At 71.2% G+C, this 229,030-nt stretch carries 210 protein-coding genes, 2 tRNA genes and 5 pseudogenes (2 of these 217 only partly in view); 115 read left to right on the plus strand and 102 right to left on the minus strand.

Going from position 1 to position 229,030, the window contains the following annotated elements; all coding sequences use genetic code 11:
* Positions 1–280, minus strand: the 5' end (the start) of a protein-coding gene (locus tag BS75_RS21110; RefSeq protein ID WP_034089373.1) for a M48 family metalloprotease. Its footprint begins 3,011 nt before the window's first position; only the first 280 of its 3,291 coding nucleotides appear in the window; it begins with the start codon at positions 278–280; its stop codon lies beyond the left edge, outside the window.
* Between the two features lie 16 nt (positions 281–296).
* Positions 297–848, minus strand: coding sequence for a hypothetical protein (locus tag BS75_RS21115; protein WP_152646106.1), 552 nt, complete (start codon positions 846–848; stop codon positions 297–299).
* An 878-nt stretch (positions 849–1,726) separates the two neighbouring features.
* Here BS75_RS21115 and BS75_RS21120 point away from each other — a divergent pair.
* Positions 1,727–2,284, plus strand: coding sequence for a Uma2 family endonuclease (locus tag BS75_RS21120; RefSeq protein ID WP_231607847.1), 558 nt, complete (start codon positions 1,727–1,729; stop codon positions 2,282–2,284).
* A gap of 1,163 nt (positions 2,285–3,447) precedes the next feature.
* Here BS75_RS21120 and BS75_RS21125 read toward each other — a convergent pair.
* Entirely contained in the window at positions 3,448–3,771 is a 324-nt protein-coding gene (locus BS75_RS21125; RefSeq protein WP_081982488.1) for a type II toxin-antitoxin system PemK/MazF family toxin, read from the minus strand.
* A 1,541-nt stretch (positions 3,772–5,312) separates the two neighbouring features.
* Between BS75_RS21125 and istA the strand changes: the two genes are divergently transcribed.
* Together istA and istB are read left to right on the plus strand one after the other, a co-directional pair.
* On the plus strand, positions 5,313–6,587 hold the full coding sequence (istA, locus tag BS75_RS21135; protein ID WP_034088311.1) for an IS21 family transposase: 1,275 nt from the start codon (positions 5,313–5,315) through the stop codon (positions 6,585–6,587).
* Positions 6,584–7,432: an IS21-like element helper ATPase IstB gene (istB, locus tag BS75_RS21140; RefSeq protein ID WP_034086704.1), complete on the plus strand. Its 849-nt coding sequence runs from the start codon at positions 6,584–6,586 to the stop codon at positions 7,430–7,432. The genes istA and istB overlap by 4 nt, the downstream gene beginning before the upstream one ends.
* Positions 7,433–8,790: 1,358 nt before the next feature.
* On the opposite strand, the gene BS75_RS21145 is transcribed toward istB, so the two are convergent.
* On the minus strand, positions 8,791–11,172 hold the full coding sequence (locus BS75_RS21145) for a 2OG-Fe(II) oxygenase (protein WP_052069583.1): 2,382 nt from the start codon (positions 11,170–11,172) through the stop codon (positions 8,791–8,793).
* A 143-nt stretch (positions 11,173–11,315) separates the two neighbouring features.
* Between BS75_RS21145 and BS75_RS21150 the strand changes: the two genes are divergently transcribed.
* The 5 genes from BS75_RS21150 to BS75_RS21170 all read left to right on the plus strand — a co-directional run bounded on the left by BS75_RS21150 (position 11,316) and on the right by BS75_RS21170 (position 16,920).
* Positions 11,316–11,858, plus strand: coding sequence for a Uma2 family endonuclease (locus BS75_RS21150; RefSeq protein WP_034089377.1), 543 nt, complete (start codon positions 11,316–11,318; stop codon positions 11,856–11,858).
* A gap of 343 nt (positions 11,859–12,201) precedes the next feature.
* Complete coding sequence (locus tag BS75_RS21155; protein WP_331281431.1) at positions 12,202–13,281, plus strand: carbon-nitrogen hydrolase family protein; 1,080 nt, start codon at positions 12,202–12,204, stop codon at positions 13,279–13,281.
* Positions 13,203–14,585 (plus strand): APC family permease, encoded by a 1,383-nt coding sequence (locus tag BS75_RS21160; RefSeq protein WP_034089378.1) that lies wholly within the window; start codon positions 13,203–13,205, stop codon positions 14,583–14,585. Before BS75_RS21155 ends, BS75_RS21160 begins: the two co-directional genes overlap by 79 nt.
* Positions 14,586–14,653: 68 nt before the next feature.
* A complete protein-coding gene (locus BS75_RS21165; protein ID WP_034089379.1) occupies positions 14,654–15,379 on the plus strand; it encodes a FadR/GntR family transcriptional regulator in 726 nt (241 codons plus the stop codon).
* Between the two features lie 80 nt (positions 15,380–15,459).
* Entirely contained in the window at positions 15,460–16,920 is a 1,461-nt protein-coding gene (locus tag BS75_RS21170; protein ID WP_034089380.1) for an APC family permease, read from the plus strand.
* A gap of 110 nt (positions 16,921–17,030) precedes the next feature.
* Here BS75_RS21170 and BS75_RS21175 read toward each other — a convergent pair whose 3' ends face one another.
* Positions 17,031–17,822, minus strand: coding sequence for a DUF5324 family protein (locus BS75_RS21175; protein WP_042437779.1), 792 nt, complete (start codon positions 17,820–17,822; stop codon positions 17,031–17,033).
* Positions 17,823–18,019: 197 nt separating this feature from the next.
* Here BS75_RS21175 and BS75_RS21180 point away from each other — a divergent pair, with 197 nt between their 5' ends.
* Together BS75_RS21180 and BS75_RS21185 are read left to right on the plus strand one after the other, a co-directional pair.
* Positions 18,020–18,547, plus strand: coding sequence for a peptidylprolyl isomerase (locus tag BS75_RS21180; protein ID WP_034089381.1), 528 nt, complete (start codon positions 18,020–18,022; stop codon positions 18,545–18,547).
* Between the two features lie 137 nt (positions 18,548–18,684).
* Positions 18,685–19,560, plus strand: coding sequence for a rhomboid family intramembrane serine protease (locus BS75_RS21185; RefSeq protein WP_034089382.1), 876 nt, complete (start codon positions 18,685–18,687; stop codon positions 19,558–19,560).
* A gap of 260 nt (positions 19,561–19,820) precedes the next feature.
* Here the strand turns inward: BS75_RS21185 and crgA are convergent, their stop codons facing one another.
* Complete coding sequence (gene crgA, locus BS75_RS21190; protein WP_034089383.1) at positions 19,821–20,072, minus strand: cell division protein CrgA; 252 nt, start codon at positions 20,070–20,072, stop codon at positions 19,821–19,823.
* 467 nt (positions 20,073–20,539) lie between these two features.
* Here crgA and BS75_RS44580 point away from each other — a divergent pair, with 467 nt between their 5' ends.
* Genes BS75_RS44580 through BS75_RS21210 form a run of 4 tightly spaced genes read left to right on the plus strand, consistent with a single transcriptional unit; the run spans position 20,540 to position 23,257 of the window.
* Positions 20,540–20,875, plus strand: a complete 336-nt coding sequence (locus BS75_RS44580) for a hypothetical protein (protein WP_052069584.1) — start codon at positions 20,540–20,542, stop codon at positions 20,873–20,875.
* Positions 20,872–21,513, plus strand: a complete 642-nt coding sequence (locus BS75_RS21200) for an aminodeoxychorismate/anthranilate synthase component II (RefSeq protein ID WP_034089384.1) — start codon at positions 20,872–20,874, stop codon at positions 21,511–21,513. Before BS75_RS44580 ends, BS75_RS21200 begins: the two co-directional genes overlap by 4 nt.
* Positions 21,510–22,484, plus strand: a complete 975-nt coding sequence (locus BS75_RS21205) for a class E sortase (protein WP_034089385.1) — start codon at positions 21,510–21,512, stop codon at positions 22,482–22,484. The genes BS75_RS21200 and BS75_RS21205 overlap by 4 nt, the downstream gene beginning before the upstream one ends.
* A 53-nt stretch (positions 22,485–22,537) precedes the next feature.
* Positions 22,538–23,257, plus strand: a complete 720-nt coding sequence (locus BS75_RS21210) for a class E sortase (protein ID WP_034089386.1) — start codon at positions 22,538–22,540, stop codon at positions 23,255–23,257.
* Between the two features lie 51 nt (positions 23,258–23,308).
* On the opposite strand, the gene BS75_RS21215 is transcribed toward BS75_RS21210, so the two are convergent.
* From BS75_RS21215 to BS75_RS21245, 7 genes are all read right to left on the minus strand, one after another.
* Complete coding sequence (locus tag BS75_RS21215; protein WP_034089387.1) at positions 23,309–23,737, minus strand: PPOX class F420-dependent oxidoreductase; 429 nt, start codon at positions 23,735–23,737, stop codon at positions 23,309–23,311.
* Between the two features lie 119 nt (positions 23,738–23,856).
* Positions 23,857–25,857 (minus strand): Stk1 family PASTA domain-containing Ser/Thr kinase, encoded by a 2,001-nt coding sequence (pknB, locus tag BS75_RS21220; RefSeq protein WP_034089388.1) that lies wholly within the window; start codon positions 25,855–25,857, stop codon positions 23,857–23,859.
* A 193-nt stretch (positions 25,858–26,050) separates the two neighbouring features.
* Positions 26,051–27,514 (minus strand): peptidoglycan D,D-transpeptidase FtsI family protein, encoded by a 1,464-nt coding sequence (locus BS75_RS21225; protein WP_034089389.1) that lies wholly within the window; start codon positions 27,512–27,514, stop codon positions 26,051–26,053.
* 112 nt (positions 27,515–27,626) lie between these two features.
* On the minus strand, positions 27,627–28,985 hold the full coding sequence (locus BS75_RS21230) for an FtsW/RodA/SpoVE family cell cycle protein (protein WP_042437777.1): 1,359 nt from the start codon (positions 28,983–28,985) through the stop codon (positions 27,627–27,629).
* A gap of 37 nt (positions 28,986–29,022) precedes the next feature.
* Complete coding sequence (locus BS75_RS21235; RefSeq protein ID WP_034089390.1) at positions 29,023–30,579, minus strand: PP2C family protein-serine/threonine phosphatase; 1,557 nt, start codon at positions 30,577–30,579, stop codon at positions 29,023–29,025.
* Between the two features lie 179 nt (positions 30,580–30,758).
* Complete coding sequence (locus BS75_RS21240) at positions 30,759–31,304, minus strand: FHA domain-containing protein FhaB/FipA (protein WP_034089391.1); 546 nt, start codon at positions 31,302–31,304, stop codon at positions 30,759–30,761.
* A 10-nt stretch (positions 31,305–31,314) separates the two neighbouring features.
* Positions 31,315–32,244: an FhaA domain-containing protein gene (locus BS75_RS21245; protein ID WP_034089392.1), complete on the minus strand. Its 930-nt coding sequence runs from the start codon at positions 32,242–32,244 to the stop codon at positions 31,315–31,317.
* 491 nt (positions 32,245–32,735) lie between these two features.
* Here BS75_RS21245 and BS75_RS21250 point away from each other — a divergent pair.
* Together BS75_RS21250 and BS75_RS21255 are read left to right on the plus strand one after the other, a co-directional pair.
* A tRNA-Leu gene (locus BS75_RS21250) sits at positions 32,736–32,818 on the plus strand.
* Between the two features lie 158 nt (positions 32,819–32,976).
* Entirely contained in the window at positions 32,977–33,393 is a 417-nt protein-coding gene (locus tag BS75_RS21255) for a VOC family protein (RefSeq protein ID WP_034089393.1), read from the plus strand.
* Positions 33,394–33,400: 7 nt separating this feature from the next.
* On the opposite strand, the gene BS75_RS21260 is transcribed toward BS75_RS21255, so the two are convergent.
* Positions 33,401–34,294: a LysR substrate-binding domain-containing protein gene (locus tag BS75_RS21260; RefSeq protein ID WP_034089394.1), complete on the minus strand. Its 894-nt coding sequence runs from the start codon at positions 34,292–34,294 to the stop codon at positions 33,401–33,403.
* Between the two features lie 78 nt (positions 34,295–34,372).
* On the opposite strand from BS75_RS21260, the gene BS75_RS21265 reads away from it, so the two are divergent.
* Together BS75_RS21265 and BS75_RS21270 are read left to right on the plus strand one after the other, a co-directional pair.
* Positions 34,373–35,410: a bile acid:sodium symporter family protein gene (locus BS75_RS21265; RefSeq protein ID WP_042437775.1), complete on the plus strand. Its 1,038-nt coding sequence runs from the start codon at positions 34,373–34,375 to the stop codon at positions 35,408–35,410.
* A 37-nt stretch (positions 35,411–35,447) separates the two neighbouring features.
* Positions 35,448–36,302 carry a MerR family transcriptional regulator gene (locus tag BS75_RS21270; protein WP_034089395.1) on the plus strand — a complete coding sequence of 285 codons (855 nt, stop codon included), beginning with the start codon at positions 35,448–35,450 and terminating at the stop codon, positions 36,300–36,302.
* Between the two features lie 10 nt (positions 36,303–36,312).
* On the opposite strand, the gene BS75_RS21275 is transcribed toward BS75_RS21270, so the two are convergent.
* Positions 36,313–36,771, minus strand: coding sequence for a MarR family winged helix-turn-helix transcriptional regulator (locus tag BS75_RS21275; RefSeq protein ID WP_034093474.1), 459 nt, complete (start codon positions 36,769–36,771; stop codon positions 36,313–36,315).
* Between the two features lie 172 nt (positions 36,772–36,943).
* Positions 36,944–39,604 carry an ATP-binding SpoIIE family protein phosphatase gene (locus tag BS75_RS21280; protein ID WP_052069585.1) on the minus strand — a complete coding sequence of 887 codons (2,661 nt, stop codon included), beginning with the start codon at positions 39,602–39,604 and terminating at the stop codon, positions 36,944–36,946.
* 311 nt (positions 39,605–39,915) lie between these two features.
* On the opposite strand from BS75_RS21280, the gene BS75_RS21285 reads away from it, so the two are divergent.
* From BS75_RS21285 to BS75_RS21300, 4 genes are all read left to right on the plus strand, one after another.
* A complete protein-coding gene (locus BS75_RS21285; protein ID WP_034089396.1) occupies positions 39,916–40,734 on the plus strand; it encodes a J domain-containing protein in 819 nt (272 codons plus the stop codon).
* Positions 40,735–40,823: 89 nt separating this feature from the next.
* Positions 40,824–41,153 (plus strand): rhodanese-like domain-containing protein, encoded by a 330-nt coding sequence (locus BS75_RS21290; protein ID WP_034089397.1) that lies wholly within the window; start codon positions 40,824–40,826, stop codon positions 41,151–41,153.
* A gap of 98 nt (positions 41,154–41,251) precedes the next feature.
* A complete protein-coding gene (locus BS75_RS21295) occupies positions 41,252–42,958 on the plus strand; it encodes an AMP-binding protein (RefSeq protein ID WP_231607848.1) in 1,707 nt (568 codons plus the stop codon).
* 46 nt (positions 42,959–43,004) lie between these two features.
* Positions 43,005–43,511: a GNAT family N-acetyltransferase gene (locus BS75_RS21300; RefSeq protein ID WP_042437773.1), complete on the plus strand. Its 507-nt coding sequence runs from the start codon at positions 43,005–43,007 to the stop codon at positions 43,509–43,511.
* 16 nt (positions 43,512–43,527) lie between these two features.
* On the opposite strand, the gene BS75_RS21305 is transcribed toward BS75_RS21300, so the two are convergent.
* The 3 genes from BS75_RS21305 to pdhA are packed head-to-tail and all read right to left on the minus strand — an operon-like array spanning position 43,528 to position 47,050.
* Positions 43,528–44,895 (minus strand): dihydrolipoamide acetyltransferase family protein, encoded by a 1,368-nt coding sequence (locus tag BS75_RS21305; protein WP_034089398.1) that lies wholly within the window; start codon positions 44,893–44,895, stop codon positions 43,528–43,530.
* 5 nt (positions 44,896–44,900) lie between these two features.
* On the minus strand, positions 44,901–45,920 hold the full coding sequence (locus BS75_RS21310) for an alpha-ketoacid dehydrogenase subunit beta (RefSeq protein ID WP_034089399.1): 1,020 nt from the start codon (positions 45,918–45,920) through the stop codon (positions 44,901–44,903).
* Positions 45,917–47,050, minus strand: coding sequence for a pyruvate dehydrogenase (acetyl-transferring) E1 component subunit alpha (gene pdhA, locus BS75_RS21315; RefSeq protein WP_034089400.1), 1,134 nt, complete (start codon positions 47,048–47,050; stop codon positions 45,917–45,919). Before pdhA ends, BS75_RS21310 begins: the two co-directional genes overlap by 4 nt.
* Before the next feature lie 176 nt (positions 47,051–47,226).
* On the opposite strand from pdhA, the gene BS75_RS52265 reads away from it, so the two are divergent.
* Positions 47,227–47,952 carry an Lrp/AsnC family transcriptional regulator gene (locus BS75_RS52265; protein ID WP_408022548.1) on the plus strand — a complete coding sequence of 242 codons (726 nt, stop codon included), beginning with the start codon at positions 47,227–47,229 and terminating at the stop codon, positions 47,950–47,952.
* Positions 47,953–48,016: 64 nt separating this feature from the next.
* Here BS75_RS52265 and BS75_RS21325 read toward each other — a convergent pair whose 3' ends face one another.
* Complete coding sequence (locus tag BS75_RS21325; protein ID WP_034089401.1) at positions 48,017–48,622, minus strand: TetR/AcrR family transcriptional regulator; 606 nt, start codon at positions 48,620–48,622, stop codon at positions 48,017–48,019.
* 108 nt (positions 48,623–48,730) lie between these two features.
* Here BS75_RS21325 and BS75_RS21330 point away from each other — a divergent pair, with 108 nt between their 5' ends.
* From BS75_RS21330 to BS75_RS21365, 8 genes are all read left to right on the plus strand, one after another.
* Positions 48,731–50,185 (plus strand): MFS transporter, encoded by a 1,455-nt coding sequence (locus tag BS75_RS21330; protein WP_034089402.1) that lies wholly within the window; start codon positions 48,731–48,733, stop codon positions 50,183–50,185.
* On the plus strand, positions 50,182–50,625 hold the full coding sequence (locus BS75_RS21335; protein ID WP_042437771.1) for a MarR family winged helix-turn-helix transcriptional regulator: 444 nt from the start codon (positions 50,182–50,184) through the stop codon (positions 50,623–50,625). Before BS75_RS21330 ends, BS75_RS21335 begins: the two co-directional genes overlap by 4 nt.
* Positions 50,626–51,099: 474 nt before the next feature.
* The gene (locus BS75_RS21340) at positions 51,100–52,575 is read left to right on the plus strand and encodes an APC family permease (protein ID WP_231607849.1); all 1,476 of its coding nucleotides are present in this window, start codon (positions 51,100–51,102) and stop codon (positions 52,573–52,575) included.
* 348 nt (positions 52,576–52,923) lie between these two features.
* The gene (locus BS75_RS21345) at positions 52,924–54,168 is read left to right on the plus strand and encodes a polyamine ABC transporter substrate-binding protein (protein ID WP_052069587.1); all 1,245 of its coding nucleotides are present in this window, start codon (positions 52,924–52,926) and stop codon (positions 54,166–54,168) included.
* Between the two features lie 33 nt (positions 54,169–54,201).
* A complete protein-coding gene (locus tag BS75_RS21350) occupies positions 54,202–55,353 on the plus strand; it encodes an ABC transporter ATP-binding protein (RefSeq protein ID WP_034089403.1) in 1,152 nt (383 codons plus the stop codon).
* The gene (locus tag BS75_RS21355) at positions 55,350–56,279 is read left to right on the plus strand and encodes an ABC transporter permease (protein ID WP_034089404.1); all 930 of its coding nucleotides are present in this window, start codon (positions 55,350–55,352) and stop codon (positions 56,277–56,279) included. The genes BS75_RS21350 and BS75_RS21355 overlap by 4 nt, the downstream gene beginning before the upstream one ends.
* Positions 56,279–57,145, plus strand: coding sequence for an ABC transporter permease (locus BS75_RS21360; protein ID WP_081982490.1), 867 nt, complete (start codon positions 56,279–56,281; stop codon positions 57,143–57,145). The genes BS75_RS21355 and BS75_RS21360 overlap by 1 nt, the downstream gene beginning before the upstream one ends.
* A gap of 88 nt (positions 57,146–57,233) precedes the next feature.
* Complete coding sequence (locus BS75_RS21365; RefSeq protein ID WP_034089405.1) at positions 57,234–57,998, plus strand: TrmH family RNA methyltransferase; 765 nt, start codon at positions 57,234–57,236, stop codon at positions 57,996–57,998.
* A gap of 115 nt (positions 57,999–58,113) precedes the next feature.
* Here the strand turns inward: BS75_RS21365 and BS75_RS44585 are convergent, their stop codons facing one another.
* From BS75_RS44585 to BS75_RS21380, 3 genes are all read right to left on the minus strand, one after another.
* The gene (locus BS75_RS44585) at positions 58,114–58,893 is read right to left on the minus strand and encodes a BRO-N domain-containing protein (RefSeq protein WP_231608158.1); all 780 of its coding nucleotides are present in this window, start codon (positions 58,891–58,893) and stop codon (positions 58,114–58,116) included.
* Positions 58,894–59,122: 229 nt separating this feature from the next.
* The gene (locus tag BS75_RS21375; RefSeq protein ID WP_231607850.1) at positions 59,123–60,721 is read right to left on the minus strand and encodes an MFS transporter; all 1,599 of its coding nucleotides are present in this window, start codon (positions 60,719–60,721) and stop codon (positions 59,123–59,125) included.
* Positions 60,722–60,949: 228 nt separating this feature from the next.
* Positions 60,950–62,038, minus strand: a complete 1,089-nt coding sequence (locus BS75_RS21380; RefSeq protein WP_034089406.1) for an NADH:flavin oxidoreductase/NADH oxidase — start codon at positions 62,036–62,038, stop codon at positions 60,950–60,952.
* Between the two features lie 201 nt (positions 62,039–62,239).
* Between BS75_RS21380 and BS75_RS21385 the strand changes: the two genes are divergently transcribed.
* From BS75_RS21385 to BS75_RS21395, 3 genes are all read left to right on the plus strand, one after another.
* Positions 62,240–62,707, plus strand: a complete 468-nt coding sequence (locus BS75_RS21385) for a MerR family transcriptional regulator (RefSeq protein ID WP_042437770.1) — start codon at positions 62,240–62,242, stop codon at positions 62,705–62,707.
* Positions 62,694–63,026 carry a thioredoxin gene (gene trxA, locus BS75_RS21390; RefSeq protein ID WP_034089407.1) on the plus strand — a complete coding sequence of 111 codons (333 nt, stop codon included), beginning with the start codon at positions 62,694–62,696 and terminating at the stop codon, positions 63,024–63,026. The genes BS75_RS21385 and trxA overlap by 14 nt, the downstream gene beginning before the upstream one ends.
* 272 nt (positions 63,027–63,298) lie before the next feature.
* Positions 63,299–64,915, plus strand: coding sequence for a globin domain-containing protein (locus BS75_RS21395; RefSeq protein WP_160312253.1), 1,617 nt, complete (start codon positions 63,299–63,301; stop codon positions 64,913–64,915).
* Positions 64,916–64,973: 58 nt separating this feature from the next.
* Here the strand turns inward: BS75_RS21395 and BS75_RS21400 are convergent, their stop codons facing one another.
* Both BS75_RS21400 and BS75_RS21405 read right to left on the minus strand, forming a co-directional pair.
* Entirely contained in the window at positions 64,974–65,495 is a 522-nt protein-coding gene (locus BS75_RS21400; protein WP_081982492.1) for an NUDIX domain-containing protein, read from the minus strand.
* 104 nt (positions 65,496–65,599) lie between these two features.
* Complete coding sequence (locus tag BS75_RS21405; RefSeq protein WP_034089409.1) at positions 65,600–65,977, minus strand: phage holin family protein; 378 nt, start codon at positions 65,975–65,977, stop codon at positions 65,600–65,602.
* A 137-nt stretch (positions 65,978–66,114) separates the two neighbouring features.
* On the opposite strand from BS75_RS21405, the gene BS75_RS21410 reads away from it, so the two are divergent.
* The 3 genes from BS75_RS21410 to BS75_RS21420 all read left to right on the plus strand — a co-directional run bounded on the left by BS75_RS21410 (position 66,115) and on the right by BS75_RS21420 (position 67,491).
* The gene (locus BS75_RS21410) at positions 66,115–66,432 is read left to right on the plus strand and encodes a cupin domain-containing protein (RefSeq protein ID WP_034089410.1); all 318 of its coding nucleotides are present in this window, start codon (positions 66,115–66,117) and stop codon (positions 66,430–66,432) included.
* 6 nt (positions 66,433–66,438) lie between these two features.
* A complete protein-coding gene (gene tenA, locus BS75_RS21415) occupies positions 66,439–67,104 on the plus strand; it encodes a thiaminase II (RefSeq protein ID WP_034089411.1) in 666 nt (221 codons plus the stop codon).
* Between the two features lie 177 nt (positions 67,105–67,281).
* Positions 67,282–67,491: a DUF5326 family protein gene (locus tag BS75_RS21420; RefSeq protein WP_034089412.1), complete on the plus strand. Its 210-nt coding sequence runs from the start codon at positions 67,282–67,284 to the stop codon at positions 67,489–67,491.
* A 127-nt stretch (positions 67,492–67,618) separates the two neighbouring features.
* On the opposite strand, the gene BS75_RS21425 is transcribed toward BS75_RS21420, so the two are convergent.
* From BS75_RS21425 to BS75_RS44590, 3 genes are all read right to left on the minus strand, one after another.
* Positions 67,619–69,118 carry an SPFH domain-containing protein gene (locus BS75_RS21425; RefSeq protein ID WP_042437768.1) on the minus strand — a complete coding sequence of 500 codons (1,500 nt, stop codon included), beginning with the start codon at positions 69,116–69,118 and terminating at the stop codon, positions 67,619–67,621.
* 144 nt (positions 69,119–69,262) lie between these two features.
* Entirely contained in the window at positions 69,263–69,463 is a 201-nt protein-coding gene (locus BS75_RS21430; RefSeq protein WP_034089413.1) for a hypothetical protein, read from the minus strand.
* A gap of 207 nt (positions 69,464–69,670) precedes the next feature.
* Positions 69,671–70,465 carry a hypothetical protein gene (locus BS75_RS44590; RefSeq protein WP_042437767.1) on the minus strand — a complete coding sequence of 265 codons (795 nt, stop codon included), beginning with the start codon at positions 70,463–70,465 and terminating at the stop codon, positions 69,671–69,673.
* Between the two features lie 356 nt (positions 70,466–70,821).
* Between BS75_RS44590 and BS75_RS21440 the strand changes: the two genes are divergently transcribed.
* Positions 70,822–71,889 (plus strand): RNA ligase (ATP), encoded by a 1,068-nt coding sequence (locus tag BS75_RS21440; protein WP_034089414.1) that lies wholly within the window; start codon positions 70,822–70,824, stop codon positions 71,887–71,889.
* A gap of 187 nt (positions 71,890–72,076) precedes the next feature.
* A complete protein-coding gene (locus BS75_RS21445; RefSeq protein ID WP_034089415.1) occupies positions 72,077–73,111 on the plus strand; it encodes an aspartate-semialdehyde dehydrogenase in 1,035 nt (344 codons plus the stop codon).
* Positions 73,112–73,135: 24 nt separating this feature from the next.
* Here BS75_RS21445 and BS75_RS21450 read toward each other — a convergent pair whose 3' ends face one another.
* The 3 genes from BS75_RS21450 to BS75_RS21460 form a co-directional block, all read right to left on the minus strand.
* Positions 73,136–74,338 carry a hypothetical protein gene (locus BS75_RS21450; protein ID WP_034089416.1) on the minus strand — a complete coding sequence of 401 codons (1,203 nt, stop codon included), beginning with the start codon at positions 74,336–74,338 and terminating at the stop codon, positions 73,136–73,138.
* 233 nt (positions 74,339–74,571) lie between these two features.
* A complete protein-coding gene (locus BS75_RS21455; protein ID WP_231607851.1) occupies positions 74,572–75,759 on the minus strand; it encodes a metallophosphoesterase in 1,188 nt (395 codons plus the stop codon).
* Positions 75,760–76,143: 384 nt separating this feature from the next.
* The gene (locus BS75_RS21460; RefSeq protein WP_034089418.1) at positions 76,144–77,253 is read right to left on the minus strand and encodes a LacI family DNA-binding transcriptional regulator; all 1,110 of its coding nucleotides are present in this window, start codon (positions 77,251–77,253) and stop codon (positions 76,144–76,146) included.
* Positions 77,254–77,532: 279 nt separating this feature from the next.
* Here BS75_RS21460 and hisC point away from each other — a divergent pair, with 279 nt between their 5' ends.
* The 8 genes from hisC to BS75_RS44595 all read left to right on the plus strand — a co-directional run bounded on the left by hisC (position 77,533) and on the right by BS75_RS44595 (position 85,982).
* A complete protein-coding gene (gene hisC / locus BS75_RS21465; protein ID WP_042437765.1) occupies positions 77,533–78,657 on the plus strand; it encodes a histidinol-phosphate transaminase in 1,125 nt (374 codons plus the stop codon).
* Between the two features lie 213 nt (positions 78,658–78,870).
* A complete protein-coding gene (locus tag BS75_RS51545) occupies positions 78,871–80,253 on the plus strand; it encodes an efflux RND transporter periplasmic adaptor subunit (RefSeq protein ID WP_042437763.1) in 1,383 nt (460 codons plus the stop codon).
* Entirely contained in the window at positions 80,253–81,092 is an 840-nt protein-coding gene (locus BS75_RS21475) for an ABC transporter ATP-binding protein (RefSeq protein ID WP_042437760.1), read from the plus strand. Before BS75_RS51545 ends, BS75_RS21475 begins: the two co-directional genes overlap by 1 nt.
* Positions 81,089–82,300: an ABC transporter permease gene (locus BS75_RS21480; protein WP_034089420.1), complete on the plus strand. Its 1,212-nt coding sequence runs from the start codon at positions 81,089–81,091 to the stop codon at positions 82,298–82,300. Before BS75_RS21475 ends, BS75_RS21480 begins: the two co-directional genes overlap by 4 nt.
* Positions 82,293–83,111 (plus strand): hypothetical protein, encoded by an 819-nt coding sequence (locus tag BS75_RS21485; protein WP_052069589.1) that lies wholly within the window; start codon positions 82,293–82,295, stop codon positions 83,109–83,111. The genes BS75_RS21480 and BS75_RS21485 overlap by 8 nt, the downstream gene beginning before the upstream one ends.
* Before the next feature lie 230 nt (positions 83,112–83,341).
* Positions 83,342–84,562 (plus strand): efflux RND transporter periplasmic adaptor subunit, encoded by a 1,221-nt coding sequence (locus BS75_RS21490; protein WP_034089421.1) that lies wholly within the window; start codon positions 83,342–83,344, stop codon positions 84,560–84,562.
* Between the two features lie 125 nt (positions 84,563–84,687).
* Positions 84,688–85,518, plus strand: a complete 831-nt coding sequence (locus tag BS75_RS21495) for an ABC transporter ATP-binding protein (RefSeq protein ID WP_231607852.1) — start codon at positions 84,688–84,690, stop codon at positions 85,516–85,518.
* On the plus strand, positions 85,515–85,982 hold the full coding sequence (locus tag BS75_RS44595) for a hypothetical protein (RefSeq protein ID WP_052069590.1): 468 nt from the start codon (positions 85,515–85,517) through the stop codon (positions 85,980–85,982). Before BS75_RS21495 ends, BS75_RS44595 begins: the two co-directional genes overlap by 4 nt.
* Positions 85,983–86,067: 85 nt before the next feature.
* Here the strand turns inward: BS75_RS44595 and BS75_RS21505 are convergent, their stop codons facing one another.
* Positions 86,068–86,667, minus strand: coding sequence for a hypothetical protein (locus BS75_RS21505; protein ID WP_063771480.1), 600 nt, complete (start codon positions 86,665–86,667; stop codon positions 86,068–86,070).
* 383 nt (positions 86,668–87,050) lie between these two features.
* Here BS75_RS21505 and BS75_RS44600 point away from each other — a divergent pair, with 383 nt between their 5' ends.
* From BS75_RS44600 to cydD, 9 genes and pseudogenes are all read left to right on the plus strand, one after another.
* Positions 87,051–88,511, plus strand: a complete 1,461-nt coding sequence (locus BS75_RS44600; protein ID WP_052440049.1) for an efflux RND transporter periplasmic adaptor subunit — start codon at positions 87,051–87,053, stop codon at positions 88,509–88,511.
* Entirely contained in the window at positions 88,508–89,419 is a 912-nt protein-coding gene (locus tag BS75_RS21515) for an ABC transporter ATP-binding protein (protein ID WP_081982496.1), read from the plus strand. Before BS75_RS44600 ends, BS75_RS21515 begins: the two co-directional genes overlap by 4 nt.
* Positions 89,416–90,630 carry an ABC transporter permease gene (locus tag BS75_RS21520; protein ID WP_034089422.1) on the plus strand — a complete coding sequence of 405 codons (1,215 nt, stop codon included), beginning with the start codon at positions 89,416–89,418 and terminating at the stop codon, positions 90,628–90,630. The genes BS75_RS21515 and BS75_RS21520 overlap by 4 nt, the downstream gene beginning before the upstream one ends.
* Positions 90,631–90,661: 31 nt before the next feature.
* Positions 90,662–91,423: a hypothetical protein gene (locus BS75_RS44605; RefSeq protein ID WP_052069592.1), complete on the plus strand. Its 762-nt coding sequence runs from the start codon at positions 90,662–90,664 to the stop codon at positions 91,421–91,423.
* A gap of 100 nt (positions 91,424–91,523) precedes the next feature.
* Complete coding sequence (locus BS75_RS21530; protein WP_034089423.1) at positions 91,524–92,252, plus strand: response regulator transcription factor; 729 nt, start codon at positions 91,524–91,526, stop codon at positions 92,250–92,252.
* 1 nt (position 92,253) lies between these two features.
* Positions 92,254–93,750, plus strand: a complete 1,497-nt coding sequence (locus BS75_RS21535) for a HAMP domain-containing sensor histidine kinase (protein ID WP_231607853.1) — start codon at positions 92,254–92,256, stop codon at positions 93,748–93,750.
* Between the two features lie 279 nt (positions 93,751–94,029).
* The gene (locus tag BS75_RS21540) at positions 94,030–95,607 is read left to right on the plus strand and encodes a cytochrome ubiquinol oxidase subunit I (RefSeq protein ID WP_034089424.1); all 1,578 of its coding nucleotides are present in this window, start codon (positions 94,030–94,032) and stop codon (positions 95,605–95,607) included.
* A gap of 43 nt (positions 95,608–95,650) precedes the next feature.
* A complete protein-coding gene (cydB, locus tag BS75_RS21545; RefSeq protein WP_034089425.1) occupies positions 95,651–96,661 on the plus strand; it encodes a cytochrome d ubiquinol oxidase subunit II in 1,011 nt (336 codons plus the stop codon).
* Between the two features lie 17 nt (positions 96,662–96,678).
* Positions 96,679–100,638, plus strand: a pseudogene (gene cydD, locus BS75_RS52270) (thiol reductant ABC exporter subunit CydD).
* Here cydD and BS75_RS21555 read toward each other — a convergent pair.
* On the minus strand, positions 100,632–101,336 hold the full coding sequence (locus BS75_RS21555; protein WP_034089426.1) for a hypothetical protein: 705 nt from the start codon (positions 101,334–101,336) through the stop codon (positions 100,632–100,634). The pseudogene cydD and the gene BS75_RS21555 sit on opposite strands and share 7 nt — an antisense overlap.
* A 273-nt stretch (positions 101,337–101,609) precedes the next feature.
* Here BS75_RS21555 and BS75_RS21560 point away from each other — a divergent pair, with 273 nt between their 5' ends.
* Both BS75_RS21560 and BS75_RS21565 read left to right on the plus strand, forming a co-directional pair.
* Positions 101,610–101,798 (plus strand): hypothetical protein, encoded by a 189-nt coding sequence (locus BS75_RS21560; protein WP_034089427.1) that lies wholly within the window; start codon positions 101,610–101,612, stop codon positions 101,796–101,798.
* A gap of 68 nt (positions 101,799–101,866) precedes the next feature.
* Positions 101,867–103,729, plus strand: a complete 1,863-nt coding sequence (locus BS75_RS21565) for a sensor histidine kinase (protein ID WP_063771478.1) — start codon at positions 101,867–101,869, stop codon at positions 103,727–103,729.
* Between the two features lie 14 nt (positions 103,730–103,743).
* On the opposite strand, the gene BS75_RS21570 is transcribed toward BS75_RS21565, so the two are convergent.
* On the minus strand, positions 103,744–104,592 hold the full coding sequence (locus tag BS75_RS21570) for an HAD family hydrolase (RefSeq protein ID WP_034089428.1): 849 nt from the start codon (positions 104,590–104,592) through the stop codon (positions 103,744–103,746).
* 484 nt (positions 104,593–105,076) lie between these two features.
* Between BS75_RS21570 and BS75_RS21575 the strand changes: the two genes are divergently transcribed.
* Positions 105,077–106,927 carry a sensor histidine kinase gene (locus tag BS75_RS21575; protein ID WP_034089429.1) on the plus strand — a complete coding sequence of 617 codons (1,851 nt, stop codon included), beginning with the start codon at positions 105,077–105,079 and terminating at the stop codon, positions 106,925–106,927.
* Positions 106,928–107,005: 78 nt separating this feature from the next.
* Here BS75_RS21575 and BS75_RS21580 read toward each other — a convergent pair whose 3' ends face one another.
* Positions 107,006–107,239: a hypothetical protein gene (locus BS75_RS21580; protein WP_034089430.1), complete on the minus strand. Its 234-nt coding sequence runs from the start codon at positions 107,237–107,239 to the stop codon at positions 107,006–107,008.
* Between the two features lie 42 nt (positions 107,240–107,281).
* Between BS75_RS21580 and BS75_RS21585 the strand changes: the two genes are divergently transcribed.
* The 7 genes from BS75_RS21585 to BS75_RS21615 all read left to right on the plus strand — a co-directional run bounded on the left by BS75_RS21585 (position 107,282) and on the right by BS75_RS21615 (position 111,837).
* The gene (locus tag BS75_RS21585) at positions 107,282–108,022 is read left to right on the plus strand and encodes a hypothetical protein (RefSeq protein ID WP_156164276.1); all 741 of its coding nucleotides are present in this window, start codon (positions 107,282–107,284) and stop codon (positions 108,020–108,022) included.
* Positions 108,019–108,447: a roadblock/LC7 domain-containing protein gene (locus BS75_RS21590; protein ID WP_042437755.1), complete on the plus strand. Its 429-nt coding sequence runs from the start codon at positions 108,019–108,021 to the stop codon at positions 108,445–108,447. The genes BS75_RS21585 and BS75_RS21590 overlap by 4 nt, the downstream gene beginning before the upstream one ends.
* Position 108,448: 1 nt before the next feature.
* Positions 108,449–108,850 carry a DUF742 domain-containing protein gene (locus BS75_RS21595; protein ID WP_034089432.1) on the plus strand — a complete coding sequence of 134 codons (402 nt, stop codon included), beginning with the start codon at positions 108,449–108,451 and terminating at the stop codon, positions 108,848–108,850.
* The gene (locus BS75_RS21600; RefSeq protein ID WP_034089433.1) at positions 108,831–109,436 is read left to right on the plus strand and encodes a GTP-binding protein; all 606 of its coding nucleotides are present in this window, start codon (positions 108,831–108,833) and stop codon (positions 109,434–109,436) included. Before BS75_RS21595 ends, BS75_RS21600 begins: the two co-directional genes overlap by 20 nt.
* A 122-nt stretch (positions 109,437–109,558) precedes the next feature.
* A complete protein-coding gene (locus BS75_RS21605) occupies positions 109,559–109,801 on the plus strand; it encodes a helix-turn-helix domain-containing protein (RefSeq protein ID WP_034089434.1) in 243 nt (80 codons plus the stop codon).
* A 1-nt stretch (position 109,802) separates the two neighbouring features.
* Positions 109,803–110,378: a Clp protease N-terminal domain-containing protein gene (locus tag BS75_RS21610; RefSeq protein WP_034089435.1), complete on the plus strand. Its 576-nt coding sequence runs from the start codon at positions 109,803–109,805 to the stop codon at positions 110,376–110,378.
* 223 nt (positions 110,379–110,601) lie between these two features.
* The gene (locus tag BS75_RS21615) at positions 110,602–111,837 is read left to right on the plus strand and encodes a hypothetical protein (RefSeq protein WP_034089436.1); all 1,236 of its coding nucleotides are present in this window, start codon (positions 110,602–110,604) and stop codon (positions 111,835–111,837) included.
* 44 nt (positions 111,838–111,881) lie between these two features.
* Here BS75_RS21615 and BS75_RS21620 read toward each other — a convergent pair whose 3' ends face one another.
* From BS75_RS21620 to BS75_RS21630, 3 genes are all read right to left on the minus strand, one after another.
* On the minus strand, positions 111,882–112,274 hold the full coding sequence (locus tag BS75_RS21620) for a type II toxin-antitoxin system VapC family toxin (RefSeq protein ID WP_034089437.1): 393 nt from the start codon (positions 112,272–112,274) through the stop codon (positions 111,882–111,884).
* Positions 112,271–112,552: a hypothetical protein gene (locus BS75_RS21625; protein WP_042437752.1), complete on the minus strand. Its 282-nt coding sequence runs from the start codon at positions 112,550–112,552 to the stop codon at positions 112,271–112,273. Before BS75_RS21625 ends, BS75_RS21620 begins: the two co-directional genes overlap by 4 nt.
* A gap of 102 nt (positions 112,553–112,654) precedes the next feature.
* The gene (locus tag BS75_RS21630; protein WP_034089438.1) at positions 112,655–112,933 is read right to left on the minus strand and encodes a hypothetical protein; all 279 of its coding nucleotides are present in this window, start codon (positions 112,931–112,933) and stop codon (positions 112,655–112,657) included.
* Between BS75_RS21630 and BS75_RS50460 the strand changes: the two are divergent.
* Positions 112,924–113,049 (plus strand): annotated as a pseudogene (locus tag BS75_RS50460) (LLM class flavin-dependent oxidoreductase); the annotation flags it as partial. The gene BS75_RS21630 and the pseudogene BS75_RS50460 sit on opposite strands and share 10 nt — an antisense overlap.
* Before the next feature lie 48 nt (positions 113,050–113,097).
* On the opposite strand, the gene BS75_RS21635 reads toward BS75_RS50460, so the two are convergent.
* Together BS75_RS21635 and BS75_RS21640 are read right to left on the minus strand one after the other, a co-directional pair.
* Complete coding sequence (locus tag BS75_RS21635) at positions 113,098–113,499, minus strand: DNA-binding protein (protein WP_034089439.1); 402 nt, start codon at positions 113,497–113,499, stop codon at positions 113,098–113,100.
* The gene (locus BS75_RS21640; RefSeq protein ID WP_034089440.1) at positions 113,496–113,744 is read right to left on the minus strand and encodes a type II toxin-antitoxin system CcdA family antitoxin; all 249 of its coding nucleotides are present in this window, start codon (positions 113,742–113,744) and stop codon (positions 113,496–113,498) included. Before BS75_RS21640 ends, BS75_RS21635 begins: the two co-directional genes overlap by 4 nt.
* A 63-nt stretch (positions 113,745–113,807) precedes the next feature.
* Between BS75_RS21640 and BS75_RS21645 the strand changes: the two are divergent.
* A pseudogene (locus BS75_RS21645) lies at positions 113,808–114,047 on the plus strand (LLM class flavin-dependent oxidoreductase); the annotation flags it as partial.
* A gap of 43 nt (positions 114,048–114,090) precedes the next feature.
* Here the strand turns inward: BS75_RS21645 and BS75_RS21650 are convergent.
* From BS75_RS21650 to BS75_RS21665, 4 genes are all read right to left on the minus strand, one after another.
* Positions 114,091–114,555 (minus strand): hypothetical protein, encoded by a 465-nt coding sequence (locus tag BS75_RS21650; protein ID WP_034089442.1) that lies wholly within the window; start codon positions 114,553–114,555, stop codon positions 114,091–114,093.
* A complete protein-coding gene (locus BS75_RS21655; RefSeq protein ID WP_034089443.1) occupies positions 114,552–115,151 on the minus strand; it encodes a MarR family transcriptional regulator in 600 nt (199 codons plus the stop codon). Before BS75_RS21655 ends, BS75_RS21650 begins: the two co-directional genes overlap by 4 nt.
* A 72-nt stretch (positions 115,152–115,223) precedes the next feature.
* Positions 115,224–116,486 (minus strand): hypothetical protein, encoded by a 1,263-nt coding sequence (locus BS75_RS21660; protein WP_042437747.1) that lies wholly within the window; start codon positions 116,484–116,486, stop codon positions 115,224–115,226.
* Positions 116,487–116,537: 51 nt separating this feature from the next.
* A complete protein-coding gene (locus tag BS75_RS21665) occupies positions 116,538–116,831 on the minus strand; it encodes a hypothetical protein (RefSeq protein ID WP_331281432.1) in 294 nt (97 codons plus the stop codon).
* A gap of 654 nt (positions 116,832–117,485) precedes the next feature.
* Here BS75_RS21665 and BS75_RS21670 point away from each other — a divergent pair.
* A complete protein-coding gene (locus tag BS75_RS21670; RefSeq protein ID WP_034089445.1) occupies positions 117,486–118,373 on the plus strand; it encodes an LLM class flavin-dependent oxidoreductase in 888 nt (295 codons plus the stop codon).
* A 31-nt stretch (positions 118,374–118,404) separates the two neighbouring features.
* Here the strand turns inward: BS75_RS21670 and BS75_RS21675 are convergent.
* Positions 118,405–118,647: pseudogene (locus tag BS75_RS21675) on the minus strand (LLM class flavin-dependent oxidoreductase); the annotation flags it as partial.
* Positions 118,648–118,723: 76 nt separating this feature from the next.
* Here BS75_RS21675 and BS75_RS52275 point away from each other — a divergent pair.
* Positions 118,724–118,789: pseudogene (locus BS75_RS52275) on the plus strand (hypothetical protein); the annotation flags it as partial.
* A 44-nt stretch (positions 118,790–118,833) separates the two neighbouring features.
* Positions 118,834–119,037, plus strand: a complete 204-nt coding sequence (locus tag BS75_RS50465) for a hypothetical protein (RefSeq protein WP_034089447.1) — start codon at positions 118,834–118,836, stop codon at positions 119,035–119,037.
* A gap of 236 nt (positions 119,038–119,273) precedes the next feature.
* Here BS75_RS50465 and BS75_RS21685 read toward each other — a convergent pair whose 3' ends face one another.
* Positions 119,274–119,912 carry a hypothetical protein gene (locus tag BS75_RS21685; protein ID WP_034089448.1) on the minus strand — a complete coding sequence of 213 codons (639 nt, stop codon included), beginning with the start codon at positions 119,910–119,912 and terminating at the stop codon, positions 119,274–119,276.
* Positions 119,902–123,672 carry a DUF6531 domain-containing protein gene (locus tag BS75_RS21690; protein WP_034089449.1) on the minus strand — a complete coding sequence of 1,257 codons (3,771 nt, stop codon included), beginning with the start codon at positions 123,670–123,672 and terminating at the stop codon, positions 119,902–119,904. The genes BS75_RS21685 and BS75_RS21690 overlap by 11 nt, the downstream gene beginning before the upstream one ends.
* Before the next feature lie 441 nt (positions 123,673–124,113).
* Between BS75_RS21690 and BS75_RS21695 the strand changes: the two genes are divergently transcribed.
* Positions 124,114–126,636 carry a penicillin acylase family protein gene (locus BS75_RS21695; RefSeq protein ID WP_034089450.1) on the plus strand — a complete coding sequence of 841 codons (2,523 nt, stop codon included), beginning with the start codon at positions 124,114–124,116 and terminating at the stop codon, positions 126,634–126,636.
* Positions 126,637–126,918: 282 nt separating this feature from the next.
* Here the strand turns inward: BS75_RS21695 and BS75_RS21700 are convergent, their stop codons facing one another.
* Entirely contained in the window at positions 126,919–127,356 is a 438-nt protein-coding gene (locus tag BS75_RS21700; RefSeq protein WP_034089451.1) for a tautomerase family protein, read from the minus strand.
* A gap of 98 nt (positions 127,357–127,454) precedes the next feature.
* Between BS75_RS21700 and BS75_RS21705 the strand changes: the two genes are divergently transcribed.
* The 9 genes from BS75_RS21705 to BS75_RS21745 all read left to right on the plus strand — a co-directional run bounded on the left by BS75_RS21705 (position 127,455) and on the right by BS75_RS21745 (position 136,102).
* A complete protein-coding gene (locus BS75_RS21705) occupies positions 127,455–128,057 on the plus strand; it encodes a TetR/AcrR family transcriptional regulator (protein ID WP_169790778.1) in 603 nt (200 codons plus the stop codon).
* 408 nt (positions 128,058–128,465) lie between these two features.
* Positions 128,466–129,584, plus strand: coding sequence for a hypothetical protein (locus BS75_RS21710; RefSeq protein WP_034089452.1), 1,119 nt, complete (start codon positions 128,466–128,468; stop codon positions 129,582–129,584).
* Positions 129,585–129,668: 84 nt separating this feature from the next.
* Positions 129,669–130,442 carry a hypothetical protein gene (locus BS75_RS44620; protein ID WP_052069595.1) on the plus strand — a complete coding sequence of 258 codons (774 nt, stop codon included), beginning with the start codon at positions 129,669–129,671 and terminating at the stop codon, positions 130,440–130,442.
* Complete coding sequence (locus BS75_RS21720; RefSeq protein WP_034089453.1) at positions 130,439–131,320, plus strand: hypothetical protein; 882 nt, start codon at positions 130,439–130,441, stop codon at positions 131,318–131,320. Before BS75_RS44620 ends, BS75_RS21720 begins: the two co-directional genes overlap by 4 nt.
* Positions 131,317–132,366 carry a hypothetical protein gene (locus BS75_RS44625; RefSeq protein ID WP_052069596.1) on the plus strand — a complete coding sequence of 350 codons (1,050 nt, stop codon included), beginning with the start codon at positions 131,317–131,319 and terminating at the stop codon, positions 132,364–132,366. The genes BS75_RS21720 and BS75_RS44625 overlap by 4 nt, the downstream gene beginning before the upstream one ends.
* Before the next feature lie 130 nt (positions 132,367–132,496).
* Positions 132,497–133,501 (plus strand): ABC transporter ATP-binding protein, encoded by a 1,005-nt coding sequence (locus BS75_RS21730; RefSeq protein WP_034089454.1) that lies wholly within the window; start codon positions 132,497–132,499, stop codon positions 133,499–133,501.
* On the plus strand, positions 133,494–134,402 hold the full coding sequence (locus tag BS75_RS21735) for an ABC transporter permease (RefSeq protein ID WP_034089455.1): 909 nt from the start codon (positions 133,494–133,496) through the stop codon (positions 134,400–134,402). Before BS75_RS21730 ends, BS75_RS21735 begins: the two co-directional genes overlap by 8 nt.
* Positions 134,403–134,412: 10 nt before the next feature.
* On the plus strand, positions 134,413–135,333 hold the full coding sequence (locus tag BS75_RS21740) for an ABC transporter ATP-binding protein (RefSeq protein ID WP_034089456.1): 921 nt from the start codon (positions 134,413–134,415) through the stop codon (positions 135,331–135,333).
* A gap of 52 nt (positions 135,334–135,385) precedes the next feature.
* Positions 135,386–136,102, plus strand: coding sequence for an ABC transporter permease subunit (locus BS75_RS21745; RefSeq protein WP_034089457.1), 717 nt, complete (start codon positions 135,386–135,388; stop codon positions 136,100–136,102).
* A gap of 102 nt (positions 136,103–136,204) precedes the next feature.
* On the opposite strand, the gene BS75_RS21750 is transcribed toward BS75_RS21745, so the two are convergent.
* From BS75_RS21750 to BS75_RS21810, 13 genes are all read right to left on the minus strand, one after another.
* Positions 136,205–137,473 carry a CynX/NimT family MFS transporter gene (locus tag BS75_RS21750; RefSeq protein ID WP_034089458.1) on the minus strand — a complete coding sequence of 423 codons (1,269 nt, stop codon included), beginning with the start codon at positions 137,471–137,473 and terminating at the stop codon, positions 136,205–136,207.
* 56 nt (positions 137,474–137,529) lie between these two features.
* Entirely contained in the window at positions 137,530–138,240 is a 711-nt protein-coding gene (locus tag BS75_RS21755) for a FadR/GntR family transcriptional regulator (RefSeq protein ID WP_034089459.1), read from the minus strand.
* Between the two features lie 94 nt (positions 138,241–138,334).
* The gene (locus BS75_RS21760) at positions 138,335–138,940 is read right to left on the minus strand and encodes a Uma2 family endonuclease (RefSeq protein ID WP_034089460.1); all 606 of its coding nucleotides are present in this window, start codon (positions 138,938–138,940) and stop codon (positions 138,335–138,337) included.
* A 132-nt stretch (positions 138,941–139,072) separates the two neighbouring features.
* Positions 139,073–139,882 (minus strand): HAD family hydrolase, encoded by an 810-nt coding sequence (locus BS75_RS21765; RefSeq protein WP_034089461.1) that lies wholly within the window; start codon positions 139,880–139,882, stop codon positions 139,073–139,075.
* Complete coding sequence (serS, locus tag BS75_RS21770; RefSeq protein ID WP_081982499.1) at positions 139,879–141,156, minus strand: serine--tRNA ligase; 1,278 nt, start codon at positions 141,154–141,156, stop codon at positions 139,879–139,881. The genes BS75_RS21765 and serS overlap by 4 nt, the downstream gene beginning before the upstream one ends.
* 593 nt (positions 141,157–141,749) lie before the next feature.
* On the minus strand, positions 141,750–142,682 hold the full coding sequence (pheA, locus tag BS75_RS21775; protein WP_034089463.1) for a prephenate dehydratase: 933 nt from the start codon (positions 142,680–142,682) through the stop codon (positions 141,750–141,752).
* A 126-nt stretch (positions 142,683–142,808) separates the two neighbouring features.
* The gene (locus tag BS75_RS21780; protein ID WP_034089464.1) at positions 142,809–143,714 is read right to left on the minus strand and encodes a TauD/TfdA dioxygenase family protein; all 906 of its coding nucleotides are present in this window, start codon (positions 143,712–143,714) and stop codon (positions 142,809–142,811) included.
* 133 nt (positions 143,715–143,847) lie between these two features.
* Positions 143,848–145,188, minus strand: coding sequence for an iron uptake transporter deferrochelatase/peroxidase subunit (efeB, locus tag BS75_RS21785; RefSeq protein WP_081982500.1), 1,341 nt, complete (start codon positions 145,186–145,188; stop codon positions 143,848–143,850).
* 3 nt (positions 145,189–145,191) lie between these two features.
* Complete coding sequence (locus tag BS75_RS21790) at positions 145,192–147,237, minus strand: copper resistance CopC/CopD family protein (RefSeq protein WP_052069597.1); 2,046 nt, start codon at positions 147,235–147,237, stop codon at positions 145,192–145,194.
* Positions 147,238–147,239: 2 nt separating this feature from the next.
* Positions 147,240–147,722, minus strand: a complete 483-nt coding sequence (locus BS75_RS21795; protein WP_052069598.1) for a copper chaperone PCu(A)C — start codon at positions 147,720–147,722, stop codon at positions 147,240–147,242.
* Positions 147,719–148,396, minus strand: a complete 678-nt coding sequence (locus BS75_RS21800) for an SCO family protein (protein WP_042437742.1) — start codon at positions 148,394–148,396, stop codon at positions 147,719–147,721. The genes BS75_RS21795 and BS75_RS21800 overlap by 4 nt, the downstream gene beginning before the upstream one ends.
* Positions 148,397–148,511: 115 nt before the next feature.
* A complete protein-coding gene (locus tag BS75_RS21805) occupies positions 148,512–149,264 on the minus strand; it encodes a YcnI family copper-binding membrane protein (protein ID WP_063771477.1) in 753 nt (250 codons plus the stop codon).
* A 115-nt stretch (positions 149,265–149,379) separates the two neighbouring features.
* Positions 149,380–150,228 (minus strand): hypothetical protein, encoded by an 849-nt coding sequence (locus tag BS75_RS21810; RefSeq protein ID WP_042437739.1) that lies wholly within the window; start codon positions 150,226–150,228, stop codon positions 149,380–149,382.
* 276 nt (positions 150,229–150,504) lie between these two features.
* On the opposite strand from BS75_RS21810, the gene BS75_RS21815 reads away from it, so the two are divergent.
* Both BS75_RS21815 and BS75_RS21820 read left to right on the plus strand, forming a co-directional pair.
* Positions 150,505–151,038 (plus strand): ATP-binding protein, encoded by a 534-nt coding sequence (locus tag BS75_RS21815; RefSeq protein WP_034093511.1) that lies wholly within the window; start codon positions 150,505–150,507, stop codon positions 151,036–151,038.
* 68 nt (positions 151,039–151,106) lie between these two features.
* A complete protein-coding gene (locus tag BS75_RS21820; protein WP_052069599.1) occupies positions 151,107–151,916 on the plus strand; it encodes a MerR family transcriptional regulator in 810 nt (269 codons plus the stop codon).
* Here the strand turns inward: BS75_RS21820 and BS75_RS21825 are convergent.
* The 5 genes from BS75_RS21825 to BS75_RS21845 all read right to left on the minus strand — a co-directional run bounded on the left by BS75_RS21825 (position 151,820) and on the right by BS75_RS21845 (position 157,315).
* Positions 151,820–152,920 carry a DJ-1/PfpI family protein gene (locus tag BS75_RS21825; protein ID WP_081982501.1) on the minus strand — a complete coding sequence of 367 codons (1,101 nt, stop codon included), beginning with the start codon at positions 152,918–152,920 and terminating at the stop codon, positions 151,820–151,822. The two genes, BS75_RS21820 and BS75_RS21825, sit on opposite strands and share 97 nt — an antisense overlap.
* A gap of 7 nt (positions 152,921–152,927) precedes the next feature.
* Complete coding sequence (locus BS75_RS21830; RefSeq protein WP_034093514.1) at positions 152,928–154,424, minus strand: aminopeptidase P family protein; 1,497 nt, start codon at positions 154,422–154,424, stop codon at positions 152,928–152,930.
* Positions 154,425–154,554: 130 nt separating this feature from the next.
* Entirely contained in the window at positions 154,555–155,445 is an 891-nt protein-coding gene (locus BS75_RS50470) for a PP2C family protein-serine/threonine phosphatase (protein ID WP_331281474.1), read from the minus strand.
* Complete coding sequence (locus BS75_RS50475; RefSeq protein WP_231607854.1) at positions 155,355–156,230, minus strand: hypothetical protein; 876 nt, start codon at positions 156,228–156,230, stop codon at positions 155,355–155,357. Before BS75_RS50475 ends, BS75_RS50470 begins: the two co-directional genes overlap by 91 nt.
* A gap of 269 nt (positions 156,231–156,499) precedes the next feature.
* A complete protein-coding gene (locus BS75_RS21845; RefSeq protein ID WP_081982503.1) occupies positions 156,500–157,315 on the minus strand; it encodes a glycosyltransferase in 816 nt (271 codons plus the stop codon).
* A 373-nt stretch (positions 157,316–157,688) separates the two neighbouring features.
* Here BS75_RS21845 and BS75_RS21850 point away from each other — a divergent pair, with 373 nt between their 5' ends.
* Positions 157,689–158,408, plus strand: a complete 720-nt coding sequence (locus tag BS75_RS21850; protein WP_034093517.1) for a bifunctional DNA primase/polymerase — start codon at positions 157,689–157,691, stop codon at positions 158,406–158,408.
* Between the two features lie 322 nt (positions 158,409–158,730).
* On the opposite strand, the gene BS75_RS21855 is transcribed toward BS75_RS21850, so the two are convergent.
* The 4 genes from BS75_RS21855 to BS75_RS21870 all read right to left on the minus strand — a co-directional run bounded on the left by BS75_RS21855 (position 158,731) and on the right by BS75_RS21870 (position 163,341).
* Positions 158,731–159,717, minus strand: coding sequence for a DUF5926 family protein (locus BS75_RS21855; protein WP_034089467.1), 987 nt, complete (start codon positions 159,715–159,717; stop codon positions 158,731–158,733).
* Positions 159,718–159,909: 192 nt separating this feature from the next.
* Positions 159,910–160,479 carry an ATP-binding protein gene (locus tag BS75_RS21860; RefSeq protein WP_231607855.1) on the minus strand — a complete coding sequence of 190 codons (570 nt, stop codon included), beginning with the start codon at positions 160,477–160,479 and terminating at the stop codon, positions 159,910–159,912.
* A gap of 407 nt (positions 160,480–160,886) precedes the next feature.
* Entirely contained in the window at positions 160,887–161,741 is an 855-nt protein-coding gene (locus BS75_RS21865; RefSeq protein ID WP_081983338.1) for a glycerophosphodiester phosphodiesterase, read from the minus strand.
* Positions 161,742–161,949: 208 nt separating this feature from the next.
* On the minus strand, positions 161,950–163,341 hold the full coding sequence (locus BS75_RS21870) for a purine-cytosine permease family protein (RefSeq protein ID WP_034089468.1): 1,392 nt from the start codon (positions 163,339–163,341) through the stop codon (positions 161,950–161,952).
* Between the two features lie 557 nt (positions 163,342–163,898).
* Here BS75_RS21870 and BS75_RS21875 point away from each other — a divergent pair.
* On the plus strand, positions 163,899–165,488 hold the full coding sequence (locus BS75_RS21875; RefSeq protein ID WP_231607856.1) for a S1C family serine protease: 1,590 nt from the start codon (positions 163,899–163,901) through the stop codon (positions 165,486–165,488).
* A gap of 143 nt (positions 165,489–165,631) precedes the next feature.
* Positions 165,632–165,720: transfer RNA gene (locus tag BS75_RS21880), tRNA-Ser, on the plus strand.
* A 1,292-nt stretch (positions 165,721–167,012) separates the two neighbouring features.
* Here BS75_RS21880 and BS75_RS21885 read toward each other — a convergent pair.
* The 13 genes from BS75_RS21885 to BS75_RS21945 all read right to left on the minus strand — a co-directional run bounded on the left by BS75_RS21885 (position 167,013) and on the right by BS75_RS21945 (position 177,052).
* A complete protein-coding gene (locus tag BS75_RS21885) occupies positions 167,013–168,395 on the minus strand; it encodes a tyrosine-type recombinase/integrase (RefSeq protein ID WP_034089469.1) in 1,383 nt (460 codons plus the stop codon).
* On the minus strand, positions 168,389–168,577 hold the full coding sequence (locus BS75_RS21890; protein WP_034089470.1) for a helix-turn-helix transcriptional regulator: 189 nt from the start codon (positions 168,575–168,577) through the stop codon (positions 168,389–168,391). Before BS75_RS21890 ends, BS75_RS21885 begins: the two co-directional genes overlap by 7 nt.
* Positions 168,578–168,695: 118 nt before the next feature.
* Positions 168,696–169,718, minus strand: a complete 1,023-nt coding sequence (locus tag BS75_RS21895; RefSeq protein ID WP_034089471.1) for an AAA family ATPase — start codon at positions 169,716–169,718, stop codon at positions 168,696–168,698.
* Positions 169,715–170,608 (minus strand): bifunctional DNA primase/polymerase, encoded by an 894-nt coding sequence (locus BS75_RS21900; protein WP_034089472.1) that lies wholly within the window; start codon positions 170,606–170,608, stop codon positions 169,715–169,717. Before BS75_RS21900 ends, BS75_RS21895 begins: the two co-directional genes overlap by 4 nt.
* A gap of 89 nt (positions 170,609–170,697) precedes the next feature.
* Positions 170,698–171,105, minus strand: coding sequence for a hypothetical protein (locus BS75_RS44630; RefSeq protein WP_052069602.1), 408 nt, complete (start codon positions 171,103–171,105; stop codon positions 170,698–170,700).
* Entirely contained in the window at positions 171,102–171,770 is a 669-nt protein-coding gene (locus tag BS75_RS21910) for a hypothetical protein (RefSeq protein ID WP_034089473.1), read from the minus strand. Before BS75_RS21910 ends, BS75_RS44630 begins: the two co-directional genes overlap by 4 nt.
* A 20-nt stretch (positions 171,771–171,790) precedes the next feature.
* A complete protein-coding gene (locus BS75_RS21915) occupies positions 171,791–171,982 on the minus strand; it encodes a hypothetical protein (RefSeq protein ID WP_034089474.1) in 192 nt (63 codons plus the stop codon).
* A 58-nt stretch (positions 171,983–172,040) separates the two neighbouring features.
* The gene (locus tag BS75_RS21920; RefSeq protein ID WP_034089475.1) at positions 172,041–172,283 is read right to left on the minus strand and encodes a hypothetical protein; all 243 of its coding nucleotides are present in this window, start codon (positions 172,281–172,283) and stop codon (positions 172,041–172,043) included.
* Positions 172,284–172,433: 150 nt separating this feature from the next.
* The gene (locus tag BS75_RS21925; RefSeq protein WP_034089476.1) at positions 172,434–174,647 is read right to left on the minus strand and encodes a P-loop NTPase family protein; all 2,214 of its coding nucleotides are present in this window, start codon (positions 174,645–174,647) and stop codon (positions 172,434–172,436) included.
* A gap of 160 nt (positions 174,648–174,807) precedes the next feature.
* Entirely contained in the window at positions 174,808–175,140 is a 333-nt protein-coding gene (locus BS75_RS21930) for a hypothetical protein (protein ID WP_034089477.1), read from the minus strand.
* A gap of 20 nt (positions 175,141–175,160) precedes the next feature.
* Positions 175,161–176,162, minus strand: a complete 1,002-nt coding sequence (locus BS75_RS21935; protein WP_042437783.1) for a hypothetical protein — start codon at positions 176,160–176,162, stop codon at positions 175,161–175,163.
* Between the two features lie 124 nt (positions 176,163–176,286).
* Positions 176,287–176,580: a hypothetical protein gene (locus BS75_RS21940; protein WP_034089478.1), complete on the minus strand. Its 294-nt coding sequence runs from the start codon at positions 176,578–176,580 to the stop codon at positions 176,287–176,289.
* Positions 176,581–176,677: 97 nt separating this feature from the next.
* A complete protein-coding gene (locus tag BS75_RS21945; RefSeq protein WP_152645817.1) occupies positions 176,678–177,052 on the minus strand; it encodes a hypothetical protein in 375 nt (124 codons plus the stop codon).
* A gap of 201 nt (positions 177,053–177,253) precedes the next feature.
* On the opposite strand from BS75_RS21945, the gene BS75_RS21950 reads away from it, so the two are divergent.
* The 3 genes from BS75_RS21950 to BS75_RS21960 are packed head-to-tail and all read left to right on the plus strand — an operon-like array spanning position 177,254 to position 179,731.
* On the plus strand, positions 177,254–178,039 hold the full coding sequence (locus BS75_RS21950) for a GntR family transcriptional regulator (RefSeq protein ID WP_034089480.1): 786 nt from the start codon (positions 177,254–177,256) through the stop codon (positions 178,037–178,039).
* A complete protein-coding gene (locus tag BS75_RS21955) occupies positions 178,036–178,803 on the plus strand; it encodes a glycosyltransferase (RefSeq protein WP_034093523.1) in 768 nt (255 codons plus the stop codon). Before BS75_RS21950 ends, BS75_RS21955 begins: the two co-directional genes overlap by 4 nt.
* A gap of 4 nt (positions 178,804–178,807) precedes the next feature.
* Positions 178,808–179,731, plus strand: a complete 924-nt coding sequence (locus BS75_RS21960; RefSeq protein WP_042437735.1) for an FkbM family methyltransferase — start codon at positions 178,808–178,810, stop codon at positions 179,729–179,731.
* Positions 179,732–179,855: 124 nt separating this feature from the next.
* On the opposite strand, the gene BS75_RS21965 is transcribed toward BS75_RS21960, so the two are convergent.
* From BS75_RS21965 to BS75_RS46805, 6 genes are all read right to left on the minus strand, one after another.
* On the minus strand, positions 179,856–180,257 hold the full coding sequence (locus BS75_RS21965; RefSeq protein ID WP_034089481.1) for a hypothetical protein: 402 nt from the start codon (positions 180,255–180,257) through the stop codon (positions 179,856–179,858).
* Entirely contained in the window at positions 180,251–180,541 is a 291-nt protein-coding gene (locus tag BS75_RS21970; protein WP_034089482.1) for a hypothetical protein, read from the minus strand. Before BS75_RS21970 ends, BS75_RS21965 begins: the two co-directional genes overlap by 7 nt.
* Positions 180,542–180,545: 4 nt before the next feature.
* A complete protein-coding gene (locus BS75_RS21975; RefSeq protein ID WP_152645814.1) occupies positions 180,546–181,418 on the minus strand; it encodes an SAM-dependent methyltransferase in 873 nt (290 codons plus the stop codon).
* Positions 181,419–181,835: 417 nt separating this feature from the next.
* Complete coding sequence (locus BS75_RS21980; protein ID WP_034093525.1) at positions 181,836–182,099, minus strand: DUF7848 domain-containing protein; 264 nt, start codon at positions 182,097–182,099, stop codon at positions 181,836–181,838.
* A 293-nt stretch (positions 182,100–182,392) separates the two neighbouring features.
* Positions 182,393–182,725 carry a hypothetical protein gene (locus BS75_RS50480; RefSeq protein WP_231607858.1) on the minus strand — a complete coding sequence of 111 codons (333 nt, stop codon included), beginning with the start codon at positions 182,723–182,725 and terminating at the stop codon, positions 182,393–182,395.
* On the minus strand, positions 182,722–183,000 hold the full coding sequence (locus tag BS75_RS46805; RefSeq protein ID WP_042437731.1) for a UTRA domain-containing protein: 279 nt from the start codon (positions 182,998–183,000) through the stop codon (positions 182,722–182,724). Before BS75_RS46805 ends, BS75_RS50480 begins: the two co-directional genes overlap by 4 nt.
* A 119-nt stretch (positions 183,001–183,119) precedes the next feature.
* Here BS75_RS46805 and BS75_RS21990 point away from each other — a divergent pair, with 119 nt between their 5' ends.
* Positions 183,120–184,580 carry an IS1380 family transposase gene (locus BS75_RS21990; protein WP_081982220.1) on the plus strand — a complete coding sequence of 487 codons (1,461 nt, stop codon included), beginning with the start codon at positions 183,120–183,122 and terminating at the stop codon, positions 184,578–184,580.
* 81 nt (positions 184,581–184,661) lie between these two features.
* Here the strand turns inward: BS75_RS21990 and BS75_RS46810 are convergent, their stop codons facing one another.
* Positions 184,662–185,216, minus strand: a complete 555-nt coding sequence (locus BS75_RS46810) for a GntR family transcriptional regulator (protein WP_081982506.1) — start codon at positions 185,214–185,216, stop codon at positions 184,662–184,664.
* A 370-nt stretch (positions 185,217–185,586) separates the two neighbouring features.
* Between BS75_RS46810 and BS75_RS22000 the strand changes: the two genes are divergently transcribed.
* Positions 185,587–186,342: a GntR family transcriptional regulator gene (locus BS75_RS22000; protein WP_034089485.1), complete on the plus strand. Its 756-nt coding sequence runs from the start codon at positions 185,587–185,589 to the stop codon at positions 186,340–186,342.
* A 571-nt stretch (positions 186,343–186,913) separates the two neighbouring features.
* On the opposite strand, the gene BS75_RS22010 is transcribed toward BS75_RS22000, so the two are convergent.
* Entirely contained in the window at positions 186,914–188,146 is a 1,233-nt protein-coding gene (locus tag BS75_RS22010; protein WP_231607859.1) for an amidohydrolase family protein, read from the minus strand.
* Positions 188,147–188,317: 171 nt separating this feature from the next.
* Here BS75_RS22010 and BS75_RS22015 point away from each other — a divergent pair, with 171 nt between their 5' ends.
* From BS75_RS22015 to BS75_RS22030, 4 genes are all read left to right on the plus strand, one after another.
* Positions 188,318–188,767: a DoxX family protein gene (locus BS75_RS22015; protein ID WP_034089487.1), complete on the plus strand. Its 450-nt coding sequence runs from the start codon at positions 188,318–188,320 to the stop codon at positions 188,765–188,767.
* Between the two features lie 123 nt (positions 188,768–188,890).
* Entirely contained in the window at positions 188,891–189,628 is a 738-nt protein-coding gene (locus BS75_RS22020) for a hypothetical protein (protein ID WP_231607860.1), read from the plus strand.
* A 377-nt stretch (positions 189,629–190,005) separates the two neighbouring features.
* On the plus strand, positions 190,006–190,626 hold the full coding sequence (locus BS75_RS22025; protein WP_034089488.1) for an RNA polymerase sigma factor: 621 nt from the start codon (positions 190,006–190,008) through the stop codon (positions 190,624–190,626).
* Positions 190,623–191,705 (plus strand): CU044_5270 family protein, encoded by a 1,083-nt coding sequence (locus BS75_RS22030; protein WP_052069603.1) that lies wholly within the window; start codon positions 190,623–190,625, stop codon positions 191,703–191,705. The genes BS75_RS22025 and BS75_RS22030 overlap by 4 nt, the downstream gene beginning before the upstream one ends.
* Positions 191,706–191,853: 148 nt before the next feature.
* Here BS75_RS22030 and BS75_RS51550 read toward each other — a convergent pair whose 3' ends face one another.
* A complete protein-coding gene (locus tag BS75_RS51550; protein ID WP_034089489.1) occupies positions 191,854–192,828 on the minus strand; it encodes a helix-turn-helix transcriptional regulator in 975 nt (324 codons plus the stop codon).
* A gap of 407 nt (positions 192,829–193,235) precedes the next feature.
* Between BS75_RS51550 and BS75_RS22040 the strand changes: the two genes are divergently transcribed.
* From BS75_RS22040 to BS75_RS22050, 3 genes are all read left to right on the plus strand, one after another.
* The gene (locus BS75_RS22040) at positions 193,236–193,430 is read left to right on the plus strand and encodes a hypothetical protein (RefSeq protein WP_034089490.1); all 195 of its coding nucleotides are present in this window, start codon (positions 193,236–193,238) and stop codon (positions 193,428–193,430) included.
* Between the two features lie 5 nt (positions 193,431–193,435).
* Entirely contained in the window at positions 193,436–193,807 is a 372-nt protein-coding gene (locus BS75_RS22045; RefSeq protein ID WP_034089491.1) for a hypothetical protein, read from the plus strand.
* Between the two features lie 323 nt (positions 193,808–194,130).
* Positions 194,131–195,606, plus strand: a complete 1,476-nt coding sequence (locus BS75_RS22050) for a CHAP domain-containing protein (RefSeq protein ID WP_034087707.1) — start codon at positions 194,131–194,133, stop codon at positions 195,604–195,606.
* A gap of 187 nt (positions 195,607–195,793) precedes the next feature.
* On the opposite strand, the gene BS75_RS22055 is transcribed toward BS75_RS22050, so the two are convergent.
* Positions 195,794–197,311, minus strand: a complete 1,518-nt coding sequence (locus BS75_RS22055; RefSeq protein WP_042437467.1) for a hypothetical protein — start codon at positions 197,309–197,311, stop codon at positions 195,794–195,796.
* Between the two features lie 7 nt (positions 197,312–197,318).
* On the opposite strand from BS75_RS22055, the gene BS75_RS22060 reads away from it, so the two are divergent.
* Positions 197,319–197,615, plus strand: a complete 297-nt coding sequence (locus tag BS75_RS22060) for a hypothetical protein (protein ID WP_152645755.1) — start codon at positions 197,319–197,321, stop codon at positions 197,613–197,615.
* Positions 197,616–197,867: 252 nt separating this feature from the next.
* Complete coding sequence (locus BS75_RS22065) at positions 197,868–198,491, plus strand: RraA family protein (protein ID WP_034089494.1); 624 nt, start codon at positions 197,868–197,870, stop codon at positions 198,489–198,491.
* A 27-nt stretch (positions 198,492–198,518) separates the two neighbouring features.
* Here the strand turns inward: BS75_RS22065 and BS75_RS22070 are convergent, their stop codons facing one another.
* On the minus strand, positions 198,519–199,688 hold the full coding sequence (locus BS75_RS22070; RefSeq protein WP_034089495.1) for a 4-hydroxybenzoate 3-monooxygenase: 1,170 nt from the start codon (positions 199,686–199,688) through the stop codon (positions 198,519–198,521).
* 205 nt (positions 199,689–199,893) lie between these two features.
* On the opposite strand from BS75_RS22070, the gene BS75_RS22075 reads away from it, so the two are divergent.
* From BS75_RS22075 to BS75_RS22095, 5 genes are all read left to right on the plus strand, one after another.
* Positions 199,894–200,577, plus strand: coding sequence for a M15 family metallopeptidase (locus tag BS75_RS22075; protein WP_042437465.1), 684 nt, complete (start codon positions 199,894–199,896; stop codon positions 200,575–200,577).
* Entirely contained in the window at positions 200,574–201,740 is a 1,167-nt protein-coding gene (gene alr, locus BS75_RS22080) for an alanine racemase (protein ID WP_081982508.1), read from the plus strand. The genes BS75_RS22075 and alr overlap by 4 nt, the downstream gene beginning before the upstream one ends.
* Before the next feature lie 194 nt (positions 201,741–201,934).
* Positions 201,935–202,948, plus strand: coding sequence for a D-alanine--D-alanine ligase family protein (locus BS75_RS22085; RefSeq protein WP_042437464.1), 1,014 nt, complete (start codon positions 201,935–201,937; stop codon positions 202,946–202,948).
* Between the two features lie 203 nt (positions 202,949–203,151).
* A complete protein-coding gene (locus BS75_RS22090; protein WP_034089496.1) occupies positions 203,152–204,423 on the plus strand; it encodes a sensor histidine kinase in 1,272 nt (423 codons plus the stop codon).
* A gap of 92 nt (positions 204,424–204,515) precedes the next feature.
* Positions 204,516–205,205 carry a response regulator gene (locus BS75_RS22095; protein ID WP_042437504.1) on the plus strand — a complete coding sequence of 230 codons (690 nt, stop codon included), beginning with the start codon at positions 204,516–204,518 and terminating at the stop codon, positions 205,203–205,205.
* Between the two features lie 74 nt (positions 205,206–205,279).
* On the opposite strand, the gene BS75_RS50495 is transcribed toward BS75_RS22095, so the two are convergent.
* Together BS75_RS50495 and BS75_RS50500 are read right to left on the minus strand one after the other, a co-directional pair.
* A complete protein-coding gene (locus tag BS75_RS50495; RefSeq protein ID WP_231607861.1) occupies positions 205,280–206,629 on the minus strand; it encodes a Pls/PosA family non-ribosomal peptide synthetase in 1,350 nt (449 codons plus the stop codon).
* Positions 206,563–209,277, minus strand: a complete 2,715-nt coding sequence (locus BS75_RS50500; protein WP_231607862.1) for a non-ribosomal peptide synthetase — start codon at positions 209,275–209,277, stop codon at positions 206,563–206,565. Before BS75_RS50500 ends, BS75_RS50495 begins: the two co-directional genes overlap by 67 nt.
* A 229-nt stretch (positions 209,278–209,506) precedes the next feature.
* Here BS75_RS50500 and BS75_RS22105 point away from each other — a divergent pair, with 229 nt between their 5' ends.
* Positions 209,507–209,758 (plus strand): DUF6332 family protein, encoded by a 252-nt coding sequence (locus BS75_RS22105; protein WP_034089497.1) that lies wholly within the window; start codon positions 209,507–209,509, stop codon positions 209,756–209,758.
* Positions 209,759–209,840: 82 nt separating this feature from the next.
* On the opposite strand, the gene BS75_RS22110 is transcribed toward BS75_RS22105, so the two are convergent.
* From BS75_RS22110 to BS75_RS44635, 4 genes are all read right to left on the minus strand, one after another.
* Complete coding sequence (locus tag BS75_RS22110) at positions 209,841–210,167, minus strand: antibiotic biosynthesis monooxygenase family protein (protein WP_034089498.1); 327 nt, start codon at positions 210,165–210,167, stop codon at positions 209,841–209,843.
* Positions 210,168–210,198: 31 nt separating this feature from the next.
* Positions 210,199–210,720, minus strand: a complete 522-nt coding sequence (locus BS75_RS22115; RefSeq protein ID WP_034089499.1) for a hypothetical protein — start codon at positions 210,718–210,720, stop codon at positions 210,199–210,201.
* A 207-nt stretch (positions 210,721–210,927) separates the two neighbouring features.
* Positions 210,928–211,608, minus strand: a complete 681-nt coding sequence (locus BS75_RS22120) for a response regulator transcription factor (protein ID WP_034089500.1) — start codon at positions 211,606–211,608, stop codon at positions 210,928–210,930.
* The gene (locus BS75_RS44635; RefSeq protein WP_052069604.1) at positions 211,605–212,846 is read right to left on the minus strand and encodes a sensor histidine kinase; all 1,242 of its coding nucleotides are present in this window, start codon (positions 212,844–212,846) and stop codon (positions 211,605–211,607) included. The genes BS75_RS22120 and BS75_RS44635 overlap by 4 nt, the downstream gene beginning before the upstream one ends.
* 245 nt (positions 212,847–213,091) lie before the next feature.
* On the opposite strand from BS75_RS44635, the gene BS75_RS44640 reads away from it, so the two are divergent.
* The 3 genes from BS75_RS44640 to BS75_RS22140 all read left to right on the plus strand — a co-directional run bounded on the left by BS75_RS44640 (position 213,092) and on the right by BS75_RS22140 (position 216,806).
* Complete coding sequence (locus BS75_RS44640) at positions 213,092–213,637, plus strand: hypothetical protein (RefSeq protein ID WP_052069605.1); 546 nt, start codon at positions 213,092–213,094, stop codon at positions 213,635–213,637.
* Positions 213,638–213,822: 185 nt separating this feature from the next.
* Complete coding sequence (locus BS75_RS22135; protein ID WP_174515044.1) at positions 213,823–214,752, plus strand: TrmH family RNA methyltransferase; 930 nt, start codon at positions 213,823–213,825, stop codon at positions 214,750–214,752.
* A 560-nt stretch (positions 214,753–215,312) separates the two neighbouring features.
* On the plus strand, positions 215,313–216,806 hold the full coding sequence (locus BS75_RS22140) for an LCP family protein (RefSeq protein ID WP_160312243.1): 1,494 nt from the start codon (positions 215,313–215,315) through the stop codon (positions 216,804–216,806).
* 87 nt (positions 216,807–216,893) lie between these two features.
* Here BS75_RS22140 and BS75_RS22145 read toward each other — a convergent pair whose 3' ends face one another.
* On the minus strand, positions 216,894–217,817 hold the full coding sequence (locus BS75_RS22145) for a TolB family protein (protein WP_034089501.1): 924 nt from the start codon (positions 217,815–217,817) through the stop codon (positions 216,894–216,896).
* 450 nt (positions 217,818–218,267) lie between these two features.
* Here BS75_RS22145 and BS75_RS22150 point away from each other — a divergent pair, with 450 nt between their 5' ends.
* The 6 genes from BS75_RS22150 to BS75_RS22175 all read left to right on the plus strand — a co-directional run bounded on the left by BS75_RS22150 (position 218,268) and on the right by BS75_RS22175 (position 226,396).
* The gene (locus BS75_RS22150; protein WP_052069607.1) at positions 218,268–220,022 is read left to right on the plus strand and encodes a glycosyl hydrolase family 18 protein; all 1,755 of its coding nucleotides are present in this window, start codon (positions 218,268–218,270) and stop codon (positions 220,020–220,022) included.
* Between the two features lie 369 nt (positions 220,023–220,391).
* Entirely contained in the window at positions 220,392–220,691 is a 300-nt protein-coding gene (locus BS75_RS22155; protein ID WP_052069608.1) for a hypothetical protein, read from the plus strand.
* Between the two features lie 193 nt (positions 220,692–220,884).
* Positions 220,885–222,282, plus strand: a complete 1,398-nt coding sequence (locus BS75_RS50505) for an OB-fold domain-containing protein (RefSeq protein ID WP_063771452.1) — start codon at positions 220,885–220,887, stop codon at positions 222,280–222,282.
* The gene (locus BS75_RS22165; RefSeq protein ID WP_034089503.1) at positions 222,279–223,463 is read left to right on the plus strand and encodes a lipid-transfer protein; all 1,185 of its coding nucleotides are present in this window, start codon (positions 222,279–222,281) and stop codon (positions 223,461–223,463) included. Before BS75_RS50505 ends, BS75_RS22165 begins: the two co-directional genes overlap by 4 nt.
* 117 nt (positions 223,464–223,580) lie before the next feature.
* The gene (locus tag BS75_RS22170) at positions 223,581–224,597 is read left to right on the plus strand and encodes a glycoside hydrolase domain-containing protein (RefSeq protein WP_063771451.1); all 1,017 of its coding nucleotides are present in this window, start codon (positions 223,581–223,583) and stop codon (positions 224,595–224,597) included.
* Positions 224,598–224,719: 122 nt separating this feature from the next.
* A complete protein-coding gene (locus BS75_RS22175) occupies positions 224,720–226,396 on the plus strand; it encodes a long-chain fatty acid--CoA ligase (protein WP_034089504.1) in 1,677 nt (558 codons plus the stop codon).
* 70 nt (positions 226,397–226,466) lie between these two features.
* Here BS75_RS22175 and BS75_RS22180 read toward each other — a convergent pair whose 3' ends face one another.
* Positions 226,467–229,030: the 3' portion of a hybrid sensor histidine kinase/response regulator gene (locus tag BS75_RS22180; RefSeq protein WP_034089505.1), read on the minus strand. It continues 1,096 nt past the right edge of the window; only the last 2,564 of its 3,660 coding nucleotides appear in the window; its start codon lies beyond the right edge, outside the window — the gene reads right to left on this strand; it ends in the stop codon at positions 226,467–226,469.

The raw sequence follows: 229,030 nt of genomic DNA on the forward strand, positions 1-229,030 counted from the left end.
GGGGCACGTGTGCGTAGACCGCCAGGCAGGCATGGTAGGCGCCCTGCTCGCCCAGCGGGACGATTGAGCTGGAGACCGAGGTGCTGGAGGGATCTACCCCGGCTGCCAGCTGGCAGGACGTTTGCGCATACCGGTACAGGTCGTCACGTACCGAGAGCGCGGTGGACGCACTGGCGACCAGCATCAGAACTATCAGCAGCACAAAGCGCATCGTGGTGCCCGCGCCGAGGGCGCGCTCATGGATCAGGACCTGCGCGTCGCTCCGCTGAACCGTCGACATGGCATCAGCGCTGGGATTAGCTGACGGGGGGCGGCTGCTGGTCAGGGAGCTGACCTGGTGCTCTCGGTGGCTCGACGGGAGGCGCAATCAGGATCCTGGCGAGGCTGTCCCGGACGAGTCTGGCACGGTTCTCGCTCCAGCCGTGCTCTCTGGCTGCCTCCAGGACGCTGTCACAGACTACGGTGATCTGTTCCAGGGTCAGCGGAGCGGGCACTATTTCGGCTGGTGGCCGCCGCAGTGCCCTGCGCAGCAGTTTCCTGACCTGGCCGCTGAGACCGGTAGCGGCGCCGTTAGCGAGATCCTGCACGAACGCGGAGAGGGCCAACCAGAGCACCGGGTAGGCCAGTGCCGCAGCCTCTCCCATACCGAAACCCAGAGCCTCACCCCGCCGTCCCCCGGCCGCCAACCGGCCCAGGACGTGCCGCTCGTCCATGCCTCCGAGTGCATCGAGAAGCGGTATCTCCTCCGGCGCGACCTCAGCCACCGCGATCCTGACAATCACGCGTATCCGCCTGGGAGCGACCGGATACGCCAGTTTGACGACCTCGCCGGGCGGGTTGTCTGCCACGTGGGTCCCTTCCAGGCCGGGCCGGAACCGCCCTACGAACCGGCGAATATGCGACGCCTAGCGGCGACCAGACCATTCTGTCAGCGTACGGTCATCTAGAGTGGGAAACTGCCGAAGAGGTCGATTCACTCGAACGAGTGATGCCAATCACCTGGTTCCGTAGGTGCCTTCCTTATGCAGCCTGACCGTCTTGGTGACGGTTGGCGCGTGCTTCGCCCTCGCCCGGATCACGGACGGCTTCGGCGCCACAGCGAGGACACCCCACCGCTCATCCGCGCCAGCGCCTACCTGTGGCGACGCATCACCCCCGGCTACTCGGACGGTAGCCCCGTAGGAGCCTGCTGACGCCCCTCAGGGGGCGTGACCACCAGTGGTTACGCCAGCCGGATCGAGGCGGATCGAGCAGGGTTCAGGAGGATGGAAACAGGGGTGTTTGTCCCGGTTATTCGGCAAAGCCGCAGGTCAGGGCTGTGCTCGGCATGGGTTCGACTCCCCTAGGCTCCACCCTATAAATGCCCTCTGAACTGCGGAAACGTGGAGTCGGAGGGCATTTCTCGTAACCACTGGTGGGCACGGCCGTGCCCACTGGGAGCTCGGGGAGGCAAGCTTGGATGCGGTCTGCTCTTGTTGACCCTACGGGTTGCCTGGGATCACTATGCGCTTGACCTGCGGAAATGCGAGTCCGTGTGTCGCTATGGCGCACCCAGGTACGTACGAGACTTCCAGGGGACAGCGGGGAGCATCTCCCCTAGGTCTGGAGAGCGGGCCGGGGTGCGGAGCGGGGGTGGTGCGGTCTGTCGGTGTGACGTCCGTGGGGACGTGTCGGCCCGTACGATGGCGGTGTCCGTTGGCCGTTTGGGAGGCGCGCGATGAGCACGATGTACCCGGAGTACGCGCAGTGGCTGCGGCAGGTGCGGCGGTCGATGCAGTTGCCCAAGGCGGTCAAGCTGCTGTTCGACCAGGGGCGTCTGTACATGTCCCCGGTGACGGAGGCCCACAGCGAGGCGGATGACTCGATCCGGTTGCAGTTGGCGGAGCAGCTCGCCGGCGAGGCGGGGCTGCACGTGACGCGGGACAAGGGGGTGCTGCCGGAGCTGGACGGCTACACGCCTGAGCCGGACGTGCTGGTGGTGGACGCGGGAGTGCTCGGTCCGGGGGACGCTTTCGTCAAGCAGGAGCACGTGCACTTCGTTGCCGAGAGCGTGTCGCGTTCCACGGTCGGTCAGGACTATGGGCGCAAGCTCAACCAGTACGCGGCGCGTGGCATCGCGGTGTACCTCATCGTGGACGTGCTGACCGGGGAGTGCGTTCTGTATCGGGAGCCGAAGGGGGACGAGTACACCTCGGCGGTGCCTTACCGCTTCGGCGAGGAAGTCGGTTTCACCCTCGCCGGGGTCGCCGTGACGGTGCGTACCGACTTCAAGAAGATCCGCTGAGTTCCGCCGGTCCCTGAGCCGAGGCAGCGCGATTACGAGTTCCCATGAACTCCTTCCGAGACTGCGCCGAAGCCAGCTGCTCCCCGCGCCTGCGGGAATGGTCCCTACATCAGCCTGCCAGCCGCGACGTCGCCGGTGTGCTCCCCGCGCCCGCCGGGATGGTCCCCTGGGGACGGCCCGATGCTCTTCGCGGATCGTCTGCTCCCCGCGCCCGCGGGGATGATCCCACGAGGGTGAGCTGGGCGACCAGCATCGCCAACTGCTCCCCGCGCCCGCGGGGATGGTCCCGTGCAGGACCTGATGGGCATCGACTGGCCCGTCTGCTACTCGCGCCTGCGGGGATGGTCCCATCGGGCCGTCTATGTCGTCCAGCAGCCACATCTGCTCCCCGCGCCCGCAGGGATGGCCCCAGGTACGGGATCAGCTCTACGTTCATGCCGATCTGCTTCCCGCGCCAGCGGGGATGGTCCCGCGATGTCGCCACTGAACATGGACCCGTAGAACTGCTCCCCGCGCCTGCGGGGGTGATCCGCCGCAGTCCAGGAGATGCGGGCCGAGTAGACTCCGACGCTGGAGCGGGACGGCTATACCATCGCCGTCTACCTGCCACTCGGCGTCAGGGGAGACGTCCGGCAGTACCTGCACCGGGCAGTCAGCGACCTGGCCCACACGGCGGACTGGCACCAGGGCTGGGACGCGCAAGTCGTCGGGCAGGCTGGGGACCCGCTCGGGGCAGTCGACGGGAAGCGGCGATGACCCTGTACGAGCGCGTTGCTGCCACCCCGGCGGATCTCGCCGCCCTCGCCGAGGCCCGTCTCTGTCGAGAGGCCCTGCCTGGTCCAGGCCATGGCTGCTTCCGGCGTCGACCGCAAGCAGCTCGCCGCCCAACTCGGGGAACGGCCTGGCAGGGTCGCCCGGGTGCTCCACGGCGACGGAGACATCACCATGGGTGGCGTACGAGGCCGAGCTTCAGCTTGTGCCTGCCGGGGAGCTGCGACGGAAAGTGATCTCTGGCCGGACGCCGCCGATGTCCGCGCCGCACTCAGCTGGCTGCGGCCGGAGGACATGGACGTTGCCAACAGGCAACTGCGGGAGCTGCGGGAGCTGAGCACGACGAAGGCCCCGACCGGATGGTCGGGGCCTCACGTGTCGCTCTGTCGAAGTCAAAGCAGCGCAAGGGCCGCTCTGAGGCCCGTGGCGACTTTCACCATGGTCTCCTTGCTGAGCGCTCCAAGGGTGCCCTTGATCTCGTCCCGCCATAGTTCGACGATGTCGTCGCAGAGAACGCAGCCGACGAGAGGAGAGTCTGCGGAGCCCAGCGGAACGATGCTGGTCATCTCTGGCTTCTGGGTTGTGGTGATCCGGACGGCCAGGCAGCTGTCCAGCTTCTGGTTTCGCGCATTGTTCGACACGACCAGGAAGGGCTTAGGGCCTTTGCCTAGGTCTGCGCGGTAAACGACACCGCGCACGGGAGTGATCTCGGGCACGCAGTTCAGTCCTCGCTAGATCCGCGGCGACGCTGCCGCATTGTCTGCTCGTACTCGTGATCTTCGTCGTTCTGGGACGCGGCGAGGGCTGCGTAGCCGCTGACCATGACCTGCTGCTGGACGGCGGCTCGGCCGGCTTCCATGAGGGCTTGGAGGGCCTCTGCTTCTGAAGGGTTCTCGGATAGCTCGATGCCCAGCGCGGCGAGGGCTGCGCGTTCCACGCTTTGCGGCTGCCGGACTCGCTCGACGGCTTGGGCGTCCTCTGCTGTCACGGGCACGGACTTCCGTGCCACTGTTCTACGAGTGAGGGTGCTCATGAATCAGATACTGCTGCAAATATTGCAGCTAAGCAAGCTGCAAAACTAGCCAAACACTGTTGCCCTTGACACAGCAGCGAAGCCCATACAGAGGTTTCACTCAGTTGGCCCCGCCCTCACCTGGTGATGGGGCGCTTATGCACGGGGGCGCCTGCCCCGCCCATGACTAGTTGAATGTAGTCATCGGATCATGACGAGGGCCCAGTCCCTCTGCTCCCCGCTAGCGCGGGGATGGTCCCGACTCGATGCAGAAGTTCCTGGAGGTCACCAGCTGTTACCCGCGCCTGCCGGGATGGTCCCAGGGCGGCCAAGGCGGCCAGGGCGTCGTGCAAGCGTGGGCTCTGCTCCCCGCACCCGCGGGGATGGTCCCAAGAAGGGGTTCGGGAAAGTCGCCGAGGAGCACCTGCTCCCCACATCCGCGGGGATGGGCCCTACGCCGACCTCAATGGCGGCCAGTCTGCACCCTGTTCCCTGCGCCCGCAGGGATGGTCCCGACGGTGTCGGCGTGGACCCGGACACGAAGCCCTGCTCCCCGCGCCTGCGTGGATGGTTCATGTACTTCGAGTTCACCGGTGTTCTCCAGGACTTGCTCCCCGCACCCGCGGGGATGGTCTCAAGGGCGACGTCAGTGTTGTGAACTACGGGGCCTGCTCCCCGCAATCGTAGGGATGGTCCCAAGCTGGTGCCGCTAGACGAGGGCACTATGGACTGCTCCTCGCGCCCGCGGGGATGGTCCCCACTTGCTTCTGTTCCTCAACACCTTTGCCCCACTGCTCTCCGTGCTCGCGGGATTGGTCCCGCGATCGTCGGCCAAGGGCGACATGCGGTTCCACTGCTCCTCGTGCCTCCGGAGATGGGCCCGCGATCATCGGCGCTGGCAACATGCGCATCGACTGCTTCCCGTGCCTCCGGGGATGGTTCTTTGTACGTCGCGAAGGGGCACAGCAGGACCAGCTGCTCCCCGCGCCTGTGGGGATGATCCCACCCCGCCGGTACGCGGAACCCGCATGAGCCCCTGTTCCCCGCGCCCGCGGGGATGATCCCTCGACGTTGCCGATGCCGTTGACCTGGAGTACCTGCTCCTCGCACTCACGGGGACGGCCCCCCTTCCCGAAGACGTGTCGGCGTCGGGTGAATCCTGACCGCTATTCGGCGGTACAAATCTGACCCACCTGATGGTCGTCCGGTCATCCTGATCTTGGTGTTCAAGGTCAGGAGGAGAGGGTGATATCCGTGGAGGACTGGGCTGAGATCCGTCGGCTCCATCGGGCCGAGGAGATGCCGATCCGGGCGATCGCGCGTCATCTGGGCATCTCGAAGAACACGGTCAAGCGGGCGATCGCGACCGATCGGGCACCGGTCTACGAGCGGGCGGCGAAGGGCTCGGCGGTGGACGCCTTCGAGCCTGCGATCCGCGAGCTCCTGAAGGCGACGCCGTCGATGCCGGCCACGGTGATCGCCGAGCGCATCGGCTGGGAGCGCGGGATAACGGTCCTCAAGGAGCGGGTCCGTGAGCTGCGCCCCGCCTACCTGCCCGCGGATCCCACCGGGCGGACCCAGTACCTGCCTGGCGAGCTGGCGCAGTGCGACCTGTGGTTCCCGCCGGTCCACATCCCGGTCGGCTACGGCCAGGTCGCCTGCCCGCCGGTGCTGGTCATGGTCTCGGGCTACTCGCGGATGATCACCGCGCGAATGATCCCGACCCGGCAGACCGGCGACCTGATCGCTGGCCATTGGCGGCTGCTGTCCGACTGGGGCACGGTCCCCAAGATGCTGGTCTGGGACAACGAGTCCGGCATCGGCCAAGGCAAGCTGACCACCGAGTTCGCCGCGTTCGCGGGCCTGCTCGCCGTCAAAGTGCATCTTTGCCGCCCTCGTGATCCAGAAGCGAAAGGGCTGGTCGAGCGGGCCAACGGCTATCTGGAGACCAGCTTCGTGCCCGGCCGCACCTTCACCGGCCCCGACGACTTCAACACCCAGCTCGGCGACTGGCTGCAGGGCGCGAACCGGCGCCTGCACCGCAGCATCCAGGCCCGCCCCGTGGACCGCTGGGAAGCCGACCGCGCCGCCATGCTGGCCCTGCCTCCGGTCGGCCCCCCGCAGTGGTACCTCTTCCACACCCGCATCGGCCGCGACCACTACCTGCGCATCGACCTCAACGACTACTCCGTGCACCCGCGCGCCATCGGCCGCCGCGTCCAGGTCACCTGCGACGCCGACCTGATCCGCGTCGTCACCGACGGCGGCGACCTGGTGGCCGAGCACCCGCGCTGCTGGGCCCGCCACCAGACCCTCACCGACCCCGACCACAAGAGTGCCGCCGACCAGATGCGCGGCGACTTCATCCACGCCAAAGCCGCCGCGGCCGCACGCTCGCGCACCGCCACCGCCCTGGCCCCCGACAACCTGGGCATCGAAGTCGAGGAACGACAACTCGACACCTACGACAGGATCTTCACCCTCATCCAGGGCGGCGCCGGCCAGGAGGAGAACCGATGACCAGCACCATCGAAACCGATCAGGACGCCACCGAACCTGCCTCCACCAAGGCCGCCAGCGGGCGTCGCACTGCCAAGCAGACCGCCTCCGACCTGGCGTTCTACGCCCGCGCGATGAAGGCCCCAGTGCTACTGGACGCCGCCGAACGCCTGGCCGAGCGGGCCCGGGCCGAAACGTGGACCCACGCCGAGTACCTGGTCGCCGTCCTGCAGCGCGAGGTCGCCGCCCGCGAGTCCCACGGCGGCGAGGGCCGCATCCGCGCCGCCCGCTTCCCCGCGGTCAAGACCTTGGAGGAGCTCGACGTCACCCATCTGCGCGGCCTGACGCGCCAACAGCTCGCCCACCTGGGAACATTGGACTTCATCACGGGCAAGGAGAACGCCATCTTCCTGGGCCCGCCCGGGACCGGGAAGACACACCTGGCCACCGGCCTCGCGGTCCGCGCCTGCCAGGCCGGACACCGCACCGCGTTCGCCACCGCCGCCCAGTGGGTCGACCGCCTCAAGGAAGCGCACGCCGCCGGACGGCTGCAGGACGAACTCGTCAAACTCGGCCGCTACCCGCTCATCGTGATCGACGAAGTCGGCTACATCCCCTTCGAGGCCGACGCCGCGAATCTCTTCTTCCAACTCATCTCCAACCGCTACGAACGCGCCAGTGTGATCGTCACCAGCAACAAGCCCTTCGGCCGCTGGGGCGAGGTCTTCGGCGACGAGACCGTGGCCGCCGCCATGATCGACCGCCTCGTCCACCACGCCGAGGTCCACTCCCTCAAAGGCGACTCCTACCGCATGCGCGGCCACGACCTGGGCCGCGTCCCCACCGCCGTCAACGAAACCAGCTAATGAAGATCAACTGACGACCCGAGGGTCAGCGTTCAACCGGCGAAACTGGGTCAGAGTTCAGCCGCCGCCGACAAGACGGACGGACCGCCCCTGTTCCCCGCGCCCGCGGGAATGTTCCCAGGATGTGCCAGCCGCCGTACGGCGCGGCAATCTGTTCCCAGCATCCGCGGGGTCGTCCACTGCGAGCGGGTGCTCCCGCGCCCGCTGGGTGAGCCCGAGGCCGGCCCCGACGAGGACCTGCCTGACGGTTCTGCTCCCCGCGCTCGCGGGGATGGTCCCTTCGAGCGGGGGACCCCCGAGGATGCCGACCTCTGCTCGCCACGCCCGTGGGGATGGTCCTTCGACGTTATTAGCCATCCATTCAAGGATTGGCTGCTCCCCGCGTCTGCGGGGATGACCCCTTGCAGGGTGAAGAGAAGCACGCTGGGGCGATCTGCTCCCTGCGCCCGCAGGGAAGGTCCGAGGTCAGGGCTTCGTACCGTTCAACATCGACTGCTCCATGCTTGCTGCGTTCGGGGGGATGATCCCTCCAACGGGTTCGTTAACCTGGGCACCGGCATTTGCTCCTCGCGCCCGCGGGGATGGTCCTCTCGAAACCAACAGCGACCTGACCGCCGATTCCTGCTCCCCGCGCTTGCAGGGATGGTCCCTACATCTACCTGTCCACGACTCCCCAGCCCGACTGCTCCCCGTGCCTGCGGGGATGGTCCCATGGAGGCCTTGGTGGGCAGCATGGCGGCGATCTGCTCCCTGCACCCGCGGGGATGGTCCCCCTCTCAGGGGTGCCGTCCGCCCCGTCCCGAGCCTCCTGCGCCCCCGCCCGCGGGGATGGTTCCGTTTTGTCCTGCGCGCCGCATCCTGCCGCGCCCTATTCTGAGAGGCCGATGCAACTCGGGCGATAGCTTCAGAGGAGCCTCCTGATGATCCTGAGGAGGCGCGCCCACCAGTGGTTACGCCAGCCGGATCGAGGCGGATCGAGCAGGGTTCAGGAGGATGGAACAGGGGTGTTTGTCCCGGTTCTTCGGCAAAGCCGCAGGTCAGCGCTGTGCTCGGCATGGGTTCGACTCCCCTAGGCTCCACACCCGAAGACCCTTCTGACCTGCGGAAACGCTGTCAGGAGGGTCTTTTTGTCCCGGTTTTCTCTGCTGACGTGTCAGCATAGGGGTGCTGACACGATCTTGAAGGAGTCAGTATTTCCGGGGCCCGGGGAGATGCTTGCTCCCCTGACTGTTCCCCTGGGCTCGCGGTCCCACTGGGGAGACGCTTCGTCGACCAGCGTGGCAGGGGCCGCGCTGACGGTACGGACCGACTTCAAGAAGATCCGCTGAGTGCGGAGACGGGAATCCGTCCGGCACCGCTCAGCTGTGCGGCTGGGGCCCTTGGGTCCGGAGCCATGCCAGGTCGGTCTCGGCTTGGGCACGGGCCTTTCGCTCGCGCGTGAACACCGCGTCCGTCTTGGTCAGGACCAGCGTGAAGGGGCGGCCCTGGCGCCGGGTGGTGTGGGACACGGGCAGGCCGGTTTGGTCGATCCGGCTGTGGATGTGCTGGCGTTTGGGCTGGGCCAGTGGCCAGTCCGTGGTCCGGCGGGTGCGGGAGGTGAGGAAGGCGTCGAGGCTGGGGCAGAGGTCGCAGCCGGGCCGGCAGGCTCCGGCAGGGGAGAGCGACCAGTCGTCCGCCGCCCGTACCGGGCGGGTGAGGAGCGCCGTCAGCTGGGCCTCGCAGTGGTCGGCGAGCGTCCGGAAGGCGTGGGCCGTGGATGTGTCGTCGCCTGCGGCCATGGTGCGCAGGGCGGGGAGCACGCATTCCAGGACGGTGTCCGGTAGCCCGCGCAGGACGGTGGTGATGGTGTCGGCGGTCTGGGGGGCGGCTGCCTGGAGGAGGCGGGCCAGACCGGTGCCGAGCCGCTCCAGGCCGGTGCGGCGTTCGGCCCCGCGGCCCACGGTGAGCCAGCTCGTGAGCTGCTGTTCGATCGTCTTCCAGGATCCGTCGACCAGCAGCGTGGACACCGCGTCGCCGTCGGCGGTCCGCAGGGCGTCGCAGAGGCCGGGCAGGGATTCGAGCCATGTTTCACGGTCGGCTCCGCTGTAGGCGCCGACGGGGCCGAACCAGGTGCTGACGGCTTCCCGTACCCAAGCTCGTCCGTACTGTGCGGCGGCCTTCGAGAGATCGGGGGCGTGGTGCTCGGTGAGGGTCTCCACCCCGAAGGGGACGAGGAGCATCGTGGCGGTGTCGGCTTCGTTCAGCGCCACTGCGACGGACAGGGCGGTGGTGAAGAGCGGCGCGACGTCCGGGCCCGAGCCGTGGTGGTTCCAGAACGGGGCGAGAGACCGGGCGAGCGATCGCGCCAGTTCCGGCTTCCCGTCGGTCAGATGGTCCTGGAGTTCCTGCAGAGCCCACTCGGAGCAGGCATCGGCGCGCGCCGCGAATGAGCGCTGCCGGGGCCACAGCACGACCGCGGCCCGGCGGTACCAGCGGTCTAGGGTGTTGCCGTAGTTGCCCATGTAGCCCTCGTACTCGGACTGGTAGGGCGTCAGGTCCTTGTTCTCGGTGGTGGCGCACACCTCGGCGTAGCTGACGGGGAGCGAGATCTGTTCGCCGCCGGTGCCGTCGGGGCGGGTCCACCAGCCGAGGGTGATCTCGTCGTCGATCAGGTCGGTCAGCTCGTAGTCGGAGAAGTCTCCGGTGCGGCGGAGCTCGGCTCCGGGCTCGCCGTCGGGGTCGAGGAGGCAGTCGCCCTCGCACTCGTCGTCTTCGCAGTCGTCGATGTGCTCGGTCTCGCCGTAGTAGTCGTAGCGGTCGTAGGGCGGTACGGCGTCCCAGGTCTCCTTCACCTCCGCCAGGGCGAGGACCGGTTCGCAGTCCGCCTGCTCGGCGGCCTGGCGGAGCAGGGCGGCTCGGGTGGCATCGGCGCCCTTGAGGAGGTCCCACTTCAGGCCGTGCTGGGTGTACTCGTGGTCGAGGAGGTAGACCAGGCGGTTGGGCGGGGGCTCAGGCAGGGAACGGCCGTAGGCGTAGCGCTGTTCGGCGGGCTGTGTGAAGTGCTCGGCCAGGCAGTGGGCCAGGTCGGCCGCCGGTCCGGCGTCGCCGGCGTCGGCCGGACGGGTGCGTTCGGCGAGCAGGTTCATGGTGAGGCTGATGCGGTAGCCGCGGGTGACGGGCTTGACCTCGTGCCGGCAGTCGGCGTAGAAGCCGGCGAAGGTCAGCCGTTTCCCGGACGCCCGGTAGCTGGTGCGCCGACCGGCGTGTTCGATGACGAGTTCACCGCCGCTGTGCTGCGAGGGCAGTGAGACCACGAGGGTGCCCACCATCGAGTCGTGCTTCTCGGAGTCCTGGTGCGGCAGGAAGAACTGGCCCTTGCCGTAGACGAGCAGCGCATGGGGTTCGGCACGCAGGATGGTTGTGGGTGGCAGGCCGAGGGCGGTACGTACTCTGCCGAGGACGTCGTTCAGTGTGCGTTCCCAGTCGGGGCCGCCCAGGGTGAACCGGTCCGGGGTGATCTCCCAGGTGTCGCGCACGCCGGTGTCGGTCAGGGTCTGCTCACCGCGGCCGAAGCGGGCCTGCCGGGCCTGGGCGATCAGTTTCCTGGTGACCGGGGCGCGCAGCGGCAGCTGAAGCTCGCCGAGGCCGTCCACGTCGATACGCAGTGCGCCGGCAGGCACGTCGATGCGGGTGCTGAAGTCCCCGCGCTGCTGTGCGTGGTCGAGCAACTCCGCCAGTCGCTTCCGTGCTTCTTGTCCCATGCGGCGCCCGCCCTTCCGACCGGCAGCCTGTCGCCCCGGCTGCTTCGAAGACCCTACGCCGAGGAGGGGTCCTGCACTCGGAGATGCCCTGCCCCTGTTGCCGGGAAGCCCCTATTCTGAGGGTTCATGGAAGGGAGAGGCCGATGAGCGTCGATGCGGTCATGCACACCGAGTTCCCCGAGGGATACACGGTCTTCTTCGGCGTCGACGGGAAGGTGCTGATGACCCCGCAGAGCTTCGAGCGCTCCAGCACGATCAAGTCGCTGCAGTACGACACGATCGTCTCGCTCGGACGTCACGCCAAGACCCCCTCCGACGTGTACCTCGACTTTCCTGCCGACGAGAACTCCGCGCCCGATCTCGCGATCCTGCGGGAGGACGCGCAGAGGCAGGGCACGCGCTACAGCTTCGAGGACGTCCTGCTGATCGCAGAGGTGGTGTCGGTCTCCTCGGCGCGCAAGGACTACGACGATTGCACCGCCAAGTACGGCCGCTACGGCATCCCGATCTACGCGATCGTGGACCCGTATGCCGCGGAGGTCGTCGTCCACACCGAGCCCACCGGTAGCGGCTATGTCACGGTGCGCACCCACAAGTACGGCACCGGCAGGCTCCCGATCGAGCTGGCGGACGGACGCACCTTCACTATCGACCTGGACGAGCTGCCCCGCCCCGAGACCGGCTGACGGGTCTGCTGACACGTCAGCAGAGGCCCCGGATCGAAACGGATCGAGAGGGACCCAGGCGGATGGAAACGGGCGGTTTGTCCCGGTTTTCCGGCGAAATCGCAGGTCGGAAGGTAACGATTGCGGGGTTCGATTCCCCTGGGCTCCACACTCCGGCTCCATGGCCGATCTCCATGGACGATCAAGGGCTCCACCCGCGCAGGCGGGTGGGGCCCTTCGGCGTTCCCGAAGCGGGGTCTTGTTTAATTGTTCACTGTGCTCTAATTTTGACTCCGCCTGGGGCCGACCGTCCGGTCCGCCGCCGCCGGTGTCACGCGGCCCGCCCAGGGAGCTGGAGGTCCCCGTGAACCGACTCCTGTCCATTGCCGCCGTCCAGGCGGCGCCGCGTCCGGCCGAGGCCGATCCGGACGGCTTCGCCGCCGAGGTGGAGCGGCTGCTGGCGGAGAACCCCGGCACCCGGATGGTCGTCCACCCCGAGATGCACCTCTGCGGCGTCGACGCCGGGGCGGCAGCCGGCCGCCACGAGCAGCTGGAGGCCGCCGCCGAGCCGCTGGACGGACCGCGGGTCCGTCGGCTGGCCGAGCTGGCCGGAGACCTCGGCGTGTGGCTGCTGCCGGGCAGCGTGACCGAGCGCGGCGAGCGGGGCGAGCTCTTCAACACGGCCCTGGCGTTCTCGCCGGAGGGCCGGCTGGCCGCCTCCTACCGCAAGGTTTTCCCCTGGCGTCCCTACGAGCCCTATGTCCCGGGCGACCGCTTCGTGGTCTTCGAGGTGCCGGGGACCGGCCGGGTCGGCTTCTCCATCTGCTACGACAGCTGGTTCCCCGAGGTCGCCCGGCACCTGGCCTGGATGGGCGCCGAGGTGATCGTCAACCCGGTGGAGACCACCAGCGACGACCGGGAGCAGGAGGTGGTGCTGGCCCGGGCCAACGCCATCGTCAACCAGGTCTTCGTGGTCAGCGTCAACGCGGCCGGCCCGGTCGGCCGGGGCCGGAGCCTGATCGTCGACCCCGAGGGGCTGGTCCGGGCGGAGTGCCCGGACGCCGGGCCCGCGCTGCTCACCGATGTGCTGGACCTGGACCACGTCACCCGGGTCCGCACCCACGGCACCGCCGGGACCAACCGGATGTGGGAGCAGTTCACCGACGCGGACGCCCCGATCGAGCTGCCGCTGTACCGGGGCCGGATCGACCCCGCAGCTGGCGGCCCGGCTCCTGCCCGGGCTGACCGCTCCCCACCGCCCCACCGCCCGCGCTCACGTCCCGTACCCCCCTCGGCGCCCGACCGCCCTCGGCGCCCGACCCCGCCGGCACCGCGTCCCCACTCCCACGCACCCCCGGAGCCCCGATGGAATCCCCCACGCTCTCCCGCTCCCTCTCGCTCAGATCGGTGGTGCTGTTCGGCCTCGCCTACATGGCGCCGCTGATCGTGCTGGGCACCTACGGCGTGGTCGCGCAGACCACCGGCGGCACCGTTCCCAGCGCCTACCTGCTGGCCCTGGTGGCGATGCTGTTCACCGCGCACAGCTACGGCAAGATGGCCAGGGCCTACCCGGTGGCCGGCTCGGCCTACAGCTATGTGCGGCGGGCGGTCGACTCCCGGATCGGGTTCCTGGTCGGCTGGGCCACGCTGCTGGACTACTTCTTCCTGCCGATGGTGATCTGGCTGATCGGCGGCGCCTATCTGCAGGCGCAGTTCCCGGCCGTCCCGTTCTGGATCTGGATCGTCGGCTTCATCGTGCTGACCACGGTGCTGAACGTGGTCGGCATCAAGGTCGCCGAGCACGCCAACTCGCTGCTGATGGCCTTCCAGGTGCTGGTGATCGGCTTCTTCGTGGTGCTGTCGCTGGCGCACGTCTACCACCTCGGCGGGGCGGGTGCGATGGCCAGCACCACGCCGTTCGCCAACCACGGCTCCTCGCTGGCCGGGATCTCGGCCGGGGCCGCCATCGCCGCCTACTCCTTCCTCGGCTTCGACGCGGTGACCACGCTGACCGAGGAGACCGTCGACCCGCAGCGGACCATCCCCAGGGCGATCATGCTGACCGCGCTGATCGGCGGCGGCATCTTCGTCCTGGTCTCCTACACCACCCAGCTGGTGCACCCCGGCAGCGCCTTCGCCGACCCCAACTCGGCCGCGTTCGAGATCGCCAGGACCATCGGCGGCAGCCTGTTCTCCTCGTTCTTCCTGGCCGGCCTGGTGGTCGCGCAGTTCGCCTCCGGTCTCGCGGCGCAGGCCAGCACCTCGCGGCTGCTGTTCGCGATGGGCCGCGACTCGGTGCTGCCGAAGAAGTTCTTCGGCCGGATCAACCCGCGCTTCCGCACCCCGGCCGCCAACATCGTGCTCACCGGCGCGGTCGGCCTGATCGCGCTCAGGCTCAGCGTCGCCGCCTCGACCTCGTTCATCAACTTCGGCGCCTTCACCGCCTTCACCTTCGTCAACATCAGCGTCATCGGCCTCTACCTGCGCCGTCGGCGGGCGGGTGAGCGCCCCGCGGCGCTCACCTGGCTGGTCGCCCCCGCCGTCGGTGCGGTGGTGGACGTCTACCTGCTGACCAAGCTGGACGACCACGCGCTGGTGCTCGGGCTGGTCTGGCTGGCCCTCGGCGTCGTCTATCTGGCCTACCTGACCCGGGGCTTCCGGTCCGCCCCGCCGGAGCTGGACTTCACCGAGGACGAGGCCCCGGCCCCGGGCTCGGAGAGCCCCGCGGCGACCGCCGGTGCGCACTGAGCGCGGACCGGCTCCGACCCGGGCTCCGGGGCGCGGAGCTGCGGTTCGGCGGCGGCTAGGGTGGTCCCGTGGCGAGCACAGCGGGCAAGTTCGGCCCCTACACCCAGGCGGCCAGGACCGGCGGCCAGCTCACCGCCGCCGGGCTCGGCGGCTCGGACCTGGTGCGCTCCGCCATCGCCCTCCAGGTCCGCCTGGGCACACTGACCCCGGGTCAGCGGCTGGACGACGTCGGGGTGCTCTCCGAGCGACTGGGGATAAGCGAGATCACGGTCCGCCGGGCGCTGGAGGGCATGTGCCAGGACGGCCTGCTGGACCGTCAGCGCGGCCGCACCGGCGGCACCTTCGTCGCCCAGGGCTGGTCCGGGGTGGTGGCCGCGCTGTACGACGCGGAGCTGGCGGCGCCGCTGGAGGCGCTGCAGCTGCTGCTGGAGTGCGGCCTGGTCGCGCTGCACTGCGGCGAGATCCGCGGCGGGGAGCTGGACGGACTCCGGGCGCTGGTCGAGGAGATCGGGCGGACCGCCGACCCCGAACTGCTGCCGCGGCTGGAGACCCGGTTCCACCTGGACCTGGCCGGGGCCCTGGGCGGGCAGCCGGCCCGGGAGCGGGCCACCGACCTGGTCGGCCGGCTCTGCCTGCTCCGGCCGGCCGGCACGACGGCCCAGCTGCTGGCCGGCAACCTCCGGCACGGCGAGCTGCTGGACGCGCTGGAGACCGGGCGGATGGACGCGGCGGTGGGGGCGGTCAAGGCGCACCACCGGCTGCGCGCGGCCGGTCCGGATCCGGTCGACGGTTGACCGTCGACCGTCGACCGCCGACGGCCGGCGAACCCGTCCGTCACCACTCGGCAGCACCCGGCACCCAGGGAGGGCGCAGCATGACCGACCCCGGCACCGGCCGTCCGGTTCCCCGCGCGGCACGCGAGCACCGGCTGCTCGGCGGCACGCTGGGCACGGTGGACATCGCCGCGGCCACGATGGCCAACATCGGTCCGGCGATGAGCTTCTACTTCGGTTTCGGGTTCCTGGCGCTGACGGCCGGGGTGGCGTCCCCGCTGACGATCGCGGCGGCCGGTCTTGCGGTCGCGCTGCTCGGCAACACCCTGGCGCAGTTCTCCCGGGCGCACCCCTCGGCCGGCGGGTTCATCACCTTCGTCGGCCGGAGCTTCGGGCCGACCAGCGCGGTCACCACCGCGCTGCTGGCCGGGCTGGGCTACATCATCGGGATGGCGGCGGTGATCTCGATCTCGGGCGGGTTCGTCCAGATCACCGTGGAGCGCTACTCGGGCGTACGGCTTCCGTGGATCGTCTGGTCGCTGCTGCTGACGGCGGCGTCGGTGGCGCTGATGGTGCGCGGGATCGCGGTCTCCACCAAGGTGGCCGGCTTCTTCTTCGGCATCGAGCTGCTGGTGCTGGTGGTGGTGTCGGTGGCGACGATCGTCGGCCACGGCGGCCACCTCTCGCTGAGCCCGTTCGAGCCGAGCCGGCTGAAGGACGGCTTCAAGGGTCTGGCGCAGGGCTTTCCGCTGGCGGTCTTCCTCTTCGTCGGCTGGGAGAACTCGGCGGCGCTGGCGGAGGAGACCGAGGACCCGCGGCGCAATGTCGGCCGGGCGGTCTTCTGCTCGATCGGCATCATGTCGCTGAGCTACCTGCTGTTCTCCTACGCCACGGTGACCGGCTTCGACTACGACGTGGCCGGGCTGGGCGCCGCGCAGATCCCGTTCGTGACGGTGGCGCAGCGGACCCTCGGCGGTTTCGCCTTCCTGGCCTATGCGGCCGGGCTGACCTCGACCCTGGGCGCGCTGATCGCCGGTACCAACTCGCAGGCCCGGCTGGTCTTCAACGCGGGCCGGGAGGGGATGCTGCCCTCGTTCATCGGCTATGTGCACCCGACCCGGCGGACGCCGACCTACGCCATCGCGACCTTCATCTCGCTGGCGCTGCTGATCATCGGCGGCTGGGGCGCCGGGCACCTGCTGGGCGGCCGGAGCGGTTCGATGGACCCGGTGCGCTTCTTCGCCGAGGCGTCGACCATGGGCTCGATCCTGATCCTGCTGGTCTACCTGGCGTCCAATGTGGCGCTGCCGTTCTACTACCGGCGGTACCGGCCGCAGGAGTTCCGGGCGGTGCGGCACCTGGTGCTGCCGGGGCTGGGCGCGGTGGCGATCCTGGGGCCCCTGGGCTACCTGGCGAAGCCGGGGCAGCCGGCGCCGTACGACTGGTTCCCGTGGCTGGCGCTGGCCCTGGTGATCGCCGCGGTCGGTTACGCCACTGTGCTGACGCGGCGGGATCCGGAGCTGGGGGACCGGGTGGGGTCGGTCGTCGCCGACGCCGAGTAGCCGAGTGGCTGAGTGGCCGAGCAGCCGAGTGGCCGAGCAGCCGGGCGGAACGGGGCCGGACGCGCCGCGACCCCGCACGGTGCGTGCGGGGTCGCGGGGGCGGGCGGTGCTCAGCGGGTGGGGCCGTCCTCGTCCTCGCCGTCGAGCGGTGCTTCCAGATCGACCGGGTCGATCGGCTCCTCCGGGTCCAGGGTCTCGGCCTCGGACTCCTTGGCCGCGACCTCCGGGTCCAGCTTGAGCGCGCCGGTGGCGCTCGACCCGGACGCGCCGGTGGCCGGGCCGGTGGCCGGGGTGCTGCGGAGCGGGAGCGGCGCGGCCGGGGGTTCGACCAGCCAGTCCGGGTTGCTCTGCTTCTGCCACCACTTCCAGGCGGCCACGCCGCCGCCGGCCACGGCGCCGATGACGCCGACGGCCACGAACCGGCGGGTCCACCGGCCCTTGTGGGCGTGCTGGGCGGTCAGTGCCTCGATCTCGGCGACGCTGATCTGTCCGCGCAGCACCGGGAGCGCGGCCGCGCCCCGGTCGCGGGCGGTGGCCGCGGCGGCGGCGGTGGCCTGGACGGCCTCCTCCAGGGCGCTGTTGACGGCCGGGACCGCTGCCTGCCGGGCCTGGACCGCAGCGGCCCTGGCGGACAGTCCGGCGGCCCTGGCGGCCTCCACGGTGCGCTGGCCGGCCTTGCCGGCGGCCTCCAGCGCGGCCGGGGGCACGTTGGCCCTGGCCTGCTCCCACAGCGGGACGACCCGGGGGATCACGCTGTGCTCGATGGTTTCGAGGTGCGGTGCCAGCCGCTGCCACGCCTCGTCGGTGTAGTGCACCGCCGCGTCCCGTGCGCTCGCGGCGTAGGGAACGAGCTGTTCCCTGGTCTTCCCTGCGGCCTCGCGGGCTGCGTCGATGCGGGTCACCAGTTCCTCCTCCTCGGTGGCGTCCTGTGGGGTCGCCTGCCCACTCTGACAATGATCATGCCGCCTGGATCGTTCCCGGGCGCGCGGCGCTCCTCCTACGCATCCTGCTCTTTTGTACGCAGTTGTGCAGAGCATGCGAGGATTCCCTCTGTCGACATGAAGCCATGAGCTAGGCACGGACGGAAGGAAGGCGCGTCGTGGCCCAGGAGCTGTACGCCACTGTTCGGACCAATCTCGGGGACATCGAGGTCCGGCTGCTCCCGAACCACGCCCCGAAGACCGTCGCCAACTTCGTCGGCCTGGCCGAGGGCAGCCGGGAGTGGATCGACCCCCGGACCGGCGCGGCCTCGAACGCTCCGCTCTACGACGGCACGGTGTTCCACCGGGTGCTGGCCGGCTTCATGATCCAGGGCGGCGACCCGCTGGGCACCGGCACCGGTGGCCCCGGCTACCAGTTCGCCGACGAGTTCCACCCCGACCTCCACTTCGACCGTCCGTACCTGCTGGCCATGGCCAACGCCGGCCCGGGGACCAACGGCTCGCAGTTCTTCATCACGGTCGCGCCGACCGCCTGGCTGAACCGCAAGCACAGCATCTTCGGCGAGGTGGTGGACCCGGCCTCGCGGAAGGTCGTCGACGCGATCGCCGGCACGGCCGTGACGCCGTCCAGCGAGCGTCCGGTCGAGGACGTGGTGATCGAGTCGGTGCGGATCGGCCGCAGGTAGCGGTCGGCGCCGCAGGTAGCGGTCGCCCGGCGGCCCGGTTCGCGGCAGTTCTCCGGCCCGGATCGGGCTTCGACGGGTCCGGAGGTGGAAAGCTGGCCTTCGGGCGTTCACTCGAGGTCCAGAAGGCAGGCAGGCAGATGCTCTCCGATCAGCAGGGGCCGGGCGGTCCCCAGCAGCACAGCGGCTACACCCTGCCGGACTGCTACCGGCATCCGGGCCGGGAGACCGGGGTGAGCTGCACCCGCTGCGAGCGGCCGGTCTGCCCGGACTGCCGGGTCGGCGCCGCGGTGGGCTTCCAGTGCCGGGACTGCGTGCAGGGCGGGAACGCCGGTGTCCGGCAGGCCACCACCGCGTTCGGCGGCCGACCGGTCCGCGACGGCACGCTGGTCACCAAGGTCCTCATCGGGATCAACGTGGCCGTGTGGGGCCTGACCTACCTGCTGGGCAACTCCTTCGTCGACCGCTTCCTGATGCTGGGCGACCTCCCCGGCTACGCCGGCGGGGTGGCCGACGGCCAGTGGTACCGGATGATCACCTCGGTCTTCCTGCACCAGCAGATCCTGCACATCGGCATGAACATGTGGTCGTTGTGGGTGATCGGACCGACCCTGGAGCAGCTGCTCGGCCGCTGGCGCTATCTGAGCCTGTACCTGGTGGCCGGGCTGGCCGGCTCGGCGCTGCAGCTGATCGTGGCGCCGGAGACGCCGGCTCTGGGCGCGTCCGGGGCGATCTTCGGGCTGCTGGGTGCGCTGGTGCTGCTGCAGCGCAAGCGCGGCTACCAGCTGGGGCCGATCGTGGCGATCATCGTGGTCAACCTGGTGGCCACCTTCACCATCGCCGGGATCAGCTGGGAGGCCCATGTGGGCGGACTGGTGGCGGGGCTGGCGATGGGCCTGGGCCTGGCGCACGCGCCGGCCGGGCGGAGGAACCTGGTGCAGTGGGGGACGATGGGCCTGGTGCTGGCCGCGGTGGTGGTGGCCAGTCTGGTCGGGGCGGCCCAGCTCCCTGCCTGAGGCGGTGCGGTCGGCCCCGCGGCCGTGATTCGTCCAGTTGTCCACAAGGGCGCCGCCGGAGTCGGCGGCGCCCTTGTGGATCTTGCGGTCTACCCGTGTCCACCTGCTGTTTCGATCCCGCCACGGGCTGCCGTCGAGCGGCTCCCGGGGCTTCTGGGCTCAAGTTATCCACAGATAGTCATGGTTTTCCCCACTGTGGATAACCATGTGGACAATGAACGCCCGTCCGAGTCGGGACCGTGCCGAAGGGCCGGAATCCGCTACTTCCACTGGGTGGAGACGCCGAAGCCGCCCGCGATGAAGGCGAAGCCGATCACGATGTTCCAGTTGCCGATGCCCTGGATCGGCCACGACGAACTGGACACGTAGTAGACGACGATCCACACCAGGCCCACCAGGAACAGGGCCAGCATCAGTGGTGCGATCCAACTGCGCCCGGAACTGAGCTTCACCGCGGTCGCCGTGGGCGGCGGGGTGTAGTCCGACTTCTTCCGGATTCGGGACTTCGGCACGAGGAGCACTCCTGTCGATGCGCTGCGCTGCATGGCCGCAGATGGCCAACTGAGCTGTGGGTTTTCTGGGCCAGTGGCACGGCGGTCGGGCATGCCGCACACGTCTCCAGCGTCCGTTAGCGTAGTGGCTTCCGGAGTCGGAAGAAGATAAGGGTACGCGTCGGATTCGTAGAAAGTTCCGATACTTGCCCGGTTCGTGATCGGCCTGATGGACGGACGCGCCCGAATGATCGCCGATTCACCTTTTTGTGACGTGTTCCGGCCCTGTTCCGGAGCCTGCCTGGGGGCGCCGACCGAAGTCATTCCGGTGTGCAGGGTAAGGCGGCGGGTTCAAATGATGAGCGGACAAGCACGGGCGAAGCTGGCAAAACGGTAACGAGAGGCCAGTCCACCCACCTGCCGCAGCCGTGTCCCCGTACCCTGGTGCCCCGGCCTGCCGAGGTGCCGGGCCGGGGCAAAGGAGCGCGATGTACGGCTGGATCTGGGGACGGCTCCCAGGCAACAACCTGGTGCGGGCCCTACTGTCGCTGCTGATGTTCGCCGCGGTGGTGGCCGTCCTGTTCAACTGGGTCTTCCCGTGGGCGGAGCCGCTGCTGCCGTTCAACGACGTCACGGTGAACGGCGGCGCCCCCTCCGCGACCGCGACCGCCCCTGCGGGCAACCCGTCGGCCGGGCCCTCGGGAGGGTCCACCGGCCCCGCCGCCGCACCCTCCGCCGGCGGCAAGGCGTCGAGCCCCACGCTCACCGGTGCCGCTCTCCCCACCTACCTGCCGCTTGTCCCGACCGGAGCTGCCGCCTCATGACCGCCCGCATCCTCGTTGTCGACAACTACGACAGTTTTGTGTTCAACCTGGTCCAGTACCTCTACCAGCTCGGCGCGAGCTGCGAGGTGGTGCGCAACGACGCGGTCGAGGTCGGGTCGGTGACCCCCGCCGACTACGACGGCGTCCTGCTGTCACCCGGACCCGGCACGCCGGAGGAGGCCGGGGTCTGCATCGAGATGGTGCACCACTGCGCCGCGGTCGGGCTGCCGGTCTTCGGGGTTTGCCTCGGCCTCCAGTCGATCGCCGTCGCCTACGGCGCGGTCGTCGACCGTGCGCCGGAACTGCTGCACGGCAAGACCTCTGAGGTCACCCACGAGGACGGCGGCGTCTTCGCCGGCCTCCACTCCCCCCTGGTCGCCACCCGCTACCACTCGCTCGCCGTGGAGCGCGACACGGTGCCGCCGGAGCTGGCCGTCACCGCCTGGACCGACTCCGGCATCGTGATGGGCCTGCGCCACCGGGACCTGCCGGTCGAGGGCGTCCAGTTCCACCCGGAGTCGGTGCTCACCGAGGGCGGGCACCGGATGCTCGCCAACTGGCTCGCCGAGTGCGGGGACGAGGCCGCGGTGGGCCGCTCCAGCGGCCTGGCGCCGGTGATCGGGCGGGTCTCCGCGTGACCGCGCTGCGCCCGGAGCGGGCGGACGGCGGCGACGGACTGCCCTGGCAGCCCGGGGGCGCGGTGCCCCCGGGCGGGGCCATGCCCTCGGGCGAGTACCTGGGCGACTTCGACGCCGAGGCGGCCGACAGCTCCGACACCATGGTGCTGCGGGTCCCGCCGTCCTACCCGCCCGGGCCGCCGGAGGGGGGCGGACGGGCGGCCCGGCGGCGTGCGGCCAGCGGCAAGCGCCGGGCCGGCGGACGCGCGCAGGCGGGCCCCAGGCCGCCCAAGGTCAAGGAGAAGCCCGGGATCATCGCGGTCCGGGCGATGGGGGAGCTGTTCATCACCCTGGGCGTGGTGATGTTCCTCTTCGTGGCCTACCAGCTGTGGTGGACCAATGTCACCGCCGATGCCTACGCCAGCGGGGCCAAGAGCAAGCTGGAGACCCAGTGGCACGCCGGTGCCGACTCCAAGGACCACTCCCCCTACCCGAACGCGATAGCCGTCGGTACCAAGTTCGCGATCATCTACATCCCGAAGCTGGATGTGGAGACGCCGATCGCCGAGGGCGTCGACAAGGACACCATCCTGGACAACGGCATGGTCGGGCACTACACCGGCGCCCAGGAGACGGCCTTCCCCTGGGACGCGACCGGCAACTTCGCCCTGGCCGGCCACCGCAACACCCACGGTGAGCCGTTCCGCTACATCAACAAGCTGGTGCCGGGCGACCAGGTCATCGTCGAGACCGCCTACGACTACTACATCTACTCGGTCACCAGCACGCTCCCGCAGACCTCGCCGTCGAACGTCAGCGTGATCGAGCCGGTGCCGCCGCAGTCCGGGTTCACCCAACCGGGCCGCTACATCACCCTCACCACCTGTACGCCGGAGTTCACCTCCACCTATCGGATGGCGGTCTGGGGCAAGCTGGTCCAGGACCTGCCGAAGAGTTCGGGGAAGGTGCCGCCGGCGCTGCTGAACGGCTGACCGGGCCGTCCCTCGGTGGTGCGGGCAACCCACCACCGAGGAGACCGCCACCCATGTCGACCGCTTCCTCCCGCGCCCCCCTGGCCCCGCTGCAGCGCGCCCTCGGCGTGCTGGGCGAGCTGCTGATCACCGCCGGGGTCGTCCTCGCCCTGTTCGTCGTCTACTCGCTCTGGTGGACCGATGTGGTCGCCGACCGGCGGGCCGACGACGACGCGGCGAGCGTCCGGCAGGCCTGGGCCACCGTGCCGTCGGCGGCCCCGCCGGCGGGCGCCCCGCCCCGGGTCTACCGGGGCGGCGGGATCGGCTTCCTGCACATTCCCCGGCTGGGGAAGGACTTCGACCTGCTGATCAAGCTGGGGACCGGTACCGACGTCCTGAACGAGGGGGTGGCCGGCGCCTACACCGAGCCCTACCGGGCCGCCATGCCCTGGGCCGGGAGCGGCAACTTCGCCCTGGCCGCGCACCGGGACGGGCACGGCGCCAAGTTCCACAACCTGCCGGAGCTGCGGCCCGGCGACAAGGTCGTGGTCGAGACCCGGGACACCTGGTACGTCTACACGGTCGACCGGACCCTGGAGCAGACCTCCAAGTACGACGTCGGGGTCACCGCCCCGGTCCCGGCCGGCTCCGGCTACCACCGTCCGGGCCGCTACCTGACCATGACCACCTGCACCCCCGCCTACACCTCCCGCTACCGGATGGCGGTCTGGGCCTCGCTGACCCGCACCCAGCCGGTCGACCGGGCCCGGGACCTGCCGCCGGAGCTGAGCTGACGGCGGGTCGGGGCGGCGGGGCCGGGGCCGGTCGACCGGGCGCGGCCGGCTTCAGGCCGCCAGGTCGGCCAGGGCGACGACCTTCTCGATCCGGACCCGGACCAGCAGCTCGCCGGGTACGCCGTTGCGTTCGCCGTAGGCCGCGGCCTGGTCCTCGCCGACGTAGCGGGCGGCGATGCGGGTCGCCCACTCCTTCACCTGGGGCAGGTCCTCGCTGAGCGTGGCCCGGCCCTCGACCAGGACGAAGGCGTAGGGCGCGCGGTCGTCGTCGACGCAGAAGGCGACCCGGCCGTCACGGGCCAGGGTCCGTCCCTTCACGGTGTCCGCGCCGGTGTTGAAGACCAGGTCCTCGCCGTCGACCAGGAACCAGACGGGGGCGACGTGCGGGCGGCCGTCGGCCCGGGTCGTCGCCAGCTTGCCGGTACGGGTGCCCTCGCCGAGGAAGGCACGCCACTGGGTTTCGTTCATCGGGGTTGCCATGACGTCATGATCCGACAGAACCGCCGGATCGGCGCGTGCGGCGCCGGGAACGCCCGAGGGGCCGGGGACGACTGCTGTGTCCCCGGCCCCTCGGGCCCTGCCGACTGCTGCCCGGTGGGTCAGTCGTTGCCGAAGCCGAAGCCGTTGTTGCCGTTGTTGTTGTTGCCCGGGCTGCCGTTGTTGTTGCCCGGGTTGTTCGGGTCGCTGGGGTTGCTGGTCGAGGGCGACGGGGAGGGATTGGCCGGGTTGATCTGGATGGTGATCTGGGCGCCGGCCGGCACCTGCGATCCCGAGGTCACCGGCTGCCCGTTGTAGGTCGCGGCGACGACCGCACCGACGCCGTAGCTGCCGGTGTACGCGCCGGCGGTCGGAGCGGTGTAGGTCAGCCCCTGCGACTTGAGCGCGTTGATGGCGTCGTTCTCGTCCATGCCCACGAGGTTGGTCGAGAGCGTCACCTGGGCCTGGCCGCTGGAGACCACGATGTTGATCGGGCTGTTGAGCGCCGCCTGGCTGCCGGCCGCCGGGCTCTGGCTGATGACGCTGCCGGAGGCGATGGAGGCCGAGGAGGCCGAGGTCACCGAGCCGAGGGTGAAGCCGGCCCCGTTGATCGCGGTGGTCGCGTTCGCCTGGGTCTGGTTGGTGACCGGGGGCACCGCCTTGGTCGGCGCGCCGCTGCTGAGGTGGACGGTGATGGTGCCGCCCTCCTGCATGACGGCGCCGCTGGCGGGGCTCTGGGTGCAGACGTCGCCCTTGCTGGCGGTGTCGGTGCTGCAGGCGACCTCGGCGCCCTGGACCACCTTCAGGTTGCCCTGGACGTTGCCGACGGAGGCCTGGGCGCTGTTCCAGTCCTGGCCGATCAGCGGCGGGGCGGTGTAGGTGTTCTTCGCCGTGCCGCCGAACATCGACTTCGCCACGAAGTAGGAGCCGGCCAGCACCAGGACCGCGGCGATGCCGAGGATGATCCACGAGGTGCTGCGGCTGCGACCGCCGCCGCCGCCGGCGTTGCGCCGCCGGTCGCCGCGGCCGCCGTAGCCCGAGCCGTCGTCGTACCCGTTGTCGTAGCCGTTGTTGCTGTCGTCGTAGCCGTCGCCGCCGGCGTCGTAGCCCTGGCCGACGCCCGGCAGCAGGCTGGTCTGGCCGTAGCCGGACGCGGTCTGCTGCGGCATGGCCGTGGTGCGGCCGTAGGCGTCCGGCTGGCCGCCGTAGACCTGGGTCTGCTGGTCGTAGCCGCCCATGGCCGGGCCCGCGCCGTAGCCGACGCCCTGGGCGGCGGCGACGGGCAGGCCGTCGAGGGCCCGCTCGATGTCGGCGCGCATCTCGTCGGCGCTCTGGTAGCGGTTCTCCCGCTCCTTGGCGAGGGCCTTCAGCACGATCGCGTCGTACTCGGGCCGCAGTTCCGGGTCGTAGACCGACGGCGGCTGCGGCTCCTCGCGGACGTGCTGGTAGGCCACCGCGACCGGGGAGTCGCCGATGAACGGCGGCCGGACGGTGAACAGCTCGTACAGCAGGCAGCCGGTGGAGTACAGGTCGGAACGGGCGTCCACCTGCTCACCCTTGGCCTGCTCCGGCGAGAGGTACTGGGCGGTGCCGATGACCGCGGCGGTCTGCGTCATCGTCATGCCGGAGTCGCCCATGGCGCGGGCGATGCCGAAGTCCATCACCTTGACCGTGCCGTTGCGCGTCAGCATGACGTTCGCGGGCTTGATGTCGCGGTGGACGATGCCGTTGCGGTGCGAGTACTCCAGCGCCGAGAGGATGCCGGTGGTCATCTCCAGCGCGCGCTCGGGCAGCAGCCGGCGGCCGGAGTGCAGCAGCTCGCGCAGCGTGGATCCCTCGACGTACTCCATGACGATGTACGGGATCGAGACACCGTCGATGTAGTCCTCGCCGGTGTCGTACACGGCGACGATCGAGGGGTGGTTCAGCGAGGCCGCGGACTGGGCCTCACGACGGAAACGGGCCTGGAACGACGGGTCACGGGCCATGTCGGCCCGCAGCGTCTTCACAGCGACGGCGCGTCCGAGCCGGATGTCGTGGCCGAGGTAGACCTCGGCCATGCCGCCGCGTCCCAGGACGCCGCCCAGCTCGTACCGGCCGCCGAGGCGACGCGGTTCTTCCATGGTTCCAACCCTCTCCCTCGCCGGTGCCGAGGTTGATCTGTCGGGCCTGCAGTGGACTGCGGAAGCACCGGCGTGGACATACCGCTGCTTGCGGATACGCTACCGGGCGTATCGACGGTTCAGGTCCGCCCGGGGCACTTGATATGAGAACGGAATGTGGCGGCCGCTGTCGAACCGGACCCGCTCCCACCGCTCACTGGCCGACGTAGGCCTCCATCATCTGCTTGGCGATCGGGGCGGCCAGCTCCTCACCGGACACGTCGCCGCGGGAGGTGTCGCTGGACTCGACGACGACGGCCACGGCGATCTCCTTGCCCGCGCTGTTCTTGGCGTAGGAGACGAACCAGGCGTACGGGGTGTTGGCGTTGTTGGTGCCGTTCTGGGCGGTGCCGGTCTTGCCGCCGACGGTGACGCCGGGGATCTGCGCGGTGACCCCGGTGCCGTTCTGGACGACGTTGACCATCATCGTCTGGATCTCGGAGGCGACCTGCGGGGTGGTGGCCACCGAGAGCTGGGTCGGCTGGGTCGGGGTGCCGACCACGCTCTGGTCGCCGGCACGCACCTCGGAGACCAGGTACGGGGTCATCAGCACGCCGTTGTTGCAGATGGCGGAGGCGACCATGGCCATCTGCAGCGGGGTGGCGGAGGTGTCGAACTGGCCGATCGACGACATCGCGGTCTGCGACTGGTTGATGCCGGTGGCGAAGGTGCTGGGGTCGACCCGGACCGGGATGTACCGGGTGGCGTTGAAGCCGAACTTCTGGGCCTCCTGCGCCATCCGCGCGTCGCCCACCTCGACGCCGAGCTTGCCGTAGACCGTGTTGCAGGAGTAGGTCAGGGCGGTGTTCAGCGTCGCGTTCGTGCAGGGGTCGCTGGCGCTCTCGTTCGGCAGCGAGATGTCGGTGCCCGGCAGCGGGTAGGGGTTCGGCGAGTCGGTCGGGGCGTTGATGTCGGTGACCAGGCCGGTCTCCAGCGCCGCCGCCGAGGTGATCAGCTTGAAGGTCGAGCCGGGCGGATAGGTCTGCCGCAGCGCCCGGTTCAGCATCGGGTTGCCGGGGGCGTTCAGCAGGCTGGTGTAGGTCGTCCCGCTGGTGTCGCCGCTGGCGAGCACGTTGGGGTCGTACGAGGGCGCGCTGACCAGGGCCAGGATCGCCCCGGTGGTCGGGTCCAGCGCCACCGCCGCGCCGATCTTCTTCTGCTGGGTCAGCGCGTTGTAGGCGGCGGCCTGCACCTTGGCGTCGATGGTGGTGACCACGTCGGCGCCCTGCTTCTGCTTGCCGGTGATCAGCGACTCGAAGTTGTTGACGGCCAGGTCGGAGGCGGTCCCGTCGAGGTACTGCGACTCGACGCTCTCCAGCAGGCTGCTGCTGAAGATCGGCGAGGAGTAGCCGGTCACCGGGGCGTACAGCGGGCCGTTGGTGAACGACTCCCGGTACTTGAACTGGTTGCCGTTGACCAGCTGGCTCTTGGTGACGGCCTGTCCGCCGACGATGATGCTGCCCCGGGGGTAGCTGTAGGCCTCGATCATGCCGCGCCGGTTGTTGGCGTTGTCGTTGAGCGAGGCGGCGTCGACGCCCTGCACCCAGTTGACCCGGATCATCAGGGCCAGGACCAGGACCAGGCAGAACACGGATACCCGGCGGATGGGCTTGTTCACGGTCGGGTGACCCTTCTGGTGGCGTGCGGCACGACGACTACCTGTCTACACGTTGTTCATGACGCCCGGCGGACCGAGGTCGGTTCTGGAGGGTCCGGCCGGGGCCGGACCCTCACACCGGGGCGGGCGCCGGGACCGGCCGCCGGGAGACGTCGCTGATCTTCAGCAGTACTGCCACCAGGGCCCAGTTGGTGATGACGGAGGATCCGCCCTGGGCCATGAACGGCAGTGTCATTCCAGTCAGTGGGATGGTACCTGTCACACCCCCGGCCACGATGAACACCTGCAGGGCGAACGCCCCGGACAGGCCCACCGCCAGCAGCTTCCCGAAGGGGTCGCGGGCCGCCAGTGCGGTCCGCAGCCCGCGCTCCGAGAGCAGCGCGTAGATCAGCAGCAGCGCCATCAGCCCGGCCAGGCCCAGTTCCTCGCCGATGGTGCCGAGGATGAAGTCGCTCTTCGCGGCGAAGCCGATCAGCCAGGAGTGGCCCTGACCGAGTCCGGTCCCGGTGACCCCGCCCGCGCCGAAGGCGAAAAGTGACTGCCCGAGCTGGCCGATCCCGCCGCCGGCCACCTCCTGGAGCGGGTGCAGCCAGGCCGTGATCCGGGCGGCGACATGGGGCTCGGTGCGGGCGACGGCCCAGAAGCCGAGCCCGGCCATGAGCAGCCCGAAGATGATCCAGCTGGTCCGCTCGGTGGCGACGAACAGCATGATCACGAAGATGCCGAAGAACAGCAGCGAGGTGCCGAGGTCGGTCTCGAAGACCAGGATCAGCAGGCTGAGCGCCCAGACCGCGACGATCGGCCCGAGGTCCCGGCCACGCGGCAGGTAGAGGCCGAGGAAGCGGCGGCTGGCCAGGGCCAGGGCGTCCCGCTTCATCATCAGGAAGCCGGAGAAGAACACCGGCAGGATGATCTTCACGAACTCGCCCGGCTGGATCGAGAAGCCCCAGACGTGGATCCAGATCTTCGCGCCGAAGTCCGAGGCGCGGTCCGGCATGAAGGCCGGGATCGCCAGCAGCACCAGCGCCGCCAGCCCGGCCAGGTAGGTGTAGCGCTGGAGGAACCGGTGGTCCTTCAGGAACACCATCACCCCGATGAACAGCGCGATCCCCAGGCCCGACCAGACCAGCTGGTTCTGCGCCGCGGGATAGTTCGGGTGCAGCTCCCTGGCCTTGTCGAGGCGCCAGATGAAGACCAGGCCGAGCCCGTTGAGCAGGGCCGCCAGCGGCAGCATCAGCGGGTCGGCGTAGGGGGCGAAGCGGCGCACGGCGAGGTGCGCGCAGAGCGCGAAGGCGCCCATGCCGAGCCCGTAGCGGAGCATTCCCTCCGGCACCCTGGCGTCCATCGACAGGCCGGTGTTCGCGTAGGCCAGCACCGGCACCAGGACCGCGAAGAGCAGCAGCGACAGCTCGGTGTTCCGGCGCTGCGGACTGCCCTGCGGCGCGGCCGTCACCGCCGCCGGGGCGTGCAACCGCCCGGCGCTCGGTCGCAGCCCGGGGAAGCTCAAGTCAGGAGGTGGTGCACAGCTGCGCCAACTGCTGCTGTTGCGGGGTCAGGGAGACGGACGGGGAGGGCGTGACGGAGGTCTTGGTGTCCGGGGTGGTCTTGGGGGCGGTCTTCCCGGACTTGTCCCCGCTCGGGCTCGGCGTGGGGGTGGGCGTCGGCGCGGCCGGGGTGCTGGGGGCGGTCGCCAGCTGTCGGCAGACCGCGGCCTGGCTCTGCAGCTGGGTGACCGTGCCGTCGGCGGCCTTCAGGCTGCTGGCGCTGATGGTGTTCTTGACCGAGGTCTGCTGGTAGGACGGCAGGTACGTCAGCTGGACGTCCGGGTAGTCCTTGTAGACCGTGGCCAGGTTGATCCCGGCCAGCTTCTGGTGGACGCCCTGGTAGACCGCGACATGGTCGCCGTCGGCGCCGACGAAGTACTGGGTCCGGGTCCACTGGTAGCCGCCGTAGGCGCCGCCGCCGACCAGGACCAGCACGGTCAGCAGGATCAGCGAGGGGGCCAGCCAGCCGCGCTTGCGGGGGCTCCGCTGCCGGCGCCGGCTGCGTCGGCCGCCGTCCTCCTCGGGGTCCCCGTCCGGGTCGGCGTAGTCGCCCTCGCCCTCGTAGGCGTCCGCGTAGGACTCGTCGTAGTCCTCGCCCTGGAAGTCGCCTTCGTCGTAGCCGTCCCCGTTGGCCCCGCCGTAGCCGGCGTCGGCCGGCGGTCGCGGCCGGCCCAGCGAGGCGGCGCGGGCGGCCGGGGTGTTCGCCATGGTGTGGTGGCTGATCGTGGGCGGACCGTCGGCGACCGCGCCGACGACCATCGGGGCGCTGCTGAACTGGAGCGACGGGAGGTCGCCCTCGGCCACGTCGAGCACGTCCGCGACCACGCAGGTGATGTTGTCCGGGCCGCCGCCGCGCAGGGCGAGCTGGATCAGCTCGGCGATGGTCTGCTCGGGCGCGTAGTAGCTGCCGAGCGTCTCCTCCAGGGTCTGGTGGCTGACCACCCCTGACAGGCCGTCGGAGCAGATCAGGTAGCGGTCGCCGGCCCGGACCTCACGGATCGACAGGTCGGACTCGACCTCGCCCGTGCCCATCAGCGCCCGCATGATCAGCGAGCGCTGCGGGTGGGTGCTGGCCTCCTCCTCGGTGATCCGGCCCTCGTCGACCAGCCGCTGCACCCAGGTGTGGTCCTGGGTGATCTGGCTGAGCGAGCCGTCGCGCAGCAGGTAGGCGCGGGAGTCGCCGATGTGGATCAGTCCGGCCCGCTGCCCGTCCCAGAGCAGGGCGGTGAGCGTGGTGCCCATGCCCTCCAGCGACGGGTCGTTCTCCACCAGCAGCCGCAGCCGCTCGTTGGCGCGTTCTGCGGCCTGGCTCAGTGCCGTCAGCGGATCGGCGTCGGGGGTGGTCTCGTCCAGTTCGACCATGGTGGACAGGACCTCGGCCGAGGCGACCTCCCCAGCGGCCTGGCCGCCCATGCCGTCGGCGACGGCGAGCAGCCGCGGACCGGCGTAGCCGGAGTCCTCGTTGCCCTCCCGGATCATCCCCTTGTGCGACCCGGCGGCGAAGCGCAGCACGAGGCTCATGTGCCGTCCGCCCCCTTCCCTCGGTCCCCTGCGCGATGCCCCGGTGCAGCGTGCGTTGATGCATCGTACGGTGCGCGTCCGGTGCGGACCGGTCCCGGGTGCGCCCGGTCGCGCCCACCGGGCGTCGCCGGCCGGGGACTTCGCGACCCGGTGGCGTGGTGCCCATGCCTCATGCGTGACTACTTCCGCAGCTCGATGACGGTCCTGCCGATGCGGATGGCCACTCCCGGCTGGAGCGGAGTGGGGCTGGTCAGCCGGGTCCGGTCCAGGTAGGTGCCATTCGTGGAGTTGAGGTCCTCGACGATCCACTGACCGCTCTGGTCCGGGTAGATCCTGGCATGGCGGGAGGACGCGTAGTCGTCGTCGAGGACGATCGTCGAGTCGTGGGCCCGGCCGAGCGTGATCGTCTGACCGGCCAGCGCCACCGTGGTCCCGGCCAGGGAGCCCTGGGTGACCACCAGGTGGGTGGGTCCGCTGCGGCGCGCACGGCCGCCGTCCTGGCCCTGGGGCCGGCGTCCCTGCTGCTGCGGGGGCGCGGGCTGCTGACGGCCGGTGGGGGCGCCCGTCGCGGTCGGGGTGGACCGGCGGCCGGTGGCGGTGGCGGTGCGCTGGGTCGCCTTCGAGCCGTACAGGTCGCTCCTGATGACCTGTACGGCGACGATCACGAACAGCCACAGCACGGCGAGGAAGCCCAGCCGCATCACCGTGAGGGTCAGGTCTGACATGTGCCCCGCGTCACCCTTCGGTTTGTCTGAAGACGATGGTGGTGCTGCCGAGGACGATACGAGAACCGTCGCGGAGCGTGGCGCGCTGGGTGTGCTGACCGTCCACGATGATGCCGTTGGTCGAGCCCAGGTCCATCACGACGGAGGGCGTGCCCATCCGGATCTCGGCGTGCTTGCGGGAGACCCCGGGGTCGTCGACCCGGACGTCGGCCTCGGTGCTGCGGCCGAGGACCACGGCCGGGGTGGTCACCTGGTGCCGGGCGCCGTTCATCTCCAGCCAGCGGCGGACCGGCGCTGCGCCGGGCGGCGGGGGGTAGGCGGTGCCGGGCAGCTGGCGGACGTTGTTCTCGGCCGGCGGCTCGTACGCGGGGCGGGGCTCGTAGCCGCCGGGCTGCTGGTCGTACCCGCCCGGCTTGACGGCGGGGAAGGCCGGCGCGGTCGGCGCGCTGGGCACGTTCGGCGGCAGTGGCGGCATCGGCGGCTGCCAGGCCTCGGCCTGGCGCCCGCCGTACTGCGGCTGCGGCGGCATCTGCTGCTGGGCGTACGGGTCGGCGGCGGGCGCGGCCTCGTTGGCCTCGATCCGGCTGCGGACCCGGTAGAGACCGGTGTCGAGGTCCTCGCCCTGCTCCAGGGCGACCTTGAGCGGGCCCATGAACGAGTAGCGCTGAGCCTGGGCGTACTCGCGGACCATCCCCGCGAGCTCTCCGCCGAGCTGGCCGGCGTACGGGCTGAGGCGCTCGTAGTCGTGGGTGCTGAGTTCCACGATGAAGTCGTTGGGCACGACGGTCCGGTCGCGGTTCCAGATGCTGGCGTTGTTGTCGCACTCGCGCTGCAGGGCGCCGGCGATCTCAACGGGCTGCACTTCGGACTTGAACACCTTGGCGAAGGCTCCGTTGACGATTCCCTCGAGTCGCTGCTCGAACTTCTTCAGGGCTCCCACGGGGCACCCCCTTCCGTCTGGCGTTCGGTACGTTTCGCGCTGGTGGTGCGCGGGTGGCTGTCGGCCTTCCTTATCTGATCGTATCTACGCTGCGGGTCCTTGTGCGGTTCCTTCGTGCCGGTCGGGTGGCGACGTGTGTCCGGACACACTGTCACCGAGGGCGTCCCGGCCCGGGACGCTCGGCGGCCGTCGACCGCACCGTCAGGAAGGATGCCATCACCGGAGGGGTACCGGGTAGGGATCGGATGCCCCGGCGGACTCGTACCCGGTGCCGGGCGTGGTCATCCGCCGATCACCCGTTCGGCTCGTCGGCGGGGCCCGGCCGGGGTTCCGGCTCCGGGTCGGGGGCGGGCCTGGACACCCCTTCCGACGTGCTAGTGTTCTTCTTGTCGCAAGGCGCTACGGCAGCGAAACGGCAGCTCGGAGGACCGGGAAACAACCGGTTTGAAGACGCCGGTGGAACTTCGGTAGAGTCGACGACATCACTCAATGCGCGAGTGGCGGAATGGCAGACGCGCTGGCTTCAGGTGCCAGTGTCCGAAAGGGCGTGGGGGTTCAAATCCCCCCTCGCGCACAGCTGAGGCGCCTCTGGCAGAGACGAAAGTCACTGCCGGGGGCGCCTTTCTTGTTGTGCCGAACCGCTGTGCCGCAGCGTTGCCCGCGGCGGCGGGCGCGCGGCGGGCCCAGACTGGGAGGAGGGGACTCCGAACCCAGTGAGGAGGCCGGTCCGCCATGACGGACACCACAGCGGCGGCTGCCCCGCCGCCGCAGGTATGGCCCGTGCTCCGCGCCCGTGACGCCCGGGCGCTGATCCGTTTCCTGGTCGACGCCTTCGGCTTCGAGGAGACCGTCGTCTACGGCGAGGGCGACCGGGTCGACCACGCCGAGCTCGGCTGGCCGCCGGGCGGCGGGGTGATGCTGGGCTCGGTCCCCGAGGTCGGGTCACCGACCACCGAACCCGGGACCTTCGCCGCCTATGTGGTCACCGACGAGCCGGACGCCCTGTGCGCCCGGGCCCGGGCGGCCGGCGCCCGGATCACCACCGAGCCGCACGACACCGACTACGGCTCGCGCGACTTCGCCGCCGCCGACCCGGAGGGCAACCGCTGGTCCTTCGGGACCTACCGGGGTGCCACGGGCGGCGGCTGACCGGCGCTCAGGCCGGTGCGCGGCGGCTCAGCCGGGCGCCGTTGGCGAGGACGGCGTCCACCAGCGCGCGGGCCGGTTCGCTGTCCGCGCCCCGGCCGCCGGTCAGCACGAAGTCGGTGCTGCCGAGATCGGGCAGGCCGGCGTCGGCGGGCAGTGGGCGCAGCCCCGGCGGGATCAGGCTGAGGGAGTGCGCGACCACGCCGATCCCGGCCCGGGCGGCGGCGATCATGCCGCTGAGCCCGCTGGCCGTGCAGGTGATCCGCCAGGGGCGGGCGGCCCGGTCCAGGGCCGCCAGCGCCCGGGCCCGGGTGACGCTCGGCGGCGGGTAGACGATCAGCGGCAGCGCCCCGCCCTCGTCCGGGTCGGCGCGGAAGTCCTCTCCGGCGGCCCAGACCAGCCGGTCCCGCCAGACCGTCCGGTTGCTCCACAGGGTCCGTCCGCCGCCGGTCCCGCCGGCCACCCGCTTGCCGAGCACCAGGTCCAGCGTGCCCTCGGCGAGCTGCTCGTTGAGCACCCCGGTCAGACCGACCGTCAGTTGCAGGTCGACCTGCGGATGGCTGTGCCGGAAGGTGCGCAGCACCTGCGGCAGCTCGGTGACGGCGAAGTCCTCGGAAACGCCGAACCGCAGCCGTCCGCTGACCCGGGGCCCGGCGAAATAGGCGGTGGCGCGTTCGTGGGCGTCGAGGATGGAGCGGGCGAAGCCGAGCATGGTCTCGCCCTCGCCGGTGAGTTCGACGCTGTGGGTGTCGCGGAGGAACAGCTGCCGGTCGGCGGCCCGTTCCAACCGCTGGACGTGCTGGCTGACGGTGGACTGCTGGAGTCCGAGCCGTCGGCCGGCGGCGGTGAAGCCGCCGGTCTCGGCGACGGCGAGGAAGGAGCGGAGCAGTACCGGATCGAACATCCGACCATCATAGAACGTGATGGCAGTGAGTGCTGTGAGTCGCTTTCGCCATGGACGGGCGGGTGTCAGGGTGGAGCCATGACCCTGCCCCGCCGTTGGCCGCTCGACCCGTTCATCACCTCCCTGCTGCTCACCGTGGGCCTGGCGGCGCTGCTCCCGGCCCGGGGCCCGGCCGCCCGGGGCGTCTCCGACCTGGGGGTGTTCGCGGTCGGTCTGTTGTTCTTCCTCTACGGCGCCCGGCTGTCCACCCAGGAGGCCTGGCAGGGGATGAAGCAGTGGCGGCTGCACGGGACGGTACTGCTGGCCACGTTCGCGGTGTTCCCCCTGCTGGGGCTGGCGCTCCGGGTGGTGGAGCCGGCACTGCTGAGCGCACAGCTCTACCAGGGCGTGCTGTTCCTCTGCCTGCTGCCGTCGACGGTGCAGTCGTCGATCGCCTTCACCTCGATCGCCCGGGGCAATGTCGCGGCGGCCGTCTGTGCGGCGACCTTCTCCAGCCTGGCGGGCATCGTGGTGACCCCGGTGCTCGCGGCACTGCTGCTCAGCACCGACGGCGGGGGGATCTCCGGCCGGGCGATGCTGGACATCGTGCTGCAGCTGCTGGTGCCGTTCCTGGCCGGGCAGCTGCTGCGCCGCTGGATCGCCGGGTGGATGGGACGGCACCGGAAGTCGCTGGGCCTGGTGGACCGGGGGTCGATCCTGATCGTCGTCTACGGGGCGTTCAGCGCGGGCGTGGTCGGCGGGATCTGGGGGCGGCTGTCGCCCGTCTCCCTGGCGGTGCTGCTGCTGGTGGACGCGGTGCTGCTGGCGGTGGTGCTGGGGGCGACCGGCCTGGGCGCGCGCTGGCTGGGCTTCAGCCGCGGCGACCGGATCACCATCGTCTTCTGCGGCTCGAAGAAGAGTCTGGCCAGCGGGGTGCCGATGGCCTCGGTGCTGTTCCCGGGGCCGACGGTGGGGATGATGGTGCTCCCGCTGATGCTGTTCCACCAGATCCAGCTGATGACCTGCGCGGTGCTGGCCCGCCGCTGGGGCGCGGCGGCGGCCTCCGGCTCGGTGGAGGTGACCCGTTCGACCCCGGCCGGGTCGTCGGCGGTGGCCGGTGCGGAGGTCGGGGCTTGACCCTGACACGGTGTGAGGGCCTGAAGTAGGGAGGGTCATGTTCACCATCGGAGATTTCGCCAAGCACGGCCGGGTGTCGATCCGGATGCTGCGTCACTACGACGCCATCGGACTGCTGCACCCGGCCCGGGTCGATCCGGCCAGCGGCTACCGCTTCTACGAGGCGGCGCAGTTGGCGCGGCTCAACCGGATCATCGCGCTCAAGGACCTCGGCTTCCGGCTGGAGCAGGTGGGCGCGGTGCTGGACGAACAGGTCGGCGTCGACGAGTTGCGCGGGATGCTGCGGTTGCGGCAGGCCGAGCTCGCCGAGGCGATGGCGACCGCTGCGGCCCGGCTGACCCAGGTCGAGGCGAGACTCCGGAGTATCGAGAGCGAGGGCCGCATGCCCATGCAGGACGTTGTAGTGAAGAGCACCCCGGCGGTGCGGATGGCCGAGCTGACCGGGATCGCCGCCGGCTACGCGCCGGAGCAGATCGGACCGGTGGTCGGGCCGCTGTTCACGGAGCTCTGCCGGCTGGTGGGGGAGTCCGGCCTGCCGGTGACCGGCCCCTCCGTCGCCTGGTACGAGGAGCTGCCGGACAGCGAGGGCGGGATCCTGGTCCATGCCGGGCTGCCGGTGGGCGGGGCGGAGCCGGGGCCGCACGCGGGCTTCGCGGTGGTCGACCTGCCGGCGGTGGAGACGGTGGCGACCATCGTCCACCGGGGGTCGATGGACCACGTGCTGCCGACCGTGCAGCTGCTGGCGCGCTGGGTCGACGGCAGCGGGCACCGGTTCGCCGGTCATGCCAGGGAGGTCTATCTGGAGTGCGACGGGCCCGCGGACACCTGGGTCACCGAGCTCCAGGTGCCGCTCGCCGACCCGGAGCCGGCTCCGGTCGGCCGGCTCCGCTGACGGCCGTGGATCACGCCCGGGGCTGGGAGCGCTCGTTGTAGAGCGTCAGATAGGCGGCGAAGCGCTCCAGATCGGCGTCGGGCCAATCGCCCAGCCGTTCCAGGAAGGCCAGTCGGCGCTGCTCGCTGACGGACTCCAGCAGCGCGCTGCCGGCGTCGGAGGGGCGGATGATCTGGCCGCGCTGGTCCTCCGGATCGGTGCTGCGCTCGACCAGCCCGAGCCGCTCCAGGGCGGTGACCTGACGGCTCACCGTGGACTTGTCCAGCATGAAGTGCGAGGCCAGATCGGTGCCGCGGCAGCCGCCGCGCTCCCGCAGCAGGTCCAGGATGGCGTAGGTGACCAGGGTCAGGCCGGGGTGGATCTGCGAAGCCTGCGAGCGGGCACGGCGGGCGAACGCGGTCAGCTCGCGCTGGATCGCGTCGATCGACTCGGCGCGCTCCTGCGGGGCGTCCGTGGACGGGGCGAGCAGCGCCGCCGCGTCGTCCACGTCTCTGCTGGCTGCCGTGCTGCTGTGCTGGCCGGACACTGGTGCTCCTCTGATCGGTCGTCGTCCTGACCCACCAACAGTTAGCACCGACCGCGCCCCGGCGGGGTGCGGCCCCCCGATCGGCGTGCCATCGGTATGGGAAGACCGGCTCGGGTCAGCTACGGTGCGGCAGCGGCAGTTCGAACCAGACGACCTTACCGACGGCTTTGCGGCTGGCGCCCCAGCGGGCCGAGAGCTGGCTGACCAGGCTCAGGCCCCGGCCGTCCTCGTCCAGCGCCTCGGAGGGCTCCAGCGAGGGCAGGTTGTGGTCGTCGTCGCTGACCTCGACCAGCAGCTTGCCGACCCGGGTCAGCTGCAGCTCGACCCGGTTCCTGGCGACCCGCAGCGCATTGGTGACCAGCTCGCTCACCAGCAGCGAGGTGACCTCGGCCATCTCGCCCAGGCCCCAGACCACCAGCTGCTCGTGGACCAGCCGACGGGCCCGGCCGACCTCCTCCGGCACCAGGTCGAGCGACCAGTCCATGACGTCCTGCGGCGGGATGCCGTCGAAGCGGGCGATCAGCAGCGCCAGGTCGTCATTGCGGTCGTCGGTGTGCAGCCGCTCCAGGACGGTGTCGCAGACCTCCTCCGGACTCTGCCTGGGGTCGACGATGTCGCCGCAGAGGGCGGCCAGGCCGTCCCCTATGTCGCCGCCGCGCATCTCCACCAGGCCGTCGGTGCAGAGCACCAGCATGCTGCCGTCGGAGACCTTGAACTCCTTGGCCGCGAACGGCACCCCGCCGACACCGATCGGCGCGCCGGAGGGGATGTCCAGCAGTTCGCCGCGCCCGTCCGGGTGCACCAGCACCGGTGGGACATGGCCCGCGCCGGCGATGGTGCAGGTTCGGGCGATCGGGTCGTAGACCGCGTAGAGGCAGGTGGCGAGGTGGTCGTCGCCCAGCCGCTGGGAGAGGTTGTCCAGGTGCCGGAGGATCTGGCCCGGGGGCAGGTCCAGCGCGGCCAGGGTCTGCATCGCGGTGCGGAACCGGCCCATCGCCACCGCCGAGTGCAGGCCGTGGCCCATCACGTCGCCGACCACCAGCGCGACCCGGCTGCCCGGCAGTTGGATGGCGTCGAACCAGTCGCCGCCGACCTCGGCCCGGCGGTCGCCGGGCAGGTAGCGGTGGGCGATCAGCACGCCGGGGATCTTCGGCGGACGGGTCGGCAGCATGCTCCGCTGGAGGGTGAGCGCGGTCTTCGCCTCCACCCGGTGCAGCCGGGCGTTGTCCACCGACAGCGCGGCCCTGGCCGCCAGTTCGCGCAGGTAGGCGGCGTCGGTCTGGTCGAACGGCGGTCGGTCCGGGTTGCGCAGCAGGGTCAGCACCCCGAGCACGGTGCCGCGCGCCGCCAGCGGCAGCGTCAGCATCGAGCGGCCCTCGAACAGCGGCACCAGCGCGGCGCCGCCGCCCCGTCCGGCCGCGCAGTACTCGGCGACCTCCCGGTCGACCTCGGGCACCAGCACCGGCTGGTTGGTCTGCAGGGCCAGCCCGAACGGGGTGTTCCGGGCCAGCGACACCAGGCTGCCGACCCGGACCAGGTGGTCCCAGCCGGCCAGCGACTCGCTGAAGGCCCGGGCGACCCGGCGCATCCTGGTCCCGTCGTCCGGGCGCTCGGGCGGCACCTCGGCGTCGGTGATCAGTCGGTCGCGCAGGTCGACGCAGGCGAAGTCGGCGATGCTGGGGACCACCACCTCGCACAGCTCGCGGACGGTGACGTCCAGGTCCAGGGTGGTGCCGATCTGTGCGCCGACATGGCTGAGCAGCCGCAGCTGCTCGTTGACCGGTTCGGCGGGCGCGGCGCCGGCGGCGGCCAGGGTGAGCGTCGGCACGGCCGGCGGGCCGCTGAACGGACCTTCGGTCCCGGAGCCGCGCCGGGTGCGTCCCGGCGGGGCGGGGCGCTGCGGGCGCTGGCTGCGCTCCGGTCGCTTCTCCTGGCCGAAGGGGGCGCCGGTGCGCGGGGTCGGCACCGCGGTCCGCCGCGGCCGGGTCGACGGTTCGTCGGCGGGCGTGCGGGAGTGGCTCTCCACGCTGCTGCCGAGCTCCCGCTCCGGGGACTCGCGCAACTGCTGCGGCAGCACCGGGAGCTGGACCGAGCCGTCCACCAGCAGGCCGGGCACGCCGGCGGCGACCACCTGGGCCAGCAGTCGGCGGCGGCGTTCGTCGCCGCCCCGGCGCAGCAGCGGGGAGAGCCGCTCGGCGGCGGTCCCGGCGTCGCCGCCCTCGGCCGGGGCGATCCGGATGCTCTCGACCCGAAGCTCCAGACTCTGGGCCTGGGTGGGCGAGTTGGCGGTGTAGGGGAGCAGCTGGCTGCCGAGGGCGATCCGTGGGCCGCGGGCCCGCAGCGGGCCCGCGTCCGCCGCGACCACCAGCAGGTTGCGTCCGGTGGGCTCGACCAGCCGGTAGGCCCAGCAGAGGATGTCCACGACCCGGCCGTCCCGGTCGGTGACGCTGAGGTCGCCGTTCCAGGCGGGCGCGAAGCTGGTGAGGTCGTCGAGGTGGTCGAGGGCGTCCCCGAGCTTTCCGTTGCCGATGCCGGTCCCGGCCTCGGTGGTGTGGCGGGCGAGCGGCAGCAGGCCGGAGGCCGGACGGTCGAAGACCTCGTCGCGGCGGTGGCCGAACAGCTCCTCGGCCGCGCGGTTCCAGACGGTGAGGCGGCCGTCCGGGTCGACCATGAAGGCGGCGAGCCGGATCAGCGCCAGCACACCCGTCGGCGCGGACGCGGGTCGCACCGGCTCGGAGAGGGATTGCGCGGGCCCTGCGAAGGTCTCCTCGTCCATGCTCACCTGCTCCCAGCTCCCGTCGTTCTCCGGACGCGCCTCACCTCGGAGGGACCGACCATCCTCCCCGTGCCGGTGGCTTGCGCGTGCCGCCTCGTACAACTCTGACCTTGCACCATAGGCCCACCACCACATCGGTACCCCAGGCAAGCACGAAACCTGCCGATGTTGTCCACATTCGGGGATTTATTTCTGTGTCCAGGAGCGAGTCCGGGCTCGCACGCCTCAGTGTGCGCCCTCGGTGGCCGGGGTGGGGACAGTAGGGTGACGGGGCGGACGAGCGGTACAAACATCAAGCAGTGAGGTTCGACATGGCTGCCGACACTCCGGTCCGGTGGACCGATCCCGAGGAACAGCAGCTGGAGGAGCAGGTCGCGCAGGTCGAGACCGAGTGGGTGGAGGCCGAGGTCGCCGTCGAGACCCTGCGGGTGGAGCTCGACAACTTCGCGCTGGTGCACCATCAGCGGCTGGGCCCGATGTACGTCCGGCTGGACGAGTTGGACGCGTTGATCGCCGAGGTCACCGCGGCCCGCAGCGGCGACCCCGAGGACATCCGCCGGGCCTTCGAGGCGCGCAGCATCCTGGAGCCGATGCCGGACCTGGAGGCGTTCTTCGCCGAGCCGGACCCGGGCGCCGAGGGCGGTCCTGCCGCCGAGGGCCCGGCGCAGCCGGTCCTGCCGCAGGCGCCGCAGCGGATCCGGCCGGACCGGGAGGCCCAGCGGCTGTACCGGGACCTGGCCCGCCGGGCCCATCCCGACCTGGCGCAGGACCCGGAGGAGCGGGAGCGGCGCGGGGTGTTCATCGCCCGGGTCAACGAGGCCTACTCCCGCGGCGACGTCCTCGCCCTGGCGGTGCTCGCGGAGGAGTGGGCGGGCGGTTCCGGCGACAGCGGGACGCCGGCCAGCGGCAGCCCGGAGCGGGCGGACTGGCTGCGGCAGCGGCTGGAGTGGCTGACCGCCCGGCTCGCCCGGGTCGCGGCGACCCGCGCCGAGCTGGTCGACAGCCCGATGGGGCAGCTGTTGATGCTGCTGCCGGACGACCCGGACGCGCTGCTGAACATCCTGGCGGAGCAGCTGCTGGAGAGCGTCGCCGGACGGCAGGCGGAGCTGGACCGGATGCTGGCCGGCTGAGAGTCGGCGGGAACGGGGGACCGGCCCCGGGGATCGGTGAGAATGGGGTAGTCCCCCGGAGCCGCCGGGGCCGCGTTTCGGGAGAGACCATGTTCGACGCCGCCGTCCCCACCGTGGACGCCGCTTCCGTGCCCGCCGACGGGGCCCTGCTGGACGTCCGGGAGCAGGACGAGTGGGACGCGGGGCACGTCGACGGCGCGGTGCACATCCCGATCGGCCAGGTCGTCGCCCGGCTCGGCGAGCTGCCGGAGGACCCGCTGTACGTGGTCTGCCGGGTCGGCGGGCGCTCCGCCCAGGTGGTCCAGTACCTGGTGGCACAGGGGCGGGAGGCGCTGAACGTCGACGGCGGGATGTACGCCTGGGAGGCCGCAGGGCGTCCGATGGTCAGCTCCTCGGGCAGTCAGGCCTTCGTGCTGTAGCCACCGGCCCCCGGAACCGGGGGTGTTGCGGTCGGCGGCGCCGGGCGGTATCAACTCAATGAACTGACGATGCGTCAGAAAGAGTTGGGGGTCCGCCCGTGCCCGCAGATCCGTGCCCTTCCACCCTGGTCGGGGCCGTCCTCGCCCAGCACCGGGTGCACCGCCCCGGCCTGGTCGGCGAGGGCTTCAGCCTCAGCCACCACCGGCTGCTCCGCGCGGCCTGTGCCAGGGCCGCGCTGCTCGGCGAGCTGCTGGCGGCGGCCGAGCACCCGCATGTCGGCCTGCTGCTCGACAACACCCCCGAGTACGTCCACTGGCTGCAGGCCTGCGTCCTCGGCGGCGCCACCGCCGTCGGCATCAACCCCACCCGGCGCGGACCGGACCTGGAACGCGACATCCGGCACACCGACTGCGCCGTGCTGGTCACCGAGCGGCGGCAACTGCCGCTGCTCGCCGGGCTGGTACTCCCCCGGCAGCTGCTCGTGGTCGACGACCCCGGCTTCGCCGAGCTGCTCGCCCCCTACGCCGACGCCCCGCCGCCCGCGAAGCTGCCCGAGCCCGCCACCCGGGTGCTGCTGACCTTCACCTCGGGCTCGACCGGTGCGCCCAAGGCCGTCGTCTGCAGCCAGCGGCGGCTGGCCGGGGCCGGGAACAAGCTCCGCGCCCGCTTCGGCCTCACCTCCGCCGACACCGGCTACGGCTGCATGCCGCTGTTCCACGGCAATGCGCTGATGGGCCTGTGGTCGCCGCTGCTGATGGCCGGCGGGACGGTCGCGCTGCGCCGCCGCTTCTCCGCCTCCCGGTTCCTGGAGGACGTCCGCGCCCACGGCGCCGGGTACTTCACCTATGTGGGCCGTGCGGTCTCCTACGTCCTGGCCACCGAGGCCCGGGCGGACGACGCCGACTCGCCGCTGCGGCTCGGCTTCGGCACCGAGGCCGGCGCGGTCGACGCCGCCCGCTTCGAGGCCCGGTTCGGCTGTCGGCTGGTCGAGGGCTACGGCTCCTCCGAGGGCGGCTGCAACCTCCAGCAGGATCCGTCGGCCCCGCCCGGGGCGGTCGGCCGCGCGGGCGCCGGCCCGGACGACGACCTCGCCGTGGTCGACCCGGAGACCGGCGCCGAGTGCCCGCGCTCCCGCTTCGACGCCCACGGCCGGCTGCTCAACGGGGAGGAGGCCATCGGCGAACTGGTCAACCGCACCGACCGGGCCGGCTTCGAGGGCTACTGGCGGAATCCGGAGGCCGGGGCCGCCCGGATCCGCGACGGCTGGTACTGGACCGGCGACCTCTTCCACCGCGACGCCGAGGGCTGGTTCCGCTTCGCCGGTCGCACCACCGACTGGCTCCGGGTCGACAGCGAGAACCTGGCGGTCGCCGACATAGAGAACATCCTCGCCCGCTGGGAGCGGGCCCGGGCCGTCGCCGTCTACGCGGTGCCCGACCCGGTGGCGGGGGACCAGGTGATGGCCGCCGTCGAGCTGACCGGGCGACAGGAGGCCGACAGCGTCGAGCGTCTGGCGACGGAGCTGACGGCCTTCCTGGCCGCCCAGCCCGACCTCGGCACCAAGATGCCGCCGCGTTTCGTCCGGCTGGTCCCGGAGATGCCGGTGACCGCCACCCACAAGACGGCCAGGACCGGGCTGCGCCGCGAGCACTGGCAGGTCGCCGACCCGGTGCTCTGGCGGCCCTACGGCCGCGGCGGCGAGGAGACCGGCTACCGGCTGCTCACCGCCGCGGACGCGGCCGGGCTGCGGGCCGCCTTCGCCGCCCAGGGGCGGTCGGCGCTGCTGGGGGACGGTCCGGCATGATGGCCGCGACCGAGCAGGGCCAACGCCGACCTCCCCAAGGGACGACATGACTGACAGCACCGACGGCCACCTGTACGCCGAGCGCCTCCAACTCCACCCGATCGGGCCGGAGTCGGCGGTGGACCTGAGCACGGGCGGCGCCGGCGGCTTCGACTGGGTCGCCGACGGTCCCTACGAGGGGACCAGGGACGCCTGCACCATGGCGGCCAAGGCCGCGCAGGCGGGCGTCTTCGCGCCGCGCTGGGGCGTCTACGCCGTGGTCCGGACCGAGGACGGCGCGGCCGTCGGCGGCATCGGCTTCCACGGCCCGCCGAGCGAGGGCTCGGCCGAGATCGGTTACGACCTCGCCGCCTCCCAGCGCGGTCGGGGCTACGCCACCGAGGCGGTGGCGGTGATCTCCGCCTTCGCCCTGGACCAGCCCGAGGTCGACGTCGTCGTCGCCCACACCGAGCCCGGGAACACCGCCTCGCAGGCGGTGGTGGTCCGGGCCGGCTTCGTCCGCGACGGCGAGGGCGAGGACGGGCTGTTCCGCTTCGTGCTGCGACGCGGCTGAGCCCTCCCGACCCGGTTCAGAGGTGGCGGAGCAGGGTGGCGGGGTCCTCCACCGCGTCGGCGACCAGCCGGAGGAACCCGCCCGCCGTCGCGCCGTCGCAGACCCGGTGGTCGAAGGTGAAGGAGAGCTGGACGACCTGACGGACCGCCAGCACCCCGTCCACCACCCAGGGTTTGGCCGTGATCCGGCCCACCCCGAGCATCGCCGCCTCCGGGTGGTTGAGGATCGGGGTGGAGCCGTCGACGCCGAAGACGCCGTAGTTGTTGAGGGTGAAGGTGCCGCCGGTCAGCTCGGCGGCGGCGAGCCGACCGGTGCGGGCACTCTCCGTCAGCCGGGCTGTCTCGGCAGCCAGTTGGGCCGTGTCGAGCAGATGGGCGTCCCGGACCACCGGAACCACCAGGCCGCGGGCGGACTGGGCGGCGAAGCCCAGGTGCACGGCGCTGTTCCGGCGGATGCCGGTGGCGGTGCCGTCGGCGTCGGTGACCACGGTGGAGTTGAGGGCGGGATGCACCGCCAGCGCGGCGGTGCAGATCCGGGCCAGCAGCGGCAGCAGCCCGATCCTGGGCTCCCGTCCGCCGCGGTTGAGCGCGTCGCGGGCGGCGAGCAGCCCGGTGGCGTCGGCGTCCACCCAGCAGGTGGCGTCGGGGATCTCGCGACGGCTGCGGGTGAACCGCTCGGACGCGATCCGCGCCGCCCCGCGCAGCGGCACGACCTCGTCCTGGGCCGGCTGCGGGGCCGCTTCCGGCGCCGGGGCCTGGGCGGCGATGCCGCGCTCGACGTCGGCGCGGAGGATCAGCCCGTCGGGGCCGCTGCCGGGCAGCTCGGCCAGGTCGAGGCCGTGCTCCCGGGCGAGCCGGCGGACCAGCGGGGAGATGACGGCCGGCGGCTGCCGGTGCGCGGCGGCCGGGCGGGCCGGCACGGCGACCGGTACCACGACCGGCACCACGACCGGCGCGGCGACCGGCGCGGTGACCGGCACCACGACCGGCGCGGCGACCTGCACGGTGCCGTTCGCGGTGCCGTTCGGGGCGAGCCGGCGGCGCCGGGCGCCCTTCCCGGACTCGGCGGTGCCGTAGCCGACGAGGACGTTGCCGGAGCCGGAGCCGGTGGTGGCAGCGGGGGAGGTCGCGGGCTCGGCCGGGCCGACCGCGACGGTGACCAGCGCGGCGCCGACCGGGATCTCCGCACCCACCTCACCGAAGCGGGCGGTGACCACCCCGCCGTACGGGCAGGGGACCTCGACCATGGCCTTCGCGGTCTCCACCTCGGCCACCGGCTGGTCGACCTCGATCACCTCGCCGACCTCCACCAGCCAGCGGACGATCTCGGCGGAGGTCAGGCCCTCCCCCAGGTCGGGCAGCGGGAACTCGCGTACGGAGGGCATCGGGGTCACTGCTCCCACTGGAGTCGGGCGACGGCGTCGAGGATGCGGTCCACCGAGGGCAGGTGGTGGCGCTCCAGCATCGGCGGAGGATAGGGGATGTCGAAGCCGGTGACCCGGAGCACGGGGGCGGCCAGGTGGTGGAAGCAGCGCTCGCTGATCCGGGCGGCGATCTCCGCGCCGACGCCGCCGAAGCCGGCCGCCTCGTGCACCACCAGGGCGCGCCCGGAGGCGCGCACCGCCGCGCAAACCGTCTCGTCGTCGAAGGGCACCAGGCTGCGCAGGTCGACCACGGAGAGCTCCCAGCCCTCGGCGCGTGCGGCCTCGGCGGCCTCCAGGCAGACCGGCAGTGAGGGCCCGTAGGTGATCAGGGTGGCGCTGGGACCCGGCGGGGCGGTGCGGACCACGGCCGCCCGGCCCAGCGGCGGGACCGCGGCCGCGGGGGACCAGTCGGCCTTGGACCAGTAGAGCCGCTTGGGCTCCAGGAAGACCACCGGGTCGTCGGAGGCGATGGCCGCCCGGAGCAGCCCGTAGGCGTCGGCGACGTTGCCGGGGGCGACCACGTGCAGCCCCGGAGTGTGGGCGTAGTAGGCCTCGGAGGAGTCGCTGTGGTGCTCCACCCCGCCGATGCCGCCGCCGTAGGGGATCCGGATGGTGATCGGCAGCGGCATCCGCCCGGCGGTGCGGTTGCGCATCCGCGAGACATGCGAGACCAGTTGCTCGAAGGCCGGGTAGGCGAAGGCGTCGAACTGCATCTCCACCACCGGCCGCAGCCCGTACATGGCCATGCCGACGGCGGTGCCGAGGATGCCGGCCTCGGCGAGCGGGGTGTCCAGGCAGCGGTCGGCGCCGAACTCGGCGGCCAGGCCGTCGGTGATCCGGAAGACGCCGCCGAGGGCGCCCACGTCCTCGCCGAGGACGTGGACCGACGGGTCCGCGCGCAGTGAGTCGCGCAGGGCGGTGTTGAGGGCCTGGGCCATGGTGGTGGCCTTCGGGCCGGCCTGGGTCTCGACAGTGGTGGCGCTCATCGCTGCTCCGCCTCCGCCTCGGCGGCGAGCTCGGCGGCCAGCTGTGCGGCCTGCTCCCGCAACTGGCTGGTGGGCTGCTCGTAGACGTGGGCGAACAGGCTCATCGGGTCGAGTTCGGGTTTCACGTGAAACATCGCGCGCATCCGGGCGGCCAGCTCCTCGGCCTCGGCGGCGGCCTCGGCCACCTCGGTGTCGCCGAGCAGTCCGGCCTTGCGCAGCCCTTCCTCCAGCAGTGTCAGCGGGTCCCGCTCCCGCCAGCCGGCCACCTCCTCCGGGCTGCGGTAGCGTCCGGCGTCGTCGGCGTTGGTGTGGGCGTCCAGCCGGTAGGTGATCGCCTCGACCAGGACCGGGCCGAGCCCGGCCCGGGCGTGCTCCACGGCCTCCTGCAGCACGGTGTGCACGGCGGCGGCGTCGTTGCCGTCGACCAGTCGGCCGTGGATGCCGTAGCCGACGGCCTTGTGGGCGAGGGTGGGTGCGGCGGACTGCTTGGACAGCGGGACCGAGATGGCGTAGCCGTTGTTCTGCACCAGCACCACCACCGGGGCGTTCAGCACCCCGGCGAAGTTCAGTGCCTCGTGGAAGTCGCCCTCGCTGGTCCCGCCGTCGCCGACCAGGGCCAGCGCCACGGTGTCGTCGCCGCGCAGCCGCGCGGCGTGGGCCAGCCCGACGGCGTGCGGGGCCTGGGTGGCCAGCGGGGTGCTGAGCGGGGCGACCCGGTGCTCGTAGGGGTCGTAGCCGCTGTGGGCGTTGCCGCGGAGCAGGGTGAGTGCCTCGACCGGGTCCACGCCCCGGGAGACCACGGCGAGGGTGTCGCGGTAGCTGGGGAAGAGCCAGTCCCCGTCGCGCAGCGCGGTCGCGGCGGCGATCTGGCAGGCCTCCTGGCCGGTGGAGGAGGGGTAGACGGCCAGGCTGCCCTGCTTGGTCAGGGTGGTCGCCTGCTGGTTGTAGCGGCGTCCGACGACCAGTCGGCGGTACAGCTCGCGCAGCAGGTCGGGGTCCATCTCAGCCAGGGCCGGGGTGCCCAGCACCCGGAACGGCTCGGCGTCGGGCAGCAGTGGCGCGGGGTCGCGGCGGGGGGTGTGGCCGTCCGGTGGCCAGGTCGGCGCGACGGGGTGGTCCAGCACGGTCATGGCGGCACCTCCTGGGGGTGAGAGAGGGTAAGGCGGTGCGACGGACCGGCAGGTCCTCCCTACCGATTGTTCGGTCGTTTGATCGAACTGGCTATGGCCCCGGGTAAGTGGTGGACAATCGGCCGCAGTCGCGCTGTCCTGGAATCAGGACGTCCACCGTTGGAGGGCAGGGGGGCATGTCCACTGAACAGATGGCCGGAGCCGGGGAACCGGGCTCCGGACGGCGCCCGCAGCTGCCGGCGCTGCGCTCGGGATCGGCTGCGGACTGGGTCGCGGAACGGGCGCGGCAGCGCGCGGCTTCGGTGCCGGGTCGGGCCGGAGCCTCCAGGTCGAGGGCCGGGAGCGGCGGAACGGGTCACGGCCCGGTCGTTCCGCAGTCCCCGCCGCAGCCCTCGGGCCGGGACCGGGAACGTCCGCCGGAGCAGCCTCCGGCCGACGACGGCTCCGGACACCGTGCGCTGGACCGGATCGACCGGGCGATCCTGCGGCTGCTCCAGCAGGACGGCCGGGCCTCGGTGCGCTCGGTGGCCGAACGGGTGCATGTGTCGCGGGCCAACGCCTATGCGCGGATCGCGCGGATGATGGACGACGGGGTGATCCGGGGCTTCACCGCCCGGGTCGACCACGAGCGGGCGGGCCAGGGCGCCTCCGCCTACGTGACCCTGAAGATCGTGCAGAACTCCTGGCGGACCGTGCGCGGACTGCTGCTGGAACTGCCGGGGGTCGAGCACATGGCCCTGGTCAGCGGTGACTTCGACGTGCTGATGCTGGTGCACACGGTCGACAACCGGGCGCTCCGGGACCTGGTGCTGAACCGCATCCAGAACATCCCGGAGGTGCTGAGCACCCACACCCTGCTGGTCTTCGACGAGACGGACCGGACGCCGGTGCTGCCGGAGTGACCCCCTCGGGCCCCGGCCGGGGTCGGGCCGGGTCCGGGTCGGGGCCCGGGGCCCGGGACGAGCTCTAGGCCGGGGCCTGGAGGCCGTGCAGGGTGAGGGCGATCACGGCCTCGGTGATCTGCCCGGCCGCCTTGGCGTCGGTGTCCGGGCGGTACCACTCGACCAGCGAGTTGATCATTCCGAAGATCAGCCGGGTGGCCAGCCGGGGCTCGACGTCCGAGCGCAGTTCACCGGAGCGCACGGCCGCCGCCAGCAGTTCGGCGACATGGTGGTCGAACTCCCGCCGCCGTCCCAGCGCCCACTGCTCGGTGGCGGTGTTGCCGCGCACCCGCAGCAGCAGGGTGACGTAGGGGAGTTCGGCGAGCAGCACCTCGGTGGTGCGGCGGACGACGTGCTCCAGCCGGGCGGCCGGGCTGCCGGTGGCGCCGGCGGGCTCGTCCAGGATCCCGAAGAGGCCGTCCAGGGCGCGGTCGACGGCGAGCCGCAGCAGTTCCTCCTTGCCGCGGACATGGTGGTAGATCGACGACTTGCTGATTCCGGCGGCGCGGGACAGGTCCTCCATCGAGGTGCCGTCGTAGCCGCGCTCGTTGAAGACCCGCACGGTCACGGCGAGCAGCGTCTCGACGGTGTAGCTGTCGCGGCGCGGGGGTGCGGGGTTCCTGTCGACCATGGGGACGAGTATCGCTCACGGGCCGCACGGTCCTGCGGCTTGTCCCCGTCCCGGTGATAGTTGTATTCTCACAACTGTTATAGAAGTCAAACCATTGAGGCGGGCCCGATGACCGAAGAAGGATCCGCACTGAGCGTCCGACGACGCTTCCTGGTGCTCGCGATATGTTGCATGAGCCTGTTCATCGTCGGGCTCGACAACACCATCGTGAACGTCGCCCTGCCCTCGATCCAGCGCGATCTCCACACCTCGGTCTCCGGCCTCCAGTGGACCATCGACGCCTACACCCTGGTGCTGGCCAGCCTGCTGATGCTCTCCGGCTCCATGGGCGACCGGCTCGGCCGGCGCCGGACCTTCCAGACCGGACTGGTGCTGTTCACCCTCGGCTCGCTGCTCTGCAGCCTCTCCCCCAGCCTGAGCTGGCTGATCGCCGCCCGGATGATCCAGGCGGTCGGCGGTTCGATGCTGAACCCGGTCGCCATGTCGATCATCACCAACACCTTCACCGACGCCAAGGAGCGGGCCCGCGCCATCGGCGTCTGGGGCGCGACCGTCGGCGTCAGCATGGCGCTCGGCCCGGTGGTCGGCGGGCTGCTGGTGGGCTCCGTCGGCTGGCAGTCGATCTTCTGGATCAACATCCCGGTCGGCATCGCGGCCCTGGTCCTGGCCGGGCTGTTCGTCCCCGAGTCCAAGGCCGCGCGGGCCCGTCGGCTGGACCCGGTCGGACAGCTGCTGGTCATCCTGCTGCTGGTCTCGCTGACCTACGGGATCATCGAGGCGCCCAGCGTCGGCTGGCTCTCCGGACAGACCCTGGGCTGCTTCCTGGTCGCGGCCCTGGCCCTGGCCGGACTGGTCGGCTACGAGACCAGGCGCGAGGAGCCGCTGATCGACCTGCGCTTCTTCCGCAGCGTGCCGTTCTCCGGCGCGACCGTGATCGCCGTCTGCGGCTTCGCCGCGCTGGCCGGGTTCCTCTTCATGAACACCCTGTACCTCCAGGACGCCCTCGGCTGGAGCGCGCTCCACGCCGGACTGTTCACCCTGCCGATGGCGCTGATGACGGTGGTCTTCGCACCGCTGTCCGGCCGGCTGGTCGGCTCGCGCGGGCCCAGGCTGCCGCTGCTGGCCGCCGGGATCGCGATGACGCTCAGCAGCCTGCTGCTGGTCGGGCTGAGCCCGAGCACCCCGGTCTGGCAGCTGATGACCGCGTACGTGCTGTTCGGCATCGGCTTCGGCATGATCAATGCCCCGATCACCAACACCGCCGTCTCCGGGATGCCCCGCAGCCAGGCCGGGGTGGCCGCGGCGGTGGCCTCCACCAGCAGGCAGGTCGGGCAGTCGCTCGGGGTGGCCGTCATCGGCTCGGTCGTCACCTCGGCCGTCCACGGTTCGCTGCACACCGGCTTCACCCAGGCCAGCCACACCGGTTGGTGGATCACCGCGGGCTGCGGAACCGTGGTGCTGGCGCTCGGTATCCTCACCACAGGCGCATGGGCGAAGGGCACGGCTGCCCGGAACGCCGCCCGGCTCATCCCCGAGGACGTGAGGACACCGGTCAGCGCATGAACACCATCGATGCCACCACCCAGCACGCCACGGATGCCCGGGACGCCGCGGCCGCCCAGGTCTACGCGGTGATGCGGCGGCTGGTACTGGACGAGGACGACCACCGGAACGAGGTCGCCGACGCCCTCGGCATGAGCTTCAGCCGCACCAAGGCGCTGCGCCGGCTGGTGCACGGCTCACTGCGGATGAGCGAGCTGACGGCGAAGCTGGTCACCGACAAGCCCTACACCACGCTGATCGTGGACGACCTGGAGCGGCGCGGACTGGTCGTCCGCAGCGTCCACCCGGACGACCGGCGCTGCAAGATCGTGACCATCACCGAGGCCGGGCGGGAGGCCGCCGAGCTGGCCGAGGCCATCCTGTCCCGCCCCCCGCGCGCCCTGCTGGGGCTGGGCGACGCGAAGCTGGCGGAGCTGAAGCGACTGCTCGGCAGCCTGTAAAGGCGAAATCGTCGGGGCGTCTCCCTGCCGGAGGCGCCCCTGCTCTTTTGCCCGTATTTTGCCCGGGGCTTACTCGGCTCATTCTTCGCGATAACCCGGCTCCGGCGCTGCGTTAAGGATGTGTACGGATCCCTGGACATGGTGTCAAGAGAGCGTCTGGACCCTTGACGGTCTGCCTGATGGTCTGAAACGGCATCCGGGTCGAAACTCTAGGGATCCGGTGTACTCCCGGCTGTGCGGATGCCTGCAGCGAGGACCGGAACAACCAGCGGGGAACAGGGGGCCGGACGGCCCCCGGCTGCGGCACGCGGATTTTCGTCCGCCGGCCGGCGCCCGCCGCGTTCCATTGCAGTGACCGGAGCTTCGTCCGGCCCGTTCCCGGGGCCGGTCGAGCCGATTTGACCAGAGGTGGTAATGGCCGAGATCGCCAAGGACCTGCCTGTCGTCCGCATGCCGTCGCCACGACGCGTGCGAATGATGCCGCTCGTCGCCCTCATCTTCTTCAGCGTCTCGGGCGGCGCGTACGGCATCGAGAGCCTGTTCTCCACGTCCGGGCCGGGCATGGGGATTCTGCTGATCGTCGTCACACCGCTGATCTACAGCATTCCCCACTCGCTGGTCTGCGCCGAGCTCGGCACCGCGCTCCCGGTCGAGGGCGGCTACTACCACTGGGTCAAGAAGGGCCTCGGGAAGTTCTGGGGCTTCCAGCAGGGCATGCTCCAGTGGATCTGCAGCTTCGTGGACATGGCCCTCTACCCGGTGCTGTTCACCAGCTACCTGACCAGCCTGGTCGCCTCGGTGGCCCCCGGCAACCACGTGCTGTTCACCCTCGGGCACCTCCAGTTCGACCTGAACTGGTTCGTCTGCCTGGCCGTGATCGTGGTGTTCACCCTGGTCAACCTGCTGGGCGCGGGCTGGGTCGGCGACTCCTCGGTGGTCTTCGCGCTGATCTGCCTCACCCCGATGGTGCTGCTCAGCGGCATCGGCATCTACCACCTGATCAGCCACGGCACCAATCCGGTCGGCTCGTTCACCGCCTCGCACACCCAGTCGACCTGGAACGCCTTCGGGGCCGGCCTCTTCATCGTGATGTGGAACTACTCCGGCTGGGACAGCGTGTCCAACGTGGCCGGTGAGATGGAGAACCCGCGCAAGCACCTGCCCAAGGCACTGGCGCTGGCCGTGGTCCTGATCATGGTGGGCTACCTGCTGCCGACCCTGGGCTCGCTGGCGGTCGGCGCCAAGGGTCCCAACGGCTGGGAGAACTGGGAGGCCGGTTCCTTCTCCGACATCGCCAAGCAGCTGGCCGGCCCCTGGCTCCAGTGGACGGTCACCATCGGCGGCATGTTCGCGGCGGTGGCGATGTTCTCGGCGCTGCTCGCCTCCAACACCCGGCTGCCCTTCGTGCTCGCCCAGGACGGCTACTTCCCCTCCTGGGTGGCCAAGGAGACCAAGCGCTACCGGATGCCGATCGTCTCGATCATCGGCTCCTCGGTCATCTACGCCATGTTCTGCCTGAGCAGCTTCGGCAACCTGGTCATCTTCGACGTCTTCCTGACCAACATCGGGATCCTGCTGGAGGTCGCCGCGCTGATCGCGCTGCGGATCAGGGAGCCCGAACTGGACCGCCCCTACCGGATCCCCGGCGGCTGGTGGTCGATCTCCGCGATCGTGGCGCTGCTGCTCGGCGTCTGCGGCTGGGCGGCCTGGCAGCAGTACGACGAGAGCGGCACCCAGGCGGTCCGCTACTGCCTGTACGTGGTCGGCTTCTCGGTGCTGGTCTACTTCCCGCTGGAGGCGTGGCGGAAGTGGAAGGCCAAGGCCGACCCGCTGCTCGACCTGAGCCCCGGCAGCGTCGGCTACGAGCGCTGGCTGCGCGAGGCGATCAACCACGGGCCCGCCGGGCATGCGGACGTGGCCCCGGTGCAGGAGGCACCCGCCACGGCGTGACGGCGGACGCCCGATAGGGCGTACAGGAAGTTCCTGGGGACCGTGCGGATTCTTCCGCACGGTCCCTTCGGCGTCTGCTGTCACAGGTGCAGGGCTTCTGTTGCGCCTTTTACAGGCTGTATCTGGCCACCCGGAGGCCCGGTGACAGAGAGTAAGAGGTGATGCGGATCACGTTGCTGATCTGGCCAAAAGATAACGATTCCGCTGCCGAAGAGGTACCGGCCTAGGGAATTCGTTGTTTTACGGCCTAATGTCTGACCCCATCCTCTTACTTACGTCCGCACCGACCTGGCTGTAAAGGACCTTCCACCAGCACCCGGCGTTCTGCAGAAAGGCCGTACCCCCCTCATGACGGGCTCCAGCTCCTTCGACCTCGCGCGGTTCGCCAACCGCACCCGCGCCCATTCGGCGGCGGCCGCCATGAGCCGCCGTTCCCTGCTTCGCGGCGCCGCGGTCGGCGGCCTGGCCGTGGCCGGCGCCGGGGCGCTGTCGGGCTGCGGTGTCCAGGGCCATGTCGTTCCGCCGGGGGCCGCCGACATCGGCGAGGCCGGGAAGGACTACTCCGACACGGAGAAGAAGGTCGTCTGGGCGACCTGGCCGGCCTACATCGACGTGAGCGAGAAGAACCCCAGCGACCACCCCACGCTGGACGCCTTCGAGAAGCAGACCGGGATCCAGGTGGCCTACCTGGAGGTCATCAACGACAACAACGACTGGTACACCAAGATCGACCCGTACCTGGTCAAGGGGATCGACACCGGGTACGACGTGATGGTCGTCAGTGACTACATGATCTCCAAGTACAAGGCCTACGACTACATCCAGGAACTGGACCTGGCGAACATCCCCAACCACGCCAAGCTGCTGCCGAGCGTGCTGCGCGACCCTGCCGACCCGGGCCGCCGCTTCTCGGTGCCGTGGGCGTACGGCTACACGACCATCGCCTACAACAGCAACCTGGTGAAGCAGCCGATCAGCTCGATCTCGGAGATCTTCACCCGCCCCGACCTGCGCGGGAAGGTCTCGCTCTTCAGCGAGATGGAGGACACCATGGGCCTCGCGCTGCTGGCCACCGGATCGAACCCGGAGAAGTTCACCGACGCCCAGTTCAACACCGCGCTGGAGTACGTCCGCCGGGCCAAGGACTCCGGCCAGATCCGCGCCTTCACCGGCAACGACTACCTGAGCGACTTCCAGCAGGGCAACACCGCCGTGACCATGGCCTACTCCGGCGACGTCGCCCAGCTCGGCAAGCCCAACCTGGTCACCGTGAACCTCCCCAAGGAGGGCCTGCTGTCCTGGTCGGACAACTGCGTGATCCCCAACTACGCCCGGCACAAGACCAACGCCGAGAAGTTGATGAACTTCTACCTCCAGCCGGACATCGCCGCCGAGCTCGACGACTACATCGACTACATTCCCTCGGTCGAGGGCGCCGTCGCCGCGCTGCAGCAGCTCGACTCGACCGCCGCGGCCGTCCCGCTGATCGTGCCGACCAAGGCGATGGACGCCGCGTCGCACGGGTTCATGGCCCTCAGCATCGACCAACTCAACGACTACACCAGCCGATTCCAGCAGGTCACCGGCCAGTAGCGGCCCCGTCCCCTCAGCGAAAGTAGAGTCTCGATGAGCTCCAACGATGTACTCGGCCGCACCGAGGGCGGGGATCTCCGCCTCGTCGGCCTGACCAAGCGCTTCGGCTCCTTCAAGGCCGTGGACAACCTCGACCTGGTGATCCCCCAGGGCTCCTTCTTCGCCCTGCTCGGCGCCTCCGGCTGCGGCAAGACCACCACCCTGCGGATGGTCTCCGGCCTGGAGGACCCGACCGCCGGCCAGATCTTCCTCGGCGACCAGGACGTCACCGACACCAAGCCGTACCGACGACCGGTCAACACGGTCTTCCAGAACTATGCGCTCTTCCCGCACCTCGACATCTTCGAGAACGTCGCCTTCGGCCTCCGCCGCCGCGGCTTCAAGAGCGTGAAGCCGCAGGTCGACGCGATGCTGGAGCTGGTCGAGCTGGGTCACCTGGCCAAGCGCAAGCCCACCCAGCTCTCCGGCGGCCAGCAGCAGCGGATCGCGCTCGCCCGCGCCCTGATCAACCAGCCGCAGGTGCTGCTGCTGGACGAGCCGCTGGGCGCACTGGACCTGAAGCTCCGTCGGCAGATGCAGATCGAGCTCAAGCGGATCCAGACCGAGGTCGGGCTGACCTTCGTCCACGTCACCCACGACCAGGAGGAGGCCATGACCATGGCCGACACCATCGCGGTGATGAACCACGGCCGGATCGAGCAGATGGGCTCCCCCGCCGAGCTCTACGAGAACCCGCAGACGACCTTCGTCGCCAACTTCCTCGGCCAGTCCAACCTGATCCCCTGTACCGTCGAGGGCAGCAGCGGCGACGTGGTCACGGTCAGCTTCCACGGCCGCAAGCTCACCCTGGACGCCAAGCGCTGCCGCGCCCTCACCGGCCCGGTCATCCTCGGCGTCCGCCCGGAGAAGGTGCAGATCGCGGTGGGCGAGGCCGAGGTGCCGGCCGGCTCCAACTCCCTGGAAGGCACCGTCTCCGACGCCTCCTTCATCGGCGTCTCCACCCAGTACCTGGTCAAGCTGGCCTCGGGCGAGGAGATCGCGGTCTTCGAGCAGAACACCGGCCGCGCCATCCAGCGCCCCGGCAGTGCGGTCACCGTCTACTGGGACCCGAGCCAGGGCTTCGGCCTGGACGGCACCCAGGACATCGGCGCCGGCGCGGCCCTGGACGAGGAGGGCGCTGCGTGACCACCCTCACTCCGCCGAAGCCGCAGGCCGCGGAGCCGGAGCGGCCGGCCGACCGCAAGGTCCGCCGCAACCTCACCCCCTGGGTGCTGCTGCTGCCCGGCCTGCTCTGGCTGATCGTCTTCTTCCTGGTGCCGATCCTGACCTCGGTCTCGGCCTCGGTCCAGACCGGCAACTTCGACGACGGCTTCAAGGTCACCTGGGACTGGGGCAACTACTGGACCGCGATCCACAGTTACGGCACCCAGTACTGGCACTCCGGGCTCTACTCGGTGCTGACCACGATCTTCTGCCTGGCACTCGGCTACCCGGTCGCGTACTTCATCGCCTTCAAGGGCGGCAAGTACAAGTCGCTGCTGATGGCCCTGGTGATCGTGCCCTCGTTCACCAGCTTCCTGATCCGCACCATCGCCTGGAAGACGATCCTCGCCGACAACGGCACGGTCGTCCACGTCCTGAACGACCTCGGCATCCTCAGGATCACCAGCTCGCTGGGCTGGACCGTCGGCGACCATGTGCTGGCCAGCCCGACCGCCGTGGTCTGCGGCATGGTCTACAACTTCCTGCCGTTCACCATCCTTCCGCTCTACACCTCGCTGGAGAAGATCGACCCGCGGCTGCACGAGGCCGGCCACGACCTCTACTGCAACGCCTTCACCACCTGGCGCCGGATCACCCTGCCGCTGTCCATGCCCGGCGTGATCGGCGGCACCCTGCTGACCTTCATCCCGGCGGTCGGCGACTACATCAACGCCCAGCTGCTGGGCAACCCGAACACCAACGTGGTCGGCCAGAAGATCGAGGACCTGTTCCTGCGCAACACCCAGGGCTACCCGGTCGGCTCGGCGATCTCGGTCGTGATGATGGTCGCGACGCTCGCCCTGGTCATGACCTACATCCGCAAGGCCGGTACGGAGGACCTGATCTGATGGCCACGCTCACCTCTGCCCCCGCCCGCACCGCCGGCGGGACCCAGCAGCCGATCCGCCGCCAGTCCCCGCTGAACTGGGCCCGCGAGCACATCCTGCTGGTGGCCACGGTCCTGATCTTCGTCTTCATGCTGGCCCCGAACGCGGTCATCCTGTGGATGTCGTTCAACAAGCCGATCGGCAAGTTCGACTACACCTGGAACAAGTTCTCCCTGGACGCCTGGAAGAGTCCCTGCGCCAACAGCGAGATGTGCCACAGCCTCGGCCTCTCGCTGCAGATCGGCGTCGTCGCCACCATCGGCTCCACCATCCTCGGCACGATGATCGCCTTCGCGATGGTCCGCTACCGCTTCAAGGCCCGCTCCGGCATCAACGCCCTGCTGTTCCTGCCGATGGCGGCGCCCGAGGTGGTCATGGGCGCGACCCTGACCGCGCTGTTCTTCAACACCGTCGGCCCCGGCTCGCTCGGCTTCTGGACCATCACCACGGCCCATGTGATGTTCTGTCTCAGCTACGTGGTGGTCACCGTCAAATCCCGGCTGGCCGGCATGGACCCGACCCTGGAACGCGCGGCGCAGGACCTCTACGCCACCCCGTTCCAGACCTTCATGAAGGTCACCCTGCCGCTGGTCGCGCCCGGCATCGCCGCCGCCGCGCTGCTCGCCTTCGCGCTGTCGATCGACGACTACATCATCACCGTCTTCACCGCCGGCAACCTGGAGACCTTTCCGATGTACATCTACGGGTCGGTGCAGCGCTCCTACCCGGCGCAGATCGACGTCATCGGTTCGATGATGCTGCTCGGCACCATGGCGATCATCGCCGTGTCGCAACTCCTCGGCCGGGCCAGGAGCGCCCGCAAGTAGCACCACCCCGCAGCCACCCGTCACCGCGCGCCCCGTCCGGACCCCCCTACGGACGGGGCGCGCACCTCTGTCCCCCTAGGCTGGCGGGATGGACGAGAGCAGCGGCGGGATCAGGACCTGGCGGGCATACGCGGGGGACAGCGTGCTGCTGGACGGCTTCCACGCGTTGAAGCACGCGCTGCGCTTCGGCGCCGAGGTCCGGACGGTGCTGACCAGCGACGGCGCCGGGGTCGCCGTGCTGGCCCGGGAACTGGCGCCGGACGTCGCCGAGCGGATCGCCGAGCTGGCGGTGGAGGTCCCGGCGGTGGCGCTGCGCGAGCTCGTCCCGAGGCTGCACCCCACCGGCATCGCCGCACTCGCCGTCCGCCCCTCGCGGGGGCGCAACCTCGCGGTGCTGGGCGCGCAACCGCGCCGGACCCCGGTCGTGGTCCTGGACAACCCGCGCAACCTGGGCAATATCGGCGCCGTGGTCCGGCTCGCGGCCGGCTTCGGCGCGACCGGCGTGGTCACCACCGGCGACACCGATCCCTGGCACCCGACCGTGGTCCGGGCGGGTGCGGGACTCCACTTCGCCACGGCGGTCGAGCAGCTGACGCTGGAGCAGTTGCCCTCGGGGCCGCTGTACGCGCTGGACCCGGAGGGCGAGGACATCCGGGCCGTGGCTTTCCCCGACAACGCGCTGCTCGCCTTCGGTTCGGAACGCCACGGCCTCTCACCGGAGCTGCGGGCGCGGGCCGACCGACTGGTGGCGATCCCGATGCAGCCCCAGGTCTCCAGCTTCAACCTGGCCACCAGCGTGGGGATGGGACTGTTCCACTGGATGTCCGCGCGGGCCGACGGAAGCCATTCGTAGCCATTCCCACCTGCGTGATGCCCGGTGCCGGGGGCGGACTCCGGCACGGGACGGGCTATGCCTCGTTTGAAACGAGGCATAGCCCCTCACCTCAGGTTGCAACCAGGGCTCGCGGTCAGGGCAGCGGGACGCCCATCGCCTTCAGCTCGTGCAGCAGCGTGGCGATCTCCCGAGCCGTTCCCTCCAACCGCATCGTTCCCACGGTCACGGTCACGGTCATCCGTCCGCCAGAGGGGGACGAGCAGGCAGCGGGGGTCTCGGGCTCGCGTGGAGCGCCGAGCCGCCTGACGACGTCCACGAAGCGGATGCTGCCGCAGGGACGGATGCCCTTGCTGCCCCGGATGCCGACCCGACGCAGCTCCGGGCAGCGGTAGAACGGGCCGAAGGGCGGGCCGCTGTCCTCACCCTTGTTCGGAAAGACCACATCTGTCTGACCGTGGAGGCAGTGGACGCTGCCGTCGGAGAGGACGCGGAAGTCGACATCCTCGATGCCGTCGATGCGCATGACCACGTCGAGCGGTTGGTCGACAGCCTCGGTGAGCGTCTCGGCCATGCGCCGGCGCTGCTCGTCGAGGTCGGTGTCCCCACGCCGGAGGGAGGGGAGCAACTCGCTGGTGACCCACTGCTGGAACGGCTTGGCGGAGGGCTTCCGGGACCGCATGATCAGCGTGTACAGGCCGGACTCGCTGATCAGGTTGAGGGTCTGGTTGCCTCGGGCGTAGCCATTCCGAGCTGGCCTTTCGTCGTATGGCTCGTTTGAAACGAGCCATACGCTACGCATATCGAGGACCCTGCTCTCTCCGTTCTGGAGCACCCTGACAGCGTCGGTCGCATTCTGACGTCCCAGGATTCGGCAGACGTCGAGCGTGGCGAACCACGGCTCGCCGTCGATCATCACGACGCGGATCGGCTGCCCGGTGACCGGGAAGGCCGAGCGGGTCAGGGTGGGTTGTTCGGTGTGTGGCATGACGTCCCTCTCGGGTAGCTGGTTCTGACGTCATGCCAAACGCCGATTGTCTGACCGGGTCACCCATTCAGCGGAGCGAATAGTGCGTGTACGGCGCGAAGGGTGAATACGTGCGCGGGGGTGGCTCGGCGCCACCCCCGCCCGCGCTCCGGGGTGGCTACTTCTTCGCGCCGCCGGTGATCAGCGAGGCTGCCGCCGCGATCAGGCACGCGGCGAGGGCGAACCAGAAGGCCACCGCCAGACCGTCCTTGAACGGGCCGGTGACCAGGTGCGGGAAGAAGCTGCGCCCGGTCAGGTAGGAGGCCTTGTCGGCCGGCAGGTTGTGCAGGATCTGGTTGCCGAGCAGCTGCTTCATCGGGTTGTAGCCGAGGAAGGCGGCGAACAGCACCGCCAGCGGCGGCAGGTGGGAGATCTGCGTGGCCGCTGCCGAGGGCACGCCCTGGGCGGTCAGGCCGCTGTACATGTCGCTCGGCAGGTGGGTGGCCAGACCGGCCACCATCAGGCTGAAGAACACGCCGATGGACAGCACCATCGCGGTGTTCTGGAAGGTCGCGGTCATGCCGGCGCCGACGCCGCGCTGGTTGGCCGGCAGCGAGTTCATGATCTGGACCCGGTTGGGCGAGGCGAAGAGGCCGGCGCCGATGCCGTTGAGGACCAGGATCAGCGCGAACGCCCAGTACGGGAAGTCCACCGGAAGCACCATCAGCAGGCCGAAGCTCAGGGCGTTGAGCAGGGCGCCGGCGACGGTGAACATCCGGGAGCCGTAGCGGTCCGAGAGCACCCCGGACAGCGGCGCGGCGACCAGCAGGCCGATGGTCAGCGGGATCATGTAGATGCCGGCCCAGAGCGGTGTCTGCTCGAAGCTGTAGCCGTGCAGCGGCAGCCAGATGCCCTGGAGCCAGATGATCAGGATGAACTGCAGCCCGCCCCGGCCGAGCGCGGCCAGCAGGCTGGCCAGGTTGCCGGCGGTGAACGCCTTGATCTTGAACAGGTCGAGGTGGAACAGCGGGTCCGTGACCCGGGTCTCGATCCAGCAGAAGAGCAGCAGCACGACCAGGCCGCCGATCAGCGCGGTGAGCACCCAGGGGTTGCCCCAGCCGGTGTCGCTGCTGCCGTAGGGCTGGATGCCGTAGGTGATGCCGACCAGGATGGAGATCAGGCCGACGGCGAAGGTGAGGTTGCCCCACCAGTCCATCTTGGCCCGGTGCCGGACGCTGGTGTCCTTGAGCTTGAGGTAGGCCCAGACCGTGCCGAAGATGCCGACCGGGACGGAGACCAGGAAGATCCAGCGCCAGCCCACCGGGCCGAGCACGCCGCCGAGCATCAGGCCGATGAAGCTGCCGGCGATGCCGGCGATGACGTTGATGCCGAGCGCGGTGCCGCGCTGCTTGGCGGGGAAGGCGTCGGTGAGGATCGCGGTGGAGTTGGCGAAGATCAGCGCCCCGCCGATGCCCTGGACCACGCGCCAGCCGATCAGCCAGAGCGCGGCGGTGGCGCCGTGGCCGAAGGTGCAGGACAGGAAGATCGAGCAGATGGTGAACACGGCGAAGCCCATGTTGTACATCCGCACCCGGCCGAACATGTCGCCGAGCCGGCCGAAGGAGACCACCAGCACGGCGGTCACCACCATGAAGCCCATCATCATCCACAGCAGGTAGCTGGTGTTGTGGGGATCGAGGGGGTCCAGCTTGATGCCGTCGAAGATATTGGGCAGCGCGATCAGCACGATCGACTGATTGATCATCACCATCAGCATGCCGAGGGTGGTGTTCGACAGAGCGAGCCACTTGTAGTGAGGTCCGTGCGGACTGACGTGCTCAGATGGATCATGTGGAGCGGTTGCAGTGGATATGGGTGGTTTTGCGGTGTCGCCGGCCATGTGGGAAGCCTCATTTCGGTGGTTGCTACCTGCAACTATCCCAGGACCGCTTGAGGTTGTCACGCGACCACTGACCGGCGACCGGGTTACGCGCGGGCGACGGAGTTACGCGCGGGCGTACTGGGGGGCGCGCGGGATCGGCGTGCCCAGGGCGTCCGCCGCGTGGCGGGCCCAGTACGGGTCGCGCAGCAGTTGGCGGCCGAGCAGGACGGCGTCGGCGCGGCCCTCGGCCAGCACCGCCTCGGCCTGCGCGGGCTCGGTGATCAGGCCGACGGCGGCGGTCGGCAGACCGGTCCGGCTGCGGACCTCCTCGGCGAACGGGACCTGGTAGCCGGGGCCGGTCGGGATCACGGCGTCCGGCACGTTGCCGCCGGTGGACACGTCGAGCAGGTCGACGCCGTGCGCCTGCAGCTCCTTGGCCAGCAGCACGGTGTCCTCGGAGGTCCAGCCCGTGCGCTCGTCCTGTTCCAGCCAGTCGGTGGCGGAGGTGCGGAAGAAGACCGGCAGCTCCTCCGGCCAGACGGCGCGGATGGCGTCGACGACCTCCAGCGCGAACCGCATCCGGTTCTCCGGCGAACCGCCGTAGCCGTCGGTGCGGGTGTTGGAGTAAGGGGACAGGAACTGGTGCACCAGGTAGCCGTGGGCGCCGTGCACCTCGGCCACTTTGAAGCCGGCCGCCAGGGCGCGGCGGGCGGCGTCCGCGAACTGCTGGACGACCGCCTCGATCTCCGCCACCGACAGCTCGGCGGGTACCTGGTGGGCCTCGGAGAAGGCCAGGGCGCTCGGGGCGACGGGGGTCCAGCCGAGGGCGGCGTCGCGGTCGAGCGGCGCGCCGCCGGTCCAGGGGGAGTCGGTGGCGGCCTTGCGTCCGGCATGGGCCAGCTGGATGCCGGGGACCGCGCCCTGGGACTCCAGGAAGGAGGTGATCCGGCGGAAGGCCTCGACCTGCCGGTCGTTCCAGATGCCCAGGTCGTAGGGGCTGATCCGGCCCTCGGGGCTGACCGAGGTGGCCTCGGTGATGATCAGGCCGGTGCCGCCGACCGCGCGGGCGGCGAGGTGCTGGAAGTGCCAGTCGTTGGGCACGGCCGTGTCGGCCCCCTCGGCCGCGGCCGAGTACTGGCACATGGCGGCCATCCAGACGCGGTTGGGGATGGTCAGCCCGCGCAGGGTCAACGGCTCGAACAGGATGCTCATGGGGTCCTCGTCTGGGAGAGGTGAAGCTGCCGACACTCAGATTAGGCAGCGTGCGCAACTATTGCAAGTGCATGAGTTTGTTGACGTAGAGTGCCGGGACCTCTCGGAGCGGGCGCGAGGGAGACCGGGGAAACCGACTGGCGTTGACGTCGGCGTCAAGGTCTAGCGTCATCAGCACGCACCCGGCGGAAGGACAGCGGAATGCGGATCGGCGAACTGGCGGAGCGCGCGGGCACCACCACGCGCACGCTGCGCTACTACGAGTCCCGCGGCCTGTTGCCCGCCCGCCGGGCGGGCAACGGCTACCGGGCCTACGGCGAGGAGGACCTGCGGCTGCTGCGGCAGATCCGGCTGCTCCAGGACTTCGGCTTCGACCTGGAGGAGACCCGGCCCTTCGTGGACTGCCTACGGGCCGGGCACCCCTCGGGGGACTCCTGCCCGGCCTCGATCGAGGTCTACCGGCGCAAGCTCGACGAGCTCGACGAGTGCATCGGGCGGCTGCAGGCGGTCCGGGCCGAGGTCGGCGCCCAGCTGCTGCGGGCCCGGCTGGAGGCCGAGGCGGCCGAGCCGGGGGAGCCCGTGTGCGAGCTCGGCCAGGGCGGCCACCGGCTGCCCCGGAGCGATGACGGACCGACGACGACCGAAGGAGCAGGACATGACGCAGAGTGAGACGGTGCTCGCGGTGACCGACGACACGTTCGCGGCGGAGGTGCTGGGATCGGAGCTGCCGGTGCTGGTCGACTTCACGGCCGACTGGTGCCCGCCGTGCCGGATGATCGCGCCGGTGCTGGACGAGGTCGCCCGCGAGCAGCAGGGCCGGCTGAAGGTGGTCACCCTGAACGTGGACACCAATCCGCAGACCCAGTCCGCGTACGGGGTGCTGTCGATGCCGACGCTGATGGTCTTCCGGGGTGGTGAGCCGGTCTCCTCACTGGTGGGCGCGCGGCCCAAGCGGCGGCTGCTGCAGGAGCTCGACGGGGTGATCTGAGGGCGTGGTCCGACGGCGCGTTCCGGCAGCGGTCGCGGGCGTGGCCCGTGCGCACAGGGTGACGGGGCGTGTGCGGGGTGCGTACGGTAGCGCGTTCCGATCACGTGCGCCCCACACTTCGTCGTATTAGTCGGTCCGGTCTTTTCCCCGTGTCACGCTGCTGGGCGAAAGCAGCCAGAGTGTGGTGATACGACGGGAGAAGACGCCGCAACGTGTCCATCGGAAGCGCTCTCAATCGACATGGCCGATCTCGCGGTCGGCAGGAACCGGCCGTGCCGCCGGTGCTGCCGTCCGAGGTCGCCCCCGCAACGATCGTGCTGGAAGCGGCGGTGCTGGAAGCAGCCCCGGCCGCTGAACCCGCTGAACCGGCCGACGACCCGACCGCCGAACGGATTCCGGACCCGACGCCGGGCTCGGCGTCCCCGGAACCGGACCTGCTGGACGGACTCCTCCCGTTGGTGATCCCGCCGCTGCCGACCGCGCCGCCGGCCCCGGTGGGAGAGCCGGCCCGACTCCCGGTACCCGCGCGGCCGGCCTACGCCCCGCTGATCACCGACGCGCCCGGCCTGAACTGGGTCGGTCCCGGCGACGCCTGGACCCGGGCCTGGGCGGCGCACCCGCCGACCGTACCGGCGATTGCGCCGCCGGCCCGGCCGGCCTCGCCCGCGGTCGCCCCCGGCGGCTCCGGGCCTGCCTTCCCGCCACTGCTGGACCCGGCGACGGCCGTGGCCGTCATACCCCTGGCGGCCAGGGCGCGGAGCAGCGAATCCGACATCGTCCTGGTCCGCCGCTCCCTGGCCGCCGTCGAATCCGTGGCGGACCGTGCCGTCGCCCACTTCTACGCCCTGCTCTTCGTCGCCAACCCCGAACTGCGGGCACTCTTCCCCGCCGCCATGGACCTCCAGCGGGACCGGCTGTTCCGGGCGCTGCTCGCGGCGGCCAAGGTCGCCGACGACCCCGACGCGCTCTCCGCGCTGCTGGTGCCGCTGGCGCGCGGGCACCGCAAGTACGGGGTGAAGGACGAGCACTACCCCCCGGTCGGCGCCGCCCTGGTGGCCACGCTCCAGCGCTATGCCGGCGGCGTCTGGGACCGGCACCACGAGGCCGCCTGGGGAAGGGTCTACGGGAGCGTCTCCCGGATGATGATCGAGGCGGCCAAGGCGGACGCGGTGTCCGCGCCGCCGTGGTGGCAGGCCGAGGTGGTCGCGGTCACCCCGCTCACCGGTGAGATCTCCCAGGTGACCGTGCGGGCCGACCAGCCCTACCCCTACCGGGCCGGCCAGTACGCCACGGTGGAGGTGCCGATGTGGCCGCGGGTCTGGCGGGCCTACTCGCCGGCCACCGCGCCGCGCGCCGACGGGCTGCTCACCTTCCAGGTCAAGGCGGTCCCGGCGGGCTGGGTCAGCAACGCGCTGGTCCGCCGGACCGGCGTCGGCGACGTCCTGCGGCTGGGGCCGGCGGTCGGGACCATGGTGCTGCGGCCCGGAAGCCTGGCCCCGCTGCTGATGGTCGGCGGGGGCACCGGCATCGCGCCGATCCTGGCGCTGATCGAGGAACTGGCGAGCCGCCCGCAGCCGCAGCGGCGCTCGGTCGAGGTCCTCTACGGGGCCCGCAGGGAGGCGGACCTCTATGCCCGGGAGCGGCTGGCGGAGCTGGCGAAACGTCACTCCTGGCTGTCCGTCCGGACCACGGTGATGGAGGGACCGAACGAGGGCGGCCTCTGCGGCTCGCTGGCGGACGTCGTCGCGGAGCAGGGGCCGTGGGAGGAGTACGAGGCCTATGTCTCCGGGCCGCCGGCCATGGTGCGGCGGACCGTCCGGGCGCTGCAGGCGGCCGGGGCGGACCGGGGCCGGATCCACCACGACCTGGGGGAGGAGACCCTGGACTGAGCGGGCCGGTCGCGGCCGTGAGCGGGCTGGTCGCGGCCGAGGGGGCGGGCGGGGCGGCTCAGCCGTCCCCGAGGTCCTCGGCCAGCAGGGCCCGGACTCCCTCGATATTGGCCGCCAGATAGGCCCGGAGCGTGGGCGGCACCACATTGACCGAGGTCACGCCCTCGCGGGTGAAGGGCAGCCGGACGATGTCGTACTCGCCGTTGGGCTCCTCGACCTCGGGGCCGTGCCGCAACGAGGGGTCCATCGACTCCAGCCGGCAGACGAAGAAGTGCTGCACCTTGACGCCGTGCGGGTGGGCCGGGTCGCCGTTGTCGTGATGGGTGTACGGGACGGTGTCGACGAAGGCCGGGACGATGGCGGTGGCCTTGCCGCCGAGTTCCTCGGAGAGCTCCCGGTGCAGGGCGTCGACGACGGTGGGGTCGGTTGGCTCGACCCCACCGCCGGGAGTGATCCAGTAGGGGAGGTGCTTCGGCTTGGTCCGTCTGATCAGCACGATCTCGGTCCCGCCGTCCGGTCCGGCGTCGAGCAGGATGGCGCGGGCGGTGCGCTTGACCACAGGGCGGTCACCAGGACCCATGGGAGTTCCTCCGTGCAGTGATCTGCTTGCAGGGAGTGTGCCGCGTGGGGCCGACGGTGAAACTCGTACGCCCGAGCGAGCGGACTGCGGGGCGCTGCTCGGGGTCAGTCCTTGTCCGGGAAGACCAGGTGCAGGGCCCAGGCGACGATGCTGATGATCAGCGAGCCGAGCAGGGCCGGCACGAAGCCGTTGACATGGAAGTCGAGGCTGAGCTTCCCGGAGGCCCAGGAGGTCAGCCACAGCATCAGCGCGTTGATCACGAAAGTGATCAGTCCCAGCGTCAGCAGGAACAGCGGCAGCGAGAAGAGCTTGACGATGGGCTTGATGGCGAAGTTCACGATGCCGAAGATGAGGGCCACCAGCACCACGGTGAGCGCCTTGTGCTCCCAGTCACCTGCGGTGAGCGAGATGCCGTTGATGATCCAGGCGGCGACCCAGATGGCCACGGCGTTGATCAGTGTCTTGCCGACGAAACGAAGCATGCTGTGATCGTCGCAGGCGGCCGGGGTCCGACGGAAGTGGCAGCCTGGCCGAGTCCGATTCCTGTGGCAGCTTCGGTACAGACGGTTCGCGGCTGCTGGTTGAATGAGGCGACAGCGACCACAGGGAGTGGAACCCGATGCAGGTATTCCGGCTGGACGATCTGGATGCGGAGCGCGCCGCGAACGAGGGGGCCTATCTGCGCTTCCTCAACGAGCGCAGCATGTCCGTCGGCCTCTACGCGCTGAACCAGGGCGACCAGGACCCGCAGCAGCCGCACCGGCAGGACGAGGTCTACCTGGTCGTCAGCGGCCGGGCCTCGATCACCGTCGGCCAGGACACCACCACCGTCGGCCGGGGCAGCGTCGTGTTCGTGCCGGCCAACACCCCGCACCGGTTCCACCACATCTCCGAGGACCTGCGGGTGCTCGTGGTCTTCTCGCCGCCGGAGGCCTGAACCGCCATGGCCGAACAGCTCCGCTTCTCCGAACAGCTCTGGGCCGCCGGCGAGGGCGTCTACCGGGAGATCCTGGCCCACCCCTTCCTCCAGGGGCTGACCGACGGAACCCTGCCGCACACCGCCTTCCGCCACTTCGTCGTCCAGGACTCGCACTATCTGCGGGACTACGCCCGCGCGTTGGCCGTCTGCGGGGCCAAGGCCCCGACCGAGGAGGACGTCCGGGCCTTCGTCGAGGACGCCGCCGGGGCGCTCACCGCCGAACAGGGCATGCACGCCGACTTCCTGGACCTGCTCGGCCCGGAAGAGGCGTCGGCGGAGGTGCTGCCGACCACGCGGGCCTACACCAGCTACCTGCTCGCCACGGTCTACGGGGGATCCTTCGCGGAGGGGCTGGCCGCGGTCCTCCCCTGCTACTGGATCTACGCCCGGGTCGGTGCGGAACTGCTGGCCAAGTCCTCCCCCGACCCGCTGTTCGCCCGCTGGATCGCCGCCTACGGCGACGAGGAGTTCCAGGGCGTGGTCCGCCGGGTGCTGGAGCTGACCGACCGGATCGGCGCCGCACTGTCCGCCGCCGAACGCCGCCGGGCGGCCGAGCACTTCGCGCTGACCAGCCGCTACGAGTGGATGTTCTGGGACGCGGCCTGGCGCGGGGAGCGCTGGCCGGTCTGATCCGCGGGGTCGACCCCGGGGCAGCCCGGGGGTAGGTGATCAGGGTCGTATCCGGGACTTCTCAGGGGCGCAGGCCCCCCGCGGACACGGTCGACAGCCGTACGATCGACTCATCAGGAACGAACGGGCCCGGTGGCCCCGAGGCCCCGGGAAACCCCGTGGGGGAGGACGGACATCATGAGTGAGATCTGGAAGGCACTGCCCGGTTGGGTGCGCCACATCGTGGTCCCCATCATCGTGGCGATCGTGGCACTGTGGATCGTCTCGGCCGTCGTCGGCGCGATCTTCGGGGTGATCGGATTCCTGTTCGGCCTGATCTTCAAGGTGTTGGTGATCGTCGCGCTCGGGGCCGTGGTCGTGGTCCTGGTGAAGAAGGCCTCGCGCTAGGGCCGGACCGGCCCCGGCCGCAGCGGAACCGCAGGGCGCTCGCACCCGAGAGGGTGCGAGCGCCCTTTGTGCTGTGCTGCGCTTGTGCGTCGCGGTCCGCGTGACGCGGTCCGCGTGACGCGGGAGCTCAGCGCCGGTCGGCCTCGGGCTCCTCGGACTGGACCGTGATCTGCTCGACCCGGGGGGCGCCGACGGCCGGCTCCTCCTTCATCTGGTTGAGCAGTTGCCGGGCCAGGCCGAGCCCGGTCCCGCCCATGGTGAGCGCCTTGGCGAACATCTCGCCCATGCCCTCCGCGCCGTTCAGCAGCACCATGTGCTCGACATTGCCGAAGGCCGAGGCACCGGCCCGGACGATCTCCGGCCAGTTCTCCGCCAACTGCTGCGCCACGACGGCTTCCTGATTCTCCGCCAGGGCTGCCGCGCGCGCCTTGATCGCCTCGGCCTCGGCCAGGCCGAGGGCCTTCGCCGAAGCCGCCTGCGCCAGGCCCTGGGCCTGGACCGCCTCGGCGGTGGCGAGACCACGTGCCCGGGCGGCGGCGGCCTCGGCCTCACCGGTGGCGCGGGTCTCCTCGGCCGCGGCGTGGGCGTTGGCCTTGGTGGCCTCGGCGGAGGCGAGCGCCGCCGTCTTCACCCGGGTCGCCTCGGCCGCGGCCCGCAGCTCCGTCTCCTGGGCCTGGGCCTGGGCGGCGGAGATCCGGGCGTCGCGCTCGGCCTCGGCGATGGTCCGGGTCTGGTAGGCGGCGGCGTCGGCCGGCTTGCGGACGTCGATCTGCAGCTGCTGCTCGCGGCGCTGGGCCTCCAGCTCGGCGACTCGGGTCTCCTGGACCACGACCTCCTGCCGGGCGGCGGCCTCCGCGAGCGGGCCGGCCTGCCGCGACTCCGCGGTGGCCTTCTCCATCTCGGCGCGGTAGCCCGCCTGCAGGATCTCGCTGTTGCGGGTGGACTCGGCCTTGCGGGCGTTGGCCTCCTGCTCGGCCTGGGTGGCGGCGCGGTCGGCCTCGGCCTGGGCGATCCGGGCGTCCCGGTGGACGGCGGCGGCGTGCGGCGCGGCCAGGTTCTTGATGTACCCGGTCGGGTCGAGGATCTCCTGGATCTGCAGCGAGTCGATGATCAGACCCAGCTTCTCCATCTCCGAGCCGGAGGCCGCCCGGGTCGCCCCGGTCAGCCGCTCCCGGTCGCGGATCATCTCCTCGACGGTCAGGCTGCCGACGATGGAGCGGAGGTGCCCGGCGAACACGTTGTGGACCCGACTGCCCATCATCTTCTGCTGGTCCAGGAACCGGCGGGCGGCGTTGGCGATCGACACGTGGTCGTCGCCGACCTTGAAGATCACCACACCCCTGACCCGGACCGGGATGCCCTGGCCGGTGACGCACTCGACGTCCAGGTCGGCCTCGTTGAGGTCGAGCGAGAGCTTGCGGACCACCTGGAGACCGGGAGTCACCAGGGTCCCCCGGCCGGTGACGATGCGGAACCCCATGCCGTCGTCGACGCCGGCGGTCTTGTGCTTGGAGCCGGAGATCACGAGCGCCTCATTGGGCTCGGCCACCCGCCACATCAGCTTGAACAGGATGACTACGACGAGCAGGACGCCCACGACGGCGCCCGCTACCAGGCCGATGAACATCGGCACATTCCCCCTTCTGCGCCGCCCGGCCCGTGGCTGCGCGATTGGCAGAAGTGCGCGGGCTACGAGGCGGCCGAACGGAAGTGTGCACCCATCGGACGGGTGAGCGGAAGGCGGGGTCGGAGATTGCTCGTAAAGGGCAGGTCAGCCGATGAGTTGGGCGACGTAGACGGTTCGCGGCGGCAGGTGCTCCTGGACCACGACGATCGCCCCGACCGGGATCTCCTCGTTCGGGACGGCGGGAAAGGCGAGGAACGCCTCGCTGCCGCCGCGGACGGCGACCAGTACCTCGCCCACCAGTCCGGGACCGATCCTCCCGGTCACCCGCCCTGTGCTGCCGACCATGTCCGGACCCCCTCCGCGAGCGCGTGATCCCCATGGTCCGCGCCTTGGCTCCGGACCCTACTCCGCTCCGGCGCACGCTGTGGAGGGGGTTGTGGACGACGCCTGTGGACAGTGGTGTCCATGCAGGTGGGAGTGGTATCCACAGGCTTGTCCACAGGGTTGTCCACAACCCGGGACCGGTGCGGTACCGGGTTGTGGACAGTCGGATCAGCGGCGCGGGCGGCGGCACCGGGCGGAGGGACCGCCATCGAGGCCGAAGCCGGGGAGCAGCCGGGCCATCCCCTGGCGTAGCTCGGACATGTCCGCACGCATCGCGGCCAGCTCTCCGCGCAGCTCGTGGACGTCCTCGCCGACCCGGCAGAGCACCACGCTCATGGCGCCGACGACCCGGGCGTGGGCGTCCAGCCGGCGGTCCACCGACTTGGCCCAGAGCGAGCAATTGCGCTGGTCAGGGCCGTCGGCGGGCCACTGGTACGGCTCGGGCACGCGGGCCTCCGGGTGGGTTCGGAGGTACTCGTACTCGTCCCAGTGCGGGCCGGGGCCGAGCCGTCGCCCGGGCGGCATGCCGTGGGGCGGCGGCGTGGGCTCCCGGTGCGCGGCCTCCCGGTGCGCGGCCTCCACGTCGAGCAGGTGGCTGCGGACCTGCCGGGCGACCTTGCTGTCGCGCAGCAGCATCGCCACGTTGAGCACGGCCCGGCGGTCGTAGATTGCCAGGTTCCGTGGCCTGAGCTGCGAGGACTTCAAGTTGAAGTCAATGAAGGCGAGCATCTCGCGGTCGGTGACGATGCGGAACCCGTTGCTCTCCAACTCCTCGCGGTGGCGCTGGATGATCGAGTTGACGGCCTTCGGTCCGACCTCGAAGTAGGCCGCGACCATCCTCGTGGTGACGTGGACCCGGTCCGGGAGCAGGGTGAGTGCCTTGACCCGGTCGAGGGCCTCGGTGCGGTTCATGACGCTGGCGCGCAGGGCGCGGGACTCCAGCAGGGCGACTTCGGGCGGCATGGGTGTGCCCGCCTTTCGCATGGGATGACGGTATGACTGGGATGTCCCCAGGCCGGGGCGGAGCGCCGTCCCACCCGGACGGTCAAGGGCACGAGTCGCCTCTGTCCACTCATCCCATGGGCCGGACCGAACCGGCCAACTCTCACAGTCACTACTCGCCGCGTCATCCTGTCCTGCTTGCTCGTGCGCACACGGTCCAACGATCTGATGGTCGTACGGTTACGCCGTACGGGGGTCCTCGGGAACGGAGGGGACGGCGGCCGACTCCTCCCTGACGGAACGAGAGAAAACCAGGCGACGGGCCAGGCAGCCGCTGGGCATCATCGACTGGTTCGCAACAACCGGGGGAGGAACCCATGTCCACGCTGCGCGTCACCGCAGAGCCGCTGACCGTCCACGAGCACCCGAACGCCGACTCGCTGGAGCTGGCACAGGTAGGGCTCTACCGCGCGGTGGTGGGCAAGGGCGTGTACAACTCCGGGGACTACGCCGTCTACATCCCCGAGCAGGCGGTGCTGCCCGAAGAGCTGATCGCCGAGCTGGGCCTGACCGGGCGTCTGGCCGGAAAGGCCGCCGACCGGGTGCGGGCGGTCCGGCTGCGCGGCGAGCTGTCGCAGGGCGTCGTCTGCCGACCGGCTGCCCTCGCCGACGTCGACCTGGTGGCCGCCCACGCGGCGGGCACCGACTTCGCCGAGCTGCTGGGCATCACCAAGTGGGTGCCGTCGGTGCCGACGACCATGTCCGGCGATGTCGAGCCCGCGCCGGAACTGATGCCGTGGATCGACATCGAGAACCTCAAGCGCTTCCCGGACATCTTCGCCGAGGGCGAGGAGGTCGTGGTGACCGAGAAGATCCACGGCACCGCCGGGCTCTTCTCCTACTTCGCCGACAGCGGTCGGGTACAGGTCTCGTCCAAGGGGATCGGCGCGCAGAAGCTCGCGCTACAGGAGGACGACCGCAACCTGTACTGGCGGGCGGTGCGCGCCTACGGCCTTCCGGACGTGGCGGCGAAGATCGCGGAGCGGCTGGGGGCGGACCGGGTCGGGATCTTCGGCGAGGTCTACGGAGCCGGGGTGCAGGACCTCCGCTACGGCGCCGACGCCGGGCGGGACCGGCCGGGCTACGCCGTCTTCGACGTCTCGGCGGAGATCGACGGACAGCTGCACTGGCTCGACGCAGCCGCCGTGCTGGAGGGGGCGCTGCCGCTGGTGCCGGAGCTGTTCCGGGGGCCGTTCGAGCTGGCGAAGGTACTGGAGCTGGCGGAGGGGACCGAGACGGTGTCCGGGCAGGGGCTGCACCTGCGCGAGGGCGTCGTGATCCGTCCGCTGGTCGAACGCCACAGCCCGCAGCTGGGCGGCCGGGCGATAGCGAAGGTCGTCAGCGGTGCCTACCTGACGAGGAAGAACGGCACCGAGTACGAGTAGGACCCGCACCGAGGATTTCGGGATTGGATTTCGCTGAACGATCCGGCGGCCCGGCACCGTCGGCGCCCGAAGGATTTCCCGAGGGTCTTCGCACCCGGCGGAGGTCTTCCGGAAACGCCCCGCCCCCTGCCGTCCGGCCAGCGGATATTCGGGTCCTCGGGGGCGCGGGGACGCCTACTCTGGGTCCATGAAGATTGGAATTGTGGGTGCCACGGGCCAGGTCGGTGGCGTTGTGCGTCGGATCCTCGCCGAGCGGGACTTCCCGGTGACGGAGCTGCGGCTGTTCGCCTCGGCCCGGTCCGCCGGCAAGGAGCTGCCGTGGCAGGACGGAACGGTCACGGTCGAGGACGCAGACACCGCGGACTACACCGGCCTCGACATCGTCATCTTCTCGGCCGGCAAGACGGCGTCGCTGGCGCTCGCGCCCAAGGTCGCCGCCGCCGGTGCCGTGGTGATCGACAACTCCTCCGGCTGGCGCTCCCACCCCCAGGTGCCGCTGGTGGTCTCCGAGGTCAACCCGCACGCCGTCGCCGACCGGCCGCTGGGGATCATCGCCAACCCGAACTGCACCACCATGGCGGCCATGCCGGTGCTGCGCCCGCTGCACGACGAGGCCGGTCTGGTCGGTCTGGTCGTCGCCACCTACCAGGCGGTCTCGGGCAGCGGCCTGAACGGCGTCAGCGAGCTGCAGGGCCAGGTCGACGCGGTCGGCGCCGGCGCCAGTGCGCTGACCCACGACGGCGCGGCCGTGGAGTTCCCCGAGCCCAAGCAGTACGTCCGCCCGATCGCCTTCAATGTGCTGCCGTTGGCGGGCTCGATCGTCGAGGACGGGCTCAACGAGACGGACGAGGAGCAGAAGCTCCGCAACGAGAGCCGGAAGATCCTGGAGATCCCCGAGCTCAAGGTCTCCGGCACCTGTGTCCGCGTGCCGGTGTTCACCGGTCACTCGCTGCAGGTCAACGCCCGCTTCGCGCGCCCGATCAGCCCCGAGCGGGCCCGGGAGCTGCTCGCGGACGCGCCGGGGGTGGAGCTGTCGGAGGTGCCGACCCCGCTCCAGGCCGCCGGTCAGGACCCGTCGTACGTCGGCCGGATCCGGGCGGACGAGACCGCCGACAACGGCCTGGCCCTGTTCGTCTCCAACGACAACCTGCGCAAGGGCGCGGCCCTGAACGCGGTGCAGATCGCGGAGCTGGTCGCGGCGGAGCTGTCGGTCGCCCGCTAGCACCTGGTCCCGCTGCTGGTCCCGCTAGTCCTGCTCTGCTTCCTCCCTGAGGTCGGCGGCCTCGGCATCGAGATCGTCCTCGTTGGGGAGGAAGCGCGACCGGGCCCGGCCGGCCGGGCGCCGCGGCGGCACGGCGGGGCGGCCGCTGTCGAAGGAGGCCGGGCTGGTGAAGTCCGGCGCGGTGAAGTTCGGTTTGGTGAAGCCGGGGCTGGAGTAGTGGGGTCCTGCTTCGGGGTCGGCTTCGAGCTCGCGGCCTTGACCGTCGGTGATGCGTTCGGGGCCGGGGCTGGTGAAGCCGGGGCTGGAGTAGTGCGGTTCCGCGTCGGGGTCGGCTTCGAGCTCGTGGCCCTGTCCGTCGGTGATGCGTTCGGGGCCGGGGCTGGTGAAGCCGGGGCTGGAGTAGTGCGGTTCCGCGTCGGGATCGGCTTCGAGTTCGCGGCCCTGTCCGTCGGTGATCCGCTCCGGTCCGGGGCTGGTGAAACCCGGGCTGGAGAAGCCGAGCCGGGGCCGGGTGCGGACCAGGCTGACGCCGACGGCCGGTGCGGCCGCGCCGTAGCCCACGCCGACCTGCTGCTCCGCCGCGCCCAACTCTGCCAGCAGATACGGCAGCAGCGCGTGGTCGCGGAGCGCCACCCGCCAGGAGTCCCTGGCCTTGGCGAGCTCCGCGTAGAGCTCGGGACTGCGGCCGTTGGGCGGGGTGGCCGCGTCCCGGGCCGCCGTGAGCAGCAGTCCGATGATGTCGACGGCGATCGCCGTCGCGCAGAACACCGCCGAGACGAAGCCCGCGGTGACCAAGGGCTGTCCCAGCGAGACGTGTTCGGCCCGGAGCAGATAGCCGAGCAGCAGCATCACGATGGCGCCGAGCCCCGAGAGGATCGGCAGCAGTACGGCCAGCAGCGGGACCCAGCCGGCGCGTTCGGCCGCGTCCAGGGGGCTCTCCGGGGCCTGCCACTGGGCCGGGTCGTTCCCGCCGAGGCGCCCCTGGGCGCCGTTGTGCACGGTGCTGCGCACCTGCTCGCGGATTTCGCAGTAGTAGGCGTACTCGGCCGAGACCTCGGCCGATATGGTCACGCTGTCGCGCAAGGCCCGGCTGCGGAGCTGCTCGCCAGTGGGGCCGCCGGGGGTCCGGCGCAGGGCGAGACGAATCTCCTCCTGGTTCAGAAGTTCCCCGAGGATGTGCTCGAACTCGGGTCTGTCCTGGTCCTGCAGGTATGGAGCGCTGTCCATGTGTCTTCTACCCACTCCCCCGAAGGCTCGGTCAGGGGCTTCTGCCTAGATGGTAGGGGCGACTGCTGACACGTTGACAGACTGTTTCCGGAATTTCAGCGGCTGGTGGGGCAGTTGATGACCCCGGTATATGCCCAGGGGCGGCTGCGGGGGCGTACGAACGCACAGGTGACGCAGTGTCGACTCCAGGTGTACGCCCGGCGTGCGCCGGGCGTACGTGGCGTCGTCCGGTTTCAGCCGATCGGGAGCCGGGCGACCAGCAGGCGCCCCTGACCCTCCATGGTCACGCCCCCGTCCATGGCCACGGCCATTCCGTCCGCGTACACATGGGGACCGGTCACCGGTCGGCCGCCGGCGCCGGTGGGGGCGTCGTCGGTGCTGCCGTCGGCCAGGAGGTAGGGGATCGGGCTGTGGCCGTGGACCACCACCCGGCCGCCGAAGGTGTCCAGCAGTTCGTGGCAGGCCTGCGGTCCGGCGTCGCCGCGGAAGGCGAAGCGGCGGGTCAGCCGGCGGAAGCACTCCCACCAGTCGTCGGCCTCGTCGCCCTGCAGCACGTCGTGGATGGCGTCGTTGACGGCGTCCACCGAGTCCCCGTACTCCAGGTAGGCGGTGGTGTCGGAGTGGACCAGCAGGTGGTCGTCCTCGATGGCCATGGCCGGCAGCCGGGAGAGCCAGGTGACGTGGTGGTCCTGCAGCCGGTCCATGTCGGAGGGCTGTCCGCCGTTGAGCCGCCAGGCGGCGAGGAACGAGGCGGTGCCGGCGGTGGACTGCACGGCCTGGTCGCCGTAGCGGTCGGCGCCCAGCAGCAGCAGTTCGTGGTTGCCCATCAGGGCGCGGCAGTAGCCGCCGGCGGCGGCGGCCTGCGGGGCGAGGTCCATCACCAGGTCGATCACGCCGATGCCGTCGGGCCCGCGGTCGGTGAAGTCCCCGAGGAACCACATCCGGGCCGGTCCGGCGGACCAGTGGCCCTCGGCGTCGATGATGCCGGCCTCGTGCAGGGCGTCGAGCAGCGCCTGCAGATAGCCGTGGACGTCGCCGACGACGTAGAGCGGTCCGGGCCCGTCGCCCTCGGGGGCTGGCGGAACGGCGAACTCGACCAGGGTGGGGGTGGGCGTGAACCGGTGCACCGGTGCGGCCGGCGCACCCAGCGCCATGGTCGGCGGGTCCTGGGGACCGGGCTCCGGGACGGCGTAGGCCGGTGGGGGGAAGACGGGGGCCGCCATGAACGCGGGATCGGGTGCGAAGCCCGGTTCGGGTGCGAACGCCGACTCAGGGGCGAACCCCGACTCAGGGGCGAAGCCCGGCTCGGTGGCGTAGGGCTGCACTGCGTCGTAGGGCTGTACCGCGTCGTAGGGCTGCGCACCGGCAGGCGCGAGCACATGGGCGACGACGTTGGTGGCTGGCGCGACCGGCTCCGGCACGTAGGACTCTCCCGTGTAGGACTCCGGCGGGTAGGACTCCGGCAGGTATGGCTCCGCCGCGAACGGTTCGGGGGCATACGGCTCGGTCTCGGTCCCGGGCCGCTGGGGCGGGGCGAAAAAGTCGTACGACCCTGAACCGTCGCCCTGGGCCGCCGGCCCGGCGGAGCTTTCAGGCGTACGGGCGCCTGGGTCCGGCTGCTCAGGCCGGGCGAAGGGGTCCACCGGTGTCATTCGCCCATCATAGGAAGCCGCAGTTCGCGCTGTACGCACCTGGGCGGGATCAATACCCCCGGGGCGGCCGAAAAAGAGTGTCGATGACACCCGTTTGCGGGTCTTTATCCGGTTAACGTCATGGGCCCACACGTCCATCCACGGCCCCTGGTCTCATGTTTCGCCGGGTGGTCGGGGGGCGTTGATGGTGATCCGGTTCGGTCGGCGCTGGGAGGACTGCCGGACGATCAGCTCGGTGGGCATCATCTGTCCGGAGGGGAACTCGTGCGGCAGGTTGGCGCCCTCGATGGCATCGATGAGCAGGTTCACCACCGTGGTTCCGATCCGCTGGGGTTTGAGCGAGAGGGTGGTGACCGGCGGTTCGGTGGTCGCGTAGACGTCGCTCTCGCTGCAGCAGACGAGCAGCAGGTCCTCCGGCACGCGCAGCCCGTAGCGGCGGGCCGCGGCGAGCAGGTCGGTACCGTTGGGGTCGAAGAGGCCGTAGACGGCGTCCGGACGGTCCGGACGGGCGAGCAGCCGGTCGGCGGCCACCGCTCCCGCCGAGGGGTCGTGCGCCGGGTACGCCTCGTACAGCGGTTCCTGGTGGACCCGGCGGCACCAGCCGAGGTAGGCCTCGGTGCTGAGCCGGGTGTAGGTGTCGGTGCTGGTGCCGGTGAGCAGGCCGATGCGGCGGGCCCCGGCCTCGGTGAGGTGTTCCAGGATGTCCAGCACGGCACTGCCGTGGTCGTTGTCGACCCAGGCGGTGACCGGGCAGTTGCCCGGACGGCCGTCGCTCACCACGGGCAGGCCCTGCCGGTAGAGCTCGGCGACCATCGGATCGTGGTCGGAGGGGTCGATCACGACAGTGCCGTCGAGCGCGACGTTGCTCCAGACGTCGTGCCGGGAGGCGGCGGGCAGCACCACCAGGGCGTAGCCGCGGTTGAGCGCCGCCGAGGTGGCGGCCCGGGCCATCTCGGCGAAGTAGGCGAATTCGGTGAAGGTGAAGGGCTCCTGGCCGTAGGTGGTAACGGTCAGGCCGATCAGGCCGGAGCGTCCGGTGCGGAGGGTGCGGGCGGCGGCGGAGGGACGGTACCCGAGCCTTTCCGCGACCTCGCGGACCTTGCTGCGGGTCTCGTCCGGGAGGCGGCCCTTGCCGTTGAGGGCGTCGGAGACGGTGGTGATGGACACCCCCGCCGCGGCGGCGACGTCCCTGATCCCGGCGCGTTCCAGCCGCCGGGCGCCGGTCGGGCGTCGGCCGCTCTGGTTGGCTGCTGCTGCTGTCATGTCGCACCGATGGTAGGGCGCGCCAGCGGCGCTTGGGGATGGTCTGGGTGGGTTGGCGGAAGATACGTTTCTCCATGAGCATTTGTGCTCTTTGTGCCTACTAGCGTGACCATTTGGGCCCACCTGCCTGCGTTTCGTCCATGGGCTGCCGAAGGCGCCGAGGAAGCATCTGCGAGGTGTCACCGGCACATGTCACTCTCACGGGTGAGATATCGCCGATCGGCTCGTATGGTGATCTCGACTGGACGCTGTGCAGGTACGACGTGGAGGACGACCGCGGTGAGTGACAAGGACCAGCAGTACGGACAGCAGGGGCCGAAGCTCCGCGACACCCTGAGCGGGGTTCCCGCCTATGTGCCGGGCAAGCCGGCCCGGGGGACCGCCGACGGGCGCGCCGCCTTCAAGCTGTCCTCCAACGAGAACCCCTACCCGCCGCTGCCGGGTGTGGTGGAGGCCGCGGTGGCCGCGGCCGGCTCCCTCAACCGCTACCCCGACATGGGCAGCAGCGGGCTGATCGCCGAGCTCGCGCAGCGCTTCGGCGTCCCCGAGGAGCACATCGCCACCGGCACCGGCTCGGTCGGCGTCGCGCAGTCGCTGATCCAGATCACGGCCGGACCGGGTGACGAGGTGGTCTACGCCTGGCGCTCCTTCGAGGCCTACCCGATCATCGTCCAGATCAACGGGGCGACCTCGGTCCAGGTCCCGCTCCGCGCCGACGAGACCCACGACCTGGACGCCATGCTGGCCGCCGTCACCGAGCGGACCAGGCTGATCATCGTCTGCAACCCCAACAACCCCACCGGGGCGGTCGTCCGCCGGGGCGAGTTGGAACGCTTCCTGGACGCGGTGCCGGCCGATGTCCTGGTGGTGCTGGACGAGGCCTACGGCGAGTTCGTCCGCAACGGCGTCGGCGACGCGGCGGACGAGGTGCCGGACGGCATCGAGCTCTACCGGGACCGTCCCAATGTCTGCGTGCTGCGCACCTTCTCCAAGGCCTACGGCCTGGCCGGGCTGCGGGTCGGCTTCGCCGTCGCGCACGAGCCGGTCGCCCGGGCCCTGCGGCAGACCGCGGTGCCCTTCGGCGTCAGCCAGCTCGCACAGGACGCGGCGGTCGCCTCGCTGCGGGCCGAACCGGAGCTGCTGGAGCGGGTCCAGGCGCTGGTCGAGGAGCGCGGCCGGGTCGTCACCGCCCTCACCGAGCAGGGTTGGACGCTGCCCGAGGCGCAGGCGAACTTCGTCTGGCTCCGGCTGGGCGAGCGGACCATGGACTTCGCGGCGGCCTGCGCCGAGGCGGGGGTCGCGGTGCGGCCGTTCGCCGGCGAGGGCGTCCGGATCACCATCGGCGAGTCGGAGGGCAACGACCTCTTCCTGCAGACGGCGGAGCGGTTCCGCAAGGAGCTCTGAGGCCAAGGGGCTCCGAGGCTGGCGGAGCTGCGAGTTAGCGGGAGGCTGTCGGGACCATAAGGGGTTCCTGGCAGCGATCGGACCCCGGGGGCGGGACAAGCGTCGACTGATGGGTGTTCCGCCCCTTCTGTGCCCCTGGTGCGCGCGCGGATTGCCAGCTGATCCACAGGTTCGCCTCAGCCCCTGGACTGACGGTGCGGCCAGGCTCCGGGCATGAAGGCGCTTCCGCGACGGCGCAGGGCCGTCCTGTTGAACTCCCTGCTCGCCCTGGGACTGCTGGCGGGTGTGGGCGCCGCCTACGCAGCCGTCGGCCCCGGCGGTTCCGGCACCAAGTCCACCGCGAGCACCACGACCGCGACCGTGCAGCGGGGGACGGTGCTCGCCACCGTCTCCGGTTCCGGCTCCCTCATCTCCCCCTCGGACGCGGGCGACAGCTTCGTCACTGGGGGCACGGTCACTGCGGTCCGTGTCCAGGCTGGGGACAAGGTCACCAAGGGGGAGGTGCTGGCCGAGGTCGATCCGACGACCGCGGACGCGACCCTCGCCCAGGCGCAGGCGGCGCTGGTCTCCGCACAGGCCACGCTGGCCTCGGCCGAGGCCGGCACCACCACCACGGTCAGCAGCGGCGGTTCGACCGGCGGCAGCGGCGGGTCCACCGGCGCCGGCGCGGGTTCGGGCTCTGCCGCAGGTTCGACCGGCAAGGCCGCCGCCGCGACGACCGCGACCGCGACCGCCGCAGCCACGACCACCACCACGACCACCGTCAGCGCCAGCGCCGTCGCCGCCGCGAAGGCTCAGGTCACCCAGGACCAGGCGGCCGTCACCGCCGCGCAGTCGGCGGTCGCCGGCACCGTCCTCTACGCCGGCACCGCCGGCACGGTCGCCTCCGTCTCCAACAAGGTCGGCGACACCGTCTCCGGCAGCAGTTCGGGAAGCGGCGGCAGTTCGAGCGGCGGCAGCAGCGCGGGCAGTGGCAGTTCCTCCTCCTCCGACTCCAGTACGCCCACCGGCTTCGTGGTGATCACCAATCCGACCGGGATGGAGGTCCAGGCGGACTTCTCCGAGACCGACGCGCTGAAGCTGGTGCAGGGCCAGGGCGCCTCGGTCACCCTGAACGCGAACAACGCCACCCTCGACGCCAAGGTGGTCTCCGTCAGTTCGCTCCCGGTGAGCAGCAGTTCCACCGGCAGTTCCAGCAGTGCGGTCGAGTACGAGGCGACGCTGGCGATCACCAGTGACACCAGCGCGCTGCGCACCGGCCTGAGCGCCACTGTCTCGGTCGACACCGGGGTCGCCGAGAACGCCCTCTACCTGCCGACGGCGGCCGTCAACGGCACCGGTACGACCAGGACGGTCACCGTGGTCGAGGCGAACGGAAGCACCCAGACCCAGAGCGTGACGGTCGGGATCGAGGGAACCAGCGGCATCCAGATCGTCAGCGGACTGACGCTGGGCCAGAAGGTCCAGGAGACCACCGTCTCCACCTCCACCTCGTCCGGCGGCGGGTTCGGCGGCAGCGGCTTCCCGGGCGGTTCGGCCGGTGGCGGCAGCCGTGGCGGCGGGGGCGGCTTCGGCGGCGCGGGCGGTGGCAACTGATGCCGGCGCTGCCGCCGCCGGTGATCACGGTCCGCCGGCTGGTCAAGTCCTACGGCGAGGGTGAGGCGGCGGTCCACGCGCTGCGCGGGCCGACGGACGCCGAGGGCCGGGCGCTGGGCGTCGACCTGACCGTCCAGGTCGGGGACTTCGTGGCGATCATGGGTAGTTCCGGTTCGGGCAAGTCGACGCTGATGAACATCCTGGGCTGCCTGGACGTCCCGACCTCTGGTCGGTACCTGTTGGACGGGATCGATGTCGGTGGTCTGGACGAGCACCAGTTGTCGTTGGTGCGGAACCGCAAGATCGGGTTCATCTTCCAGTCGTTCAACCTGGTGCCGCGGACCACGGCGATCGCCCAGGTCGAGCTTCCGCTCGCCTATGAGGGGGTGAAGGCCGGGGAGCGGCGGCGGCGGGCGCTGGCGGCGCTGACCCTGGTCGGCCTGGCCGACCGGGCGGACCACCGTCCCAACGAGCTCTCGGGTGGCCAGCAGCAGCGCGTCGCTGTGGCCCGCGCGCTGGTCACCGCTCCGGCGATGCTGCTGGCGGACGAGCCGACCGGCAACCTGGACAGCCGCTCCACCGACGACGTGCTGGCGATCGTCGACCGGTTGAACGCCTCCGGCCGCACGGTCGTGCTGATCACCCACGAGGACGAGGTCGCCCGGCACGCCAAGCGGATCGTCCGGCTGGTCGACGGTCGGATCCACGAGGACGTGCGCCAGGGACCGCCGGTGGGTCCGCCGCCGGCGCTGCTGGACCCGGTCGGCTTCGCGGCGGCCTCGCTGCACATCCAGAACCGGGCGGCCGTCGCGCTGCCGCCGCTGGGGAGTGGGCGGTGAACCCGTTCCAGACCCTGCGCTTCGCCTTCGGCGGCCTGGCCGCCAACAAGGTCCGCTCGGTGCTGACCATGCTGGGGGTGCTGATCGGCGTCGCGGCGGTGATCCTGCTGCTCGCGGTCGGCAACGGCTCCTCCGCCGCGGTGAAGGCGTCGATCTCCTCGCTCGGCGCCAATGCGCTGATCGTCACCTCCGGCACCGGCAACAGCGCGGCCTCCACCGCGACCAGCACCGAGCCGCTCTCCGTGGCCGATGCCAAGGCCCTGTCCGACACCACCCTGGCCCCGGACATCAAGGGCATCGCGCCCGAGGTCAGCACCTCGGGAACGGCGGTCCACGACGGCATCTCGCACAGTGTCAGTTCGGTGATCGGGACCTATCCGGCCTACTTCGAGGCCACCAACAGCAAGATCGCCCAGGGCGGCTACTTCACCGACGACGATGTGCTGAACGACCGCAAGGTCGCCGTGATCGGCTCCACCACCGCGACCGACCTGTTCGGCACGGTCAGCCCGGTGGGGAAGACGATCACCATCGGCAGCACCCCGTTCACCGTGGTCGGCGAACTGGCGACCAAGGGCAGCACCGGGCTGACCTCCGCCGACGATGTGGTGGTCGCACCGCTGACGACCATCCAGAACGGCTTCACGGGCTTCGGCCCGCTGAACCAGATCGTGGTCGAGGCCACCTCCTCGTCCCGGATCACGGCGGTGACCCAGGAGATCAGCACCATTCTGATGAACCAGCACGGCATCACCAGCGCCTCCGCCGCCGACTTCCAGATCAGCAGCGCCACCAGCCTGTTGAGCACCCAGGCGTCGACGACCAGGACGTTCACCGTGCTGCTGGGCGCGGTGGCGGCGATCTCGCTGCTGGTCGGCGGGATCGGGATCACCAACATCATGCTGGTGACGGTGACCGAGCGGACCCGGGAGATCGGCATCCGCAAGGCCATCGGCGCGCCCAAGGGCGTCATCCTGGGCCAGTTCCTGGCTGAGGCGATCCTGCTGTCGATGCTCGGGGCCGGGCTCGGCGTACTGGTCGCGCTCTTCGGCACGCACTTCACCATCGACGGCATCAAGCCCGTCGTCATGCCCTCCTCGGTGTACGGGGCGTTCGGCGTCGCCGTGGCCATCGGCCTGTTCTTCGGCAGTTATCCGGCCAACCGGGCGGCGAGCCTGCGCCCGATCGAGGCGCTGCGCCATGAGTGACGACCACGACGAGGGCACGGACAGGAAGAGGCAGACGGTGACCGACCACCAGGAGAGCGACGTCGAGGCGACGACGCGGCTGCCCGTGCTCCGCGCGAGCGGTCCGACCGTGCCGGAGCGCAGCGACCGTGACGGCCACGGAGACCGCGAGGGCCACGGCGACCGGGAGGGCCACGGAGACCGCGAGGGCCACGGCGACCTCGACGCCTTCGATCCGGAGGCGATCCTGGCCGAGCCGCCGGACGCGCTGGACATCGCGGCCGAGCTGGCCGCGCCGCCGCGCCGCAAGCTGCCGCTGCTGAGCCTGCTGCTGTTCGCCGGCATGGTGGCCGGCCTGGCCTTCGGCGGCGGGGCCTACTACCAGAAGCACTACGGCACGGCTGCCTCCGGCACCGCCGGTGGCTTCTCGGCGCGGTCCGGAGGCGGCTTCGGCGGCGGGACGGCGCGCTCCGGCGAGGGCGGGGCGCCCACCGGCGCCGAGGGCGGCGGCTTCGGCGGCGCGGCAGCAGGCGCGGGCGCGGGGTCGGGCGCGGGGTCGGGCGCGGGATCGGGCGCGGGATCGGCGGCAGGGGCGGGCGGCGCGGGCGCAACCAGTGCCACCACCGGTACGGTGAAGCTGGTCGACGGTACGACGGTCTACCTGACCACCTCCTCGGGAAGCGTGGTCAAGGTGACCACCGGAAGCTCCACCAGGATCACCAAGTCGACCGACGTCGGCACCAGCGCGCTGCTGCCCGGGCAGAGCGTCACCGTCGAGGGCACGGCCGACAGTTCCGGCGACCTCGCCGCCACCAGCGTCGCCGAGGGCTGACCGGGGACGCCCGGCCGCGGTCCGGGGCCTCCGCGCAGATGGCGGCGGACTCGCAAATCCCTGGGAGTTCGCTGGGATTCCGGAGGCCCCCGGACCCGCCCGGCACCGGCTGCGGCCTGCACGGACCGCTCGGGCCTCGGTCGATGGCGGCCCGGGCGGGCGGCCGCTCCCAGCGGGCTCCCAGAATCCTCCCAGGGCTTCGTCCGGGGAGCCGATCACGATGACTCGCTATGAAGGTGCTCCCCCAGCGGCGCAGGGCCGCTCTGCTGAACTCCGTTCTCGCCGTGCTCCTCGTGGCCGGGTCCGGAGCGGCCTACGCCGCTGTGAAGACCTCGTCGAGCACGCCCAAGACGACGACCGGCACCACCGACTACACCGTCGCCAAGGGCCTGGTGCTGGCGACCGTGACCGGCAGCGGGTCCCTGTACTCGCCCAGCGACGCCGGGGTGAACTTCACCACCGGCGGCACGCTGACCGAGGTCGACGTCCAGCCGGGCCAGAAGGTCACCAAGGGCGAGGTGCTGGCCAAGGTCGACCCCACCGCCGCCGATGCCACCCTGACGACCGACCAGGCCGCGCTGACCGCCGCGCAGGCCAACCTGAACCAGGTGGAGAACCCGACGGCGACCACCACCGACGGCGTCACCAGCACCCCGACCGTCAACGCCGACCAGTTGACCCAGGCCCAGTCCCAGGTCACCTCGGCACAGAACGCGGTCACCGCCGCCCAGGCCGCCGTGGCCGGAACAGTACTGACGGCGCCGATCTCCGGGGTCGTCAACTCGGTGGCCGGCAAGGTCGGTTCCAGCGTGTCCAGCGGCGGCAACTCCACCACCACCAGCGCGGGCACCGCGCCCACCGGCTTCGTGGTGATCACCAACCCGACCGGGATGGAGGTCGAGGCCGACTTCGCCGAGGCCGACGCGCTGAAGCTGGTCGCCGGGCAGTCCGCCACGGTCACTGTCACCGCCAGCGGCACCGAGGTCAACGCCAAGGTGCTGTCGGTCGGTTCGCTGCCGGTGAGCGGCTCCGGGGTGAGCTCCTCCGGCACCGTCGAGTACGCCGCGCTGCTCTCCATCACCAGCCCCACCAGTGGTCTGCGCACCGGTCTGAGCGCGACTGTTTCGGTTCTGACCGGCGAGGTGGACAATGCGCTGTACCTGCCGACCGCAGCGCTGACCGGGACCGGCACCACCCGGCTGGCGACCGTGGTCGGCGCGAACGGCAAGACCACGTCCCAGAGCGTCACCGTGGGTCTGGCCGGTGACACCGATGTGCAGATCGTCAGCGGGCTCACCGATGGGGAGAAGGTGCAGGTGACCGTGACCACGACTTCGGGCGGCTTCGGCGGCTTCGGTGGAAGGGCCGGTGGCGGCGGCTTCGGCGGCGGCGCCGGCGGCGGAAGGGCCGGTGGCGGCGGCGGATTCGGCGGAGGGGGTGGGCGGGGATGACCCCCCGGCTGCCGTCGCTGCGCCGAAGAGGCCCGACGGCACCGGGGGACCCGGGCGGCCCGCAGGATCCTGCGGCCGCCCCGGCCCCCGTGCCGCCCCCCGAACTGCCACCGCCTGTAGTACCGGTGGTGGAGTTACAGGCGGTGGTGAAGACCTACGGCATCGGGGATGCCGTGGTGCATGCCCTCAGCGGGCCGCTGGACCCGGGAACGGGCGCGGCGCTGGGGGTCGATCTCACGGTCGAGGCAGGTGACTTCGTGGCCGTGATGGGCAGTTCCGGTTCGGGCAAGTCGACCATGATGAACATCATCGGCTGTCTGGACGCCCCGACCTCGGGCCGCTACCTGCTGGACGGCACCGACGTCGGCTACCTGGACGAGCAGCAGCTGTCGCTGGTGCGGAACCGCAGGATCGGGTTCATCTTCCAGTCCTTCAACCTGGTGCCCCGGATGAACGCCTTCGACCAGGTCGCGCTCCCGCTGGCGTACGCGGGGGTGCGGGCGGAGCAGCGGCGGCTGCGGACGCTGGCGGCACTGAGCCTGGTGGGGATGCTGGACCGGGCCGAGCACCTGCCGAACGAGCTCTCCGGTGGCCAGCAGCAGCGGGTGGCGGTGGCCAGGGCGCTGGTGATGACCCCGGCGATGCTGCTGGCGGACGAGCCGACCGGCAACCTGGACAGCCGCAGCACCGACGAGCTGCTGATGATCATCGACCGGCTGAACGCCGCCCGCCGGACCGTGGTGATGATCACCCACGAGGACGAGGTCGCCCGGCACGCCAAGCGGATCGTCCGGCTGGTCGACGGCCGGATCGTCGCGGACGTCCGGCAGGCCCCGCTGGACGGGCTGCCGCCGTCGATGGCCGACCCGGACTTCGCCGAGCACTCGCTCCATGTGCGGCGCGAAGAGCCGGACCTGGCGGCCGGGCGGGTGCCGAGGCGGGAGGCGGAGCAGTGAGGTACCGCAGGCGACCGTGGACGACGCTGCTGCTGTGCGCGGGGATCGTCGCGGCGGTCGGCTTCACGGCGGGTGCGCTGACGGAGCACCGGCAGAGCCCGGACGGCAGCGGCGGCCGGTCCTTCTCCGCCACGGCCTTCGCCTCGGCCCGGGCGGCGGCGGGCGCCGGCGGCCTTTCCGGCGGCGCCGGCGGTGCGGCGGGCTCGGGCACCGGCACGGCTGCCGGTGGCGGCGCCACGACCGGCACGGTGCTGCTGGTGGACGGCGACACCATCTATCTGACCGAGTCCTCGGGCACCGTCGTCAAGGTCGTCACCGGGAAGTCCACCCCGGTGCTGGTGAACGGCGCGGGCACGGTCGCCGAGCTGAAGGTCGGCCGGTCGGTCACGGTCCGGGGGGTGCCGGACTCCTCGGGGGACCTGGCGGCGACCAGTGTCACCGAGACCGGCACCGGCACCGGCTGACAGGTCGCGCCGCCGAACGAGCAGGGGCGGTACCGGAAATCTCCGGTACCGCCCCTGCGGGTCGTGCTGCCGTGCCGTCGGGCCGTCAGGCGCTCGGCGAGGGTGAGGGGGCCCCGTTGCCGCCACGGGTCGGCAGCAGCGGCTTGCAGACCTTCAGGGCTGCCACGGTCTTCGCGTCGGTGCTCTTCAGCAGCGCGCCCAGGCCGGCGGCGTTGACGGTGACCCCGTTGTCCTTCATGCAGCTGGTGAAGGCCGCCAGCGCGGTGCCGCCGAGTCCCTTGCCGCCGCCGAAGCCGCCTCCCTTGGGCCGGAGCGAGGCGCAGGCCTGCATGGCCGCTGCCGTGCTCGGGTTGGCCGAAGCGCCGCCGTAGCCGCCGTAGCCACCACCGCCGTAGCCGCCGCCGTACCCGCCGCTGTGGCTGGGGCGGGGGGCGTTGGGGTTGTGGCTGAAGCTGCCGCTCGGGCGGCCCGAGGGCAGGGTCACGCCGTGCTGGCTGAGGCAGGTCCGGTAGGCGGCCATGCCGTTGCCGGCGGCCGAGCTGGCCGAGGCGCCGGCACTCGAGGCGGCGGTGGCGGTGGCGCTGGAGCTGGACGAGCAGGCCGTGAGCAGCATTGCTCCCGACGCGAGGAGGCCGGCTGCCGCGAGAGCCCGATGGGCCGTCGTCCTGCTGAGGCTGTTGATCATGACCGGTGGTTCCTCCGTACGGTTGCGGGTGGCTGGTGTGCCGTGGTGGTGGGTACGGGGAGCACACCACCACTAGAGGAAGACCCAACCGCACAGGGGTGGAGGACCCCTGACCGATGACTGCGGACTTCCTGTGAGTTGCTAGGTGCGTCATGTGGTGGAGGTGTTAATGACGCCCCGGTTCGGGCTTTATGTCCAAGTTGCTGGAAGTCCCCGGGCGCTCGCACTCCCAGGGAACTCCCAGATGTGTGTCAGGCTCCGGTAGGTCGGCCGGTTCAGGCTGTGGCGCTATGAAGGTGCTTCCACGGCGGCGCAGGGCCGTCCTGTTGAATTCCGTACTCGGCCTTGTGCTGGTGGCGGGCGCAGGTGCCGCGTATGCGGCGGTGAACGAGGGCAGTACCACCGCCAAGACCACGGTGAAGACGGCGACCGTCGCCCAGGGCACGGTCACGGCCCAGGTCTCCGGCTCCGGCTCGCTGGTGTCCCCGTCCAACGCCGGCGTCAGCTTCGTCACCGGCGGCACGCTGACCGAGGTCGACGTCGCCCCGGGCGACAAGGTCACGGCCGGTGAGGTACTGGCGAAGGTCGACCCGACGAGCGCCAACGAGACGCTCAGCACCGACCAGGCCACGCTCGCCTCGGCCCAGGCCAACCTGACCAGTGTGGAGGAGGGCAACGCCTCGGTCTCCGCCGCTTCGGGCAACTCCGGCGGCAACGGCGGCAATGGCGGCAACGGCGGTTCGGGCAACTCCGGCGGTAACAGCGGCAACGGCGGTTCGGGCAACACGACGCCCACCACCTCGGCCTCCTACAGCCGCTCGCCCAGCCCCGGCGCCTCCGCCAAGCCGAGCGCCTCGCCCACGGGCCACCGCTCCGGCGGTCCCAAGCCCACTGCCACGGCCAGCGCGTCCGGCAGTTCCTCGAACTCGACCGACGCGGTGCAGGCCCAGCCGGCCTCGTTCGTCGAGGACGCCGCCACCCCGAGCGCCACGCCCACCGTCAACCCGGTGCAGCTGGCCGACGCCGAGGAGCAGGTCACCGAGGCCCAGAACGCGGTCGACGCGGCCCAGCGCGCGGTGGCCGGCACGGTCATCACCGCGCCGGTCAGCGGCACGGTCGCCTCGGTCGCCGGCGCGGTCGGCCAGACCGTCTCCGGCTCCGGCGGTTCCAGCACGGCCGGCGGCTCCGGCGGCGGCAACTCCGGGGGCAGCGGCTCCTCCTCCTCTTCCTCTTCCTCCACCTCCGGCACCCCGACCGGCTTCGTGGTGATCACCAACCCCACCGGGATGGAGGTCAGCGCGGACTTCTCCGAGGCCGACGCACTCAAGCTGCAGGCCGGACAGTCCGCCACGGTCAGCCTGAACGCGGTGTCCGGCAGCACGCTCGACGCCAAGGTGCTGTCCATCAGCTCGCTGCCGGTGAGCTCCTCCGGCTCCTCCTCCGGCTCCAGCGCGGTGCAGTACGCGGCGCTGCTGGCCATCACCAGCGACACCACCAACCTGCGTACCGGCCTCAGCGCCAGCGTCCAGGTGACCACCGGTGAGGCGGACAACGCGCTCTACGTGCCGACCACCGCGATCACCGGCACCGGTGCCGCCAGCACCGTCACCATCCAGAGCGCCGACGGCACCACCACCCGGCAGAACGTGGTCGTCGGGGTCCAGGGCAACACCGACGTGCAGATCGTCAGTGGGCTGACGCTCGGTCAGAAGGTCGTGCTGACGGTGGTCTCGGCCGGCGGCAGCAACGGCTTCCCGAGCGGCGGGTTCCCCGGCGGTGCCGGTGGCGGGCGCGCCGGTGGCGGCGGCGTCGGCAGCGGCCTGACCGGGGGTGGCCGAGGATGAGCCACGCCCTGCCGGCCCTGCGCCGGCGCGCAGCCGCGGCCGAGGCGGCCACTGCGGTCGAGTCCGGCGGTCGGCCGGGCCGGCCGGCGGGCGGCCCGGTCCCGGTGATCACCGTGCAGCGGCTGGTCAAGTCCTACGGCGAGGGCGAGGCGGCGGTCCACGCGCTGTCCGGCCCGCTGGACTCCCGGGGCGAGCCGCACGGCGTCGACCTCAGCATCCATGTCGGCGACTTCGTGGCGATCATGGGTAGTTCCGGTTCGGGCAAGTCGACGCTGATGAACATCCTGGGCTGCCTGGACGCGCCGACCTCGGGTCGGTACCTGCTGGACGGGATCGATGTCGGTGGTCTGGACGAGCACCAGTTGTCGTTGGTGCGGAACCGCAAGATCGGGTTCATCTTCCAGTCGTTCAACCTGGTGCCGCGGACCACGGCGATCGCCCAGGTCGAGCTTCCGCTCGCCTATGCGGGGGTGAAGGCCGCGGAGCGGCGGCGGCGGGCGCTGGCGGCGCTGACCCTGGTCGGCCTGGCCGACCGGGCGGACCACCGTCCCAACGAGCTCTCGGGTGGCCAGCAGCAGCGCGTCGCTGTGGCCCGCGCGCTGGTCACCGCCCCGGCGATGCTGCTGGCGGACGAGCCGACCGGCAACCTGGACACCCGCTCCACCGACGACGTACTGGCGATCGTCGACCGGTTGAACGCCTCCGGCCGAACCGTCGTCCTGATCACCCACGAGGACGAGGTCGCCCGGCACGCCAAGCGGATCGTCCGGCTGGTCGACGGCCGGGTGCAGTCCGACGTCCGGCAGGCACCGGTCGTCGGCCCGCCGCCGGCGCTGCTCGACCCCGACCTCTTCGCCGAGAACTCCCTGCACGTCCAGGGACAGGCACAGATTGGAGTCCAGGGGTGAACCCGCTCCAGACACTGCGCTTCGCCGTCGGCGGACTCGCGGCCAACAAGGTCCGTTCCGGGCTGACCATGCTCGGCATCCTGATCGGCGTCGCCGCCGTCATCCTGCTGCTCGCCGTCGGCAACGGCTCCGAGCAGGCCGTGGTGAACTCCATCGACGCGCTGGGCACCAACTCGCTCACGGTGACCTCCGGGACCTCCTCGGCGACCTCCACCGCGACCGCCATCCAGCCGCTGACGGTGGCCGACGCCAAGGCGCTGGCCGACACGGCCCAGGCGCCGGACATCGCCGGCGTCGCCCCCGAGGTCACCACCTCGCAGACGGCCATCTACAACGGCGTCTCGCACAGCGTCAGTTCGGTGATCGGCACCTACCCGGCCTACTTCGAGGCGTCCAACAGCAAGGTCACCACCGGTGACTACTTCAGCGACGAGGACGTCCTCAACTCCCGCAAGGTGTGCGTGATCGGCTCCACCACCGCGACCGACCTGTTCGGCACGGCCAGCCCGATCGGCAAGACGATCACCCTCGGCGGGACCCCGTTCACCGTGGTCGGCGAGCTGGCCACCAAGGGCTCCAGCTCCAGCAGCTTCAACGACCCCGACGACACGATCATCGCGCCGCTGCCGGCCGTGCAGAACGCCTTCACCGGCTTCGGCTCGCTCAGCCAGATCCTGGTGGAGGCCACCTCGGCCTCCACCACCACCCAGGCGACCAACGAGATCACCACGATCCTGATGGGCACCCACGACATCACCAGCGCCTCGGCCGTCGACTTCCGGGTCAGCAGCCAGACCACGCTGCTCGCCACCCGCTCCTCCAGCACCCAGACCCTGACCGTCCTGCTCGGCACGGTGGCGGCGATCTCGCTGCTGGTCGGCGGGATCGGGATCACCAACATCATGCTGGTGACGGTGACCGAGCGGACCCGGGAGATCGGCATCCGCAAGGCCATCGGCGCGCCCAAGGGCGTCATCCTGGGCCAGTTCCTGGCCGAGTCGACCCTGTTGTCACTGATCGGCGGTGGACTGGGGGTCGTCGCGGCACTCATCGGAGCGCACTTCACCATCGTCGGCATCAAGCCGGTGGTGATTCCGGAGTCCGTCTACGGCGCCTTCGGCATCGCCGTCGCCATCGGCCTGTTCTTCGGCAGCTACCCCGCCAACCGCGCGGCCAGCCTGCGCCCGATCGACGCGCTGCGCCATGAGTGACAGCTACCAACTTCCCAGGGAGGATGCGGACATGGCCGCACGCCGTACCGATCTCGTCCAGGCCGACCCGGATTCGTCCGGGCGCGGGGTCGAACTCGCCAAGACCACCGACCACAACTCCTTCGTCCCCGGCCTGCGGGCCGACGAGGGAGAGGCGCCCGAGCTGCTGGACGCCACCCAGGAGCTCTTCTCCGCCGGGCAGAGCCCGGAGGACATCCTGGCCGAGCCCCCGGACGCCCGGGACATCGCGGCCGAGCTGTCCGCGCCGCCGCGCCGCAAGCTGCCCTGGCTGACGCTGATCCTGGCCGCCGGGGTGATCGCGGCCGGCTCCTTCTGGGGCGGCGCCATGGTCCAGAAGAACAGCGGCTCCTCCAGCAGCGGCACCGCGGCCTCCTTCGCGGCCCGTTTCCGCTCCGGTGCCGCGGGCGGCGCCGCGGGCGGTGCCACGGGCGGCGCCGCCGCCGGGGGCTTCGGCCGCGCCGGGGGCACCGGGGGCGGCAGCGCCTCCGGCACCGGCTCCACGACCGGGACGGTGAAGCTGATCGACGGCTCCACCATCTATGTCACGGACAGTTCCGGGAATATCGTGAAGGTCACCACCGGCAGCTCCACCTCGGTCAGCATCGCGTCGACCGGTACCGTCAGCCAGCTCCAGCCGGGGCAGACGGTCACCGTCCGGGGCGCCACCGACTCCTCCGGCGACCTGGCGGCGACCAGTGTCACCGAGGGCGCCAGTGCCGCCGGCAGCGGTGGCGGGTTCGGCGGCGGCGGCTTCGGTGGCGGGGCCGGCTGACGCACAGCAGCTCCTCATCCGATCCTCATGTCGGACGCGTACCTTCCACTGGCACCCTCCGTCTCCCTTCCGCTCTCCCTTCCTTCCGGGGCCGCTCATCATGGACACCACCGAGGCCAGCCTGCTGGTCGTCGACGACGAACCCAACATCCGGGAACTGCTGTCCGCGTCACTGCGGTTCGCGGGCTTCCGCGTGTCCTCCGCCGCCTCCGGGGCGGAGGCCGTCACCGCAGTGGCCCGGGACCGGCCGGACCTGGTAGTGCTGGACGTGATGCTGCCCGACATGGACGGCTTCGCAGTGGTCCGGCGGCTGCGTGACGAGTCCAACCCCGCGGTCAGGGGTGCGGAGCGGGACCGGATCCCGGTGATCTTCCTGACCGCCAAGGACGGGGTGGACGACAAGATCAGCGGACTGACCGCGGGCGGCGACGACTACGTCACCAAGCCCTTCAGCCTGGAGGAGCTGATCGCCCGGATCCGGGCGATCCTCCGCCGGACCGGCGGTGTCGTCGACGACGACCACCTGGTCGTCGCGGACCTGGAACTGGACCCGGTCGGACACCAGGTCCACCGGGGCGGACGCCCGGTGTCGCTTTCGCCCACCGAGTTCAAGCTGCTTGAGTACCTGATGAACAACACCGGCCGGGTGGTGTCGAAGATGCAGATCCTCGACCACGTCTGGGCCTACGACTTCGGCGGCGACCTCAGCATCGTCGAGTCCTACATCTCCTACCTGCGCCGCAAGGTCGACTCGGGCGCCGACGGCAGCCCCAAGCTGATCCACACGGTCCGGGGCATCGGCTACGTCCTCCGCCGCCCGGCGGCCTAGGGTGCCGAACGGGGTCCTGGGCGCGGCGCGGCGGCGGGTGGCGCGCTTCTTCCGGCGGCTGCGCCGGGTGCGCTTCTCGTCGTTCTCGCTGCGCAGCCGGCTGCTGTGCCTGGCCGTGGCCCTGGTCGCGGTCGGGCTGACGGTCAGCGACGCCCTGGTGCTGACCACCGTCCAGCCCAAGCTGGTCAGCCGGGCCGACAGCCAGCTGGAGCGGTTCGCCAAGGCGGTCGCCCATTCCCAGGGGCGGATGCTGCTGGGCGGCGGGCCGGGCGGCTGGGGGATGGCGCCGCAGTACATCGCCGGCGTCGTCCAGGCGTCCGGTGCCGGTACCACGACCGTCTGGTACCCGGACTCGGCCACGGCGGGGATGCCGCGCCCCCAGCTCTCCGCCTACACCGTCGCCGAGCTGCACAGCCACACGGTGGATCCGATCACCGTGCCCAGCGTCGGCAGTACCCACAGCTGGCGCGTTCTCGCCGTGACCGGTTCGGACCCCAGCGCGGTGGTCGTGGTAGCGGTCTCGCTGGACGAGACCAACGCCACCGTCGGCAATCTGGTCGAGGGCTTCTGGGCGATCGGCGGAGGCGTACTACTGCTGATCATCCTGATCGGCTGGTTCGCGGTCCGGACCGGGCTCAGGCCGTTGCAGCAGATCGAGACCACGGCCACCGAGATCGCGGCTGGCCATCCGCTGTCGCACCGGATGCCGGAGGCCTCGCACCGGACCGAGGTCGGCCGGATGTCCAGCTCGCTCAACTCGATGCTGGAGCAGATCGAGTCGGCGTTCGCGGCCCGTGCCGCCTCCGAGGCCCGGATGCGCTCCTTCGTCGCCGACGCCAGCCACGAGCTGCGCACCCCGCTGGCCGGGATCCGCGGCTTCGCGGAGCTCTACCGGATGGGCGCGCTGAGCGAGGAAGCCGACATCAAGCGCACCATGGCGCGGATCGAGAGCGAGGCCGTCCGGATGGGCGGCCTGGTCGAGGACCTGCTGATGCTGGCCCGGCTGGACGAGCAGCGGCCGATCGAGCTGGCCCCGATGGACCTGCGCACCCTGGCCGCCGACGCGCTGCACGACACCACCGCGCTGGACCCGACCCGCCCGGTCTCGCTCACCGGTCCCGGTGGCACGACCGCGCCGGGCGCGGCGCTGGTCCTCGGCGACGAGGCCCGGCTGCGCCAGGTGGTGACCAACCTGGTCGGCAACGCCGTCCGGCACACCCCGCCCGGCACCCCGGTCCGGATCGGCGTCGGGATGGTCGACGGACGCGGCGTGATCGAGGTCGCCGACCAGGGACCGGGGCTGACCCCGGAGCAGTCGGCCCGGGTGTTCGAGCGCTTCTACCGGGTGGACGCCTCCCGCAGCCGCCAGGAGGGCGGCGGCGCCGGTCTCGGCCTGGCCATCGTCTCCGCGCTGGTCGCCGCCCACCGGGGCGACGTCCAGGTCGAGAGCGCCCCCGGCCGGGGCGCGGTCTTCCGGGTCCTCATCCCCACGGGGTAACCCCAGGTCGCAGCGCCATTGCAGAACGGTTGCCGGTCCGCCCACGCGGACCGGCAACTGTCTTTTGCGCCTGCGATCTGTCCGATGATGTCGGAATTGCTGTAAATAAGGCGATCTGACGACCCCTCCCGTGTGGTGAAGGCCACGCGCGTTGTGGCGAATCATGTGCGAAGCGTGCGCGAGAATATCTTGTGAAAGTGTTCACATTCACGAGCACGAGCTTTGCGTGCCCGCGTGGTGACTTAGGCATGAACACGCACAGACAGCGGAGGCGGCGACGTGTACCTCGCACTGGCTTCGGACACGGTGGCTCGGTGGCAGTTCGGCATCACCACCGTCTACCACTACCTCTTCGTTCCGCTCACCATCGCGCTGGCCGCCATCACCGCTGGTCTGGAGACCGGATACGTCCGGACCGGCAAGGTGAAGTACTTCCACGCCACCAAGTTCTGGGGCAAGCTCTTCCTGATCAACATGGCCCTGGGCGTCGCCACCGGCATCGTCCAGGAGTTCCAGTTCGGGATGAACTGGTCGGAGTACTCCCGCTTCGTCGGCGACGTCTTCGGCGCCCCGCTGGCGATGGAGGCGCTGATCGCCTTCTTCTTCGAGTCCACCTTCATCGGGCTCTGGATCTTCGGCTGGGACCGGCTGCCGAAGAAGCTCCACTGCGCCTGCATGTGGATGGTCGCCATCGGCACCCTGCTGTCGGCCTACTTCATCCTCGCCGCCAACTCCTGGATGCAGCACCCGGTCGGCTACCACGTGAACCCCGCCACCGGTAAGGCGCAGCTGACCAGCATCAGCGCGGTGCTGTTCCAGGACACCACCGTGGTGGTGGTGACGCACACCCTGGTCGCGGCCTTCCTCACCGGAGCGGCCTTCGTGGTCGGCATCTCCAGCTACCACCTGTGGAAGGCCCGGCAGGCGCAGGCCAAGGGCGTCGAGGTGAACCGGCCGAAGATCGCCGCGATGCGCACCTCGCTGCGGCTCGGCCTGGTGCTGGCCGTCGTCTCCGGGCTCGGCGTCGCCATCACCGGCGACACCCTGGGCAAGGTCATGTTCGAGCAGCAGCCGATGAAGATGGCCGCCGCCGAGGCGCTCTGGGAGACCAAGGCGCCCGCGCCCTTCTCGGTGTTCGCGATAGGAGACGTCTCCAAGGGCCGGAACGACGTCGAGCTGTCCATCCCCGGCCTGCTCTCCTTCCTCGCCCACAGCGACTTCAGCAGCCCCGTCCCCGGCATCAACCAGACCGCCGCCGCCGAGGCCGCGAAGTACGGCGGCTCCCCCTCCGACTACATCCCGAACGTCTTCGTCACCTTCTGGGGCTTCCGCCTCATGATCGGCTTCGGGATGACCTCCTTCGTCTTCGGCATCGCCGGACTCTGGCTGACCCGCAAGAAGCGCTGGCTGGCGCCGGACCGGCGGAGCGGCGACGACGAGGTCCCGGCACTGATGCTGACGCCCACCCGGGAGCTCGGTCCCTTCCTCACCAAGTGGGGCTGGCGCTGCGGCATCCTCACCCTCGGGTTCCCGCTGATCGCCAACAGCTTCGGCTGGATCTTCACCGAGATGGGCCGTCAGCCCTGGGTCGTCTTCGGCCTGATGAAGACCTCCGCCGCGGTCTCGCCGAACGTGGGCGTCACCGAGCAGATCATCGCGCTCTGCGTCTTCACCCTGCTGTACGCGGTGCTGGCGGTCGTCGAGATCCGGCTGATGGTCACCTACGCCAAGGCCGGACCGGCCACCGACGAACTGCCGCCGGCCACCGACCCGGTCCTGCGCGGACCCGGCTCCTGGCCGGGCACCGGCGACGGGACCGACGAGGACGCCGACAAGCCGCTCGCCTTCGCGTACTGACTGCGTACCTGAGAACGCGCACTGAGATCGTCAGGAGTCACCGATGTCCCTTCCCGATGTCTGGTTCGTCATCATCGCCGTCCTCTGGACCGGCTACTTCTTCCTTGAGGGCTTCGACTTCGGCGTCGGCGTGCTGACCAAGCTGCTCGCCCGCGACGAGCGCGAGCGCCGGGTGCTGATCAACACCATCGGCCCGGTCTGGGACGGCAACGAGGTCTGGCTGCTGACCGCCGGCGGCGCGACCTTCGCGGCCTTCCCCGACTGGTACGCCACCCTGTTCAGCGGCTTCTACTTCCCGCTGCTGGCCATCCTGGTCTGCCTGATCCTGCGGGTGGTCGCCTTCGAGTACCGCGCCAAGCGGGACAGCGAGGCCTGGAAGCGGGGCTGGGAGCACACCATCTTCTGGACCTCGCTGCTGCCGGCCTTCCTCTGGGGCGTGGCCTTCGCCAACATCGTCCACGGCGTGCCGATCAACGCCGACAAGAGCTTCACCGGCACCGTGCTCACCCTGCTCAACCCCTACGCCCTGCTCGGCGGGCTGACCACGCTGGCCCTGTTCACCTTCCACGGCTCGGTCTTCACCTCGCTGAAGACCGTCGGCGACATCCGCGGCCGGGCCCGCACCACCGCCACCTGGACCGGGCTGACCACCGCCGTGCTGGCGCTGGCCTTCCTGAGCTGGACCCAGGTCCACAGCGGCGACAACTGGAGCCTGGCCGCGACGGTGGTCGCCGTGGTCTTCCTGCTGGCGGCACTCGGCTTCATCGTCCGGGGCCGGGAGGGCTGGTCCTTCCTCTGCTCCGGGGTCACCGTGGTCGCGGTCGTGGCCATGCTGTTCCTGTCGCTGTTCCCGGACGTGATGCCGTCCACCACCGACCCGGCCTACAGCCTCACCGTCAGCAACGCCGCCTCCGCGCACTACTCGCTGACCATCATGACCTGGGTGGCCGGCATCGCCACCCCCGTGGTGCTGCTCTACCAGAGCTGGACCTACTGGGTGTTCCGGAAGCGCATCGGCGTCCAGCACATCCCGACCGCCGTCACCGGCCACTGAGCGGGGGCACCGCACCCATGAAGCCCGTCGATCCGCGCCTGCTGCGGCACGCCGCCGCCACCCGCGGCTTCCTGATCGCCTCCGTCCTGCTCGGCCTGGCCGGGGCGCTGCTGGTGGTCGCCCAGGGGGTGCTGGTGGCGAGCCTCGTCGTCGGCTCCTTCCAGCACCACCGCAGCCTGTCCGCGTCGCTGCCGCAGCTGGGGCTGCTGGCGGCGGTCGGGCTGGGCCGGGCGCTGGTCGCCTGGCTGACCGAGCTGGCCGCGCACCGGACCAGCGCGGCGGTGAAGTCGCAGCTGCGCGCGGCGCTGCTGCGCCGGGTCACCGCGCTCGGTCCCGGCGGACTCACCGAGCAGCGCCGCGGCGAGATCGCCACCCTGGCGACCCGGGGCGTGGACGCGCTGGACGACTACTTCGCCCGCTACCTGCCGCAGTTGGCGCTGGCGGTGGTCGTCCCCGGGGTGCTGCTGGCGGTGGTGCTGCGGGCCGACTGGCTGTCCGCGCTCACCCTGGCCGCGACCCTCCCGCTGATCCCGTTGTTCATGGTGCTGATCGGCCTGGCCACGCAGAAGCGGATGGACCGTCAGTGGCGCTCGCTGGCCCGGCTGTCGCACCACTTCCTGGACGTGGTCGAGGGCCTGCCGACGCTGAAGGTCTTCGGCCGGGCCAAGGCCCAGGCGCGGACCATCCGCACGGTCACCGACGACTACCGCAGCAGCACCATGGCCACGCTGCGGCTGGCCTTCGTCTCCTCCTACGCGCTGGAGCTGCTGTCCACGCTGTCGGTGGCACTGGTCGCGGTCAGTATCGGACTGCGGCTGGTGGACGGCGGGATGTCGCTCTACCTGGGGCTGCTGATCCTGGTGCTGGCGCCCGAGGTCTACACCCCGATCCGGCAGGTCGGCACCCACTACCACGCGAGCGTGGAGGGGCTGACGGCGGCGGGAGAGATCTTCGCGGTGCTGGAGACCCCGCTGCCGAGCGTGGGCACCGAGCCCGTCCCGGCCGACCTGACACTGGCCGTCCATGAGTTGACCGTCCGACACCAGGGCCGTACGGTGCCGGCGCTGGCCGGACTGACGCTGGACTTCGCGCCCGGCCGGGTCACCGCGCTCACCGGACCCAGCGGCGCGGGCAAGAGCACCCTGCTGTCGGTGCTGCTCGGGCTGACCGCGCCGACCGGCGGCGGCGTCACCGTCGGCGGGGTACCGCTGGCCCGGCTCGACCCGGCCGCCTGGCACCGGCAGATCGCCTGGCTGCCGCAGCAGCCCGGGCTCTTCGCCGGCAGCATCGCCGACAATGTCCGGCTGCCCCGCCCCGAGGCCGACGACGCCGCGGTGCTCGCGGCGCTGCGCGACGCCGAGGCGCTGGACTTCGTGCTCGCCCTGCCGGACGGCATCCGCACCGAGCTGGGCGAGGGCGGCCGGGGCCTGTCCGGCGGCCAGCGCCAACGGATCGCCCTGGCCCGGGTGTTCCTCGCGGACCGGCCGCTGGTGCTGCTGGACGAGCCGACCGCCAACCTGGACGGTGCGGCCGAGGCCGCGCTCGTCCGCGCCATCGGCCGGCTTGCCCGCCCGTCACCCACCACCACCCTTGCCGGAGACGCTGCGCGTCGCACCTCCCGCCCGTCACCCACCACCACCCTTGCCGGAGACGCTGCGCGTCGCACCTCCCGCCCGTCGCCCACCACCACCCTTGCCGGAGACGCTGCGCGTCGCACCTCCCGCCCGTCGCCCACCACCACCCTTGCCGGAGACGCTGCGCGTCGCACCTCCCGCCCGTCGCCCACCACCACCCTTGCCGGAGACGCTGCGCGTCGCACCTCCCGCCCGTCGCCCACCACCACCCTTGCCGGAGACGCTGCGCGTCGCACCTCCCGCCCGTCGCCCACCACCACCCTTGCCGGAGACGCTGCGCGTCCACCTCCCGCCCGTCGCCCACCACCACCCTTGCCGGAGACGCTGCGCGTCCCACCTCCCGCCCGTCGCCCACCACCACCCTTGCTGGAGACGCTGCGCGTCCCGCTCCTCCCGGCCGGACGGTGATCCTCACCGCGCACCGCCCGGCGCTGCTCGCGCTCGCGGACGAGGTCCACCGGATCCCGCTGCCGGACACCTCCCAGGACGCCCCCGCCGCACCCGCCCCGTGGCCGCCGACCTCCCCGCGCCGCGCCCGCGCAGGCCCGGCCCGCCGAACCGCCGCTGGTGGTCGCCCCGGCCGAGACCCGGCCCCGGCTCGCCGCCGCGACCGTGCTCGGCTCGCTCGCGCTGGGCTGCAGCATCGCGCTGATCGCGCTCTCCGGCTGGCTGATCGCCCGGGCCTCGCAGCAGCCGCCGGTGCTCTACCTGATGATGGCGGTCACCGGTGTCCGGACCTTCGGACTCGGCCGCAGCGCCTTCCGCTACGCCGAGCGGCTGGTGGCCCACAACGCGGTGCTGCGCGCCCTCGGTGCGCTCCGTACCGCCGTCTACATCCGGCTGGAACGGTTGGCGCCCGCAGCGCTCGCCTTCCGCTCCGGGGACCTGCTCTCCCGGCTGGTCGCCGACGTCGACTCGATGCAGGACCACTACCTCCGGCACCGGCTGCCGCTGCGGACCGGCGTCGTCGTCGGCCTGGCCACCGCGCTGGCGATCGGCCTGGTGCTGCCCTCGGCCGGGCTGCTGCTCGGCCTCGGACTGCTGCTCGGGGGCGTGGCCGTCCCGGCCCTGGCGGTGCTGCTCTCGCGGAACGCGGAACGGCGGCAGGCCCCGGTCCGGGGACGGCTGTCCACCCAGGTCGTGGACGTCCTCTCGGGGACGGCCGAGCTGACCGTCGCCGGTGCGCTGCCCGCCCGGCTCGCCGAACTCCGCGCCACCGACGCGGAACTGCGCCGGATCGGCGCCCGCTCGGCGGCGACCGCCGGGATCGGCTCGGGGCTGGTCGCGCTGCTCACCGGACTGACCGTCACCGCGCTGGCCGCCGTGGGCATCGCCGCCACCGACAGCGGCGCCATCCACGGGGTGCTGCTCGCCGTCCTGGTGCTGACCCCGCTGGCCGCCTTCGAGGCCGTCGCCGGACTGCCGATGGCCGCGCAGATCCGGGAGCGCAGCGTGCGGGCCGCGCAGCGCGTCGCCGAGGTCACCGACGCCGCCGAGCCGGTGACCGAGCCGTCCCACCCGTCGCCCGACCACCACCCCCGAGGGAATCGCTCCGCTCTCCCTCCCTTTGCGCTCCCGCTGCCCGCCGACCCCTTCCCGATCCGGGTCCGCGGCCTGGCCGCGAGTTGGCCCGGACGCGAGGAGGCCGCGCTGGCCGGTATCGACCTGGACCTCGCGCCGGGGCGCCGGATCGCCGTCCTCGGCCCCAGCGGCTCCGGCAAGACCACCCTGGCGATGCTGCTGCTGCGGTTCCTGGAGCCGCAGGCGGGCCGGATCACCCTCGGCGGCACCGACGCCGCCGCCCTGGACGGCGACGACGTTCGCCGGGTGGTCGGGATCTGCGCCCAGGACGCCCATGTCTTCGACAGCTCGCTGCGGGAGAACCTGCGGCTGGCCCGCCCCGGCTGCGAGGAGCCCGAGCTGTGGGCGGCGCTGACGGCGGCCCGCCTCGCCGACTGGGCGCGGGGCCTGCCCGAGGGCCTGGACACCATGGTCGGCGAGCACGGTGCGCGGATCTCCGGGGGTCAGCGCCAGCGGCTCGCGCTCGCCCGGGCGCTGCTCGCCGACTTCCCGGCGCTGATCCTGGACGAGCCCGCCGAGCACCTGGACCTGGCCACCGCCGACGCGCTCACCGCCGACCTGCTCGCCGCCACCCGGGACCGGGCCACCCTGCTGATCACCCACCGGCTGGCCGGCCTGGACAGCGTCGACGAGATCCTGGTCCTGGACGCGGGCCGGATCGTCCAGCGCGGCACCTGGTCCGAACTGGTCGCGGCGGACGGCCCGCTGCGGCTGATGTGGGAGCGGGAGCGGCAGGCGGACCTGCTGACGGCGGGTCAGTAGGTCGGGCCGAGGAGCTGGAGCCGACGGACGAGGAGCCGGCGGTGGACGGACAGGCCCACGATCACGACCAGGGCCAGGATCCGCACGCCCTCGGCCAGGAGCAGCGACCGGCGGTAGCTCTCCAGTTGGGCGACGGCGGTGGACGGGTCCAGCGCGGCCAGGTGCGGCTCGAAGAACCCGACCGCCAGGAAGGCCAGGAAAGCGGCGGTCGCCGCCATCGAGCTCCGGTGCAGCCTCACCTGACCGGGGGCGACGCCGTTCCCGGGGGTGAGGGACTGCCGGCGCAGCGCGTTCAGGCTCTGCTGCCCGGCGAGGACGATGTTCAGCATGAAGAGCCAGAACGCGACGGTCATCAGCGAAGAGGAGTTGTGCATCATCCGGCCGAGACTGTCGTCGTGGGCGAGACGGGCCGTCGTGGGGTCCTGCCAGTAGTCGACCCTGGCGGTCAGGTCGAGCGCCGTCAGGACGAACTCGGCTGTGTAGAGCAGCAGGTAGACCGCGCTCACGGCGTCGGTGAACCAGGACCGCTCCTCCACGACCGAGAGTCGGCTCCCGGTCCTTGCCCAGGCCGAGGCGGCCTGGCCCATGGCGACGGTGATCCGCCCGTCCCTCCGGGATTCCGTCGGCGAGACGTCGCAGGAGTGGCCGTCGCCGGGCACGTTGATGTTGGGGACGACGGAGCAGTCTGGGCAGGACATGTCAGGACATTCCTCGGAGAACGGGCAGGCGGATCCGCAGGGCGGCCGCAGCGAGAGGGCGTTCAGGAACGACCAAGGTAGCGGTCCGCCGTCGTGCTGCCTACGGGAGTGTGCGGCGCCGGGGCTGTTGCGCCGTTGTTGCGAAGGGGGAACAGATCCACGATCTTGGGATGGCAGTCTTTTCCAGGTAGGAGAGCAGCAATCGGAGGCCCGGCGGAGCGGTTCGCCGCCGGCGGCTCCGCCGTCGCACAGCACCTTCCTGGAGGACCTGCCATGTCCGTCCGTTCCCGGCTCGGCGTAGCCGCTGCCGTCCTGCTCACCGGTGCTGTCACCGTGGGGGTCTCCGCCCTGCCGACCTCCGACTACGCCGGCGCCCCGGCCAAGGCGGCCGTCGCGCCGATGGCACCGGCTTCCGCCACCCCGGCCCCGGGGTCCCCGCAGACGGCGCCGACCTCGCACTGAGCGCGGCGGCCGTCGCCGGCCCCGCGCGGCGAGCGCAGGGGACGAAAGCCGCGAACTACCCTCGCTGCATGGAGCCCCGTACCGACCTCCCCGTCCCCGAGGCCTCGCCTCCCGGCCGCCTCTCCGGGCTCGACGACCTCGGCCTGGACGTGCTGCTCACCGAGGTGACCGAGCGGCTCCGGGCCGTCGTCGTGGTCAACGACCGGATGCGCGAGCTGCTTGAGGCGGTGGTCGCGGTCAGCGCCGGACTCGACCTGAACGAGACGCTGCACCGGATCGCGGTGACCGCCGCCGACCTAGCCGATGCCCGGTACGCGGCCGTCGGCGTCCACATGGCCAACGGCATGGGCCTCGCCGGGTTCATCACCGCCGGCATCCCCGAGCAGGAGGCCCGGCTGATCGGCCCGCCGCCGACCGGACGCGGTCTGCTGGGAGCCCTGGTCGCCGACCCCGAGCCGATGCGGCTGGCCGACCTGACCCGGGACCCGCGCGCCGCCGGCTTCCCGCCGGACCACCCGCCGATGCACACGCTGCTGAGCGTCCCGATCCGGGTGCGGGACTGGGTCTTCGGCAACCTCTATGTCACCGAGAAGCTCGGTGGACGGAAGTTCACCGCCGAGGACCAGCAACTGCTGGAGGCGCTCGCCTCGGCGGCGGGCATCGCCGTGGAGAACGCCCGGCTGTACGAGGAGGGCCTGCGCCGGGAGCGCTGGATCGCCGGGGCGGCCGAGGTCACCACCGTCATGCTGGCGTCCGACGACGCCCACGTGGCCCTGGCCATCGCGGCCGAGCAGATCCGCGAGCTGGCCGAGGCCGATCTCGCGATGATCCTGCTGCCGACCGGCGACGGCGGGCTGCGGGTCTCCCACGCCACCGGGGACGCGGCCGAGTTCGTCCTCGGCGAGTACGTCTCCGGCGGTGGGATCGCCGAACGGCTGCTGGCCGGCGACCTGGTGGTCACCGAGGACCTGAGCACCGACGCGCTGGCCCGGTACCCGGTCTCCAAGATGTTCGGCCCGAGCATGGGGCTGCCGCTGCAGAGCGCCCGACGCGTGATCGGCGCGATCGCCGTCTGGCGGGCGGTCGGGGCCGCGCCCTTCACCGAGGACGAGCAGAGCCACGCCCAGGCCTTCGCCGCCCAGGCCGCGCTCGCGCTCCGACTCGCCGAGGGGCAGCGGGACCAGCAGCGCCTCGCGGTCTTCGAGGACCGCGACCGGATCGCCCGCGACCTCCACGACCTGGTCATCCAGCGACTGTTCGCCACCGGGATGCTGCTGGAGAGCGCCGCCCGGCTGGCCCAGGTACCGGAGGTGGCCACCAGGATCGGCCGGGGCGTCGACGAACTCGACGCCACCATCCAGGAGGTCCGCACCGCGATCTACGCGCTCCAGCACGACGACACCCCGGCGGACGGCGGCGACCTCCGCCGCCGCATCCTGCGCGAGGCCAACCAGGCGGCCGCGCCACTGGGCTTCAAGCCCTCGGTGGCCTTCGTCGGTCCGGTCGGGACCATGGTGGGGGAGTCGCTCGCCCGCCAACTGGTCCCGGCCCTGCGGGAGATGCTCGCCAATGCGGCCCGGCACGCGCGCGCCTCGGCGGTCGCGGTCACGGTGGACGTCACCGTCCACATCGACCCCGAGGGCCGCCCGGTGTCCGCCCGCCCCGAACCGCGACCCGGCAACCCGGAGGCGGAAGCGGACCCGGAGGCGGACGAGGACGAGGACGTGGCGGAGGCGCTGCGCGCGGCCGGGGCGGGCCGGCCGGGGGTGCTGCTCACCGTCGCCGACGACGGGGTGGGGATCCCCCCTGGGGGCCGCCGCAGCGGACTGCGCAACCTGGCCGAGCGGGCGGGCGTGCTGGGCGGCGACGCCTGGAACGAGCCGGGCCCGGAGGGCCGGGGGACGGTGGTGTCCTGGACCGCCCTGCTGTGAGTCGGTCCGCCGGGTCAGAACCGGTCCAGGCCGCGCACCACCGACTCGATCACCTGGGCCACGCCGTCCTCGTCGTGGTCGGCGGCACGGTGCGCGGTCGCGGCGAGGACCAGCGGGTGGGCATTGGCGACGGCGAAGGCCGTGCCGGCCCAGTCCAGCATCGGCAGGTCGTTGGGCATGTCGCCGAAGGCGACCACCTCCTCGGCGGTCACGCCCCGCGCCGCGCACCAGCGGGCCAGGGTGGTCGCCTTGCTCACCCCGAGCGCGCTGATCTCCAGCATCGGACTGGAGCGGGTGATCTCCGCGTACTGCCCGGCCACGGCCAGGGCGCGGCGCAGGAACTCGTCCGGGTCGAGACCGGGGAGCCTGGCCAGCATCTTGAACACCCCGTCGCCCTCGGGCGAGCCGAGGATCTCCTCGGCCGTGCCGACCCGCTGCGCCGTCTGGTCGCCCCACATCGGCGAGGTGTAGTCCTGCTCCACCGCGAACCCCGACGGGTACTCGAAGGCGAAGGCCACCTCCGGCAGCTCCGCCCGCAGCGCCTTCACCACCGCCAGCGCGTCCTCCGGGCGGAGCGCGGCGGAGCTGACCAGCTCCCGCTGCCGCACGTCGTAGACGGCCGCGCCGTTGGAGCAGATGGCGATCCCGTGGTCACCGGTGATCGTGCGCACGGTGTCCATCCAGCGCGGCGGGCGTCCGGTGACGAACACGATGCACAGCCCCGCCGCCTCGGCCAGCGTCAGCGCCTCCCGGGTCCGCTCGGACACGGTGCCGTCGCTGCGCAACAGCGTCCCGTCAAGATCGGTGGCGATGAGGCGGGGGCGTACGGAGGAGGTGTGGTTCACCCCGCCATCCTCGCGCATGGCGATATCCGCGTGTTCGCCGCATGCTCGGCGCGGTCGCCGGGGCGCCCGGCGATGCCGATTCCCGATTTCGTCACTGTGGGTGACAATCTGAGCGAGCAGGGTTCCTGATCCCTGGCTGCGGCGCGCGTTAGGAACCCGTAGGCCACATGATCGTTTCCCGCACGATGCTCAACAGACATGCTATTCCTGTGAAATGACAGCAAGCGGTCAGCGGGGCATCCGGCACACCCAGCCGGTTCGTGTGCCACTGACGTTCTCGATAACTAGTCACAGAATGCGACATACCCGGCTCACAGTCCGACCTCGCACCATGCAGCAGCCGCACTCCGACGGAACCTCCGCACGCGGGCGTCGGGCCGTAACGGGCCCCGGCCGCGCTCCCAGGCCCTGAACCATCCCGTCGGCGGGACCGGAAGCCGCCTTGCGCGCGGCCGTCCTCTGGAAGACGGGTGCTTCGCTCTGGTGGAGTTGGCAGACCTTCATGAGCTCACGCAGGTGGTCCATCCGCAGCAAGGTCATCGCAGTGCTGCTGCTGCCGCTGCTGTCACTCTCGGCCCTGTGGGCCTACGCGGCCGACCTGTCCCTGGGCAACGCACTGACGCTGGCGCACGAGAACACCATCGGCAACCGGCTGGCACGCCCGCTCGGGCAGGTCATCATCACCCTGCGGACGGAGCGGCGGGCCTCGCTGGAGGTCCTGGCCGCCGGCTCCGGCGCTGCCGCCGGAGGAGCCGCAGTGGGAGGCTCCGCCGCTCTCCGGACCGGACGGGCCGCCACCGACACCGCGATCGAGGCCTTCCAGGCCCAGGCGGCCGACGGCGGTGTCCGCAGCGCCGAGGACACCGAGGTCCGCCAGGGCATCGACGCGACCCAGCAGGTCCTGGCCGGCCTCGCCCGGCTGCGGCAGGGAGTCGACGGCGGTCTGCTCAGCAGCAGCCAGGTCATGACCGACTACCTCACCATGGACCAGGCGATCGGCGAGGCCTTCCAGGCCATGACGATCCTGCCCAACGAGTCCGCCCAGAACTTCGGCCAGAACCTCGCCACCCTGGTGGCCGGCAGCGACCTCCGCTCCGAGGAGGACGACCTGGTCTCCGCCGCCGCCGTGAGCCCCGCGCACCGGCTCGGCCCGGACGGCTACAGCACCTTCGTCCAGGCCGTCGGCGCGTCGCACTACCTCTACGCCCTGGCGACAGCCGGCCTGCCGCAGGCCCAGAGCGCACCGTTCCAGGCGCTCGCCGCGCCGAGCGGGCCGCTCGGCCAGGTGATGGCGATGGAGCAGCAGGTCATCGACGCCGGCCCGAACGCCAAGAGCCTGCCCTTCCCGATCGCGCAGTGGCGCCAGGCGTACGACGCCCAGGACAACACCGGCGACCAGCTGTCGATCGAGGACATCTCCGCCGTCTTCTCCCGCACCGGGCCGCCCGCCCAGCACGCCCTGATCGCCCTGATCCTGGCCGGACTGCTCGGCCTGATCGCGCTGCTCGCGTCCATCGCCTTCTCGGTCCGGATCGCCCGCTCGCTGTCCGGCGACCTCACCCGGCTCCGCGAGTCGGCCCGCAACCTCACCGACGACCGGCTGCGCGACGTCGTCGGCCGACTGCGGCGCGGCGAGACCGTCGACGTCCGGGGCGACATGGCCCGTCCGGTCTTCGTCCACCGCGAGATGGCCCAACTCGGCGACGCCTTCCACGCGCTCCAGCTGACCGCCGTAGACCTGGCCGGCGAGGACATCCGCCTGCACCAGGGGATCAGCGACATCTTCCTCAACCTGGCCCGCCGCAGCCAGGTACTGATCCACCGTCAACTCGGACTGCTCGACGGGATGGAACGGCGCGCAGAGGACCCGGCGGCGCTGGAGGAGCTGTTCCGGCTCGACCAGCTCGCCACCCGGATGCGCCGCTACGCCGAGGGCCTGATCATCGTCTCCGGCGCGGCCCCCGGCCGGGTCTGGCGGCACTCGGTCCCGGTGGTGGACGTGGTGCGCGGAGCGATCGCCGAGACCGAGGACTTCGTCCGGGTCATCCTGCCCCCGGCCCCGCCGGTCGGCATCGTCGGCCACGCCGTCGCCGACGTCATCCACCTCCTCGCCGAGCTGATCGAGAACGCCCAGACCTTCTCCCCGCCGACAGCCAGGTGCGGGTCAACGTCGGCTCCGGGGCGAGCGGCCTGGTCGTCGAGATCGACGACCGGGGCCTCGGCCTCAACCCGGAGGAACTGGCCAAGGCCAACGCCCGGATCACCGACTTCCTCGACATCAGCGACCTGGACAGCACCCGGCTCGGCCTCGCCACGGTCGGGCGGCTCGCCCAGCGGCACGACATCAAGGTGACGCTGCTCCAGTCCCCGTACGGCGGGGTGACCGCAGTCGTCCTGCTGCCCGAGACGCTGCTGGAGCGGGAGGCGGCCTTCACCTCGCCGGCGGAGGTACGCGCCCTGGGCACGGCGGCGGCCCCGCCCCCGACAGCGGGCGGCACCGGTCCGGCCCGGCGCCGCCCAGCCCCAGGCCCAGGCCCCGGCCCCGGCCCAGCAGCAGCTCCAGGGGCAGCCGCAGCCCCAGGCGCAGCCGCAGCCCCGGGTCCTGCACCAGCAGCAGCCCCAGGCCCAGCCGCCGCAGTCCGTGCCGGCGCAGCCGCAGCGGCACGGCGGGGTCCCGACCCGCTCCGCGCTCGCCAAGGTGACTGCCATGCCGGAACGTCCCGCCGCGCCCGGCCTGTTCGGTCCGGCCACCCGCTCACTGCCCGCGCAGTCGTCGCCCGGGCAGCCGTCGCCCGGGCAGTCGTCGCCCGCGCAGCCGTCGTCGGCTCAGCCGTCGTCGGCCGGCCGCCCCCCGGCCGCCCGGCCGCAGCCCTACCTCCGCACGCCGTCCGCCCAGCAGCAGCCCACCGCGCCGCCCCAGCCGGTGACCCAGCCCGCGCCCCAGCCGGTGACTCAGGCCGCTCCGACCCAGCCCTCCTCGCGGACCTCGGCCTCGCCGACCACGCCGGCCGGGCACCCGGTCGACCCGGCCGACCTGATCGACGGCCTGCCGCGCCGGGTCCGACAGGCCAGCATCGCGCCGCACCTGCGCGAGAACCCCACCGGCCCGGCCGCCGGCGACGGCTCGCTGCTGATGGACTGGGGCGGCTCGGGCCAGGGCGGTGCCGCCGCCTCCCGCTGGCCCAACTGGGCCGGGCGCGTGCCGTCGGAGGACCAGCAGTCCTACCCGAACCAGCAGTTCGGGTCCCCGCCGCTGCCCCTGGGACAGGCGCAGCCCGCACCCGGCTACGACGCGCCACCGGAACGCGCCGACCATGTCCGGCTGATGATGTCCGCGCTCCAGGCCGGAGCCGCGCGCGGTCGCGGCACACCCGAGCCCGAGTACGTCCCCGGCCCCTACGACCACTACTCCCACGACCACCCCCAAGGAACGGACAGCCCCCGATGACACTGCCAGTCGTCCCCGAGACCACCATCAACCTTGGCTGGCTGCTCAACGACATGGTCCGCCGGGTGCCCGAGATCGGCCACGCCGTCGTGCTGTCGACCGACGGCCTGCTGCTCGGCGCGTCCAGCGAGTTGAACCGGGACCAGGCCGAGCAGCTGTCCGCAGTGGCGTCCGGGTTCCACAGCCTCGCCAAGGGCGCGGGCCGCCACTTCGGCGGCGGCGCCGTCCGGCAGACGATGGTGGAGATGGAGGTGGGCTTCCTCTTCGTCTGCGCGGCCGGCGACAACGCCTGTCTCACCGTGCTCACCCCGGAGGGCGCCGACATCGGCGTCGTGGCCTACGAGATGGCCATGCTGGTCAAGCGGGTCGGCCAGCACTTGTCCGTGGACAGCAGGCTCCGCCGGAACTCCGACGCCGGCTGGTGACGTGAGCCGCCACGAGGGTTCCAGCGACCACCAGTGGGTGGACGAGGCGGCCGGTCCGGTCGTCCGCCCCTACGCCATGGTGCGCGGCCGCACCCGCGCCCGGCAGGACGTGTTCGACCTGGTCGCGTTCGTCGTCGCCACGGTCGACAGCCTGGACGGGTGGCAGGACGGCTGGCAGGAGCGGGAGCCGGAGCACCAGGCGATCCTCGCCCTCTGCCGCCGACCGCGCTCGGTGGCGGAGGTCGCGGCGAGCCTCAGCCTGCCGGTCGGGGTGGTCCGGGTGCTGTTGGGCGATCTGCTCGAACTGGAGGCCATCAGGGTGCGCGAGCCGGTCGCCGCCGCGACCGGCCGTCCGAGTCTGCGTGTCATAAGAGAGGTACTTGATGGACTCCGTGCGCTCTGAGCCGCACTACGAACCGCACCCGGCCCCACGCCGGGAGGACCTGCCGCAGGCGGTGAAGATCCTCGTCGCCGGCGGCTTCGGTGCGGGCAAGACCACGCTGGTCGGCGCGGTCAGCGAGATCACCCCGTTCCACACCGAGGAGACGCTCACCCGCTCCGGCATCGGCATCGACGACACCGAGGGGGTGGAGGGCAAGTCCACCACCACCGTGGCCATGGACTTCGGCCGGATCACCATCCACGACCGGCTGGACCTGTTCCTCTTCGGCACCCCCGGCCAGGACCGGTTCTGGTTCATGTGGGACGAGCTGGCGGCCGGCGCGCTCTGCGCCGTCGTCCTGGCCGACACCCGCCGGCTGGCCGCGTCCTTCCCCGCCGTCGACTACTTCGAGCGGCGCGGACTGCCGTTCGTGGTCGCGGTCAACTCCTTCGACGACGCCCGGATCTACCCGCCGGAGACCGTCCGCGCCGCGCTGGACCTGGATCCCGGTATCCCGGTGCTGCTCTGTGACGCCCGCCACCGGGACTCGGTGAAGAGCGTCCTGGTCGCCACGGTCGAGCACGTCCTCGCCACAGAAGCCCTCTGACACCGGGCCGGTCGGTCACCGCCTCCGACCGGCCCGGTCATTTCCCCGATCGAACGCTCCCGCCGCGCCGGAGCTTTGTCAGGATCCCTTGACAGCTGCTGCTGTCAGGCTACCCTGACAGCATGGAAGCCGAGGAAACACCGGCCGATCTGGTCGGACTGGTCACCAGTAAGGACCCGGCAGTGGGGCTCCAGGCCGTCGTCGCGCTGCGGCGGCTGCTGGAGGAACTTGAGCGACTGCATGTGGACAACGCCCGTGAACAGGGCTGGACCTGGCAGCGCATTGCCGCAGAACTGCACGTCAGCCGACAGTCCGTGCACGAGAAGCATGTGAGCCGCCGCAAGGCCACCGGTAAGGAGAACTGACATGTTCGACCGATTCGACGAGCTCGCCAAGGCTGCGGTTGTGGCGTCCCAGGACGCGGCGATCGCCCTCGGCCACGACTTCATCGGCACCGAGCACATGCTGCTCGGCCTGGCCTGCACGGCCGGCGCCGCCGGCGAGGTGCTGCGGGAGCAGGGCCTCGACTTCGCCCGGGCCCGGGAGGAGACCGTGCGCCAGTCGGCGGCGGCCGGAGTCGTGCCGAGCGGCGGCAAGCCGGCGGTGGACGCCCTGTCCGCGATCGGCATCGACGTCGCCGCGATCCAGAGCCGGGCCGAGCAGGCCTTCGGCGAGGGCGCCTTCCAGTTCCCCCGCCCCGCCTACACCGAACACGCCAAGCGCGCCATGGTGCTGACGCTCCGTGAGGCCAATGAGCACGGCGGCGACCCCATCCGCACCGAACACCTGCTGCTCGGCCTGCTCGCCGAGGCGGAGGGGGAGTCCGATCCCGCGATCGAGGCCGAGGCCGAGGCCGACGTCAGCGCGGCCACCGTGCTGACCGCTCTCTCCGTCGACGTCGCCGCACTGCGCCCGGCCGTCCTCGCCCGGCTGGCCGCGTAGGGGCAGCCCGGGTGCGGTGCCAGTCCGGCCGGTCCTGGAAAGTGGTTGCCTCGGGGACGCACAACTGCGGGGGCGCGCAGGCGGTATGAACAATCCCGGGATGGGTGATCATCATTGTCACGCAGCGGGGTTGCTGTGCTACGTTCCGTCGCGTACGGATCGACTGATAGACCCCGGCGGTGCAGCAACACCCCGGGGCACGGCACCAAGGACTAACCTCCCGATGCACATTCATCGTAGCGTCCAGGACCACGACTTCACCGTTCTTCCGAACGCGTTGCTCCAGGACCGACGCCTCTCCTTCACTGCTCGCGGCCTCCTCGTGGACCTCCTGTCCCGCCCGGACGGATGGCGCGAGGACGGTCGGCAGATGGCCGACAGCAGCCCGCAGGGACGCATGGCCGTGGCCCGTAGCCTGCGGGAACTCACGGCGGCCGGGTACTACCTGGTCGTCAAGGTCCGGCTGCCTGGCGGCGGTCTGACCAGTGAGGCCCATGTCTGGGACACCCCGCAGCAGGTGGCACCGGATATCACCCGTATGGGTCCCGGTGAATCGGTTGGCGGCGGGCGTGTCGCCCCAACCCCTAAAGAAACGGGAGAAAGAAACCCCCTCCCCCCACCCCCTCAAGCCGCCGCTGCGGCGGCGGAGTTGGATCAAGGCGGCGGGGCGGCCGCCGTCGACCTCGGCGATCCGGCGGTCCTCGCCGATCCGGCGGTGGCGGTGCTGCTGCAGGTGATCCGGCCCGAGCCACGGCTGCGGGTCGGCCTGGCCGAGGCGTTGAAGCTCGCACCGCTGGTCAGGGCCTGGCTGGATCGGGGCTGCACGCAACTGGACCTGTCCCAGGCGCTGTTGCCCGGCCTGCCCGCCTTCATCCGCTCCCCGCTGGGGCTGCTCCGCGACCGGCTGACCCGCAAACTCCCGCCGCCGCCCGGCTGGGGCGCGCCGGAGCCCCGGCCGGCCGGGGCCGGGTCGGCCCCGTCTCCGGCCCCGTCTCCGGCCCCGTCTCCGGCCCCGGCCCCCGCCGGGAACGTGCAGGTCGTCCGGGTGGCGACGGCCGCGCTGGAGTGCGAGTTGTGCAGAGATCCAGTGCTCGCTCCCGGCATCTGCAAGCCCTGCGCCGGGCTCGGCCGACCAGCGGTGGCCGTGGGCCTCGGCGAGGCCGCGACCGCACGCGGAGCGGCGCTGGTCCGCACCGCGCTGGGCGTGCCGTGCGGGGCCTGGCCGACCTCAGCTGAGTCGGGCCCTGTCCGGGGAACATCGGACCGAGGATCCCCGGGCAGCAGGTCTGCCGGGCAGCGACGATTTTCGAACGCCACCGGGGGCGGCACTCGGGCACAGCGGATCGGCGATCCGTCGTCGGTGGTGGTCCGTGGGACCGCCGGTGCATGCGCCACTGATCGGCTATGGCTCGGCACCCTGGTTACGTCTGTCAATCCTCGTTCACCCATCACGGGCTGACCTGCGATGACGCAGAGCTGAGCCTGGAACGACCCGACGGCGGCTCAGACCTGTTCGACCGCGATGCGGGCGTGACACAGCTGGCGCAGATCCTCGACATCGCTGGTCACGACCGTCACATCCCCGTGCTCCAGGTGGGCCGTAGCGGCAAGCATCGCGTCGATGGCGTACTTGTGACCGTGCAGCCCCTCGGCTGCGAGCAGCTTGCTCGCAGCGCGTGCGATCTCCTCGGTGACCGGGCGCACCTTGGTCAGCGAGACGGCGTGGTCGAATGCCGCCTGCGACAGCTTGGGATCGCGCGCCTCGACCAGCGTTGCTGCGCTCGTCACGACCAAGAGGTCCAGGGTGCGGGCGACGTCCAGCCACACGGTCATGTCCCGGTGTCGGCGGGAGAGCTTGGAGAGTGCCTCGCTGTCGAGAACGAGGGTTCCGCTCACGCGGCGTCCGCCCCTGCGACGTCACCGCGGTGGGCAGCGTGATGAGCACGGATACGCTCGGCCCTTGCAGCAACCTCGGTTGTATCGACAGGCCCGTGTTCAGCCTCGGCGGTGGCGATGTACTCGTCGATGGCTTCGCGCTGGAGCTGCCGTTGCACGGCCTCCTCAATGTAGGAGGAGACTCCCTGCTTCCCGGCGCGTGCGCGGATCGCCTCCAACGTCTCGGCACGCAGGGAGACGCTGGTGACTCGGGTCTTGCCAGAGCGCGGGGTATCCATGCACCAAAGTGTAATACATCACCTATCAAGCCCGTTCCTGATTCGGGCCGCGCCGGAGTCGTCGACGGGAGCTGATAGGAGGGCGGGCGTGAAGTTCCGGCTTCAGTCGGCCCACTGGCGGTAGGCCTCGATCCACTCCGAGCCCGCCGGGCCTGGGGTGGACAACGGCAGTTCAAGGATCCCGATCGCCTGCCGGGTGCGGCCGCGAGAGCACAGCGCCGCGGTCCGACCGTCCGGCGCGAGGTCGACACTGCGGACAACCACCTCGACTCCGAGGACTGTGGTGGTGAACGGCACGGTCAGGTTCTCCTCCAGCATCGCGAACAGGCCGGTCAGTTGCTCGTCCCCGTTGTAGGCGTCGACGGTGGCTTCATCAATCATGGCGTCGAGTTCCGAGTTTCGGGGCGGTGCCCACGCTGACCGCCGCCGCGACAGTGACGCAGAGTATGCGTTTGGGTACACTCGCGACGTCTGTCAATCCTCGTTCACCCATCACGTCCTGAGCTGCGGAAACGCCTGCCTGGACGTTCTGGGTCCCACTCGGCTCAGATCGGGATGAGGCGGACGCGTGTGCCGCAGAGCTTGGCCATGTCGTCGACGTCCGAGGTGAGCAGGGCCACTGGTGCCGGCTGGCGCAGAGCCATCTCCGCGACCGTCGCATCGATGGCGTACTTGTGACCGTGGAGACCGGTCTGCTTCAGCAACTCGGCCGAGGCTCGCGCGGCCTGTTCAGTGACCGCTTCGATCTTGACCTGCGAGAGCACCCAATTCAGCCGAGGGGTGTTCACTCGTGCGTGCATGACCTCCACGATGGTGTTGGCACAGACCACCAGGTCGGCCGCCATGGAGTGGAAGGAGCGGATCATCGCCAGCACCCCACGGTCCTGTGAGATCCAGGCGGATACCCCTTGAGAGTCCAGCACCACGGTCTCCACACGTTCGCTCACGCGGCGTCAGCCGCATTCGCGGAGCCGGCCGAGCCGAAGATCCTTGCCTGCGCGGCGGCGAGTTCCTCCTCGGTGAAGGCACCGTGCTGCTCCTCGTAGCGCCGCAGTTCCTCGCCGAGCAACTGGTGCCTGATCTGCCGGGCGACCGCCTCAGCGACATAGCCCGAGACGTTGTCCGTGAGCTTCTTCAGCTCCGCCACCTGTTCAGTGGGCAGGGTAACCGTGATCCGGGTAGTAGCAGCCATGAATCAAGCATACTGCGGTATGCCTCATGTGCGACGGACTTTCGCGGGCATAGCGTCGGCGGTATGCGTCTGAGTACTGTGATTCTGCCGATCCACCGCTGGTCCGAGGGACGGAAGGTGTGGCGGCGGGCCGAGGAGCTGGGTTTCCACGCCGCCTACACCTACGACCACCTCTCCTGGCGGTCCTTCCGGGACGAGCCCTGGTTCGGGGCGGTGCCGACGTTGACGGCCGCGGCCTGCGCCACCGAGCGGATCCGGCTCGGAACGCTTGTGACCTCTGTCAATCCTCGTTCACCCATCACGGCTTGACCTGCGATGATCTGCGTCGGCCGAAGCCGACGCAGGGTCAGAAGGGGCTCATCTCATCGAGGACGCGCGCTGCGAGGTCGATGATTGCCTTGACCTTTGGAGCGTCATTGGCCACGTCCTGGGCTTCGATCTCGGGTGAGTCGAGATCCGCGTACTCCGCCTGATTCCGGCGTCGGCGCATTCGGTCGAAGGGCCTGAGAGCCGCCCCGAGAGGCGGGTCGAGCTGCGCACTGACGGCTTCGAGGACCGCGATGTGGCCACCGCGACTGGTAGGTCGTAGCCCTTGGTTCTCCAGGACCGCGACCAGTGCTTTGCGCGCCGCGTCGTACAGCAACTGGTACGCGCCGATGGCGTCGATGGCAACAATCGCCTGGGCAGCGGTCAGATGGTTCGATGCCTGGGCGAGGAGGTTGTCGGCCTGTTCCCGGCTCGCGGGTACCCGCTCCAACTCCTTGCGCGCGAGCATGCCTTCCAATGCGGCGCGGCCTTGCTGCCACTTCATTCCCTGCCCTTCCTTTCGAAGGCTTCGAGTCGGACCGTCGGCCGGCTTCGGACGGACGTGAGAAACGGGTCCGCACCCGGATCGCGCCAGCGCTCGGGCGATACCCGATGGACGTTGACCTCTCGGCCGAGAAGCCGCTCGGCTCCGCGTGCGGCCTCGTACAGCTCGTCCTCATCGGGGTTCCCGACGACGAGAACGTCGACGTCCTTGGGTACCCCGCCACGTTCTCCGGAGTAGCGGGCAGCCCAGGAACCGTAGATGTGGGCTTCCTCCACGCCGGCCAGTGGCAGCACCAGATCCCCGAGGACCGCGATCGGGCCGTAGGTGAGAGAGAAGAGCTCGGTCAGCGGGGCCGCCAGTCGTCCGTCGACATTGGCCCGCAGCAGGCGGAGGTTGCCGTGGCGTCGCTCTGTGATCAGCTCTGCCTCGGCCAGCCGGTCCGCCTCCCGGCTCGCGGTCGCGCTCGAGACTCCGAAACGGGAGGCGATCTCCGTAAGTGAAGTCTCTTCCTGTGGATGCAGATACAGCCAGGCCAGCAGCTCCCCCAGAAAGGGGGTGCGCAGGAGCGGCAACAGCGCAGACGGGGGACCTTGCATAACTTGAAGAGTAGCTTGCAACTTATGCAAGTAGCCAAGGCGGGAGTCGCTTTTCGCTCTTACGGGTGAGCATCAGGAGGTCAGCGCCCGAGACCGGGCCCGCTTCTGCTTTCCGAGCCTGGCGCTACCGCTGCTCTCCCCGAGCGCGAGCTCACTGAGGCGGGTGCCGATCACCGAGACACCGGGGCGGGGCGCATGCTCGTAGTACCAGGCCTTGCGTTGACGAAGCAGTGCCTCGCCATGCTCGGACCAGCTGAACTCCGGCTTTCGCAGGATCTTCCTGAACACCGTATCGACTGTCTCCGGGTGGGAGGTAGCGAGGCGGCGCAGTGGTAGCGGGGCGATTGTCCGCTCCCGGAGGTAGGCACGCAGCGTGTCGCTGTGCGCCTTGCTGGTCGTGAGGGCGGGATTGGCGAAGAGGTCTCGCAGCATCCCGTAGTCCGGGTAAAAGTTCATTCCGTCTACGTCGTCGTAGATGACGCCCACGGTGTCCGAGTCCGTGAGTTCTTCTGGCAGTTCGAACAAGGGCGAGTCCACCCGAGGCAGGCGCCTGCCTCGGGTCTTGACCGGTGATTTGGCGAGCACGGCCTCCTGTCGGTGCCGGTAGTAGGCGTTGAGCCGTGCTTCCGCCTCGGCGGGGGACAGGATCAGCTCGTCGCCTCCGCAGTATTCGATGAAGGCGGCTCTGTCCTGTCGCATCTGTTGCCAGCCCTGTTCGACCTTCTCCGGGTTGCGGAAGACCAGCTCCGGTTGGCCGACCGCCAGTTGAAGTGCGGCCTGAGCGATCCCCGAAGCATTGGATTTGGGGTAGTACGACAGCGCTCCGGAGACGAGCCAGACTCCGTCGGCCGAGTGGACGGGCACGAGTCGGGCGAGCAGGAATCCTCCTCTGCTCATCCCACGAAAGGTGGCCCTCCCGACATTCGAGTATGTGTGGTACTCAAGGTCGTCGATCAGGTTGAGGAGGACGACCGCATCGCCGTCCTTGCGCTCAACCTCGAAGATCCCCTCCACCGGGTCGCGCCATCCGAGCAGCATCTCTCGGTCAGCCTCAATCAGGTCCCGACGTCCGGCGACAAACCGGTCCACCACAGTCGTCCCGTTCGGCAGGCGGTACTGCAGGGCGAAGTGGTCAATGATGTTGATCGCCCGGCCCTCGTCCAACTGCCGCTCAGGACCGGCAGCCTCCAGCAGGACGGGCGTCAACCAGCGATCAAAGCGCGCACTCTGTGTGAAAGCGACCAACTCCCCCTTCAGCTCAGCACTGCGCTCGATGAGGGCGATGAGCGACTGTTCGTCGTCGCTCCGGTTCGCATCGCTGGGACTGCGGGCCACAATCTGCCTTTCCGTGCAAGCCGATTCGAGGGCGGGCGGGCAATGCCGGCTTCAGCCGGCCCACTGGCGGTAGGCCTCGATCCACTCCGAGCCCTCCGGGCCGGAGGTGGGCAACGGCAGTTCCAGGATCCCGATCGCCTGCCGGGTGCGGTCGCGAGAGCACAGCGCCACAATCCGACCGTCCGGCGTGAGGTCGACGCCGCGGACAACCACCTCGACTCCGAGGACTGTAGTGGTGAACGGCACGGCCAGGTTCTCCTCCAGCATCGTGAACAGGCCGGTCAGTTGCTCGTCCTCGTTGAAGGCGTCGACGGTGGCTTCATCGATCATGGCGTCGAGTTCCACCTTACCCAACGTACTCATGGCACTACCGTAACGGTCTCGAAGGCAGTGACGACACGCCTTCCGGAACCTGGTTCGAGAACGCTTACGTCGGGTATTTAGCCGAGAGACCTTCCCGTCGCTTCCACCAGGACAGTGGTGGCTCAGAAGGAACCCCGCCTACGCAGCCCGACGCTGCTGCTCGGAGTTCGAGTCGGCCTACCGCGTGCCCGTACGCCCCCGGTCGCGCTACGACGACGCCCTGTCCGAACAGGCCGCCCCAGGCCTCACACCGACCGAAGCATGTCTGTCCCTCCGGGCTTCGGACCGCTATGCCGCCGGCGTCGACGGCCTGTTCCTGCGTGCCGTACGTGAGGCCTTCGGCCTCGACCGCAAGGAACCCAGAGCACTCTGGTCATGGCTCACCGGCGAGAGCACCGACACCGAACTCCGGGCAGCCCTCCGTCTACACCTAGCACGGCCACGGCCGCCAGAGCTCCGCTCCATGGGCACGGCTGGCTACGTAGTCGATGAAGTCAGCTGCGTCGAACTCGGATTTCTGGGGCGTGGCTCGACGTCAACCCAGCGTCCCGTACAACGTTCAGGCCCGCCAGCATTTCATCCGTACGGGGGCAGAGCCGCGTTCCCAGGCGTGTACGGTCCCGTAGGGTCGGATTCATGCGTCTAAGCACTGTGATTCTGCCGATCCACCGATGGAGCGAGGGGCAGAGGGTCTGGCAGCGGGCCGAGGAACTCGGTTTCCATGCGGCCTACACCTACGACCACCTCTCATGGCGATCCTTCCGGGACGAGCCCTGGTTTGGGGCCGTGCCAACTCTGACTGCTGCCGCGACGGCTACTCAGAGTATCCGACTGGGCACACTTGTAACCTCGCCCAACTTCCGTCATCCAGTGACGCTGGCGAAGGAGCTCCTGACTGTCGACGACATCTCGGGCGGTCGCCTGTCGGTGGGGATCGGTGTGGGCGGCACCGGCTTTGATGCGACGGCGTTGGGACAGGAAGAGTGGACCGCGCGGCAGCGGGCAGACCGGTTCGACGAGTTCCTGCCGCTACTGGACAAGTTGCTGACGCAGGACTCGACCACCGAGAAGGGCACGTACTACTCCGCCGTCGAGGCCCGGAACATTCCAGGTTGTGTGCAGCAGCCCCGGGTGCCCTTCTATGTGGCGGCCACCGGCCCGCGGGGGCTGAAACTCGCTGCCGAATACGGCCAGGGCTGGGTCAGCTACGGTGACCCGCGCGGCCCTGCCGACGTCGCCGTCGAGCAGGCTCCGGCCGTGATCGAGGCCCAACTCGGCAAGCTCCGCACCGCTTGCGAGGCTCAGGGGCGGGACTATACGGCGCTGCGCAAGGTGCTGCTCCAGGGCTCCACCGCCGAGCAGCCGCTGCAGTCCCTCGACGCGTTCGTCGACTATGCCGGCACCTACCAGGCGCTGGGCATCGACGAGATCGTTATCCACTGGCCGGTCCCCGACTCCATCTTCGCCAATGACCTGACCGTCTTCGAGCAGATCGCCACCGAGGGCCTCGCCCAGCTCGGCTGATCAGCTCGCCGAGAGACGTTCCCGCAGGTCAGACCGTGATGGGTGAACGAGGATCGACAGAGGTCACCAGCGTGCCCAACGGGATCCGCTCCGTCGCCGTGGTGGCGGCCGTCAGCGTCGGCACCGCCCCGGACCACGGTTCGTCCAGGAACGACCGCCACGACAGATGGTCGTAGGTGTAGGCGGCGTGGATCCCGAGCTCCTCGGCCCGCTGCCAGACCTTCTGCCCGTCGGACCAGCGGTGAATCGGCAAAATCGCTGTGCTCAGTCTCATGGCACCGCGCCTACGATGCGGTGGGCCACCTTGCGCCTTCTCTTCTGATTCCGGGAGGGAAGGCGCAGGAGGAATGATGGAACTGCTCTCAGTGAACCAGGCAGCAACCATTCTCGGCGTCGACGACTCCCGTGTACGCCAGCTCCTGCGAGCCGGGATTCTGGAGGGCCAGCAAGTCGGGGGGCGATGGCGGTACGCATCCCCCCGAGTGAAGCCTGGCCGTTCCTGCGATCCGGCCCCGAGGTGGCGGCGGAAGGCATTGACGCGCCGGTCTCCGTGGTGGCGGCCGACCTGCTGGACATTCAGGAAGACCGCGCTGAAACTGCCGCCGCCGACTTGCTGCGGCAGCTCCGAGCCTGTCTCCTGCAGGAGCGGCGGGTGGCCGAATGACCAGCGCAAGGACCGCTGTCGTGATCGAGTCCGACCTCATGACCAAGCCTCTGGTGGACCTCTTGCTGCGTGGTCTGGAGCACAGTGGAACCCGCCCGGGCCGACTACGAGCTCAGGGCGTCGGAGGGCTCGGAGCGCGACGGGTGACCGAGGCTCGGCCGGGACAGCCGCAGTGGCCGGCCCCGCCGGAGTGGCCGGCCCCGCCGACGCGCTGCTCAGCAGGTGGAGCCGTGCGGCTAGGCCTGGTCGAGGGCCGCCCGGAGGTCGGTGTCGGTGGTCCTGCCGGTGAGCCACGACCAGAGGGCCCTTGAGGCCTTCCGGTCGAGGCCGAGGGCTTCGCGGGCGGCGCGCAGGAACAGGCTGTCCGTGGCGGCGACATAGTGGTTCGAAGCCCGGAGGCGGAGGCACGCCTCGGCCGGCGTGAGTCCGCCGGCGACCAGTCCGGACAGCTCGGCCACATCGTCGTCGAAGCGCGACTGGGCGCGGACGTGCACGCCGTACGCCGACTCGAACTCCGCACAGAAGCTCCGGGCCGCGTAGGACGGGCTGCTCCGCAGCCACCACTGGTCGCTGGGGAACGACGGGAACGAGTCCCGGTCCAGTACCTTCCGGACGTCCAGGTCGGTCCGCTCGATCCCGGCACGGAACGCGTCCGCCGCGGAACCGGTCAGCTGCGGCAGTACCTCCGAGACCAGCGTCCGCATCGTCAGGTCGTTGAGGTAGTCCTCAAGGTCCCAGGGATAGCCGGCCAGGCAGTCGGCGGCGAACCGCTGCCATCGCTCCGAGACCTCCCCGGGGGAGGCCTCGGTACGCCAGCCCTTGTCGACGAAGGCCTGGGCGAAGCCTCGGTCGAACCCGCTCCCGCTATCTCCCACTCTCGTTCTCCATGTACTTGACTGGGTCGTCCGGCCGGAAGAAGTTCGTGATCTTGCCGTTCTGTCCGATCACGAGCCGGCCTGTCGGTGTGTGCAGTCGAAGGATCGCACCGTCGCCGGAGCGGGTCACCTCGCGGATCTGCGGGGTCAGCGGGCCGTTCATCAGGCCTTCGGCATCCTGCTCGTACCGGCTGAAGCCGTCATCGTCGTCGTCCTGGTCCTTGTACTCGGGCATGTCGGCGGACTCGCCGGGACGTTTGCCCTGCCCGAGGACATGCTTGTCGTACTTCTCGTCGATCTTCGCGGGATCCCATTTCATGGGTGCGTGCGGGGAGAGACCGAGCGGGTCGGACCAGGTGTGCGGGTTGTGGACGTAGGTGTCCGGATTCGGCGCCGGAGCGAGGCCGAGCGGATCCGGGGTGGCGTAGCGGGCCGTCTCGGGGTCGTAGTACCGGTGCAGGTTGTAGTGGAGCCGCGTCTCGGGGTCGAAGTACTGGCCGGGGAAGCGCAGCGGGGTGTAGGCGGCACTGTCCCGGGGCCAGGTGGTGTTGCCCCAGAGGGTCTTGGTGGCTTGCCAGGAGACGCCTTCGGTGGCCGGGTCGACCAGTTCGGTGGGAGCGCCGGCGAGGTCGGTGACGATGGCGAAGAAGCGCCGGTCGATCCGGTCCTGCTCGGAGGTCCGGCTGGTGATGGTCTCGGTCTGGGCCAGCGGACGCCATCCCCGGTGGTCCCAGCTGAGCGTGTAGGGACCGGGAAGGTAGGGGGCGTGGGTGGTCTGCTCCGCGAGGTGCGAGCCGTCCCAGGTGAACTCGACGCGTTCCTCGACCGCCGAGCCGTCGGCGCTGAGGCGCTCCTTCGAGATGCGGCGCCCGAGCGGGTCGTAGCGGTAGCGCCAGGAGGTACCGTCCGGGGTGACGACGCCGGTGAGGCGGTCCTCGGAGTCCCAGGCGTAGTGCCAGGTGTCCGGCTTCCTGGACAGGCGGGTCTTCTGCCGGACGACGGTGCGGCCCGAGGCGTCGTACTCGTAGCGGACCCGCCCGGCGGTGGCCAGTTGGGTGCCCTCGTAGGTGCGGGCGCCGAGCGCGGCATCGGCCGCCCCTCCGGCGGGCCACCGGGCATCGACGAGGTTGCCGGTCGGGTCGTAGGCGTAGGTCTCGTTCCAGTCCTCCGCCCGGACGGCGGTGACCCGGCCGGTCCGGTCCAGCTCGAACGTGCGCTCGGCGGCCGTCCGGTCGGTGATGCCGATCAGGCTTCCGTCCGCCTGGTAGCGGTAGCCGCGCTGCCGCAGGGTGGCGGAGCTGCTGCGGAGGCTCTGCGCGGTGAGCCGGTGCCGTCCGTCCCAGGAACTGCTGAGGGTCACGGATCCGCCGACGGTCCGCTCGCACTCGCGCCCGGCGGCGTCGTAGCTGAAGTCGAGCGTTCCGCCGGACGTCGCCAGCCCGGTCGCCCGACCGGCGCCGTCGTAGGTCCAGTCGCTGGTGTGCCCGGTGGGCATGATCCGCCGGGTCCGACGGCCGAGGACGTCACGATGATGGACGAGCGTGCGACCGTTGACGGTCTCGGTCAGCAGGTTGCCGAGCGCGTCGACGGTTCGGGAGAGCTCGGCATCCGGATTGGCGGCACCGATCAGGTGTCCGGCGGCGTCGTACGCGTAGGTGCTGACCCGACCGTCGGCGTCCTTGGCGACGACCCGGCCGAGCCGGTCGTAGCCGTACCGGGTCCGCCGGCCGCGCGGGTCGGTCACCTCCGTCAGGCAACCGGACGCGTCGAAACCGTAGTTGACCGTGCGTCCGTGGAAGTCGCACTCGCTGACGACCCGTCCGGCCGGGTCGTACGCGTAGGTCCACTGCCGGCCGAGCGGGTCGGCGACGGCGACGAGCCGCATGTTCCGGTCGTAGCCGAAGGAGTGGCGCGCGCCGTCGGGGGTGGTGCGCGCGGCGAGCGTCTCGAAGTGGGTGTACTCGTAGGTGGTGGTCCGGCCGAGCTGGTCGGTACGGGCGAGCATGTTCCCCTCGCCGTCGTACGTCCAGCTCTCGGCGGCGCCGTCGGGAGTGGTCCGGAGGGCCAGCCGGCCCTCGACGGTCCAGGCCATCCGGGTGACGCCACCGAGCGGATCGGTGACGGCGGTGGAGCGGCCGAAGGCGTCGCGCTCGAACCTGGTCGTCGCCCCGGTCGGGCCGGTCACCTCGACCGGAAGGCCGGCGGCGTCGCAGCGCAGCCGGGTGACCCAGCCGAGTCCGTCGGTGACCGCCGCCAGGTGGCCGAGACCGTCGTACTCGTACCGCGTGACGGCGCCCAGCGGATCGGTGAGCGTGGTGCGACGCCCGTGGTCGTCATAGGTCTGCCGCCAGGTCGCGCCACCGGGAGCGGTGACGGTGGTCGGCAGACTGAGGGAGTGGGCGTAGGCCGCGTCGCTCCGCTCGCCGTCGGGGCGGGTGACCGAGATCAGGTCACCGGCCCCGTCGTAGGTGTAACGGGTGGTGTGGCCGAGGGGGTTGGTCTCCGCGAGGAGTCGGTCGTGGAAGTCCCGTTCGTAGCGGGTGGTGTTGCCCAGCGGGTCGGTGATCGCGACTATCTGGTGTCGCTCGTTGACCTCGTAGGCGGTGGTGTGGCCGAGGGCGTCGGTCTCCGTGTGGGTCCGTAGGCCGGTGTCGGGGTCCGGGTCGCCGTAGCGGAAGGCGAAGTGGAGCGAGCCGTCTGCTCCGCCCTCGTCCAGCACCCGTCCGGCCGCGTCGTAGACGTACTGGTAGTGGCTGTCGTTGCGGTCGGTCCAGGAGGTGATCCGGCCCCAGGCGTCGTTGGCGAAGCGCATGGGCAGGCCGGAGGAGTTGTGGACCTCGCTGAGGTGGCCGTCGGTGTAGCCGTACCGCAGCAGTGACTGGTCGCCGCCGTCCTGGGCCGCGCCTGCGAGCAGGAGTTCGGTGATGCGTCCGTCGGCGACGGTGACCAGGAGTCGGTATCCGCCGGAGTGGGTGATGGCCTGCGGGGTGCCGTCGCGGTCGTAGGCGAGGGTGTAGTGGTCGCCGTTGCGGTTGCCCAGCCTGGTCAGCAGGGCTTCCCGGCCGCCCGGTTGGACGGTGAACTCGCGGACGAGACCGCTCGCGCGGTCGGTGAGGGTGTAGCCGCGCTCGCCGTAGTCGACGCTCAGGTCGCATCGGGCTCCGGCGGTGGCCCGGACCGGAGCGCCGGGGTCGGGGTGGGGGTAGGCCTGGGTGCGGCGGTCGGCGCCGAGGTGGACCACGCCTTCGTCGTCGATCTCCAGGCGTTCGTCGAAGGTGCAGACCCAGCGGCGGCCCATCCAGCGTCCGGCCCGGTAGCCGGACTCGAAGCAGCGGGTGAACTCCAGCGGCAGGCTTCCGGGCAGGAAGGCGTCCGTCTGGTCGATGAACATCCGGCCGGTGGCCATGTCCACGGGCTCACCGCCGTCGCAGACAGCGTCCGGCGGACGGCCGGCGTCGTGCGGATCCGATACCTGGTCCCGACCGCTGCCACTGGGCTCGTCCCCGCGCGGTGAGGGGGCGTCCGGCGTGCCGCCCTCGGCCGGGTGCGGGTCGGTGACCTCGGTCCTGGGGTGCTCACCGGCCTTGCCGAGGTCCTCGACCGTCTTCGCCTCGTTGTCGGCGGCATGGTCGGCGACCTGCCCGGTCTTCTCCTCGGTGTCCTTGAGGATGTCGTGGTAGCCAGTGGCGAAGTCCTTGGCCAAGCCCTGCTCGGCCTTCTTCGCCGCGTCCTCCAGCGCGTGCGCTATCTGCCCGCTCACGCGGCCCGCACCGATCCCGCGTCCGCACGACCGTCACCGCTACCGCGCATCCCCACGCACCCCCGCACGCAACGCCCACTCGCCGAGCCTGGCGGCTGCCAGGCTACCCCGACCCCGGTCGGTGGGAGATCAGGGTCGGCCAAGGGTGTTCACCGATGGTCCGGACCGGCTGGGGGCCAAGAGACTGGGCCGGTGCCCAGCAGGGCTGCGAGCCCCGCTCCCGTAGGCCGCCAAGGGGTGTCTGCGGGGGGCGTGCGTGGATCCACCCGTCAGCGGGACGTGTGTCGCGGTGCCCTGCCTCCCGGGCCGTCGGTCCTGGAGACCAGCGGTCCGTCCGGGGCGTCCGCACCCGACTCGACCCGTCTCCGCCGAACCGAAGGAGTGTCCGTGAAGAGTCCGAGGCTGCTGTCAGGCCGAGTGTTAGGCCGCGTCCTCCGACGCGTGGACGGCGGTGGTGCCCGTCGTCCGCGCCGATGGCTGGCCGCCACGGCCGCCACGTTGAGCCTGGTCGCCTGGACGCCCCTGCCGAAGGTCGCGACGGCGGCAGCCGATCCGGGGTACCGGGCCACGATCGTGCAGACCGCCTACGGCATCCCGCACATCACCGCCGACGACTTCGGCTCCCTCGGCTTCGGCTACGGGGTCGCCTTCGCCGGTGACGACCTGTGCACCATGGCGGAGGACTACGTCACCGTCGAGGGGCAGCGGTCGCGGTTCTTCGGCCCCGACGGCACCTATACGTCGACCGGCGGCAGTACCGCCGACAACCTGGACAGCGACTTCTTCTGGCAGTCCGTGATCGACAGCCGGGCGGTCCCGAAGCTGCTCGCGGTGCGGTCCGGCCCGAGCGCCGTCCAGCCGGCGCTGCGACAGCTGATCACGGGCTACGTCGACGGCTACAACCACTATCTCGCCTCGGTCGGCGGGTCGGCCGGGGTGCCCGACCCCACCTGCCGGGGAAAGGCGTGGGTGCGGCCGATCACCGAGCTCGACGCCTACCTCCGGATGTACCAGATCGTCGACCTGGAGGGCCAGGCCGCTGACCCCGACGCCATCGCCACGGCCCAGCCGCCCGCCGTCGCGCCGCCTGCTCCCCCGTCGACCACTGCCCCGGCTGCCCCGGCTGCCCCGGCTGCACGTGCCAAGACCATGGCGAGTGCCGCGCCCGGGACGCACGGCCTGCCGACGACAGCTCAACTCAAGGTACTGGCAAGCAGGGTGTCGACCGTCGGCTCGGCAAAGGCGGGCAGCAACGCGATCGCCGTCGGCTCGGCGGGCACCCGGAACCACTCGGGCATGCTGCTCGGCAACCCGCACTTCCCGTGGGACGGCGCGGACCGCTTCTACGAAGTGCAGCTCACCATCCCCGGAGTGATGAACGTCGAGGGCGCGAGCCTCGACGGCCTGCCGCTGGTGGTCATCGGCTTCAACTCCTCCGTGGCGTGGAGCCACACGACCTCGACGTCGTTCCCGTTCACCTTCTACCAACTGGCGCTGCTCCCCGGCCACCCGACCGAGTACGTCTACGACGGGCGGGCACAGGCGATGACACCGCAGGCGGTGACCGTCATGGAACAGTCGCCCCGGGGCGGCCTCCAACCGGTCCGGCGCACCCTGTGGTCCACCCGTTGGGGCCCGGTGACCTCCGACATGTACGGGCAGCCCCTGCCCTGGAGCACCGGGTCGGCATTCGTGCTGGCCGATGCCGATGCCGACAACTTCCGCTTCCTCGACGACGTCCTCGCCACGGACCGGGCCACCTCGACCGCGACCGTGCTCGCGGGCCTCAAGGAGTACCAGGGCATGCCCTGGAGCAACACGGTTGCCGCCGACTCCGCCGGCCACGCCCTCTACGCCGACATCGGGAGCTTTCCCGATGTCACCGACGCGGAGGCCGAACGGTGCGACACCGCGATCGGGGCCGTCGTGTTCCAGCAGGGGGGACCGCCGATCCTCGACGGCTCCCAGCCGTCCTGCGCGTGGGGCAGCGACCCCGACTCTGCGGCGCCCGGCATCTTCGGCGGGAACGAGGAGCCCAGCCTGACTCGCAGCGACTTCGTGGAGAACTCCAACGACAGCTTCTGGCTGAGCAATCCGGCCCAGCCACTGACCGGCTACCCCAGGATCCTGGGCGACACCGACACCGACCGGGGCCTGCGCACCAGGAGCGCGCTCACCATGGTCACGCAGCGGATCAGCGGGACCGACGACCTCGGACCGGCCGGTTTCACCCTCCAGGACATGAAGGACCTGATGTTCTCCGAGATCCAGTACGGCGCCACCCTGGTCAAGCCGCAACTGGTCTCGTTCTGCCGGTCGTTGCCCGGTGGCCTCGCTCCGACCAGTAGCGGTGCGACGGTCCCGGTCGGCGACGCGTGCGATGTGCTGGCCGCGTGGAACGGCCGGGAGGACGTGGGCTCGCGCGGCGACGTACTCTTCCGGGACTTCTGGGAGCGGGCTCTCGCCCTTCCCGAGGGACCGTGGTCGACCCCCTTCGACCCCGCTGACCCGGTCGGCACGCCGAACGGGCTGAACACCGCCGACCACGCGGTGCAGACGGCGTTCGGCGACGCGCTGGCGGATCTGACCGCCGCCCACCTGCCCTACGACGTGACGCTCGGCAGCGTCCAGTACGTCGTGCGCGACGGCGAACGGATCCCGCTGCCCGGCGGTCCCGGCGACCCCGACGGCGAGTTCGACGCGATCTACCAGAACGTCATGACCCAGCCCGGCGCCGACCCGTCCCTCGGTTCGAGCTATCTCCAGGCCGTCACCTGGACACCGGGAAACCCGTGCCCGGACGCCGCCGCGCTGTTGACCTACTCCGAGTCGGACAACCCCGATTCACCGCACCACACGGACCAGACCGTGTTGTTCTCGCAGCAGAAGTGGGCGACCGCCTACTTCTGCCCCGCGCAGGTCGCCGCGCACGCGGTATCGACAACCGTGGTCCACGGCAGCTGAACCCCGGCGGTGGATCGGGAGAGCCCCCGGGCGCCCGGTCCACCGGAGCCGGGCACCCGGAGCCCGCCGCCGGCCCGGCCCACGCGATCACGGATTCGCCGACCGTGAATTCCGTACGCCGTCCGCGCCGGTGCAGCAGTTCGGCTACGTCGCATTCGGTGGCCAGCACCGCAGGACCCCCGTCCCGAAGCCGTTCTGGGCGGTGGAAATGGTCCGGCTCGCAGTTTCGCGGGTGCCCGGAGCAGGTGGGCGGACCCGCCCCGGGCGGGTTGGGCGGTGGGGTCAGCGGGTGTCGGCTGTCTGGGCGGCTGCGGTGGCGGCGGCGATGAGGGCCTCGCCGGTGTAGGCGTGGCCGCCGAGGCCCCAGCCGCCGTCGGGGGCGTTGAGGATGTTGACCCAGGTGTCGTTGCGGTCGTGGCCCGGAGCGGTGAGGGCATCCACGATGTCGGTGGCGGCGGTGATGAACGCGGCGCGGGCCTCCGGGGTCGGCAGGCCGATGTCCGGGAGCTTCAGTTCGACCATGACCACCGGGCGGTTGGTACCGCCGGCGTAGACGTCCTCGGGCGCCAGGAGGTGGACGGTGCCGCCGACGATCGAGGTGAAGAAGCTGTTCCCGGTGAGGCCGGAGGCCTCCAGCAGTGCGGCGGTCAGCTGCGGGAGGATCTGGCGGCTCCCGGTCGCGGTGAGCACGTCGCGCGGGGCGGTGACGGTGATGGGCATGGCTGTCCCCTCTGAGGGATCTAGCTAGTACGTACGTACTAGGTGATGGCTCCAGCCTGCATTAGGATGGCCGTACTAGTCAAGGTGGGAGGCGCGTCGTGCGGACCGATACACGCAGCCGGATGATCGAGGCGACGGTGGAGGCGCTGCAGCGCCGTGGCGTCGCGGGCATGTCCTTCACCGAGGTGCTGCGCAGCAGCGGCGCCGCGCGGGGCGCGATCTACCACCACTTCCCCGGCGGCAAGGCCGAGTTGGTGGCCGAGGCGGCCACCCGCAACGGCGAGGACGTGAGCGGGTTCCTGGCCGCGCTGCCGGCCGACGACCCGCTCGGGGTGGTCGAGGCGTTCCTGGCGCTGGTCCGCCCGGTCGTGGCGGCGTCGGCCGGCGGGGGCGGCTGCGCCGTCGCGGCGGTCACTGTCGGTGGGAACGGGGATGCGGAGGACGACGCGCTGCGCAGCATCGCCGCGTCCGCGTTCGCCGCGTGGGGCGACCGGCTCGCGGAGCGGCTGGTGGCCGCCGGGCTCGCGCCCGAGGAGGCGGCGGACCTGGCCGCGCTGCTGCTGTCGCTGCTGGAGGGTGCGCATGTGCTCTGCCGCGCTGCCGGTGAGCTCGGCCCCTTCGACCGGGCGGCGCGGACGGCGGTCGAGCTGACCCGGGCCCGGTACGGCGGTCGTCGGCGGGACTCGGCCGTCGCCCGTTGAGCTCGGAACGCCGGAAGGAACGGGGCCGGTAGGAACGGGGGTGAAGCGGGCGCATTCGGTCGGCTGCGGTGAACTTTGATCGAGATCGGATACCGATCGCGTAAAGTGCGTTGGCGATTCTCATAGGATGTGGACATACTCGCTGATCATGCGGCCAGTCTCGGACCCACTGAGTGGGTGCGCGCCGCTGACGGCCACTCCCGGGTTGGGAATGGGGCGAATTGTCATTCTCTGGGAGTGTGTATGGGGGTCGGCGACGCTGTGTCCGAAGCGAGCGAGGGCCAGGAGGCGGACAAGTCCGCCGAAATTGTGAAGGATTCGACGGAGTCGATATCTGAGGCCGGTTCTGAAACCCCTTCCGAGGGGAGCGTCGGTACGCCTGCGAAGCCCGATCCTCGACTGGAGCTGATGGCTGACGAGGCCTCGGATGTCGAGGCGGTGAGCGACGTGGTGAGCGACGCCGTGGTGGCGGAGAGCGCTGCGATCGAAGCCCCGGAGGCTGCCCCGGGTGAACCCGTTGCGGTCGAGGCGGCCACGGTCGTCCTGCAGCCGGCGGTCACCGCTGCGGCCGAGCCCGAGCCCGAGCCCGAGCCGCCTGCGCCCGTGCCTGCTGCGCCCGTGCCCGCGCCGCTGCCGCCCGTGTCGCCCGCGCCGCCGTTCGCGGTGCACCCGGCGGGTCCGCCGCCGCAGGGCGGGTATCCGATGGTGCCGCCGCCGCCCGCCGCGTTCCAGCAGCAGTGGGGCGCGGGGATGCAGCCGCCCGCACCGGCCAAGCCGCGCTCGCGCACGACGATGTACGCCTCCCTCGCGGTGGTCGGCTTCCTGGCCATCGTGGCCGGTACGGCGGGCACCGTGGTCGCCGTCGGCAAGCCCGGCGGGAGCTCTGCCCAGGCGGCTTCGGTCCCCAGCGCCCGGGCCACGCACAGCGCGCCCGCCTCGCCGTCGCCGACCGCCGCGCCGACGACGCCCGCGCCGGTCGTGGTGCCGACCGTCGCGCCGTCCCCGACGTCCACCGTCCACGGCTCGGTCGACGGCGACAGTCACACCGGCGACCTGCGCTTCTTCCTGCTGCCGATCCCGGCCGGCGGACAGGTGATCGGTGACGCGGACGGGACGACCGAGAGCGTGTCCACGCTCTCCAAGGAGATGTCCGACCCCAGCCAGGGGCTGGGCGCGCTCAAGAGCTGGAACTGCACCGGCGGTGCGATCCGCGAGTACCGCAGCCCCGACGGGACGCTGACGATCACCACCGAGCTGAAGCACTTCGACAGTGACAGCGACGCCAGCGGCTGGGTGTCCGGGCTGACCTTCGGCCACGCCACGTCCTTCTCCGTCCCCGGCATCGGCGATGCCACCGGATGGGCCTACGACCCGAGCGATCCCACCGGCTACGGCAACATCATCGGCGTCTCGCACGACGGCGATGTGGAGTACGAGATCAACATCAGCGGGACCGGCAAGATCGCCCATTCCCTGCTGCTGCCGCTGATGAAGCGCGAGGAGCAGCTCCTCAGCACCGGTCACTGAGCGTCGCCGCAGGCCGCCACCGGCCCGCCGCGCTCTGCCCGAAGTCCTCACGTCCTCGCTCAACGACGTACCCGTGGAGAAACGTTGACCACCGAAGTAGCCGACGCGACGGCGACCGAGCCGCCGTCGCCGTCGCCCGCAGAGCGGAAGCCGCGACCGCGCGGCCGGACCGCGATCATCATGACGGCCGCCGTGGCCCTGGGCGTGCTCGGCGGCGGCGCCGTCGGCTACGACGTCCAGTACAACCGGACGCCCACGCCGCTGCCGGCGGTCGCGGTGACCCAGCCGCAGTACCCCGTCACCCATGCCGCACAGCCGCCGCTCTCGGCGGCCGACGACGACATGGTGAAGACCGACGGCGATCTGACCAAGTTGCTGCTGCCGGCACCCAGCGGGGCCACCCCGGGCAACCAGGGCGGCTCGATCGTGAGCTACTGGAACCTCGCCCAGTACGCCGAGCAGTTCGTGATTCCGGGCAACGAGTTCTCCCTGCTCGCCGACCACGGCTTCCGCCGTGCCGCGAACGCCAACTGGGAGCAGGGGAACGACCAGTTCTGCATCATCGACCTGGTCCAGTTCAACCACGCCGACGAGGGCGGTGCGCTGCAGCAGATGCAGGCCCTGTCCAGCAGCGCGGCCGCGTGGACCGGCGGCACCGCAGTACTCGTTCCGGGCTCGGACAACAACGTGGTCTTCGCGGGAACGAAGTCGCACACCTCCGGGGCTGCCACCTACTACGAGGGCCGGGCCTACGGGGTCCACGGTGACATCGCGGTGGAGGTGGACTTCCAGTCCGGCAGTCCGGTCAGCGCGCAGACGATGCAGGGCCTTCTCCAGAAGCAGATGGAGCGACTGTGACCACCGACCTGACGAAGACCCAGGACCAGCCGGAGCCGCAGGCCGGGCCGGTCGCCGCAACAGCCACAACAGCCGAGACGGCTGCAGCGCCCGCAGCGCCCGCGCCGGGCACTGAGCCCGCGCCGGACTCAGTGCCCGACCCGGCCGTGTCGGCCGGGTCGGGCAAGGGGCGCTGGATCGCGCTCGGGCTGGTCGGGGTGCTGGTGGCCGTCGCGACCGGCTACGGCATCGGCGAGGCGATCCTCGCCAACGAGAAGGCGCCGGCCGCGCCGGTGGCCGTGAGCGCACCCGTGCCGACACCGCCGGCCATCGGGGTCCGCCCGGACGGCAGCCACTTCGGTCCGCTCAGCGCACTGCTGCTGCCGGTGCCTGCGACCATGAGCCTGGGTTCGGACGACCCGGCCTTCGGCAACGACACCGTGCTCGCCGCCGGGCAGTACCAGGCATTCTTCAACGACGACTTCGCCGATCTCTCCGGCAGCGACCGGAGCCGGCTGGGCGGGCTGCTCGACGTCTCCGGGCTCAACGGCGCCGCGCTGCGGACGTACATGGTGAGCGACCAGATGGAGGCCGAGGTCGGCATGTTCCAGATGACCCGTGACCGGGTCGTCGCCGACAGCGCGCTGCAGCAGGAACTGGTCAACGCCACCGGCGGGTTCGCCGGTTCCGTCGGCGTCACCGGCTTCCCGCAGGCCCACTGCTACCTGCCGCCGCTGCAGCAGGGCTACCGGCTCGACTACATGAACTGCGACGCGGTGATCGGCGACCTGCTGGTGACCATGCACGCGTACGGTGTCGCGCCGCTCGACAGCACGGGTGCCGCCAGTCTCTTCCAGCAGCAGCTCGCCCGTCTCGGAAACTCGGAGTCTCAGACATGAGCGACATGACCAGCCCTCCGCCGGTGCCGCCGCAGCCCCCGCAGGCCGGCCAGGTCCCGCCGGCCCCGCAGCCGGTGCCGGTGCCGCAGCCGGTGCCGGGGCAGGGCTACCCGGGGCAGCCGTACGCACCGCAGCCCGGACAGCCGCAGCCGGGTCCCTTCCCCGTCGGCCAGCCGCAGCCCTGGTACCCGCCCGGTCAGGGTCCGCAGCCCGGACAGCAGCCGGGCCTGCAGCCGGGGCAGCCGCTCTACGCCCAGGCCTGGGGCGTCCCGCAGTATCTCGGCGTGCCGCCCCAGCCGAAGCGCGAGCGGCCCTGGCTGCGGACCCTGCTGCGCTGGTCGGTCGCCGGCGTGGTCTTCCTCGCCGTCGGTTCGCTCACCACGCTCGCGGTCTCGCTGCCCAAGCGCACCGACATGCCCGGACTGAAGACCCCGGGGGACAACCGGTACGTCTTCCCGGCCCTGCAGCTGCCCGAGCTGCCGCCGAACGGGCTCGGCCCGGCCGAGGGCGCTGCGCAGAACGGGACCACGGTCCACCTGGCCGACCTGCGCGGGCTGCTGCTGCCGGCACCGGTCGGCGCCAAGACCGACGCCTCGTACCCGGGTGCGAAGGGCTGGTACCCGCAGGCCGCGTACGCCGCCAAGTTCACCGACGCCACGGAGTTGGCGGCCAAGTTCGCGGACTACGGGCTGCGGCACATCGCGGCGACCGCCTGGACCGGGCCCGACGGCACCCGCACCGAGATCTACCTGCTGGCCTTCCGCTCCTCCAGCTCGGCCTCGGTGCTGTACAACTACGACGTCAGCAGCACCCAGCCGGCGGCCGCGCCGACCGTCATAGCCCAGGACGACGTCACCTTCCCCGCCCTCAACGGCACGTCGGTGACCACGCTGGCGGAGTCGAGCGGTGCGCCCGCGCCGACCGACCTCGCGTTCATGAACAACGGCGACGTCGAGGCCGTGATCCTGATGACCAACGCCAAGGCGATCAACCCGGTCACCTTCAACCAGGTGGTGACCCTCCAGGGCGAACTGCTGCAGGGCTGACCGCGCCTGCGGCGGCGCGGGTGAGGGGCGTCCCCTAGGGGATCTCCTCACCCGCGTACCTCTGAAGTCCGGGCGGAATCGGTGCTCAGAGCCGATGTGCCGGCACCGCTGCCGCCCCTAGAGTCGTCCCGTGTCTGTCATCATCACGGACAACCTCACCAAGAGGTTCCCCCGGGTCACCGCGCTGGATCGACTGACCGTCGATGTGCAGCCCGGAGTGGTCGGCCTGGTCGGAGCGAACGGCGCAGGCAAGTCCACACTCATCAAGATCCTGTTGGGGCTGGCCCCGGCCACCGAGGGAACCGCTCACGTGCTGGGGCTGGACGTGGCGACGCAGGGCGGCGCCATCCGCGAACGCGTCGGCTACATGCCGGAGCACGACACGCTGCCCCCGGACGTCTCGGCCACCGAGTTCGTCGTCCACATGGCCCGGATGTCCGGCCTGCCGGCCGCGGCCGCCCGGGAGCGGACCGCCGACACCCTGCGCCACGTGGGGCTCTACGAGGAGCGCTACCGGCCGATCGGTACCTACTCCACCGGCATGAAGCAGCGGGTGAAGCTGGCGCAGGCCATCGTCCACGACCCGCAGCTGGTCCTGCTGGACGAGCCGACCAACGGCCTCGACCCGGTCGGCCGGGACGAGATGCTGGGGCTGATCCGGCGGATCCACCGCGACTTCGGGATCTCCGTGCTGGTCACCTCGCACCTGCTCGGGGAGCTGGAGCGGACCTGCGAGCACATCGTCGTCATCGACGGGGGACGGCTGCTGCGCTCCTCCTCGACCGCCGACTTCACCGCGGCCACCGCGCTGCTCGCGGTCGAGGTGACGGACCGCCAGTCCGACCTCTCCTTCGACACCGACGTCGCCCTGCGTGAGCTGCTCACCGCCGCCGGGCTGACCGTCACCAGTGACGGCACCCGGGTACTGACCGTGGAGCTGGCCGGGGACGAGACCTACGACCTGATCCGGGACGCCGTCGCCGAGCTCGGCGTCGGCCTGGTGCGGTTGGAGCAGCGCCGCCACCACATCTCCGAGGTCTTCCACGACGAGCAGGACGAACCGGCGGCGGGTGGCGGCACCGGTTCCGACACCGGCACCGGCTCCGCGTCCGAGGAGGCGTCCAGCCATGTCTGACTCCCTGCGCCCCGCGCCCGCACCCGTGCCCGGCGCGCCGGCCGACGTGATCCACGACATCGGCTACCGGCACTACGACGGACCGCGCCTGGGCCGCGGCTACGCCGTGCGCTCGCTCTACGTGCTGACCCTGCGCGGCAGCTTCGGCCTCGGACGGTCCATCAAGTCCAAGGTCCTGCCGATGGGCATGCTGGCGCTGATGTGCCTGCCGGCCGCGATCATCGTCGCGATCGCGGTCTACCTCAAGGCCGGCAAGCTGCCGATCGAGTACCCGCACTACCTGAACGTGATGCAGTTCGTGATCGCGGTCTTCCTGGCCGCGCAGGCGCCGGTGGCGCTCTCCCGCGACCTGCGGTTCATGACCCTGCCGCTGTACTTCTCCCGCCCGCTCACCTCGGGCGACTACGTGCGGGCCAAGTTCGCGGCGATGGCCTCGGCGGTGTTCATCCTCACCGCGCTGCCCGTGCTGATCATGTGGATCGGCTCGCTGCTGGCCTCGATGGACTTCCGCTACAACATCGAGCACCTGGCCTTCGGGCTGTTCGCGGCGCTCCTCTACGCCCTGCTCTACACGGCGATCGGGGCGGTCATCGCCTCGCGGACGTCGAGCCGGGGCTTCGGGGTGGCGGCGATCATCGCGGTGCTGCTGATCTCCGAGGCGATCTCGTTCGTCGTCTTCCACGTGCTGCAGAACCACCAGCACCTCTCCGCCGCCTACTGGGCGAACCTGATCAACCCGGGCGAGCTGGTCGACGCGACCACCACCTGGATGTTCGGCCTGCGGATCGAGGGCCAGTCCTACGTCCCGTCCGACCTCGGCGGCTACGTCTTCCTCGCCGTGATCGTGCTCGCCACCGCCGCCGCCTACGGACTCCTCGTCCGCCGCTACCGGAAGATCTGAGAGGCCACCTGTGACCACCATCAGCATCGACCGGGTCTCCCGCTGGTTCGGGAACGTCGTCGCCGTCAACGACATCAGCATGACCGTGGGGCCCGGCGTCACCGGACTGCTCGGCCCCAACGGGGCCGGCAAGTCCACCCTGATCCACATGATGAGCGGCTTCCTGCCGCCGTCCACCGGACGGGTCGACATCGACGGCACACCGGTCTGGAAGAACCAGGGCGCCTACCGGCAGATCGGCCTCGTGCCCGAGCGCGAGGCCATGTACGACTTCCTCACCGGGCACGAGTTCGTCCTCGCCAACGCCGAGCTGCACGGGCTGGCCGACCCCGGCGCCGCCGCCCAACGGGCGCTCGCCACGGTGGCGATGGAGTACGCCCAGGACCGCACCGTCGGCACCTACTCCAAGGGCATGCGGCAGCGCGTCAAAATGGCCTCGGCGCTGGTCCACGACCCGGCCGTGCTGCTGCTGGACGAGCCCTTCAACGGGATGGACCCGCGGCAGCGGATGCACCTGATGGAGCTGCTGCGCCGGTTCGGCTCCGAGGGCCGGACGGTGCTGTTCTCCTCGCACATCCTGGAGGAGGTCGAACAGCTCGCCCGGCACATCGAGGTGGTCGTCGCCGGACGGCACGCCGCCTCCGGCGACTTCCACAAGATCCGCCGGCTGATGACCAACCGGCCGCACCGCTACCTGGTGCGCTCCAGCGACGACCGGCGGCTGGCGGCGGCGCTGATCGCGGACGCGTCGACGGCCGGCATCGAACTCGACTGGAGCGAGCGAGCCCTGCGGATCCAGGCCATCGACTTCTTCCGCTTCACCGAGCTGCTGCCCAGGGTCGCCAAGGAGGCCGGGATCCGGCTGCTGACCGTGTCGCCCCAGGACGAGTCCCTGGAGAGCGTCTTCTCCTACCTGGTGACGTCGCCATGACCGGGCCCGCAGCACAGACCAGGACCAGCACACCCCGTAAGGATGTGAACCAGTGAACCTCACCGTCGCCCGGCTGACCGTACGCGGCCTGCTCGGCCGCCGCCGCGGCCTGCTGCTGCTCGCGGTGCCCGCGCTGCTGCTGGTCCTGTCGGTGGTCATCCGCCTCGCCGTCGGCCAGGACGAGAGCACCACCGTCAACGTCCTCGGCGGGCTCGGGCTCGGCACGCTGGTGCCGCTGCTCGGACTGATCGCCGGGACCGGTGCCATCGGCCCGGAGATCGACGACGGCTCGATCGTCTACCTGCTGGCCAAGCCCCTGCCGCGCTGGAAGATCGTCACCACCAAGCTCGCGGTCTCCGTCGGCTGCACCGCGGTCTTCGGGGCGATCCCGATGTACATCGCCGGGGTCATCCTCTTCGGCAACTTCGAGCACCTGGCCCTGGCGTACGGGGTCGGCGCGCTCGTCGCCGGGGTCGCCTACAGCTCGATCTTCCTGCTGCTCGGCGTGGTCTCCCGGCACGCGGTGGTGTGGGGCCTGCTGTACTCGCTGGTCTGGGAGAGCGTCTTCGGCGGCCTGGTCCCGGGCGCGAAGACGCTCAGCGTCCAGCAGTGGTCGCTCGCGATCACCCGCACGATCGCCGATCCCGGCGTGGTCACCTCGGCCGTCCACCTGCCGACGGCGGTGCCGCTGCTGCTGGTGGTCATCCTCGGCGGCACGGCGCTGGCCGCCGCTCGGCTGAGCCGGCTCACACTCGCCGGCGAGGAGTAGCGAGCTGTTAGCCCCGAAGGCGGGTCCGCGCGCTGCGCGGACCCGCCTTCGGGGCTACTGCGGTTCTGGCCCGCTGCGGTACCGGGCTACTGCGGTTCGCGGCTACTGCGCCTCGACGGCGCGCAGGGTGACCCGGCGGCCGGCGCCGAGGCCGGCGACCAGGGCCACGGCGCAGCACACCAGCAGCAGCGACAGCGGCAGCGTCCAGCCGTGCGTCGCCTGGTGCAGCGCACCGACGCCCACCGGGCCGCAGGCGGCGATGAAGTAGCCGACCATCTGCGACATGCCGGAGAGCTGCGAGGCCACCGTCGGGCTGCCGGAGCGCAGCACGATCAGCGCCATGGCCAGCCCGAAGCCGCCGCCCATGCCGAGGCCGAGCAGCGTCGCCCAGATCCAGGCGCCGGCCACCGGGGCGACGATCAGTCCGCCGATGCCGACCGCGTAGCAGCCCACCATCAGCACCACGAGCTTGCCCTGACTGCTCGTCCGGCCGGCCGCGAGCGGCACCAGGAAGGCGCCGGCGATCTGCACCAGGTTGCAGAAGGCGAAGATCAGCGCCGCCGTGCCGCGCGACATCCCGTGGTCGTTCAGGACCGTCGGCATCCAGGCGATCAAGGTGTAGGCGAGCAGCGACATGATGCCCATGTAGATGGCGAGCTGCCAGGCCAGCGGGTGCCGCCACATGCCCGGCAGGTGCGCGGTCGCGGGCGTCGGGGCGGACGCCGGAGTCTGCGCCGGAGCCTTCGCCGACTTGGCGCCGACCACCTGCGGCAGCCAGGCCGCCGCCGAGACCAGCGCCAGTACCGACCAGGAGGCCAGCGAGCCCTGCCACCCGCCGAAGGCGTGCTCCATCGGCACGGACAGCGCGGCGGCCAGGGTCGCACCGACGATCATCGACGTGCCGTAGACACCGGTCATCGTCGCCGCGCGGTCCGGGAAGTCCCGCTTCACCAGGCCCGGCATGGTCACGTTGAGCAGCGCGATGGCCGCGCCGATCACCATGCTGCCGGCGAACAGCGCCCAGGAGCCGCTGACGATCCGCAGCCCGACCCCGGCCGCCAGCACCACCAGCGCCAGCAGGACCACCCGCTCCGGACCGAAGCGGCGCACCAGCTTCGGGACGAAGGGCGCGGTCACGCCCATGAACAGCACCGGGAACGTGGTGAGCAGCCCGCCGGCCGTCGAGGAGAGCCCGTAGTGGTTGCTGATGTCGGTCAGCAGCGGCGACACGGCGGAGAGCGCCGCCCGCATGTTGAGCGAGACCAGCAGGATGCCGACCAGCGCGGTGACCGGGTGGGCGGCGATCCGTGCGGGGCGGGAGGGTGAGGTGGTGGGCGCGGCGGTGGGTGCGTCGATCATGCTGTGGGACATGGGGGGTCTTTCCGAGCGTCAGGTGGGGCGGCGGTTCGTGGGGATGAGGCCGGGCCTCAGTCGAGCAGGCGGGCGACGGCGCCCATCGGGTCGGCGATGAGCTGCCGGCTGGCGGCCTCCGCCGCCTCCGGATCGCCGGAGGCGATGGCGTCCACCAGCGCCCGGTGCGAGGCCAGGTCGACCATCGGCATGTCCTGGTCGCCGACGGCGGCGCGCATCGACTCGCGGACGGAGGCGCTGAAGTAGCGGTAGACCTCGGTCAGTGCCGGGTTGTGCGCGGACTCGACCATGGCGGTGTGGAATTCGAGGTCGTGCTCGACAGTGGCCTCTCGGCCGGCCCGCTCGGGCTCGTTCAGCAGGATGTGCTCCTCGGCGTCGAGGGCGGTCCGCATCCGGGCCAGGTCCTCGGGGGTGTGCCGGAGCGCGGCCAGCCGGGCGGCCTCGTTCTCCAGCGCCGCGCGGACCTCCAGCACGTCCCGCACCCCGGAGCGCTGCACCCCGTGCAGCACGGCGGCCGGGTCGCTGGTGGAGCGCACGAAGGTGCCCTCGCCCTGCCGCGACTGCAGCATCCCCGCGTGCACCAGCACCCGCACGGCCTCGCGCACGGTGTTCCGGCCGACCTGGAGCTGCTCGGCGAGCTCGTGCTCGGTCGGGATCCGGTCCCCGACCTGCCAGCTCCCACTGCTGAGCTGGGCCCGCAGCTGCTCGATCGCGGAGTCGACCAGGGAGGTGCGCCCGGCCGCGTGCAGGGGGGTAATGCTGCTCATCGACTGATCCTCCTGTGGCCCGGACATCCGCTTGCCCAGTCATCCTACAACTGTTTCTCCCGGTGCCGTGGCTCGCGGCTGCTGCCGCGACCCGCTACCGGCCCCGTGTGATCGCGTCGTCGACGACAAAACCCTTGGCGGGTCCCTCGGGGATGAGGACGTCGGTGCCGTAGGAGTAGCGGCGCGAGTTGCGGTAGTCGGCGTGCTTGCTGTCGGGCTCGCTGAGGACGGTGACTGTGCCGTCCTCGTCGTAGTCGTCGACGAGGACGTAGACAGGGATGCCCGCGCGGGCGTAGGCGCGCCGCTTGCGGATCCGGTCCCGCTGCCGGTCGCCGTGGCCGGGGGAGACGACCTCGGCGACGAAGGCGACCCCTTCGGCCAGTACTCCGAGGCCACTGGGGTGCGCGATCTCGTCCAGCGCACGCGGGCAGATGAAGAGATCGGGAACGTACGACTTGAAGCCGTGAATGACGTTGATGTCATTGCGGGCTGTCCAGGCGGAGTCCTGAAGATGCCGTAGCAGCGATTCGAGCATCCGGCCGATGAGAATGCCGTGGCGGAGGCGGCCGGTGGGAGACATCTCGATGGACCCCTCGATGATCTCGACGCGGAAGCCCTCAGGAACATCGATGGCTTTCCAGACCTCCCACAGGGCCTCGTCCAGGTCCACAGCGGTCTCCTCGTCGGCGAGCACGGTCATCGTCAAGCACCTCCCTCGTTCAGTGTGGGCAGCGGGGGTCGGGTGACACAAGCCGCACCCGGAAACTACGCCGAGTGATCGCGACTGCGGAGAGAAAGCCTGCCGGTTCACGCGAATGGGTGAAGATACCGGCTAGACCTGCGGAAAGAGGCGTTCCACGACGGCGGCGACGCCGTCCTCGTCGTTGCTGAGGGTGACCTCGTCGGCGGCGGTGAGGAGCGCCGGGTGGGCGTTGGCCATGGCCACGCCGCAGGCGGACCAGCGGAACATCGGCAGGTCGTTGGGCATGTCGCCGAAGGCGATGGTGCGGTCGCGGGTGACGCCGAGGCGGGCGGCGGCCAGTGCCAGCCCCGTGGCCTTCGACAGTCCCAGCGGCAGCACCTCGACGAACTGCGGACCGGAGACGACGACGTCGACCAGCTGGCCGGCGATCTCCCGGGCGGCCTGGGCCAGCTCGTCGTCGCCCAGGGAGGGGTGCTGGAGGAAGAGCCGGGTGATCGGCCGCTGCCAGAAGTCGGCCGGGTCGGCGACGGTGACCGGGTCCCCGACCGCGACCTGGTAGCCGGGGCCGGTCAGCACCTCGCCGTCCAGCCCGTCCTGGCCGACGGCGACGAACAGCGGGCCGAGCTCGGCCTCGATCTTCGCCAGCGCGACCTGGGCCAGCGCGCGGTCCAGGGTGACCGAGGTGAGCTCCTTGTGCGCGCCCGCGTCGTAGACCTGCGCGCCCTGGCCGCACACGGCGAGGCCGGTGTAGCCGATGGCGTCCAGGGTCGGCCTGGTCCAGGACGCCGAGCGTCCGGTGACCACGATGTGCAGCGCCCCGGCGGCGGTCGCCGCCGCCAGCGCCCGCTGCGTGCGCTCCGACACGGTGTGGTCGGAGCGCAGCAGGGTGCCGTCGAGATCGGTTGCGATCAGGTCGAACGGACGCGCGGAGGTGCTCACTTGGCGATGGGCTCCAGCACCGTGCGACCGCCCAGGTACGGGCGCAGCGCCTCGGGCACGGTGACCGAGCCGTCCGCCTGCTGGTGGGTCTCCAGGATCGCCACGATGGTGCGCGGCACCGCGCAGAGCGTGCCGTTGAGCGTCGCCAGCGGCTTGTTGCCGCCCTCGCCGCGCATCCGGATGTCCAGCCGGCGGGCCTGGAACTCGGTGCAGTTGGAGGTCGAGGTGAGCTCGCGGAACTTGCCCTGGGTGGGGATCCACGCCTCGATGTCGAACTTGCGGTACGCGGACGCGCCGAGGTCGCCGGAGGCGACGTCGATCACCCGGTAGGCCAGTTCGAGCTTGTTGAGGAAGTCCTTCTCCCACTGGAGCAGCCGGGCGTGCTCGGCCTCGGCCTCCTCCGGGGCGACGTAGGAGAACATCTCGACCTTGTCGAACTGGTGCACCCGGATGATGCCCCGGGTGTCCTTGCCGTAGGTCCCGGCCTCGCGGCGGAAGCAGGGCGAGAAGCCGGCGTAGCGCAGCGGCAGCTTGTCCGCGTCGATGATCTCGTCCATGTGGTACGCCGCGAGCGGCACCTCGGACGTGCCGACCAGGTAGAAGTCGTCCTGCTCCAGCCGGAAGACGTTCTCGGCGGCCTGGCCGAGGAAGCCGGTGCCCTCCATCGCGCGGGGCTTGACCAGCGCGGGCGTCAGCATCGGGGTGAAGCCGGCCTCGACCGCCTGGGCGATGGCCATGTTGACCAGGGCCAGCTCCAGCAGCGCGCCGATCCCGGTGAGGTAGTAGAAGCGCGAGCCGGAGACCTTGGCGGCGCGCTCGATGTCGATCGCGCCGAGGATCCGCCCCAGCTCGACGTGGTCGCGCGGCTCGAAGCCCTCGGCGGCGAAGTCGCGCGGGGTGCCGATGTGCTCCAGGGTGACGAAGTCCTCCTCGCCGCCGATCGGGGCGTCGGGGTGGAGCAGGTTGGCCAGCTGCCCGAGCAGGCGCTGCGCCTCGGCGTCGGCCTCGGACTGCTCGGCGTTGGCGGCCTTCACCTCGGCGGCGAGCACGGCGGTGCGCTTGAGCAGCTCCGCCTTCTCCTCGCCCTGGGCCTTGGGGATCAGCTTGCCCAGCTGCTTCTGCTCGTTGCGCAGTTCGTCGAAGCGGGATCCGGACGACCTGCGGCGTTCGTCGGCACTGAGGAGAGCGTCGACAAGGCCGACGTCCTCTCCTCGGGCACGCTGCGAAGCGCGCACACGGTCGGGGTCCTCACGAAGCAGGCGAAGGTCAATCACAGGGCGAGCCTACCGGTCGGGGGAGGCTGCGTGCCGCTGCATTCCGGTGCGTGGCGGCCCGGTGCCGGACGGTGGCGGATCCGGTGGCAATTCCGGCTTTCTCCGTGATGATCGCTTCTTGTCATCCTCTGTCCCATTTTGGCGGGCATAAGCGCGCTTGTCGGCTCTGGGGTGCTCCGGGAATCCCTGGGGATAACTCGACCCGCCCTGTGGATATCTCGCAGTGGCCTGGGGGTTCATCTCTTTGTCCACAGTTCCCCGGATCGGGCTGTGGACATCGGGGTTCGGGGCCCCCGGGTGGCTCGGAACCCTCCCGGCGTCCGCCAAACCTCGTGCTTACACACGTTTGCGTGACTTTTGATGGCCGATCGGCTTCCTCGGGGTAAACGACCGGACGGCAGGGGCATTTGTCCGGTTTGAATCCGCTGGGCCGAGTTCGTGATCATGGCGTCACGGGAAGGCGATCTGTCGACACATCCCCAGCCTGTGGATAACTGGGCGGTGGACTCTCTCGGGTTGCCTGGGGAAAACTCTCTCAGTCGACACTCAGGAATGTAGGCACGCAGTGATCGAAAACGCTCAAAGATGATCGCTCACTGCTCACCGCGGCCGTCGAGGCAGCGCGAGAGCCAGTCTGCGGCCTCGTTGAACTCGGCGTCCGAGGTACCCGGCCTGACCATCGGCGGCTGCTCGTCCGCACGCGGATAGGAGCCCAGGAAGCGCACCTGCGGGCAGATCCGGTGCAGTCCCATCAGCGCCTCGCTCACCCGGCGGTCGGTGATGTGCCCCTCGGCGTCGACCGAGAAGCAGTACTGGCCCAGGCCGCCGCCGGTGGGGCGGGACTCGATGCGCATCAGGTTCACCCCGCGCACGGCGAACTCCTGCAGCAGCTCCAGCAGTGCGCCCGGGTGGTCGTGGGCCAGCCAGAACACCGCGGAGGTCTTGTCCGCCCCGGTCGGCGCCGAGGTCCGCCCCGGCCGGCCGACCAGGACGAAGCGGGTGGTCGCGCTGGAAGCGTCGTGGATGTCGGTCGCCAGCGGCTCCAGCCCGTACAGCGCCGCCGCGAACTCCCCGGCGAAGGCCCCGTCGAACTTCCCCTCCTGCACCAGCCGGGCGCCCTCCGCATTGGACGAGGCCGACTCCCAGCGCGCGTCCGGCAGGTTCGCCGCCAGCCAGCGACGCACCTGCGGCTGCGCCACCGGGTGGCCGGTCACCGTCTGCACGCCGGCCAGTTCCGTCCCCGGGCGCACCAGCAGGGCGAAGGCGATCGGCAGCAGCACCTCGCGGTAGATCATCAGCGGCTTGCCGGTCGCCAGCTCGTCCAGGGTCGCGGTGACGCCGCCCTCCACCGAGTTCTCGATCGGCACCAGCGCCGCCGCCGCCTCGCCGTTGCGCACCGCGTCCAGCGCCGCCGCCACCGACACCGAGGGCACCAGCTCCCGGGTCGCCGCCTCGGGCAGCGTCCGCAGCGCGGCCTCGGTGAACGTCCCCACGGGGCCGAGATACGTGTAGCGATGGGCGGACAAGAGGGCCTCCGGGACCGGAACCGTGCACAACTGGTCCGGAACAACGTTAGTCACTCCGTCCCGCCCGGGTGACCACGTCCCGGTGCGTGGACGTCCCGGTGCGTGGACGGCAGCGGCCCGCCGGGGTCAGCGCGGGCGGTCACCGGTGATGGTGACGCGCTCCATCACCCGGGGCGCGGGGAAGTAGTCGGAGACCGCGTAGTGCTGGGTGATCCGGTTGTCCCAGAAGGCGACCGAGCCCGGGGCCCAGCGGAAGCGGCACTGGTACTCCGGGTGGGCGGCCTGGGCCTGGAGCAGGTCGAGCAGCTCGGCGCTCTCGCCCTCCGGCAGGCCGACGATGCGGTCGGTGAAGACCCGGTTGACGTAGATCAGTTCGCGTCCGGTCTCCGGGTGGGTGCGGACCACCGGGTGCTCGACCGGCGGATGGAGCGCGCGTTGCCGCTCGCGCTCGGCCGGGGGCATCAGCAGGCCGAAGCTGCGGAGGAAGTCGTGCACCGCCCGCAGTCCCGCGAGCCGCTCCCTGACCCGCTCCGGCAGCCCGTCGTACGCCGCCGCCATGTCCGCCCACAGGGTGTCGCCGCCCACCTCGGGCAGTTCCACGGCGCGCAGCACCGAGCCCAGCGGCGGGGCCGGGGCGAAGGAGACGTCGCTGTGCCAGACGTTCTCCACGCCCGGCTGCGCCTCGTCGTGGGCCAGCCGGACCACCTCGGGCAGGGCGGCCTTGGGCAGGAAGGGGTGGACCTCCGGCACGCCCCAGTGCCGGGCGAAGGCGGTGTGGGAGGCCGCGTCGAGCCGCTGCTCCCGGAAGAACAGCACCTTCCACTCCAGCAGCGCCCGCTTCAGCTCCGCCAGCACCTCCGGCGCGAGCGGGGCGGCCAGGTCGACCCCCTCGACCTCGGCGCCGATCGTCGGCGAGTACGGGGTCAGCGCGAACCGCCGGTACGGGCGCAGCGCCGTGTCGTCGGCCGTCCGGCGCAGCACCCGGGCGGCGACGGAGGGGCGGACGGGGCGTCCTGGTGCGGCGGTGCTCATGGCGGTGCCTCCCGCTCGGTTCGGCCGTGCGATGCCGGATGACGAGGACATCGTGCGACCGGGAGCGTGAGGACGCCAGAGCCGTGCCCGCCCGGGGTGGAGCTCCGTCCGTCCCCTGCCGTCCGTCCCGCCGTCAGGACTCCAGCAGTGCCTGCCCGACATAGCCGTCCGGACCGCTCGCGCCGCCCGGGACCGCGAACAGGCCGCTGGACTCGTGCGCGATGAACGTCGACAGCGCGTCGCCGCGCGAGAGCTTGCGCTGGACCGGGACGAAACCGGTGAGCGGGTCCGACTGGAAGGCCACGAAGAGCAGCCCGGCGTCGGGCGAGCCGTCCGGGCGGAAGCCGTCCGCGTAGGAGTAGCCCCGGCGCAGCATCGCCGCACCCTGGTTGGACTGGGCGGCGGCGACCCGGATGTGGGCGTCGCCCGGGATCGCCAGCGAGCCGTCGGCGCCGAACTTGTCCAGGTCGACCGGGGTGGTCTCGGTCCCTCCGGACAGCGGCGCGCCGGAGGCCTTGTGACGGCCGATCACCCGCTCCTGGACAGTGAGCGACTGCTGCTCCCAGCTGTCGAGCAGCATCCGGATCCGGCGGAAGACGACGTAGCTGCCGCCCGCCATCCACGCCGGTCCGCCGCCGCCCTGCGCCGGGACGAAGATCTCGGAGTCGAAGGCGGCGTCGGTGGGCTTGGGGTTGTTGGTGCCGTCGATCTGGCCCATCAGGTTGCGCCCGGTGTGCGGCTGCGCGGTCGCCCCGGGGGAGCGGCTGAAGCCGTTCATCTGCCAGCGGACCCCGGCCGCTCCGGCCGCGAGCCGCTGGAGCGTGCGGACGGCGTGGAAGGCCACCAGGCCGTCGTCGGCGCAGACCTGCACCCACAGGTCGCCGTCGCAGTCGGCCCGGACCAGCGCGTCCGAGGCGAACACCGGCAGCGGCGCGAGCTGCTCTGGCAGCCGGTCGGCCAGCCCGGCCTTGGCGAAGACCGAGGCCCCGAGGCCGAAGGTGACCGTCAGCGAGCTGGGCCCGGCGTCCAGCGCGACGTCGGTGTCGGTCACGCCGGGGGGTGTGCGGCCCTCGGCCATCGCCGCTGCCGCCGCCGACCAGCGCTTCAGCAGCGAGGTCAGCCCGGCCCGGCCGGTGCCCGCCGTCAGGTCGAAGGCGGTGGCGTACATCCGGGCCTGCATCGGCTGGACGATGCCGGCCTGGTGCGTCCCGAAGAACGGCACGCTGTCCGCGCCGAGCGCGGTCAGCGGTTCGGCAGCCGCCGCCCCGCCGCCCGGAGCGGACGCGGAGGTGTGCGCCCCGTAGCCGGCGGCGGCGCCGACGGCGAGCCCGACCGCGCCGCCGGCCCCGGCGGTCGCCAGCAGGCGCCGCCGGGTGACGGTGGGCCGGGGCTCGCTGCTCCCGTTGCTCTGCTGCTCGGTCACGGTGCTGCGGTCCTGGTTCCGGTGCTGCTGCTGTCGGTTCTGCTGCGGCATGGCTCAGCCCACCTGGATCGTGGTGGAGACGGTGGTCTCGTCGATGGCGTCCGAGCGGATGCTCACGGCCATCAACCAGCTCCCCTGGAGCGGGAGTTCGAGGTTGGCGGCGGCCCAGTGGCCGACGTCGACGTGGTCCAGGGAGACCGGGAGCGGACCCAGCTGCTTGGCCGCGAGCGAGAGCGAGACGTCCAGCTCGGGGACGTCGACCGGCTGGCCCTTGCTGTCGAAGACATAGGCGTGCAGCGTGTTCAGCCCGGTCCGGGCCGGGTCGATCTCGATGTTGACCTTGCCCACCGCGTTGTCGCCGGAGCCGCCGGTGTTGAACGGCAGGGTGACGTTGACCGGCAGGTTCTGGGTCGCGGCGAAGGCGGCCTTCTGCTCGGTGACCGCCCGCCCGGGGGCGGAGTTGGTGAGCAGGGTGGTCACGATCAGCACGACCACCGCGAAGCTCACCTCCAGCAGCACGGAGCGCAGCAGCATGCCGCGCGCCGGGCTCGCGTCCCGTGCCCGCCGGTCGACCACCCCGGCCCGCAGCGCCTGCTGTCGGGCGAGCTGCGCCCGGCGCACCGGGTCGTCGGACTGCTCGGTGTCGGGCTGCTCCGCGTCGGCCGACTCGGTGCCGGCCGGCTCGGCACCGGCGGCTTCGTCACCGGCGGGCGTCACGGCGGCGGCCGGAGCCGGCTGGTCGCGCAGCACGGCCGTCCAGCGGCGGGACATCCACGCGGCGGCGAGCATCACCAGCACCGCGCCGATCTTCACCAGCAGCAGTTGCCCGTAGGTCGTGGAGACCAGCGCGCCCCAGCTGCCCAGGCCGCGCCAGGCCTGGTAGACCCCGGTGCCGACGAGCGCGGCGACGGAGCACATGGCGATCGTCGAGAACCGGGCGACCTGGACCGCGCCGATGCCGCCGTCCGCCTCCGAGCGGCGGAGGCCCACCAGGACGGTGGCCAGTCCACCGAGCCAGCAGGCCATGGAGAGGATGTGCACCATGTCCAGCGGGACGGCGAGGGCGACCTGCATGCCGACCGAGGCGTGGTCGCCGAGGGCCCAGGTGCAGGCGAGGGCGACGGCGAGGACGGCCCAGGCCACGCCGAGCACGACCCGCACCCGGAGCTCCTGCCGGGGGCCGGTTCCGGCGCCCTCGGCCCGGTCCGGGTCCGCCTCCGGGGCCGGGGCCTCGGCGGCCGGCTCGGCGCCGATGCCGGCCTGGCCGGCCAGCACGGCCAGGAACACCCCGACGGCCGCCAGCAGCAGGACCCGGACCACCAACAGCGTGCCCAGCCGCTCGCCCAGGCTCTGCTGGATCAGCGACAGATCGAAGACCCCGCCGAGGCCGCCGGCCTGGGCATAGGGTCCGCGCAGCAGCAGTTCGGCGACGGTGGAGAGCAGCAGCGCCACCCAGCCGCCGAGCATCAGCCGCTGGACCGAGCGCAGCCGCACGCCGCGCGGCCAGCAGCGCAGCACCAGCACCACCGAGCCGATCAGCAGCGCGTACGCGCCGTACTGGACGCTGCGGCTGCCGCCGTAGAGCGCGCCGACCAGCGCGTTGCCCTTGGGCGCCTGCTCCCCCGCGACACTGGTGGTGGCGGAGGCGTGGCCGTAGGAGAAGGTGAACGCCCCGGACACCGGGTGGGTGTCGGCGGAGATCGCCCGCCAGGCCACGGTGTAGGTGCCCTCGGCCAGTCCGCTGCCGAGCTGCACCTGGGCGGTGGTGTCGTCGTTCCCGGCATGGCCGGTGGAGCCACTGGTGACCTGCTTGCCGCTGGGGTCGAACACCCGCAGGTCGTCGGGGGAGAGCGTGACCTGCTCGCTGAAGTGGAGGGTCACCTCGGTGGGCGCGGTCTGCACGACCGTTCCCTCGGCCGGGTCGGTCGACAGCAGCGCGGCGTGGGCGGAGGCGGCGGTGGCCCCGGCGAGCATCAGCGCGAACAGCGTGGCGAGCGCGCCGAGCAGCGCGCCGATCCGGCGGTGCAGCGGCCGGACGGTCCGGCCCGGGGAGGTGCCGGACGGGTTCCTGCGGCGGGTGGGGGCAGTGGGCGTCGGCATCATCAACTCGCGGGCTGGTAGGTCAGCGGCTGGACGGTGGCCTGGACGGTGATCGTGCCGGCCTGCCGGAAGGTCAGCAGCAGCTCGATCCGGTGCCCGAGCACCGGCGCCGGGGACAGGCCCATGAGCATGACGTGCTTGCCGTCGCGGGCGAACAGCGCCGAGCCGTGCGCCGGGACGGTGACGCCGCCGGTGATCGCGCTCATCGAGGTGGCCGTGGACTGGTCCATCTCGGCGCTCTGCGCGGTCGGGGCGCTGACGCTCAGCAGCTGGTCGGCGGTGCCGCCGCTGTTGTTGATGTCGAAGTAGGCCACGGCCATGTCGGGCGAGGCGGGCATCGGCACGTAGGCGCCGGTCACCGCGATCTTCGCGGGCGAGGCGGGCCCCGCCCCGGCCGCGCCCTGGTGGTCGGTCCCGGCGCAGGCGGCCAGCCCGAGCCCGAGCGCCGCCGCGACGGCTGCGCAGGCCACCGCGGTCCGCCTCACGAGGACACGCTCCGGATCATCAGCGGCAGGTCGTGGGCGAAGTCCTGCCACGGCACGCCGCTGGTGTACAGCACATGGGCCTTGTTGTCGGAGGGGAAGAAGCCCAGCACCTCGGCCCCGTGCACCGGCTCCTGGCCGGCCTTGGGCGCGGCCACGTAGACGCCGACCGACTGCGCGGCCTTGATGATCGTGTTGATGTCGCCGGTCAGCCCGATGAACTTCGGGTTGAAGGAGTTGAGCCAGGTCTGGATGGTGCTCGGGGTGTCCACGGTCGGGTCGGTGCTGATGAAGACCACGTCGATCTGCTGCTGCTGGGCCGCGGGCAGCTTGGACAGGGCGACGGCGATGTCGCCCATGGTGGTCGGGCAGACGTCGGGGCAGTGGGTGTAGCCGAAGTACAGCAGCATCGCCCGGCCGGCCGTGCGCTGCACCAGGTCGTAGGGCTTGCCGCTGGTGTCGGTGAGCGTGACGTCGGGCTTGTCGAAGGTCCGGGGCAGCAGCACGCCCTGGTACGGCGAGGCGGCGCCGCCGTTGTCGCTGACGGCGGACTGGGCGTTGCTGCCGGAGCCGGAACCGGAGCTGCCGCAGGCGGTGAGCAGCAGGCCGGCGCCGACGGCGAGGGCGCCGCCGAACAGGGTGCGCCGGGAGAGCGGGTGGGAGGTGCGGTCGGACATGTCGTGGGTCCGTTCTTTCGGACGAATGCGGGTGCCGGGGCCGGGAGGGCCGATGAGGGGGGCGCGGGGCGGGCTGCCGGACGCGGTTGCGCCGGGCAGCCCGCCCCGCGCGCGGTCACACGTCGGTACGGCTGCGTCCCGGCGTCCCGGCGGCCGCGCTGCCGCCGCGCCGCCAGCCGAGGAAGCCGAAGGCGATGCCGAGCAGACCGACGACCACGCCGACCCCGCCGAGGACCCGGGCCAGGGTGTCCGAGTCGGAACCGGTGGCGGCCGAGGCAGTGGTGGTGGCCTTGGGCGCGGCGGGCGCGCTGCTGCTGCTCGCGGCGGCGTCGGTGAGGGTGAGCACCGGCGCCGGGTTGGCCGGCTCGGGCTGCCCGGGCTCCTCGTTCTGGATCCAGCGGACCACCGAGCCGTCGCTGTAGGTCTGCAGCGCCTTGAAGGTCAGGGCGTCGGTGTTGCTCGGCAGCTGCCCCATGTCCACGGTGAAGTCCTGGTAGTAGCCGGGCTCGATGGCCCCGCCGGTCCAGGTGATGGACGAGACCGCATCGGTGATCGAACCGTCGTCGGTGACGATCGGGGTGGCCAGCTTGACGTTGGTGATGGTGGCCTTCCAGCCGGGCGTGGGCGCGACCAGCACCGAGGCGATCGGGGTCGCGGTCGGGAAGTAGACCTGGACCTCGGTGGTCGAGGCGTTGTCCTTCTCGTTCGGCACCCGGAAGGAGAAGGTCTGGTCGGACGCGCCCTTGGCGGCGGTCGAGGGCTGGACGGTCACGTGGGCCGAGGCGGGTCCGGCGATCAGCAGGACACCGGCCGCCGCGAGCGCGGCGACGGTGCCGGTACGGCGCTTGACGGCTGTGGTCGTACGCATGGTTCAGGGCTCCAGGAGTGAGGAGTGCGAAGTACTGCGGGCAGGTGGGGGCATGCGGCCCGACCCGCCCCTCCGCGGCCCTGTCGACGACGGGGGAAGGCGTGGGTGCAGGTGGTCAGGCCGCCGGCGCCACGGGTGGTCCGCGCCGCACGACCTGGTGCCGCAGCAGCGTGCGACGCGGCAGCCGCCAGGGGGCGCGGTCGGCGGCGGTCCCGGCGCGGGCCGGCTCCAGGCCGACCAGCCCGTGCAGCAGCGCGGCGGCCAGCGCCAGCACGGTGCGCAGCGGGGCGGCCCAGGTGCGGGCCGTCGTCTCGGCGTGCGACCCGACCGCGCGGGCCGCCCGCCAGAGCGCCGCCTCGCCGCAGCGCAGCCACCAGCCGATGGCCAGGGCCGCGCCGAGGTGGCCCAGCAGCATCAGCGGGGTGAGTCCGAGGACGGCCGAGTGGGTCCAGAAGTCGAGGTGCGGCAGGGCGGTGACGACCAGGTGCGGGTCGAGGCCGGCCCGGCTGACGATCTGGCCGGCCGTGGTACCGGGCGGGAGGGCGCCGGCGGCCGAGCCGGAGGCGTCCGGGCCGCATATCAGCCGCATCGCCAGCTCGGTGAGGGCATTGCCACCACTGCTCGCGGCGCCGGCCGTCATGTCCATCCCCGGCATGCCGGCCATGGCGCCGGAGGTCTCGTGGAAGAAGAGGTGCAGGCCGAGCTGGCCCACCGCCAGTCCGGCCGCGATCGAGCCCAGCGAGCGTTCCCGTCCGGCCAGCGCGGTCGCCACGGCCCACACCACCAGGCCGCCGACCAGCAGCGCGGGCAGGGTCACGGTGCCGCCACCGCCGAGGCTGTGGCCGAGCCCGGACACGACGACGCAGACCATCGCGAAGGGCAGGGCCCGCAGGGCGCGAAGGTCGAGCGCGAGGGCGCGCATCGGACGTCGCAGGCGTGGACGTCCCACCAGGCTCGTGAACATGACGTCGGCCAGTCTCTCACCGCGTCCCCGCCGCTCCCCGGGCGGGGCACGGAATCAGGACATTCCGCTGATCGAGGCGGCCGTCGACGGCGCAGCGGCCCGGCCTCGTGCCCCGGCGCACCGACTGTGGGCGTACGCCCCGATGCGCGCCGTACGGGTGTTCCTGCCCCCTGTACATCCGCCGCCGGGGTGACAAGTCCGCCGGGGAACGGTTGATTCCCCGCACCCTCGGCAATACGTACTGGTATGTGGAGCCCCAGCCAGGAGGAGCCGGTCGTGGACATCTGGTGGTCTCTGCATCTCCGACGCGAACCGGCGAGCGTGCCGCTGGCGCGGCGCATCCTGCTGGGGACGATGGCCTCGGCCGGCGTCGACCCGGACATCTCGCACGAGGTCGGCGTCGCGCTGACCGAGGCCTGTGCCAACGCGGTCGAGCACGCCACCCATGTCTCCGGGACCGGCGAGGACAGCGGTTTCCAGGTCACCGCGACCATCGAGGACGGCAGGCTGCGGGTCGAGGTCACCGATACCGGGCCCGGCTACTCGGCGGCGCCCGGCCCGGTGCCGGTGCGCTCCGGTCGCGCCGGGGCGCGCGGCGGAAGGGCCGGGCGCCGAGCCCACCTCGGCGCGATTCCGGCCGACGCCGGGCTGCAGCTGCCCGATCCGGGCGCCGAGCACGGGCGCGGCCTGTTCCTGATCCGCGCCCTGGTCGACCACGTCCAGTTCCGCAACCATCCGCGCAGCGGGGCGGTCGTCTCCTTCGACAAGACGCTGAAGTACTGCGACCGGCCGCTGCTGCACGCCTCCTGAGCTTGACCCTCACGCGACGTCAGGATCCAGGCTGACCGTGTCGGGGGAGAGCTGAGGAGGAGACCGCGATGGAGCACCCGCGTCCGCGCGACGACGGCGCCGGCGGCTACTCGGTCGGGCAGGTGGCCGGCTTCGCCCGGACCACCGTCCGCACCCTGCACCACTACGACGAGATCAAGCTGCTGTCACCCAGCGGCCGGACGCCGTCCGGCTACCGCCGGTACGACGACGCCGACCTGGACCGGCTGCAGCAGATCCTCTTCTACCGGGAACTCGGCTTCTCCCTCGACGACATCGCGTCCGTCCTGGACGACCGGGGCGTCGGCCCGACCGAGCACCTGCGCCGCCAGCAGCGGCTGCTCGGCGAGCGGATCACCCGGCTCCAGCGGATGGCCGCGGCCGTGAACGAGGCACTGGAGGCAAGGACGATGGGAATCCGGCTCACCCCCGAGGAGAAGTTCGAGCTCTTCGGCGAGGGCTACCAGGAGTACGAGGCGGAGGCCGAGCAGCGCTGGGGCGAGTCCGACGCCTGGAGGCAGTCGCAGCGCCGCGCGGCGGAGCTCAGCAAGGAGGACTGGGTCCGGATCAAGGCCGAGGGCGACGCGATCATGCGCCGGATCGCCGAGGCGGTGGGTGCGGGCGTCGCCGCCGACAGCGAGCAGGCCATGGCCATCGCCGAGGACCACCGGCAGCATGTCTGCCGCAACTTCTACGACTGCTCCCATGCGATGCAGCGCGGGCTCGCCGAGATGTACATCGGCGACGACCGCTTCACCGCGACCTACGAGGAGGTGGCGCCCGGCGCGGCCGTCTGGTTCCACGACGCGGTCCTCGCCAATGCCGACCGCGCCGAGTCCCGGGGCGGATCCGCGGGCTGACCACCGGAGCCGCTGCGGCCGAAGGCCCGCCGGTAGCCGGTGGGCGTGGTCCGCATGGCGCGGGTGAAGTGGTGGCGGTAGGTGGCGGCGCTGTCGAAGCCGACGGCGGCGGCGACCTCCGCCACCGTGCCCTCGCCGGCCTCCAGCAGCGGCAGGCTGGCCGCGATCCGCTGGGCGATGACCCAGCGGATCGGGCTGGTCCCGGTGCGGCCGGCGAAGTGCCGCAGGTAGGAGCGCTCGGACATGGTCGCCGCACGGGCCAGGACCGGCACGGTCAGCGGCTCGGCCAGGTGCTCCAGCGCCCAGGCCATGCTCCGGGCCACGCCGTCCGCCTCCTCCGCGACCGGCCGGACCGCCGCCTCGATGAACTGCGCCTGGCCGCCCTCCCGGTGCGGCGGCACCACGAAGCGCCGGGCGACGGTGTTGGCGACGGTCGCCCCGTGGTCGGCGCGCACCAGGTGGAGGCAGAGGTCGATGCCGGCCGCGCTGCCGGCGCTGGTCAGCAGCCGCCCGTTGTCGACGTAGAGCACCCCGGGGTCGACCTCGACCGCCGGGTGCCGCTCCTGCAGCAGCCGGGTGTATTGCCAGTGGGTGGTGGCCCGCTGCCCGTCCAGCAGCCCGGTCGCGGCCAGCGCGAACGCGCCGGAGCAGATCGACACCAGCCGGGCGCCCCGCCGGTGGGCCGTGCGCAGCGCCTCGACCAGCGCCGGCGGGACCGCGCCGGAGACGTCCGACACCCCCGGGACGATCACCGTGTCGGCGGCGGCGAGCACGTCGAGCCCGTGCTCGGCCCGGATGCCGAAGCCGCCGACGGCCCGCAGCTCCCGCCCGGCCTGCTCGGCGCAGACCCGCAGCCGGTACCAGGGCAGCTCGCCGACCTCGGGCCGGTGCAGGCCGAACACCTCGACCACGACCCCGAGTTCGAACGGCGCCATGCCGTCGAAGGCCAGCACGGCCACCTGGTGCGGCGCCGCCCGCGGCGGCCCGAGCGGGAGGTCGGTCATCGGCGCGTCAGCCGCGGAGGCCGGACATCCAGGACTCGATTCCGTCGGCCGTGCGTGGCAGGCCGGCCGAGAGGTTGCGGTTGCCGTCGGCGGTGACCAGGATGTCGTCCTCGATCCGGACGCCGATGCCGCGGTACTCCTCGGGCACGGTCAGGTCGTCGGCCTGGAAGTACAGGCCGGGCTCGACGGTCAGCACCATGCCGGGTTCCAGCACGCAGTCGACGTACTCCTCGGTGCGGGCGTGGGCGCAGTCGTGGACCTCCAGGCCGAGCATGTGGCCGGTGCCGTGGAGGGTCCACCGGCGCTGCAGCGCCAGCTCCAGGGCGCGCTCCAGCGGGCCTTCGAGCAGGCCCCACTCGATCAGCCGCTCGGTGAGCACGCGCTGGGCGGCCTCGTGGAAGTCGCGGTAGCGGGCACCGGGACGGACCGCCGCGATGCCCGCCTCCTGGGCGTCGTAGACGGCGTCGTAGATCCGGCGCTGCAGCGCGTTGAAGGCGCCGTCGATGGGCAGGGTGCGGGTGACGTCGGCGGTGTAGAGGGTGTGGGTCTCCACGCCGGCGTCCAGCAGCAGCAGCTCGCCGGGGCGGACCGGGCCGTCGTTGCGGACCCAGTGCAGGGTGGTGGCGTGCGCTCCGGCCGCGCAGATCGTGCCGTAGCCGACGTCGTTGCCCTCGACCCGGGCGCGGCGGAAGAAGGTGCCCTCGATCCAGCGCTCGGAGGTGGCCACGGCCTGCGCCAGTTCGCGGACGACATCGGTGAAGCCGTTGGCGGTGGCGTCGCAGGCGGCCTGCAGCTGCCCGATCTCCCACTCGTCCTTGACCAGCCGCAGCTCGCTGAGGAAGACCCGCAGCTCCTCGTCGCCGTGCTTGGTGGTGTGCTCGGCGAGCGCCGCCTCCAGCTCCGCGTCGTGGGAGCGCAGCACCCGGGTCGGGGCGGGCTGCTCGTCGGCGGTCGCGGCGAGCTCGGCGACGACCTTGCGGACGTCCCTGGTCGGCAGCCCCAGCAGCGCCTCGGCCTCGGTCAGGCTGTGCCGGCGGCCGACCCAGAGCTCCCCCTGGCCGTCGAGCCAGAACTCGCCGTTCTCGCGGTCGGAGCGCGGCAGCAGGTAGACGGCGGCCTCGTGGCCGCCCCCGGCGCGGGGTTCGAGCACCAGCACCGCGTTCTCGCTCTGGTCGCCGGTGAGGTGGACGTACTCGCTGGAGGGACGGAACGGGTAGTCGCAGTCGTTGGCGCGGGTCTTCAGCCGACCGGCCGGGACCACCAGCCGCTCCCCGGGGAAGCGCTCGGAGAGGGCGGCGCGGCGCTTGGCGGCGTAGGCGGACTGCTCGGCGGGGAGGAGGTCGTGCAGCTCGGTGTCGTCCCAGCCGGACTTCATGACCTCGGCCAGCTCGTCCGAGAGGGCCGGGTAGAGGCCGTTCTTCCGGCTCCTCACCGGGGCCTCCTCGGCCTCGTCCCCGGCGGTCCCGCCGGCGTCCTCGGTCCGGTCGTCCGTCGCTGCTGTCACCTGCGTCACCTGCGGGTCCTCCTCGTCGTGCGGGACTGCCCCGGCACGTCGAGGCTCCGACGGGTGGGCGGTCCCGACAATCCTATGACCGTCCCGGAGGTCGCCCGGCGGCCGCCCGGAGCGGGCGGGGTCAGACGAACCGGGCCGCGAGCAGCACGATGTCGTCCTCACGGGTGTCCGCCTCCGGCGCCGGACGGCTGCCGTCGCGGTCGCCGACCCGGTCGCTGTCCCGCTCGCTCTCGCAGGCGTCGAGGAGGTAGCTGCAGAAGTGCTCCAGGTCGTGGCGGACGTCGCGGGGGGCGGACGCGGCGGCGGAGCGCAGCCGCAGCTGACCGGCGTGCAGCGAGGGACCGCAGCGGCGGGCCAGGCCCTCGGTGTAGAGCAGCAGCAGATCGCCCCGGTCGGCGCGGAGCTCCACACTGGGCGCCTCCCAGCAGCTCAGCATCCCCAGCGGCGCGGAGAGCGAGGTCTCGACGAAGCTCGCGCCGAAGGAGCTGACCAGCAGCGGCGGGCAGTGCCCGGCGCCGGCCAGCGAGAGCCGCCGGGTCGCCGGGTCGAGGTAGGCGTAGAGGGCGGTGGCGGTGCGCGCCGGTTCGGTGGCCTTGAGCAGCAGCTCCAGATCGCCGAGCACGGCGACCGGGTCCTCGCCCTCCAGCACCGCGTAGGCCCGCAGCGCCGCCCGCAGCCGGCCCATCGCGGCGGCGCAGTCGGCCCCGCCGCCGGTGACGCTGCCGACGCTCAGGGCCAGGCAGCCGTCCGGGAGTTGGAGTGCGTCGTACCAGTCGCTGCCGTGCGACCCGTCGAGTCCGGCGGGCAGGCAGCGGGCGGCCAGCTGCACCCGGGGGAGCCGGGGCAGCCGGTCCGGCAGCAGCCCCCGGCGGAGCGTGTCGGCGGTGCGGCGCAGCCGCTCGCGCTTGACCTCCAGCGCGATCAGCCGGGAGGCGGCGGCGCAGTAGAGGCCGGCCAGCCGCTGCTGCCGCTCGGCCGGAGCGGTCGGCCGGTCGTAGAACCAGACGGCCACGCCGAAGGGGGCGGTGCCCTCGCCGGGAACGGTGAGCGGCAGCGCGAAGGAGGCGCCGAAGCCCAGGCAGCGGGCGACCTCGTGGAAGCGGGCGTCCGGGTCCACGGCGTCCAGCGGCCGACCGGGTCCGGGCACGGCGGTGCCACCGTCCCCGACGTTCGAGGGGCGGCGTTCGAGGGGGCGGCGTTCGACGGACCGTCGCTCGGCGGTCCGGCGCTCGGCGGTCCGGCGTTCAATGGATCGGCGTTCAGCGGACCGGGGTTGAGCACCTGGCTGCAGCCGTTCAGCAGCCCCGCGTACATCGCGCTGTCACGCGGCACGGTCTCCAGGGCGCCGAGCGCGGAGTGGTCGAAGCCGAGGCCGACGATGGTGCCGGGGGCGCGGACGGTGCCGAAGGCCGGCGGGCGGCCGTCGGAGCTCTCGGTGAGCAGCACCATCCCGCGCTGCGCGCCGACCAGGGTCGCCCCGGCCTCGAGTACGTCGCGCAGGGTGTCCTCCAGGGTGGAGGAGGCGGTCAGCCGCTCGGTGAGGCCGTAGAGGGCGCTGAGCTCGGAGAACGGGTCGGGCTGCGGCTCCTTGAGCGGGTCCCTGGGCTGGTCCTTGGGCTGTTCGGGGGTCCGCGGCGGGTTGGCCGGGACACTGGGCGACGGCGCCTGGCCGGGAGTCGCAGCCAGGGGCAGTGCGGTGCCCAGGACGGGAGCGCGGGTGCCGACCGGCTGCTCCTTGCCGGGGGCCTGGTCCGGGTCGAGCATCTGACCGGAGCGGGGTGACGGCGAATCAACCATGGTGGGTGCCCTTCACGATGGGTGCGAGCGGGAAGGGGAAGCCGACGAGTGTGGTAACGCGGCGTGAGCGGATCTCATGGCCTGCCGTCAGAGGTGTGCGCCCATTTTGCCCGTATTTATGCACCTTGCGCCCCCATGTCATGCCATGTGGCAATTAATGGTTCACTTCTACACATACCGATTGGGTGATGTCCAGAACTGTGACGTGTTGGTCGATTGGTGTCTGATGGGTCGACGACAGTCGAAAATATGGCCGAACAGCCGGATACTCAGCGTGAGTTCTGTCGAGCGGAGAGTTCCCGGCCGACCTCGCGGTAGCGCCGCAGTTCGCGAAGTCCCGCCCGCAGCCCGGCCTGTAGGCCGTGCCGGCTCGGTCGGTGGGCCAGCGCCAGCGGCACCTCCACCACCCGGAAGTCCTGTCGGAGCAGGTCGATGATCAGACCGGGGCCGGTGGCGACCGGGCTCGACAACTGCGGCGCGATCGCGCCGAACGCGGCGGCGCCCAAGCACAGTTCGCCCGCCAACGGGTAGGACGCGTCGAAGCCGGTGGCCCGGCGGATGCCGAGCCGCGCCCGCCGCGAGGCCGCACCGGCGGCCACCGTTGCCGACCCGCCACCCGGGCCGACGCCCGACCCGCCGGTCGACCCGCCGGTCGGCACGCCCAGGGCGACGTCCGCCGTCCCGGCGAGCACCGGCGCCAGCAGTGCCGCAGCCTCGGCGGCGCTCGCGCCCAGATCGGCGTCCAGGAAGAGCAGGCACAGCCGACCGGAGCCGGCCGTCTCCCGGGCGGCCACCACCCCGCGCCGCTGCGCCTCGGCCCGTCCGACCGGGTGCGGCAGCCGCAGCACCCGGGCCCCGGACTCCTCGGCCACCCGCCAGGTCGAGTCGGTGGAGCCGTCGTCGACCACGACGATCGGTCCCACCCGCGGCAGCTTTCGCGCGGCCAGCACGGTCAGGGCGATCCGGGACGCCTCGTTGCGCGCCGGAATCACCACCACGACGGTTCCGGGAGAATCCGACGCCGGGTCAGAAACCGTGGATGGAACGGAATCGTCGTCGTCGCTCAGCTCCCAGTGCGTATCCATCCCCGGATCGTACGATTGTCGAGCGCCCGGCGCTGCCCCTCCGAGCCCCCGACACTCCCCCGAACGGAGGAACCGTCGGGACCTTGCCGTGCGTCAAACCCGACGATGCGTCAATCTCGTCGGTGAACGTGCAGTTCTGGGGTACAAACCTGGTACGAGACGGCAGTCGCAATCGCCACCCCGCGCCACCTCCCGCCAGCTGTCGCATCTGGTGTTGGGCGTGGTGCGCTTCTCGTAGCGCGAGGTCACGTACCGATCCTTGACTGGTCACGGAAAGGAACGAGTGCTCATGCGCGGGGTCCGCAGGTCGGTTCGAAAGACGGCCGTCGGCACGGTCGGCGGCAGTACAGCCCTCACATCGGCTTTCAGCGCGGTGCTCAGCTCGGTCCACGAGCGGGGTGCACGGAGGAGAGGCAGGGCGCAGCTGCTGTCGGCAGCGACGACCTGCGTGGAGGAATGGCGCTGGCCGGTGGTCCCGGCCGCGGGTGCGCGCGGTGCCGACTCCGGTTGCGGATGCCCGCGCCCGGACTGTCCGACGCCGGGAGCGCACCCGTTCGACCCGCCGCTGCTGGCGGCCACGACCGACGCCCGGATGGTGCGCTGGTGGTGGCAGCAGCGCCCGGACGCGCCGGTGGTGGTGGCGACCGGGGGCCCGGTGTCGGCGGTGAGCCTGCCGATCGGCGCGGGGCGGCTGGCGCTGGGGTACTTCGACGCGCTGCGGGTACGGGTCGGGCCGGTGATCGCGACGCCGACCCGCTGCGTGCTGCTCGTCGCCCCGTACACGATGCAGGAGTTGGCCGAGCTGCTGGTCGCCCAGGAGTGGGTGCCCACCAGTCTCCGCTTCCACGGCACCGGGGGCTTCGTGCTGCTGCCGCCGTCCCGGACCGGAGCCGGGGCACTGCAGTGGCTGCGCGGGCCGGACTCCCCGGAGCCCGAGCCGGTGGCCGGGGTCATGTCAACAGCGTTTCCTGGCACCGGAGTTGCCCCTGCCGACCACGGCGGCGCGCCCTGGCTGCCGAAGGTGGGCACGTTGCTGGAGGCTCTGGTCGCGGCGAGTGCGGCGGCTCCGGACGGGGCACGGTTGGCCTACTGAACGCCTACGGTCGACCGGCACCGGGCCGGACAAGTAAATGCTCGGCCGCTGGCGACGGGGGATGCACCAGCGACCGAGCTGTTTAAACCGTAACAAGAATCGCGCCGCAAGCAAATTCCTTGGACGTCCTGGGAAGCCCGGAATTTCCGATCCGGTGCCTATATGTGATGCACGTCACTCAATTAAGGCAGGATCTGTGAGTTTCCTGTCGATTTGTGACCGCAGTGGGCGATCGGGCAACTGCGGGGAGTGAGCGGTTGTCCGGCCGCCCCCACCGCCCCGGCCGCTCGGCGGCCGGGGCGGTGGGGGCCGTGGAAACGCGTCAGCCGATGGTGACCTGACGGTTCACCAGGTCCGCCCGGCTCTTCCGCTCCTGCGCGGTCAGCGGGGCGGTCTGCGCCAGCGCCCCGGTCAGCCGCTCCAGGAACGCGGCGGCGGGCTTCTCGCAGTCCGCGGCGGTCATCGAAGAGGGCAGGTCCCACACCGGCACGGTCAGTCCGTGCGCCCGGAACGAGCCGACCAGGCGGGTCCCCTCGCCCAGGCCCGACTCGCCCGCGGCCACCAGTCGGGCCAGGGCGTCCAGCAGGACGTCCTCGGTCTGCGGCATGACCCAGCGCAGGTGGTTCTTGTCCGGCACCGAGCACCAGTAGGCGCTGTCCGCCGAGGCCAGCTTCACGGTCGGGATGATCTCCGCGTTGGCCTGCTCCAGCGAGGCCGCGACCTCGCCGGTGGCCGACTCGGCGTCCTCCAGCCAGTACTCGAAGCCGTCGTGCACCACCGGCTCGAACGGCGCGGCCGGATCCAGCAGGTCCTGGAGCCTCGGGGCGTCCGTCGCCGGGCGGCGCGGCGGCACCGGCGTGCCCGGCGCCGAGGCCAGGGCCTGGACCAGGGCGTCGCCCAGGTCGCGGCTGGCGTCGCCGGAGCCGGTCTGGGTCTGCAGGCCCAGCAGCACGCTGCCGTCCTGACGGCGCATCGCCGGCCAGGCCATCGGCAGCACCGTGGCCAGGGTCACCGAGGGCACCTCGCCCTCGGCGGCCGACAGGGCCTCGGGGGTCAGGATCAGCCGGACCGTCGCCGCCGGGACGAGCTCGCGCAGCGCCACCCAGTCGCCCTCGCCGGGCAGTCCCTCGAACGGACGCTGCACCAGCTCCTGCACCGCGTGCGCGGCCTCGCGCCCGTGGCACGCCTTGTAGCGGCGACCCGAACCGCACGGGCAGTCCTCGCGGGCGCCGACGACCGGGATCTCCCCGTTCGCTGCGACGGTCTGCTGCGCGCGCGCGGGCGCCTTCTTCGGGGCCTTCTTAGCCATGGTGCGGATCTCCAGACGGGGCGTGTGGTCTGCCGCCCCGAGCGTAGCCGTCCGGCGGCGTGCTCTCTGCGCGCGGCGTGTCGCCCACTGCGCCGGAACCGGTCAACCGCGCCGGACCTACTGCCTTCCGTCCTGCTGCGGCCGGACCTGCTGTCGTCGGACCTGGTGACGTCGGAGCTGGTGACGCCGGACCTACTGTCCGAGGATCGACCCGCCGCGCCGGGCGTGCCGGGCGCGGGCCGGCAGTACCGCCCACACCGTCACCTCGCCGGGGGCGTCGCGTACGCCCCAGTCGCTCGCCAACTGGCCGACGATGCCCAGTCCGCGTCCACCCCGTGCGGTCAGCGAAGGGCTCCCGCGCCGGGGCCGGGTCGGCCCGCCGCCGTCGGTCACCTCGACGGTGAGCAGGCCGTCGCTGTGCAGTTCCCAGCCGAAGAGCACCTGCCCCTCGTCCTCGTCCAGATTCCCGCCGCCCGTGCTGCCCGTTCCGTACGATTCGACACCGGTCCGACGGCTGGAGGCGTGGGCCTGGGCCGCCTCGAACTCGTCCATGACCGACTCCAGCGGCCGGGCGTGACGGCAGGCATTGCTCAGCAGTTCGGAGAGTATGAGGACGGCGTCGTCTATGACGACATCCGGTACCTGATGCTCCGCAAGGTCTTTGCGCAGCCGTCTGCGCGCCGTGCTCACACTGGCAGGACCATGGGGAACTGCCATGGTCGCCGAAGAAGTCGGCACATCATGCGCCATCACCAGCGACACCCCCGAACCTCCTCCTCTGCCTTACGACAGGGTGTGAATGCCCGGTGCGGACGAGCCGGAAACGGGAATAACGGCATCGTTGGACTTCCTTACGGATGTAAAAACACGGCGCTCCGACGCCTTTTACTCCGCGTAGTCGAATGGTTACTTTCTGCTTGTCGGGGGCGGCGTACGACGGCGTACAAGGGGAAATTCAGGCCATTCCGGCGCACGCCCGTCGCGGACACCCCTGAGCCCCCGGCCGGACCACCCCGGACGACCTGCCCGGCCGGTGGCGCCGGGTCACCTGCAGCCCGTGCTCCCCGTCATTCCCACATTGCCCGCAGCGTCCATTCGGCCACGCCCGGCCCGGGAATCGGCCGGGCATTCGGTACCGGAATCGGTCCCGAGTTCCGTGGTACATCCATTCAATTGCCGTTCTCCGTCGGGAGTTTCGACCCCGGGACGGAGGGCTCGGGCGGCGCGACGGCGCGTGCCGGGGCGCGCCCCAGCTGCTCCAGGACCCGCAGCGGGTAGTTGCTGATGATGGTGTCCACGCCGAGCCGGAGGCACAGCTCCACGTCCCCGGGTTCGTCCACGGTCCAGACGTGCACCCGCTGCCCGGCCCGGTGCAGCGCCGCCACGTAGCCGGGATTCCGCCGGATCAGGTCGATCCCGGGCCCGGCGATCCGCGCCCCGTACGGCAGCCGGCCGTCCCGGTACCAGGGCAGGACCCGCTCCGTCAGGAAGACCGTGGGGAGCTGCGGGGCCAGCTCGCGGACCCGGCGCAGCGAGAGCGCCGAGAAACTCATGATCCGGACCGGCGACGGCTCCCCGGACGAGGGGGTCACCAGGTCGAAGCGGTTCAGCAGTTCGAGCAGGCGGAGTTCCAGCCGTCCGCCCTGGCGGATCGGGTGCTTGGTCTCGATGGCCAGTTCGACCCGTCGGCCGCTGTCGGCGGCCAACCGGAGCAGCCGCTCCAGCGGGAGCACCGAGCAGTGGTCCTCGCCCGTGCCCCGGGCCTTCCAGGAGCCGAAGTCGAAGGCCGAGAGCTGGGCCAGCGTCAGTTCCGACACCACGCCGCTGCCGTCGGAGGTCCGGTTGACCGTCCGGTCGTGGACGCAGACCAGTTGGTCGTCGGCGGTGAGCCGGACATCGCACTCCAGCGCGTCCGCGCCCTGCTCGATCGCCAGCCGGTAGGCGGCGAGGGTGTGCTCGGCGAGGGTGCCGGAGGCGCCCCGGTGCGCGACCACCCGGACGTCGGCGCGGTTGGGCAGTACCAGCCGCGCACCCGCCCGAGCCGCGTTCGAGGTCGCGGCCGGGTTCGGATTCGGAGCCGGGTCCGGGGTGGTGGCCGAGGCGGCCGTCCGGTGGGCCGGAGGACGGTCGCCGGAGGGGCGGTGGGCGGCGAGTGGGGCGTTCGACACGCCTCCACCATAGGTGGGGGCGCTCGAACGCCCGGCTCCCGCCCCGGTCCGCTCGGATGAATTCTCAGCGACCCTTGCGCAACAGCGGGGTGAGCGCCCAGGTGAGCAGCGCCGGGACGAGGAAGGAGAAGAGCGAGGCCGAGGTCCACACCTGGGGGTGGATGTGGGTGGCGTTCTGGGCGTCGGCCCAGAAGTCCGGCCACCACTGCAGCCAGCCGGTGAGCGCGGCGGGGGAGATCAGCTCGTAGACGGCGAAGCCGATCGCCCAGGGCAGCAGCGTCAGCCATCGCGTCGGCGCCTCCTGCGACATGTCCCAGCCGCCCTCGCGCCGGCCGGCGCCGAAGAAGAAGTCCACCGCGAGGACCGCCGACAGCGGCACGAAGACCGCGCCGATCAGCCCGAGGAAGTTCTCGTAGCCGCTGAAGTCGGTCACGCCCAGGCCGAGCACGGTGACCAGCGCGCCGATGCCGACGGTGAGGTAGCGGCGGTCGGCCCTCGGGAAGAGGTTGTGGATGGACATCGCGGTCGAGTAGACGTTGGCGAAGGACTGGTCGGCCTCGCGCAGCACCAGGATCGAGAAGAACACCCAGCCGGCGGTGATGCCCATGAAGGTCGTGAAGATCTTGTTCGGGTCGCCGCCCACCTGCACCAGCGCCAGCAGCCCGACGATGTAGCACCACACCTGGGAGACGGTGTAGCCGCTGAACGCGCCCCAGAACGAGCCGGCGCTGCTCTTCGCGTGCCGGGTGTAGTCGGCGGCGAGCGGGACGAAGGAGATGGAGACCGCGATCACCGAGTCGACGGCCGGCAGGAAGCCGGTCCAGTTGCCGTGCCCGGGGTCGGGGACGCCCCGGCGCAGCAGCTCGACGGTGAAGAACAGCATGGCGACACCGACCGCGATGGCGACGTAGCGGCGCAGCACGGCGATCGAGCCGAGCGGGCGGATCGTCATCGCGGTGGTGAGCACCCCGGCGGCGACCACGTAGACCCAGTGCGGGATCCCCCCGTAGAGCGCGTCCGCGCCCATGGCGATGACGGTGAGCTCGAAGACGCCCCAGCCGACGCACTGGACGATGTTGAGGATCGTCGGCAGGTACGACAGCCGGGTGCCGAAGAGGCCGCGCAGGATCGCCATCGCGGGCGCGCCGGCCCGGGTGCCGATGACGGCCGCGACGGCGAGCATCAGCGCGCCGATGACGGTGCCGATGACGATGGCGGTGATCGAGGCCGCGAGCGAGAGGTCCTTGTTGTTGAAGACCAGCACGGTCGCGGCGCTCTGGAAGCCGATGAGGCTGATGCCGAGGTTGGTCCAGAAGGCCGCCTGGTCCCGGAAGCCCAGGGTGCGGGGCGGTCGGGTGTCCAGGACCAGCGGAGCCTCGGGGCGTTCGCCGCCGCCGGAGGGTGGTTCGAGAACGGCGGAATCGGACGCGGGTGTGGACGCGGACGTGGACGTCACGGTGCTTCAGCTCCCTACGCCGGCATTACCCGGTCAGGTTCAGGCGGTCGGCACCCCGTTTCGGCGCCCTCTCAGCCTGGACAGGTCCAAGCTCCCGCATATGCGTGCGACGTTCATGTTAGGACCACCTGCCCCGTCCGCCCAAGGCGTGTCCAGATCCGGATCGGCCGGACGGGTCCGCCCGGATGAGGTTTGGATGAGGGTGGCCCGGCGGCGCGGGGTGTACGGCCGACGTCGAACCGGTCGGCGGGAGGGGCGGTCGAACGGCCGGTCGGGCCTTCGATCCGATGTCGCCCAGGCTGTAGATCGGCTGTCGGTCGGCTGTTCGGTCGGCTGTTCGGTCGACGCGGGGCGGCCGGGCCTGCCGCCGCCCGCCTCAAAGGTTGATGAGAACTGCTGGCGCACCGGCTCGACCTGCGGTATCAGGAGGTACCTTCATCACTGCTGGATACACGCGCATCGCAGATCGTCGGCGTGCGCACGGCTGGCGCTTATGACGCCCCGACACCGCGTGGGCAATGCTTTGGGGCTCCGGTCCCACTATGAGGAGGTCATTCGTGAGCACCGAGCACGAGGGCGGGTTCGCCGGGTCGGACGACCGGCCCGAGCCCACCGCCGGGGATTCGGTGGCGCCCGCTCCCGACGTGCGTGATGCTGCGGTGGCCGACGGCCCGGCGGTCGCGCCGCCGGTCGACCCGGGCCTCTCCGACTTCCCGCCGCCGTCGGCTGCCCAGCCGCAGCTGCCGCCGGTGCCGCCGGCCCCGGTCGCGCCCGCTGCTCCGGTCGCACCCGTCGCGCCCACCGACGCGTTCGCGGTCCCCGCGCCGCCCGCACCGCCGTACCCCGCCCCCCAGCAGCCCGGGCAGTACCCCCAGCAGGGCGGTCAGTACCTCCAGCAGGGCGGCTACCCGCAGCAGGGCCAGTACCCGGCTCAGTACCCGCAGCCCGGACAGCCGCCCTACGGCTACCCGCAGGGTCAGCAGCCGCTGCCCTACGGTGCACCGTTCCCGGCCGGCAGCGCCTGGCCGCCGCCGCGCAAGAAGCGCCGCCGGGTCGGCCTCGCGGCCGTGCTGGTGGCGACGGCGGTGCTGGCCGGCGGCATCGGCGGCGGCATCGGTTCCTGGCTCGGCAACAACAGCAACAACTCCGGCGACTCCGCCTCGGTGAACCCGAAGGCGCTCAGCCGGTCCCCCGAGAGCATCGCCGGGATAGCTGCGAAGTCGCTGCCCAGCGTGGTGACCATCTCGGCCTCCAACTCGCAGGAGTCGGGCACCGGCACGGGCTTCATCTTCAACAGTCAGGGCTACATCCTGACCAACAATCACGTGGTCGCCCCGTCGACCAGCGGCGGCAAGCTGAGCGTCAAGTTCTCGGACGGCAACAGCTACCCGGCCACGATCGTGGGCCGTGCCGAGGGCTACGACGTCGCGGTGATAAAGATCAACGGCACTCCCAAGGAGAAGCTGGTCCCGCTGCCCCTGGGCAACTCGGACGCGGTCGCGGTCGGTGACACCACCATCGCCATCGGCGCGCCCTTCGGCCTCTCCGGCACCGTCACCTCGGGCATCATCAGCGCCAAGAACCGTCCGGTGGCCTCCGGCGAGTCCGGCGTCGACACCTCGTACATGAATGCCCTGCAGACCGACGCCTCGATCAACCCCGGGAACTCCGGCGGTCCGCTGATGAACTCGGTCGGCCAGGTGATCGGCATCGACTCGGCGATCCAGTCCGCCGGCGCCACCGACGCCGAGGGCCAGTCGGGCAGCGTGGGCCTCGGCTTCGCGATCCCGATCAACCAGGCCGAGTACGTCGCCGCGCAGCTGATCAAGACCGGTCAGCCGATATACCCGATCATCGGCATCCTGCGTGACAACAGCTACACGGGCAACGGCGCGAAGATCGCCTCCTCCGCCATCTCGGGCACGGCGCCGGTCACCGCCGGCGGCCCGGCCGCCCAGGCCGGCCTCCAGCCCGGCGACGTGATCACCGAGTTCGACGGCGTGCTGATCGACAGCGGCCCCACCCTGGTGAGTGAGATCTGGTCGCTCCACCCGGGCGCCAAGGTCCCGGTCGTCTACACCCGCAACGGCGTCACCCACACCACCGAGCTCACCCTCGGCCAGCGCGTCGGCGACGACTCCCAGTAGCACCCGCCCGGCCGACAGCCCCGTACCCCCGGCGCCCCGCGCCGGGACCGTACGGGGCTATTCGCTTCCCATGCACGGGCCGACTCGTGAGAAGATCCCTGGGCGCGGTCTCCCGGGGCCTGCCCCGCGGCGACCTGTGCGAAGGAGAGCTGCCCGAGCGGCCTAAGGGAACAGTCTTGAAAACTGTCGGCGGGGGAGACTTCGCCCGAGGGTTCGAATCCCTCGCTCTCCGCAGGTAGGGAACACGCAGGTCAGGGCGGGTACCGGCTGAATACCGATACCCGCCCTTTTCGATTCCCGTCCCACGCTGTCCCACCCGCGTACCGGGGCTGACCAGCCCGTGTGGAACATCCGTGGAACGGTTCCACACGGGACGCGATCGAACTGCGACCCGGCTTCAGTCGATCGCCCTCGTTTATCGCCGCACAGTGACGATGATCTCCCCCACTCCCCCAAGGTAGGCGGAGCAGCGGTGGGCGCTGCGAGCGTTCTCGAGTAGGAGCCCACCCGTCGCCGAACGCGGACCGAGCTGTTAGCTCTGGCCCGTCTTCATGGCTCGCGCCAACTGGGTGGGCTGGAGGCTCTTGTGGTGGCCTGACAGGCAATCATCCGCTTTGCCCGGTTTCGGAGATGGCCCTGAGGGCCCAACGGTCCATGGTTGTCAGGCTGACGACTAGGCTTTTTGAGAGCGAGAGGGAAGGCCGCCCTGGTCCGTTTGGTTGGCGCCTGAGGCCGAGGCGGACCTTCCCTTCGCTGGTCCCGCACGTCCACTTCCAGTAGAAGGGGGACTCCTGTGGAGTCTACCGAGGTCCCAGAGCCCAAGGACAGGCAAAAGAGCGCAGTTCAGCGCCGTCGCGCGCTGAAGAGGTACGCCCGCGTGGCGTGGCTGAACGCCGTGAAGGGGGCGTCAGCGGCTGCTGGCACTGCCGCTGTGACCTGTGCCGTCTGGTGGCTCCAGAACCGCTAAACCGACGACGAGAAGCAAAGGGGCCTCCGGTGTTTCGATGCTGGAGGCCCTGGTCATGTCCGACGAGGTCTGGCTGGTGACCGATACCATGCGCCTGCGCGAGGGCGAACTCCAGAACTCTTCGGTGGCATTCGCATTCGCATCGCTACGTGCGACTGCAGGTGTTGAGGGGGAGGTGGCCTTGCTCAACACGTTCAACATGAGTGTCGGAGGCAGCCATGCCAGACGAGGTGAAGAACAAGCGCTCGCCCGTCTCCATGACCTTGCTCCATGCCGGCGAGAAGCTCGGGTCGGGCCTGGACTCCGACCTTGGGCGATCCCATCAACGATCCCGAGCTCGGTACCACCGCGCTCCGCTTCTCGCTGAGCGGGGCCGACAAAGTGGTCCGCCTCTTCTGTCAGGACAAGTTCGAGCTCATTGATGTCCTGGTCTCCGGTCGAGTGCCCGGCGACGCTTTCGGTGCCGCGTCACCCGGCCTGTACGTGGCCGCTATAGAACGAGCGCCGTACTTATCACCTCGGAGGTGAGTACGACGCTCGTTCGGCTTGGGAATCTACTATGCTGCGGGCCCGCTCAGCCCCTTCCGGGCCTCCCTCAGCGCTGCTTCGATCTGGTCGTTGGCCTTGTCGCGCTTGCCGTCGAGAACCTTGGCGTAGAAGCGGTACAGCACGGCGACGCTGTGTCCGGCGCGGCGGGCGACCTCTACAGGGTCGACGCCGGAAGCGATCCAGAGCGAGACGCCGGCGTGCCGGAGCGAGTACGGGACGTCAGCGAAGGGGGTCTTCACCTGTGCCGGGGTGAGGGCCTGAGCCCGCACCTTCTTCCACGCCGCTGAGTACTCCTTGCTCAGCAGGTGGCCGCCCTCGGAGGCGCGGAACATCCGTCCCTCGGGGCCGACACCGAACTCCTCGATGTGGTCGCGGAGCAGCTTGACGAGCTCGGGCGGGATCGGAACCGGACGCGTCGCCTTCCTTGCGCGACGCTTCAGCCCTCGCCGCTCGAACGACTGACCGTCGTCCGTCCAGATGGAGCTGACGCGTGGCGCGCTGCCGGCGAGGACGAGCTCTCCCCAGCCATCGGCGGGGAGCGTGCAGTCTGCCTCGTGCAGATCGGCTACCTCGGCCGGCCGCATGGCCGCGTAGTACATGCAGCCGAAGAAGGCGGCCAGGTGGAACCCGCGCCTTCCCAAGCCGGGGGCGACAGCGATGAGCCGGGCGGCTTGGACCGGATTCGGCACGTACCGCCAGTCGATCTCGTCATCGACCTCCGGCGCCGTCCAGTCGATGAACAGCAACGGATTGCTGGTCAGCCTCTTCTTCTCCAGCGCGTAGCGCAGCGCGTTGTTGAAGACCATCCGCTTCCGCCGTGTGGTGTTGGCAGCGGCCTTCTTGCCGTCCATGCGCTTGGCGAGCGCATTGAGGGCAGCTCGGACCGTGTCCGCTTCCTCCAGGAGCGACATCTCGACCGACTTATTCTCGATCCAGGCAAGCGCCGCGGTGATTTCCGGTGCGGGCTCCTGGCGGTGCTCGGAGAAGTTGAAAGCCCAGCAGGAGAGCGCCCTGCGGAGCACCTCGGGGGCCGGGGCCCCGCGGTTGTCCACGACGAGTGCCGGGGTGATGGTGGCAAGCGCGTCGGCGCGCGCCATCCGGGACTTGGCGGACGAGTTCGGCCACTTCATCTCCGCGTAGGCCCGCGCGTGCTGGTACCAGTTCAGCTGTCGGAGCTGGCGCATCTCGGAGGCGGGAAGGCCGGTGATGGTGTCGAACTGCTCGCCGGTGCGCGCCGCCGTCTTGAGCTCCGAGCGGCGTCCGTCCGCGAGCGTGGTCGTGGCGAAGGTCCGCGAGTGGACCTCGGTGCCCACCCGCCAGCGAAGTTGGAACGGCTTGCGGCCACGTCGGAGGTTGCGGATGGCGTAGATCTGCACGTCGAAGGTCAGCACGGGAACTCCTCGCAGTTCGCCAGCCAGGAGTCCAGGTCGGTCCGGCGAATCCTGATCTGTCCGTTCGGCAGCTTCAGGCACTTCGGCGCCTTGCCCAGCGCCCGCATCCGGTAGAAGGCGGAGCGGGACATCGCCAACTCCTCAAGCACCTCGGGGAGACGCATGGTCGACTGCTTGGGCATGTTCAGCCCTCCTTCTGGGCAGGCGATGTGACGGCGGGGGAGCAGGACAGCCGGTCAGCCTCCCAGCGGCACGGCGCGACTGCGGTGACGCCGGTGACGCTGTGACTGGTGTGACAGTTCATGCCCGTCCCCCGTTCTGGCCAGGTACGACGTAGCCGCCGGACCGCCGGACCAACTGAACGTCGTTGGCCATCCGGGAGCAGGTCTGGCGAACCAGAGCCGCATCCAGACCGGTGGCCTCCGTGATCTCCTTCGGCTTCGCCCCGGGGTGGTCCCGGACGTAACGCAGGATCATGACGCGGGTGTCGCCGATGGTGTGGTCCTCGGCCGGCCCGTCCAGGAGGTGCCAGGCTCCCGTCTCGGCCTCGAAGCGGAGCGCGTACTCGGTCTCGTCCACGTCGCGTCCGGTGACGTGCAGCACGCCGTCGGCCTGGCCCCGGGAGCGCTTCAGGACGAGCGTCGCGTCTGCGGCTCCGGCCAGGCCGTTGGTGCCGGAGACCTCAGCGAGGAAGTCGTCCGAGCCAGCCTTGCGGACGTGGTGGACCAGGACCACCGCGATACCGTAGTGATCCGCGATCCGCTTGGCGTGCCCGACGGCCGCGTAATCCGCGTCATAGGCGGACATTCCGGGGGCCGACAGACCGCGCATCTTCGCGAAGACGTCGATGACGACCATCCGCGCGTTGTCGTTCCGCTCGATCCACTGCGAGATGGCTTCGCTGCCGCCCTGGGGCAGGGTCGGGCAGGAGGTCGCCAGCGTCAGCGTGGCCGGAGCGCGGCGGTCGCCGAGCATCTTCCGCATCCGGGTCTGCAGGCGGCGCGCGGTGTCCTCAAGCGCCAGGTAGAGGACCGGTCCGCCGTCGACGGGCACGCTCTCCATCGCCTGGCCACCGGCCGCGACGGAGAGCGCCAGGCCGAGGGAGAGCCAGCTCTTGCCGACCTTGGGCGGTCCGCAGAGCAGGTTGACGCCTTCGGAGATGATCCCGGGAACGGCCCAGCGCGGCTCCGGGAACTCGGTGGCCATCAGCTCGTCGGCGGTCCACGCGGTACGGATGCGCTGCTGCGCCGGCTGAAGCGGCCTCGGCTCCGGCGTGCTCTGCGCCGTGTACAGGTTGGACGGGTCGTACGTGGTGGCGTTCATGCGGCGCTCCGAGCGATGGTGCGAGGCCGCCGCGCGCCGGCCCGAAAGCCGGAGGCGATGGTGCGCTGAATTTCGTTGGTTTGCAGGCCGACCCCGTGAGCTGCTGCGGTGAGCTCGGCAGTCACATCGGCGGCAGGCAGTTCCCCGCCCGTGACCAGCTGCCCCAGCGCCACAGCGGCCAGGTAGAGAGCGGTGTTGCGGCGGCTGGTGGGTGCCGCTGCCACGCGGGCCACCTCGGCGTTGACCGCAGCGCGGAGGTAGGCCGCGTTCCGGCCTCTGAGGGCCAACGGCGCAACCCGATACCCCTGCTGAGGCACGGGCGCCGGTGCCAGTCGCTCGGCGAGCCACCCAGGCAGGGGAGCAGGGGCCCGGTCGTCAACGACCCGATAGGAGCGGCCGTTGACCACGCTGCCCGCCCCGACAATGCATCCGCCGTGGGCGCGGGTGTCGATCTTCCAGCCGAGGACTCCGGCGGTATTCCGGAGCCGCATGCCCGCCGGTGCAGCAAAGTAGAGATGCCGTCCCCCGCTGCCGCTGCGGACGGTGAAGGTACCGCTCGGGAAGGGCTGGCCCGCCGTCTCGGCCAGCAGGGCTAGCGCATCCTGGCCATCGGCCAGGGCTGAGGCAGCGCCAGCGGGCGGCAGGTCCCCGCTGTGCTTGGGCACGTCCAGGTCGACGACGACCAGGCCGGAGGGGCCGGTGGCGATGCCGACGTTGTACGCACCGAAGGCCCAGCAGGGGTCGATGCGTCCAAGCGCGGTCGTGGCTCGGCTCTCCCACGAGCGCAGGGCGGGACGCTTGCTACCGGGAGCGAGCGGGAAAACGAACCATCCTCGCACAGCGGCCTCACGTGCGGCGAGAGCCAGCGGGCTGGGGTTGTTTTGGTGCATGCTGATAGCACCTCCTGTTTCCTGGAAGGGATGGGAGTTACTGGGGCAGCGGGCCTCGTTGACCCGTCGACCGCTGCCCCGGGCTCATTTCAGGAGTTCTGAGCCCTGCTCCACGCGAAGTACTGCTGACGCACATAGGCGCGGTATCCGGCGCCGATAATCGCGTCCGAAAAGCGGATCGACCCGGCGGCCGGCCTCTGAGGACCGTCGCCCTGGCGCTCGTCGAACTCGATCAACTGCACGGCGGCGTTGGAGGCCATCTCCGCCGCGTCCAGCACTTCCTCTTGGCTGTGGGTGAGGACCCGCGCCAGGGCAATCCGATCGACCAGCGCGGCCTTCCGGAGCCAGTACTCACGGCTGGCTTCCCCGCCACGCCCGAGGATCTGCGCCTGCTCGGTCACCCACACGATTTCGTCGACCACGCCTGGGGCACCGGCGTACGCCAGCACGGGAGTGGGGAAGCCGACCTCGGCGGGCGTGCTGTCGTGGTCGGTCATCGCTCGCCGTCCTCGCTGTACCGGTCGGACTTGGCCTGCAGCAGCAGGAAGTGCAGGGCCCGCTCCGCCATCTCGCCATAGGCATAAGCACTGTCCGCCAGGCCACGAGCGAACTGGGCGGTGTCGTCGGCCATGGACGCCTCGTACTGCGTCAGGTAGTCGAAGGGAGGGAGGTCATCGAACCCCTGCACGGCGAGCTGCCGCTCGTGCAACGCGGTCTGCAGCTCGGCAAGCCGCCCAGCCCCGGTCCAACTGCTGAGGGCGTACTGCAGGTTGGGCAGCGCCCCGCCCTCGGGCACGTACAGACCGTCCTTGCGCCCCAAGTGAACGTACTCGGGGCAGCCACCGCAGGCGATGGCCAGCAGCACACCGGCGGTGCCGTAGGCGTAGGCGAGCGCGGCGTTCTCGTACAGCTGGTGGACCTGCGCGTCCAACCTGCCGTACGCCTCGCCGAGCTGCCGCAGAGCCTCATCGTGCGGACGGATGAAACTCATGGCGTCGACGACGCTCACCGAACCGTCGACCGGCAGGACTCGGGCCGGGTCGACGTGCCAGGAGGCCGTCTGCGCAGTTCGATAGGCGGCTCGGAACTCGCGAGCAGCGGCGCCGAGGGCGTACACGCTCTCGGTGAGGCTGATGAACCACGGAGTCGTGGGTTCGGACATGTTGTCGTGCTCCTTCCGGATCAGAGGAGGTGGGTGAGGTCGCCGAAAGCGCCGACGATGAAGTGGTTGATCGGGGCAGCGGCGCCGGTGGCGGCGAGGTAGAAGCCGAAGAGAGCGGCCACGATGGCGCCGGCGGCGCTGACCATCCGCGAGCGGAGCATCATCACGAGGACGAGAGCGAAGAAGGCGACGAGGGAGAGGGTCACGGTCACGGGTTTTCCCCAGGGGTGAAGTTGAGAAGGAAGGGGTGCTCTGATCGCGGTGGCTCGGCTACCGGGTACCGTCGCGGCGAGCACGGGCCCAGGCGTTCCACATGCGGCGACCGATCCGCAGACGCAGCCCGGTGGCGTTGCAGTGGCGGCAGTCCTTGCCGCGCCGGAGGTGTCCCATGCGGGTCTTACGGATCAGGAACCCGAAGCCCTTGCAGCGGCGGCAGCGCCCGAAGGGCGACCCCGCACAGAGGCTTATGTAACCGATAGTGAAGATGAACAGCCACACGACGACATTGACCATGAGAGGGTCTCCAAGGGCGCAGATGCCGGACTTCCGGGAACTTGCCAGTTGACGTGCTAGGTACTAGATGCCAGCTCAGGGCAGCGATTTGCCGCTAGGAGAGGTGCTAGACCTAGCAGGGGGAGCCGCTAGGCCTAGCACCGAAAGCGGTCAGTCGCCGGAGCGCTTCTGGATACGCTCCGCAATCACCTTGGTCACGTCAGCACGAGCGATTCCGCGCCGCGTGGTGCCCTTGCCTCCGCCGGCGGGAGTGCCCCAGACGTCCTGGGCGCTGATGCCGTGCGGCTTGAGGTTGGTGGTGACGGTCTCGCTCTTCCAGCCCGTGTAGATCTCGGGACGCAGGTCGGCGAGGCGCGCGGCGACCTTCTCGTTCCAGACCTTCTCCTCATCCACGGGAACCACCGCGAGGATGTCGGCGAGAAGGTCGTAGACCGGCGCGGAGTCCGCAGCGGGGGCCTGGCCAGCGGCGTGGCCAGTGATGTTGCCGTACTCCTCGCGCACCTTGCGGGCCCGGGCGACGACCTGTTCGGCAGCCGGGCCGTCGATGAACGCAGAGCACACGATGCGCGGGTCGTCGCCCTCGCCGGCCATCCACGCGATGCCCTTGTCTGAGCGGGAGAACATCGTCGCCCGGTACCCGGCCTTGTACATCGAGGTGCCCAAGACCATGTCGTTGGCGATGTTGCCCATGACCTTCAGGGCGAACCGCAGCACGGCATTGGCGTTGATGCCGGGCGGCAAGGACTTGGCGTCCGGGCGCTGGGTGCCGAACATCGCCATGATGCCCAGCGCCGGACCGCGCTTGGTCAGGTCGGTGCAGATGTCTTCGATCTCCGCCCCGTACTCGGAGTGCTCGAAGGGCACCTGGCACTCGTCGAACGCGGCCACGATCGGGTGCAGACCGTACTTCTTGTCGCTGGCCAGGGCCGGGGTCACCTTGTTCTCCGGGCAGATCGCCCGGGGCAAGGTCCGGATCAGCTTGGCGCGCCTGCGCATCTCCTGGCGCAGTTCGCGCAGCGAGGCAACGACGTACTCCATGTCCTCGTCCTCGTCACCCGAGCGGTAGCGGTGGCAGACCGGCTCCAGCGGACCCAGATCGCCGGTGCCCTTGAACTCGAACGCGTACAGCTCGGCGCGCGGGTCCAGGGCCGCGATCAGCATCAACAGCCGCATCAGGAACGTCTTGCCCATACGCGGAATGGAGCCGACCACCACCGAGGCGAACATCAAGGTGACCTCAACAGGCCGCATGCGCTGGTCGTTGCCGAACACCACGGGCTTGAACAGGTCCACCGTGCCGGACTTGAGCAGCGGCCAGGCAGGCTTCTTGGTCTCGTTCATGGGCCGGTCGCCCACCCAAAGGATCAGCGCGCCCTCGTGGGAGTCAGGGTTAGGGCTGGGCCACACACACGCCAGCTTGCGGCGCAGCCCGGACGCCAGGGCCTTGCGCTTCTCCATCACGTCTTCCGGCGTGACGCCGTAGGGCAGGTCCACCTCCGCGCGGTAGCCAGGACCGTCACGGGTGATCTCGGAGGTGAACTTGATGCCCTCCCCGCCCTTGGCCAGCGCCTTGTTGATCTTGTCGTTGCCGATCGAACCCAGCGCCCGCAGCACGATCGAGGTGGTCAGCTTCTCCAACTCGGTCTTGACCACCGCCGGGCCGATGATGGGCTTGTCCGGGCGCTGGCCGGCGAAGCCCAGCGCCAGCACCGCAGCCCCCGCCAGGGCCAGCAGGTAGTGAGGAGCCAGGACGTACATGGACAGGGCCAAGCCCAGGCCGAACACCGAGGCGACCGTGGCGACCAGCGAGCGCCAACGCACATGCCGGTCCCGTGCCCGGGTCAGCGTCATGTACTCGGATGCGTTGTCCGAGGCCACCGCCGAGGCGCGCAGCGGGGCCATGTCCAAGTCCCACACCCACCGGTTCATGGCCTTCATGAACCGGCCGGCGCCGATCGGGGCGGTGCCAGCCAGGCGGGCGGCGTAGTAGGGGGTCCGGACGCAGTGGAACGCGCACGCGTAACCGGCGTTCATTCCGGCCCGGGTCAGCGCGCTGGTCAGGTCGGCCTTGCTGCGGACCCAGGCAGGGACGATCGGACGGCGCTTGACCTCGGTGATACCGGGTCCGGGCAGGTCCGGCGGGTCCGCCGGAACCGAGACGGGCGGGGCGTCCTCAGGGTCCTCGAAGTCCCCCGCGACCCGCCCCGAGCCGTCCGCCGGGGGCGCGGCCGCCGGAGCGGCGGCGGGTCCGGCGGTCTCGGCCTTGGCGTCCACGCCGGCGGTGACCGGGGCGGGGGTGTTCATGTCGGCTTCCAGGCGCGCGAACAGCTCGCGCTCCGGGTCGCCCTCACTCGGGTGGTTCACTGGTGGTTCCTTCCGATGCTGGGAGGGACCGGGGCACGTCGTTGCTGTCCAGGCGTGGGACGTGCCCCGGGTCATGTGCAGGAGAAGGCGCTGTTCTTGAGGAGCTCGGGGCTCAGCGGCCCTCGGAGTCGGCGAGTGCCTCGAATTTGTCGGCGGTTCGTCAGGCGGCGATCGGGGCGGGTTCGGCCGACTCAACGGGCAGCGGCATGTAGCCGACGAGCAGCAGGCGGATGCCGTCGTAGTCGCGGGTGATCTCGATGGTGTGGAAGGTGTCGTAGGGCTCGCCGGCGGCGGTCTGCGGGTCCATGGCCAGGGCTTCGCGCCACTGTTCGAACGCGGCCGGGTCGTGGGCGTTGACCCTGAGGTTCGGCCCCACCGGGTAGGCGGTGATGTCGAAGCCGACGGCGGGCAGGTCGGGGAACCGGGTGACCAGGGCGAGCAGGATGCGGGCAGCGGCAGTCTGCGTGGCGGCGCTGGGGGCGTGGTTGCTCATAGCGGGGTGTTCCTTCCGGTTCAGCGGGTGGTGGCGGGCACGGGCGTGCCCTCGGTGAGGTCGGGGACGGCGTGGAGTTCGGGGCGGGTCTCGCGTGCTTCCTGGTAGCGGGCGGCGATCCATCCGGCCGACCAGCCGGTCAGCTCCACCGCCCGTCGTTGCGGCAGGCCAGCAGCGATCGCAACGTGCACGGTTTGCCGAGCGTCTGCCTCCGGCACCTTCTCGCTCACCGCAGGGGCGATCAGTAGTTCCTGGCGCAGTTGCTCGGCCACCTGCCGGAAGCGCTGTTCGGCGGCGGCCCGCTCGGCGCGCTCACGCTCGCTCGCCTCACGTTCACGGTGCTCACGCTCACGAGACTCGTGCTCACGGCGCTCCCGCTCGGCCCGCTCGGCAGCCTCCCGGCGAGCCTGCTCTTCGCGCTCCTCGCGCCGCAGCCGTGCTTCGTGCTCACGCTGCTCGTGCGCCAGTCGGGCTTCGTGCTCACGGCGCTCACGCTCCCGCTGCTCCGCCACGTCCCGCTCGGCCTGGCGCGCCTCGCGGGCCATCCGATCGCGCTCCTCGGCCTGGCGTTGGCGCTCCGCCCGCTCCGCGCGCTCAGCAGCCTGGCGCGCCTCAAGCGCCCTGCCGATCGCCCTGCGGTAAGCCAGTGAGGCTTCCGAGGTGACGATCAGCAGAAGGGGCGCGACGGCGTGCACGGCCACGCCCACCGGGTCCCGGTTCAGCGCGGACAGGGCGGTGTTGAGCAGCACGGTCATGATGCCGGTCATCCACCGCAGGGCGGCGGGCCACCGGCCCCCGTTCGCGTCCAAGCGGGCAAGGGTGCTGTCCATCCGGACCACGATGACCACCGCCGCATCGACCACCAGCGGCAGGATCGGGGCCGTCCAGTGCCATCCCACTGGACTATGACCGGCCATCAGCGGAGTGACCGTGAGCACGCTGTAGAGCACCGCGCCTGCGGTGATCGCCCACGTCCCCACATTCAACGCCAGCTCGGCCCGGCGTACCTGATCCGGGCTCATCGTCGCGCTCACGACACCCACCATCCGCCCTGTCGTGAGCGGGCCGTGAGCGTGGTGAGCACGGCAGCCGTCCCCAGAAACGGCAGGGCCTTCGGCAGTGCCGCTTCGAGGCGGCTCCGGACACTCACGCGGCTTCGCCCCAGACCGCACGCCGGATGATGCTGCGCTGGATCAACGGCGTGGCGTTCAACAGGACCGCGACGTAGGCGGCCAGCTCGGGCGCCTCGGTCTCCAGGTCTGCCAGGACCCCGCGCGCCGCCTCCTGGCGGACGGCACGGGCCTTGGCGTTCTCCCCCGGTGTGCCGAGGAACAGCTCCTGCAGGAACTCCGGGAGCTGCTCATCGGCGTCGAAGCCGAGGGCCAGCTCCTCGAACTCGGAGGCACTGATGGCCTCCTGCTGTCCGATGTACGTACGCATATGGAACTCTCCTGATGCCTGGAACGGGATGGGAGGAGGCGCCAGGGGTGGCGAGCCTCGTTGACCCGTCGACCGCCACCCGCAGCGTGTGCCGTACTCAGACGCGGATGCGCCGCGGCCCGGTGATGCGGAGCCACAGGCGATAGATCGCCATCACGGCCGTGTAGGAGCCGACGCCGACCAGGACAGTCGGCACCAAGGCACCGTTAGCGCCCGCCTCGGCCACGCTGCTGAACAGAGCCGTAGCCGTAGCCGTGATGACGGCGGCTCCGGTCGCCAGGCTCCGGCCGGCCGTCGTCGCCTTCGACGACCGGGCCACGATCTCCAGGTCGTACGGCATCACCTGGCGCAGGCCCTCGCCGGAGAGCCGCAGGACGACGCAGCTGCCGTTCGCGTTGTTGATGACGCCGGCAACCATGCCGAGCGTCATGTCAGTGCGGTCATAGACCGCGTCCCCGATCGCGAGTCGCATCGGTTCCCCCTTCAGGACTAGAGGCAGGCCGAAGACGGCGGCAGAGCCGACCCTCAGCACTCGACTTTTCCTAAAGAGGACTTGTCCTCAAGTCCTCTTTAGGAGTTGCCAAGACTATGACGTAGCCCACGCCCACTCGTCAAGACCTCTTAAGGACTCGTATGCTGGGTGTCGCAACACGACTAGGACAGGTGATCAGCGATGGCGGTCTACGAGCGGATCGCGGAAGACCTACGTGGACCCATTCGCGCAGGTGAGATGAAGCCGGGAGACCGGCTTCCTACGGAGACAGCTCTCGCCACGCGGTACGGGAAGAGCGTTCCGACCATCCGTCAGGCCCTCGGGCTGTTGCAGGCCGAGGGCCTGATCGAGAAGATCCACGGTCGCGGCAACTTCGTGCGTCGGCCTCGCAAGCTTGTTCAGCGCAGCAACCTGCGACACCAGTGGGAGAAGGACCGTGCCCGGCAACCCGACGATATTCGGGCACGCACCGGGGCGACGGAGCACGACACCGGCCTGCAGGTGGACGATCTCCTGTTCTTCGCCAAGTACCAGGAGATACGGGCGAACAGTGATCTTGCCGCCGCCTTCGGCGTAGACGAGGGAACTCCGCTGCTTGAGCGCATCTACCGAACGCGCTACCGGATCGAGGACGCGCCATTCAGCCTCGTCCACTCCTACATCGTCAGTGACCTGATCGCCGGGAATCCCGATCTCTCTGACGAGACGAAGGAGCCATGGCCGGGCGGTACGCAGAACCAGCTCTTCACCGTAGGCATCGAACTCTCCCGGATCGAGGAGCGCATCACGGCCAGGCCGGCGAGCGCCGAGGAGGCTGAAGAACTCGCTCTGCCACCTGGCACATCGGTCATCCTCCTCCGCAAGACCTCGTTCGACACCACCGGACGTCCGGTGGAGATCTCCGACGTCACCAACCCCGGCGACCGTACGGAAATGCTCTTCACCACTCACTTGGAAAGGTGGTGAGTGCCTTGCGGCGCATCATCATCATTACGGCCGTCCACCCGCCGTCGGCGCAGTTCCTGCCGGATGCGTACAAGTCGATCTGCGACCAGGAGCTCCCTGAAGGCTGGGAGTGGCGCTGGGTCATCCAAGAGGACGGCTTCTCCGACGACGTCGCTCCCCATGTGCCCGATGACGAGCGGATCAGCTTCCAGCAGGGGCGCCCTGGCGGTCCCGGCGTGGCCCGCACGATGGCCCTGGCCCGCGCCGCCGACGCCGAAATCATCAAGGTCTTGGACGCCGACGACGTGCTGCCGGCTGGTGCCCTGGCGCGCGACCTGGCGGCGCTCACCGCAGACCCAAGCATCGGCTGGGCGACCTCTCGGGTCTTGGACCTGCTGCCCGACGGGTCGACTCAGGGCTTCGATGGCGACCCGGCCCCGGGGCCTATCGAGCGCGGGACGGTGATGGAGTTCTGGAAGGCCAACAGCTTCCGCGCCTCGGTTCACCCGGCGACGCTCTGCATCCGCTATGACCTCCTGCTCGCCCTGGGCGGCTGGATGGCCCTCCCCGCCAGCGAGGACACCGGTCTCCTGCTCGCCCTCAACACGGTGAGCCGTGGGTGGTTCAACGGCGAGGTGGGTCTCCACTACCGCAAGTGGCCTGGCCAGGCGACCGCCCAGCCGACACACACCGCTGCCATTGAACGCGACGCGCGCATGGCCATCGTGGAGGCCCGCGCCCGCGCGCTGGACTGGTTCCGTTGGCGCTACCCGGCGGAGGACTGAGGAGTTGAACCGCTTCGTTCCGGAGGCCCTGGCCACCCTTGGCCGGTCCTACGTCAGGTACGCCCCTGGAACGCTGGGGAAGGGGTGGGTTGTCGAGAAGCACCTGAATTCCTGGCTTCGCGACAACCCACGAAGGCGAGTCGTCCGCACCACGTTCGGCGCCAGGTTCGCCGTCGACACCCGGGACCTCATACAGCGGTACATCTACCTGTTCGGCGTCTGGGAGCCGCATCTGACGCACTGGATTCAGCGTCGGATCCGCCCCGGAGACACCTTCATCGACGTCGGCGCCAACATCGGATACGACACCATCCTTGCCGCCGGCCTCGTCGGGCCGGCGGGCAGGGTGGTGTCGATCGAGGCATCCCCGACTTTCCACCGCTGGGTCGAGAAGCACATCCAGTTGAACGGGCTCGGCAACGTGAGGACGGTCAACGCCGCAGTCTCCGACAAGAACCAACTGCTGACGTTCATCCTGGCTAGCTCTCACAACATGGGTGCCAACAGCATCGTGCCCTACGACGGTCCTGCTGAGAGCACCTTCAAGATCGGCGCTCTGCCGCTGCCCGAGTTGCTGACCGATGCAGAGGTGGCCAAGGCCCGAATCATCAAGATCGACGTAGAGGGTGCCGAAGGCGCGGTAGTTCGCGGACTCGCCCCTGTCCTTCGACTGCTACCGCCATCGGCGGAGATCGCCATCGAGGTAACCCCCGAGCGCATGGCCATGCTCGGGGATTCCATCGACGACCTCATGGAAACCATGGGCTCGTACGGCTTCCATGCCTACCGCATCACCAACGACTACACGGTAGCCAGCTATCCAAGCGCGGTCAGACAGCCCATGAGCACCGTGACCCGCTGGAACAAGGCGATCCGCGAGGGGACTGATCTGATCTTCTCCCGAGTGGATGCCGAGACCCTGCAGTAGCGCCCCATGTTCGAGCCGACCACCTTGATGCCCCAGCCGATGGCCCAGGGCCTAGCTCGGCTCCATTACTCTCCCCAGAAGAGGAACTGGTGTCTGGAGGAATCACGAGCGTCTCTTCGCCCGCTCACTTCCTGGGCTTCCACTCCCCGAGTGGGGCCAGCACCGGCCACAGCGTCAGCTGAAACACCCACAGGAACGCCATCAGCAGTGCGAACGCCGCCGGGCGCTCCCTGCGGACCCTCGACAGCCCCGGAGTCCCCTCCATCGTCAGGTTGGCCAACCCAACGGGCCAGTAGGCCCAGTAGTCGTCCTCGCGGATCTTCCCCCGCACGGACATCAACGCCAGCCCCACCCCGTAGAAGCAGGCCGCGCACACCAACATCGTCAATGACATTCCGGTCCAATCAGGCTGGTTGAGGAAGCCGCCCCACGCCTGCACCCACCGCACGCCGCGCAGACCCGGCACGGTGCAGCAGTCACAGGACAGGGCGTCGTGCGGATGATCACTACGGAAAGCCGTCACCACCGGGACCCCGCTCCTGCGGCACCCAGCCGGGCCCGGGGATCCACGCCGTGATCCGGCCCCGTGCGGGCGCGCAGCGGATACGCGGCCGGCCGGTGGGTGCCCTGCAGGACGCCGGTGTAGCGGGACTCCAGGCGGAACGCGCACCCCTGGCAGGCGAACAGTTCCACCGCACCCCCCGCGCCCTCCAGGACGCCCAGGTGCGTCACCGGCACGTCGCTGTCCTCGCACTTGAAGCACTCGCCGGACGACCAGGGAATCCCGCTCAACCACGCAACGGCGTCCACCGCGTCACGCTCCCTTGCGCGCCAGCGCGCCCCACTCGGCGAACAACACCGTGTCCGGGTCCGGCCTGCCACGGTCCACGGCCCGGTCCCCGACATCACCGACCCCCGGAGCCAGCACCTCAAGCCCCGCGAACAGCGACGCCACCGCCGACGGACGCTTCACCCCGCACCCCTCGCTCCACGTCACCGTCCGCAGAACCCCGGTCGCCTCGCGCCGGATGTCGCTCATGCTGCTGACCGGCTGACTGACCGCCAGCACACTGCCCGGTGCGAGCATCCCCGCCAGCCGCCCCACCCACCACGCCGCATCCGCCTGCACCCGGAACCGCCACGGCAGCGAGACCGCCAGCACACCCAACGGCTCCGACAGGTCCAGCACCCGCCCCACTCCCCGATCGGCGAACACCGCCCCCAGGTCCAGCGGGTCAACCACCCGCACCGCGACGCTGTCCCCCTCCGCCCGCAGCGCCCGTGCCGCAACCATCGCGTGGAGGTCGTCGTCCACGAACGCGACCCGCCCGCCCGGGTGCACCGCCCGCACGATCGCCGCCACATCCAGCGGGTTCCGACCCGCCCACAGACCACCCCCGCTCCGGCCCCCGGCGCCCGACACCCACGGAGCCCGTAACCCGCAGCCCAGGTCGAGCACCTGCGACAGCCCGTGCACCCGCGCCATCTCCTGCGCCGCGTCCTGCCGGAACGCCAACGCCGCCCGCGCAGCCGCACCCGCGCCCGGAGCCACCTCCTCCAACTCCCGAGCGAACGTGCGGTGCAGCTCGCAGTTGTCCCGCCCGCCCGCCAACGCGTTCACCACCCCGCCCAACGAGAAGTCCAGCATCCTCGCGACGAAGGACGAGGAGTCCTCACCAGGGTCCATCCGGGGATCGCCCACGAAATCGAAATCCACTGCACACCACCGATCCGTCAAGCACAGGCCGACCACACCGCAACGGCACGCCGGCAAAGAGAAAGAGGGGGAGAAGAGAGGGGACCCCGGCCCGGCCGCCACGAAGGGGAGGCCGCACGGGGGGCCGGGGTCCCCGGGAACCCGCCCCGGGACGGCGAAGGGAGAAAGACACCGTCCGGAACGGGAGATCAACAACCGGGCACAGCCCGGATCACGAAGGCCGACGCCCGACCAGAACAGGGCCGGCCACCGGAGGCACGTACCGAAGACCCTCACGCGGCAGCCTCCGCGCCAGGACCTCACACACCCCACGAGCGGGAGCGAACGCCGTAGCGATCCTCGCCGCCCGCAACCACAACTCCACCTCACACGCGGACGGCTCACCGCTCACAGCCACTCACCCGGCACCGCGTTCACATAGGAGCGCTGAATGTACTGGTAGTTGGCATGACCCGTGTCCCGCACGTGCTCCGCGATCCACTGGTTCGCCCTCGCCTCGGTGTCCCAGTCACCCGACAGCGCACCGCACTCCGGGGCATCCTCGTCGGCCGGATCCGAATGCGTCACGCACACCGCCCCCCACAACGGCGACGCCGTCGGATCGGGGTGCAGGTCGTACCGACGAAACCGAAACGTCCTCGTCAGCCCCATCCCGGACACCCCACAACTAACCGGCTCAAGATCCAATCCCTCTCGCTGCTCGGAGCCCACCAGGGCGAGTGACTACCCACCGTGCGCGGCGCGCAGATGACGCCGCATCAGCACTCGCACATCCGCAGCCCCCGACGCATCTCCGACGATCCCCGCCAAGGTCGCAGCCATGCCGGCACACACCCCACACCCGCGCACCGCCACCGGAGCCGGCAGCGGGAACCCGTAGTCGAACGAGTCCGAGAACCACGGCGACCGATACGAGTCCCTGCGGGTCGGCGCCCGCAGCCCGTTCACAGTCCCAACCTCGAAAGCCTGTTGACCTCCGCCACCCGAGCACGCAACTCGGCCGTCGAGCGATCGACCGGGGCAGCAGGCTCCAAGTCTTCCGGCATGGCCTGCCACTCCACGCCGCCGTGCACCGGGCGCAGAAAGACCCATTGGGGCTTAACTTCCATCACCACTCCCACTCGGTCATGCACGACGTCGTGCATCCGCGTTCCCACGACCACCGCCGGTTCCTCGTCCGGCTTCACCGTGTGCTCAACCTGGGCACGTCGCGCATGGTCGATGCCCTGCAGGCGGCGCGTCGCCCCTTCACTCTCGGCCCCTCCCCTCTCGCTCACGATTCGTCCTCCAGTTGATCAAGCAACTCGGTGGCAAAGACTGCCTCCGCATCACCAGGAAGGGCCAGGAGCGCGGCCTCGACCACTCGGCCGCTCGCATCGGCCGTTGTCCGCTCAATCACGAGCACGGACGTCCGGGGGGTAAGGCGGAGGGTGGCGACCTCATTCGGCGTAGGCAGCCTTGATGACACCCGCTCCACTACGGTTGTTGCCCCTCCAGCCCCCAGGGCCCCGGCCCGCTCGGCCGAATCCCCGTCCCAGGGCGACCAGTGCATCGACCTCGGATATTCAGCAGAGAATGCGAGCTGACGCACCGACAGCAGAAGGGTGCCTCCCACCTGCGATGATCTGATTGCTGAGATCAAGAACGCCGCAGAGAAGAGACACCCAACAGGTGCAGAGTACCCAATGGGATCACCGGCTCGCCGTGCGGGCCGACGTGAAGAACCTGGTCGGGCAGGCGGGCATCGTGCTGCTGCGCAAGGTCGCCGACCGGCTCGGCCTGGCCCGCGCGCTGGCCGCTGTACTCCCAGCAGGCAGCGGGCCGGGCTGGCGGGACCGCGGCCTGGCACTGGTCCAGCTGGCCTGCGCAATCGCCCTGGGAGCCACGAACCTCCTGGAGGCCGAGCACCTCCAGTTCCACTGGCGCCCGTTGTTCCCGAGCCCAGTCTCCGACAGCACTCTGCGCCGCACCCTGGAGGCGATCGACGCCCCGGTCGCCGCGCGCATCGAACGGGTGCGGGCCGCCATCCGGCGCGTGGTGTGGACCTGGCTGACGCTGCGGCCCGGCGGCTTCCCCTGGATACAGGTCGCCGGCCGGGTGCTGACCGGCTGGTACGTCCTTGACCTGGACGCCACCATCGTGCCCTGCACCAGCAAGAAGGAAGGCGCGGCCGGCACCTACAAAGGATCGTTCGGACACATGCCGCTGGGAGCCTGGGTCGCCAACACCCGCGAGTGCGTCGCCATGCTGCTGCGGCCGGGCAACGCCGCCCCCAACGACATCGCCGACCACAAGACGGTCCTGGCCGCCTCCCTGCGGCAGATCCCGCTGCCCCTGTGGTCGAAACTGCTGGTCCGCATCGACGGCGCGGCGTTCTCCCACGGCCTGCTCGACCACCTCCAGGCCCTGACCACCACACGACGCCGGGTCCGCTTCGTCACCGGCTGGGCCATCAACCAAGCCGACGAGCAGGCCATCGCCCTGCTGCCCCGACACGTGTGGACTGCGGCACTACGCCAGGACGGCAGCATCCACGAGATCAAGGCCGAGGACGGCGGCACCGTCACCTACCAGGTCGCCGAGATTACCGGCCTGCGCGACCTGTCGGGCTGGCCCACTGGGTTGCGGCTGATCGTGCGCCGAGTCAAGCCCTCGCGACGCGACTCCAAGAAGCTCACCGCCTTCGAGAAGCACACCGGCTGGCGCTACCAGATCGTGGCCACCAACATCCCCGCCCACCAGGGCCTCTGCGCCGTCCCCGGCTCCGGCCAGGCCTGGTTCCTCGACGCTTTGTACCGCGATCACGCCGAGGTGGAGGACCGGGTGAAGGCGATCAAACGGGTCGGACTCGGGCTGTTGCCCTCCAAGTCCTGGCAGGTCAACACGGCCTGGGTGGTGGCCTCCACCCTCGCCGCCGACCTAGACGCCTGGACCCGCCTCCTACTGCTGCATGACGAGCCAGAACTGGCAGGCGCCGAACCGGCAACGATCCGCAGGAAGCTCTACCACCTCCCTGCCCGCCTCACCGCCCATGCCAGACGCCGCACCCTGCACCTGGACCGGCAATGGCCCTGGGCAGCGGCCTTCACCACCGCCTGGCAGCGCGCCACCGAGCTTCCGGCCCCCGCCTGACGGCCGGCCACTACCCCGACAAGGACCAGCAAGGAGAGAGGGCAAGCCACCGGGCCGTGGAACCCGGCGCACCCCGCAGCGTCACGCGACGGACCAACCTCGAACGGCCGAGGACAAACCGGTCATGCAGCCGAGCCAACTACCGACGTCAGGCCGCTGAGCAATCGAGGTCGAGGCCTTGTCCAAATCCCCCTGGAAAGGAACGTAGACGCGGGCGAGACTGCGTGGAACGCCGTTCTGCTCTCCGAGGTAGACGTACTCGGCGAGTGCGGAGCCGGCCCTCACGTTCAGCAGAGCCGCGTGCGCGTCATCGGCTTCGATCTTCCTGGCGCTGATGCTGACTACGTGCAGGCCAGAGGCATTGCTGCTTCCCTCAGACCTGCCTCGATTGCTCGTGTAGGTGATTCTCTGACGAGGCCGACGTACAAAGTTCCCCCGGCCATGCTGCTTCTCGATCAGCCCTTCATCCTGAAGCACGTCGAGAGCGCGCCGCAGGGTCGGAACGCCTACTCCGAATTTGACGGAGAGCTCGTCCTCGCTGGGAAGTTGTGCGTCAGCTATGAGCTCTCCTGCCGCGATCATGCGGCGGAGTTCATCAGCTACGTGTGGATAGCGAATGGCCATCGGGATGATCACCAGTTTCTGACGGTCCGGATGGGGTGGCGGCGGCGCCGTGCCGGGGCGCTGGGACGCCTTTGCGGACAAGCGCCGTGGCAACCAAGCCACGCCGCGCACTGCTGACCAGGCCGAATGTGTCAGCCGTTTCGAGCAGGGCTAAGAGGGGTTGCCAGACGTCGGCAGAGGCGGAGGGCGGCACCTTCGTTTCGATCTGGACGTAGTCACCCCGATCGCTCACCTGCGGACGTAGGCCTATGGCGGAGATGCCCGCAGCAATGGCGCCGGCGCGGATGGCGGATGACAGCACAAGATGGTCCTCCCGAGCTTCGAAGGTCGCACAAAGTGAAGCTAGTCCACTAGCTTAGGGCTAGTGGACTAGATTTTCCATATGCGAGAGCAACCGCCCTACCTTCGAGTTGCCGATGCGCTACAGCAGCGCATCACGAGCGGGGAGTGGTCACCAGGGGACCGCCTACCTTCGCGGGCACAACTGGCACACGAGTTCGACGTTGGCGACAATGTCGTTCGCCGTGCGCAGGAGCTACTGATCACTCAGGGCGCTCTCGAAGGGCGCACAGGGTCCGGCACATACGTCGCCGAGGTCCGTCCTCGACTGACGATGGTGCGCGCCCGTTCGCGCGAGGAGCGGGGCGGCTCACCCTTCAAGGGGGACATGGCGAGCCTCGGCAAACACGGCTCGTGGGACAGCCGTACGGAGGCCAAGGTTCCCGCCCCCGCAGACATTGCGGCACGCCTGGGCATCGCAGAGGGCGACCTGTGCGTCTGCACGAGGTACGAGTTCCTGGCAGATGGCAAACCAGTCCAACTGACGACGAGTTGGGAACCATACGATCTCACTGCGGGCACGATCGTCGTCCTCCCCGAAGGCGGCCCATTGGCCGGCGCGGGGGTAGTGGACCGTATGGCCTCGATCGGGATTACCGTCAGCCGCGCGATCGAGGCTCCGGAGCCCTGCCATGTAACCGACGAAGAAGCCGCGCTCCTCGGTGTGGCGAGGGGAGCGTTGGCCACCACGATCAGGCGGACCTATTTCAGCGATGATGGGCGTGCCGTAGAGACGGCGGACATTGTCATCCCTGTTGCCCTCGGCGAGATCGTTTACGAGGTGCCTATCAACCTCTGACGTTCCGGCCGACCATCATGGCGCGAGCAACGTCGGCGCCCGCCCGAAGGAGAGTCGGACGGGCGCCTCAGCCGCGCCAAGGGTGCTCGCCAGGCGTCATCCACTGCCCTGTTGTGGCTGCCCTTCTACCTCTCGTGTACCCACTTCATCCACTCATTGCCGGAGCTCGGAACCACGTTGGAGCGAGGGCCGAGCTGCGTGATCTTTGCCCCCACTGCGATGGGCGTCGACGGTTCGAGTTCTGCCCCCTGCGCTACCCGCACAGAGGTGCCGTCGGGAGACACCATCCCTCCGAGGCGCGGGAGTTGGACATCACCCACGGATACGTAGTACGTGTGGTACGGATTGGGGAACGCGCCCTGAACCCGCACCTGGCGCTCGTCCACGAAGGCTGACGCCGGCAGTATCAGATCCGCTCCGGAAGTGATCCCCTGGGACGCCGTGGACATGAATGGGCCTTCAGCAGTAGCCATAGCGTTCTCTCCTGATCCATGGGGTTGGTGTCCTGCTCGGGTGACGAACATCAGATTCAGCAACGGCGGGCCGGATCTTGGCGCCTGGGTGCTGCTCGTCAGCGGGCAGCCTCGGCCCTACGCCCCTCGTCGAAGGCCAGGCCGAGCATCCGAATGGCATTCCCCCGCATGAGCTTGTATGTGACCTCCGGCGAGAGACCAGCGACGTGCTCTGCGGCGACCTGTCGCGTGTCGGGCCAGGTCGAGTCGACATGGGGGTAGTCGGTCTCAAAGGTTGCGTTGTTGACGCCGACAGTCTCGATCGCCTCGATGCCGTGCTTGTCGCGGAAAAAGCAGCAGAAGATCTGTCGGTAGTAGTAGGTGGACGGCGGCTCAGGAATCAGGTCCTTGACCCCGCCCCAGGCGCGATGCTCCCGCCAGACGTCGTCCGCCCGTTCCAGGGCGTAGGGTATCCAACCCATCTGGCCTTCGCTGTAGGCCAATTTGAGGCGGGGGAACTTCACCAGCACCCCGGAGAAGAGGAAGTCTGTCATCGACGCCATCGCGTTGTTGAAGCTCAGCGTTGCCTGTACAGCCGGGGGCGCGTCCGGTGAGGCTGCTGGCATCTGCGAGGACGAGCCGATGTGCATGTTCACGACCGTGCCAGTCTCCTCGCAGGCCGCGAAGAACGGGTCCCAGTAGCCGGAGTGGATGGACGGCAAGCCCAGGTAGGTCGGGATCTCGCTGAAGGTCACAGCCCGCACCCCACGAGCCGCATTGCGCTTGATCTCCGCCACGGCGAGGTCAACGTCCCAGAGGGGGATGAGGCACAGAGGAATGAGCCGGCCCCCGCTGTCGCCGCACCACTCCTCCACCATCCAGTCGTTGTAGGCGCGAACGCAGGCGAGAGCGACGTCCTTGTCCTTGGCCTCTGAGAAGGTCTGGCCGCAGAAGCGCGGGAAGGTCGGGAAGCAGAGCGACGCCTCGACATGGTTGAGCGTCATGTCATCGAGTCGGGCCTTGGGGTCCCAGCAACCGCGTCGCATCTCCTCACGGGTGATGCCGTCCAACGTCATCTCGTCCCGAGAGAAGCCCACTGCAGCGATGATCCGCTTGTAGGGGAAGATCTCTCCCTCATAGCGCCACCAGTCGGTGATCTGGCCTTCGGGGTCGGTGGTGAACCGGTATTTCCCGCCAATGTACTGGAGGTCACCGATCCCGGCCGTGAAGGGCTTCGGACCCAGGTCGCGGAACCTGCTCGGGAGCCATGTCTCGAAGAGGTGAGCAGGCTCGATCACGTGGTCATCCACGCTGATAACCAGGGGAAGGTCCGTGCTGTCGATCTCGGTCACGATGGTCACTCCCTGCCGGGCGACGGACTCAAAGCAAATCTGACGTATCGTCAGATCGAGGCTATGGGCTTCCCCTGCGAACCACAAGCACACGTCACGGACTTCCCCTTGCGGGTTCAGTGCACATCCGCTGAACTGACGGTCCATCACCTTAGGGGCGGAGGGCTCTGGATGCACACGATGTGGCTCAGTGGCGCCGAAGGACTCGCCGTGCTGCGGATCGGCCTCGGTCTGTGGTGGCTGGAGAGCTGGCGCCACAAGGACAAGAAGACGTGGTTCGCCGGCGGCGGCATCACCTGGGCGGCGGGCATCGCGGAGAAGCACCGGTGGCCGATCGTTAAGCAGGGCTTTGACCAGGTTGTAAGCCCGCGACCTAGGCTGATGGCCTACATCGTCGCGTACGCGGAACTCGCCCTCGGCCTGGGCCTCGTCTTCGGATTCCTCACGCCCATAGCGCTCATCGCCGGCCTCGTACTCAACCTGATCTACTTCGTACTTATGATCCACGACTGGGGCGAGCAAGGGCAGAACCTGATGATGGCCCTCATCTCGGTCGTTGCCTTCTTGGGCATGGCGTGGCAGAGCTGGTCACTCGACCACGCTCTCTCCCTGTTCCAGTAGGCGGCGCAATGAAGTGGTGCCTCGTTCGGAGTGGACCTCACAAGCGCTGAAACAGTGGGGTGTCACTGCTGTCACAGGGTCACTGCACCTCGGATGACCAGCAGGAATAGCATCCGACGGCGAGTGACAACACCCCTGTTCCAGCGCTTTTCTACTCATTTAGCCAGCTACTACACGAATACGGCGGGGTTCGTGCTGTCGGGGACGCCCGACACCTCTCACTCCTACGATCCTCTTGAGGACAAGAGCAGTTGGACCGATGAGAGGGACGCGTTGGGGATCATCGAGCAGCTCGTAGCGATCGGAGCCGTGCTGCTCGGCTCGCTGGCCACCTACTGGACCAACGCGGCGGCCGAGAAGGCCCGGAACCAAGATGGGCTACTTACGCGCTGGGACGACAAGAAGCTCTCCGCCTACGAGGGCTACGTTGACTGCGTCCGTGAGTGCATATTCATGGCGGTCCGGTTCTACGAGGACAGGGAAGGCATACGCGCGAGCGAGCGGACCGGGGCCGAGATGGTCGCAGAGATGGCGGCGGCGAGACGGCTTCGCGGGCAGGCGTTCGAGCGCATCATGCTGCTGGGCGGTGACGTCGTCATCGAGGCCGCACACGAGCTGAATGCCGCAGCACGCGAGGTCGACTGGCAAGCCGACCGCGAGATCCCCGGATCGTTGGACGATTGGCGTGAACGAAACCGAGCAGTCTTCCGGGCGATCAACGAGTTCCATGATTCTGCCCGAGAAGATCTCGGCGTCCAGGGGCAGGTGCGCGGCGGAATCCACCCTGACCGTGACCTCCTGCTCCCGCCGGCGCGCACTGGAGGAGAGACGCCTCAGGGGAGTAGCGAGCTTGCAGAGTGAGCCTCTCACCGCCGATGATCAAGGCCTGTGGAACATACGTGGAACGCCAAGGCCTTCCGGGGCTCGGTGAACGGCTCGCGCGCTGGTCAGGCGTGGTGCTGCCCTTCTTGCAAAGCTGGTCTTGAAAACTGTCGGCGGGGGAGACTCCGCCCGAGGGTTCGAATCCCTCGCTCTCCGCCGGGAATGGCCCCTGACCAGGCAAGACGGTCGGGGGCCTTCTGCTTCCAACACTGTGATGCCGCCTGCCGGGCAGTGAAGTCGTCCCGCCGACGCGCAGCCCGGAACGGCGCTCCGCGCAGGCTCGGCATCCTGCGGGACCTTGGGCAAGTGCCTGGAACAATCTGGGAACTCCTCCCTCGCTGCGGACAGGACAAGGCGTGGAGAACTCCCAACGCACCCGGATACGCGCCGGAGACACGGCGGCCTTCGCCGCGCTCTTCGACACCCATGGCCAGGCCGTCCACCGATACGCCGCACACAGCACCGGCGACTGGTCCACCGCCGAGGACGTGGTCTCGCTGACCTTCCTGGAGGCCTGGCGACTGCGGACCTCGCTGCACGAGGACGGTGGCCCGCTGCTCCCGTGGCTGTTCGGCATCGCCACCAACGTGCTGCGCAACACGGCGCGTTCGGCGCGCCGGCACCGGGCCGCGATGGAGCGCGTGCCGCCGCGCGAGGTCGTCCCGGACTTCGCCGACGAACTGGTGGACCGCATGCACGACGCGGCGAGGCTGGCTGCGGCCCAGCGCGCGCTGGCGGCGCTGCGGCGCCCTGAGCGGGAGGTGTTCGCGCTGGTGGTCTGGTCCGGCCTGGACTACGTCTCGGCGGCGGAGGCGCTGGGCGTGCCGGTGGGCACCGTCCGCTCGCGCCTCTCCCGCGCTCGGACCCGCCTCCAGGCGCTCGCCGCGAAGGAGTTGGAACTCGCCCCCGAGTCCGGACAGTACCTGGCAGGACGGGATGAACCGTCCCAGTCGTACCAGAAGGGAATAAACCGATGAACGCCGCCCCGAGCCCGGAAGAGCGGGCCGAGCTGTCCGCCCTCCTGCCCGTCCCCGGCGCGCCGGCCCTCACGGACGACCGCCGCACTGTACTGAGAGGGCACCTGATGACCGAGATCCACAGGCCCGCAGCACCGTCGACCGTCCGCCGTGCGTGGCTGGCCGCAGGCGCGCTGACGGCGGCGGTTGCCACCGTCGCCGCGGTTGCGCTGATCACCTCCCCCGGGGGCGCCGCCGGCCCCGGCGGCAGCACCACCGCCCCGATGGCCGTCGGCGAGCCCCTCGCGGGTTCGCACCAGCAGGCGGTGGCGCTGCTCGACAGCATCGCCGACACGGCCTACAGCGCGAACATCGGCACCGGGCCGCGCAGCGACCAGTTCGTCTACGTGGAGACCAAGGAGAGCTCGTACGACATCGTGCAGGACGCCGGCGGCAAGGACACGGCCCACTTCTACGGCCCCTATGAGCGGCAGCTCTGGCTGTCGGTGGACGGCAGCCAGGCAGGTCTGTTGGAGGCCCCGAACGCCACTCCGCGAGTGCCGCACCAGTCGCTGGACCCCGTCACCCAGCCGAGCATCCAGACCCCCACCTACGCCTACTTGGCCACGCTGCCGACCGACCCGCACGAGCTGCTCAAGCTCATCTACGCCCAGACCAAGGGCAAGGGGCACACCCCCGACGACGAGGCCTTCGTGGCCATCGGCGATGCGCTGGACGGGACGACGGCTCCGGCGGCGGTGAGCGCCGCCTTCTACCGGGCTGCGGCGCTGATCCCCGGCACCGAGCTGGTGCCGAACGCCGTGGACATGCTGGGTCGCAAGGGCGTGGGCATCGCGCGTGAGGACAGCGTCGGGGTGCGCACCGAGTGGATCTTCGATGCGAAGACCCACGAGTTCCTGGCTTCGGAGTCGGTCCAGGCAGTTGCCGAAGCCGCGATGCCGAGTCCCTCGGGCAGCCCCTCGCTCAGCGCGAGCGCGCAGAAGGACGCCACCGACCCCGACCTCAAGGTCGGCACTGTCCTGAGCAGCACTGCCGTGATCACTCGCGGCGTCGTGGACAAGGCCGGGCAGCTGCCGTAGGCCCCGAGTGCACGGTGACGACCTGTGGCCCAGCGGTGTGGCCGGGACGCGTTCCCGGGCCGCATCGCTGGGTCACATCGCTGGGGCACATCGCCGGGCCTGAGCCGCGGGGCTCGGCAACCGACTCTGGGCAACGGCACGCCGGAGGTCAGAGCCAGCCCTTCTGGGCGGCCTTGATGCCGGCTTCGAAGCGGCTGCTGGCGCCGAGGCGTTCCATGATCGAGGCCATGTGTCGGTTGACGGTGCGGGAGGAGATGCCCAGACGCTGTCCGGCGGTGTCGTCGGTGAGGCCGGTACCGAGGAGGCGCAGGAGTTCGCGTTCGGTGTCGGTCAGGCCGGTCTCGGGGTCGCTGGCGCGGGTGGCGCCAAGGGGGACGGCGGTGGCCCAGGCCTGCTCGAAGAGCTCGAACAGGGCGCCGACGATGCCGGGTTCGGTGATGTGGAGGGCGCCCTTGCGGGTGTCGGTCGGGTCGATGGGCACCAGGGCCTGGGTGCGGTCGATGATGACCAGGCGTTGCGGCAGGACGGGGGCGGTGCGGACTTCACTGCCCAGGCTGAGTAGCCATTGGGCGAAGGCGGTGGTGTGCGGGTCGTTGCGGGTGGCGTCCTGGTAGAGGGACTTGATGGTGATGCCGCGCGCTATGGCGTCGGCGTTTCCCTCACGGCTGGCGGCCAGGTCCTGGGGACGCTGGGTGGCACCGGGGTGGACGCCGACGCACTCGGTGGTGACGTTGCGCATCAGCAGTTCCAGACGGGCCTGGATGGCGTCCATACCGATCAGTCGCTCGCCGTGGCTGGCCTGGGTGTTGGCACGGTCGGCGACCAGGCGGGTGACGGCGGCGCGGGAGGCGGCGAGCTGGGCCTGACGGGAGGCCAGGTCGGCCTCCTGCCGCGCGAGCATGTCGGTCAGACCGACCTCGGGGGTGACCGCGCGCATCTGCCCGGGATGCTCGCTGGAGGCGCGCACCAGCATGAGCTGGGCCAGTTCCTCAAGGCAGTCGTGGACCTGGCCCAGGGGCATGCCGCAGAGGTCGGCGAGGTCCGCGGTGCCGTGACCGGGATTGTCGAGCATGGCCTGGTAGACGGCTCCGGCCAATGCGGTCAGCCCCAGTGTTTCCAGCATCGCAATACCCCTTCGGGTGCGGTGCCGCCCCCCGGCCGCACCTGGCGTGACCATGATCGCAGTTGCCCTGCCCGCCTTCAAGTTTCTTTCTGCGGGGTTAAGTGGCAGGTCAGGGGCAGATGGGCGCGGTTCCCGTTTAGCGGCTGGTGGGGTGAATACGCCGTTGTGCGCCCCGTCGAAAGCGGGCTTTGGTGGATGCAATGGACATGAAATGTCCATGCCAAAGTGTCGCAATCCCGACAGGCATCTTGGCGACACCCGGAAACTCTTCCGGGGGTGTTGATCTGCGACGAAGCTGGTCACTGCCGGCAGGGAACAGCCCGAACGGCAGCCGGACGAAGCGTCACCGCGGGACGCGAGATCCGGAGATGGACACCCGTCCCTCCTTCAGCAAAGGACTCACTGCCATGATCCGTACCCGTCTCGCCCAGGCCGCCGCGGTCGCCGCCCTCGCCGTCGGCACGGTCGTCATGCTGCCCGGCAGCGTGGCCGTCGCCGCCCCGGCCGCCGCCCCGGCTGCTGCTGCGGCCGTGGTCCAGGCCGCGGTGAGTGTCCCGGCCCCGGCCGGTGTGGTCGCCGACGGCAACGGCTCCTGGGGCTGAGCGCGGTGGACATCGTCTACACCTCCCTGGACCGCAACCGGGGGGCGCGGGCGGCGGACGGGCCGACCGAGCGGGCCGAGATCGTGGACGTGCTGTGGGCGCACGCGGTCCCCGAGGACCGCCTCGAACACGCCTCCGGCCGCGCCGGGCCGGACCGGATCGACCTGCTGCTGTTCCTGCGGACCCCCGAGAGTCCCGACCAGGACCCCGACGGTGCGCAGCGGCGGGCGGCCGCGCTCCTGCACCGCTGCCACCTGGCCTCGCCGCTCCTGCGGCACCGCTACCTCCCACCCGCACCACCCGCACCACCGGCGCCACCCGCACCGTCGGCGCCGTCGGCGTCTTCCGGGGTGCGGCAGCCGCGTCCCGCCGGCTGACCCGTCCCGCACCGCACCGTCTGTGCCGCTGATAGTGACGACCGCTGTTCCTGCAGGGCAGCCGTCCGAGCGGACCTCCGTGTCCGCGCCCGGTTCCGGCCGGGCCCCGGCACCCCCGGCACCCCTGGCACTCCCGGGCATGTCCTTTCGCTGCACCTCTCACCGTGACGGCTGTTCCTGCAGGCCAGCCGTCCAGCCGGGCACGCCCTCGTGCGGGCCGGCCGTGCCATCCCACACCCGGGCCCCTCGCGGGTCCGGCAGTTGACACCGCACCACGCACCACCTTCCCTCATTTCGCTTGTGCTTCCTTCAAGGAGATTCCTGTGTCTGTTCTCAGTGCGAAGTTCCGCCGCAACGGCATTGCGACGCTGGTCGCGGCGGCCGCGGTGACCGGGTTGTCGGTGCTGCCGGCCCATGCCGACACCGGTTCGGCGGTCGCCCAGATCGCCCAGGCCAACCTGGGCCACGGGGCCTGCGACACCAACAGTGCCGGCGGGAGCGGCTACGAGTCCTCGTGCACCGGCAACGGCGGCAGCCCGGAGCTGTGGTGCGCGGACTTCGCCAAGTGGGTGTGGCAGCAGGACGGGGTGAACGTGAGCGGCCTGACCGCGGCGGCGGGCAGCTTCGGGCAGTACAACGGCGGCCTGACCGGGACCCCGGCCGTCGGCGACGCGGTCGTGTTCGACTACAACGGGGCCGGGTCCGCGGACCATGTCGCGATCGTCACCCAGGTCAACGCGGACGGCACCATCGAGACCGTCGGCGGCGACGAGAACGGCACCAGCGGGAACTGGGCCGCGACCTCGGCGGTCCACCAGGACGGGCCCTACAGCGGTGCGCTGGGCTACAGCTCCTACATGGGGATGAGCATCAGCGGCTACGTCGCGCCGATCGGCGGCAACGGGACCGGCACCGGGACGCCGACGTCCGACCCGGCCACCACCGTGCACGTGTTCATGGTCGGCTCGGGCAACACGCTGTTCAACCAGGACGGGAACTACGCCAAGGGCACGTGGTCCGCGCTGCAGAGCGTCCCGGGCGGGGCGGCGGGGGTCACCAAGGTCGCCGCCGCGAGCACCGGCAAGGTCACCCGGCTGTACGCGATCGGCTCGGACAACGCGGTCTACACCAACGACGGCGACTACGCGACGGGCAGCTGGGGCAGCTGGCAGAAGATCCCCGGTGCGGCCGGGGCGCGTGAGGTGACCGCCGTCGCGGTCGGCAACACCGTCCACCTGTTCTACATCGGGTCCAACAACACGATCTACAACACCGACGGGAACTACACCACCGGCAGCTGGTCCGCGGTCCAGGCCGTCCCGGGCGGTGCGGCCGGGGTGCAGAACATCACCGCCACCGCCCAGGGCAACTCGGTCCACCTGTACTTCACCGGCGCCGGGAACACCATCTACAACCTCAACGCCGACTACACCACCGGGACCTGGTCCTCGGTCATGGCGCTGCCCGGCAACGCCTCCGGGGTGCAGAACCTCGCCGTCGCCACCGTCGGCAGCATCGACCACCTCTACTACACCGGCTCCGGCAACACGCTGTTCAACCAGGACGGCGACTACTCCAAGGGCACCTGGACCGGCGTCACGACCGTGCCCGGCGGCGCGGCCGGCGTCGGGTCCCTCTCCGCCGCCGCGATCGGCAGCGTCGTCCACCTGTACTTCACCGGCTCCGACAACACCCTCTACAACATCGACGCCAACTACGGCACCGGCAAGTGGTCCAGCGTCTACCACATCCCCGGCAACGCCGCCGGCCTCGGCGCCATCGCCACCAGCACCAACTGACCCACCCCAACCCGCACCAACCCCGCACCACCCCGCACCGCACCGTGGCCCTCACACCCACCCCGGGCAGGAGGGCCACAACTCAGGAGGCCGGAACCCGATGCGGGTTCCGGCCTCCTGGTGGCGCGAGGGTTCAGCGATTCCGGGTGACCGGGATCGGCTCAGTTCGCGTCAGGCGTGTACAGCGTCAGGCGTGTACGTAGGTGGCGGGGCCGGCGGCGTCGACGTCCCAGACGCTGCCGGTGAGGTAGACAACCTGCCAGGTCCCGCCGGTGACGGCCTTGCTCCAGAGCGAGAACCGGCCGTGGGAGTCGGTGGTCGTGTGGGCCATGTAGTACCAGCTCTTGCTGCCGTAGGGGCGGAAGAACAGGTCGACCTGTTGGTGGGCGAAGACCGTCCAGGGGTTGTACCCACGGTCGTACAGGGTGCCCTGGAAGACGATGGAGGTGTTCTTCGCGACGGTGGTGCGGTTGGGCTTGCCGCCGACGATCGCCGTCTGGAACCGGAAGGTGTGGACGACGTTGCTGTAGGAGGCGGCGAAGCCGTAGCCCGCCGGGGAGTACAGCAGCCAGTAGCCGTGCGGGTTGTCGACCCAGGCCGTGATCGCCTGCCCGTAGGTGTTCCCGGAGACCGGGATGTAGCCGAGGTTCTTCCAGCCGGTCCGGCCGTCGGGGGACTCCAGCACGTAGACCCGGTTGGCCGGGAACCGCCCGTTGGTGCTGGTGACGGTCTGATCGAAGGTCAGGTCGGAGAACTGGTCGATGCTGGCGTTGCTCAGCTGGAGACTGAGCTGCTGCAGCACCGAGACGACCTGGTACGTGGCCGAGGAGGGGGCCAGGTACGGGTCGGCCGCGTAGGTGCCGGCCGGCAGGTCCACGCCCCAGGTGGTGGGCGCCGTCGGGACGTTCGCGTCCAGGGTGAAGCGACCGCTGGAGTTGGTGGTGGCCGACTGGATGTAGCTGAACCCGCTGCCGCCGAGCTGCACCGGGTAGTCGGCCAGCGGCTTCCAGGTGCCGTCGGTGTCCTGGAACTGGACGACGCCGGTGATCGGCAGCAGCTTGCCGACGCCGAGCCCGGCGCCGGAGGTGTGGTCGAGCGTGATCCTGGTCTGCTCCACCGGGGCGACGGCCCAGGTCAGCGGGTCGCTGTCGACCGTGGTCCAGTCCGCGCCGAAGGCCCCGACCGAGTACTGGACGCTCGTCGTGGTCGGCCGGGCGTTGTACCCGACGGCGTTGCCGATGCTGTCGCTGAAGGAACCGTCGGCGGCGGACCAGAACCCGCTGCCGTCGAAGCTCATGGAGGCGGACGCGTACGGCGTGGTGGTGTAGCCCGTGTTCGGGTTGTACGTGTCCACGTGGCCGGAGACGCTCAGTATCTCGTGCCCGTACGACAGGGTGGCGGGGGCGCCGGCGATGTCGTGGAACCACGGGGAGAGGTTGTAGTCGATGTTCCCGATGGTCGGCGCGGCGACGTGGGTGCCGGCCGCGTCGGTTGCATCGATCGTGTAGACGTAGTCGCCGAACGTGCCCAGGTCGAGCGGGGCGCTCTGCCACAGGCCGGGGCTCGACTGCTGGAGGGTGACGGTGGCCACCGGCGTGGAGCCGGTGGTACCGGGCGTGAGGACGGCCGACAGCCAGGTGACCGGGTCCGCCAGCGGGGTGGTGACCTGGAGCACCGATCCGGCATCCGTCTTGACCAGGCTCACGTTGCCGATGACCGGCGTGCCGGTGTCGCTCGACGACGGCGAGGCCGAAGCCGACGTCGAGGCCGAAGCCGACGTCGTGTCGGACGGCGAGGTCGAGTCGGACGGCGACGTCGTGTCGGACGGCGACGTCGAAGGAGTGGTCGTATCCGCCGGAGCGGCGGAGGCCGGGGCCGTGACCGACGCCGAGGGCGTGGCGGCCGGGGCCGAGGTGGTGTCGGCAAGTGCCTGGCCCGGGAGGGCCAGCATCGACGCGAGCAGCGCGGTGGCTGTCGCGGCCGGAAGAGCGGTACGCATTCGCACCTGAGGAATCCCCCTGAACAGTGATGGGCGAGACTCGTGCTTCCGTAGAGGCACGAGTGCTGCGCTTGAACCCTAGGGGGCCTCTGTGTGCGACTTGTGGCTCGTGCACCATTTGCCGTTGCGGCCTGCCGGAGTTGACGTACAAATTGTTATCCGCGCAGGTCATCGACGGCGGATCGGGAGCGCCGCCCGCGAGGATGAGTTCGAAGAACGAGTTCGAGCAGTCAGTACCGGAACCAGGACGAGAGGGAAGAACATGAGCGACAGCAGCGCCTACCGGGAGGTTCCGCCCACCACGCTCGCCGATCTCCTGGGGCGGGAGCAGGTCATGGACATCGGTGTCCGTCCGCTGTGGACTCCGGTGCCACGCCTGGCCGGTCCGGCGTACACCGTGCAGTGCCCGCCCGGTGACAACCTGATGCTGCATGCGGCGATCTACCGGGCGGAGCCGGGATCGGTGATCGTGGTCGAGTCGGGCGACGTGGACTACGCGTTGGCCGGCGGCAACGTGTGCGCCGTCGCCCAGCGCCGGGGGGTCGCGGGGTTCGTGGTCGACGGTCTCGTCCGGGACCTGGGCGAGGTCCGCGAGGCGGGTTTCCCGGTCTTCGGACGCGGGGTCATTCCCATTCCGGGGACCAAGCAGGCCCTCGGCGCGCTGGGCGGACCGGTGCGCTGCGGCGGGGTGCTGGTGCAACCCGGTGACATCGTGGTCGCCGACGAGGAGGGTGTCGTGGTCGTGCCCGCCGCCCGGCAGGCGGAGGTGCTGGACGCGGCCCGGGCCAGGCTCGCCAAGGAGGCCGCCGAGACCCTCGACGCCTGGGAGGAGCAGCACCGCGCCCGGATCGAGAAGGCGCTGAGCGAGCAGGGCTTCGCCGGCTGAACGTGGCCGACCGGACGGCGGCGCGGTTCAGGTCAGGCCGGCCATCAACTCGGCGTAGAGGCGGCCGGCCGTGGCCGAGTCGGTGAGCCGGTCCAGCCGGGCGCGGGCCAGGCCCCGGCGGAACGGGCCGGCCTGGGCGAAGTCGCCGGCCGCGTGCGTGGTCTCCAGTAGCCACTGCGAGAACTCCTGGGCCCGCCAGATCCGTTGGAGGCAGACCCGGGAGTAGTCGCGCAGTCCTGCCCGGTCGTCCCGGTGGACGGCGTCGCGGACGGCCCGGGCGAAGGCGTCCGCGTCGTGGAGGGCGAGGTTCATCCCCTTGCCGCCCAGCGGGGAGATGATGTGGGCGGCGTCGCCGACCAGGAACAGCCGGCCGTGGCTCATCGGGTCGTGGATGACGCTGCGGTGGGCGAAGACCTCGGTCTCGGTGACAGCGCCGGCCGACAGACCGGGGTCGCCGAGCCGGTGGCGCAGCTGCTCCCAGATCCGCTCCTCCGGCCAGTCGGCCACCGTCTCCGCCGCCCCGCACTGGAGGTAGAAGCGGCTCGCGCCCGGACCGCGCGCGAAGTGCGCGGCGAAGCCCAGGTCGCTGACGGCCATCAGCGGGTGCCGGGGCGGCGCCGCGTCGGCCAGGACGGTCAGCCAGGTCAGGCCGCCGTGGTCGTGGGTGGTCACGTCGAGGACGCCCTCGGGGACACTGACCCGGCTGACGCCCTGGTAGCCGTCGCAGCCCGCGACGAAGTCGCAGCCGATCTCGTGCAGTTCACCCTCGGCGTCGCGGTAGGTGACGGTGGGCTGCTCGCCGGTGAGGCCGTGCAGGGCCACCTCGGCCGCGCCGAAGCGCAGGTCGGCGCCCTCGTCCAGGAGCACGTCGATCAGGTTGCGCACCAGCACCTGCTGCGGGCACAGCGTCCCGCCGATGGCGTTGTCGCCGATCACGTACGGGGCGCCGTCCACCCGCAGCTCCAGGCAGCCGTCCTGCGGCGCGTCACCGAGCAACCGGTCCGCGAGGCCCCAGCCCTCCAGCATCCGGGCCACCTGGTACTCGACGATGCCGGCCCGCTGCCGCTTGTCGATGTGCTCGCGGGAACGCACCTCCAGCACGATGCAGGGCACGTCACAGCGTCGCAGCAGGGCGGCCAGGGTCAGTCCGGCCGGTCCCCCGCCGACGACCACGACGGTCGTCCTCTCCCGCACCATGTGCCCCACCCTCCGTGTACCGACTGCTCCGTGTACCGACTGCTCCGTGTGCCGACTGCTCCGGCGTCCACTCTGCGGCCCGGCCACCGGCCCCGGCAAGTACGCGCCGACGCAGGGCCGCCCCCGGCGGTTCTGGTCCTCAGGTACCGGAGCCCGGCACCTGAGGCGGAGGCGGCGGGGGGAGGCTGATTCCTAGGGTCGAACCATGAGCACCGTCCACCTCGGCACCACATCCCGTACCTGCCCCCCGCCGGCACCGGTCCTGATCGGCGACCCGCGCGTCGCCCGGATCCCGGTCGACGACAACGGCGAGCCGCTGGTGCCGCTCGACTGGATGCCGGGCCCGGCCACGGGTGCCGGGCGGCTGGTCCGGGCCGGGCTCGCCGACCGGCTCGCGGCCGCGCAGGAGGCGCTGCCGGAGGGGCTGCGGCTCCGGCTCTCCGAGGGATTCCGCCGGTCCGTGGACCAGCAGGCCATCATCGACGGCTACTCGGCAGCACTGCGGCGGACCAGGCCGGAGGCCGACGCGGCCGAGATCGACCGGCTGACCAGCCGGTACGTCGCCCCGCTCGCCGTCGCCCCGCATGTCGCCGGCGCGGCCGTCGACCTGACCCTCGCCGACGCCGAGGGACGCGAACTCTGGCTCGGCTGCCCGCTGGACGCGACCCCGGAGGAGAGCGACGGCGCCTGCTACTTCGACGCCCCGGACCTCGACCGCGAGGCGCGGACGCACCGGGAACTGCTCCGGCTCGTGCTGGCCGGCAGCGGGCTGGTCAACTACCCGACCGAGTGGTGGCACTGGAGCTTCGGCGACCGCTACTGGGCGCACCGGACCGGTGCCGACCGGGCCTGCTACGGCCCGGTCCCGGCCGGGGCGGAGGCCGCGTGAACGCGCTCGCCGCCACGCGGGACGCCGGCGACCCCGCCGTCCGCGAGGCGTTGGCCGGGCCCCGGCTGCACATCGACCTGGGGGCGGTGGCCGCCAACACCCGGTTGCTCGCCGGCCGTGCCGCCGCGCTGATGGCCGTGGTCAAGGCCGACGGCTTCGGTCACGGTGCCGCCGACGTGGCCCGCACCGCGCTGGCGCACGGCGCCGTCGCGCTCGGCGTGGCCACCCTGGCCGAGGGCACCGCACTGCGGGCCCACGGCATCGCCGCACCGGTCCTCAGCTGGCTCAATCCGGTGGACGCCGACTTCGACACCGCCCTGCGCGCCCGGATCGAGCTCGCGGTGCCGGGCCCGGCGCACCTGGAGGCCGTCGTCCGGGCCGCCGCGTCGACCGGGCGGCGGGCCCGGGTGCACCTGCAGGTGGACACCGGGATGTCCCGCGACGGCTCGGACCCGGCCGGCTGGCCGGAGCTCTGCCGACGCGCCCGGCAGGCCGAACTGATCGGCCTGGTCCAGGTGGTGGGCGTGATGAGCCACCTCGGCTGTGCGGACACCCCCGGCGACCCGTGCACCGACGCCGCACTGGAGGACTTCCGGGCCGCGCTCGGCACGGTGCGCGCGGCCGGGCTCCGGCCCCGCCACCGGCACCTCGCCGCGACCTCGGCCACCCTCACCGATCCGCGCACCCGCTTCGACCTGAGCCGGGTCGGCGCCGGACTGGTCGGCATCGACCCGACCGGCAGCACTCCGTTGCGGCCGGCGCTCACCCTCACCGCCCCGGTGGTGACCGTCCGCACGGTCCCGGCGGGAGCCAGGGTCGGCTACGGCCACCTCGGCACCACTGCCCGGCGCACCCACCTGGCGCTGCTGCCGGTCGGCTATGCCGACGGCCTGCCCCGGGCCGCCTCCGGCCGGGCGGAGGTGCTGCTGCGCGGCCGCCGGTGCCCGGTCGTCGGCCGGATCTCCATGGACCAGCTGGTCGTCGACACCGGCGACCGGCCGGCCGAGCACGGCGACACCGCCGTCCTCTTCGGCCCCGGCGGCCGGGGCGAACCCACGGTCGCGGACTGGGCCCGCTGGTCCGGCACGATCGAGCACGAGGTCATGACCGGCCTCGGGTCCCGGCTGCGCCGCACCGTCGGCCGCACGGCGGTCCCGGCATGAGGCGGGTCGACGGACGGTCCGGCCGCGGCGCCGGGCCGGACCGGACGCCGCGTCAGTCCTGCATCTTCACCCGGATGTCGGCCGTCGGCGCGACCCGTCGGCACAGCCCGGGCAGCCCGCACCCGTCGCACGACCGGACTCCGGCCGCCGCCTCCCTTCCTTCCGCAACCCCGACAGCAAAGGACGGTCCCGCTGTGGCCGACGCCTCCACCCCGCCCGCCGGTCGCATCCGGGTCGCCGTCATCGGCGGCGGCCGCAACTGCGAACACGCGGTCTCGCTCGCCTCCGCCGCCTCGGTCCGGGCCGCACTCGATCCGGCGGCTTACGACGTCCTCGCGCTCACCATCGGTCCGGACGGACGCTGGCACCGGGGCGACGGCTCGGGCCGACCGCTCGGCGTCACGCCGGTGGCGAGCCTGGCCGCCGCGGTGGCGCTGCTCGGTGACTGCGACGTGGTCTTCCCGGTCGTCCACGGCCCCCACGGCGAGGACGGCTCGCTCGCGGCGCTGCTCGACCTCGCCGGGCTGCCCTATGTCGGCGCCGGGGTCAGGGGCGGCGCGCTGGCGATGGACAAGTGGGCCACCAAGCTGGTCGCCGCCGACCTCGGCCTCGCCGTCGCACCGGGGCGGCTGCTCACCGCGGCGTCCGCGCCCGGACTGCGGCCGGAGCAGTTCCCGGTGGTGGTCAAGCCCGTCGCGGCGGGCTCCAGCCACGGGGTGGGACTGGTCCGCGCGGCCGAGGAGCTCGGCCCGGCCCTGGCGGAGGCGCTCGCCCTCGACAGCCGGGTCCTGGTCGAGGACTTCGTCACCGGGCGCGAGATCGACCTGGCGGTGCTGGAACGCCCCGACGGCAGCCTGCTGGTCGGACCGCCGCTGGAGATCGCGGTCGGCGAGGGCGGCCTGTTCGACACCGAGCAGAAGTACGGCGGCGGCGCGCGGTTCCTGCTCCCCGCCGCGCTGGCCGAGCAGGAGCGGAAGGAGCTGGAGGAGGCGGCGCTCGCCCTGTTCACCGCGCTCGGCTGCCGCGGCGTGGCCCGCTTCGACTTCTTCCTGACCGCCGGGGGACCGGTGCTGAACGAGGTCAACACCATGCCCGGGATGACCTCGGAGTCACAGGTCCCGAAGATGTTCGCCAGCGTCGGCCTGCCCTATCCCGCGCTGCTCGACCAACTGGTGCGCGGGGCGCTGGTCGGCTCCGACCAGCGGTGAAGCCGGGATCCGCTCCTTCGGCGGGCGTTCCCGAGCGTGGTTCCATTGCAGGGTCACCCGTCGCACTCCCCGGAAGGAAGTCCCGTCATCACCGGCCCGACGGCAGCACGGCTGCCGGCCCGACCCGACTCCGTCTCGTACCCGACCCCGGCCCGGACGGTGGCCCGGACCCCGGCCCCGGCCCCGGCCCGGACGGTGGCCCGATGAGCCCCGACGGGACCCGGTCGACGTGGCCGGCCCCGGCCGGTCCGACCGGGCCCTGGACGTTGCAGTCCTTCCTGCGGACCCGCGGGCTCGACCTGGTGGTCGGTCTTGGCACCGGCGCGTTCGGCCTGGCGGAGTCCGCCGGCCTCACGTACCGGGGCAGCTACCTCGACCTCGACGTCCTGCTGGTCGTCCTGCTGGTGTCGGTCTCGGCCGGGTTGTTCCGCGCCCTGCCCGGTGCCGCGCTCTGCCTCTTCTGGCTGGCGGCGGTGATCCAGTTGTCGACCGGCACGTTCGCGCTCCAGGTCGAGCTGGTGGCCGGGCTCGTGGCGTTCGGTGCCGCGCGGCACGGGAACGCCACCGTGCTGTGGCTCAGCGGGGCCTCGCTCCCGTTCGGCATGGCGACGGCCCTGGTGGTGATCCGCCGCTTCGGCATCGACACACCCATCTACCTGCGCGTGCTCAGGGCCGAGGTGGTCCCGCTGTCGTTGGTGGGCACCTCGCTGCTGGCGGTGCTGGGGCTGCCCTGGCTGGTCGGTCTGCTGCTGCGGATCCGCGCCAAGGCCGCCCGGGACCAGGCGGAGGCCGAGGCGCGGCGGCGGCGTGCCGAGACCCAGCGCACCCACGCCCAGGAGATAGCCGCCCTGCGCGAGGGCCAGGCCAGGATGGCCCGCGACGTCCACGACGTGGTCGGGCACTCGCTCGCGGTGATCCTGGTGCAGGCCGAGTCGGCCCAGTTCCTCTCCGCCTCGGACCCGGCCGCGCTGCGCCGGACGATGGAGAACATCGCCGTCTCGGCCCGCCAGTCGCTCCGCGACGTGCGCGAGGTGCTGACCAGCACCAGCGACGAGACCGGACCCGGCGCGCTGCCGTCCGGCAGCCTGGACACCCTGCTCGACGGGGTGGAGTCGGCGGGCAACCCGCTGCGCTCCTCCGTCGAGGGGACCCCGGGGGCGCTCCGGCCGGAGTCGGAGGCGGTCGCCTTCCGGGTGCTGCAGGAGATGCTGACCAACGCGCTCAAGCACGGCCGCCGGGGCGAACCGGTGGTCGTGCTGCGGCACTGGGGGTCGGGGCTGCGACTGGAGGTGACCAACGCCGTGGCCGTCGACGCGGACGGGACCGGCGGTGCCGACGGCGGGGAGTTCGGCGGGTCGGGGATCGACGGCATGCGGCGGCGGCTGGACTCGGTCGGTGGCCGGTTGGCGGTGGGCCACCGGGAGCTCCCGGGCACCGGCCCGGCCTTCACCGCCACCGCTTGGCTGCCGCGGTGAGCGGCGCGGACGCAGCGGCGGACGCAACGGCGGGCGCGGCGCGCCGGGAAACACGAGCAGGAGTGGGTGCGGACGTGAACGGGGACGTGAAGATGGACGGGGCCGACGAGCCGGACGCCGCGGAGCCGATCCGGGTGGTGATCGTCGACGACCAGGAGCTGTTCCGGGCCGGAGTCGCCGTGATCGTCTCCGCCCAGGAGGGCATGGAGGTGGTCGGCCAGGCGGGCGAGGGACGGCAGGCCGTCCGACTGGTCGACGAACTGAGCCCGCACGTGGTGCTGATGGACCTGCGGATGCCCGGGATGGACGGGGTGGAGGCGACCCGGCAGATCCTGGAGCCGTCCCGGGCGGCCGAGCGGCGGCGTCCGGTCCGGGTGGTCGTGCTGACCACCTTCAACCTGGACGACCGTGCCGCCACCGCGATCCGCTACGGCGCCAGCGGGTTCCTGCTCAAGGACACCACCCCGGCGATGCTCGCCGACGCGATCCGCACCGTCCACGCCGGCATCGCCGTGCTGGCGCCGGAGGACCTGGGCGCGCTGCTGGAGGGACGGTTCCGCTCCCGGCAGCCGGTGCCGTCGGCCTACGAAACGCTCACCGACAAGGAGCGGGAGATCCTGGCCGCCGTCGCCCGGGGGCTGAGCAACGCCGAGATCGCCCAGCAGGTCTTCGCCAGCGAGTCCACGGTGAAGACCCATGTCGGGAACATCCTGCGCAAACTCGACCTCCGCGACCGGGTGCAGATCGTGGTCTTCGCCCACGAGCACGACCTGCGCGGCTGACGCCGGTCGGCGCGGCGCCCGGTCGGCGCGGCGCCCGGTCGGCGCGGCGCCTGTCCAACGCAGCGCCTGTCCAACTACCAGCGGGCCACCGGGTTGCCGAGCCAGCGGCTGCCGTCAGGGAGCGACTCGCCGCGCATCACCAGCGAGGAGGGCCCGACGGTGGCGCCGGCGCCGAGGGTGGAGCCGAGCAGCACGATGGAGTGCGGTCCGACGGTGGCGCCGGGGCCGATGTCGATGGTCTCCATCCGCATCAGCCGGTCGTGGAAGAGGTGGGTCTGGACCACCACGCCGCGGTTGAGGGTGGCGCCGTCGCCGACGCGGACCAGGTCGGTCTCGGGCAGCCAGTGGGTCTCGCACCACACCCCGCGGCCGATCTTCGCGCCCAGGCTGCGCAGCCAGGTGTTGAGGAAGGGGGTGCCGATCAGTGTGCCGCCCAGCCAGGGCATGGCCAGCTCCTCGACGAAGGTGTCGAACAGCTCGTTGCGCCAGACGAAGGAGCTCCACAGCGGCTGCTGCGCCTCGCGGAACCGGCCGAGCAGCAGCCACTTGGCGGCCGTGGTGATCAGGCAGGCCGTTACCCCGAGGGCCAGCATCAGCAGTCCGGCCAGAGCCGCGCAGCCGTCCAGTCCGTACCTGTCGAAGGCCGCCTGCAGGCCGGTCGCGAGCAGGTCGCCCAGCAGCACGGTCACCAGCACCGGCAGCAGCCGGCAGGTCTCGACCGCCGAACGGGCCAGGACCAGTCCGGTGGCAGGCGCGTAGGTACGGGCGGTGTCGCCCTGCTCGGGGCTGCGCCGTACGGCGAAGCCGGGGCGGCCGAGCCAGGATCCGCCGGGTTCGGCCTGGGCCGGAGTGTCGGCGAGCACACCGACCAGTGAGTCGTCCGGCAGTATCCGGCCGGGGGCGACGATGCCGGAGTTGCCGACGAAGGAGCGCTTGCCGACGCTGGCACGGCCCAGGTGGAGCCAGCCGCCGCGAATCTCGAAGGGGGCGACCAGGGTGTCGTCGGCGAGGAAGGCGTGGTCGTCGACGCGCATCAGTCCGGGCAGGGCCAGCACGGTGGAGGCCTCGACTCCGCGGCCGACCTTCGCGCCCAGCAGCCGCAGCCAGATCGGTGTCAGCAGGCTGGCGTAGAGCGGGAAGAGCTGGGAGCGGGCGGAGTTCATCAGGTTGTGGACCAGCCAGACGCACCAGGCCACCCGGCCCCGCGCGGGGTGCAGGCCGGGCCTGATCCGGCGTGAGGCCAGCCGGACCACGGCGACGAGCAGCAGGGCGTAGAGGCCCATGGTGAGCAGCGCCAGCGGCACGGAGGCGGCGATGACCCGGTCGAAGACGCTGCTGTAGGCGCGGGTGTGTCCGATCAGCAGGTAGAGGACGGCCACGGCCGGTGCGGCCGAGACCGCGAACAGCCCGGTGAGCAGCGGCATCGAGGCCAGGTGGAACAGGTCCCAGGCGCGGGACCGGCGGTGCTGGGGGCGGGCCAGGGGTCGCGGGCGCCGGTGTCGTCCCGGCGGGCGGGGGAGCCGTGCCAGCGTTCGCGGGCGGGGACGCGGCCGATGACGCAGCTGCCGGGGGCGATCTCGGCCTCGGCGCCGATCTCGACGCCGGGCATGAGCATGCTGCGGGTGCCGATGCGGGCGTTGTTGCCGATGCGGATGGTGCCCAGGTGGAGGGTGTCGCCGTCGAGCCACCAGCCGGCGGCGTCGACCTCGGGCTCCAGGACGCAGCCGTTGCCGAGCACGGCCATGCCGGTGACCGGGGGCATGGTGTGCAGTTCGACGTCGCGGCCGACCTTGCAGCCCAGGAGCCGGGCGTAGCGCCGGGCGAGCGGGGTGCCGACGACGGAGGCGATGTTGAACGCGCCGACCAGCCGTTCGGCGGTCCACAGCCGCAGGTGGGCGGAGCCGCCCCGGGGGTGGGCGCCGGGCCGCAGCGTCGCGGTGAGCAGTCGCGCGCCGAACGCGCCGATCAGGCAGCGTCCGGCCGCGCTGGAGAGCAGCAGCCAGCCGCCGATGACGATCCACCAGGAGGTGTGCGGAGCCCAGGGCAGCGGTCGGACCAGCCTGATCAGGTTGTCGGTCAGGGCCAGCGCGAGCACCCAGCGCAGTCCGCCGAGGATGTAAAGGACCGCCAGCACGAAGCCCTGGTAGACGCCGACGCGGCGTGGGGTGGGCCGGATCTCGCGGGTCTCCCGCTGGTGCCCGGAGGCGTTGTCGAGATGGTCGGCGAGGTCCTGGAGCCGGGGCTGGTGGTAGAGATCGGCGACGGAGGTGCCGGGGAAGCGTTCGCGGAGCAGCGAGACCAGGCGGGCGGCGGCGAGGCTGGCGCCGCCGAGGGTGAAGAAGTCGCTGTCGGCGCCGACCGGCACGCCGAGCACGGCCCGCCACTGCTCGGCCAGCCAACCGGCCGTGCCGGTGAGTGCGGGGCCGTCCGCCGAGGGGGCGTCGAGTCCGGGAAGCGGCCAGGGCAGGGCCTTGCGGTCGACCTTGCCCGAGGTGCGGGTGGGCAGCTCGGGGACCAGTGCGAGCACCGGGACCAGGGCCTGCGGCAGCCGGTCCAGCAGCCGGGTGCGCGCGGCGGCCAGGTCGAACGGCGGTGCGGCGGAGGGCGGTCGGCCGCCTGTCTGCTGGCCGCCTGCCTGCTGGTCGGCGGTCTGCTGGCCGGGGGTCAGCGGAAACGTTTCCTCGGACGGTTCCGCGACCAGGTAGCCGACCAGGACCTGGCCGCCGGCGGCGGTGTCCTTGACCGCCGCTGCGGCTGCCCGGATGCCGGGCAGGGCCTGCAGTGCGGCGTCGATCTCGCCCAGCTCGATCCGTCGGCCGCCGAGCTTGACCTGCTCGTCGGCGCGGCCGACGAAGACCAGGCCCTCCGGGTCGGCCCGGACCAGGTCGCCGCTGCGGTAGACCCGGTCCGCACGTCCGTGCCAGGCGGGCGCGCCGAACTTCTCGGCGTCCTTCTGCGGGTCGAGATAGCGGGCGACGCCCACCCCGCCGATCACCAGTTCGCCGACCTCGCCCCAGCTGACCGGACGGTTCCCGGCGTCGACCACCGCCAGCTCCCAGCCGTCCAGCGGCGCGCCGATCCGCACCGGCCGCCCGGACTGCATCAGCGACGCACAGGCGACCACCGTCGTCTCGGTCGGACCGTAGGTGTTCCAGAACTCGCGCCCCGGCACGGCCAGCCGATCCACCAGCTCGGCCGGGCAGGCCTCGCCGCCGACGATCAGCAGCCGCACCCGCTGCAACGACTGCTCCGGCCACAGCGCCACCAGCGTCGGCACCGTCGACACGGCCGTGATCCGCTGCTGCACCAGCCAGGGCCCCAGATCGGTCCCGGCCTTGACCAGCGCGCGCGGGGCGGGCACCAGGCAGGCGCCGTGCCGCCAGGCCAGCCACATCTCCTCGCAGGAGGCGTCGAACGCCACCGAGAGCCCGGCCAGCACCCGGTCCCCCGGGCCCAGCGGCGACTCCCGCAGGAACAGCCTGGCCTCGGCGTCCACGAAGGCGGCGGCCGAACGGTGGCTGACCGCGACGCCCTTGGGACGACCGGTGGTCCCCGAGGTGAAGATGATCCAGGCATCGTTCGCCGGCCCGGCGGGCCCCGGCGTGCCGCCGGTCGGGCAGGGCCCGGGCACGACGGAGAGCCCGGCGCCGATGATCGCGCACACCCCGGCGTCCGACCAGATCATCTCGGCCCGCTCGTCCGGGTCGTCCACGTCGACCGGGACGTAGGCCGCACCGGCGCGCAGGATGCCGAGGATCGCCACATAGAGCGCGGCGGTGCCGGAGGGGACCCGGACGCCGACCCGGTCACCGGGGCCGATGCCGTAGCCGGCCAGCGTGGCGGCCAGCCGCACGCTCTCCTGCTGCAGGCCCCGGTAGTCGAGCACCACCCCGTCGGCGTCCAGCGCGGGGGCGCCGGGGTGGCGCCGCACGGTCTCGTCGAGCAGGTCGACCAGGGTGCGGGTGGGTGTGGCGGGCTCGCAGGGCCAGATCGCGCCGGCTGCGGGGGACGGAGTCGGCGACGGGACCGGCCGGAGCGGCAGAGGCGCGTCGAGGTACTGATCGGGTTCCACGCGCTGCTCTGGTCCTTGGTTCGAGAGTCTGATCGGGCGGGGCCTGCGGGAGGGTAGCGGGCGTTTCTGTGGAAAGTATGTGACCGAAATGTGGGTCTGCGTTCCCAGTCACGCCCTTTGCACGGCTTCCGGTTCCCTCGACCTTCCGATCCGGTGCAACCTCCGGCACCCCCCAGGTGCTCTAACCAGTGGGCGAACCCGCCCCGACGGCACGAGGGAAGGGACGGACATGTCCGGTGTGCGCAGCCAGGAGGAGCGCGACGACGCCACGATCGAGGCGACGTACACCTTCCTCACCGCTCTGATCTGTGCGGCGGTCACCCTCTGCGTGGTCTGGCTCGGCGTCCGGGCGGTGTCCCCCGGCCTCTCCCGGCACGATGTGCACCACCTGGTCGTGTGCTGCGCCGGGGCGGCCTTCGTGGCCCGCACGGTGCTCCGCCGCAGCCGCGGCCGCAACTGGCGCGGCCTGAGGACGGGTTGAGCCGAGGGGGACCGGCAGGGGGAGGACGCGGCCGGCCCCCGGCTGCCGTCGGAACGGCGGCCGGGGGCCGGGGGGCGGAACGTCAGGCGGACTTCGGGGCGGCCTGCTGGACGACCTCGAAGGACCAGAGGGAGGAGTCCGAGGCGGCGGGGGCGGGGCGGGCTCCGCCGGCCGGGGCACCCTGGTGGGCGGCCTGCATCGGGCCGGACATCCACGCCTGGAAGTCCTCCTCGGTGCGCCAGCGGGTGTAGACGAGGTACTTGTCCGTGCCGTCCACCGGCCGGAGCAGCTCGAACCACTCGAAGCCGTCGGAGGACTCCACCACCCCGGCCCGGGCGCCGAAGCGCTTCTCCAGCACCTCGCGCTGCTCCGTCGGGACCGACAACACGTTGATCTTCACTACGCTCATGGCTCTCATCCTGCCCCATCGGTCGCCCGGGTCAGCGCCGGCCGTTCCCGAGTCGGTCGGCGAGGAAGACCGTGCCGTCCTTCTCCGGGGCGAAGGAGACGCCGGCGGCCAGCGAGCGCGGAGTGACCACGGCGGCCTGGGCCAGCCGGTTGACGCCCAGCAGGAACAGCAGCGGGGTGAAGGAGGCGGCCACCTTGGCGTCCAGGCCGTGGGCGACCAGCATCATCCCCACGCGGGAGGCGACCAGCGCGAGCCACAGCCACAGGCTGCGTACCGGCATCCGGCCCCAGAGCCCGCCGTTGCGGGACTCCAGGTGCATCATCGAGCCCTGCCAGGCGCCGATGCCCGCGGCGATCACCGCGCTCACCGCGATGCAGCCGATGTCGGTCGCGGTGGTGTGGACATTGTGGCCGCGCAGGTCCACGAAGCCGATGACCAGCAGAATCGCCGGGAGCAGGATCAGCCGCTTGCCCCGCAGCGGCTCGCCCATCAGCTGTCGGCCGATGACGAACGCGACGACCGCGATGGCGGCCAGGATTTCGAGCATGCTCATGAGAGGGACCTCCGGTCCGGACGCAATGGGGGCCGCAGCGGAACTGCGGCCCTTCATGGCCTCCGGCCCGACTGCGGGCCGTCTCCGTTGCGATGTCTCCACGCTAGGGAGCGGACCGGATCCGGACGTCACACCGAGGGCTGACCGGCGGGCTGATTCCGACTGGTACCCCGCTGGTACCGGCGGGCCTATCCGGGCGGCGCCAGGTCAGCCCAGCTGGTGCCGCTGGGCGTAGCCCATCGCGGCGGCGCGGTCGCGGGAGCCGGTCTTGGCGAAGATCCGGTTGATGTGGGTCTTCACGGTGTGGCTGCTCAGCACCAGCTCGGCGGCGATCTCGGGGTTGTTCAGTCCGCGGGCGATGAGTCGGAGGATCTCTGCCTCGCGGGTGGTCAGACCGTCGGGCAGCGGCGCGGCCGGAGCGGCGGCCACCGGCGGGTCCGCGCTCGGCGCCGCGCCGGACGCGGCGGCCAGCAGAGTGGCCTGCACCCGGGGGTCGAGCACCGCGAGCCCGCCGGCGGCGGCGTGGAGGGCTCGCGCTATGTCGGTCCGGTCAGCGTCCTTGGTGAGGTAGCTCCGGGCGCCGGCCCGGAGCGCGTCCAGGACGGACTGGTCGTCGGCGTAGGTGGTGAGGACGACCACGGCGACGCCCGGGTGCTCGGCGGTGAGTCTGCGGGTGGTCTCGATCCCGTCGAGGACCGGCATCCGCAGGTCCAACAGGATGGCGTCGGGCCGGAGTTCGGCGACCAGCTGCAGGGCGCGCAGGCCGTCGGCGGCGTCGCCGACCACGTCGATGTCGGGCAGTCCTCCGAGCAGCATGACCAGGCCCTCGCGGACACTGGCCTGGTCGTCGGCGACGACGATACGGAGCGGGGTGGGGGCGGCGGTCATGCGGTCATTCTCCCGTTCGGGGCGGTCGACGTCGCATCGCCGTGCGGGAACTCCGCCGTGACGGTCCAGCGTCCGTCGGCCGGACCGGCCGCCAGCGTGCCGTTGAGCAGCCGCAGCCGCTCCCGCATGCCGATCAGCCCGTAGCCGCCGCCGACGCCCGCGGCCGGCGCGGCCGGCTGCGTGTCTCCGCCCTCGGGGAGGGCGTTGGCGACGGTGATCCGGGTCAGCTGCGCGGTGGACTCCAGCCGGAGCGCGACCGGTCGGCCGGGTGCGTGCTTGGCGGCGTTGACCAGGGCCTCCTGGACGATGCGGAGCAGTGCCAGGGTGGCGTCCGGCGGAAGCGTGCGCGGTTCGCCGACGATGTCGAGGTCGATCTCGGCGCCGTGGTTGCGGGTGTGGGTCTCGGCGGCGCGGGCGATCTCCCGGGCCAGCGGCAGGGCGTCGGTGCGCAGGGCGTGCACCGCGCGCCGGGTCTCGACCAGGCCCTCGGCGGCCATCCGCTGGGCGGTGGCGAGGATCTCCACGGCCCGGTCGATGTCCTGCTGGTCCGTCAGCACGGCCCGGGCGACCTGGATCTGGATGCCGAGCGCGCCCAGTGAGTGGGCGAGCACGTCGTGGATCTCCCGGGCGATCCTGGTCCGTTCGTCGAGGACCTCGGAGCGCCGCTGCTCGGCCTGCAGCTCCTCGGCCTGGGCCAGTACCGCCGCCGACTGCTCGGCCGCGATCCGGAAGGCACGGCGGTTGTGGCCGATCAGCAGCCCGACGACCAGCAGCAGCGGGTAGCCCAGCAGGGTGCCGAGGCCGTCGCCGTAGAGGGCCGCGCCGATCTCGATGGCGAGGACCCCGGTGCCGAGCACCGACCAGCCGGCGACCATGCCGATCTCGCTGCCGGCGGTGGCCGCGGCGGTCACGCCGAAGGCCACCAGGGGGTCGCCGTGCGGCAGGGTGCAGCCGAGCCCGCCGGCGGCGGTGAGGGTACCGAGCAGCAGCGGTTCGACCCGCCCCCGGTGCGGGAACAGGGCCGGGCGCAGGTCGAGCAGGTTCCATCCGACGATGCCGAGACCGATGACGCAGTAGACGACGAGCTGCACAACCCGGGTGGAGGTCGCGACCGGGCCGCCGGTGAAGACCAGCAGTCCGACGACCGCGTAGCCGACGATCCGGACCAGGGCGATGACCGCCTGCAGTGCCGGTCCGGTCCTGCCGCCCCAGGTCAGCAGTCCACGGGCGTCGTCCACAACAGCTCCCTCGTCGTCTGGTACCGGAGGTTCCCGGCGTTCCCCCACGTTAGGGCTGGTCGCAGCGGGTGGCATCGGAGCAGGGGTTGACCGGCGGTGGGAGGTCGGGCCCGCGCCTGGTACCAGCGGCCCCGACGGGCTCATGCCGGAGATCGGCCCCGGCTCCGATTCCGGCCCGGCGCCGGCTGGCGAGAGTGGAGCCATCGCCCGGCACCGTCCCGGACCGACCGCCTGAGGAGCCAGTCATGATGTCCGAACTCACCCAAGCAATGATCGTCAACGGCGCGGTCCTGGTCGCCGTGCTCCACAGCGACCTCGGCCGGAACCGCCGGATCGGCCCGATGCGCATCCTCCGCCCGCTGCTGATGGCCGGGGCCATCGTGCCGCTGTTCATCGACGCCCCGGTCACCGCCGGCACCGGGTTGGCGCTGGAGCTCGCCGGGGTCGCCGCCGGGCTGCTGGCCGGCCTGGGAGCGGTCGCGCTGACCGGAGTCCACCGCAACCCGGAGACGGGCAAGCCGGCCAGCCGGGCCACCGGGCCCTACGCCCTGCTGTGGGTCCTGGTCATCGGCGCCCGGGCGGCCTTCTCCTACGGCGCGGTCCACTGGTTCCCGAGCCAGCTGACGAGCTGGGCGATCGCCCACCAGGTCACCTCCGCCGCGATCACCGACGGGCTGATCTTCATGGCCGTGGCGATGCTGGTCACCCGCACCCTCGGCCTGCTGCTCCGGGCGGCGAACCTGCCGACCGCCGACCGCAGGGCCGGCTCGCTGAACGCGGCCCGGGTGTGACGCGACGTCAAATCCGGTGCCGATGGTGGAACTGCCGCCATCGGCCGGGCCCGGAGGCGGTTAGAGTGGTGGGGAGATCGCCGGTCGTCGGCGCACCCCGCCATCGACCGCCTCCAACGGGCGAGTTCATCGACGGCCCGGATTGCGGGCCGGTGCGGGAACGGACGGGACCTGGGGAGGACACGGTGGCGGCGGTGCAGCGGATCACGTCCCGCAATGCGCGTTTCCAGCAGTGGCAGTCGTTGCTGACGAATCGCAACAAGCGCACCCGCGCGAGGGAGTTCCTGGTCCAGGGGGTCCGCCCGATCACGGTCGCGGTCGAGCGGGGCTGGACCGTGCGGGCCGTGCTCTTCGACGCCGGCCGTCCGCTCTCCCGCTGGGCGGGTGAACTGCTGCGCGGCCTGTCGGGATCCCGCACCGAGCAGATCGCCATGGACGGCGCCCTGCTCGCCGAGCTCGGCGAGAAGGGCGAGACGGTGCCCGAGCTGATCGCGGTGCTGGAGATGCCCGAGGACGACCTCGAACGGATCCCGGTCGGCGACGACTTCCTCGGGGTGCTCTTCGACCGGCCCACCAACCCGGGCAACATCGGTTCGATCATCAGGTCGGCGGACGCCTTCGGCGCGCACGGCCTGATCGTCACCGGGCACGCGGCCGACGTCTACGACAGCAAGTCGGTGCGGGCCAGCACCGGTTCGCTGTTCGCCCTGCCGGCCGTCCGGGTCCCGTCCCAGCACGAGGTCCACGCCTGGCTGGAGACGAAGCGGCGGCAGGGGCGGCCGGTGCTGGTGGTGGGCACCGACGAACACGGTGAGGCCGACGTCTTCGACTTCGACCTCACCCGCCCCACGCTGCTGCTGGTCGGCAACGAGACCGCCGGGCTCAGCGCGGCCTGGCGGGAACTGTGCGACCACGTCGTCAGCATTCCGATGTCCGGCAGTGCCAGTTCGCTGAACGCCGCCAATGCCGCGACCGCCGTGCTCTACGAGGCTTCCCGGCAGCGGACCGCCGCCGCCCGGGCCGCGCGCCCGACCGTCGGGCGGCCCCGGTCGGGCACGGCTGCGGTCACGGCTGCGGGCACGGCTGAGGGCACGGGGCAGCCGGGACCGGCGTGACGGCGTCCGGGCTGCTTGGTGTGAGTACCCTTGTCGCCGGTCCGCCCCGGCCGCGGGCCTGAGCGTCGCTCGACCGACCGTTTCCGAGCCGCCCGACCGCGGTCGGGCAGAAGCAGGAAAGCACAGGTCAGGACCCTGATTGCGGTGCTCGGCGGGCGATCCGCCGCGGCCTGCCCGCAGCCCTCCCGAAGGTTGCCGCCGACACGCGCCGTGGCCTGCGCGTCACTGTGCCGCTGCTGTGGTAGGCGGTCCGGCACAACTCTTCAGATACCAGTGGCGTCTGCTCATTCCAACGGCTGGCATACTGCGGGGCTCGGTCCCTCAGGACGCGGCGGCAGGCACGGTTGCCGAACGAGTGTCCGATGGACGCAAGGACTCCTGCGGGTGACCGAGGCAGGGAGGCCCATCGTGGCCGGACAACGGAGGGTTGTATGAGCGGGAAACGAGCGGCCGGGAAGGGCGGTACGACCGCTGCACCGGCTGACAGCCCGGTCGGCGAGATGAGTCGCAGCCTGCAGCGGCAGACGCGGCAGCGCCGGCGTCGGCGCACGCTCCGGATCGTGGGCATCAGCACGGCCGGGGTCATGGTGGTCGCGGGCTCCGGGGTGGCCTACGCCTACTTCCACCTGCTCGGCAACATCAAGACCTCGGCGCTCTACACCGGCAGCAACCGGGCCGCCGCCGTGGGCGTCGAGAAGGCGGACGCCTTCGGCCGGACGCCGCTGAACATCCTGCTGATCGGCTCGGACACCCGGGACACCTCTGAGGACGCCAAGCTCGGTGGCGACGCCGGACCGGGCGCCCACGCGGACGTGGAGATGCTCGTCCACCTCTCGGCCGACCGCAGCAACATCACCGTGATGAGCATCCCCCGCGACACCGTCACCCAGCTGCCGGACTGCGCCGGCGATGCCACCACGATCATCACCGACAGCCTGCAGAACGGCCCCTCCTGCACCGCGGAGGCCGTCCACAAGCTCACCGGGATCACCGTCGACGACTTCGCGATGGTCGACTTCGGCGGTGTCGTCAACATATCGAACGCTCTGGGCGGCGTGAACGTCTGCGTCAACAGCAACGTCTACGACGTCTACTCGGGCCTGAAGCTGAGCGAGGGCACCCACTTGCTGAAGGGCACGGCCGCCCTGGAGTTCCTGCGCACCCGACACGCCTTCGGCGACGGCAGCGACAACGTCGGCCGCACCACCGCGACCCACATCTTCTTCACCGACATGATCAACAAGCTGAAGAACGCCGGGACGCTGACCGACCCGGTCGCCATGTACGACATCGCGGACGCGGCGACCAAGTCGCTGACGGTCTCCCCGGACCTGGACAGCGCGAGCAAGCTGATCGACCTGGCCGACGACCTGAACAAGGTGCCGACCAACCGGATCACCTTCACCACCATGCAGAACGTCGCCTACAGCGGCACCGACTCGGCGCTCGCCGACGATGTCCAGGAGGAGACCGCGCAGGCACAGCCGCTGTTCAACGCGATCAAGAACGACCAGTCGCTGACCACGGCGAGCGGCAAGGCCAGCGGGGCGGGCCAGGCCTCGGCCAGCCCCGTCGCGGCCCCGCCGGCGGCCGGCACCATCACCGTGGCCGTCTACAACGGCACCAGCGTGGACGGGCGTTCCGACGCGATCGCGAACCAGTTGGTGAGCCAGGGCTTCAACTCCGCCACCGCCGGATACCCCGACTCGGCCTCCCCGGCGACCACCACGCTGACCTACGGCCCCGGCGAGGCCGCCCAGGCGCAGGTCGTCGCCAAGGACCTCGGACTGCCTGCCAAGGCCCTCGTCCAGGGCACCGCAACCGGACTGAAGCTGGTCATCGGCGCGGACTGGACCAGCGGCAACACCTTCCCGCACTCCAGTGCGACGCCGGCCCCGGTCAGCTCGGCCGTGCTGCTCAACGGCGCCACCGGAGTGCAGACCGCCAACCAGGTCAACCAGTGCGTCGACGTGAGCACCGCCTACACCGAGCCGGGGCACACCCCGCAGTCGGAGTACGCGGACAACCCGCAGGTGCCCAACTCCGCTCCCTGAGCGGTCCCGCAGCAACGCCGTACGGCGGTCGCCGGGAAGTCCCCGGCGACCGCCGTACGTCATTCATCCCCCGTCCTCACCGCCGGGTCAGCCCCGGTAGGCGGGGAGGCCGACGTAGGAGGTGAGCTGCACGGGCGCCTTGCTGCCGTTGGCCGGGACCACGTCGGTGCCGGTGGCGGTGCGGAAGGCGATGGTCCGGCCGTCCGGCGACCAGGCCGGCTCGGTGTCGTTGCCGGTGGCGTGCGGGGTGAGGTCCTTGGCCACCGGGTGCTGGGAGTCGAAGGACTCCTCGAAGATGTGGTCGTGCCCGCCGATCGAGCGGACGAAGACGACCTCCTCGCCGTTGGGGGCGAGGGCCGGCTCGGAGCCGCGCAGCAGCACGCCGCCCTGCTGCCGGAGGTAGTCGTCCCGGACGTAGACCTCGCCGTTCCCGGTGTTCTCGTAGACGGCCGTACCGTAACTGCCGGCCGAGCTCGGCCAGTTGTTGCCGGTGAGCGGGTTGAGGGGGTTGCCCGAGCCGGCGTCCGGCCCCAGCGGCAGCAGGTGCGGGGTGCCGTGGTTGGCGGTGGCGGAGACGCCTTCGAGGCGGGTGACGCCCTTCTGGGACGCGGTGAAGAGCAGGTTGTCCTTGGCCGGGACCCCGTCCCGCGGGCTGGCTGCGGAGACCTGCCAGGTCGGGTGCGACCAGACCTGGTTGCCCGGGTTGGCGGCCACGATCCGGCGGCCGGTGCCGTTGGGGTTGGCGACGTCCAGGTTGCCCGAGCCGTCGACGAAGGCGGCCTGTCGGCCGTCGGGCGACCAGGCCAGGTCCCGGACGGGGACGCCGAAGTCGACCGTGGTGCCGTTCATGACGACGTACGGGGAGCCCGTGCTGATGGTCAGCGAGGTGCCCTTGGTCCCGTTGGCCGCGGCGGGGCGGACGGCGGACGCGTCGGCCAGGGCCGGCAGCGAGGCGGTCAGGGCGGCGGCGAGGGTGATGGTGGCGGCTATGAGACGAGTGCGGGAGGACATGGTGGTTCCCCTCTTGGGAGCGCTCAGGAAATCGAAGGCACAGGACGCCGGAGCGACACCGCCGCGCGCGCGGGTACCCTGCGCCCGCGCGATTGGATGCTGCTCAGTGCGATGGGAGAAGGCTGTCAGTCGAATATCCCCAAGCCGTGCTCCTACTGTCACGGGCGTGCAACAGGCAGCTGTTCCAAGGGCAGTGATGACAAGTCAGTTCCAATTGAAAGCAGTCCGACGCACATTGTAAATGTCCTTGACAAGAATGTGGTCCACTCCGATCATGGTGATCCAGCCGTCCGGGGCCGGGCTTCCTCGCCCGGAGCCCGGGTCCGGGACGGCGTACCACAGCGGTGCCGTCTGCCGGGGACGGAGCCGTGAGAGCCCGACCGGCGAAGGCCCCGTGGCGGACGCCGTCGGCAGTCCAGGCACCCCCACCGCCCTTTCCCTGGAGTCCCCATGCCCCTGCGCCTGTCCGCCCGCGCCGCAGTCGTCGCCCTCGCCGTCGCCGCGGCCTCCGTGGGCGTCGCCGCGTCGGCCTCCGCCGCCACGGCGGCGACCGACACCCCGCTGCCGGCCCACGTCTTCGCCCCCTACTTCGAGGCGTACAACGGCGACAGCCTCTCCGGGCTGGCCACCGCGTCCGGCAACAAGTACCTGACCATGGCGTTCATCCAGACCCCCACGGCCGGCTCCTGCACCGCCGACTGGAACGGCGACGCGAGCACCCCCATCTCCGCCGCCGACTACGGCAGCGACATCGCGTCCATCCAGGCCGGCGGCGGCAACGTGATTCCCTCCTTCGGCGGTTACAGCGCCGACCACGGCGGCACCGACATCGCCGACAGCTGCACCGACGTCGCGGACATCGCCGCCGCGTACGAGAGCGTCGCCACCACCTACAACGTCAGCCGGATCGACCTCGACATCGAGGACAACTCGCTGACCGACACGGCCGGCATCACCCGCCGCAACGAGGCGGTCGCCCAGGCCGAGGCCTGGGCCACGGCCAACGGCCGTACGCTGCAGTTCTCCTACACCATGCCGACCGAGTCGGCCGGTCTGGACTCGACCGGCGTCGCCGTCCTGCAGAACGCCGTGGCCGAGGGCGCCCGGGTGGACGTCGCCAACATCATGACCTTCGACTACTACTACGGCACCAAGCAGGAGATGGCGACCGACACCGAGTCCGCCGGCGCCGGCCTGGTCAAGCAACTGGCCGGCATCTACCCGTCGAAGACCACCGCCCAGCTGTGGGACATGGTCGGCATCACCGAGATGGTCGGGATCGACGACTACGGCGCGGACGAGACCTTCACCACGGCGGACGCCGCCACGGTCCTCGCCTGGGCCAAGGCCCAGGGGGTCAACACCCTCTCCTTCTGGGCGCTCCAGCGGGACAACGGCGGCTGCGTCGGCACCGGCGGATCGGACAGCTGCTCCGGGATCGCGCAGAGCACCTGGCAGTTCAGCAACGCCTTCGAGCCGTTCAGCGGCGGGACCACCACCGTCGGCAACGACTTCTCGCTCTCGGCGAGCCCGTCCTCCGGATCGGTCACCGCCGGCGGTTCGGCCACGGCGACCGTGAGCACGGCCGTGGCCTCGGGTTCGGCGGAGTCCGTCGCGCTCACCGCCTCCGGCGCACCCTCCGGCGCGACGGTCGCCTTCAGTCCCTCCTCGGTCACCTCGGGCTCCTCCTCGACCATGACCGTGAGCACCACCTCGGCGACGGCTTCCGGCAGTTACCCGATCACCGTCACCGGCACCGCTGCCTCCGGCAGCCACAGCACCACCTACACCCTGACCGTCGGCTCGGGCGGGAGCACCGGCGGCAAGACCTACCCGGCCGCCTCGGCCACGCTCGGCGGCAGCGCCGACGCCAACAGCTGCTCGGCCTGCGCCGGCGGCGAGAAGGTGAGCAGCATCGGTGGCGGCGGCGCCGGCACGGTGACCTTCACCGGCGTCTCCGAGGCTGCCGCCGGCAGCTACACCATGACCGTGTCCTACCTCAGCGTGGGCGAGGCCAAGCCGGCCGTCATCACCGTCAACGGCGTGGCCCGGACGGTGAGTTTCCCGGAGACCTCGGCCAGCAGCTACAGCGTGATCGGGACGCTCAAGGTGACCGTCACGCTGAAGGCCGGGAGTTCCAACACCATCGAGTTCTCGGGCAGCGGCACCAAGGGCGCCCCGGACCTCAGCACCATCGCCGTCTGACCGGCAGCCAGTGCGGCCCCGCCACCGTCCGGTGGGGGGCCGCACTCGTGAGCCGTTGTGCGCCGGTCGACCGCACGCCCCGGGGCGTGCGGTTCGCGGCCGTCGCGCGCCCGGGGGAGCCGGGAGGGTGCTGCCGATCCGCCGTTCGGGGGCCTTCACATGGGAAAACCGTGACGCGAACGTTGGCCGGTCGTTCGGGGGTTAGAGCTTCACTGTCACGCGATTGGGCGAAAAACCGCGCACAGTTGGATATCCGGCGATTTCCTGAGCAAGTCTTGCGGTGCGACGTCGTGCTCGGGACGGTCCACATCTGGCCAGGTGTGACGGTCCACCTCAACGCCCGACTTCCAAGCTCTCATGGAGGAACACATGTCCCGTCTCCGCATCGCCCTTGCCGCCGCCCCCATCGCCGCCGCGATGCTGCTCCTGGGCGCCGGCGCGGCCTCCGCCGACAACGGCTCTTTTGCTGGCGACCACTCCAACAGCAGCGTCGTCTCCGACTACGGCAGCGGGAACCTCTCGGGCTGGGTCGACGGCAACTCGAACTGGACGCAGCAGACCGCGACCGGTAATGGCGCCTCGAACCAGAACAACACGCTGGGCATCAAGGGCAACTCCGGCACCGTGTACTCGAACCAGTCCAACAGCAACGTCCGCATCTGGTTCTAACCCGGTCCGGGCAGGAGGTAGTCCCGCTTCCTGTCGTCGGGCACCGGTCCAGGTGTGAGCAGTAGTGCAGGTCCTGCAAGTCCCAGCGTCGGTCCCGGGGTCGGTTCCACATCCCGGGGCCGACGCCTTTCCGGCTCCGGTCTCGGTCCGTACTCCTTGACGCCTGCACACTATCTGACGCACAGTCAGATCCGTGACGGATGCGACGGCGCGGCCAGGGCAGCAGACGGAACCCGACTACCGGGCCTACGAGGGCCGCCCGGCGGCGACCGGGGGCCGGTCGCCGGACGCCGTCAACGCGCCGATGATCCGGCACTGGTGCGAGGCGATGGGCGACACCGATCCCGCCCACCGGGGCCCCGGGGCGGTCGCTCCGCCGGCGATGCTCCAGGTCTGGACGATGGCCGGGCTGGGCGGGCCGAACGCGGGCGACGGCTCGCGGAGCGGGGCCTACGACGAGCTCCTGACCCGGCTGGACGAGTCCGGCTGCCGGGCGGTGGTCGCCACCGACTGCGAGCAGCGCTATCTGCGCCCGCTCCGGATCGGCGAGCGCGTCCTCTTCGACGCGGTGATCGAGTCGGTCTCCCCGGAGAAGCGCACGGCCCTGGGCACCGGCCACTTCGTGACCACCCGGACCGACCTGCGGGCCTACGACGAGGCGCGGGGCGAGAAGCCGGAGGAGGCGACGCCGGTGGCGACGCACCGCTTCCGGATCCTGAAGTACCGCCCGGCCGCCCGCCAGGAGCAGGCCGGGAGCGGCCGGAAGCCGCCGGGGCGGCGGCCGCGTCCGGTGGTCAACCGCGACAACGAGGGGTTCTGGGCCGGTGTCGCCGAGGGCGAGCTGCGGTTCCAGCGGTGCACCCACTGCGGAACGGCCCGGTTTCCCTGGCTCCCCGGCTGCAATGTCTGCGGCTCACCGGACTGGACCGCCGAGGCCGCGAGCGGAGGGGGCACGGTGTACTCCTCGGTGGTGGTGCACCACCCGCTGGCCGCCGCCTTCGACCGGCCCTACGCGGTGGCCCTGGTGGAGCTGGACGAGGGGGTGCGGATCGTCAGCAACGTCGTCGGCCTGCCGCCCGGCGAGGTGCGGATCGGGCTGCCGGTCCGGCTGTCCTTCGAGCGCTGCGACGATGAGCTGACCCTCCCGCTGTTCCGCCCGGCCGGACCCGACCGGCTCCCGGAGCTGCGGGTGGCGGTCACCCGCACCCTGATCGTCGCCGGGGCCGTCGCCACCCGCGACTACCAGGACGTGCACCACGACGCGGAGGCGGCCAGGGCCAAGGGCTCTCCGGACATCTTCATGAACATCCTCACCAGCATCGGACTGGTCGGACGCTATGTCGGCGACTGGGCGGGGACCGGCGCCGGGATCGGGGGCATCGCGCTCCGGCTCGGGGTCCCCGCGTACCCGGGCGACGAGCTGCGCTTCAACGGGGTGGCGACGACCGATGACAGCGGACAGCTGACGGTGTCTGTCATCGGGAGCAGCGATCGCGGCAACCACGTCACCGCCACGGTGGCCGTCACCCTCCCGGCCGCCGACCCCCGCACCGCCGCCGTCACCGAGCCCGGAAGGGGCACCGCCGCATGAGCCTCCACCGTCCGGACACCCTCGGCGGCCGGGCCGCCATCGCCGGGATCGGCGCCACCGAGTTCTCCAAGGACTCCGGCCGCAGCGAGCTCAAGCTCGCCGTCGAGGCCGTCCATGCCGCGCTGGACGACGCCGGGCTCTGTCCACAGGATGTGGACGGACTGGTCACCTTCACCATGGACACCAGCCCGGAGATCACGCTGGCCCAGGCGGCGGGCATCGGCGAGCTCGGCTTCTTCTCCCGGATCCACTACGGCGGCGGCGCCGCCTGCGCCACCGTCCAGCAGGCCGCGATGGCCGTCGCCACCGGCGTGGCCGAGGTGGTGGTCTGCTACCGGGCCTTCAACGAGCGCTCGGTCCACCGCTTCGGCGCCGGCCTCGACGCCCGCTCGCCCTCGGCCGAGGGCACGGCCATGGGCTGGACGATGCCCTTCGGCCTGCTCACCCCGGCCTCCTGGGTGGCCCTGGCCGCCCAGCGCTACCTCCACACCTACGGGCTGACCCCGGACGCCTTCGGCCCGGTGGCCGTCGCCGACCGCCGCCACGCCGCCACCAACCCGGCCGCCTACTTCTACGGACGGCCGATCACCCTGGCGGAGCACCGGGCCTCGCGCTGGATCGTCGAGCCGCTGCGGCTGCTCGACTGCTGCCAGGAGACCGACGGCGGCCAGGCCCTGGTGGTCACCAGCGTCGAGCGCGCCCGCGACCTGCGCCGGCCGCCGGCCGTGGTCGCCGCCGCCGCGCAGGGCGCCGGGCGCGCCCAGGAGGCGATGACCAGCTTCTACCGGGACGGCCTCACCGGACTGCCGGAGATGGGTGTGGTGGCCCGTCAGCTGTGGCGCAACAGCGGGCTCGGGCCCGCCGACATCGACACGGCGGTGCTCTACGACCACTTCACCCCGTTCGTGCTGATGCAGTTGGAGGAGTTCGGCTTCTGCGGCCCCGGTGAGGCCGCCGACTTCGCCGCCGACGGCGGCCTGGAGCTGGGCGGCCGACTGCCCGTCAACACCCATGGCGGGCAGCTGGGCGAGGCCTACCTGCACGGGATGAACGGCATCGCGGAGGCGGTCCGGCAGGTGCGCGGCAGCTCGGTCAACCAGCTGAGGGACGTCCGGCACGTCCTGGTCACCGCCGGCACCGGCGTGCCCACCTCCGGCCTGCTGCTGAGCGGCGACCGCTGAGCTTCGACTGCTCGGCGGACTGTCGAAATGACGGACAGTGAGCAAACCGGGTGATAAAAGCTATTGATTCGGGCGTGGCTCATCACCCCTAATGGGCCAACAGGTCAATGATGACGCGTGCCAACTCCCCGCAGAGCAGTCGCCGCCGCCACCGCGCTCCTCCTCGCCCTCGCCTGCGCGGTGGGGGGTGCGATCCCGGCCACGGCCGCGCCGCCAACGACATCGGCCCCCTCCGACGAACCGCAGGTCTTCACCGGCAAGGCCTTCGACACCTGCACCGCCCCCGCGCTCGACGCGCTCCGGGCGTGGCGGCGCAACTCCCCGTACGGGGCCCTCGGGATCTACATCGGCGGACGCAACCGGGGTTGCGCCCAGCCCAGGCTGAACACCGGCTGGACCCGTTCGGCGACCGCCATGGGCTGGCGGCTGCTGCCGCTGTACGCGGGCTCGCAGGCCCCCTGCCTGGCCGGCAGGAGCTCGGCGCGGATCGACCCGCGTCGCGCGGTCGCCATCGGGACCGCCGAGGGTCGCGACGCGGTGCGCTCCGCCGCCGCCCTGAACATCGCCCCGGGCAGCCCGGTCTACCTGGACATGGAGTCGTACGACCGCGACGGCGGCCGGTGCACCCTCGCCGTGCTCCAGTACACGGTCGCCTGGACCCGGGCGGTGCACGCCGCCGGCTACCTCTCCGGCTTCTACAGCAGTGCCGACGCGGGCATCGCCGACCTGGCCGCGCTCGCGGCCGGATCGGAGCACCGTGCCGTCGGCGGCCCGGCCGCCCTGCCGGACGTGATCTGGTACGCCCGCTGGGACTGCCGCGCCGGGACCGACGGCTACCACGCGCTGCGCCGGGGGGTCTGGGCCAGGCACCAGCGGCTGCACCAGTACGAGGGCAATACGACTGAGCGATATGGCGACGTTACGCTCCGCATCGACCGCAATGCCGTCGATGCCCCGGTCGCGATCGTCCGTCCGCCGGGAAGCGCGCCGAGCGGCGGCAAGGGCGGGGGCAAGGGCGGCGGCAAGGGCGGAGCGAAGGGCGGGGGCAAGGGCGGGGGCAAGGCCGTCGTCCCGGGCCGGGTGGCGGTGGGCGGCGTGAGCGGGAAGGCGCGGCCGGGGATCCACCACCGCTGACTCCGGTCCGCAATGTGTCCTGATCGTCCCGGCCGTACTGCTGACACCGTCGTGCGGGGGCGGCAGAATCTGCACTCAACGGGGCAGTTACCCGCAGGTACAGCCGGTCAAGGAGGACCCAGGTGCTCAGCACGATGCAGGACGTCCCACTCATCGTGGGCCGGATACTGGAGCACGGTGCCACCGTCCACGGAACGTCGCGGGTGCTGACGTGGGACGGCGAACGGGCGGTGAGCCGCAGTTTCGCCGAGATCGGTGCGCGGGTCGCGCAGCTCGCCCACGCGCTGCGCGACGAGCTCGGAGTGACCGGCGACCAGCGGGTCGCCACGCTGATGTGGAACAACACGGAGCACCAGGAGGCGTACCTGGCCGTGCCCTCGATGGGCGCGGTGCTCCACACGCTCAACCTGCGGCTGCCCCCGTCCCAGCTCGCCTTCATCATCAACCACGCGGCCGACCACGTGATCATCGCCAACGGCAGCGTGCTGCCGCTGCTCGCGCCGCTGCTGCCGCAGCTGAACCCGACGCTGCGCCACATCGTGGTCGCCGGCCCCGGCGACCGCAGCCTGCTCGACGGCTTCGCCGGCACCGTCCACGACTACGAGGAACTGATCGCCGACCGGCCGACCGGCTTCCCCTTCCCGACCGACCTGGACGAGCGCAGCGCCGCCGCGCTCTGCTACACCTCCGGCACCACCGGCGATCCCAAGGGCGTCCTCTACAGCCACCGTTCGGTGTACCTGCACTGCCTGCAGGTGCTGTCGGCCGAGAGCTTCGGGCTGACCGCACGGGACACGGTGCTGCCGGTCGTCCCGATGTTCCACGTCAACGCCTGGGGCATCCCGCACGCCGCCTTCATGTCCGGCGCCTCGCTGCTGATGCCGGACCGGTTCCTCCAGCCCAAGCCGTTGGCCGAGATGATCACGGCCGAGCGGCCCACCTTCAGCGCCGCCGTCCCCACCATCTGGACCGGGCTGCTGGACGAGCTCGACCGGGGCGCGGCCGCCGGCGCCGGATACGACGTCTCCACCCTGAGCCGGGTGGTCATCGGCGGCTCCGCCTGTCCGCCCTCACTGATGAAGGCATTCCTGGACCGGTACGGCATCGAGGTCATCCACGCCTGGGGCATGACCGAGACCTCGCCGCTCGGCAGCGTCGCCCACCCGCCGGCCGGACTCACCCCCGAGCAGGAGTGGCCCTACCGGCTCACCCAGGGCCGCTTTCCGGCCAGCGTCCAGGCCCGGGTCATCGGCCCGGACGGCACGGCCATGGCGCACGACGGCGAGGCCGAGGGCGAGCTGGAGATCCGCGGGCCCTGGATCGCCGCGGCCTACTACGGCGGCGCGGGCCAGGAGCCGGATGCCGGCGGCGGCAAGTTCAGCGACGACGGCTGGCTGCGCACCGGCGACGTCGGCCGGATCAGCCCGGACGGCTACCTCACCCTGACCGACCGCGCCAAGGACGTCATCAAGTCCGGCGGGGAGTGGATCTCCTCGGTCGAGCTGGAGAACCAGCTGATGGCGCACCCGGACGTGCTGGAGGCGGCGGTCGTCGCGGTCCCGGACGAGAAGTGGGGCGAGCGCCCGCTCGCCACGGTGGTGCTGCGGCCCGGCGCCACGGCGGACCTGCCGGTGCTGCGCGCCTTCCTCGCGGAGCGGGTCGCCTCCTGGCAGCTCCCGGAGCGCTGGGCGGTCATCGAGTCGGTGCCGAAGACCTCGGTCGGCAAGTTCGACAAGAAGGTCATCCGGGCCTCCTACGCCGAAGGCGGCCTCGACGTGCAGCGGATCGGCAAGGAGTAGCCGGCGGACACGAGGGGCGGGCCGGTGCGAACCGGCCCGCCCCTCGTCGTTCCCCGCCCCTGGCGGACCGTCAGTTGCCCAGCGCGCCGATCTTGCCCAGCAGGTCGACGATCCGGGCCTGGACCTCGCCGTTGGTGGACCGCTCCGCGAGGAACAGCACCGTCTCGCCGGAGCGCAGCCCGTGCAGCTGCTCGGGGCCGTCGACCGAGGTGTAGACGACCAGCGGGGTCCGGTGCAGCCGGTCGTTGCTGCGCAGCCAGTCGACGATGCCCACCCGGCGGCGGCGGATCAGCATCAGGTCCATCACCACCAGGTTCGGCTGGACACTGCTCGCCTTCTCCACCGCGTCGTTCTCGCTGGTCGCGTGGACCACGTGCATCCCGCGCCGCTCCAGCGTCGCCGTGAACGCCTCGGCGACGTCGGGGTCCTGCTCGATCAGCAGCACCCGGGGCGCGTGCCGCTCGCTGTCGCGCGGTGCGAGGGCGCGCAGGAGTATCGCCGGGTCGGCCCCGTAGGCGGCCTCCGGCGTCGCCTGTCCGAGACCGGCGGTGACCAGCACCGGGACGCTGCCCTCCCCGGCCGCGGTGCGCAGCGACTGGAGGGCGGTCCGGGTGATCGGACCGGTCAGCGGGTCGACGAAGAGCGCGGCGGGGTAGCCCTGGACCTGGGCGTCGACCTCTTCGCGGGAGCGCACGATGACCGGGCGGTAGCCCCGGTCCTTGAGCGCCTGACGGGTCGACGGATCGGGCTCGGGCCACACCAGCAGCCGACGCGGGTTGCCGTCGGCGGCGGGCGCGACCATCGTCGGGTAGTCCGCCCCGGCGATGAACTCCAGCCGGTTCTCGGTGCCGGGGGCGTCGCTCGACGCCCGGGGCGCGGGCAGGGCGGTGCCGGTCGGCGGCGTGGTCGGCCCGGCCCCGGCCGGCAGCGCGCGTGCGACCGGGCCGATCGCCGCCGGTCCGCCGCCGGGTGTGCCCGGCTCGGCCCGGCCGCCCGGCCGACCGCCGTCCTGACCGCCGTCCTGACTGCCGTCCTGGCCACCGCCGTTGCCCCGGCTGCCGGTGCTGAGGGCCTGGGCGAGACCCATGACCCCGCTGCCGTTGCTGCCGTCGCTCGGCACCGGGACGTTCACCCCGGAGACGTTCACGCCGGGCCCGAAGCGCCCGCCGAAGGGCTCGGAGGGTCGGCTCGGCAGCGCGGCCGGCCGGCCGGACAGGGCGGGCGGACCGCTCGGAACCGGCTGGAGCTCGGCCGGGCCCAGCGCTATGGCCTGCTGCGGCCCCTGCTGTCGGTCGCGCTGGTCGGCCCCCTGGCCCTGACCCCGGTCCTGGTGCGGCTGCTGCTGGTCGGCGCCGCGCGGCCGGGCCGGCTCCAGCTCCCCGATGGCTCCGGAGGAAGAGGGCGTGGACCCGCTCTCGGCCGGCGGGATGGCCAGTCGCCGCCGCCGACCGCTGGGCGAGACCGGGTCGAGCGGCGCCGGAGGCGTATCGATTCGGCTCCCCGCCGGGGGGAGGGCGTGCTCCAGCCCCGGGTAGACCGGTCCGCCGATCAGCCCGGGGAAGCCGCCGGACGCCTGGCCCGCAGTCCCGTCCTGACCCTGCAGCCCGTCCTGGCCCTGCCGTTCGTGCAGTGCCTGCTCCGCCCGGCGGCCGGCCTCGCGCGCCTGGGCCTCCTGGGCGGCCTCCTGCGCCTCCTGGCGGGCCTCCATCACCGCCCGCGGCGGGCGGACGACCTCGGGCGCGGGCAACGCCCGTCGCCGACGGGAGCGGTCGGTGCCCTCGGCCGGGGTCTCCGGCCGGCGCGCCTGCGGCACGGAGGCCGACCCCGCCGCAGCTCCGGCTGCGGACCCGGACGCGGAATTAGTCGTGGAGCGCTCGTCGGCGGACAGCGCCGGGCCGCCCCGGCCGCCGTGCTCGGCCGAGTCGTTGCCGCTCTTCGCGCCGCCGCTGTCGTTGCCGCCGCTGCCGTTGCCGCCGCGCTCGCGGCCGGAGCCGCGCGCCTCCCGGCCCTCGTCCCCGCCGTCCAGGCCGGGCAGCTCGGGCAGCAGCGAGGTGTCCGTCTCCTTCGCCCGGTCCGCCTCCCGGGCCGCCGCAGCGGCCCGTTCCGCGGCCTCGCGCGCCGTCGCCGGGTCCAGCGGCAGCTCGACCACATAGGTCCGGCCCAACTTGCCGGGCAGCTCGTGCGACTGGAGCACCCCGCCGTGCCGCTCCACCATGCCCCGCGCCATCGGCAGATGCACCGGACTGCCGCCCGCGCTCGGTCCGCGCACCTCGATCCGGGCCACGGATCCGCGCTGCGCCGCCGCTATCATCACCGTCGGCTCGGCCGAGGGCGCGCCGGTCAGCCCGGAGGCGACGCCGACCGCCATCCCGTACAGCGGGACCTTGCCCGCCTCCGAGCCCCCGTCACCGCCACTGCCGCGCACGGGCGTCGCCACGTCCGCGATCAGATGGCCCAGCGCCTGTGCCAGCCGCTCCGGGTCGGCGATCACCTCGACGTCGGACGGGTGCACCGCGAACCGCACCCGGTCCTCGCCGATCAGCTCGGTCGCGGCCTCCACCGCGCCCCGGACGATCTCGTCCAGACCGACCGGCTGCCGCTCCAGGTGCTCGCGCCCGGCGTCCAGCGCGGTGT

Origin of the sequence: Streptacidiphilus albus JL83 (assembly GCF_000744705.1) — a bacterium.
GTDB classification, from domain to species: Bacteria; Actinomycetota; Actinomycetes; order Streptomycetales; family Streptomycetaceae; genus Streptacidiphilus; species Streptacidiphilus albus.

Bases quoted from the DNA above. Each gene is read 5' to 3' on its own strand.
- BS75_RS21120 (WP_231607847.1), top strand. From the start codon at position 1,727: ATGTACCCGGAGTACGCGCAGTGGCTGCGGCAGGTGCGGCGGTCGATG.
- istB (WP_034086704.1), top strand. From the start codon at position 6,584: ATGACCAGCACCATCGAAACCGATCAGGACGCCACCGAACCTGCCTCC.
- BS75_RS21145 (WP_052069583.1), bottom strand. From the start codon at position 11,172: ATGGGACAAGAAGCACGGAAGCGACTGGCGGAGTTGCTCGACCACGCA.
- BS75_RS21150 (WP_034089377.1), top strand. From the start codon at position 11,316: ATGAGCGTCGATGCGGTCATGCACACCGAGTTCCCCGAGGGATACACG.
- BS75_RS21160 (WP_034089378.1), top strand. From the start codon at position 13,203: ATGGAATCCCCCACGCTCTCCCGCTCCCTCTCGCTCAGATCGGTGGTG.
- BS75_RS21170 (WP_034089380.1), top strand. From the start codon at position 15,460: ATGACCGACCCCGGCACCGGCCGTCCGGTTCCCCGCGCGGCACGCGAG.
- BS75_RS21185 (WP_034089382.1), top strand. From the start codon at position 18,685: ATGCTCTCCGATCAGCAGGGGCCGGGCGGTCCCCAGCAGCACAGCGGC.
- BS75_RS44580 (WP_052069584.1), top strand. From the start codon at position 20,540: ATGTACGGCTGGATCTGGGGACGGCTCCCAGGCAACAACCTGGTGCGG.
- BS75_RS21200 (WP_034089384.1), top strand. From the start codon at position 20,872: ATGACCGCCCGCATCCTCGTTGTCGACAACTACGACAGTTTTGTGTTC.
- BS75_RS21210 (WP_034089386.1), top strand. From the start codon at position 22,538: ATGTCGACCGCTTCCTCCCGCGCCCCCCTGGCCCCGCTGCAGCGCGCC.
- BS75_RS21215 (WP_034089387.1), bottom strand. From the start codon at position 23,737: ATGGCAACCCCGATGAACGAAACCCAGTGGCGTGCCTTCCTCGGCGAG.
- pknB (WP_034089388.1), bottom strand. From the start codon at position 25,857: ATGGAAGAACCGCGTCGCCTCGGCGGCCGGTACGAGCTGGGCGGCGTC.
- BS75_RS21235 (WP_034089390.1), bottom strand. From the start codon at position 30,579: ATGAGCCTCGTGCTGCGCTTCGCCGCCGGGTCGCACAAGGGGATGATC.
- BS75_RS21240 (WP_034089391.1), bottom strand. From the start codon at position 31,304: ATGTCAGACCTGACCCTCACGGTGATGCGGCTGGGCTTCCTCGCCGTG.
- BS75_RS21255 (WP_034089393.1), top strand. From the start codon at position 32,977: ATGACGGACACCACAGCGGCGGCTGCCCCGCCGCCGCAGGTATGGCCC.
- BS75_RS21260 (WP_034089394.1), bottom strand. From the start codon at position 34,294: ATGTTCGATCCGGTACTGCTCCGCTCCTTCCTCGCCGTCGCCGAGACC.
- BS75_RS21265 (WP_042437775.1), top strand. From the start codon at position 34,373: ATGACCCTGCCCCGCCGTTGGCCGCTCGACCCGTTCATCACCTCCCTG.
- BS75_RS21270 (WP_034089395.1), top strand. From the start codon at position 35,448: ATGTTCACCATCGGAGATTTCGCCAAGCACGGCCGGGTGTCGATCCGG.
- BS75_RS21280 (WP_052069585.1), bottom strand. From the start codon at position 39,604: ATGGACGAGGAGACCTTCGCAGGGCCCGCGCAATCCCTCTCCGAGCCG.
- BS75_RS21285 (WP_034089396.1), top strand. From the start codon at position 39,916: ATGGCTGCCGACACTCCGGTCCGGTGGACCGATCCCGAGGAACAGCAG.
- BS75_RS21290 (WP_034089397.1), top strand. From the start codon at position 40,824: ATGTTCGACGCCGCCGTCCCCACCGTGGACGCCGCTTCCGTGCCCGCC.
- BS75_RS21300 (WP_042437773.1), top strand. From the start codon at position 43,005: ATGACTGACAGCACCGACGGCCACCTGTACGCCGAGCGCCTCCAACTC.
- BS75_RS21305 (WP_034089398.1), bottom strand. From the start codon at position 44,895: ATGCCCTCCGTACGCGAGTTCCCGCTGCCCGACCTGGGGGAGGGCCTG.
- BS75_RS21310 (WP_034089399.1), bottom strand. From the start codon at position 45,920: ATGAGCGCCACCACTGTCGAGACCCAGGCCGGCCCGAAGGCCACCACC.
- pdhA (WP_034089400.1), bottom strand. From the start codon at position 47,050: ATGACCGTGCTGGACCACCCCGTCGCGCCGACCTGGCCACCGGACGGC.
- BS75_RS52265 (WP_408022548.1), top strand. From the start codon at position 47,227: ATGTCCACTGAACAGATGGCCGGAGCCGGGGAACCGGGCTCCGGACGG.
- BS75_RS21325 (WP_034089401.1), bottom strand. From the start codon at position 48,622: ATGGTCGACAGGAACCCCGCACCCCCGCGCCGCGACAGCTACACCGTC.
- BS75_RS21330 (WP_034089402.1), top strand. From the start codon at position 48,731: ATGACCGAAGAAGGATCCGCACTGAGCGTCCGACGACGCTTCCTGGTG.
- BS75_RS21335 (WP_042437771.1), top strand. From the start codon at position 50,182: ATGAACACCATCGATGCCACCACCCAGCACGCCACGGATGCCCGGGAC.
- BS75_RS21340 (WP_231607849.1), top strand. From the start codon at position 51,100: ATGATGCCGCTCGTCGCCCTCATCTTCTTCAGCGTCTCGGGCGGCGCG.
- BS75_RS21345 (WP_052069587.1), top strand. From the start codon at position 52,924: ATGACGGGCTCCAGCTCCTTCGACCTCGCGCGGTTCGCCAACCGCACC.
- BS75_RS21350 (WP_034089403.1), top strand. From the start codon at position 54,202: ATGAGCTCCAACGATGTACTCGGCCGCACCGAGGGCGGGGATCTCCGC.
- BS75_RS21360 (WP_081982490.1), top strand. From the start codon at position 56,279: ATGGCCACGCTCACCTCTGCCCCCGCCCGCACCGCCGGCGGGACCCAG.
- BS75_RS21365 (WP_034089405.1), top strand. From the start codon at position 57,234: ATGGACGAGAGCAGCGGCGGGATCAGGACCTGGCGGGCATACGCGGGG.
- BS75_RS44585 (WP_231608158.1), bottom strand. From the start codon at position 58,893: ATGATCGACGGCGAGCCGTGGTTCGCCACGCTCGACGTCTGCCGAATC.
- BS75_RS21375 (WP_231607850.1), bottom strand. From the start codon at position 60,721: ATGCTGATGGTGATGATCAATCAGTCGATCGTGCTGATCGCGCTGCCC.
- BS75_RS21380 (WP_034089406.1), bottom strand. From the start codon at position 62,038: ATGAGCATCCTGTTCGAGCCGTTGACCCTGCGCGGGCTGACCATCCCC.
- BS75_RS21385 (WP_042437770.1), top strand. From the start codon at position 62,240: ATGCGGATCGGCGAACTGGCGGAGCGCGCGGGCACCACCACGCGCACG.
- trxA (WP_034089407.1), top strand. From the start codon at position 62,694: ATGACGCAGAGTGAGACGGTGCTCGCGGTGACCGACGACACGTTCGCG.
- BS75_RS21400 (WP_081982492.1), bottom strand. From the start codon at position 65,495: ATGGGTCCTGGTGACCGCCCTGTGGTCAAGCGCACCGCCCGCGCCATC.
- BS75_RS21405 (WP_034089409.1), bottom strand. From the start codon at position 65,977: ATGCTTCGTTTCGTCGGCAAGACACTGATCAACGCCGTGGCCATCTGG.
- BS75_RS21410 (WP_034089410.1), top strand. From the start codon at position 66,115: ATGCAGGTATTCCGGCTGGACGATCTGGATGCGGAGCGCGCCGCGAAC.
- tenA (WP_034089411.1), top strand. From the start codon at position 66,439: ATGGCCGAACAGCTCCGCTTCTCCGAACAGCTCTGGGCCGCCGGCGAG.
- BS75_RS21420 (WP_034089412.1), top strand. From the start codon at position 67,282: ATGAGTGAGATCTGGAAGGCACTGCCCGGTTGGGTGCGCCACATCGTG.
- BS75_RS21425 (WP_042437768.1), bottom strand. From the start codon at position 69,118: ATGTTCATCGGCCTGGTAGCGGGCGCCGTCGTGGGCGTCCTGCTCGTC.
- BS75_RS21430 (WP_034089413.1), bottom strand. From the start codon at position 69,463: ATGGTCGGCAGCACAGGGCGGGTGACCGGGAGGATCGGTCCCGGACTG.
- BS75_RS44590 (WP_042437767.1), bottom strand. From the start codon at position 70,465: ATGCCGCCCGAAGTCGCCCTGCTGGAGTCCCGCGCCCTGCGCGCCAGC.
- BS75_RS21440 (WP_034089414.1), top strand. From the start codon at position 70,822: ATGTCCACGCTGCGCGTCACCGCAGAGCCGCTGACCGTCCACGAGCAC.
- BS75_RS21445 (WP_034089415.1), top strand. From the start codon at position 72,077: ATGAAGATTGGAATTGTGGGTGCCACGGGCCAGGTCGGTGGCGTTGTG.
- BS75_RS21450 (WP_034089416.1), bottom strand. From the start codon at position 74,338: ATGGACAGCGCTCCATACCTGCAGGACCAGGACAGACCCGAGTTCGAG.
- BS75_RS21460 (WP_034089418.1), bottom strand. From the start codon at position 77,253: ATGACAGCAGCAGCAGCCAACCAGAGCGGCCGACGCCCGACCGGCGCC.
- BS75_RS51545 (WP_042437763.1), top strand. From the start codon at position 78,871: ATGAAGGCGCTTCCGCGACGGCGCAGGGCCGTCCTGTTGAACTCCCTG.
- BS75_RS21475 (WP_042437760.1), top strand. From the start codon at position 80,253: ATGCCGGCGCTGCCGCCGCCGGTGATCACGGTCCGCCGGCTGGTCAAG.
- BS75_RS21485 (WP_052069589.1), top strand. From the start codon at position 82,293: ATGAGTGACGACCACGACGAGGGCACGGACAGGAAGAGGCAGACGGTG.
- BS75_RS21490 (WP_034089421.1), top strand. From the start codon at position 83,342: ATGAAGGTGCTCCCCCAGCGGCGCAGGGCCGCTCTGCTGAACTCCGTT.
- BS75_RS21505 (WP_063771480.1), bottom strand. From the start codon at position 86,667: ATGATCAACAGCCTCAGCAGGACGACGGCCCATCGGGCTCTCGCGGCA.
- BS75_RS21515 (WP_081982496.1), top strand. From the start codon at position 88,508: ATGAGCCACGCCCTGCCGGCCCTGCGCCGGCGCGCAGCCGCGGCCGAG.
- BS75_RS44605 (WP_052069592.1), top strand. From the start codon at position 90,662: ATGGCCGCACGCCGTACCGATCTCGTCCAGGCCGACCCGGATTCGTCC.
- BS75_RS21530 (WP_034089423.1), top strand. From the start codon at position 91,524: ATGGACACCACCGAGGCCAGCCTGCTGGTCGTCGACGACGAACCCAAC.
- cydB (WP_034089425.1), top strand. From the start codon at position 95,651: ATGTCCCTTCCCGATGTCTGGTTCGTCATCATCGCCGTCCTCTGGACC.
- BS75_RS21555 (WP_034089426.1), bottom strand. From the start codon at position 101,336: ATGTCCTGCCCAGACTGCTCCGTCGTCCCCAACATCAACGTGCCCGGC.
- BS75_RS21560 (WP_034089427.1), top strand. From the start codon at position 101,610: ATGTCCGTCCGTTCCCGGCTCGGCGTAGCCGCTGCCGTCCTGCTCACC.
- BS75_RS21565 (WP_063771478.1), top strand. From the start codon at position 101,867: ATGGAGCCCCGTACCGACCTCCCCGTCCCCGAGGCCTCGCCTCCCGGC.
- BS75_RS21570 (WP_034089428.1), bottom strand. From the start codon at position 104,592: ATGCGCGAGGATGGCGGGGTGAACCACACCTCCTCCGTACGCCCCCGC.
- BS75_RS21575 (WP_034089429.1), top strand. From the start codon at position 105,077: ATGAGCTCACGCAGGTGGTCCATCCGCAGCAAGGTCATCGCAGTGCTG.
- BS75_RS21585 (WP_156164276.1), top strand. From the start codon at position 107,282: ATGCCGGAACGTCCCGCCGCGCCCGGCCTGTTCGGTCCGGCCACCCGC.
- BS75_RS21590 (WP_042437755.1), top strand. From the start codon at position 108,019: ATGACACTGCCAGTCGTCCCCGAGACCACCATCAACCTTGGCTGGCTG.
- BS75_RS21600 (WP_034089433.1), top strand. From the start codon at position 108,831: ATGGACTCCGTGCGCTCTGAGCCGCACTACGAACCGCACCCGGCCCCA.
- BS75_RS21605 (WP_034089434.1), top strand. From the start codon at position 109,559: ATGGAAGCCGAGGAAACACCGGCCGATCTGGTCGGACTGGTCACCAGT.
- BS75_RS21610 (WP_034089435.1), top strand. From the start codon at position 109,803: ATGTTCGACCGATTCGACGAGCTCGCCAAGGCTGCGGTTGTGGCGTCC.
- BS75_RS21615 (WP_034089436.1), top strand. From the start codon at position 110,602: ATGCACATTCATCGTAGCGTCCAGGACCACGACTTCACCGTTCTTCCG.
- BS75_RS21625 (WP_042437752.1), bottom strand. From the start codon at position 112,552: ATGGATACCCCGCGCTCTGGCAAGACCCGAGTCACCAGCGTCTCCCTG.
- BS75_RS21630 (WP_034089438.1), bottom strand. From the start codon at position 112,933: ATGATTGATGAAGCCACCGTCGACGCCTACAACGGGGACGAGCAACTG.
- BS75_RS21640 (WP_034089440.1), bottom strand. From the start codon at position 113,744: ATGGCTGCTACTACCCGGATCACGGTTACCCTGCCCACTGAACAGGTG.
- BS75_RS21650 (WP_034089442.1), bottom strand. From the start codon at position 114,555: ATGAAGTGGCAGCAAGGCCGCGCCGCATTGGAAGGCATGCTCGCGCGC.
- BS75_RS21655 (WP_034089443.1), bottom strand. From the start codon at position 115,151: ATGCAAGGTCCCCCGTCTGCGCTGTTGCCGCTCCTGCGCACCCCCTTT.
- BS75_RS21670 (WP_034089445.1), top strand. From the start codon at position 117,486: ATGCGTCTAAGCACTGTGATTCTGCCGATCCACCGATGGAGCGAGGGG.
- BS75_RS50465 (WP_034089447.1), top strand. From the start codon at position 118,834: ATGGCGGTACGCATCCCCCCGAGTGAAGCCTGGCCGTTCCTGCGATCC.
- BS75_RS21700 (WP_034089451.1), bottom strand. From the start codon at position 127,356: ATGCCCATCACCGTCACCGCCCCGCGCGACGTGCTCACCGCGACCGGG.
- BS75_RS21710 (WP_034089452.1), top strand. From the start codon at position 128,466: ATGGCTGACGAGGCCTCGGATGTCGAGGCGGTGAGCGACGTGGTGAGC.
- BS75_RS44625 (WP_052069596.1), top strand. From the start codon at position 131,317: ATGAGCGACATGACCAGCCCTCCGCCGGTGCCGCCGCAGCCCCCGCAG.
- BS75_RS21735 (WP_034089455.1), top strand. From the start codon at position 133,494: ATGTCTGACTCCCTGCGCCCCGCGCCCGCACCCGTGCCCGGCGCGCCG.
- BS75_RS21750 (WP_034089458.1), bottom strand. From the start codon at position 137,473: ATGTCCCACAGCATGATCGACGCACCCACCGCCGCGCCCACCACCTCA.
- BS75_RS21755 (WP_034089459.1), bottom strand. From the start codon at position 138,240: ATGAGCAGCATTACCCCCCTGCACGCGGCCGGGCGCACCTCCCTGGTC.
- BS75_RS21760 (WP_034089460.1), bottom strand. From the start codon at position 138,940: ATGACCGTGCTCGCCGACGAGGAGACCGCTGTGGACCTGGACGAGGCC.
- BS75_RS21780 (WP_034089464.1), bottom strand. From the start codon at position 143,714: ATGAGCACCGCCGCACCAGGACGCCCCGTCCGCCCCTCCGTCGCCGCC.
- efeB (WP_081982500.1), bottom strand. From the start codon at position 145,188: ATGCCGCAGCAGAACCGACAGCAGCAGCACCGGAACCAGGACCGCAGC.
- BS75_RS21790 (WP_052069597.1), bottom strand. From the start codon at position 147,237: ATGCCGACGCCCACTGCCCCCACCCGCCGCAGGAACCCGTCCGGCACC.
- BS75_RS21800 (WP_042437742.1), bottom strand. From the start codon at position 148,396: ATGTCCGACCGCACCTCCCACCCGCTCTCCCGGCGCACCCTGTTCGGC.
- BS75_RS21805 (WP_063771477.1), bottom strand. From the start codon at position 149,264: ATGCGTACGACCACAGCCGTCAAGCGCCGTACCGGCACCGTCGCCGCG.
- BS75_RS21810 (WP_042437739.1), bottom strand. From the start codon at position 150,228: ATGTTCACGAGCCTGGTGGGACGTCCACGCCTGCGACGTCCGATGCGC.
- BS75_RS21820 (WP_052069599.1), top strand. From the start codon at position 151,107: ATGGAGCACCCGCGTCCGCGCGACGACGGCGCCGGCGGCTACTCGGTC.
- BS75_RS21825 (WP_081982501.1), bottom strand. From the start codon at position 152,920: ATGACCGACCTCCCGCTCGGGCCGCCGCGGGCGGCGCCGCACCAGGTG.
- BS75_RS50475 (WP_231607854.1), bottom strand. From the start codon at position 156,230: ATGGTTGATTCGCCGTCACCCCGCTCCGGTCAGATGCTCGACCCGGAC.
- BS75_RS21845 (WP_081982503.1), bottom strand. From the start codon at position 157,315: ATGGATACGCACTGGGAGCTGAGCGACGACGACGATTCCGTTCCATCC.
- BS75_RS21855 (WP_034089467.1), bottom strand. From the start codon at position 159,717: ATGGCTAAGAAGGCCCCGAAGAAGGCGCCCGCGCGCGCGCAGCAGACC.
- BS75_RS21890 (WP_034089470.1), bottom strand. From the start codon at position 168,577: ATGCCCAAGCAGTCGACCATGCGTCTCCCCGAGGTGCTTGAGGAGTTG.
- BS75_RS21895 (WP_034089471.1), bottom strand. From the start codon at position 169,718: ATGAACGCCACCACGTACGACCCGTCCAACCTGTACACGGCGCAGAGC.
- BS75_RS21900 (WP_034089472.1), bottom strand. From the start codon at position 170,608: ATGCACCAAAACAACCCCAGCCCGCTGGCTCTCGCCGCACGTGAGGCC.
- BS75_RS44630 (WP_052069602.1), bottom strand. From the start codon at position 171,105: ATGACCGACCACGACAGCACGCCCGCCGAGGTCGGCTTCCCCACTCCC.
- BS75_RS21910 (WP_034089473.1), bottom strand. From the start codon at position 171,770: ATGTCCGAACCCACGACTCCGTGGTTCATCAGCCTCACCGAGAGCGTG.
- BS75_RS21920 (WP_034089475.1), bottom strand. From the start codon at position 172,283: ATGGTCAATGTCGTCGTGTGGCTGTTCATCTTCACTATCGGTTACATA.
- BS75_RS21930 (WP_034089477.1), bottom strand. From the start codon at position 175,140: ATGAGCAACCACGCCCCCAGCGCCGCCACGCAGACTGCCGCTGCCCGC.
- BS75_RS21935 (WP_042437783.1), bottom strand. From the start codon at position 176,162: ATGAGCCCGGATCAGGTACGCCGGGCCGAGCTGGCGTTGAATGTGGGG.
- BS75_RS21940 (WP_034089478.1), bottom strand. From the start codon at position 176,580: ATGCGTACGTACATCGGACAGCAGGAGGCCATCAGTGCCTCCGAGTTC.
- BS75_RS21945 (WP_152645817.1), bottom strand. From the start codon at position 177,052: ATGCGACTCGCGATCGGGGACGCGGTCTATGACCGCACTGACATGACG.
- BS75_RS21950 (WP_034089480.1), top strand. From the start codon at position 177,254: ATGGCGGTCTACGAGCGGATCGCGGAAGACCTACGTGGACCCATTCGC.
- BS75_RS21975 (WP_152645814.1), bottom strand. From the start codon at position 181,418: ATGGACCCTGGTGAGGACTCCTCGTCCTTCGTCGCGAGGATGCTGGAC.
- BS75_RS21980 (WP_034093525.1), bottom strand. From the start codon at position 182,099: ATGGGGCTGACGAGGACGTTTCGGTTTCGTCGGTACGACCTGCACCCC.
- BS75_RS46805 (WP_042437731.1), bottom strand. From the start codon at position 183,000: ATGCACTGGTCGCCCTGGGACGGGGATTCGGCCGAGCGGGCCGGGGCC.
- BS75_RS22000 (WP_034089485.1), top strand. From the start codon at position 185,587: ATGCGAGAGCAACCGCCCTACCTTCGAGTTGCCGATGCGCTACAGCAG.
- BS75_RS22015 (WP_034089487.1), top strand. From the start codon at position 188,318: ATGCACACGATGTGGCTCAGTGGCGCCGAAGGACTCGCCGTGCTGCGG.
- BS75_RS22030 (WP_052069603.1), top strand. From the start codon at position 190,623: ATGAACGCCGCCCCGAGCCCGGAAGAGCGGGCCGAGCTGTCCGCCCTC.
- BS75_RS51550 (WP_034089489.1), bottom strand. From the start codon at position 192,828: ATGCTGGAAACACTGGGGCTGACCGCATTGGCCGGAGCCGTCTACCAG.
- BS75_RS22040 (WP_034089490.1), top strand. From the start codon at position 193,236: ATGATCCGTACCCGTCTCGCCCAGGCCGCCGCGGTCGCCGCCCTCGCC.
- BS75_RS22060 (WP_152645755.1), top strand. From the start codon at position 197,319: ATGACCGGCGTGCCGGTGTCGCTCGACGACGGCGAGGCCGAAGCCGAC.
- BS75_RS22065 (WP_034089494.1), top strand. From the start codon at position 197,868: ATGAGCGACAGCAGCGCCTACCGGGAGGTTCCGCCCACCACGCTCGCC.
- BS75_RS22070 (WP_034089495.1), bottom strand. From the start codon at position 199,688: ATGGTGCGGGAGAGGACGACCGTCGTGGTCGTCGGCGGGGGACCGGCC.
- BS75_RS22075 (WP_042437465.1), top strand. From the start codon at position 199,894: ATGAGCACCGTCCACCTCGGCACCACATCCCGTACCTGCCCCCCGCCG.
- BS75_RS22090 (WP_034089496.1), top strand. From the start codon at position 203,152: ATGAGCCCCGACGGGACCCGGTCGACGTGGCCGGCCCCGGCCGGTCCG.
- BS75_RS22095 (WP_042437504.1), top strand. From the start codon at position 204,516: ATGGACGGGGCCGACGAGCCGGACGCCGCGGAGCCGATCCGGGTGGTG.
- BS75_RS50495 (WP_231607861.1), bottom strand. From the start codon at position 206,629: ATGCCGCTGCTCACCGGGCTGTTCGCGGTCTCGGCCGCACCGGCCGTG.
- BS75_RS22105 (WP_034089497.1), top strand. From the start codon at position 209,507: ATGTCCGGTGTGCGCAGCCAGGAGGAGCGCGACGACGCCACGATCGAG.
- BS75_RS22110 (WP_034089498.1), bottom strand. From the start codon at position 210,167: ATGAGCGTAGTGAAGATCAACGTGTTGTCGGTCCCGACGGAGCAGCGC.
- BS75_RS22115 (WP_034089499.1), bottom strand. From the start codon at position 210,720: ATGAGCATGCTCGAAATCCTGGCCGCCATCGCGGTCGTCGCGTTCGTC.
- BS75_RS22120 (WP_034089500.1), bottom strand. From the start codon at position 211,608: ATGACCGCCGCCCCCACCCCGCTCCGTATCGTCGTCGCCGACGACCAG.
- BS75_RS44640 (WP_052069605.1), top strand. From the start codon at position 213,092: ATGATGTCCGAACTCACCCAAGCAATGATCGTCAACGGCGCGGTCCTG.
- BS75_RS22145 (WP_034089501.1), bottom strand. From the start codon at position 217,817: ATGTCCTCCCGCACTCGTCTCATAGCCGCCACCATCACCCTCGCCGCC.
- BS75_RS22150 (WP_052069607.1), top strand. From the start codon at position 218,268: ATGCCCCTGCGCCTGTCCGCCCGCGCCGCAGTCGTCGCCCTCGCCGTC.
- BS75_RS22155 (WP_052069608.1), top strand. From the start codon at position 220,392: ATGTCCCGTCTCCGCATCGCCCTTGCCGCCGCCCCCATCGCCGCCGCG.
- BS75_RS22165 (WP_034089503.1), top strand. From the start codon at position 222,279: ATGAGCCTCCACCGTCCGGACACCCTCGGCGGCCGGGCCGCCATCGCC.